This is a genomic window from Zhouia amylolytica AD3 (genome assembly GCF_000511935.2).
Taxonomy (GTDB): Bacteria; Bacteroidota; Bacteroidia; order Flavobacteriales; family Flavobacteriaceae; genus Zhouia; species Zhouia amylolytica.
The window spans coordinates 749731-971372 of sequence record NZ_AYXY01000019.1; the positions used below are offsets into that span (position 1 = coordinate 749731).

Sequence of the window (221642 nt, forward strand, 5' to 3'; positions counted from 1 at the left end):
AGATCATTCAAACAATTAGGCAAGCTCAAAGGTAAGCACCCCCCTACAAAACCCCTAAGTTATCCCCATGTTACCCCATATTATCCCTATGTTATCCTTATATTATCCTCATAACATCCTTAAACTACACTTACAGTAATGAATAGTATAACCATTTTTATTTACCATTAAAACTTCAAAAAGTAAAATTGGAAGCAATAAAAATATCAGGTAACCTACGAGAAATAATAAGTGTAAAATTATTTAAGTCTTAAAAAAAAAATAAAATAACAGAAGAAAGTGGCTAAAGGTGTTTTAGCCGAAAGAATTGGCTAAAAAAAAAAGCCGTCTAGAAATTAGACGGCTTTAATTATATGATATGAAGATAAGATTACTTCTTGTCAGCTTTTACAGTTTCAGCAACAACTTCAAATGGGAAGTCGATAATAACCTCTCTGTGAAATCTGATAGTAGCATTATAAGGACCAGCAACTTTAACATTACCTCCAACAATGCTTACAAATTTCTTATCTAATTCAAAACCTTCTTTATTAATAGCTTCTGCAAGATCAGCGTTAGTAACAGAACCAAAAAGTTTATTACCTGTACCTGCTTTAGCAGATATTTTAATCTCAAGAGCTTTAACTCCTTCAGCTACCTTCTGGGCATCTTCAACGATTTTCTTCTCTTTGAATGCTCTCTGCTTAAGGTTTTCTGCTAATACTTTCTTCGCTGAAGAAGTAGCGATTACAGCAAACCCCTGAGGAATTAAATAATTACGTCCGTAACCGTTTTTTACGGTAACTACATCATCTTTAAAACCTAAGTTTTCTACGTCTTTCTTTAATATAAGTTCCATAATGCTCTTCTCCTTTTTATTTTAATAAATCGGTTACGTATGGCATTAAAGCTAAATGACGTGCTCTTTTAACAGCAGTAGCCACTTTTCTTTGGTACTTTAATGACGTTCCGGTAATTCTTCTTGGTAATAATTTACCTTGCTCGTTTACAAATTTTAATAAAAAGTCAGGATCTTTATAATCGATATATTTAATTCCAGACTTTTTAAAACGACAGTATTTCTTTGTCTTTGTAGTTTCAATGTTTAATGGAGTTAAATACCTGATTTCTCCATCTTTTTTTCCTTTAGCTTGTTGTTCAATACTTGACATAATCTCTAAGCTTTAGCATTAAGTTTATTTCTTCTTTTTTCTGCCCAAGCAATTGCATGCTTGTCTAACTTCACAGTTAAGAAACGCATAATACGCTCATCTCTTCTGAATTCTAATTCAAAAGGTTCGATTGCCTCACCTGGAGCAGTAAACTCAAATAAATGGTAAAAACCACTTTTCTTGTTTTGGATTGGATAAGCTAACTTCTTAAGCCCCCAATCTTCTTTAGATACCATTTTTGCCCCCTTAGAAATTAAGAAATCTTCGAACTTCTTAACTGTTTCCTTTATCTGAGTCTCAGATAAAACGGGATTTAAAATGAAAACAGTTTCGTAATGATTCATAAGTTTATTATATTTAACATTAAATTTCAAGGGTGCAAAAATAGTATATAATTGGGCACCAACAAAATATTTACCACTTAAATATACCCAAAAAGGGTAAAAGTCCCTATTTTATATTTAAACCTTGTGGAAATAGTATTTTTTCACTAAAATTGCTTACTGAAAACCAACAACTTAACCAAATCTCAGTTATGAGAATGAATTGTATAATTGTAGACGATTCTACCATGCAAAGGGCTGCTGTCGCTAAATTAGTAAAGAATCATCCTCTACTTCATTTGGTTGCTGAATATGGTAACGCCATTGAAGCAAAAACAGGACTGAAGAATGAGGACGTTGATCTTATCTTTTTAGATATAGAAATGCCTATTGTTAATGGTTTTGATTTGTTAGAATCACTGAACTCTCCTCCGCAGGTAATTTTAGTTACCGGAAAAGCGGAGTACGCATTAAAAGCATTCGATTATGATGTTACGGACTATTTGCATAAACCAATCACCTTAGACAGGTTCAATGCATCAGTTAAAAGAGCACACGAAAAATTTAAAGCGAAAGATGTCAATAACGAAGATGATGAACATATCTTTGTTAAAAGTAATCTGAAAAAACGCAAAGTTTTTCTAAACGAAATTCATTGGGTTGAAGCCTTAGGAGACTACATTAAGTTAGTTACCGAAGATGCGAATATTGTGATCCTTTCCACTATGAAGGCATTTGAAAAACAATTACCAAGTGATCGTTTTTTACGCATTCATAAGTCTTACATCGTTAACCTTGAGAAGGTAGAAAAGTTTAATAGCAAGATTGTAGAAGTAAATGGTAAACAAATACCTCTAAGTAGAAACAAAAAACAAGAGCTTTCGGAAGCTTTGAATAGTTAGTAGTTATCGACATTCAGTATAATCCTAATCGCTTTATACTGTGGAATCGCTTCAAAGCTTTTCTTTATTTTCCGAATTGTTGTCTTTACTTCTTTAATTGAACGCTTTGGAGGTATCTTTACCAAAACGTTCAGGATATACTCGTTCCTAATTCTACCTACGGGAGGTTGTTCGGGCCCCAGAACATTAGAACCAAAACTATTCTTTAAAGAAGTACTAAACCAATTCGTACCTTCATGTAATTTCTGATAATCTCTATTCTTAAACGTTAGTTTAATAAGCCTGTAAAAAGGTGGATATTTATATTGCTTACGTTCATTTATCTGATCAGTAAACATATCTAAAAACTTATGCATCGAAGCCTGTTGCAAAATTTGATGATAAGGATTATACGTCTGAACAATAACCTTACCCCTTTTCCTGGTTCGACCTGCCCTACCTGCTACTTGCTGAATAAGTTGAAAACTTCGCTCATGAGCACGAAAATCAGGATGGTTTAATAAGTTATCCGCATTCATTATACCTACCAAAGTTACATTCCTAAAGTCTAAACCCTTGGTAAGCATCTGAGTTCCTACTAAAACATCAATCTCATGTTGCTCAAACGCTGTTATAATTTTCTCATACCCATACTTTCCTTTGGTAGTATCGGAATCCATTCGTGCAATGTTGGCTTTCGGAAACAAAGACTTTAACTCGACCTCTACCTGCTCAGTACCAAATCCTTTGGTATTAAGTTCTAAACTTCCACAAGACAGACAACTCCTTTGCTCGGCTATATGATAACCACAATAATGACAACGTAATTGTTTTTTATAGCGATGATATGTCAGACTTACATCACAATTAGGACATTGAGCAGAATGTCCACAAGTTTCACATTCTATAATCGGAGCAAACCCCCTCCTATTCTGAAAAAGTATCACTTGTTCTCCTTCACTCAACACTTCCTCTATCTCTTTTATAAGACGATCTGAAAAATGTCCATTCATCCGCTTTTTCTTGTGCTTCTCCTTTATATCCACAAGCTCCATCTCCGGCATCAAAACATTACCAAATCTTCTGTTCAATTCAACGAATCCATATTTACCCAGTTTTGCATTGTAATAGCTTTCAACACTTGGCGTAGCTGAACCCAGTAAGACTCTGGCCTTATGCATCATCGCTAAAACAATTGCAGCATCTCGAGCATGATATCTTGGAGCCGGATCAAATTGTTTGAAAGAGGTTTCATGTTCCTCATCCACGATTACCAAACCTAGATTGGTAAAAGGCAATAGGACAGAAGAACGTGCACCCAAAACAATTTGGGCCTTTGTATTATTCTCCATTATATGATTCCACACCTCTACTCTTTCATTCACAGAATACTTAGAATGATATACGCTTACTTTGTTGCCAAAGTAATCTTGTAATCGATGTATTAACTGAGTAGTCAAAGCGATTTCAGGAAGCAGATACAAAACTTGTTTTCCCTGGGCTATCATTCTTTCTATCAACTTCACATAGACTTCTGTTTTTCCTGATGAAGTAACACCATGTAATAATGTAACTTGATGCTTCTTATAATTTTCATCTATTTGCTTTAAAGCCTCCATTTGAAATTCATTAAGAACTTTGGATGCTTTTGTTTCATGACCAGCATACTGAACCCTGTCTACCTGTAAATGATATTCCTGTAATACCTCTTTATCGATGAGCGTTTTTACAACACCTGAAGAAACTTTCGCCTTTTCCTCTAACTCCTTAACTTTAATCGGTTTTCTGGTTGCTGCCTCCAGAGTAAACAAATTTAATACCACTTCTTTTTGTTTTGGAGCGCGATTTAATTCATTTAATAGCACTTGTAACCGGTCTTCGGAAGTATATGGAGGAGCTAAACGTATATACCTAACTAATTTAGGCTTGTACTGCTCATAAACCTCCTCTTTAAGGTAAAGCACCTGCTTATCCAATAGGCGATTTAATACAGGAAAAACATTCTTTCGATCAATGATTTGACTTACTTCCTGTACCTTCAAAACAGGCTGATGCTGAAGTGCTTCATATACCAGCCACTCATCATCTTTCAACGCTGTTTCAGGCAAAGAAAATTTATCATTTTTCGTAATTATGGTTTCACTTTCTAATAAAAACGCAGAAGGCACTGCAGCCTTGAAAACATCTCCAATAGTACACATATAATAATCAGCTATCCACAACCAATGCTCTAGTTGCGTTGGTGAAACTATCGGAGCCTCATCAAGTAATTGATCTATTGGCTTTGCTTCATATAACGAAGGAGGTTCATTATGAATCCTAAAAACCAACGCTGTATATATCTTTTTTTTACCAAAAGGAACAGCTACGCGCATTCCTTGCTTCAAATAATCAGCTTCATTCTCTGAAACTTCATATGTAAAAAGCTTTTCTATTGGAATAGGAAGTATTACATCGATATAATAACGCATATAGCAAATATAGCTTTTCAATTAAAAAAACCACCTCATTAAGGTGGTTTCTATTATCGATTCATTTTTCTAATTTAATGAAGCATTGCCTTTTTTAATTTCTTATCTGCTGGCTTATCACTCAACCAAATCCCAAACAAAGCTTCCTTAAACTCCTGTCCATCTACGGTTCCCAACAGTTTTCCATTTTTGTAGGTGGTAACCACCCCATCAGCCGCATAAATATCAAATACGTTGTCTCTTACGATCTCTTCATTAAAAAAGCTAATGAATTTTTTAATTTGCTCACTGGTAGCAAATCCCGTAGTGGAATTTTCAAATCCTTCCGTAACAGCATCAATCATTTTTTCTTGAGTTACTAAACCCGAAACAATATGCAACTTTATACACATCGGTTGCTCAGAGGAAATTATTTGTGATTCATTCCCAGATTTAGAAGTCAGATACAATGCCCCTGCATACAAATCAATCCAAAATTTTTCCCTTATTCCTGCGCCATTAAGCTCTAAATCATTATTGTTAATTGAAATACGATTTGGCAAAGTAGCATCTCCCACTTTAGTTTGGGCATTTATAGCTATGCCCGCTAACAATAAAACACTTAATACAACTATTTTTTTCATGTACATGCCCTTATTAGTTTAATCTTCTTTTCAAACTACGCAAGGTAGCATTCAACTCAAATCCTAACAATAAAACATTTGAATTTAACCAAATATAAAGCATTAATATTAATAAGGCTCCGATAACACCGTATAGCTCATTATATTTAGAAAAATTATCTATATAAACCCCGAATAAATAAGTTGTAACTATAATCAATATAGTTGTCAACAAAGCCCCAGGTGAGAAAAACTTAGATTGCTTCCCCTCGGCAGTTCCGAAATAATAAAGTAATGCAGAGGAAACATAAACAATTATTGTAAAGAAAATAAACCTTCCAAAAGAAACTGCTCTTTGAGCATCTACCAAACCCTCCTCTTGAATATATTTATCGACATAAACCTCAAAATAAACAAAAGCTGCTACACCAAACAACAACATAAGAGCTAACATAAGGGCAACCGCTACAGAAACAAAATACTGCTTGATCACATTTCTGGTTATCCTTACATGATATGAAGTTTCAAAACCTCCAAATATAGCATTGATCCCATTAGCCATTAAGAAAATAGACAAAAAGAACACTGAAGACAATAAGCCCCCTCCTTTTTTATTAAATATATCATCTATTATTTGACCAAAAAAACCAACCGTTTGCTCTGGGAGTAAACTTTTAATAAATTCTTTAAAATCATTTTCAAAACTTGAAACAACACCCTGCCCTCTGACACCGTTAACCATTTCTGTTGTTTCAACAAATTTTGATACACCGGTAAAATCATCTACATAGGGTATTAAATTCAACACAAACAATAAAAAAGGGAATATAGCCATGAAGAAACTAAATGAAATAGCACTAGCTCTATAGGTAAGAGCCCCCTTTACAATTCCAATAAGGTACATCTCAAGCAAATCATACAAAGACAGGCCTTCAAAACCTGGAAGTTTTATTTTCTTAAGGAGATCAACGATAATGTTGATTACAGGTATTTTTGCTAGTTTTTCTTCTATTTCGGTAGACATGCTACACAGCTTTTAGGCTCAAGTCCATATTATACACAGAATGCGTTAAGGCTCCTGAAGAAATATAATCAACTCCACATTCGGCATATTTCCTTAGCGTACTTTCATTTATTCCTCCCGAAGACTCTGTCTGACACCGGTTTCCAATTAATTTAACTGCTTTTCTGGTGTCTTCGTAACTAAAGTTATCTAATAAAATTCTATGTATTCCTTTAGATTTCAGAATCTCCTGAACTTCATTAAGATTTCTTGCTTCAACTATAATCTTCAGGTCTTTATGTTTGGATTTTAAATAATCCTGAGTTTTTGTAATTGCCTTAGTAATTCCCCCGGCAAAATCAATATGATTATCTTTTAACATAATCATATCATACAAGGCAAATCGATGATTTTCACCACCACCAATTTTAACAGCCCATTTTTCTAGCGCCCTGATTCCTGGAGTGGTTTTTCTGGTATCTAAAATATGAGCTCCTGTTCCTTCTAACAGTTTCACATATTTATTTGTTTTAGTAGCAATAGCACTCATTCGTTGCATGGCATTAAGAACAAGACGTTCTGCCTTTAAAATACTTTGAGAAGAACCGGAAACATACAACACAATATCTCCGTTTTCAACAATACTTCCATCCGGAATCAAGATTTCCACTTTAAGGCTCTTGTCCACCTCTTCAAACACCATTTTGGCAAAATCTACTCCTGCTATAATGCCTTTATCTTTAACAAGTAATTTAGCCCTTCCAGAGGCCGTTTGAGGAATACATGCCAATGAACTATGATCTCCATCCCCTATATCTTCTCTGAGGGAATTTTCGATTATTAACGCTAGCTCTTTCTGAAATTGCTCCTTGGATATCATAAAAAATTCTTTTGGCTAATTTATTAAAAAAGCAATAGTCTAATAGCTTAGGTTTACTAAAATTGAACATATAATGCTTTAAAGTAGTATTTTTGCTGGTATGAATATTAAGCTAATTGCAATCGGAAAAACTGACAACAGTCATTTACAGGAACTTATAAATGACTACCAAAAAAGGTTAGGGTTTTATGTTAAATTCAACCTCGAGATAATCCCTGACATAAAGAATGCTAAAAACCTCTCTGAAAGTCAACAAAAAGAAAAAGAAGGACAAATGATATTAAAAAAGATACAATCTACAGACCAACTTATTCTTCTTGATGAACAAGGGAAAAACTTTTCTTCCGAACATTTTGCCGAGTATGTACAAAAGAAAATGAATTCGGGTATCAAACAACTAGTATTTGTAATCGGTGGTCCTTATGGTTTTTCAGAGGAAGTGTATCAAAAATCACAAGGTAAGATTTCATTATCCAAAATGACATTTTCTCACCAAATGGTTCGACTATTTTTCATTGAGCAAATCTATAGAGCATTCACCATTTTAAGAAATGAGCCCTATCATCATCGCTAGAAATATTATTTTAAACGTACTTATTAAAAAGCCTCACCGATTCTAAAATACACTCCCCAGTCATCTTTTCCAAAAGCTGCATCTAAACCAATATTAAACTTTACATCATTGAAGGCGGTATATCGATATCCAGCTCCTATTCCTGGATACATATTCCAGTTAAAACTCGCAGTGTCTGATCCATATATTGTCGCCAATCCTGCAAAACCAACCAATCCCATTTTATCATTAAAATTATACCGATATTCCCCTTGTAAAGCTAATAATCCATCTCCGCGATATTTGCCTTCTGAATACCCCCGAATATCCTTCCCTCCAATGGTTACTTGTTGCTCAAACACAACATCTCCCAAACCAAATTGACCTGCAAATCTGGCTGCAATTACATCCTTTTCCTTTCGAACGGATATATATTTATTGAATTCTGATCTTATCTTATTGGAACTAAAATCATTTGAAAACCACTCAGGATAAGAAATCCATCTTAATTTTATTTTATTTCCGGATTTAGGATAATAAACAGCATCTCGCGTATCGGCTAAAAAATTCAATTCAAGTCCATGGGTACTAGTAACACTCGGGGGATTTAAATCATCTTCATAAACAGTGTCATAATGAGAGTAAGTATAGGTTAATCCCCCGAAAATATGAGAAATAATTTGACGTTGAAGGCCACCGCTTACAATTGTAGTTTTTGTACCATAATCATAGAAACCGGAATTATCCAAATCATCAACAAAAAACTGTGAATTATGATCCCCGGTAACCATAAAAAATGTGGCTCTCCATTTATCCCCCTTAAAATAGAACTTATTAAATAATGCTATAAAATAAGATTGATTAGTCGTATAAACCGCAGAAACCCCAGAAATTGATTTCGGAGAAACCTCATCTTCCTTGTCTATGCGATACATAACCATCGGAATACCTCCAAACATAAATTCTAAGTTTCTATTATAACTCAAAAAAGGCATCAATTTAAAATCTAAACCCTTTTCAGTAATTATTTTCTCTTCATCATTATTCAATTCTTTCTTTTCGATGTTTTGTCCCGAAACTATGGCTGTAAAAAGAATCAAAGACGCTAATAATCTATACTTTTGCATTTATACCGATCTAAAACTTAAGATCCAAGTTAAATAAAAAAGCTTACAAATTAATATAATCATATAATTACCTTCATGAAATTAGTATTTGCTACACACAATCAAAATAAACTATTAGAGGTGAAAGCTTTATTACCGAAAAGCATAGAGCTTTTGAGCCTGGACGATATAGGTTGTACTGAAGAAATTCCGGAAACTTCAGATACTATTGAAGGCAATGCCATTCAAAAAGCTAATTATGTATCTGAGAAATACAATGTTAATTGTTTTGCAGACGATACAGGTTTAGAGGTGAAAGCCTTAAATGATGAACCAGGAGTACTATCAGCGAGGTATGCTGGCCCTGACAAAGATTCTAAAGCTAATATTACCAAATTATTGGAAGCATTGAAAGATGAGAACGACAGAGAGGCTAGATTTAAAACTGCAATTGCAGTGAATATCCAACGGGAAAAAATTCTTTTCGTAGGAATAGCTAACGGGGCTATTAGTAATGAAGAGCGAGGAAATAAAGGATTTGGTTATGACCCGATATTCATTCCGGAAGGCTACGACAAAACATTTGCAGAATTACCATTATCTGTCAAAAACAAAATTAGCCATCGTGCTAAAGCTATGCACCAACTCATTGATTATCTGAAATAAAGAGCTTACTCAACAATAAAACATAAATAATTCATTATTAATCAATTCATTACACATTAATCACTACCTTTGCGGCCAATTTTAGAAGATATTTATGAATCAATTTGAATTACTAGGACTGGATGAAACGTTATTGAACGCCATAAATGATATGGGATTTGAAACGCCTTCAGAAGTACAGGAAAAAGCTATTCCGGTTCTACTCTCACAAAAAACCGATATGGTTGCCCTGGCGCAAACCGGTACCGGTAAAACTGCCGCCTTTGGGTTTCCACTTATTCAAAAGATTAACGCCAAAGACAAAACCACACAAGGTTTAATACTCTCTCCTACGAGAGAACTATGCTTGCAAATTGCCAGCGAATTAAAAAATTACTCTAAATATGTTAAAGATCTTAATGTAGTCGCCATCTATGGAGGTGCAAGCATTACAGATCAGGCCAAAAAGGTAAAAAGAGGGGCTCAGGTTATCGTTGCGACCCCAGGTCGTATGCAAGACATGATCAACCGTTCATTGGTAGATATTACCAAAATTGAATATTGTGTCCTTGATGAAGCTGATGAAATGCTCAACATGGGATTTTATGAAGATATAAAATCTATATTGTCTCATACCCCTAGAGAAAAATCAACCTGGTTATTTTCGGCCACTATGCCGAAAGAAGTGCATCAGATTGCTAAAAAATTCATGTCTAAACCTTTTGAGATTACCGTGGGTAACAAAAACTCCGGAGCTCAAAATGTACAACACGAATATTATGTAGTGAATGGTCGTGAGCGCTATTTGGCATTAAAACGCCTTGCCGATGCAAATCCAGATATATTCTCAGTAGTATTCTGTAGAACGAAAAGAGATACACAAAGTGTTGCAGAAAAGCTAATAGAAGATGGCTATAGTGCTGCAGCGTTACATGGAGATTTAAGTCAAAATCAACGTGACATTGTGATGAAGACTTTTAGAACACGCCAAATTCAGATGCTAGTTGCAACTGATGTGGCTGCAAGAGGAATTGATGTTGATGATGTAACTCACGTAATTAATTACCAATTACCAGACGAAATAGAAACTTACACTCACAGAAGTGGTAGAACCGGTAGAGCGGGTAAATCTGGTACTTCAATGGTTATTGTTACAAAAAGTGAATTGCGTAAAATCAAAGCAATTGAACGCATCATAAAAAAACCATTTGATGACAAAAAGATTCCAAATGCAGAAGAAGTTTGTGAAATTCAATTATACCATCTGGCCAGTAAGATAAAAAACACCGAAATAAACCAGGAAGTAAACAATTACTTGCCTGCCATTTACGACGTTTTAGAAGGTTTAGATCGTGAAGAGCTAATAAAAAAATTAGTTTCTGTTGAGTTTACGCGCTTTTTCGAATACTACAAACGCGCTAAAGACCTGAATGTTGAGATGAGTAATAAACGCGAAATACCCGCCAATGGTGATGTTCGTTACTTTATCAATATCGGAGAAAAGGATGGATATGACTGGAGATCTCTAAAAGATTTCATTCGTGATGTAATGGAATTAGGAAAAGATGACATCTACAAGGTTGATGTTAAAGATAGCTTTTCATTTTTCAATACTGGGTCTGAGCATAGTGAAGCCATTTTAGACATGTTTTCACAGTTTAAACTGGATGGTCGTTTCATTAATGTTGAGGTTTCCAAAAACACAAAAGACAGAAAAAAACGAAAAGATAAGTTTAAAAATAAAAAAGGAGACTCTAAAAACTCTTTTAAACGTAAACGCAGGAAATAATTCCAGTCGTTAATGTTAAATTAAAAATGCGCTTCTAGGCGCATTTTTTCGTTTTGTTTACTACTTTTAAGGCCTAGTACAAATTTATTATACACCTTATCAGCATTGCTATAGTTAATAGATTTGACAGAACAAAAACCTAGTAACCTGAAATACAACCCTCTGGAAACAAAAGAGGATCGAAAAATAAATGCATGAAAAAACAGTTTCTTTTTACACTTACTTTATTGTTCACGTTATTTTCTTATGCCCAGGAAACAGCAACTGATGACACAGTTAAAGGTATTGTCGTAAACGCACAAACTGATTTACCCATGGACAATGTGCATGTTTTAAACCTTAATCAAGTTCTGGGAACCATCACCAATGAAGAAGGAGCTTTTGAAATTTCTGCTAAAGTTAATGATACATTATACTTTTCGTTTATTGGTTACAAATCTTTCTCTGTTCGAGTTACTAACGACATGCTTAAATTCCAAAACACCAAGGTAAGTCTTACAGAAATGGCTTATGCCTTAGAAGATGTAGTGGTTCGACCTTTTCAATTAACCGGTTACCTGGAAATTGATTCAAAAAACATTCCGATCAGTAATGCTCCGCGATACAGTATTTCAGGTCTTAATATAGGTTATGAAGGAGGTAAAAGTAGTACCACTGGAATAACCAGTGCACTAGGAGCACTGTTTAATCCTGCAGATTTTCTCCATAAATTGTTTGGAAAAAAACCTAAGCAAATGAGAAAACTTAGAAAAATGCAAGAAAATGATGAAATAAGAAGCTTGCTTTCATCCAAATTTGACAGGGAAACATTAGCTGCATTACTACAGGTTAACACCAACGAAATCGATGATATCTTGCGCTATTGTAATTATTCAGATGATTTTATAAAATCAGCAAATGACCTCCAAATCTTAGATGCTATTAGTGCATGTTATGAAGAATACAAAGTTTTAAACAGAAACAACAAATAAAATTTTGATTACTTCCTGGAGTGTAATGCAATTCGATTACCTTCGGTATCCAAAAAAACAGCCATATATCCAATATCCTCTTTTATCAAGGTCTTAGGCTGAATAATCTTCCCTCCTGAGGATTCGATTTTAGCTATTTCATTTTGTACATCATCAGATGAAAAATACAATAATGGGCCATAACGCTCGCTTGGCTTATACCATTCTTTATGAAACACTAAAGATCCTGCAGCCCCTGGCTTCCCTTCTTCCCAAGGAAACCAACCCATTTTTAACTCTTTGAAATCTTCAATATGTATCTTTATATTAAATACCGTTTCGTAAAATATTTTGGCTCGCTCCATATCAAGAACAGGAATTTCGAACCATCCGACCATATTATTCATCATCTCATTTTTTTTCTAAGACTTTTTTTAATTGATTTAATCCTTCCTCAAAATCCTTACCAACTGCCTTATCCATATTCATGAACAACATAAAAATACGCATCGGAAATTTGTTTACTCCCTGAAAGCCCCAGGAAACTCTGGTTGTATTATCAGAAATCTCAGTAACCTTCAAATAGGCATCAGAAACTGACTTCCATGGCTTAATGAAGCGAAGTTGTGTTTCAACAATATCATTTTCTTTAATATGGGTAATCTCTTGCTCTCCTTCACCAACATCCTTATTACCTTTCCATCTGGAAACAAAACCTACCATACCGTCTGTACCTACAAATTCTTTTTGCATATCAGGATCCTTAGCCTCCCATGGCGACCATTCACTTTGGTTTTTCAAATACTTTAAATATTCATACACCTCAGAAACCGGTTTGTTAATTGTAATATTTCTGTTAACGTGATAGTTTTTAGGAGAAATTACAGCCAACAGCAACAACAGCATTACGATGGCAGCTATAATGTAAATTAAAATTATCATATAAAGTTTGATGATTGGTTACTTAGCCTAAATTTACTAAAAATTTGATTATGAATCTGGTAAGTCATTAATTTCGTAATAACGCTTTAAAATATCGTCAATACTCCTAATTGACTTTTTAGACCAATCAATCCTCTTTTCTAACATCTCTTCCTCTGCCAATCGCCAGGCAATTTCAGACTGCCTCAATTTACCTGTTAGGTATTGCAATATGATAGCTGCCGAAACTGAAATATTTAAACTTTCTGTAAATCCTACCATTGGAATTTTTAAAAATCCATCTGCACCAGTCATAACTTCTTCAGACAAACCTTTTAATTCGGTTCCAAAAAAGAATGCCGACTTTTGAGTAATATCAAAATCCTCTAAATACCTTGAGTCAATATGCGGTGTTGTGGCAATTATCTTATACCCTCTAGCTCTTAAGTGATCCATACAGACCCTTGTACTTGAATATCTTTGAATATCCACCCATTTCTGTGCCCCCATAGCTATTTTACTATCCAGGCGCTTCCCATATCTTTTTTCAACCAGATGAACATCTTGTATGCCAAACACATCACAGCTTCTAATTACCGCACTCGCATTGTGCATCTGATATACATCTTCGGTGACAACGGTAAAATGACGAGTCCTTTGAGAAAGAATTTCTTTAAATTTTCGAATACGATCTTCCGTAAGAAATGTTTCTAAATAATCTAAGAGATTTAAATCTAACATTATTCAACTTCTTCTTATTTAATGTCAAATTTATATCATTTTTTGTATTTTGGGCCTTTACCAAATACTATATGGATCAAGACCAACTCTTAGACCTTATCAAAAAAAAGGATTCCAGATCTTTTGACCACCTCTATGACATGTACTCCCAAAGTCTTTATGGTGTAATTCACAATATAATTTCTAATCGGGAAGAGGCGGAAGATATATTGCAGGAAGTAATGATTAAAATCTGGGACAATATGGATTCCTACGATGAATCCAAGGGACGCTTCTATACATGGATTATCAATATAGCCCGCAACTCAGCAATTGATAAGTACAGATCAAAAAATTACAAAAACTTCAAAAAAAACCTATCAACCGAAAATTTCGTAAGTGTAATAAAAGATTCCTATAATCTTTCAAATATCACTGACGCTATAGGGATTGGAAGTTTTATAAAAAAATTAAAACCAAAATGCGTTAAAATCATTGATTTACTGTTTTACAAAGGTTTTACACACAAGGAAGCTGCAGAAGAATTAGACATCCCAATGGGTACTTTAAAAACCAGGAACAGAGCTTGCATTAACGAATTAAGAACTATTTTAGAGGTGAGATGAATATAGAAGAATATATAGCATCCGGAATTTTGGAGTTGTACGTCTACGGAGGTTTAAATGAAGAAGAAAAATCTGAAGTACAGCAAATGATAAAACAACATCCTGAAGTAAAAAAGGAAGTTGAGGCAATTGAAAAAGCTGTTATTCGGTTATCAAGTGGAACAGCTCCATACCTGAGAGCTATTAACTACGAACTTATTAAAAATAAAATTTTTGAAGATCATAAAAAGGTGGTGCCAATTAAATCTAATCGCTGGAGATCATATGTTGGCTGGGCGGCATCCATCGCACTTCTGGTCACATCATACACTTTTTACAATAAGTATAAACAATCCGAAAGTACGATGGAGGTGGTTCGTACCGAGCGTGATAACATACTGGAAGAAAACAAAACGATAACGAATAAAAATAAAGAATATAATACGATCCTGAACTTTATACGTGAAAGAAACACCGATTTTATTAAGCTAGGTGGACAGGAAGTTTCTCCAGACTCCTATGCCCAAGTATATTGGAATAAAGAATCTAATAAAGTGGTTATTGATGCAAGTGGATTACCTGCTCCTCCTAAAGGCAAGGTTTATCAAGTGTGGTCACTAAAATTAGATCCGCTAACACCTACTAGTATTGGTCTACTTGAAAGCTTTGAAGATAATAAGGCTAAATTATTTAATGTAGAAAGTGTTAAAGATGCCGATGCTTTCGGAATTACTCTGGAACCAGCCGGAGGAAGTAAGACGCCTACACTAGAACAACTCTACACCTTAGGTAAGATCTAAATACACTATCTTCTAAAATTAAAAAGGGTCGTAATTACGACCCTTTAAAACATTAACCATTAAACATAAAATAAAAAACTAACATAAATTCTCTAATTATTAGCTCCTATATTACCCTGAGCGACCAAAGTAGCTAAATCATTAGAACTTAAGTGTACATTGATATAACCATTATAACCCAAAACATCTTCATATAAAAAGGCATCACCGCCATCTAACATTGAAATATTAGTTTTAGATACTCCAGTTGCTCCATCTACTGGGGTTAGACTAATTGCGATATCACCAGGATTATCTACTGAACCCATATGAATATGTGAAGGATGGGTATTTCCAGCCGTGGTTCCCTCTAAGGTTATCATAAGCAATGCTTCTCCATTCACTCTTTGATAAAAAATGGCTTCTCCGCTTATTGATGGGTCAGATATACTCCCCAAGTTATAGTTCATAGACTCACCTGATAATTCATTCTGACCTATATCGCCCTGAGCTACTAAGGTCGCTAAATCATCTGCACTTGCATGTACATTAATATACCCATCAAAATCCAACAAATCGTCATATGTAATTGCCATACCGTCATTTAACATTTCCACTGAGGTCTTACTCATTCCGGTATTTCCATCTACAGCATTTAATGAAACAGCAATGTCTCCTCCTTCAGCCGCCGTGTTAAAATGTATATGAGAAGGATGCATACCGTCCATTGGAGTCCCCATTAGCATTAACTCCACTAACGTGTTACCATTCATTCGCTTTTTAAAAGTAGCCGTTCCAGAAATAGCAGGGTCAGAAACACTTCCTAAATCATAAGCCTTCTCATCTCCTGTCAATTCATTTTGGCCTATATCACCCTGAGCGACCAAAGTGGCTAAGTCATCTGCACTAACATGTACATTGATATATCCATCAAAATTTAATAACTCTTCATAGGTTATAGCAGTACCATCGTTCAACATTCCCACTTGAGTCATACTCATCCCGCTTTCTCCGTTAACTGAAGATAAGGAAATTGCTACATCACCACCCTCTGCCGCAGTATTAAAATGTATATGTGATGGATGAACACCATCTGCTGGAGTTCCCATAAGCATTAAAGCTACTAAGGCGGTACCATTCACTCGCTTTTTGAAGGTTGCCGTTCCGGAAATAGCAGGATTTGATACACTCGCTAAATCATAAACCTTTTCATCACCCGTCAATTCATTTTGTCCTATATCACACTGAGCTACTAAGGTTGCCAGATCATCAACACTGGCATGTACATTAATGTACCCATCAAAACTCAATAACTCTTCATAGGTAATAGCGGTTCCATCATTTAACATTCCAACCTGGGTCATACTCTTTCCATTATCTCCGTTAACTGATGACAATGAAATAGCAACATCTCCCCCTTCGGCAGCTGTATTAAAATGTATATGTGATGGGTGCACTCCTCCTGTAGGGGTGTTCATCAAATCTAAAGTTACAAGAGTGGTTCCATTAACCCTTTTGGTGAAGACTGCCATTCCTGAAATATCGGGATCTGAAACACTCCCTAAATCATACATTTTCATATCATCTGTAAGCTCATTTTGGCCAATATCACCCTGAGCTACTAAGGTTGTTAAATCATCACTACTTAAATGAACGTTAATGTACCCATTGAAATCAATCATATCATCATAAGTAATCGATGTCCCGTCATCCAGAGCGTTAAATGAAGTTGTGCTCATTCCGGTAGTACCATCAACCGAATTCAGAGATACCGCAATTCCTCCTCCTTCGGCCGCAGTGTTGAAATGTATATGAGCCGGGTGCATTCCATTGGAGGTTCCATTTAGTTTTAATTCTATTGTTGTAGAATTATCTTTATTCATAATAAATTTAGCTGTTCCTGAAATCGAAGGATTTGAAACAGACATCAAACTGTACACTTTTGTATCTCCCATATAATCCACTCCTGAGTTGTCATCATCATTGCTACAACTCATTAAAAGGAAAAATGATACTAATAATGTTCCGAGAATTTTTGTTTTCATTGGTAAAGTTTTAATTAAACATTTTCTTTTTATACCCCCACTTACGAGATTATTGGTAGAGCGGTTTTATTATTTTTTAATTAATTTTAAAAAAACTTTACGAAATGCCGAAGAAACTAGTAATACTAAGCGGTGCGGGAATAAGTGCTGAAAGTGGAATTAATACATTCAGGGATGAAAATGGTTTATGGGAAGGTCATGATATAATGGAAGTAGCCTCTCCTCGAGGATGGGAAAACAACCCAAAACTTGTTCTCGACTTTTATAATAAAAGAAGAAGACAACTTTTAGAAGTTACCCCTAATAATGCACATATAGCGATAGCTCGAATAGAAAATGAATTTGATGTTACCATCGTAACTCAGAATGTCGATGACCTACATGAAAGATCCGGATCCAGAACGGTTATTCATCTCCATGGAGAATTACTAAAGGCTAGAAGTTCATTTGATGAAGATCTCATTTATGATTGGAAAGAAGATATCAATATAGGAGACTTTTGTGAACACAATTCACAACTACGGCCACATATCGTATGGTTTGGAGAAGCTGTACCCATGATGCAGCCGGCTATCGAAAAAGTTTCAGAAGCGGACATATTAATGGTAGTTGGCACCTCAATGCAAGTATACCCAGCTGCAAGTTTAGTACATTATAAAAAAGTTGAAACTCCCATTTACTTTATCGATCCAAAACCTAATATTTCTAAATCAGAAATTCCAAACTTAGAAATTATAGCTGATAAAGCCACAATAGGAGTTCCACATGCTATTTCAATGCTGTCTCGTATTTAACTTGAGTTGTTTTAGCCCAGTTAACGAGTAAGTCTATTTGTCCCTGTGAAAGTTTAGCCTCACCATGCATCCATAAATAAGATTCTAAAGGCATTTTATGAGCTTCAACCTCTTCAGCTATCTCTTCCATTTTGTGAGCTTTTTTCTTGTCAGTATATGTTTCCCATTTCGAGAAATTTAAATGACCTTTGCCATGATCAACATGATCAGAAATCCAATACGAAACTGGTGCAACATTGGCATACCATGGGTATTCCGTATTATTGGAATGACAATCGTAACACGAAGTTTTTAAAATAGAAGCTATTTCATCTGAGGGCTTGGTAGCAAAAATAATATCAGTTACTGGAATTTCTTCAGACTGATTTTTATCTGGTCTGATAAACTGCATTACAATCAACACTAATAATAAGCCGAGAAGAATTTTCTTTATAATTTTCATCTTTTTAAATTTAAAGCTCCTAAATTAGAAAAAATAAAGGATGCAAAATAGCTTATTTCAAAAATTACAATATGTCAATGCTTACCGAAAGAATAGACAAGAATTAGCTAACTATGTGCTTAGCCATCCTAATTTATTTGAAGAGCTTCTAAATCACTGCTTTGAAGCCGATGCAGATACCGCATTTAAATCTTGCTGGATATTAGAATTTGTTTGTAAAGAAAAACTGAATTGGATTTTACCTCATATTGATTACTTTTTAATTAACATCAAACATTTAAATCATGATTCGGCCATAAGACCCTGTGCCAAAATTTGTGAATTACTGTGTATTGAATATTTTAAAAACTCGCCATCTAAAATTAAAGACCGCCTAAATAAAAATCATTTAGAACAACTTTCCGAAATAAATTTTGATTGGTTAATTAACGATGAAAAAGTAGCTACTAAAGCCTACGCTATGCAATCGCTTTACTTGTTAGGAAAAAAAATCGACTGGATTCATCCAGAGCTCAAAAAAGTTTTGGAACAAGGCTTTTCATCTCATTCTGCAGCTTATAAAGCTAGGGCACGTCATATTTTAAATAAATTATAATAATTTCATTGAGGTAATTATCTAAAACATTTGGCTATACGGTAAACATGAAGCTCTTGAAATTATAAAATGGCAAGCCTATACGCTGTTCAACGACCCAATAAGTTTAAAATTTTGCTTTTAAAATTCACCGGAAAGTCAAAACTAAATCTGTGATTTCTTTATCATCTACTTTTTAATCTAAAAGGTTAAACGAGTTAGTTTTACAACAAAGACTAAAAAGATAATTATCCTTTTTTAACTAGTTAGTATATTTTAACTATAAGCTTTACCTTTGCCCTTTATTATAAACCATCACAATGCAACTAACATCATTAAATGCCATTTCGCCTATCGATGGGCGCTATAGAGACAAATCACAAGCACTATCTGCCTATTTTTCGGAAGAGGCATTAATCAAATACAGAGTGCTGGTAGAAATAGAGTATTTCATTGCTTTATGTGAATTACCATTACCCCAGTTAGAAGACTTTAACAAGGATCTATATAAAGATCTCAAAGGAATTTATAATAATTTTTCTTCTGCTGATGCTCAAGCCATAAAGGAAATTGAAAAAACCACCAATCACGATGTGAAAGCTGTGGAGTATTTTATAAAAACGAAATTTGACGAGCTAAATATTTCTGAATATAAGGAGTTTATCCATTTTGGTTTAACATCACAGGATATCAACAATACTGCCATCCCCCTTTCAATAAAAGATGCTTTAATTCAGGTTTATATGCCTTGCTTAAAACTTTTAATTGAAAAATTAAACGAGATGGCAACCACCTGGGCCGAAATCCCAATGTTAGCCCGGACCCATGGCCAACCTGCATCTCCTACACGTTTGGGAAAAGAATTACAAGTATTTGTTACACGAATTGAAGAGCAGCTACGTCTATTGCGCTATTCACCAGATGCTGCTAAATTTGGGGGTGCTACTGGTAACTTCAATGCACATCACATTGCCTATCCACAAATAGACTGGCAAGCATTTGGTAAGCATTTTGTAGAAGAGATTTTAGGGCTACATTATTCATTCCCGACTACTCAAATTGAGCACTATGATCACCTGGCCAGTATTTTTGATAGTCTTAAAAGAATCAATACCATTGTAATCGATTTAGACCGCGATATTTGGACCTACATTTCGATGGACTACTTTAAGCAAAAAATAAAAGCCGGTGAAGTTGGTTCTTCTGCTATGCCTCACAAAGTAAATCCGATTGATTTTGAAAACTCAGAAGGAAATTTAGGAATCGCTAATGCTATATTTGAACATTTATCGGTTAAATTACCTGTATCAAGACTTCAACGTGATTTAACAGATAGTACTGTATTAAGAAATGTTGGTGTTCCCATCGCTCATACTATCATAGGCTTTAATGCCACGTTAAAAGGCTTAGGTAAGTTATTACTTAATGAAGCTAAAATAGAAAATGATTTAGAAGACAATTGGGCCGTGGTTGCAGAAGCCATTCAAACAATTTTAAGGCGTGAAGGATATCCGAATCCGTACGAAGCATTAAAAGGACTTACTCGAACCAATGAGAAAATAACCGAAACTTCTATTGCAGCATTTATTGATACACTTAACGTTTCAAATGACATTAAAAAGGAACTTAAAAAGATTAGTCCTAGTACCTATACTGGCATCTAATCAAGTTACCAGATATCATTAATATAATACAAAAAAACTGCTTGGTCTCAAGCAGTTTTTTTATTGATTTTTGATTGATGAAATTAATCATTATTTAACCTCAGAAAATATTTTACCTATACTTCCTAACTGACTTTGATCCAAAGTTCCCTTTTGAATTACTTCAACTAACTGTCCAACATTTTCAACATTCATATTATCCCCAAGTATCCGTAATAAAGCAAACCCTTTCGAATCGTCAGAACCATATAGTATAACTTCATCTATTGCATCATCTTCTCCCAAGAATTTCACTACCCCACGAGCATTCCCAGTATTGAATCGCATTATTTCCTGATAAGAATCACTAGATAAAATATTTTTAATTTTTTCTTTTTCCTCCTTATAAAATGATTCATTACTATCATCTAACTTCAATGCCAGAACATTCAATTTTTTAATCGAGTGTAATGTTTCTTTCTGATTGGGTGTGAGCTCATCTTCCGCAATACTCAAAATGTTAGAAGACACATCGAAAGTAATAAATTCAGGGTTATTTGAGCTATCGACGAAATATTGCTGTAAACTTTTCCCATTGTTACATGAAGACATTACAATTCCCAAAATTCCTAGTGTAAAATACTTATATATCGTTTTCATTTTAATAATGGTTTTAATCCCGCAACTTTCATTGCGGGATTGTTACTAAAATTTTATTGTCCAGCTTTATTTAATTCAGACGGTAGGTTCATATTGCTAGTTAAAGTACTAATCTTGTTTAAGTCAATGTCTCCTGTAAGGGTTAGCAGAACTGTTTCGATTTTCCCTCCATTTATATTAACATCTTTTATTCCATTCACAAACATTAACAACTCACTCACATGGTCATCATCCTTACCTGCCTTAATATAAAACTTAACATTGGTATCATCATCCTTTACTCTCATTAGCTCTTCTAATGATGAGTTTGATAAATATTTATCTACTGTGGCCTTCATTTCAGCAGCAACCTTCGGATTCTCTGTAGCAAACACCTTTAAACTGGTAAGGTTTTTTGTTAATTCCATAAATTCTTTTGCTTCAGGATCGTTGGTTTCTATCCTCGAAAAAAGTTCAAATGCTTTTTTACTGGCAACAAAAGTTTTTACACCATTCGCATCCTCAAACTTATCAAATACTGACTGAGAAAATCCTGCTAAAGGCAACATAGCCATAACTAATATTAATGCTATTTTTTTCATAGTTCTGAATAATTAATTGTTCTTTAAAATTTTGTTTTTCGCTTGTTCAAACTCTTTTAAATGGCCTATCTCTTCTATCCCCAAATTAAGGTTAGCTGATAAAAACTCAAGAGCTTTTTGAGTTTCCTGAAAAGCTATTTCAGGATCCTCATAAGTACCTAAATTATTAGGTTGGAATGGATTTGCAACCCACACACTCACAACAATTGCTATCATAGCGGCAACAGAAATCCACGCTAAATACTTTTTTCTTCTGGGTTTTAGTGAAACTGTTTTACTATAACTTTCTTGTTGCTCAGTTGAAAAGTAAACAAACATAGGTTGATACGCTTGCAAATGAGGCGCTACATCCGTCTGTGAAAAATAGTTTCTCAACTCTTGTTCTTCTGCAACTGTGGTTTCAGCAGCAAAATACTTTTCTATTAATAACTCTATTTTTTTAACCAATTCCATAGTTGTGCTTTTTTATCAATTGTTCTCTAACAGCCTTTCTGGCTCTTGACAAGGTCACTCTGATAGCCGTTTGATTCATTTCAAGCATCTCGGCTATTTCATCATAATCATATTGTTCTATATCTCTTAACTGTAAAACCATCCGCTGCTGCTCCGGCAATGTATTCATTATTTTTGTCATCCATTGTAAACTATCAGCAACTTCTACTTTCTTTTGCAATGATGTATTACCATCAGTATAATTACTATGAACTAACTTTAAATTATTAGCTTGTTTAGATTTCAATCGATCAAGACAATAATTTTTGGTCATCGTCATTGCAAAAGCTTCAACACTTTTATATTTCGACAAAGTGGTGTTTTTAGTCCATAGTTTCATTAACACCTCCTGGGTGGCATCTTCTGCTTCTTCAGTTGATACTAATAATCTTTTAGCCATTCTAAACAGCTTATCCTTAAAAGGCATTACAGTATTTAAAAACTCACTTTGTTTCATTATTAGGTTTGGTTGGCAGCTTAAATATACTGCTTTATACTAGGAAGACGAATGACCATAAATTTTGTTACAAAAATTTTAATATTTCGTATATGTAAGTAAATTTGATGCATAGAGACCAATGAAACATACACTTATTTGCTAATTATATGAAAAATTTAAACTTAAATTGGATTATCGTCATATTCGTAAGCAGCTTATTTATTGGCTGTAGTAAGGATGATAGCCCAGATCCAACCCCTGATCCGGAACCGGTAGTATTAGAAAGTGAAATTAATAAATTTGTTTGGGACGCAATGAATCTGTGGTACCTATGGCAAGATGAAGTAGAAAATCTGGATGACGATCTTTCTGGTGATCAAAATTCGTTTTTTACATTTCTTAATAAATATGGAACTCCAGAAGGACTTTTTGAAGATATAACATCAGACAAGGATAGATTTAGCACTATAGTACCTGATTATGATATTTTATTCAATTCTTTTTCAGGAGTTGCAAAAACCAATGGAATAGAATTTGTCCTTACCAGACCACCAGAGGGAGGCACCAAAGTTATTGGCATTGTTAGATATATTGTCAATGGAAGTGATGCTGAAGCAAAAGGGATAAAACGCGGAGATATTTTTTACGCTGTTAATGGAACAGAATTATTTGCCGAAACAGATGCCAATGGGCGTATTACAAATAGTAACCTCAGTTTACTAAACCCTGATACATACACCCTAAATTTCGCAACCATTGAAAATGATCAAACCACATCCAACGGTGTGAATGTTGAACTTGTAAAAGGAGTATTAACAGAGAATCCTATTCATATCTCCAAAACATTAGATATAGAAGGTAAAAAAATCGGATATCTGATGTACAACCAATTTACCCGTAATTTTGATAATCAGCTTAATGATGCATTTAGCGAATTTAAATCAAACGGTATTACAGATTTGGTTGTAGATTTAAGATATAACCCCGGAGGTTCTGTCCTTTCTGCAACTAGGCTAGGCAGTTTAATTACAGGACAATTCAGTGGACAACTGTTTTCAGAACAATCATGGAACACCAAATGGAATGAGGTGTTTAATTCTGAAGATTTAGAAAACACATTTGTTTCAGATATAGACGGTACCCCTTTAAATAGTTTAAACCTTTCAAAAGTTTATATTATTGCCACAGACGACAGTGCCTCGGCATCAGAATTAGTTATTAATTCCTTAAGGCCGTACATAGATGTAATTCACATTGGAGATAGAACAGTTGGTAAAAATGAATTTTCAATAACCCTTGTTGACAATACAAGTCAGGGCATCTATAAATATGCTGTAATTAATGATGCATCCGTTTCGAATGCAAATCCTAACCACAAATATGCCCTTCAGCCATTGGTTGGAACCAATAAAAATGCCAATGGATTTAGTGAATTCACGAATGGATTGGAGCCTGATATTTCTCAAAAAGAAGCACTTTCGAACTTAGGGGTATTGGGTGATCAAAATGAGCCGCTATTGGCAATTGCTATTCAACAAATAACAGGCATTGCTGCAAAAAGAAGTCTTGAAGCATATGATGAGAGATATCAAATAAACACACTAAAGAGTTCAACCGATTACAAGCCTTACCGTAGGATATCAAATTATGATGTGTTTAAAGGTAATAAGTAACTTTAGTATGCATTAACTATATATAACCGCTCTTTAGAGCGGTTTTTTTGTATCTTACCTCACCAAAACCCAATCTAAAAAACATGAAAAAATTAATACTCTCTACAATTGCATTTTTATCTATTGTAAGTTGTGAGGATCGAGATGATAATGTTTATGTACCGGATAATAACCTTGAAATACAAGATTTTATTTGGAAAGGACTAAACTTGTGGTACTATTGGCAAGATGAAGTAAGCGACTTAGCTGATGATAGATTTTCTACAAATGAAGAGTATGCAAAATATTTAGACAATTATCCGGATCCCTTCAACTTGTTTGATGCGCTCTCCCATCCCGAAGATCGATTTAGCTATATCACTGATGACTATAACGACTTGTTAAACTCACAACAAGGTATTTTTAAAACCAATGGTGTCGAATTTGGTCTTAGCTATAAAAACGGTTCGTCGAATGAAATATTTGGATATGTCTGGTATATACTTCCTGGTACTGATGCTGAAGGTAAAAACATTAGCAGAGGAGATATTTTTACAGGAGTGGATGGGCAAACATTAACAGACACCAATTATTTCGAATTACTATTCGGATCAAACGATAGTTATACCCTGAATATGGCTGATTATGATAATGGTGCTTTTACCTCCAATGGTAATGAAATTACTTTAACAAAGATTGATAACTACACAGAAAATCCGATTTTCATATCAAAAACCATCGATTACAATAACCAAAAAATAGGTTATTTAATGTACAATGGATTTACCGCTCAATTTGATGATGAGCTTAATAATGCCTTTGCTCAATTTAAAGCTGATGGTATTATTGATTTAATACTCGACTTAAGATACAACCCTGGGGGTTCGGTAAATTCGTCTGCTAATTTAGCCAGTATGATTAGCTCGCAAAGTAGCAACGACCTGTTTATACGATTACGTTATAACAATAAAATTATGGCGGCTCTTGGAAACAGTGCGACAGACTATAAATTTAGAACATCTATTAACGGTGAAGCAATAAATGGACTCAACTTGAATAGAGTTTATGTTTTAACCACCGGAAGAACAGCTTCGGCCAGTGAATTAATCATTAACGGACTAGATCCATATATGGAAGTGATCCAGATAGGAACTACAACTGTAGGTAAAAATGAAGCATCCGTTGCACTTTTTGACTCGGAAAGCTATCAATATGATGATGACACTCTAAATCCTAATCACACATGGGGAATGCAACCCATTATATCTCGAAATGAAAATTCAGTTGGATTTTCAGATTATACGGATGGTTTCCAACCTGAAATTGAATTAAGAGAAGATTTAGATAATATGGGAGTTTTGGGAGATATAAACGAACCTCTTTTAGCAAGAGCACTTCAGGAGATTAGCGGAGTTGCAGCCAAAGCAATTCCACAAATAACAAGACCTGTAGAGAGTTTTAAAGACTCTAAAATAGTCAGACCTTTAAAAGACAATATGTTTATCGAGACTGAAAAAGTAAAACTGAAGAACTTCTAAAAACAAAAGAAAAGCCGCTCCCTCAAGCGGCTTTTTCTCCATTACAATCATTACAAAGTAATACTAAAACCTAACCTAACGTTTCTTCCTCGAGTATTATACCCTAATAACTCGGTATATTCTTCATTTAAGAGATTGTAGACTCCTGCGAAACATTTCACTTTTTTTGACAGCTGATGGCTGGCATAAAAGTCTACTAAACTAAAACTATCTAAAGTAACATTACTGAAAGTACTAAAATCAGTATCCAGTCGATCTCCGTTAAATTGATAACTTATCGAAGCAAATGTTTTATCAGAAATAGTATACCCCACTGTTGCATTTGCTTTGTGTTTAGGTATTCTGATTGCCACAACATCTTTACGCTCAGTGAACGCATAATTCGCTGAGATAGTTAATACTTCAACAGGGGTTGCAACAACCTCTACTTCTACTCCCTGAGCAGAAGATTTCTCAGATACATTATAGTATCCTTGATTGAAATCGTAAGCTATTAAATTTTCTTCATCCCTGTTGAAGTATAAAGCACTAACCCTAAATTTTTGTCCAAATTTAAATTCTGCTCCTCCTTCAATGGTTCTATCTTCTTCAGGTTTCAAGTCTGGATTTGGTCCATAAAATCCAAATAATTGCGATAACGAAGGTGCAATAAAAGATGTACTGTATGATCCGAAGAGTTTCAAATAGTTATCATCAAAGGTAAATACATAAGATGGATTTATATTGTAAGTAAAATGAGAACCATATTCGCTATGATTATTCCAACGAACACCAGAATTAATATTTAATCCAAATTCAGAAACATACACAACATTGGCATACGGATCTACTTTGGTTGCAGATTCTGCACTTTCAAAATCTGTCTCATCATCCACTATATTAACCCCCAATATCGTATACAAGGTCTTATTAAATGTGTTTTTTGTGTAAGCATCTACTACCCAGTTTTCGGCTATAAAACTTGAAGGATATGCTGAAATAAATTCCCGGTCATATTTACTGTAAGCTCCATTTATATTAACCGAACCTCCATTATATTGAATTTTAGATGTTAACCCGGTTCGGTATTGCTTACTATTAAACCAATTATTTGCATCAGTATAGGCCGCAGCATCATATGCAGATGCTATATCAGTATAATTCCCATAAACTCCAAAAGAAAATGAGTCACAAAAATCATAGCCAAACTTTGCATTAACAGCATATTTTGAAAATGGATCTATTTCTTTCGCCTGTTCAGCCGCAGCTGACATACCATTGGTGTTCTGCTGATTAAAACTTACAAGGTAATTTAATTTACCTCCGTTACCATTCAAAGTCACATCATTATGGAAATCCGCAAGATTATAGTTTTGATCATCATGCGTCTGATTAGTTCCGATACTTGAGTTGATATTTAATGCAACGGATTTTGCTGCGGCTTTTTTGGTTGTAATATTAATAACTGCTGTTGCAGCACCACTTCCATATAAGGTACTGGCCGCCCCTTTAATAATCTCAATAGATTCAACAGCACCTAAAGATAACATACGTAAATCATATTCACTCGCAGATTGAGATGCATCAGACACTTGTACGCCATCGATTATAACTAAAACCTGTCTGTTGGAACCACCTCTAACATAAGTACTTAAATTTTGTCCCGCGTTACTCCTACTTCCATTAATTTCGATTCCCGACTTGGTATTAATAAGCTCAGCTAATGTTTTACCCTGATTGCGCTCAATTTCCTGTTTATTAATTTTGATAACAGTTTTACCAGAATTCTCACGTTTTAATTCAAATCTTGAATCAGACACAACCACTTCTTCCAGTTGTTCCACATCGCTTTTTTTCTGTTGAGCCATAGCATACACACTCATCAATCCAAGTGTACAAACAGAAATAATTCTTTTATTCATTTTGTAATTACAGTAAATAGGGAAAAAGCATGAAGTATCCATACCCAAACCTTTATCCCGAAAGTTTGACAATTATTTATGGAATTTTGCAGGTCTCCTGACTTGCGTCTTGCTGTATACCTTCCCATTCTCCTGTAATCATTAATTTCCAAAACAGGTTGTCAAAACTAATTTGACATGAACAGTGGTTTTCAAAGATTTTACAACAAGCATCCTTATAAAAGGACTAAGCTTACAGTTGCGGGAACAGCTCTGGTTTTTCACCAGATTCCCTTTTAATTCTCCCCCCTGATAAGGGTTTGAAACAAAATTCTTGGACAAAGATAGAGTTAATTTATAAACCTGTTAACTTTTCCTTCAAAACTTTTTTGTAATTATTTTTTAAATACTTTTATCAAAAATTTCAGCATAAAATGATTTACTACATCACGGGAGGTGAACGCTCAGGAAAAAGTTCATACGCTCAAAATCTGGCACTTAGCCTTTCTAAAACTCCTAAATATCTTGCAACTTCACGTGTATGGGATGAAGATCATCAACAACGTATCCAAAGACATATAGAAGATCGGGATGAAAGATGGATTTCGGTTGAAGAGGAAAAATTTATTTCAAATGTCATTTTTGCAAATGATGTTGTTGTTGTGGATTGTGTAACGCTCTGGCTAACGAATTTCTATATGGATACAAAACATGACAGGGATGAAAGTTTGAAGTTAGCAAAGGAAGAATTTACTAAGATTCTTGAAATCCCAGCAACTATTATTATCATTTCTAATGAAATTGGTATGGGACTGCATGCAGACACACATATGGGCAGGAAATTTACAGAATTACAGGGCTGGATGAATCAACATATAGCAAAACATGCCGACAAGGCTACTTTTATGGTTTCTGGATTACCAATTACTTTAAAATAATTAACGAATGAAATTTACTATATCACCCTTACTAAATAATAACCTAAAGGAAAAACTTCAATATAAAATAGATAATAAAACCAAACCAATTGGTGCTTTAGGTGTTTTAGAGAAGGTTGCCTTACAAATTGGAACCATACAAGAGACCTTGGAACCAAAAATCAAAAATCCGACCATTTTAGTCTTTGCTGGAGACCACGGTATTGCACAAGAAGGCATAGTAAACCCCTATCCTCAAGAAGTTACCACGCAAATGGTTTATAATTTTCTTCAAGGAGGAGCTGCTATTAACGTTTTTAGCGAAACCAATAACATTGATCTTCAGATCATTGATGCAGGTGTCAATTATAATTTTGAAAAGAACCTGCCACTTATTCATGCAAAAATTGATTTTGGGACTAAAAATTATCGTCTGGAACCTGCTATGAATAATGAACAATGTTTAAAAGCAATCAAAAAAGGAGCTGAACTGGTAGAAGATCGCAGTAAAAATGAGGTAAATACTATTGGTTTTGGTGAAATGGGAATTGGAAATACTTCCTCTGCTGCATTATTAATGCATTATATCACAAATGAACCAATTGAAAATTGTGTTGGGGCCGGTACTGGGCTTAATGCGGAAGGTATTCAAAACAAAACTAAAGTACTTTCTGAAGTATTAAAAAAGCACCACCCAAATAATCCTTTAGAAGCACTGGCCACCTTTGGAGGCTATGAAATTGCAATGATTGTTGGAGCTATATTAAAAGCAGCTGAGCATAAAATGACCATCATTATCGATGGCTTTATAGTCACCTCTGCTCTTCTTATTGCAATTGAAATTAATAAGAATGTAATTGACTATTGCATTTTTGCGCATAGCTCTAATGAGCAAGGACATCAAAAAATGCTTGAGTACCTAAATGTTAAACCATTACTGAACTTCAATATGCGATTAGGAGAGGGTACGGGGGCTGCTATGGCTGTACCTGTGTTAAGAGCATCTACAGATTTTTTAAATCATATGGCCAGTTTTGAAAGTGCTGGGGTAAGTACCAAATCAGAATAACTATGTTGAAGAAAGAGCTACATATTTTTCTAACCGCCATCATGTTCTTTACAAGAATCCCTTGTCCGAATTGGGTCGATCACAACCCTGATTACCTCTCAAAAAGTTCAAAATATTTTTCTTTAGTGGGTATAATTGTTGGTAGTTTTGGCGCATTGGCTTTCTATGGAAGCTTATATCTACTTCCTCTAGAAATCGCAATACTGCTTTCTATGGCAGCTACCATATATACTACCGGGGCCTTTCATGAAGATGGTTTTGCTGATGTATGTGACGGATTAGGTGGCGGATGGACAAAAGAAAAGATACTTTCAATTATGAAAGATTCAAGATTGGGGACGTACGGAGCGGTAGGTCTTATTTTAATACTGACTATCAAGTTTTTTGCTTTAAAAAGCAGCCCTACTTCCTTAATTCCGATATTACTAATTTCAGGACATAGCCTGAGTAGATTCATGGCCACAACTTTAATATATACTCACCCATATGTCCGAGATGATATAAATAGCAAGGCAAAACCAGCGGCTAAGAGTATAAATATGAAAATGATTGTCATTAGCGGACTTTTTGGCATCGCTCCTCTTTTTTTATTTTTCTCACCCTGGGTTTTTATATCCATCATTCCCGTTTATTTAGCCAAAATGTATTTAGGAAAAAAGTTCATGAAATGGCTAGGTGGACATACAGGTGATTGCGCTGGAGCAATCCAACAACTTTGTGAAGTTGTTTTTTATCTTAGTATCCTTATTATATGGAAATATATTTAATCAGACATACGACACCCAAAATTGAAAAAGGAACTTGTTATGGACAAGCAGATATTGATTTGGATGAAAATTATCTTACTGAATTAAAAAAAATTAAAGACCAATTACCCAAAAACTATAAATCATTTAAACTTTATACAAGTCCTTTAAAGCGTTGTAGCATATTAGCCGAAGATCTAATGCAACCAATCATTCTGGAAAACAGATTAAAAGAACTCAATTTTGGTACGTGGGAATTAAAAAAATGGAACGATATTGAAAACAATGAATTAAATCCATGGATGGATGATTTTGTCAATGTAAAGGTTCCCAATGGAGAATCGTATATCGACTTACAAAGAAGAAGCCTGGAATTTCTGGAAGAACTTTTAAGCTCAAAAAAAAATAGTATAGTTGTTAGTCATGCCGGGGTAATAAGAGTAATTCTGTCACATATAAATCAAATTCCACTTGAGGATTCCTTCAAAATTAAAATCGATTATGGGGCTGTTTTTAAAATAATTTATGCCCAAAACAGATTAGAAATTAATTGAAATCATGCATAAATAGATAGATTGAATTGTACCAATATTCATTCATTTTCAAAAAAATTAACGAAGTTTGGTTCATAAAAAATTAATATTCAATATATTATAAATAAACTCATATAAGAGATGTTTCAGTATAAATACTTCTTTACTTGCCTGATCTTAATGCTTGCATTTACAGGCTGTAAAGAAAAAAAATCTTCCTCATCGAAGGGAGTTCGTAATTCGGATGTTGAATTGGTCGATATTGAATACGCAAAAGGATTTACTATTAGCAAAAATAGTCAGTACACTACAATTGATGTTCTGGGACCTTGGCCTAACAGTGAGGAGTCTTTTAAATATGTCCTGATTCCAAAAGGAGCTAATGCCCCCCAAATAGATTATGATGCTTTAATAGAGGTTCCGATTGATAAAATTGTGGTGACTTCAACTACGCATATACCCGCCCTGGAAGCCCTCAATGAAATTGATAAGTTAGTAGGTTTTCCTGACACTAAATACGTATCATCGGAGGCAGCAAGAAAACGAATCGATAATGGGGAAATAATAGAATTAGGGATGAATGAATCGATCAATACAGAGATATTAATTGATATGAAACCTGATGTAGTTGTAGGCTTTTCTATAAATAGTCAAAATAAAACTTACGATGCAATTCAACGTTCAGGAATCTCTGTTGCCTATAATGGAGACTGGGCAGAAGAAACACCTTTGGGAAAAGCAGAATGGATCAAGTTTTTCGCTCCGTTTTTCGGCAAAGAAAAATTAGCTGACTCAATCTTCAATAGTATTGAAAAAGAATATCAAAGAGTAAAGGATATTGCTAAAAAATCTAAATCACGTCCTACTGTTTTTAGTGGGGCAATGTTTAAAGACGTTTGGTATATGCCTACAGGTGAAAGCTGGGCAGGGCAATTCTTAAAAGATGCAAATGCCAACTATCTTTGGAAAGAGACCAAAGGTACTGGTAGTTTGGCTCTTAATTTTGAAAGCGTTTTAGAAAAGGCTAAAAATGCTGATGTTTGGTTAGGATCATCACAATTTACATCGTATGCCGAGTTAGATGATTCGAATCCTCACTACAGCCTATTTGATGCCTATAAAAACAAAAACATTTATACCTTTAGTCTTACCAAAGGGGCTACAGGAGGAATTTTATACTACGAACTGGCTCCAAACCGCCCGGATGTAGTTTTAAAAGATATTATTCATATTTTACATCCTGAACTTTTACCAAACCACAAATTGTTTTTCTTTAAACCCTTAGAATAATTGAAAAGCGCCAAAGCATATCGTATTTCTTTTTTTATTTTAGTTTTCATACTGATACTGTGCCTGCTTGCTAATATCAGTATGGGATCTGTATCTATCCCTGTTAAAGCCATATTTTCGTCTTTAATTAATGGTGAAGTAGAAAAGGAATCCTGGAAATATATTATACTGAATTACAGAATCCCCAAAGCTCTTACAGCTATTTTGGTTGGAAGCGGACTTTCTGTTAGTGGTTTATTAATGCAAACATTGTTTAGAAATCCATTGGCAGGTCCTTTTGTTTTAGGTATAAGTTCTGGGGCAAGTTTAGGTGTAGCTATACTTATAATGGGAACCTCAGTATTTGGAACAGTCTTTTCAATGAGTTTAATTAGCAGTACCGGAATTGCAGTGGCAGCAAGCCTGGGAAGCTTTTTAGTACTTATGGCGGTTCTCATAGTTGCCAACAAGGTTAGAGATACGATGGCGTTATTAATAATCGGGTTGATGTTTGGCAGTATAACTACCGCAATCGTAAGCGTCCTGGCCTATTTCAGTAATACGGAAAAACTTCAACAATATATTTTTTGGTCATTTGGAAGTCTGGGGAACCTAAGCTGGAATCAGCTTTTGATTTTCTCAATTATATCTGTTCTCGGGATTGGTTTAAGCATCTTATCACTTAAAAACCTCAATTCCTTACTTTTAGGAGAAAACTACGCCAGAAGTCTCGGAATGAACTTAAAAAAATCGAGATTTACTATTATTATTGCCACGAGTATACTGGCAGGTAGTGTTACCGCATTTGCAGGTCCAATTGCATTTATAGGTCTTGCAGTTCCGCATTTAACAAAGCAAATTTTTATTACAAACAATCATAAAGTTCTCGTTCCAGCCGTAATTTTGTACGGTGCCATATTAATGTTAATATGTGACACCATAGCACAATTACCTCATAGTGAATATTCATTACCAATTAATGCGATTACATCAATTATTGGAGCTCCGGTAGTTATATGGTTGTTAGTCAGGAAAAAGAAAATGGTGTTTTAATTAAATATTTCATTATCAAAAAGAATCTTCAACATAGCGTTTTGAAAGTCAAGGACCTCTCCGTGGGTTACAGTGTAAGAGGCAAAGATCTTATAATTGCTAAAGACATAAACTTTTCACTTCAACCCGGGGAGCTTATTGGCATTGTTGGAGCTAACGGTGTTGGTAAATCCACACTCCTGAGAACCCTTGCTAAAATTCAGCCAAAACTTAATGGAGAAATCGAAATCAATGGAAAAAATATTCTAAAATATAAACCACTGGAATTAGCTTCGGAGTTAAGTTTGGTACTAACGGAAAAAATCCCTTCCAAAAATATAACTGTAATAGAATTAATAGCGTTGGGAAGACAACCTTACACGAATTGGATCGGAGCACTCAATAAAAACGATATTCGAAAAATTAAGGAAGCTATAGCCCTTGTAAATTTACAGGAACTTGAAAATAAAAAGTGTTACGAATTAAGCGATGGTCAACTTCAAAAAGTAATGATTTCCAGAGCACTGGCACAAGACACCTCTTTAATTATTTTAGACGAACCCACTACACATCTCGACATCTATCACAAGGCCTATATTTTAAAAATTTTGAAGAAAATTGCCTTTGAAACAGGTAAGACCATTCTTTTTTCCTCACATGAAATTGACCTTGCCATTCAACTTTGTGACAAGATGCTGGTGATGTCCAAAAATAAAACAACATTTGGAGATCCTTGCTCATTGATTGAAGAGGGAAAGTTCAATGAATTATTCCCAAAAGATTTAATTGAATTTGACACCAAAACAGGAAGCTTTAGAGTTAACCAATAATACAATTGCTACCTTAAAGACTCCAGACTTAATACACAAGAATCCTTTAATTCTTGCAAAAACATCGCAGAACTCCTTATTTCTAAAAAGACTTTTATTTTATAAACTTTAATAAAGCGTAAACAGGGAAATGATCAGAAGGGTATTTACAGTTCCTTGAATCACTGAATATTGCACTTTTTAAAACACTTAATTTATCTGAAACAAAAATAAAATCGATTCGCTTGTCTACCGGATTTTCAAATTTAAAACCATTAAAGGTTCCTTTCGGACCAAATGAATATTCACCGGCCGCAACGTAAGTATCCTTCATAACTGTGGTAATATATTGTATCCCTTGGTCATTTTCTTCGAGATTGAAATCACCCATCAAAACAACAGGAAGATTGTCCGTTTTCGCTTCCTTGATTTTCTTTAGAATCAATTTAGCACTCTCCACCCTTGCCAGATCACCTATATGATCAAAATGTGTATTGAAAACAATAAATTTTTCACCAGAGGCTTTAAACTCAAACATTGCGTATGTACAAATTCTGTTAAGTGCGGCATCCCATCCTTTTGAAGGTATCTGCGGCGTTTCAGAGAGCCAGAAGGTGTTATGTTTCAATAGGTTAATCCTGTCTGTATTATAAAAAATTGCAGTATGCTCTCCCCTCTTATCTCCATGATCTCTGCCAATACCTACAAATTTATAATGTTGAAGATTTTTATCTATTTCTTGCAATTGGTTAATCAATCCCTCTTGAGTTCCAAAAATATCCGGTTCATTAAATCTCAATTGAGAAATTAAAAAATCCTTCCTGTCATTCCAATTATTCTCAGTATCATTCGGATTATCGTATTTAATATTATAGGAAAGCACACTCAAATTTTGGGCAGGTACTCCTAAGGTGGTGAATAACAATAAAACGTAAAATATATTTTTAAACATAATGACAATATTTATGGAACCACAAGATATAACATTCGAATCAATCAATTGGTTATTTTCAAATTAGTATCTAAGGAACATTGATTATCGCAGTATTAATAAAGTTGTATGATGTATATTTGAACTAAAAGAACTATCAAATGTCAGAAAATTTACTTCTTATCATTATAGCCTTAATTTTTGGCGCCATTGGTATATTTTTAGGTATTTATATTCAAAAACTAAAATCCAGGTCCGAAGAAAGCTCAGCATTAGAGCGTGAAAATCAATTAAAAAATTCTGTTGAAGAACTGCGTTCAGTTATTGTTTCAGAAAAAGAGGCCTATAAAGAATTGCAAAAAGAACGAGAAAGCATCTTTATTCAATTGACCAAAAAGGAGGCAGATTTTGAAAACTTAAAACAAAAGAATTTAGAATACAAGGAAGAAGTAGAACAGCTACAGGAAAAATTCACAAAAGATTTTCAAATTCTGGCCAACAAGATACTTGAAGAAAAGTCGGAGAAATTCACACTTCAAAACAAAGAAAACATAAAGAATATTTTAAATCCGCTTCAGGAAAAAATTCAACTTTTTGAAAAGCGCGTAGAGGATAGTAATAAAGAGAGTATTACTCGTCATTCTGCCCTTCAGGAACAGCTTAAAAACCTTAGAGAATTAAATCAACAGATAACCAAAGAGGCCTCTAATCTTACTAAAGCTCTTAAGGGCGATACCAAAATGCAGGGGAATTGGGGAGAATTGGTTTTAGAACGCGTATTAGAGAAGTCAGGTTTAGAAAAAGGTAGTGAATATACGGTTCAAAATAGTTTTACCACTGAAGACGGGAAACGTGTTTTACCAGATGTAATTATAAATCTTCCAGACAATAAGAAAATGATTGTCGATTCTAAGGTATCTCTAATTGCTTATGAACGTTTTGTTAATGAAGAAGACGAATTATTAAAGCCTGGATTACTTAAAGAACATGTGAATTCAATAAAAAAACATGTCGATCAACTTAGCGCCAAGAACTATCATGATCTCTATAAGATAGAGAGTCCTGATTTTGTATTGTTATTTATACCAATGGAACCTGCTTTTGCGATTGCTTCTCAGGAAGAGCCTCAACTATATAACACTGCCTTTGAAAAGAATATTGTTATTGTTACTCCATCGACGCTTTTAGCAACTTTAAGGACTATTGACAGTATGTGGCAAAATGATAAGCAACATAAGAATGCATTAGACATTGCCATTCAGGCAGGTAGATTATATGACCAGTTTAAAAACTTGCTAGATGATCTGGAAAAGGTTGGTAAACAATTACAGACCGTTCAAAACACATATTCTTCATCCATGACCAAACTTACGGGCAGAGGAAACCTATTGACCCGTATTGAGAAATTAAAAAAGTTAGGAGCCAAAGCAAGTAAACAAATCGATCAAAAATGGTTAAATAGAGCAAACCATGATGATGAACTTATTGATTAATCCAACTCATTACTAAAACATCAGTCCCAAATGAAAAAGTTTTTAAGAATTTTCTTGTTATCTATAGTTCTCCTAAGTACGCTATACCTCGTCTTTATTTACTTTGTTCCCTATAGTGAAGGTGTTCGCTCTGGAGAGCTTATTAAAATTAGTCATAAAGGTGTCATCTTTAAAACTTGGGAAGGAGAGTTAAGCCAGGGAATTTCCGGAGCTCAAATATTTAAATTTTCTGTTGAAGACAGCAGAAAAGATGTTTTAAAGAAACTGGAGTCATACCAGGGTCACTATGTAAAAGTTAGCTATAAAGAACGATTCACTAAATTAATTTGGTTGGGCGATACAAAATATTTCATTACAGACGTAACAAAAGAAGTGTCTCCCCATAAGCAGAATTAAAATGAACAAAGAACATAAAACCGTATCGGAGTCCCAAGTTACCATTTCGGAGTTAATGCTCCCGTCTCATACAAATTTTAGTGGCAAAATCCACGGGGGCTATATCCTTTCCTTACTTGATCAAATTGCTTTTGCATGCGCCTCAAAACATTCGGAAACTTACTGCGTAACTGCATCTGTTGATACGGTAGACTTTCTACAACCCATTGAAGTTGGTGAATTGGTTACTATGAAAGCCTCTGTTAATTATGTGGGAAACACATCTATTGTTGTTGGTATTCGTGTTGAAGCCGAAAATATTCAATCCGGAAAAGTTAAACATTGTAATTCATCTTATTTTACAATGGTTGCTAAAGATAAGGATGGCACAAATGCTAAAGTTCCCGGACTCATTATTAAATCTGAAAATGAACTCAGGCGTTTTTTTAAAAGCATCAAACGCATTGAATTACGTCGTGAACGAATAGATTATTCGGATCATGTCAAATACAATGCAAAAGATATGTTACACGAATTAGAAGAATATAACATTAAAATCGACATATAACACGATATTTAAGTATATCGTCTTATAAAGCGATATTTGCATATATCAATATTTTAAACGATATTTGAGTTATGACAAGTGTTATCACAGGCGATATTATCAATTCCAGGCAATCAGAAGATCCAAAAGTTTGGTTAGAGGTCTTAAAGAAATCGCTAGCTAAGATTACTGAAAATGATCGATATTGGGAAATATTCAGAGGAGATAGTTTTCAGGTTGAAATACAGGATTTCTACAATGCCTTTAAAATAGCAGTACTGCTAAAGGCAGCTATTCGATCTATTAAGGGTTTAGATGTTCGATTAGCCATTGGTGTCGGAGAAAAAACTGGTGAAGCAAGAACAATTTCTGAAGCCACTGGTGATGCATTCATATATTCTGGAGAACGTTTTGAACGCCTTAAAAGAGATAAGGTAAATTTGGCTATTAAAACCAAAAATAACCAAATAGATACCGAACTCAATCTTTATTTTAAACTATTGTTACTCACTATGGATAACTGGACTGCCAACTCTGCTGAAATAGTTAAAATAACACTGGAAAATCCATTCCTATCTCAAAAAGAACTCGGTAATATTATAGGAATTAAGCAAAACACAGTGAGTGAACGTCAGAAAAGAGCCAATTTAGATGAAATATTAGATGTAGATAAAATGTATCGGCAAAAAATCGATCAATTGCAACACCCTAAATAAAAAATGGAACTATTACTACGCCTACTTATAGCCCATCTCATAGGAGACTTCCTTCTACAACCTAAAAATTGGGTTCAAAGCAAAGAAAAAAAGAAACTTCGATCAAAAAAACTTTATTTACACGTCATTATTCACGTAGCATTAAGTTTTATCTTGCTTTGGAATACAGAACAGTGGTATATTCCCTTAATAATTGGTATTTCGCATTTTATTATTGACGGAGCCAAAGTAATGATCCAAAGAAAAAAAACGAAACGTCTGTTATTTTTTATTGATCAGCTATTGCATTTAGCTGTGATCATGGCCATAGTGTTAATAACCTCTACAGTACAATTTAATTTTAAGCTCAGTAATGAATTTTTATTCCTGATTGCCTCGATTATTTTTTTAACCATGCCAAGTTCAATAATGATTAAAATGTTAATCTCTGTTTATACCCCAAAAACTGAAATGAAGCATAACGGCTCTTTGCAAAATGCAGGTATGTATATTGGCATGCTCGAACGACTTCTTGTATTTGTATTTATAGCAACAAATCATTGGGAGGGCGTTGGTTTTTTAATCGCCGCCAAATCAATATTCAGATTTAACGATCTAACACAATCAAAAGACAGAAAGCTAACAGAGTACATTCTAATAGGAACCCTTCTTAGTTTCGGAGTTGCTATTTTAACAGGTATATGTTTCCAGTACATCCATTAAAAAAAGGGTTGCTTTATAGCAACCCTTTTCTATTAAAATCACAATAATTTTATTTACTTAAATACATTCTTCTACGCTGATATAAGTCATAAAACTCATCGTCTTTAAGACTGTCGATAAACAAGATGCTTTCACCTGTACTCTTCATTTCAGGCCCCAGATTCTTATTAACGTTAGGGAATTTATTGAATGAGAACACCGGCTGTTTGATTGCATATCCTTCTAATTTAGGATTAAAATCAAAATCAGTAACTTTTTTATCGCCAAGCATTACTTTAGTGGCATAGTTCACATACGGTTCGCCATAAGCTTTAGCTATAAAAGGTACTGTTCTGGAAGCTCTCGGATTCGCTTCAATGATATACACCTTATCATCTTTAATTGCGAACTGAATATTTATCAAGCCTACAGTATTTAAAGCAAGTGCAATCTTTTTAGTATGATCTTTTATCTGCTGCATTACAAACTCACCTAGATTAAAAGGAGGTAAAGTAGCATTTGAATCACCAGAGTGAATTCCACAAGGCTCGATGTGCTCCATTATACCAATGATATATACATTCTCACCGTCACAAATTGCATCCGCCTCCGCTTCTATGGCACCATCCAGGTAATGATCCAACAACAATTTATTATTTGGAATCTTTCTTAGAAGATCAACAACATGCTCCTCTAGTTCTTCTTTGTTGATAACAATTTTCATTCCTTGTCCTCCCAATACATAAGACGGTCTTACCAGGATTGGAAAATCTAATTCATCCGCAAGAGCCAAAGCCTCGTCTGCATTTTCGGCTACACCAAATTCCGGATAAGGAATATTATTCTCTTTAAGTAAAGTTGAAAAACTTCCACGATCTTCAGCTAGATCTAAGGCTTCGAAGCTCGTACCAATAATCTTTATACCGTATTTATCCAACTTCTCAGCAAGTTTAAGAGCAGTTTGACCTCCAAGCTGAACGATCACTCCTTCAGGTTTTTCATGCCTGATAATGTCGTATATATGTTCCCAGAATACAGGTTCAAAATATAATTTATCAGCCGTATCAAAATCCGTAGATACGGTTTCAGGATTACAGTTAATCATGATGGTCTCATAACCACACTCTGCAGCCGCTAAAACCCCATGTACACAACAGTAATCAAACTCAATTCCCTGACCAATTCGGTTAGGTCCCGAACCAAGAACTACAATTTTCTTCTTATCGGTAACCACACTCTCATTGGCTACATACGTTTCTCCGGAAGCGGTTTCTATTTCATCTTCAAAAGTAGAATAGTAATAAGGAGTTTGAGCTTTAAATTCTGCAGCACAAGTGTCGACCAATTTATACACCCGTTTAATTCCTAAATCTTCGCGCTTATTATATACTTCACTTTCCCAGCATTTTACCATATGGGCTATTTGTCGGTCAGCAAAACCTTTTTGCTTTGCTTCCAGCAACAACTGCTTAGGCAAAGATTCAATAGTATTGTATGTGGAAATCTTTTTCTCCAATGCATCCAGTTCCTCAAATTGCTTCAAGAACCACATATCTATTTTTGTAATTTCGTGTATGCGGCTCAGTGGAATTCCAAGTTGTATAGCATCATAAATTGCAAATACCCTATCCCAGCTGGCATTCGTTAATTTATCAATTATCTGATCATAATTGGTATATCCTTTTCCATCTGCTCCAAGACCATTCCTTTTAATTTCTAGTGATTGAGTAGCTTTATGTAATGCTTCCTGGAAAGATCTTCCGATTCCCATTACCTCTCCTACCGACTTCATTTGTAATCCTAAAGTACGATCTGAACCTTCAAATTTATCAAAGTTCCAACGAGGAATCTTAACGATAACATAGTCCAAGGTCGGTTCAAATAAAGCAGATGTTGATTTTGTAATCTGGTTATCCAATTCATCTAAGGTATAACCTATGGCTAGCTTAGAAGCTATTTTTGCAATTGGATATCCTGTAGCTTTTGATGCTAAAGCAGAAGAACGAGATACACGCGGATTAATTTCAATAGCAATAATATCTTCTTTTTCATCCGGACTCACAGCAAACTGAACATTACATCCCCCTGCAAAATCACCTATACTGCGCATCATCTTGATAGCCATATCCCGCATACGTTGGAAAGTTCTATCAGAAAGTGTCATAGCCGGGGCTACAGTAATAGAATCTCCAGTATGAATCCCCATCGGATCCATATTTTCGATAGTACAGATAATTACAACATTATCATTTTTATCTCTTAAAAGCTCCAGCTCATATTCTTTCCATCCCATCATGGCTTTATCAATCATCACCTCGTGAATTGGTGAAATCTCTAAACCACGACTTAACAATTCGTCAAAGTCTTCCTTCTCATAAACTATTGAAGCTCCTGCACCACCAAGCGTATATGAAGCTCTAATTACTAATGGGAATCCAAATTCCTGAGCAATTTCTTTACCTTTCAAAAAAGAGGAAGCTGTTGCCTGAGGTGCCATTGGAACGTCAATTTTCCCCATAAGCTCACGAAACTGCTCTCTATCTTCAGTGATATTTATAGCTTCAATATCAACACCTATAATTTCTACTCCAAAATCTTCCCAAATACCTTTCTCGTCAGCCTCTATACATAGGTTTAGAGCTGTTTGACCTCCCATCGTTGGAAGCACCGCATCAATATTTGGATGTTCTTTAAGGATTTCAACAATAGACTTGGTAGTCAAAGGTTTCAAATAAACATGATCGGCCATTTTAGGATCTGTCATAATCGTAGCAGGATTGCTATTGATTAGTACAGTTTCAATCCCGTCTTCTCTTAGTGATCTAAGTGACTGAGATCCTGAATAATCAAACTCACATGCTTGCCCGATAATTATTGGGCCCGAACCGATAATTAAAATACAATTGAGGTCTTTTCTTTTTGGCATCTTCCTGGTGTTGTGTAATTTAAACGAATTCTTTCTATAAGATATAAAAAAAAGGTGTTACTAATAAAAGTAACACCTTCATATTTTAAAAAATACTGATATCATTATTTTTTATGTCTTGGTTCAGAAGACACACTTAATTTCTTTCTTCCTTTTGCTCTTCTTTTAGCAAGCACCTTTCTACCGTTAGCAGTTGCCATTCTTTCTCTAAACCCGTGCTTGTTTCTTCTTTTTCTTTTAGATGGTTGAAATGTTCTTTTCATGACTTAATATCTTTTTCTAACTTGGTAAATCTATTTATTAGTGCCCGCGCTTCAATTCCTTGTGCAAAGTGCGGCGCAAAAATACAACAAGTTTTTACTTTGACAAACCTTTTTGAAAAAATATTTTTATTTGTTTTTATTAACTTTGGCCTCCAAAATTACTCATTTAATCATGTACAACAAAAATATCAAATTAGTATTAGCAGGATTGACATTAGCCTATGCCGTTTATCAATTTATAGAAGGAAACATCGGCAATGGTATATTCTTAATACTTATTGCGTTAGTCTTTGTATTTCTATATTTCAGAAATGAATTTATACTTTTGGCCTTTCTCAGAATGCGTAAACAAGATTTTGAAGGCACCAAAAAGTGGTTAGATAAAATTAAGAATCCTGAGAGTTCTTTAATAAAAAAGCAACAAGGTTATTATAATTACCTGAATGGTATAATGGCTTCTCAAACAAACTTAACTCAAGCAGAAAAGTACTTTAAGAAAGCACTTAAGTTAGGACTATCCATGGGTTACGATAAGGCAATGGCAAAATTAAGCCTGGCGGGTATTGCCATGCAAAAAAGAAGAAAAAGAGAAGCTACTATGTTATTAAATGAAGCTAAAAAACTAGATAAACAAAATATGCTGGCCGATCAGATAAAGATGATGCAACAGCAAATGAAAAAAATCTAAATAAAAGCCGCTTAATGCGGCTTTTATTTTGTTATAAAATAGGAGCCCACAAGCGATTGAATGACTCTTTAATTTTTTGAACTTTTGATCTATTTCTCCACGAATCTAAAGCTAGCTCTCTACAACTCTTTAGATCTTCATTAAATACCTCAGAAAGCTCTTTGGTTATTGCCCGGTCGTAAACCAATGCATTGATCTCAAAATTAATATTGAAACTTCTGTAATCCATATTCGAAGTACCAACAGTAGCAAATACATCATCGACCACCATAGTTTTTGCATGAACAAATCCCTTCGTGTAAAGATAAACCCTGACTCCAGACTCCAGCATTTCTTCTACAAATGAAAAACCGGCATATTGTGCCGCCCATGAATCTCCTTTTTCAGGCAAAATCAATTTCACCTCCACGCCACTTCGCGCAGCAGAAGTAATAGCAGTCTTAACCTCATCATTAGGAATAAAATAAGGAGTGGTTATATATATACTTTTATCAGCAGTATTTATTGCAGTAAAAATAGCCTCCATAATACTCGCCCAGTCACTATCAGGACCGCTAGCCGCAATTTGAACTAAAGCTTTATCATTGACCTCTGGTTTTGGAAAAAAGTGATCCTCAATAACAAGGTCATAATCTGTCAAAAAATCCCAATTAAGTAAAAAATGTAATTGTAGGGATCCGACAGCCTCACCTTCAATACGCAAATGAGTATCTCGCCAATACCTGTCAGAACCTGGAATATTCACGTATCGATCAGTAACATTTATACCTCCAACATATCCAACTTTCCCATCGATTACGGCTATTTTTCTATGATTTCTATAATTCAGCTTACTGGTAAATTTCGGGAAGTAAACCGGCATAAAAGGATGATACGTTACCCCGGCTTCCTTCAATTTCTTGTAAGCTCTCGAAGTAAGCTTACTTCCCACATAATCATAGCTAAGCCTTACCTTCACTCCATCTTTCGATTTTTTACAAATCAAATCAATTAATTGCCCACCAATAATATCATCCTCAATTATATAATATTCCAGATGAATGGTCTTTTCCGCTTTATCTATATCTTCAAAGAGGGCTTTAAATTTTTGTTCACCATTCAGAAGAACCTTAACCCTATTGTGAATTGTTAATGGAGAACGCTCTGATCGGAAAAGTAGCTTTACCAACCTAATCTTATCTTCCAGAAGATTGTCCTCAATTCGCTGAATAATATCCGAATCCAAAAACAAAGAGTTCTTCCACTCCTTAATCCGGTGTTGATTTAAAACATTTTTCCTTTCGAAGATTTTGCTTTTACGATATTCCTGTCCAAATAGATAATAAATAACAATTCCTACAAACGGGAATGCTAAAAGTAAAATTAAATAAGAGAGGGTTTTGGTTGGGTTAACATTACTTAAGATAATACTTATAGCAGTGATCACTGCTATAAGATAGTTAAGCCCTAATAAAAGCTCCCAGGAATAATTTTTTAATACTTCAAACACTATTTAGCTTTCGAATAATATCCTTTTTTCGGAATTTCTATCTGATACTTCTTTCTTGATGCATTATTCAAATACGAATCTCTCAACCAGGGATTATGGATTTTCAACACCTTGTAGTTAATGTCAAACTTTTTGGCAAAATCAGCAAAATCCGTAACAGGCGTATCTACCTGTACTTCATATGTAGGAATATGCTTGTACAGATGGCTTTCATCCAGATTAAAGCCATATGCTTTCGGATCTGACAATATTTCTTTAATAGCCAGAATTCTAAAAACATATCTTCTAGTCTCTTCACCAAGTAACAAATCGTAATAATCTGCTACCTTTTGACGATCCAATTGTCTGGTTACACCTGCCATTCCAGCATTGTAGGCTGCTGCTGCCAGAGTCCATGACCCTAGTTTTTCTTTAGCATCTTTTATATACTCACAGGCAGCTTCGGTTGATTTTACAACATGATATCGTTCATCAACATTATCATTAACCTCCAGCCCATAATCCTTTCCTGTACCCTTCATTATTTGCCAGAACCCTGTTGCTCTTGCCGGTGAAACTACATTTTGTAAGCCACTTTCAATAACTGCTAAATATTTAAAATCATCTGGAACACCATGTTTCTTCAGAATTGGCTCTATGATTGGAAAATACTTGTTGGCCCTTTTAATCAATAACAACCCGTTAGATTGCCAATAAGTATTTACCAATAATTCCCTGTCCAGACGTTCCCAAACATCCGGATCAGAGAGTGGCACTTCTTCTCCAGCAAAGTCTATCTTCTCAGGAAGATCTAAAGCATATACATTATAATCTTTTGTTTTTTCGTTTAATAAAACCGAGTCCTTACCTACAACCGACTCAAACTCCTGCTCTGATTGAGCTGCATTTATAAACATACTTGCTACTACAATAGCTCCAACACTCATTAAAAAAAACTTTACGTACTTCATTTTGAAATTTAATATTATTTCTTAAAAAATCTTTGTAGAGTAAAGATACAAAAGCGTTTCACTCCTCTAATATTAATCTGGGTAAATTCTCGTTAAACCATTTAAATCTATTAATAATCATTACATGAGTTCCTCCCGGAACCTCTATACAATCATCTATATAAGCCCTTGGGAATACTGCATCTTTTTCTCCGTGTATATGAACAACGTCTGGAAGCGGTTTTTCTTGCTTCCAATTTACTACTTTATCAATAGACCAATCCAAATAATATTTATCTCTTACAGATAAATATTGTTGATATAGATCAAGTCTTTTAGTAACGACATCCCCAAAGGCATATTTCGCCAACAATTCAATATTATTTGCCAGTCCTGTTGGTAAAATTTTGTGAGCATTGGTATATCTCGCAAATAGCATTCTCTTAGGTAACTCTTTAGTACTTTTCACACTAGATATCACGATTAACTTCCTTACCGGAATTATTTTTGCCATTTCCTGAACAAGTATTCCCCCGAATGAAACTCCAATTAAAACAGGGTCCTTATGCTTAATATATTGCGACATCCGACTGGCATATTCTTGTAAAGACTCTCCCTTTTCAGGGATGATCCATTCTAAGTAATGACAATCAAACCTGTCTTCAGGTAACTTTATATTTTTAAATATCAAAGAACTGGCTGCCATACCAGGCATTAAGTAAACTGGAACTTTTTCTACTGGTTTAACCATGTTAATTTAATGTAAAATAGGGTCTTATCTATTTTTTTAGTAATTTTGCACCAACAAAAGTAGCTAATTCTTTTCCAAACCATCAATTTTAAGCTTTAACAACGAATGATTAACTATAGTATAAGACAGATAATAAAACTGTTCAAATACACTATTATTCTTATTAATTTTGATAAATAGATCTAAATCCCTCAAATGATGAATGATGTTTCTATTACAGACAATGATTTTTTACGCCAATTCGAAACAACCACTGATGGAGTTTTGGCTAAAATCGAATACGCTCTACAGGAAAGAAAAATTTTCTTAACAAAAATGGTGATTCCAGAAGAGGTTACCGATGTAGCGTTTAAAGACAATTTTATTAAGGCTGTGCTTAAGCACATTGAAGAACAAAATTTGAAAGTTGTCCCTACCGCTCCTGAAATTGCTGGATTTTTGAGAAAACACAAAGAATACAAGGACCTTTTACCTGTAGGGATAAGAATTTAAACCAAAAAAAAGGAGTTAACCTCAAAATTAACTCCTTTTTTTTATGCCTTTACAGTTTCTGTATTTGTAACAAAATCAAACCTTACCATTCCATCATCGTCGATCTTTTTCAGTTTGACCTCGTGAAGCGTATTGACCAATTCGGGATTCCACGGAGCTTTGACTTTTACGTAATTTTCTGTAAAGCCATAAATATACCCCTCTTTATTTTCTCCCTCAAATAGTACTGTTCGGGTGGTTCCTAATTGACTTTCATAAAAAGCCCGACGTTTTTTAGCTGACAAACCTCTCAACATTTTACTGCGCTTTGATCTCACCTTCTTATCTACAATTCCCTCCATGCTAGCCGCTTCTGTATTATCTCGCTCCGAATAGGTAAAAACATGAAGGTATGAAATATCCAGATCATTCAAAAAGTGATAAGTTTCTAAAAAATGCGCATCGGTTTCCCCGGGAAAACCCACAATCACGTCAACGCCTATACATGCATGCGGCATCAACTCTTTTATTTTACGTACCCGGTCTACGTATAATTCCCGTAGATATCGGCGCTTCATTTTCTTCAGAAGATCATTGCTACCACTTTGTAATGGAATATGAAAATGAGGTACAAATGCTCTTGATTGCGACACAACTGTAATCGTCTCATCCTTTAGCAGGTTAGGCTCAATCGATGAAATCCTTAAACGCTCTATACCATCTACTTCATCCAGAGCCTTTACCAAATCAAGAAAGGTATGCTCGTGGCGTTTATTACCAAATTCCCCCTTACCGTAATCCCCGATATTCACACCAGTTAAAACTATTTCTTTGATGTTTTGTTCAGATATTTCACGAGCATTCTTCAGTACATTATCCAAAGTATCACTTCGGGAAATTCCTCGAGCTAGTGGAATTGTACAATAAGTACACTTGTAATCACAGCCGTCCTGAACTTTTAAAAAAGCCCTTGTCCTGTCACCAATAGAATAACTCCCCACATAAAAATCAGCATCTTCAATTTCGCACGAATGTACTTCACCAAAGTCATTCTTGGAAAGATCATTCAAATAATCAGTAATTTTAAACTTTTCAGTAGCTCCAAGCACTAAATCAACCCCTTCAACATCTGCCAATTCCTCTGGTTTAAGCTGAGCATAACAACCAACTGCAGCCACAAAAGCATCTGCGTTTATTTTTTGCGCCTGTTTAACGATACGCTTAAATTGCCTATCGGCATTTTCAGTAACTGAGCAAGTGTTAATTACATATATATCTGCCTTTTCCTCAAAATCCACTCGATCAAAACCTTCATTCTGAAAACTCCGGGCAATGGTAGACGTTTCTGAAAAATTCAGTTTACATCCTAATGTATAAAAAGCTACTTTTTTTCTTTCCATGGCGAACTTATTTCGCTATCTAATTATATTTACATCATCAATAAAAGAGATCACTCCTTTTTGGGAGTGCAAATATACCAACTAATTCTTGTATGATAAAATATAGACTTAACAGCTTTCCCAATCTAATTACGTTCATATCAATAAGTTGCATTGTTGCACTATTCATTTCATGCAAAAAACAAAATAGAAACAATTACGACCATCTCGTCTTTAGATATAACGAACATATGAATATCCTGTCTCTGGATCCTGCATTTGCCAGGGTAAATAGCGATATATGGGCGGTTAATCAGTTATTTAACGGATTGGTAGAACTTGATGATTCCCTCCTCATAACCCCTGGTATTGCTAAAAAATGGACCGTCTCTGAGGATGCACTCACCTATAAGTTTACGCTTCGACATGATGTATATTTCCACAAACATCCCTTATTCGGAAAAGACAGCACCCGGCTTGTTACTGCATACGATTTCGAATATAGCTTTAATCGACTTTTAGACCCTGAATTAGCTTCACCCGGTAAATGGGTATTAAATAATGTAGATGACTTTAAAGCTGAAAACGACACCACCTTCACCATCCAATTAAAACAAGCATTTCCGGCCTTTGTAGGCCTCTTAACCACCAAGTACTGCTCGGTGGTACCAGAAGAAATTGTAGAACATTACGGTCAGGAATTTAGAAGAAACCCCATTGGTACCGGACCATTTAAATTTAAATTATGGGAAGAAAACGTAAAACTGGTATTTAGAAAAAATGAACTTTATTTCGAAAAGGATCAAAGTGGTAAAGCACTTCCCTATCTCGAAGCAGTAGCGATTACTTTTTTGCCTGACAAACAAAGTGAATTTCTACAATTTGTTCAGGGTAATATTGATTTCTTAAATTATTTAGATGCTTCTTACAAAGATGAACTTTTGAGCACAACAGGAGAATTACAACCTCAATACAGAGATTGGGTACGCATCGTAACCGCTCCGTATTTGAACACCGAATATCTTGGAATTTATATGGAGGGTGACACAAAAGAAACCCAATCCATCCTTATTCGCAAGGCACTTAATTACGGTTTCGACCGAAAAAAAATGATTAAATATTTACGCAACGGTATTGGCACCCCAGCAGAAAATGGATTTATCCCAAAAGGACTGTCGGGTCATAATACTAATATAGGATACAGCTATCAACCTGAAATAGCCAAAGAACTAATAAATAGATATAAAAAAGAAACAGGTATTTCTCAACCCGAAATAACCATCACCACAGATGTCAACTATTTAGATGTTTGTGAATATATACAACGGGAAGTTGAAAAAATTGGATTAATCATCAATATCAATGTTGTCCCGTCGTCAACCCTGAGACAAAGCAAGGCTACAGGAAAACTTGCCGTATTCAGAGCAAGTTGGGTAGCCGATTATCCAGATGCAGAAAATTACCTCTCCCTTTTTTACAGCAAAAATTTTGCTCCCAACGGACCGAACTACACTCATTTTTCAGATGACACATTCGACAAGTGGTATCAAAAAGCCTTAAAAGAACCCAACGATTCTATTCGCACAATTTTATATAAAAAAATGGATAGCCTGGTAATAAGTAAAGCTCCTGTTGTACCTCTATACTATGACGAAGCCATTCGATTTACCCATAAAAACCTTAAAGGTTTAAACGCTAATCCGGTAAATATGCTAAACTTAAAAAAGGTTTCTAAAGTCCCGGCAAAAAAATAGATCGTAGGTTTGTTTTAGTTTTTTTTTCGTAACTTAATGTATTCAACTCCTAAAGTTCTAATGATTATGTCTGGGAGATCGAATGCAATATCAAAAACTGTTCAGAAAAAAAAGAACAGAACACCCCTCGGCAAACTTAGCCGACTAGAACAATACGGCAGTTTACTAACCAAAAAACAAGAGAGTCAAAAATTAAACAGAAAAGAACTTTTAATACAAAACCTCAAATTAAATCAAAAGAAAAAAAAGCAGCAACATAAACGAAATATCCTTATAATTATGGTGTTGATAGGTCTAACCATCCTTATCCTAAGCATTTTCCTTCTCTTTAAATAAAAGGATGATTCAAAACCACCCTAACTCCGGAAAAATATAATTTCATCACATTTCGTAATAAATATCTTTACAGATCATCCACACCTAACAAATTGATTCCGTGACAAGTAAACATAAAACAACTCAACCAGTCTTGCTTAATAAAATATTATCGTTAAAGATTAGACACTAAAATACGAACCAAGGACAATCTGGATTTTTTTCATTTAGAGCAATAGGAATTATCTCCTGTGGTTCGAAAATTCGATGTGCTGCTTAATTAAAACACGCGATCGGCCAATTCCGGCTTGTTAGTTTTTCCTATACTTTTTTGTTTCTTCAAAAACAAATTCAAGTATTGCAGCCTCTTGCTCAGTAAACTCAATACCTCTTCGTTTCATCACTACCCTGGATGTTTCAAAAGCCTTTTTAGGTAAATAGGTAGAAAATCCACTAGCACCTCCCCAACTAAAGCTAGGTATAAAATTTCGAGGGAATCCACTACCAAAAATATTTGCACTTACTCCAATAACAGTCCCAGTATTAAACATGGTATTAATCCCACACTTACTATGATCTCCCATTGTCAGTCCACAAAACTGAAGTCCGGTTCTGGCAAACCCCTCTGTCTCATAACTCCAGACTCTTACCTGATCGTAATTATTTTTAAGATTAGAAGTATTTGTATCCGCTCCAATATTGCACCATTCACCCAAAACGGAATTCCCTAGATACCCCTCATGACCTTTATTCGAATTCGCAAACATAACCGAATTGGTTATTTCGCCTCCTCCCTTGCAATGTGGCCCGATGGTTGTTGGTCCATATATTCGAGTACCCATTTTCAGTACAGCCTCATCACCCAGGGCAAATCCTCCACGAATCATACTCCCTTCCATAACAAGAGCATCCTTACCAATATAAATAGGACCTGTAGAGGCATTTAAGGTACAAAATTCAACCTGAGCCCCTTCTTCCAAAAATATATTCTCAGCACAAACAACATTATTGGTATTGGAAATTGGAATACTTTTACGGTCTTTTGTCATCAATTCAAAATCAGCCTCTATTGCTGCACCGTTTTTACTAAAAATATCCCAGGTATGCTCAACAGTAATCAGCTCACCATGATATTCAACAACTTCATATGACTCCAAATCAATTTCTTCCTGAGTGTCTGAAGTGTAAAAAGCAACCACATCATCCTCATAAAAAATAGCCTGATTATTCCGTAGGTTCTTCACCATTTCAACCAATTTCTCATTTGGAAGAACCGAAGAGTTTATTAATACATTATGCTCCATTTCTACCATAGGGTATTTTTCAGACAGATACTCTTCTGTAATAGTAGTAGTGGTATACCCAAGATATTTTTCCCACTTTTCACGAATGGTTAAGATTCCAATACGAATATCGGCAACAGGACGTGTATAGGTGAAAGGCAACAAAGCATTTCTTGCCGGTCCGTCGAATAAAATATAGTTCATACGGCTTACAACTTAGATGTAATTTATTAATCAAAAATAAAAAATAGACATCACTTTAACCTTACTTTAAGGACACCTTTTTCTTATGAAATAAAAAAACCTCTGAAAATTCAGAGGTTTTAATTTTATGATATTGTAAAAAACGCTTATTTCTTGAATTTAGCGTATTTGTTTTTAAATTTATCGATACGACCAGCTGTATCTACTAATTTAGCCTTACCAGTATAGAAAGGGTGTGAAGTTCTAGATATTTCTAATTTGATCAATGGATACTCAACACCATCCACATCAATAGTCTCTTTAGATTCTGCTGCAGACTTAGTGATAAAAACATCGTCGTTAGACATATCTTTAAATGCCACTAATCTATAACCTTCTGGATGTATACCTTTTTTCATCGCCTTAATTTTATTATCGCTTATTACGTTTGTCGAATTTTCAGAGGTGCAAATTTAAGCATATTTTATAAACTAACAACACATTAGCTTAAAAAATCATCTATAAGTTTAAATTTCTTCTTTTCGTGTAACAAATGTACGGAGTTTATTACTAATTTCACATAACAAATTAATTATATAACATGGAGAACACTCAACCAAAGACAGGCAAATTTGCTTTAAGATTCGGATTAATTCTTGGTGCAATTAGTATTGTTTTTAGTCTAATGCTATTTTCTTTAGACATGCACTACGAACAAAACACTGCCGCAGGCATTATCGGAATTGTGGTCATGGCCGCTGTAGTTTCAATTGCAATTTTTCAATACAGGAAGGCCAACAACAATGTTTTAACATTATCTCAGGCTTTAAAAGTTGGAATCGGGGTTGCCCTAATCGCTGGGGTTATTGGTGTAATATACCAATACCTATTAGTAAATGTAATTGATGCGAGTTTTATGGAGAAATTCGCTGAGATGCAGCGAGCAAAATTAACCGAAATGGGCAAATTCACCAGTGAAGAAATTGACAAGCAGATTGAAGCCAGCAAAAATTATTTCTGGATAGGTTACCCTATTGCTCTTATCATGAGTCTTTTCTTTGGGTTTATCGTATCACTTATAGCAGGTCTTATTATGAAAAAGGCTCCAAGTGAATACTAATTATTATCTTTGAAACTTAAATCGACTCAGAGATAACGTACATGAATATATCAGTAGTAATACCGCTACTTAACGAATATGAATCATTAAACGAACTTCACGATTGGATTGCTAAGGTTATGCAGTCCAATCGTTTTTCGTATGAAATCATCTTTATTGATGACGGAAGCACTGATGATTCCTGGAAAAAAATCAAAAATCTTTCCCAGAAGGACTCCAATGTAAAAGGAATCCGTTTCTTTAAAAATTATGGTAAATCACAAGCTTTACATGCCGGCTTTAATTTAGCCCAGGGAGATGTGGTTATAACCATGGATGCCGACTTACAAGACAACCCGGAAGAAATACCTGAACTTTTCAATCTTATCATTAAAGAAAAAAATGACTTAGTCTCAGGCTGGAAAAAGAAGCGATACGATTCGGTAATTTCAAAAAATTTACCTTCAAAACTCTTTAATTGGGCGGCAAGAAAAACATCAGGAGTAAAACTTCACGATTTTAACTGCGGCCTCAAAGCCTACAGAAATGAGGTTATTAAAAATATAGATGTATACGGAGAAATGCATCGATATATCCCCGTCTTGGCAAAAAATGCTGGTTTCAAGAATATCAGTGAGAAAGTTGTTCAACATCAAGCCCGAAAATATGGTAAAACTAAATTTGGGATGGAGCGCTTTATTAATGGTTTTCTGGATTTAATTACAATTTGGTTTATATCTAAATTCGGTAAGAGACCTATGCACTTTTTTGGAGCGCTGGGAGTACTCATGTTTTTCATAGGCTTCCTGACAGCTGGATTTATAGGTGTTTCGAAATTATATAAATTATACCACGATTTGCCCACCATACTGGTAACCCAAAACCCTTGGTTTTATATATCTTTGACCACTATGATTATCGGTACTCAGCTCTTCATGGCTGGCTTTTTAGGTGAAATTATCCTAAGAAATAAACGTACCAGTAATGAACGATATAAAATTTCTGAAATGATTAACACATAAGTGTTATGACTTAATAACAATATTTTATGGACATCTCTTTAGAAAAAGTAATGGACAATGCCAAAAAATGGCTTAGCAGTTCATTTGATGCTGATACGAAAAAAGAAGTACAGGATTTAATAAATAATAACCCTGAAGAACTAAAAGAACGATTTTATAAAGATCTTGAATTCGGAACCGGAGGAATGCGGGGGGTAATGGGTGTTGGAACTAATCGTATAAATAAATATACCCTGGGAAAAAACACACAGGGATTAAGCAATTACCTGAAAAAAGTATATCCCGAAGCTGCGCATAAAGTGGCTATTGCCTACGATTGCCGACACAATAGTAATACACTTGCCAAAGTTGTAGCCGATGTTTTGTCTGCAAACGGGATAACCGTATACCTGTTTTCAGAATTACGCCCAACTCCCGAGCTTTCTTTTGCCGTTAAATATTTAGATTGTCAGTGTGGAATTGTATTAACGGCCTCACATAATCCACCCGAATATAACGGATATAAAGTTTATTGGACAGACGGAGGACAAATAGTACCTCCGCAAGATGGTGAAATAATTAATGAGATTAACTCACTCGATTTTACCGATATCAACTTTAATTCAAACGAAAGCTTAATTAAATTTATAGATAAAGACGTTGATGAAGCCTTTATCAATGCTTCCCTTGAAAATGGAAGCTTTAATGCCAAAGGAAAAGATCAGTTTAAAATTGTCTTCACCTCACTTCACGGAACCTCAATAACGACGGTTCCCGAAGTCCTAAAAAGAGCAGGATTTGATGTTCATATTGTTGAAGAACAAGCGAAACCGGATGGTAACTTCCCTACTGTTCAATCTCCAAACCCTGAAGAACCTGAAGCCTTGACAATGGCACTTAAAATGGCCGATGAAATAGATGCTGACATGGTCGTTGGTACCGATCCGGACTGTGATCGTCTGGGCATCGCGGTTAGAGACCTCCACGGTAAAATGATTTTACTTAACGGTAATCAGACTATGGTGATGATGACTAAGTTTTTATTAGATCAATGGAAAAGGAAAGATCAAATAAAAGGTAACGAATTTATAGCCTCAACAATCGTATCTACGCCAATGATGAATGAACTGGCAAATGCTTACGGGGTAGAATACAAAATTGGACTTACCGGTTTTAAATGGATTGCTAAAATGATTAAAGACCATCCAGAACAACCTTTCATTGGAGGTGGTGAAGAAAGTTTCGGATTTATGGTTGGTGATTTCGTTAGAGATAAAGATGCGGTAACCGCTACCCTACTCGCCTGTGAAATTGCTGCTGAAGCCAAAGCGAATAAAAGCTCCTTTTATAAAGACCTGCTACAGGCATACGTAGATTACGGTTTTTATAAAGAAAAGTTGATTTCAATTACGAAAAAAGGAATTAGTGGTGCAGAAGAAATTAAAAAAATGATGATCGATTTAAGAGAGAAACCTGTTCAATCTATAGATGGCTCTAAAGTTCTCAAAATTGAAGATTATAGCACTTCCATTTCCTACAACCTACAATCCGGAGTTAAGGAATCTATTCAAATTCCAAAGTCTAATGTTCTAATATATTACACTGAAGACGGAACAAAAATAGCAGCCAGACCAAGTGGTACCGAGCCAAAGATCAAGTTTTATATTAGTGTAAATAAGCCTTTAGAATCAATAGACGACTTTGAAGCTACCCAGAATGAACTCGATAGCAAAATTGACCGTATTATCAAAGAACTGAACTTCAATTAATGGATTATTTCAAAAAAATACTAGGCTTTGCCAAACCTTACAAAAGGTATGCGTATTTAAACATCTTCTTTAATATCCTTTACGCGTTATTCGGAACATTGTCATTTGTAGCATTGGTTCCAGTATTAAAAGTAATTTTTGGTGATAAAAAAGAAGTATATACCAAACCCGTATATGAAGGACTCGGATCTTTAAAAGATTATACCCAAGATTACCTGAATTATGAGTTATCAACACTGATAACAACTTATGGCAGTTTTAAAGTTCTGATGCTAATGGTCGGCATCATCATTTCTTTATTTTTATTAAAAAACATATCGAATTACATGGCGATGTACTACATTACATTTTTACGTAATGGAGTTTTAAAAGATATCCGTAATGCCATGTACAATAAGGTAGTTGCGCTACCGCTTTCGTTTTATTCAGAAAAGAGAAAAGGTGACACTATTTCAAAAATAAGCGCAGATGTAGAAGAGGTAAGAAACTCACTATTATCTGTACTGGAAATGATTGTACGAGAGCCCTTAACGATATTATTCTCGTTAATTGCCATGTTTGTTTTTAGCATGAAGTTAACCTTATTTGTGTTCGTATTTATTCCAATATCTGGATTTCTAATTTCTAAAATTGGTAAATCTCTTAAAAAGAAATCCGTAAAAGTACAGCAAGAACAAGGTATATTTCTTTCCATCCTTGAAGAAACAATGTCGGGACTAAGAATCATTAAGGCATTTAATGCAGAAGATGCTTTTCAAAAAAAGTTTGAAGCTTCCAATGAGCGATATTACCGATTCTCAAACTCCGTTTTGAACCGACAGAATCTAGCTTCCCCAATGAGTGAACTTATGGGAATCATCGTTATCGGCATATTATTGGTATATGGTGGATATCTGGTTTTCATTGACGATAGTATGGAAGCAAGTTTTTTTATAGGATATATCACTCTTGCTTATAATATACTCACACCGGCAAAAGGAATTTCGAAGGCAAGCTATAGCTTAAAAAGAGGTAACGGAGCAGCAGAAAGGATTCTGGAACTACTAAACACCGAAAATCCCATTAAGGACGCTCCTGATGCCATTGTTAAAAACAGTTTCGAAAAAGAAATACGCATTAACAATATATCGTTCAAATATGAAAACGATTATGTCCTTAAAAACTTTTCTGCAACGATTCCTAAAGGTAAAACTATTGCCTTGGTTGGTCAATCCGGTAGCGGAAAAAGCACCATAGCCAATCTTATTACACGATTTTATGATATCGATGAAGGAAGTATCGAAATTGATAATATCAACATCAAACAAATAACCAAGCATTCCTTACACTCTTTAATGGGAGTTGTTTCTCAGGACTCTATTCTATTTAATGATACGGTAGCCAACAATATAAAACTAGGAAAGCCGGATGCTACCGATGACGAAATATTAGAAGCAGCCAAAATTGCGAATGCGTATGAATTCATAAAAGATTTGCCAAATGGTTTTGACACAAACGTAGGAGATGCGGGTGGAAAACTAAGTGGCGGACAGAAACAACGTTTATCGATTGCCCGGGCAGTTTTGAAGAACCCCCCTATTATGATTCTCGACGAGGCTACTTCTGCCCTGGATACTGAAAGCGAAAAACTTGTTCAAAAGGCTCTGGAAAACATGATGTTGAACAGAACTTCTGTGGTTATTGCCCATAGACTATCTACTATACAAAACGCTGATCAAATTATTGTTATGCAGAAAGGAGAAATTGTAGAGCAAGGAACACACAATGAATTGCTCAACCTAAAAGGAACCTACAGAAAATTGGTTGAAATGCAATCCTTTGAATAAAAATAAAAAAGGATGTAACCTTTGAAAGCTACATCCTAACCAAAATAATGCAATATAATATAGTGGTATTTGGGGTCTAGGTTGTATTATTAACAATACTAAAATATAAAAAATATGTATTTCATCGTGAGAAAAATACCGTTTTTCGATGAAATGCATAGTTTTCAACAAGTTATTAACAATTAAACACACATTTTAAACGCTAAAATATTTTCAGAGTCTAAAAAGAAAAATTAAGGTAATTTGACACAGGAATCTGTTTTTATCGAACAACTTAAAAATAAGAAAACGCAACAACATGCGTTCAGAGACCTTATTACCCAAAATAAACAACGCCTATACTGGCATATTCGTAGAATCGTTTTAAATCATGATGATGCTGATGACGTGTTACAAAATACCTTTATTAAAGCCTATAGAAATATCGACAATTTTAAAGGCGACAGTTCGATTTATACTTGGCTATACCGTATAGCAACTAACGAATCAATTACTCTCCTGAACAGTAAAGCCAAAAAACTAAACATTACCAACGAAGAACTTCAGGAATCTATAGTAAATAACCTGGAAGCTGACATCTATTTTGATGGTAGTGAAATAGAACTCAAATTACAAAGAGCAATTGCCGCACTTCCGGAAAAACAGCGTCTTGTTTTTAACATGAAATATTACGATAGTTTAAAATACGATGACATTTCTGAAATTTTAGGAACCTCTGTAGGAGCCCTAAAAGCATCCTATCATCATGCCGTTAAGAAAATTGAAGAATTTTTAACCAGTGATTAAACTTTTTAATAAATAAAAAGTCAAACAAACGTGTTGAGAAAGAACAATTTACATAAAGCCAATAACTTCAAGATCCCTAAAGGGTATTTTGACAACCTTGAAGATGATATTTTCGATAAAATATCAACTCAGGAGTGTCATATCCCCCGGACTTATAGTTTTAAAACACCTAAAGGCTATTTTAACAATATTGAAGATCGGGTGGAAACACAATTACCATCTGATAAAAGTATTATTTCTCTTTACCAGCGTAACAAAACCCGATTTATTACGGTGGCTAGCATAGCTGCTGTTTTTATATTGGTTCTTAGTATTATTAATCCTTTCGCCCCAAAAACAAGTATGGAAAATATACCCGTAACTGAGGTGGAAGAATATATCAACACGAACTATACCAGTTTATTCAGTTTAGATATTGAAGATTATTTTTCTTCCGAAGAAGAAATTGATCAGGTTCAAATACTAAACAACACAATAACGGAAGAAGAATTAATTGAATACTTAAATGAAAATATAGATCCTTACGAGGAGCTAACCATAACCCAATAAAATGAAAAAGTTATTTACATTATTTGCTATATGTTTCTTTGTATCAGTGCTTCAGGCACAAGAAAGTAAACATGAAAAAATCAAAGCACTTAAAGTAGCCTTCATAACCGAAAAACTTGCTCTTACAACCCAAGAGGCAGAAAGCTTTTGGCCTATTTACAACTCATATGACGAAACCATGCATAAATTGAAGTATGAAGAAATGGGTAAAATAAAAAAAACTTTAAAAGAAACTCCGCTGGAGGACCTATCTGAATCTAAAGCCAAAAAAATGTATCAGGAATGGCTATCTCTGGAAAACCATATGTGTTCCAACAGAAGAAATATGCTAACCAAGCTGGAAGCTGTACTACCTTACAGCAAAATAATGATGCTTCAAAGGGCAGAATGGGAATTTCACCGAAAACTGATCGATCAGTTAAGAAGTGAGAGACGAAAGGGTAAAGAGAGAAAAGAATAAAAAAAGCGGCAAATGCCGCTTTTTTTATTCTCTAAGGGTAAGCTTTGCTATTCTATTATTACCCGCTGCATAGGCAACAGAATCGTTTAAAAATCTTAGGGTATAAAAACTTTCATCGGAAAGATGTTTCCACGTTACACCGCCATCCTTACTATAATCTATACCTTTAAAGCCTAAGGCTACTATTTCTTTGGCCATCCCTCCTGGCACATACTGAACACACGATCTATATCCCGGTGCTTGACCGCTTGCTACTAATTTCCAGGTTTTGCCTCCATCATTGGTTACAGCCTTATTGGCAATAGAGTCATTTGGTTCTTTAAAACTTCCGCCTATAACGATCCCATTAGTATCATCATAAAAATCAACAGAATAGATACCTTTAGCATCTCCAGTTACAATTGGCGTATCAAAAACCTCCCATGTTTCACCTTTATCAGGAGAATACAAAACCCTGCTTTTTGTACCTCCGGTAACAATCCAGGTTTTATCACCAACCACCTTAATATTGGTATCACTGGCAGCAAATGCAGCCTCTCCCTCTGCTGCCGTTGGTAGAATATCACAGGTTAACTTTCTCCATGTTTTGCCTCCATCACGAGTGATTATTATCGAAATACAATCTTCGACAGGATCCCCCATCGCAATTCCCTCCAAATCATTCCAAAATGTCATACTATCATAAAACACTTTTTCGTGCTCCTCCTTATACACCAAATCTAATTGACCGTTATCTCCGGTTTTTATTAGAATTGCTGGATTTGCTATAGACAACATATAAAAGTCAGAAGAGGTGCTGGCAACTGCTCTAAATTCAATATCCAATGAATCAAATTCAACCGTTGATGTTCTGGTCGTCTTTGAATCTGTGTTATAAATTCCATAGGTGTTCTTCGAACCTGCAAATGCCAGATTTCCTTGCATAATGGTGATTGCGCGAATACTTAATTCCCCATCATAAATTTCAACAATATCAACCTCAGAAATATCACGAGCTACATAATCTGCTTCTTTTTCAGGTGTGTCTTTAATTTCGTCAATTTCCTCTGTCTCTTCTTCTTTTACCTCTTCCTTTTCCTTTTGTAATTGCTTACAAGAAACTACCAGCATAAGTAATACCAGCGGTAAGAGCATAAGTTTTTTCATCTGTTTCATTTTTATTAATTTATAGAGTTCTTTTTAAACCGAATTTTACACCTGGGTAACTAAAACTTATTTTAATATAACTTTTATAAATGAGTTTAATCAAAAATAATACATTCAACGTAAAACCCTACCTTTGTCGCGCAATTAAATACTTATGAGATTACATAGAAATTTGGTTTTTGCGGTAATTGATGGACTCCATCTCATTTTTAATGAAAATGAATATGCCGACAAAGTTGTTGAGAAACTCTTAAAGAGAGATAAACGATGGGGGGCGCGAGATCGCGGCTTTATAGCCGAAACAGTATACGAAATTGTTCGCTGGAAACGTTTGTATGCAGAAATAGCTGAAGTTAAAGAACCATATCGCCGAGATAACCTTTGGCGAATTTTTGCCGTTTGGGCGGTATTAAGAGGAATTCAGCTACCTGATTGGAAGCAATTAACAGGCACACCTGCCCGTAGAATTAAAGGTAAATTCGATGAGCTTTCTAAAACAAGAAAATTTAGAGAATCGATCCCCGATTGGCTGGATGATTTAGGAACACAGGAATTAGGAAGTGAACTCTGGACTAAAGAAATAGCCGCCTTAAATGAACAAGCAACAGTTATTCTAAGAGTAAACACCCTGAAAACCAACAAAGAAAAACTACAAGGAATTCTATTTGATAATGATATAGAGACCATATCCATCAAAGGGTATCCAGATGCATTGCAACTTAAAGAGCGTGCGAATGTTTTTACCACTCAAGCTTTTAAGGATGGTCTTTTTGAAGTTCAGGATGCTTCTTCGCAGCTGGTCTCAAGTTTTTTAGACGTAAGCCCGGGTATGCGCGTTGCAGATGCATGTGCAGGCGCAGGAGGAAAGTCTCTCCATTTAGCGGCCCTTATGGAAAATAAAGGACAAGTGATTTCGATGGATATCTATGGCAACAAACTCAAAGAATTAAAACGAAGAGCTAAACGAAACAGTGCTCATAATATCGAAACAAGAGAAATTGACTCCACGAAAGTTATTAAAAAACTTCATGGTAAAATGGACCGTGTGCTCATCGATGCCCCATGTAGTGGATTAGGAGTTCTTCGCCGAAATCCGGATGCCAAATGGAAATTACAACCCGATTTTATAGAAGATATTAAAGAAACGCAAAAGCAAATCTTACAGGATTATTCTAAAATGGTAAAACCCGGTGGCAAAATGGTCTATGCTACTTGCTCCATTTTACCATCAGAAAATCAGGAACAGGTAGAAACGTTCTTAAAATCAGATTCTGGTACCGATTTTAAGCTAATAGAAGACAAAAAAATATTGGCGCATCAATCAGGTTTTGACGGATTTTATATGGCGCTGTTAGAACGAAAAGCATAACAACACCTTAATTTTAAAAATCCCGCTTTTTGCGGGATTTTTTATTGCGGTTATTTTCTTATAAATGGTTAAATTTGCGCTTTAAATAACAACACAACAAACATCATTTTTATGATCCTTTTCTTCGGTAATCCAAAAACCAAAGTTTACGCAGTTCAAACCGACAGTGAACTAAATTCAGAAGACATCTCAAAATTAGTTTGGCTATTCGGTAATCAATCACAAATTGCATCACAAAACATTGATGCTTACTTCATTGGCCCAAGAGCTGCCATGATTACGCCTTGGAGTACCAACGCGGTCGAGATCACTCAGAATATGGGTATTTCCGGTATCAAAAGAATTGAAGAATATTTTGCTTCTACGGAAGGTGACAAAGATTATGATCCGATGCTTTCTCAAAAATACACAGCACTAGATCAAAACATATTCACCATTGATATTGAACCAGAGCCAATAATTGAGATTGAAGACATTGCTGCCTACAACATTAAGGAAGGATTAGCTTTAAGTGATGAAGAGATTGAATATCTGAATAAACTTTCTGCGAAACTGGAAAGAAAGCTTACGGACTCAGAAGTTTTTGGATTTTCTCAAGTAAATTCAGAACATTGTCGCCATAAAATTTTCAATGGTACCTTTGTAATTGATGGTGAAGAGAAACCTTCTTCGCTCTTCAAATTAATTAGAAAAACATCTGAAACCCATCCTAATGATATTGTATCTGCATATAAAGACAATGTAGCGTTTATTAAAGGACCGAAAGTGCAACAGTTCGCTCCAAAGAGTGCTGATAAACCTGATTTTTATCAAGTAAAAGACTATGATTCGGTTATCTCTCTAAAAGCAGAAACACATAACTTCCCTACTACTGTAGAACCATTTAATGGTGCAGCAACAGGTAGTGGTGGTGAAATCCGGGATCGTTTGGCAGGTGGTAAAGGATCATTACCTCTAGCTGGAACGGCAGTTTACATGACTTCCTACTCCAGATTAGAGGAGAACCGTCCTTGGGAACAAGCAATGAATGAGCGTAAATGGTTATATCAAACACCTATGGACATTTTAATCAAAGCTTCCAATGGAGCTTCTGATTTTGGAAATAAGTTCGGACAACCGTTAATTACAGGATCCGTTTTAACCTTTGAGCATGAGGAGGAAGCGAGAAAACTTGGATTTGATAAAGTAATTATGCTCGCCGGTGGTATCGGATACGGTAAAGAAAATCAATCCATAAAAGCTACACCTGAAAAAGGAGATAAAATAGTCATCCTGGGTGGCGAAAACTACCGCATTGGTATGGGAGGAGCAGCTGTCTCGTCGGCTGACACCGGTGAATTTGAAAGCGGTATCGAATTAAATGCTGTTCAACGGTCAAACCCAGAAATGCAAAAACGTGCCGCCAACGCTATTCGTGGAATGGTAGAAAGTGATGAAAATGATATTGTTTCCATTCACGACCACGGAGCTGGTGGACACCTTAACTGTTTATCTGAACTCGTCGAAGAAACAGGTGGAAAAATTGATCTTGACAAACTTCCCGTTGGAGATCCCACATTATCAGCCAAAGAAATTATTGGAAATGAGAGTCAGGAACGTATGGGATTAGTTATCTCTCAAGAAAAAATAGATAAATTAAAAAAGATCGCAGATCGTGAACGTTCCCCTATGTATGAAGTAGGTGATGTAACCGGCGATCATAGATTTACATTTGAATCTTCATCTAATGGTGATAAACCTATGGATTTTGAACTTTCTGATATGTTTGGAAGTTCACCAAAAACCATTATGAATGACACAAATATTAAACGTAATTATAAAGATCCAGATTATACCACTGAAAAAGTGGAAGAATATCTTCAACAGGTTTTACAGTTAGAAGCTGTTGCCTGTAAAGACTGGTTAACAAATAAAGTAGACCGTTGTGTAGGTGGTCGTGTTGCCAAACAGCAATGTACTGGTCCACTGCAATTACCTCTTAACAACTGCGGTGTTATGGCCCTGGACTTTCGGGGTAAAGAAGGAATTGCTACCTCAATAGGCCACTCCCCTGTTTCTGCCCTGGTAGACCCGGTTGCAGGTAGTAGAAATTCTATTGCAGAGTCATTAACCAATATTGTTTGGGCTCCATTAAAAGATGGACTAAAAAGCATATCGCTTTCAGCTAACTGGATGTGGCCATGCAAAAATGAAGGAGAGGATGCTCGCCTTTATGATGCTGTTGAAGGTTGTTCAGACTTTGCAATCGAACTGGGAATTAATATTCCAACAGGAAAAGACTCCCTCTCAATGAAACAAAAATATCCAAATGAGGAAGTCATAGCCCCGGGGACTGTTATTATTTCTGCAGCTGCGAATTGCAACGATATTAATAAAGTAGTTGAGCCAGTTTTGAAGAAAGACGGTGGAAACATCTATTATATTAATCTATCCCAAGATAATTTTAAATTAGGAGGCTCTTCTTTCAATCAGATCTTAAATGTGATTGGTAAGGAAACGCCAACCATTAAAGATGCTGCTAAATTTAAAACCATCTTCAATACGATACAAAAATTAATCAAAGAAGATAGCATTAAGGCTGGACATGATGTTGCCAGCGGAGGACTTATAACTACCTTATTAGAATTATGTTTCGCGGATAACAATCTGGGAGCAAAACTAGATTTAAGTGTGCTGGGGAATTCAGACTCAATTCAAGTGCTATTCTCAGAAAATGCAGGTATTGTATTCCAGGCTCAGTCATCTGTAGAAGACACCCTGCGTGACAATGGAATAGAATTCTTCAACATAGGGAATGCTAATCAATCTGGTATAGTTGACATAATCAATAATGAAGATTCTTTTAGCTTCAATGTTTCGGAATACAGAGATATATGGTACAAAACCTCTTATCTGTTAGATCAAAAACAAACGGCAAATAACCTTGCTAAAGATCGATTTGACAATTATAAAAATCAAGCGCTACAATACGATTTCCCTGATAATTTTACGGGAAAATTAAGTGATGTAGTTCAGTTGTCAGGTCAAACCCATTCCAGACCTAAAGCTGCAATCCTAAGAGAAAAAGGTAGTAATTCTGAACGCGAAATGGCAAATGCTATGTATTTAGCCGGTTTTGATGTCAAGGATGTTCACATGACCGATTTAATCTCAGGTCGCGAAACTCTGGAAGATGTTCAGTTTATTGGAGCTGTTGGTGGATTTTCAAATTCTGATGTTCTGGGAAGTGCCAAAGGATGGGCTGGTGCATTCTTATACAACGAAAAAGCAAATAATGCACTTAAGAAATTCTTCGATAGAGAGGACACCCTATCTGTAGGTATTTGTAACGGTTGTCAGCTGTTCATGGAATTGGAAGTTATTAACCCTGAACATGAGGTTCACGGAAAAATGACATACAACGATTCTCATAAACACGAAAGTTCATTCACCTCTGTTAAAGTTCAGGAGAATAATTCTGTTATGCTCTCTACTTTAACAGGAACAACTCTTGGAGTATGGATTTCTCATGGAGAAGGTAAATTCCAATTGCCACTTTCAGAAGATCAATATAATATAGTTGCAAAATACGGATACGAAGGGTATCCTTCTAACCCTAATGGCTCAGATTATAACACTGCCATGCTTTGTGATAAAACGGGAAGACATTTAGTGACAATGCCTCACATTGAACGATCCATATTCCAATGGAACTGGGCTAATTACCCTGATGGTCGCAAAGATGAAGTTTCACCATGGTTAGAAGCCTTTGTAAATGCAAGAAAATGGCTTGAAAACAAATAAATTAAAAATATAGAATGTTAAATATTAAGGAGTTGCTAATAAGTAACTCCTTTTTTTATGACATCTATTGAAATTAAAGGGCATTTTTTATATTTTGCAATTCTCTTAATCTCATATAGATATGAATAAAGTTACCCGATTGTTTGACATTCCTTATTTTCAACTAGAAAAATTCAATTTAGAAGATGCTTTGGTTTCAAAGCATAATAACAATTGGGTAAAAACTTCTTCACAGGAATACATAGACAATGCCAATAAAATCAGTAGAGCATTATTAAGAATGGGGGTAAATGCCAATGATAAAATAGCAATTATCTCTTCTACAAATCGAACTGAATGGCATATAATGGATATTGGTATTTTACAAACAGGAGCTCAAAACGTCCCGATTTACCCTACCATTTCCGAGGAGGATTATGAATATGTTTTAAATCACTCTGAGTCAATATACTGCTTTGTTTCGGACGAAGAAGTGCTTACCAAGGTTCGGGCCATACAAAATAATGTTCCTAGCCTAAAAGAAGTTTACAGCTTCAATCATATTGAAGGATGTAAACATTGGAGTGAAGTTTTAGAGCTAGGAGAAGATGACAGCAATCAAAGTGATGTTGAAGCTTGTAAAGACAAAGTTCAACCAGATGATTTAGCTACCCTTATTTATACCTCAGGAACTACAGGTAGACCCAAAGGAGTAATGCTCACGCATCGAAATATTGTCTCAAATGTGGTTGATAGTGAAGAACGCGTTCCTTTAGACCCTAAAGATAAAGCATTAAGCTTTTTACCAATCTGTCATATCTTTGAAAGAATGGTTGTTTACTTATACCAATATTGTGGTATTCGCATCCACTTTGCAGAATCTATCGATAAAATAAGTGAGAATTTAAAAGAGGTTCAACCTCATGTCATGACCGTTGTGCCGAGACTCACCGAAAAAGTTTTCGATAAAATCTATGCAAAGGGATCGGAGTTAAGTGGAATAAAAAAGAAACTATTCTTTTGGGCATTGGAATTAGGAGAAGAGTTTGAACCCTATGGTGATAACGGATGGTGGTATGAAAAAAAATTAAGTATTGCGAGAAAGCTCATTTTTAGCAAATGGCAGGAAGGATTAGGCGGACATCTTAAAATAATGGTATCCGGAAGTGCTGCGCTTCAACCAAGACTAGCTCGAATATTTGCAGCTGCAGGGATCCCGATTATGGAAGGTTATGGCCTTACAGAAACCTCACCGGTAATAGCTGTCAATGATCAACGTAACCGAGGATGGAAAATTGGAACTGTTGGTAAAATGCTTCCGAATGTCGATGTGAAAATAGCAGATGATGGAGAAATTCTGTGTAAAGGACCTAATGTAATGGCTGGCTATTATAAAGACCCTGAAAAAACAGCTGGCGTAATGACCGACGGTTATTTTCATACCGGCGATATCGGAGAAATTGATGAAGAAGGCTTCCTGAAAATTACGGATCGTAAAAAAGAAATGTTTAAAACTTCCGGAGGGAAGTACGTTGCTCCTCAACTCATTGAAAATGAAATGAAGCAATCTCGTTTTATAGAACAAATAATGGTTGTAGGTGAAGGTGAGAAAATGCCAGGGGCCCTAATCCAGCCAAATTTTGAATTTGTGGAAGAATGGGCCAGACGTCATAACGTTGATCTGGGAAATAGCCTCGAAGCTATCAGTAAAAATGAGGCTTTAATAGAACGCATTCAAGAAGAAGTTGATGTATTTAACACACACTTTGGTAAATGGGAGCGCGTCAAAGTATTTAAATTAACTCCTGATGTATGGAGTATCGAAGCTGGGCATCTTACGCCTACCATGAAACTTAAAAGGAAAGTAATTAAAGAAAAGTACATGGATCTTTACAATGAGATCTATGGACGTTAACCAACACTTATATATAACTCCTCTTTTTTAAGAGGAGTTTTTTGTATCGTTTACTTCAGATCATTAACACAATTTTATTTTTATTTATTATGCATGCATAGTATTTTTTATTATATTTGAGGAATGCATAACTAAAATAAATGAAAGATAAAACGATAGATTATGCCTTAAGGGCAACTTGGCAAGCTGTGGCCAGAATGTATAATGAAGAAGCAGCAAAATTCGACACCACAATGGCTACAGGCTTTACCCTGTTAAGTGTTGACCCTGAAAAAGGAACCCCTTCTACTTCCTTAGGACCTAAAATGGGTATGGAATCAACAAGTTTATCCCGTATCCTGAAAAACATGGAAGAGAAAGGTCTTATTCGTCGTAAACCCAATCCGGATGATGGTAGAAGCGTATTAATTTGCTTAACTCCTTTCGGGAAAGAAAAAAGAGAGATCTCCAAAGCTGTAGTGTTAAGGTTTAATGATGTCGTTAAATCAGCAGTAACAGAAGAACAACTAGACGGCTTTTTTAGTGTAATGGAAGTAATTAATGAACTCATTACTGAAAAAAAAGTTTACACCAAAGAAATTAAAACAGATCAATCATAAGAGGCCATTACATCATAATTAAGATATAATGGCCTTGTCATCTTTAAACTATAAAAACGAAAACATGACACGAAGAATTAATAAAGTTGCTGTAATTGGCTCCGGAATAATGGGGAGTGGAATTGCATGTCACTTTGCCAACATTGGCGTTGAGGTTTTGTTATTAGATATTGTTCCCCGTGAACTTAATGAAAAGGAAATAGCAAAAGGTTTAACATTAGAAAGTACCACGGTACGAAACAGAATGGTAAATGATAATCTTGCCAATGCACTTAAGTCAAAACCGTCACCAATTTATCATAAAAAGTTTGCCGATAGAATTCAAACTGGCAACCTTGAGGATGACTTAAAGAAAATTGCTGATGTAGACTGGATTATAGAAGTTGTAGTAGAACGTTTAGACATAAAAAAGAAGGTGTTTGAACAAATTGAGCAATATAGAACGCCTGGAACCCTGATTACTTCAAACACTTCTGGTATTCCCATTGCTTTTATGAATGAAGGAAGAAGTGAAGATTTCCAAAAGCATTTTGCTGTTACCCACTTCTTCAACCCTCCGCGTTATTTAAAATTATTTGAAGTTGTTCCTGGTCCTGATTGTAATGAAGAAGTTACCGGGTTCCTAATGAAATATGGAGAAAAATTTCTTGGAAAAACTTCTGTCTTAGCCAAAGACACTCCTGCTTTTATCGGAAACCGAATTGGTATTTTTGGAATTCAAAGTTTATTCCATCAGGTAAAAGAATTAGGATTAACTGTAGAAGAAGTTGATAAATTAACTGGTCCTGTCATTGGAAGACCTAAATCTGCCACGTTTCGTACGGTTGATGTAGTTGGTCTTGACACCTTAGTACATGTGGCTAATGGGATTTATGAAAACTGTCCGGAAGATGAAGCACATGAGCTCTTTAAATTACCTGGCTTTATTCAATCCATGATGGATAACAAATGGTTAGGAAGTAAGACAGGACAAGGGTTTTACAAAAAAATTAAAGGAGATGACGGTCAAAGTGAAATTCTTTCCTTAGACTTAGACACACTGGAGTACCGCAAAAAGAAAAAAGCTTCTTTTGCTACCCTAGAACTCACCAAAACGATAGATAAACCAATTGACAGATTTAAAGTACTGGTTGGAGGAAAAGACAAAGCCGGTGAATTCTACCGCAAAAATTTTGCTGCCCTTTTCGCCTATGTTCAAAACCGAATCCCCGAAATATCAGATGAATTATACCGTATCGACGATGCCATGAAAGCTGGTTTTGGATGGGAAAATGGACCATTCGAAATTTGGGATGCCATAGGGGTGGAAAAAGGAATAGAACTGATGAAAGCCGAGGGTTATCAACCAGCTGTATGGGTAGAGGAAATGATAACCGGAGGGAATACTTCCTTCTACACTGTTAAAGACGGAGCCACATACTATTACGATATACCATCGAAACAGCACATAAAAAAACCTGGACAGGACGCTTTCATTATTCTGGATAACATCCGAAAATCTAACGAGGTTTTCAAAAATAGTGGTGTCGTTATTGAAGACCTAGGCGATGGAATTTTGAATTGTGAATTTCAATCCAAAATGAATACCATTGGAGGTGATGTCCTTGCAGGTATTAATAAAGCAATCGACCTTGCTGAAAAAGATTTTCAGGGACTGGTAGTTGGTAATCAGGGAGCCAACTTTTCTGTTGGAGCCAATATCGGAATGATCTTCATGATGGCGGTTGAACAAGAATACGATGAACTCAATATGGCCATCAAAATGTTCCAGGATACCATGATGCGTATGAGATACTCCTCTATCCCAACCATTTCTGCCCCACACGGAATGACATTAGGTGGTGGTTGTGAGCTCTCGCTACATGCCGATAAAATTGTTGCAGCAGCAGAAACCTATATCGGACTCGTTGAATTTGGTGTAGGTGTAATTCCTGGTGGGGGGGGATCAAAAGAAATGACCCTTAGAGCCTCTGACCTTTTTAGAAAAGACGATGTTGAATTAAATGTACTGAGAGAACATTTTCTAACGATAGGAATGGCTAAAGTTTCAACCTCAGCTTATGAAGCATATGACCTAAACATTCTTCAAAAAGGTAAAGATGTGGTGGTTGTTAATAAAGACAGGCAAATTGCCGAAGCAAAAAAACACGCACTATTGTTAGCTGAAGCAGGATACACAAAACCGATTCAGCGAACAGATGTAAAAGTGCTCGGTAAACAAGCTCTGGGAATGTTTTTAGTGGGTACCGACTCCATGAACGCCGGTAATTATATTTCTGATCACGATAAAAAAATCGCAAACAAATTAGCTTATGTAATGGCTGGTGGTGATCTATCAGAAGCGAGTTATGTATCAGAGCAATATTTATTAGATATCGAACGTGAAGCTTTCTTATCCCTTTGTACAGAAAGAAAAACTTTAGAGCGTATACAGCATATGTTAAAGACTGGAAAACCTTTACGTAACTAGAAAACAGCATAAAGAACTATAACAAAAAAGTCTATTTTCTATTCTCTTGAATCTAAAATTATAAAAATGAAAACAGCATATATAGTAAAAGCATATAGAACCGCAGTAGGAAAAGCTCCGAGAGGTTTGTTCCGTTTTAAACGTCCAGATGAATTAGCTGCGGAAACCATCCAATACATGATGGAAAAAGTTCCAGAACTTGATAAAAGTAGAATTGATGATGTCATCGTTGGTAATGCAATGCCTGAAGCCGAACAAGGACTTAATGTAGGACGATTAATTTCATTAATGGGATTAAAAACAGAAGAGGTTCCGGGAGTGACAGTGAATAGATATTGTGCCTCAGGCTTAGAGACAATTGGAATAGCGACCGCTAAAATACAGACAGGTATGGCCGATTGTATTATTGCAGGAGGTGCAGAAAGCATGAGCTTTATCCCAATGGGCGGTTACAAACCGGTACCGGATTATAAGTTAGCCAAAGAAGGACACGAAGACTATTATTGGGGCATGGGGTTAACTGCCGAAGCGGTTGCTAATGAGTACAATGTTTCCAGAGCCGATCAGGATGAATTCGCCTATAACTCACACCAAAAAGCGCTAAACGCCATTAAAGAAGGTAAATTTAAAGATCAAATTGTTCCAATCAATATCGAACAGGTTTACGTCGATGCCAATAATAAAAAAGCTACTAAAAATTATACAGTTGATACCGATGAAGGACCTCGGGCAGATACATCTGTTGAAGCGCTATCCAGGTTAAGGCCTGTGTTCGCTCAAGGAGGTAGTGTAACAGCGGGTAATTCCTCTCAAATGAGTGACGGCGCTGCTTTTGTATTAGTGATGAGTGAAAAAATGGTTAAAGAGTTAAATCTTGAACCTATTGCTCGTTTAGTTTCTTATGCACCTGTGGGGGTTGAACCACGTATAATGGGAATTGGACCAATAAAAGCCATTCCAAAAGCTATAGATCAGGCAGGACTTAAATTAAATGATATCGAACTGATTGAATTGAATGAAGCCTTTGCTTCACAATCATTAGCTGTTATAAGAGAACTCGGTCTGGATCCGGAGATTGTTAACGTGAATGGTGGCGCAATTTCCTTGGGGCATCCATTAGGATGTACCGGAGCCAAACTCTCTGTACAATTGTTTGATGAAATGAGAAGAAGAAAAAACAAATACGGTATTGTAACCATGTGTGTAGGTACCGGTCAGGGAGCAGCTGGAGTTTATGAATTTTTAAATTAATAAGTATTGAGATATGCGAAATGAGCAATGAAATTAATGTTCTCAACAAACAAAACTATCTTCTAACTAAAAACTTTTTAATAAAATGAGCACAGAATCTATAAACAAAAATTTAACTCGCGGTGGCGAATATATTGTGAAGGAAACAAAATCTGAAGATGTTTTTACACCAGAAGATTTTAATGAGGAGCAAAAAATGATGCGGGATTCAGTTATTGAATTTGTCGATCGTGAAATATGGCCAAATAAACCTCGTTTTGAAACTAAAGATTACGCCTTTACTGAAGAATTGATGCGCAAAACTGGGGAATTAGGACTTTTAGGGGTTTCAGTTCCTGAAGCCTATGGTGGCCTGGGAATGGGATTCGTTTCTACCATGTTAGTTTGTGACTACATTTCTGGTACCAGTGGATCTTTTAGTACCGCCTTTGGAGCGCATACTGGTATTGGCACAATGCCGATAACCCTCTACGGAACAGAAGAACAAAAACAAAAATACGTCCCTAAACTAGCTACAGGAGAATGGTTTGGAGCGTATTGCCTCACGGAACCGGGAGCCGGATCAGATGCCAATTCAGGGAAAACCAAAGCCGTCCTTTCAGAAGATGGTTCACATTACAATATCAGTGGTCAGAAAATGTGGATTTCCAATGCTGGTTTCGCTAACTTATTCATTGTTTTTGCCCGTATTGAAGATGATAAAAATATTACAGGTTTTATAGTAGAGAATGATCCTGAAAATGGCATCTCTTTCGGAGAGGAAGAACACAAACTAGGGATTCACTCCTCCTCTACCCGTCAGGTGTTTTTTAATGAAACGAAAGTTCCAGTTGAAAACATGTTATCTGAACGTGGAAACGGTTTTAAAATTGCGATGAACGCTCTAAACATTGGTAGAATCAAACTTGCTGCAGCTTGTTTGGATGCCCAGAGAAGAGTAATTACAGAGGCCGTTAAATATGCCAACGAACGAGTACAATTTAAAACACCTATTGCCAAATTTGGAGCCATTAAGCAAAAGTTAGCTAATATGGCAACGGCGGCTTATGTTGATGAATCTGCTTGTTATCGTGCCGCTAAAGATATCGAAGATCGTATTGCAATCCGTGAAGCAGAAGGAAATTCACATCAGGAGGCCGAATTGAAAGGGGTTGAAGAATATGCCATTGAGTGCTCCATTCTTAAAGTAGCGGTTTCAGAAGACGTTCAGGAATGTACCGATGAAGGTATTCAGATTTTTGGAGGAATGGGCTTTAGTGCAGACACTCCTATGGAATCAGCATGGCGTGATGCTAGAATTTCAAGAATATATGAAGGTACCAATGAAATCAATAGAATGCTTACCGTTGGAATGCTCATTAAAAAAGCTATGAAAGGACAGGTAGATTTATTAGGTCCGGCGATGGCCGTAAAAGATGAGCTAATGGGAATTCCTTCATTTGATACTCCCGACTATTCTGAGCTGTTTGCTGAAGAAAAAGAAATTCTGAAAAAGCTTAAAAAAGCATTCCTGATGATTGCTGGAGCTGCTGTTCAAAAGTACGGTCAGGATTTAGAAGAACATCAGCAATTACTCATGGCTGCTGCAGACATAATGATTGAGATTTATATGGCTGAATCTGCTATTTTAAGAACAGAAAAAAATGCAAAACGATTTGGTGAAGATTCGCAGAAAAATCAAATTGCTATGTCTCAATTATATCTATTCAATGCAGTAGAAAAAATCAATTCTAAAGGGAAAGAAGCTATTATATCCTTTGCCGAAGGCGATGAGCAAAAAATGATGTTGATGGGACTTAAACGTTTTACAAAATACACCAATATGCCAAATATTGTAGCATTGCGAAATCAGGTTGCGGAAAAGTTATCTGAAGAGAATGCCTATATCTTTTAAAAGCTGCTTATTAGCAGGTTTTATATTTTAATTGTTAGCAAAAAAGCCGCTTGATAGCGGCTTTTTATTTTATTGAAGATCTTCTAAAGTTTGTTCATCTTTGGTTAAACTTGAAAAATTCATTGCAGTCTCTATCAATGCCAAATGTGAATAGGCTTGCGGAAAATTCCCAAGTAAGCGTTTGGTTTTAAAGTCAATATCTTCACTGAATAAGCCTAAATGATTACTATATGAAAGTAATTGATTAAATAATTTTTGGGCATGTTCATGCTCGCCAATTTTAAACAAACTATTTATATACCAAAAAGTACAAATGGTAAATGATGAACTTGGCAGGCCAAAATCGTCTTTGTTTTTATATCGATACAATAAACCGTCATTGCTTAATTCTTTACCAATAGCCTTCACTGTGCTAATGTATCTTGGATCTTTAGCATCAATAAAGCCATACGGCTCCATCAATAAAACAGATGCATCCAGATCTTCCGAACCATACGATTGCGTAAAAGCTTGCTTTTTTTCATTCCAGGCATTGGCATATATGTCATTTCTAATACGTTGTTCAAGAATTTCCCATTTTTGAATTTTTGAATCTTTTTTAAGCAACATGGCTACCTGCAGTGCACGCTCAATAGCAACCCAACACAATACCTTCGAAAATGTAAAATGACGTTCTTCAGTTCTAAACTCCCATATCCCCTTATCAGGTTCCATCCAGTGTTTATTAACTACCCAAACGATTCCTTTGGTTATACTCCATAATTCCTCATCGTGCTCTATATCCGTTCTGAAATGCATCAGTTGCTGATGAATCACATCCATCAATATCCCATATATATCATTTTGTCGCTGTTCGAAAGCTGCATTACCTATTCTTACAGGTTTCGACCCTTCATATCCACTAAGATGGTCAAGGGTTCTCTCCGTAAGTTCCTTTTCTCTGTTAATACCATACATGATCTGCAGCTTCTCATCTTTATCAGGCATTAGGTCTATAATAAATCTAAGAAAACGCTTAACCATATTTTTATGACCCAACTCTGAAGATACCTTTATCACCATAGATGCATCTCGAATCCAGCAAAAACGATAATCCCAATTCCTTACTTCTCCAATGGTTTCAGGCAAAGAAGTAGTTGCTGCTGCTAATACAGCTCCGGACTTTTGATAACTTAATAATTTAAGGGTGATAGCACTTCTTTCAATCCAATCACTATATTGATCGTAGAGAGGGATCCGCTCAATCCAGTTTAACCAGTATACTTTGGTTCGTTCTAGCTCCAAATAAACACTTCTTACTGAAGGTTCAAATATTTTTTCGTGATAGGTAATTAAAAAATAGCCATTCCTGTTGAGCTTTATTTCTGTCCCTTCCAATACCTTTTTCTTATTGAAATTGGTGTAAAGGAATAAAGTATCAAAACGCTCATCGTAAGTTAAGCTGGCTATAAAATTAGATTTTTGATATGACTTGGTTCTGCCGATGGCATATTCCAATTTAGGATCGTATTTAACCCTGAAAACCGGAGATCCTGAAACAAGTTTAAAATAACGAACAACCTCTGGTGGAGAATGATACCCGCCCCTATCCTTTTTATAACGGGGCATAAAATCCCTAACTTCAAAAGCGTCCGTCCCATTACTAAAACTAGTCACCAATATACTGGTGCCAGGTAAATAATATTGATCTATATGATAATCATCCGAGACAAGAATTTCAAAACTTCCTCCAATTTTATTATCCAGTAGTTTCGCAAAAACAGATGAAGAATCAAACTCGGGAAGACAACACCAATCCAAAGAGCCGTATTTAGATATCAAAGCTGCACTCCTACAGTTTCCAATTATACCATAATCTAAATTATTCATTAAATTTCTACTTTATAAGTGATTAACCGCCAATTTTTCTTTAAATTAAGGAAATTCTTAATTGTAAACCAAGATTAGTACATGAATAAAACAATTATCGTTTCCAACCGACTTCCTCTACAAGTAAAACTTGAAAATAATAAACTAGATATCAAACCCAGTGTCGGTGGTCTTGCTACCGGAATGAAAAGTGTTCATGCTGATGGTAATGGTATTTGGATTGGTTGGTCAGGTATTACCGATGAAGAACTTACGCCTGAGTTGTCTAAAGACGTACAGACAGCAGTATCCAAAGAAAAATGTGTGTCCGTTCCACTGAATCAACAAGATGTTGAAGATTTTTATTTCGGATTTAGCAATAAAGCATTATGGCCTTTATTTCATTACTTTTTGGAGTATGCCGAATTTGATAAAAATCAATGGGAGTCGTATAAAGAAGTAAATCAAAAATTTGCAGATGTTGTTTTAGCTAATGTTGAAGATGGAGATACGGTTTGGGTCCATGATTATCAACTTCTCTTGTTACCAAAACTTATTAAAGACAAAAAACCAAATACCTCAATTGGCTTCTTTTTACATATCCCATATCCATCCTATGAAATTTTCAGGGTATTCCCATGGCGTGAAGAATTACTCCACGGCATGTTAGGAGCAGATTTACTGGGGTTCCATACCTATGATTATGAACGTCATTTTTTGAGTTCTGTGAAGCGATTACTAAAACTCGAAGTTCGCTTTAACGAAATATCATATTCAGACAGAATTGTAAAAGTGGATTCTTTTCCCATGGGGATCGATTATCAAAAGTTCCACAATGCCGCCTTAAAACATGCGCAACATACCCAGGTAGAAAAAACCGAATTACATCGAAGATTAGAAGATCATATGCAATCTTCTCCTGACGCTAAAATAATTCTATCTATTGATCGATTAGATTATACCAAAGGTATTCCTAACCGTATTAAAGCTTTTGAATACTTCTTGGACAAATACCCGCAATATAGAGAAAAGGTAAGACTGGTTATGCTTGCCGTTCCTTCGCGTTCGAATGTAGATACCTACCAAAAGTTAAAAAGAGAAACTGATGAATTGGTCGGAAGGATAAATGGAAAATTTGCTACCGTTAGCTGGACCCCCATTTGGTATTTTTACCGATCGATGCCTTTTGACAACCTTATAGATTTATACACCTCAGCAGATGTAGCCCTCATTACACCTTTACGGGATGGAATGAACCTCGTTGCAAAGGAATATATCGCAACAAGAGTTAATAATGATGGAGTATTAATCTTAAGTGAAATGGCTGGAGCATCGATAGAAATGAGCGAAGCTATCCTTATTAACCCCACGAGTTATGAAGAAATTGCTGACGCAATAAAAAAAGCCATTGAAATGCCTGTTGAAGAGCAAAAATCGAGAAATCATATTTTACAAAAAAGATTGGCTCGTTATAGTGTCGAAAAATGGGCTGAAGAGTTTTTCAAATCTTTAGATGCCACAAAAACTATTAGAGAAGCCATTGTTGCTAAAAAACTTGGTAATGGTTTAAAAACCAAACTCATTTCGAGATTTAATGATGCAAAAAGAAGACTACTGCTTTTAGATTACGATGGCACCTTGGTTGGATTTAAAAACAACCCTCAGGAAGCCTATCCGGATAATGAACTTTTAACCTTACTCCACGATCTTAATGCAAAAGAAAATACAGACATTGTTATAATCAGTGGTCGTGATAGAGAAACTTTAAGCAAATGGCTCGGTGAAAAAGGATTTAATCTAATTACAGATCATGGCGTCTGGTTAAAACATGCTCATAAAGATTGGGAACCTTTGGAACGTATTAAAAAAGAATGGATGGGCAAAATTCTTCCAATTCTGGAAACATTTGTTGACCGCACACCGGGAACTTTTATAGAAAAGAAAAACTACTCCCTTGCATGGCATTATCGAAAAGCTGACCCTGAGTTGGCCCAAAGAAGAACTGTAGAGTTAAACACTGTTTTAACCAGTTTAATTGCAAACGATGAGCTTTCTGTATTGGAAGGTAATAAGGTGGTTGAAATTAAAAGCAGTAATGTCAATAAAGGAAGAGCAGCAAATCGATTCTTAACTGATAATGGCTACGACTTCATCATGGCTATTGGTGATGACTGGACCGATGAATATATGTTTGAGGAATTGCCGAAGGATGCCAATACCATTAAAGTCGGCTTCAAAAAAACCAAAGCTAAATACTACCTGAAAGACACCGATGAAGTACGAACCCTTCTTAATCAATTAATAGACTAACCTGAATGAAAAAGCAACTTACTTTAATTACTTTACTTTTTTCTTTAACACATTACGCCCAAACAGATACCAAAATCTACGATATCGTTGATGCCGTTTCTGCAGAAAACCTAAAACATGATATCACCAAATTAGCAAACTTTGGCACCAGACATACCCTGAGTGATACTGTTTCAGATAGCAGAGGTATTGGGGCTGCACGACGATGGATAAAGTCAGCTTTTGACAAAATATCCTCAGACTGTAAAGGTTGTCTTGAAGTTTTTTACCAAAAAAACTTTATAAAACAAGGAACTAACAGCCGAATTGTTCATGATGTCTGGGTGGTTAATGTAGTTGCCATACAACGAGGCACTAAATATCCTGACAGATATGTAATTATGAGTGGTGATATTGATTCCCGTGTTTCGGACCCTAATAATTATACTTCTGATGCTCCCGGTGCCAACGATAATGCATCGGGTATGGCAGGGACTCTTGAAGCAGCACGTGTTTTATCAAAGTATCAATTCGACAGTAGCATCATCTATGTAGGTCTTTCCGGAGAAGAACAAGGTCTTTTTGGGGGTAAAGGTCTCGCGGAATATGCCAAATCAAACAATTGGGAAATTATAGGGGTGTTAAATAATGATATGATAGGAAACATCGAAGGAGTTGATGGTGTAATTGACAACAGAACCTTCAGAATTTTTTCGGAACCCATACCTCCTACAGAAACCGAACGGGAACGAAATATGAGAAGATTTTATGGAGGAGAGGTAGACGGTATATCGCGACAACTTGCGCGATATATACATAAAACCACCAAACACTACATGCCGGAAATGAATCCGATGATCATATATAGACTCGATCGATTTGGAAGAGGTGGACATCACAGACCATTTAACGATATGGGGTTTGCTGGTATAAGAATTATGGAAGCCCATGAAAACTACAATAGACAACATCAGGATATAAGATCTGAAAATGGAATTCAATATGGAGATGTTATAGAAGGAGTAAATTTTAGCTATGCTGAAAAATTAACAGCAGTAAATGCAATTAACCTGGCGAGCTTAGCCTGGGCTCCTCCTGCCCCTCTTAATGTGCATATCGGTGGTATCGTTGAACCTTCGGTAAAGTTAAAATGGAGTCCGCCAACAGAAGATGAAGACATTTTAGGTTATAAAATTTATTGGAGAGATACCACCTCACCAACTTGGGACCATAGTAGATTCGTGGGGAACATAAACGAATTTAAACTTGAAGGCATTGTAATAGACAACTTCCTTTTTGGGGTAGCAACAGTTAGTAAAAACGGACATGAAAGTATCGTCACCTTTCCTTCCGGAATCCTGCGATAACCGAATCTCTTATTGAGCTAATTATCGCCCTTATACCTTAATTTCCCAAGTTCTATATTAATGGCCGTTTTTGCCAGAATTGTAAATAAAAAAGCCCCTAATGCCCAAATTCCAATAGTTACACCTATCTCTATAAGAGTAGGTGTATATTCCGCTATTTTACCATAAGGCCCGGGTATAAATCCGGGTACAATTAATCCAAAACCTTTTTCAATCCAAATTCCGATAAAAAGAAGAACACATGCAAAATAAAGTACCCTAAGATTATTTCTTAACTTATGGAAGGTAAGAATAACCGTCGCGGTAACATTCAATGTAATTGCAGTCCAAATCCAGGGTATCAATGCGCTCTTTCCATGCAATCCGAAAAATAAATAATAAGCACTTTCACTATGATGTGTCGGCGCATAAAATTCCTTGAATAATTCAGAAATAAGCATAATGAGATTTACCTGAGCCGCTACCGTAACCACCATAGCAATCTTTTTTATGGTCTTATCTTCGATCTTAAATGCTGTTGAATTCCTGATGATAGCTAATACCAAAATAATTAAAGCCGGACCGGCAGCAAATGCTGAAGCTAAAAACCGAGGCCCCAATAAGGCATTGTTCCAAAAAGGTCGGGCCTGAAGTCCTTGATACAAAAAGGCCGTTACCAGATGAATCCCAACGGCCCAAAACACAGAGATTAAGGCTCCTGGTAGATATACACTATGCTTTGCCTCCCTCCCCTGGTAATGACGAAACAAAATATAAAATGGTATACTAATATTTAGGAATAAATACCCATTTAAGACAATAACATCCCAGGTCAACATCGAACTAGGGAAATTAAATACCCCGATGCCCGGGATCATATGCCATAGTACAGACGGACCGCCCATGTCTGCAATTACGAAGGCAAGGCACATAATTAAAGCGGCTACAGCAAGTCCTTCTCCAATTAACACCGCCTGTTTAAAATCTATATCTTTTAAAACATAGGTTGGCATTACCAACATCACCGCTGCAGCTGCAACTCCAACCAGAAAGGTGAAATTTGAAATATAAAGTCCCCAGCTCACTCTGTCTGTCATTCCTGTTACACTTAACCCCTGGTCTAATTGAATGGAGTAACAATACATTCCTATCAACATTATAAAGGATAGTAACCCCATCCAGATATGATAATTTTTAGAGCCATGCGTTATGACACGCATACTGTCAACCACTAAGCTTTTAAATACTTTGAGCCTTCTCATTACAGATTCAACTTATAATTTATAACTAGTCCATGAAATACCAAAACTTGGGCTCTGTTCCCAGGTCTTCCTTTAATCGAAATACTTTCTTATTTTCTAATACCCACCTAATCGTACTGTTAGGGTCCAATAGATTGCCAAAAATTCTGGCTCCGGTCGGACAAGCCTCAACACAAGCAGGATTTTGACCCGATCTTGACCGTTGTACACAAAATGTACATTTCTCCATCACTCCTTTTTTACGCAGTCTGTTCCCTAAATAATGTTGATTCTTATTAATTTCTTCTTCCGGTACCTCAGGGGTACTCCAATTAAATCTTCTACCATCATAAGGACAAGCTGCCATACAATATCTACACCCCACACACCAGTCATAATCTACTACCACGAGGCCATCGTCTTCACGCCATGTGGCCTGTACCGGACATACATCAACACAAGGGGGATTGTCACAATGAAAACACTGAGTACCTAAATAAAAATGTCCTTCGGCAGGAACTTCGTGATAATAATTGTCGTCTGCTTCTCCAAAATCCAATCCTTTTCCATCTTTCATCTCATGAATGCGTATATATTCCATTTGCGAATTACGATCTTGATTATTCTCTTTTACACAGGCCGTAACACAATCCATATATCCTTGACATTTTGAAATATTAAAAGCATACCCGAATAGTACACCTTCCTGCGCATCTTTAGATGACATTTTAATATTTTTTCCGGTTCGCAATTGATAAGATCGAACTAATCTGTCAACGGTTGCCTTTTTTTCATCATCAGTCATCAATTTGTAATTACCTTTAAATTGCTCCTCCCAATCTATTTGTGCTTTTTCCTTGGCTTCATCCCCTGCTACCATACTACAAGAAGTACTAACTGCTCCCGCTCCAATCATTAAACTGGCAGTTAACTTCCTGAAGGCGGATCTTCTGTCCATCTTCACATCAAAAACCTGCTCAAAACCATCTTTTACTCGTTCCTCTCCAATACCGGCATTACCTCCTGAATCATGAGAGTTACAGCTACCAGATGCATTACCGCAACCACATTTCGAAGAGGCTTTATGTTTCTTTCCGATATTTAATGAAAACCATTTTTTATCACTCATACCTTAATGTTTTTCTTATTCAACTACTTCCTTTCTAAGACCTTTTGGGTATTGAACCTTGCTGGCCATTTAGGTTGAATTGCCGGTTGATGTGGATTATGACAATTAACACATGTCATCGAAACTCTTGGTGGTGCCCAGCCTCCAATACGTTTACCATGCGCTCCTCCTTTCCAATCCTGAAATTGATTACTATGACACTGACTGCACAATTGATAACTTTTATTAAAATCAATACTGGCCCCCGTTAGACTTTTAAGTTCATTCATATTATTTCCATCATGACAAGTAATACAGTTCATTGTTAGCTCCCTTGCATGAATCATTTTTACATCCCAATGAGCTTTTTGATATTCCTCGGAATCTGCTCCCTGCATTTGGTTCAGGGGCTTGGAATGGCATTCTGTGCAGGCATAAGACTTTATGTGTGATTTTCGCTCTGGAATTAAAAAAGAATGGGCTCCCTCCGTAACTTCAACGGTTTTTATGTCACCTAGAAACGCTTCTGATGACAAAGTTGTACCATGATAATTTTTACTCTCTGATTCAATCTTATCATTTATACTATGGTATTCACCCTCCTTATGCTTACAAGACTGAAATTGCATACCTAAAAAAAGTACACCTAGTAAACTGATTATATAATTTAAATTACTCTTCATCATTATTTCTTATAAAGATACCTATGGCTTCGGTCTCATTATTATTTAACACATGACACTGCCTACAATTAACACGTTCAGGATGAGTAACCCTTATTTCCTTTGGAGCAGCAGGACCAGCATGACAAGCCAAACAATTTTCTCTCATTTGAATTTGATGCGGTATAATTGGTGGACTTCCTTCCAAAGCATTATTTACTCCAACTGATGGTGGAAATAGTTTAACAAAATCAGTTTCCTTAAATAAAATGGTTGTTTGCTGAGAAACATGACACTGACGGCAATTCACCATTTCGGGATGTGGTGTAACAGGAGCATAGGCATTAAACTTTTGAACAAAACCTCCATTTTGATGGCATTGCAAACAAGTATTTTCACCGTAACTAAACTCGTTTTTTACCGGGTGTGGTATACTTGGGGGAGCTCCCTGATAGGCTCTGTTATTATAGTATGTACTTAATGATCGCTGATGATTTTCGTCAATCGGCATTTGGGCATAATCAAGTGCATATTCAGAACGCTGAAAAACTCCGCTCTCTGACGGGATAATCGGAGTTACTCTGTTAGCATCTAAAGGTATGTAGGCTTCCTTCAACCCTTCCTGATAGCTATGATTCCATACGACTAAAAAAGCTGAGAAAAGAAGAATAAAAATTGATATGATACCTATTCGTTTTCTCATAACCTTAAGCTTTTTCAACTCTTACAGCACATTTCTTGTAATCAGGCTCTTTAGAAATCGGACAAAAAGAATCTAATGTAATATCATTAATGAGCATGGATTCATCAAAAAACGGAACAAAAACCTGCATAGGAGCCGGAATTCCACGCTGCTTAATGGAAGCAGGCAAAATAATTTCACCTCTCCGGGTTGTGAGTCTTACTTTATCGCCATTTTTAATTTGCATTCGCTCGGCATCATCAGGGTTTAACTCAACATATGCATGAGGCATGGCCTTATGAAGTACAGGTATTCTTCTGGTCATGGAACCCGTATGCCAGTGTTCAACTACCCGTCCGGTATTTAACCAAAATGGATATTCCTGATCAGGTTCTTCAGGTGCTGGTTCATATGGGCGTTGCCAGATTACCGCTTTACCATCAGGTTTACCATAAAAATGAAACGCCTCATTATTTGAGCATGCAGGATCATAAGTAGCATTAAAACGCCATTTAGTAGGCTTCCCTTCTACATAAGGCCACTGCATCCCCGGATTTTCTTTTAATACAGCCAGAGGAGCCATATTATGCTTTTTATTGGCGTGATGTTTACGATACTCTGTATATATCTCCTCAATATGACTTTCCTTTTTGTAGTAGAATTGTTTTTCATATCCCATCCGTTTTGCCACCTCAACAATTTGCCAGGTGTCGCTCATGGCTTCACCGGGAGGGGCTACCATTTGTTCAAAATATTGGGTCCTTCGTTCAGAATTACCATACATCCCTTCCCGTTCAATCCACATCGCTGAGGGGAGTATTACATCTGCAATGTCCGTTGTTGGGGTTGGATACACATCTGAAACAACAATAAACCGACCTTCTTTCTTTGCTCCATCTCTATAGCGCTTCAACTTTGGCATTGTTACCATAGGGTTGGTTACCTGTATCCACATGAATCGAATATCTCCCCTATCTAATGCCCTGAACATTTCAACCGTATGATATGTTGGTTTGGCTGGAATATTTTCTACAGGCACATCCCATATTTTAGCGGCGAACTCTCGATGCTCTTTATTAGTTACAACCCCATGTGGAAGCTTATGTGTTAAAGTTCCCACTTCTCTTACTGTTCCGCAAGCACTTGGTTGTCCTGTTAGGGAGAAAGGGCTATTTCCTGGAGTGGAAATTTTCCCGGTCAGTAAATGAATATTATAGACAAGATTATTAATCCAGGTACCTCTTGTGTGTTGATTCATCCCCATGCACCATAAAGACATCACTTTTTTATTTGGATCTCCATAAAACGAGGCCAGATATTTAATGTCTTTTGCAGAAACACCCGAATATTTCTCTACTTTTTCCGGAGTATAATCTTCCAGAAATTTCTTGTATGCTTCAAAATCAATTTTTTCAGGTTGATCCTTAAAACTAAAATTATCCTCTAGTCCGTAACCTATATTAGTTAACCCCTTATTTATATTACAGTGTTTGGCAACAAATTCCTTATGAACCCACCCGTTGGCAATAATCTCATAACAAATGGCATTGGCTACGGCTAAATCCGTTTGAGGTAAAAATAAAATAGATTTATCAGCTGCCATGCTTGTTCTTGTGGTACGTGTTGCAAAATCAATTATTTTAACACCTCGCCTCATTCGTTGGTCTAAAAGCCTGGAAAACAATACGGGGTGCATTTCTGCCATGTTATTACCCCACATGATAAAGACATCCGCATGATCTATATCGTCATAACATCCCATGGGCTCATCAATCCCGAATGAAGTCATAAACCCGGTAACTGCACTTGCCATACATAAACGGGCGTTAGCCTCAACATTATTGGTCCCTATACATCCCTTAAAAAGTTTTGATGCAACATATCCATCAGGAATAGTCCATTGTCCGGAACCATAAATTGAAACAGCATCCTTACCATAGTCATTAATCGTTTCCTTCATTTTAGATGCTATAAGGTCCAAAGCCTCATCCATGGATGTTTCTACATAACGTCCATTCTTCTTCACCAGCGGTTTGGTTAACCTATCCTTACCATACAAAGCCATCACGGAATGATATCCCTTCACACAACATAACCCTTTATTAACAGGAGACTTAGGGTCACCTTTAACGGCTACCGCCTTCCCATTTTCCACCCCAACTAAAACCCCGCATCCAACACCGCAGAACCGACATGGTGCTTTTTTCCAATCCAAATTTCCCTTAGGAAGCCCTTCCTCTTGTTCTTCGGCAAACAAAATACCGGGAAACATTGTTGCTGCAGCTGTCATCGCAGATAATACAGCCATTTTTTTGAGAAAGCTTCTTCTATTTGATAAAGAGGTATACATATGCCTGAATTTTAATCAATTGGTGTTTCAAAGCCAGAAACCATAGTTAATAATTTCATACTGGGAATAGCATCCAGTTTTGCTTTTAATATTTCTTCTTCTTGTTTACTTGAAGTTTCGGTTACCACAATAAGTAACTCTTCATTTTGGGCAGGAATAACTTCACATCCTTTAACACGTAATATTTCTTGGACTAAATTGTCCTTTTTACCTTTGTAAGGGTGCGCTAAATAACTTATAATCGGCATGCTAGGTTGGTCGTTTTGTTTGATTCACATACAAATTACAAAAAATTAATGACGTTAAAAGATGATATTTATCACAAAATCATTTTTTTTAAATTCGCTATATTTGATGATAAATAACGATATTTAGTTCAACCTTCCCCCTTTAAAAACTATTTATTCAATGATTTCAATTTCCGAAGCATATCAGCGAGTTGCAGAAAACAGTGAGGCCCTTCCCTCTGTATGGAAAAGTGTAAAAGAAGCAGTTTCTTATTATTTAGCAGAAGATGTTATAGCTCCAATACATATGCCGCCATTTCCTCAATCGGCCATGGACGGATATGCCCTGAACATTCACGACTCGAAAAATTACAAAGTGGTGGGCGAGATGAAAGCAGGGGATGAAAAATCCTTTCAATTACAACCGGGTGAAGCCGTAAGGATTTTTACCGGTGCAGCAGTTCCTGATACAGCGAATGCAGTAATCATGCAAGAAAAAGTATCTGAAAACAAGGACGATATTATTTTATTGAATTCTGTTTCAATAATGGAGAATATTCGTCCGGCAGGAGAACAAATTCAAAAAGGGGCAACAGCATTAACAAAAGGAACGCTTCTAACTCCAGCTGCCATAGGGTTTTTATACTCATTAGGAATCACTAAAGTTCAAGTACACAAAAAGCCTGGCATTGCAATAGTAAGTACTGGGGATGAGCTGATAGAACCCGGACAACCATTAAGTTATGGGAAAATTTATGAAAGCAATACGGCTATGCTCCATAGCGCATTGAATCTTCTTCATTTTAACGATGTCGAAATATATAAAGTAAAAGATGATTATATAAAGACTTTAAAACTGCTGGAATCCTTAATAAATAATTACGACCTCATTATCATCACAGGAGGTATTTCGGTTGGGGATTACGATTTTGTAGGCAAGACCTTAAAAGAATTAGAGGTCAAAGAACTATTTTATAAAGTAAAACAAAAACCAGGAAAGCCGCTTTACTTTGGAAAAAAGAATCAATCTAACATTTTTGCATTACCGGGCAATCCGGCAGCAGCTTTAAGTTGCTTTTACATTTATGTCCGGACTTGTCTAGAGTTACAATCTGGTAACAAAAATTACCACTTAGAAAAAACAGTTGCTCCTTCCGTGTCTGAATTTATAAAAAAGGGTGACAGGCCACAATTTTTAAAATCGATCTTAAACGAAAAGACCGTTACAATTCTGGAAGGACAAAGTTCAGCTATGTTACAAACTTTTGCAGTGGCAAATGCCCTGGTTTATGTCCCTGAAGAAGTTAATGAAATTAATTTGGGAGACACCGTGGAAGTTATTCTTTTACCCGAATAATTATGAATTATAAAATTAAAAGCAGAATATGGATAGAAGTGGATGATCAGGTTCTTTTAGGGCATGGTCGGGTTGAGCTTCTAAAAGCTATAAACAAATGCGGATCTTTATCCAAGGGAGCCCGATCATTAGATATGTCCTATAAAAAAGCCTGGGATCTGGTCGATGCCATGAATAAGGCTGCTAAACAACCTTTGGTAGAGACCGCTATTGGAGGGAAAAATGGAGGAGGTGCCACTGTAACACCATATGGAACAGCACTGGTGAATGCTTTTGATGACATTAATAAAAAATGCTGGAAATTTTTAGATAACCAAACTAAAAATATTAAAGATCTATGATAGAGAATCTAATTCTGATATGGCCCTTTTTGATGTTACTTCCGGTAATTTCCTTTTTATATGCTACAGTTGGACACGGTGGAGCAAGTGGGTATTTAGCACTTATGGCATTGTTTTCTTTTGCCCCCGAAACCATGAAACCAACAGCCTTATTATTAAACCTTTTTGTGGCTGGAATTGCTTTCTATTATTACTATAAAGAAGGATATTTTAATAAAAAACTGTTCTTTTCATTCGCATTCGCTTCTATCCCCTTTGCCTTTATTGGTGGAACCATAGACCTGGATCCAGCTCTCTATAAAAAAATCCTCGGAATATTACTAATTTTCGCCATCCTCAAAATGCTGAATGTGTTTGGTAAGGAGCGCGATGAAATCAAAGAAGTTAAAATATGGCAAGGACTCATCGTTGGTGGTGCCATTGGGTTCTTTTCCGGTCTGATTGGCATTGGAGGTGGCATTATATTAAGTCCCGTTATTTTAATATTGCATTGGGGTAAAATGAAGGAGGCAGCAGCTGTCTCAGCACTATTTATATGGGTGAATTCTGCGGCAGGTCTGATAGGTCAGGTCAGTACAGGGGTAACTTTAGACTTTCAGTCATTTGTATTAGTCGGTATTGCTATCATAGGTGGATTTCTCGGAGGTTACTTCGGAAGCAAAAAACTAAGCAACAACAACTTAAGGTTCCTTTTGGCCTTTGTACTTGCATTAGCATCCATTAAGTTATTTTTAATATAGATGATTTACAAAAACAACATAACAGGTGTGATTCTTGCAGGTGGTCGAAGTACCAGAATGGGCTTTGATAAGGGATTGATAAAACTTAATAACGAAACTTTTATCAGCCATATTAAAAAAGCGATGTCACCAATTGTAAATTCAATTCTTTTAATTAGTAATCATACCTCTCATGATGTATTTAAAATAAACCGGCATGAAGACCTTTTTCCTGATGCTGGTCCGGTAGGTGCTATTTATACAGGATTACAGAAGTCAAATACAGCTTTCTCTTTGGTGGTAAGCTGTGATGTACCTCTAATAACAACAAGTATATTAAAATTACTAATCGATCGCGAAGATGATTCTGATGTAATTCAATTTCAGGTTGATAGCCGTAAAATGCCATTAGTTGCTTTATATCGTAATTCTTGTGCACCTATTATGTATGAGCAATTAAAAAAGGGAGAGCGAAAATTACAATTTGTTTTAAATGATTTAAAAGTTAGAACCATTGAATTAGATAAGAAATATTGGAAAAATTTAACCAACGTGAATACAAAAGAAGAATTAGTTAAAATCAGGAATCATGATTAAGGTAAAATATTTTGGCATGCTTACCGAAATAACTCATTGTTCTGAGGAACAATTAGCGTTTTCAGGAACCACAGTTGAAGAATTGTTGAAACTAATCGTGACGAAGCATCCTGGTTTAAAATCACTTAACTTTCAGGTGGCTCAAAATAATGACATTGTAGATCTTACTGCCAAAGTTAATGCTGATTTAATTGCTTTACTACCACCTTTTGCAGGTGGATAAAATAAAATGAATGAACAACAGATATAACAGACATATTATTCTCTCGGAAATTGGAGAAGCAGGGCAAAATAAAATAAACAACGCCAGAGTTTTAGTCATAGGTGCAGGTGGCTTAGGTTGTCCTATATTACAATATCTAGCTGCCGCTGGTGTAGGCACACTAGGAATAATTGATTTTGATGTTGTTGATGAAACAAATTTACAACGTCAGATCCTTTACGGGAAAAAGACTCTTGGCATAAACAAAGCGATTGCCGCAAAAGAGCGATTGAAAGACCTCAACGACCTGATAACGATTAATACATATTCAGAACCTCTGACCTATCAAAATGCGGTTACGCTATTTAACCAATATGATATCATTGTTGATGGTAGTGATAATTTCGAAACTCGATATCTGGTGAATGACGCCTGTATTATTAGCGAAAAACCATTGGTATATGGTGCGATTTTTAAATTTGAGGGTCAAGTTGCCGTTTTCAATCATAATGGCGGACCTAGCTATCGATGCCTCTTCCCTAGCCCACCACCAAGCGGCAGTGTTCCCAATTGCTCTGAAATTGGAGTGCTCGGAGTATTACCGGGAATCATTGGTACCTTACAGGCCAATGAAGTCCTTAAAATTATTCTGGGAATAGGTGAACAACTAAGTGGCAAACTATTATGTTTCAACGCTCTTGACAACCAAACTACAATCTTAAATGTTAACAAATCCATGGAACAGTTTGAGAAGGTGTTAAATGAAAAGCCGAGATTTGAACAGAAAGAATTATCTATAACTTGTGATACAGATATGATTGTATCTCTTCAGGAAATCACTTCCTTTAGCGAAGTTCAATTCATCGATGTTCGTGAACTACATGAAGAACCAAAATTAACAGGAACAAATATCATACAGATTCCACTAAGTAGCCTATCAGATCAGCTCCATAAAATATCGGAAAACAGACAAAAAATTTTCTTTTGTCAGTCAGGCATTCGAAGCAAAAAAGCTTTAGCCATTGCAAAAAATCATCATAAAAGTCTTTGCTACTCTCTAAAAGAAGGAGCTAATGAACTATTACAACAATTAAAAAACATGCAACATGAAAACGCATAAACCTAAAAAAGTATTCATTGATGGAGCTATTAGTTCTGAGTTTATCGCAAACGCTATAGCCAAACACCAATCCAAAACCAGTATTGGGGCTCATAACATATTTTTGGGTCAGGTTCGTGCGGATAATATAAATGGAAAAATTGTTTCCGCCATTGAATATACCGCTTATGAAGAAATGGCTAACGATAAGTTTCATGAAATACGTGAAGCAGCCTTTGAAAAATTCGATTTAACCTGTATGCATATCTACCACAGTTTAGGCATAGTAAAAACCGGTGAAATATGTCTTTTCGTTTTTGTATCAGCTCCCAGAAGAAAAGTGGTATTTAAAGCCATCGAGTTCTTGGTAGAAGAAATTAAAGCCAAAGCACCCATATTTGGTAAGGAAATTTTTGAAGATGAAAGCCATCAGTGGAAAGTAAATAGTTAAATATGGTAGATATTACAAACAAAATAAATACGTTAAGGGTAGCTACTGCTCAAGCCATTGTAAAGGTGAGCCGACACGAAACTATAGAGGCTATTAAAAATGGTACGGTGCCGAAAGGAGATGTGTTCTCTATGAGTAAAGCAGCAGGCTTACTGGGGGTAAAAAAAACACCTGAACTACTTCCTGATTGTCACCCAATGCCAATCGAATACACTGGTATAGATTATACAATAAATGATTTAGAGATCAGCATTTTGTGCACGGTAAAAACGATTTACAAAACGGGTGTTGAAGTTGAGGCTATGCATGGCGCTAGTATAGTAGCACTTAACATGTACGACATGCTAAAACCCATAGACAAAGGAATAGAAATCCAAAAGGTTAAACTTCTAAATAAAAAAGGAGGAAAATCTGATTACACCGATCGTTTTAGAAAAGATATCAAAGCAACAGTTGTTGTATGTTCAGATACCATTTCTGAAGGTCATAAAGAGGATAAAGCAGGTAAAGCTATCATTGCAAAACTTAAAACTCATAACGTCTCCATTTTAGATTACATTGTTATTCCTGACGAGAGTGAAATCATTCAGGAAAAAACAAAACAATATCAAAGTGCCGGAGCTGATCTAATTATATTTACAGGCGGTACAGGTTTATCTCTACGTGACGTGACACCTGAAGCTCTGGAACCCCTGTTAGATCGTCGTATTCCTGGCATAGAAGAAGCCATCAGGAGCTACGGACAAAATAGAATGCCATATGCGATGTTATCCAGAAGTGTAGCAGGTACTTATAAAAATAGTTTGGTAATGGCCCTGCCGGGCTCAACTAATGGTGCCAAAGAATCAATGGACGCCATTTTTCCTTTTGTATTACACCTGTTCAGAATTTTTAAAGGCGCTAGACATGATTAATCCTGATTAATTAAAACATACAGCTGGCTATGAATGAAAACAAATACCATAGGAAATGTAATAATCTAAACCATCTTTTGATAAAAGTAACTGATTATTTACTACTAAAGAATTTATAAATTATGACTGAGGTTGACAAAATCTTAACGGACACATTTAACAGAACACATACGTATTTACGTATTTCACTTACTGAGCGCTGCAATCTCCGTTGTACCTATTGCATGCCAGCCGAAGGGGTTACTTTGTCGCCAAAGTCACATATTATGTCTTTCGAAGAAATCTATTCAATAGCCAAGGTGTTTGTAAAACATGGGGTAACTAAAATAAGGATTACAGGAGGGGAACCTTTAGTAAGAAAAGATGCTGATATTATTCTTAAAAAATTGGCTTCACTTCCCGTAGAATTAGCAATCACCACGAATGCAGTCAATATAGAAAGACATATCAATATCCTCAAGGAATGTGGAATTCAAAAAGTAAATGTCAGCCTTGATTCATTAAATAAAGAAAAATTCAATTCAATTACCCGACGTAATTTTTTCGAAAAGGTCTATGGAAATATTTTAAGATTAATTGAAGAAGGCTTTGAAGTTAAGATGAATACCGTTTTAATGAAAAATTTTAATGAAGACGAAATAGTCGATTTCATAAAGCTAAGCAAAGATCATCCCTTGAGTGTGCGTTTTATAGAATTTATGCCTTTTGATGGTAATAAATGGGACATTTCCAAAATGGTTTCCTATCAGGAAATTATGAACCATGTCTACCAGGTATTTGAAAAAAATGATGTGATACGTTTAAAAGACGCCCCAAATGATACTTCGAAAAATTATAAAATTAAAGATTATAAAGGGTCTTTCGCAATCATAAGCTCAGTAACCAATCCGTTTTGTGATTCTTGCAACAGGTTACGATTAACTGCCAACGGAAAAATGAAAAACTGTCTCTTTTCTGCATCAGAAACTGATCTTTTAACACCACTAAGGCAAGGGAAATGTATAGAGTCCGTTATTAAAAAACATGTGCTGGCCAAATTTAAAATGAGAGGCGGTATGGACACCTTAGATAAATTGAAAAATCCGGACCTCCATACTAACAATAGAAACATGACCACTATAGGAGGATAAAACCATGGAGAAACCGATTCACTATTTTAAAAACAGTTCAGCATGGCGTAAATGGCTTCACGAACATCATGACTCCTCTGATGGTATTTACCTGATCTTTTATACAGTAAATAGTAAACAGGAAAGTATGAGATGGGAAGAAGCCGTTCAACAGGCATTATGCTTTGGATGGATTGACAGTACCGTTAAAAAAATCGGACCGGAAAAGCGAAAGCAATACTTCTGCCCTAGAAAAAACAAAAGTGCTTGGAGTAAGCTTAATAAATCATATATCGAGCAGCTCATTAAGAAAGGGCTCATGCATGAGGCAGGTTTGGCTAAAATTGAAATCGCCAAAGAAAATGGTAGTTGGACAGCGCTTGATGAGGTAGAAAACTTGATAATACCAGAAGATTTACAAAAAGAGTTTGATCAGAATATAACTGCCTATAATAATTACAAGGCGTTTAGTAAAACCTATAAAAAAAGTTACTTGTACTGGCTAAATCAGGCAAAAAGAGATACGACGCGTTCCAAAAGAATTAAAGAAATCATCATAAGGTGCGAACAGAATACTAAAACCCGATAAATCAAATACGAAGTATTTAGGTAATTTTTTATTTGTTTTTCTTCTCATGATCAAATAGATCAGGCAGTCCCTCCATGAATATTAAAAAAATCCTCACACCCATCACTTAGAACTTCACCAATCCATTATTGAGTTCGAATATGTCTGAACGCTATATATTCTAAATAAGAATTGATTTCGTGATATTAACTTGTATTTATTAAGGTTAAGAATCTTCAAGCACTCTTACCTCCTTAACAAGAAAATAGATTATTTTGACTAAACGAGATGGGAAAATTATTTATTTCATCAAAAATAAACTATCTTTAATAAGCTATTAATCAACACACTACAACCATGAGAATTACATTACTGACTTTATTCACTCTGCTCCTAACTGTATTTATTGGGCATGCACAAGGAGATCTTTCAAGGTTTAGAGATATGCGAGCCAGTTCAGCCGAAAACGAATTTAAAAGAATGGGTTACGAATTAGCAGGCATTGATAAAAGTTCAACCAGCATCATACAATATTGGTATAACGATCGTCGAAGAAGTTGTGTAGCAGCAACGATTAATGACGGAAGAGTGCGTTTCGCTATAGAAACTAAAGATCAAAAATGCTTTGACAAAATGGATCGATCTTCCAATAATTACAATCGTCGTTATGACAACAATAATCGATACGACAACAATAATCGGTATAGCAGCAGAGCTAGTAGTTTAGACGACTTAAAGGGAATGAAAGACTGGGAAGCATACAATGAATTAGATCGAATGGGGTATGAACGTCAGCATAATTTTCGTGATGATGGAAGGGATTATATAGTTTGGTATAATAATCGATTAAAAAAGTGTATTAAATCGTGGCAATCCGGAGGATATATTAAAGGAATCGCAGGTTCCGATGAATGTGGAAAGATTAACTACATAAAAGGATGGGATCGCTACAGAGCTTATAGAGAACTTGAAGACCGAGGTTATCGAGAACAGAGAGGATTCAGGGATGATGGTAAAGATTATAAGGTATGGTACAATTACAGGATAAGAAAATGTATCAAAACCTGGGAAAGTAATAGAAAGATTGCAGGCGTAGCAGGTTCAAAAAGATGTAACTAATTAGAATAACCTCCATTATAAAAATACTTTTAAGTAACGACCCTCTTGGTTGAGGGTCGTTACTTCTTTATTGAAGGGTACCTGAAAATTTAAATTTTACACAAAAAGGCTTAACAGAAGTTTAAGAAAGTTTAATAGGCTATTCTATATTTTAGGCAACTAATTTTTCAGCCTATAATCTGTTGCAAAGAGTTGCTCAAAAATCACGCTTTTATAGAAAAATTCATAAATGGATTGCAGTCCCTTTAATGATATTTATGTTTATCATGGGGGTTACAGGATTATTGCTTGCCTGGAAAGCACAACTGCAATTTAAACCACCCTCTGCTAAAATTGAAAAACAACAACAAGCATATATTTCGCTGAACCATATTGAAGAAATTGCCAAAAGCTATTCAAAAGATTCACTACAGTTACCAGTTGCTATCAACAGAATAGACTTCAGACCTGGCAAAGGAATTGCAAAAATTCGTTTTGAAGATCATTTCACAGAATTACAAATTGATTGTTATTCCGGAGAAATTGTCTCCGTAAAACAACGAACTGCAGACATCATCGAAATGATTCATGATGGTTCCATCCTCGATTTCATCTTCAAAACCAATAACGATGAATCAAAATTAACCTACTCCACCCTAACATCATTAGGACTCATTATACTTTCATTCAGTGGATTCTATTTATGGTTTTTACCGAAAAAAATTAAAAAAATCAAATCAAAAAGTCATTAACAAGACTTTAAGAATAATGCAAACTCTTTTACTTATTTTTAACCTTTACTATTACAACTAAAGCTAACTCAAATTATGAAAAAATTTCTACTTTTTCTTTCTATGATCTTTTCTATTTCCCTTGTAAGCCAAGAGTTTTCGATGGATTTGGTTAAAAATATGAAACCCCGGAATATTGGCCCGGGTGGAATGAGTGGACGGGTAACTGCCATAGACGTTGTTCATAAAAATCCGGATGTTATGTATGTAGGAACAGCCTCCGGAGGACTTTGGAAATCAACTTCAGGTGGTATTAAATGGAGTCCCATATTCGACAATCAGATTACAGCATCAATTGGTGCTGTTGAAATTCAGCAATCAAACCCTTCTGTTATCTGGGTAGGAACTGGTGAAGGAAATCCGAGAAACAGCTTAAATGGTGGTTTCGGAATTTATAAGTCACTTGATGGAGGAAAAACCTGGAAAGGAATGGGGCTGGAAAACACACGTCATATACACCGTATTGTTGTAGACCCTACAAATCCTGATATTGTTTATGTCGGCGCTATAGGTTCACCATGGGGGAAACATGAAGAACGTGGAGTATTCAAAACCACCGATGGGGGTAAAACATGGAATAAAATTTTATATACTAACGAAAGTTCAGGTGTTGCGGATATGGTTATGGATCCAAACAATCCTAATAAATTGTTTGTAGCCATGTGGGAACACAAACGCGATCCTTGGTTTTTTAAGTCGGGGGGAACAGGTAGTGGCCTATTCATGACACATGATGGTGGTGAAAACTGGAAAAAAATTAGTGATGAGGACGGATTCCCTGAAGGAGAACTCGGGAGAATCGGAATTGCTATTGCTCAAAATAAACCTAATATTGTTTATGCACTTGTAGAATCCAAAAAAAATGCGCTGTATAAAAGCTTGGATGGTGGATTTAAATGGGAGAAAATAAATGATAAAGAAGATATTGGAAATCGTCCATTCTATTATTCGGAAATATATGTAGATCCCCAAAATGAAAATAGAATATATTCTGTTTTCACCTATATCAATGTATCTGAAGATGGTGGTAAAAACTTTTCGCAATTAATGCCTGCTTATGGATCAGATCATGGGATACATCCCGATCATCATGCATGGTGGATCCATCCGGATGATGGTAGCTTTATGATCGATGGAAACGACGGAGGAATGAGCATTACCAGAGACGGAGGTAAAACATGGCGTTTTATAGGAAATCTTCCTGTAGCTCAATTTTATCATATTTCCGTAGATAATGAATTTCCATATAATGTTTATGGAGGTATGCAGGATAATGGTTCCTGGAGAGGACCGGCCTATGTATGGAAAGCACAAGGAATCAGAAATTCTTATTGGCAGGAAATAGCCTTTGGTGATGGTTTTGATGTTGTTCCCGATAAAGATGATTCTCGCTTCGGATTCGCTATGAGTCAACAGGGCTACGTACAAAGATATGATTGGAAAACCGGTCAAAGCTATTCTGTGCGTCCAACCCACCCTGATCCGAACTTGAAACTTCGTTTTAACTGGAATTCCGCAATAGCTCAAGATCCTTTCGACAATGCAACCCTCTACTTTGGAAGCCAGTTCGTACATAAAAGTATTGATAAAGGTTTATCATGGGAAATAATTTCACCAGACCTTACCACAAATAACCCTGAGAAACAGAATCAAAGTGATAGTGGTGGATTAACAATCGATGCCACAGGAGCAGAAAACCATTGTACCATTTTGGTTATTGAACCCTCTCCCCTAACTAAAGATATTTTATGGACAGGTTCTGATGATGGTAGAGTTCATATAACCCAGGATGGTGGAGAATCATGGAAAGATGTTTCCAAAGGCTTAAAAGGCTTACCTGAAGGAAGTTGGATCGCACAAATTCGTGCCTCTGATAAAAATGAAGGCGAAGCATTACTTATTGCGAATGATTATCGAAGATTTAATTATACACCATATGCATATCGTACAAAAAACTATGGAAAATCTTGGGAGCGTATTGTAGATGAAAATGACACAAAAAGTTTCACATTAAGCATCATAGAAGATTCGGAAACACCTAATCTGCTATTTTTAGGTACTGATGATGGGTTGTATATTTCCGTAGACGCCGGAAATAAATGGACTAAATGGACCGAAGGTTACCCTACTGTCCCCACCTCAGACCTCGCAATTCATCCGAGAGAACACGATTTGGTTATAGGAACATTTGGTCGGGCTGCCTGGGTACTAGATGATATTCGTCCATTACGCGAAATCGCGAAAAACACCAATTCGCTTGAAAAAGAAATGCTTCTTTTCAATCCCCCCACAGCCTATCAGGCTTCTTACCAACAACCTACCGGAACTCGTTTTGGCGGACATAGTATGTACAGCGGAGACAATAGACAAAGTGGTGCTATGATTACCTACTACCTGAATAAAACATCCAAAGAAAGTGAAAAAAAGGAGACCTCTGAAAATGAAAACAATGGTGAGCATGCGGAAATGGCTAAAACCGAAACTTCTAAAGACTCTGTTAAACTTGAAGTTTATGATGGTGATCGCCTGATAAGAACTTTAAAACATAAGACACCTAAGGAAAAAGGCATCCATCGCATGTATTGGTATATGGATGAAAAAGGACCTGACTATCCTAGCAGAACCATCAGAAAAAACAATCGGGAAAATGGCGGAATTTCTGTTAAGCCCGGTACTTATCGATTAAAAATGATTTATGGAGATTTAACTGAAGAAACGATCATAAAAGTTGAGAGTGACCCTCGTATAATAGCTTCTCCTGCCGGTATTAATGAAAGATACACAGCCTATAAAACACTGGAGTCGTACCAGCAAACCACCGCTGATGCTGTAAAACAGCTGGTAGAAAGCAAAAATACCGCTCAAGATTATCAGACAGAACTTCAAAAACTGGACAAAGAAAAATTCAAAGAAGAGATTAATGCATCCAAAAAAATCACGAAAAAAATTGACTCTGTAATTGCCATTTATCTTGGAAAGATTGATAAAAGACAAGGGCTTACACGTAGTACGGACCCTACTGTAAATAGTAGAATTTCAAACGCCCGATATTATGTTTCCAGCAGACCTGAAGGCATAACAGCTACAGAAAAAAGGTTAATATCTCAGGCGAAAGAAGCTTTGCAGGAGGCATTAAAAACCACCAATGCCTTTTTTAAGGAAGAATGGCCTGCATATCAAGAAAAAATGAAAGCATTGAAAATTACTCGTTTTAAAGAAACTGAAACATTTAATATTAATCCATAAATAAATTTATTTAGCAATGATGAAAAACCGATTGTTGGTCATTTGTATTTTTTTAACTACCATTTTTGTAAAAGCACAGGAGCGTGGTGAAGATGAACTGGGAGCATGGTATATGTATTTTGGCACCTATAAACTTTCAGAAAAATTCAGTCTTCATACAGAAGCACAATTTAGATATTATGAAGTCGCTGATAATTTTAATCAAATGCTACTAAGAACCGGAATCAACTATCACGTCAATGATAGGTTCATGGTAACTGCGGGTTATGGTTTTATTGAAACAGATGCGCTATATCAAGAATTTGGAAATGAACCGAACGCCTCTGAAAATAGAATATATCAGCAATTAGAAATTAAAGACAATTGGGGTAAACTAAAATTAAATCATCGTTACCGCTTAGAACAACGATTCGTTCATGTTGGAGGTGAAAGTGACTTTTTAAATAGAGTTCGTTACCGCCTTCAACTAACCTATCCGTTAACCGAAACATTTTTTGTTAATGTTTACGATGAAATATTCCTGAACCTCCAAAATACAGTTTTCGGTCAAAACAGGTTGTATGGGGCATTTGGAGCCGTTATTAATAATAACGTAAGTGTACAATTAGGATATCTGAAAAACCATTTTACCAATGTGAATTTTGATCGCCTGCAGTTAGGTGTGTTCATAAATGCGGATTTATCCGGCTTTGGGAAATCATAATTTTGTATAACGATATTATATAATTAACTTTATCTCATAATCAGAAAAATCATTCTTATGAAAAAAATATCACTATCACTAATTGCACTTTCAACAATGTTTGTAGCCGTCGCATGTAAATCCGATGGTAAGAAGGACAAAAAAGAAGAAGTAGTTGAAGAAGAAACAATCGTTGTTGAAGAAAAGGTTGAAGAGGTTAAAACCTTAACCATAGAATTAACTCCTAAAAGTGAATCCACCGTTAAAGGTAGTGCTGTTTTCAAGCAAGAAAATGGAGAGGTAACCATGACTGCTACATTTGAAGGATTAACTCCTGGAGAGCATGCTATCCATTTACATGAAAAGGCAGATTGTAGCTCTCCTGATGGAAAATCTACCGGAGGTCACTGGAATCCTACCTTTGAACAACATGGAAAATGGGGTGATGAAGCTGGATACCATAAAGGTGATATCGGGAACTTCACCGCCGATGAAAATGGAAAAGGTACAATTACATTTACTACCGATGAATGGTGTATCAATTGTGACGATGACACAAAAAACATTGTGGGCAAAGCTGTTATTGTTCACCAGGGAACAGATGACTTTACTTCCCAGCCTAGTGGTGCAGCCGGAGCACGAGTAAGCTGTGGAGGAATTATTGAATAAATTCAAATTAAAAAAATTGAAAAAGGGTTGATACATGTATCAACCCTTTTTTAGTTATAGGCCACTCCATCCGTGATTAAAATATGTTGACATTAAAAAGGTTTGATATGAAACTATGATAATTATTCACCTCATACATACGATTCCGAAACAACCTGAGTTAATAGTTCTGTAAATATGTTTTACTTTTGAAAAACAAATAGAATTACATGAATCCCTCAGCTCAAGGTTGGATAAATAAATTTGGTTCTTTAATTAAGGATAAGCAAGACCTCTTTACTGACGAGGAAGGTTTATATTCCATACTTAGAGGTATGGGGTTTGTTTATGGAGCAAATGTCGAGGTGCTTCCATTTTTAAATTATCATTTAGATTATAGTGAAGATGAACTCGCTAAAATTAACCTGATTACCGCTTTATACTACACCTACAAATTAAACACTGCCAAACCTTCTTTCGAGAATTTCATAAACGACTCCGTAAATTTCTATAAAGAATTGGAAGGTGATAATTTCTCTTTCTTTGATAAGATCTTCGGGGGGAATAAAAATGATTCTAAACTCGAAAAATATTTACACTCCAGAGTACAAATCGATGAAAACATACTCACCAAAAGTTTTAATAAAATAATTACCAATTCTCTGTTGTATGTTGATGTTTTAACCTTTGGTCATTATCTGAAATCCAAAGAATCTCCTAAACAATATGCAAGAAAGCTAGAACGCATTATTATTAATTTAGCCTACCATACGTTGTTGTCTAAAGAGGAGAAAACTCAAAATGATGAACAACTTTTATATTTATTCGAAGCCTCACTAACATATCATCAGCAAACATCGGTTAAAGATTTTGATGGTTCTTATTTAAGTGAATTAAAATCAGGGCTTCTTGAATCTGAACAAAAGTATCTCATAGATATAGCCTGCATGGCTGCCTGGGAAGATAAAACTTTTGAATACAAGGAGTCTGAATTCATCTTTGGTATAGGAAAAGACCTGGGCTTACCTAATAAGGATATTGAAGAATCTTTAGATCATGTAGCCACTTTTTTTGAAACAAATAAAGAAAAAATAAGCATCTTTAAAGTAGCCAATCCGGCCAAGCAATTTTATGATAATGCCAATCAAACTGTTAAAAAGCTCATTACACGAAACAGTAAAAGACTTCTAAAGGAATTAAGCCAAAGTAAAGAGTTGTTATTTCTTTTAACCAAATCAACAAGCCAGGAATTATCAGAAGAAGAACGTAAAAAGGTTCGCGATCAATTACTTGATATTTTTAAATCCATTCCATCACTGGCCATATTTGCCTTACCGGGTGGAGCTATTTTATTACCATTATTCATAAAACTTATTCCTAAGTTATTACCTTCTGCCTTCGATGATAATCGCATTGAAGAATAATTTATGTTATTCTTTAAAAATAGCTTAACTTAGATTCTACCTCATTAAAAGTCTTTACCATCTTGCTTATTCTTTGGATAGTACTCAACATCTAAAATACTGCATTATGAAAGACCATTCCGCACCATCTCCCGATCTAATTATGAAAATAGGTACTGGCTTCTGGGCTAGCAAAGTACTCTTAACCGCAGTAAACCTGGATTTATTTACCCATCTTGCTAGTCACAAATCGATGTCTGCCGCAGAGATTAAAACAGAATATCATTTTAATTGTACCGACAGACATTTATACGACTTTTTGGATGCATTAGTTTCCTTAGGGTTTCTGGAAAAAGAAGGCAACCTGGAAACAGCTCTTTACTTAAACTCACCAGATACAGAAGCCTTCCTTGACAAAAACAAGAAAACTTATATCGGAGGAATTCTAAAAATGATGAATAATAGACTTTATACAAATTGGGGTAGATTAGAAGATGGATTGAGGACGGGTAATTCACAAACCGAATTCGAAAACTCATCTGATAACCTATTCGATGAATTATACAAAGATCAAGATCGTTTAAGGGAGTTTATCGACGCCATGAGTGGGGTTCAGATGGGTAACTTTTTAGCCTTCTCCAACTCCTTCAATTTCACCAATTTTAAAACCCTGACTGATGCAGGTGGCTCAAGCGGACTACTTTCTATTATGGTAGCTACACATCAGCCTCATATGACTTGTACCAGCTTCGATTTGCCAGAAGTTGAACCCATTGCTCGACAAACGATAGAAAAATTCGAAGTATCAGACCGGGTTACTACCGCTACAGGAAATTTCTTCAGTGATCCTATCCCTACTGCTGATATTATAGTAATGGGAAACATACTGCACGATTGGGACGAGGAAAATAAACAATTACTGATTAAAAAAGCCTATGATGCGCTGCCACAGGGTGGAGCTTTCGTCGCTATCGAAAACTTAATTGATAATGATCGGAACAAAAATACCTTTGGATTACTTATGAGCTTGAATATGCTTTTAGAAACCAAAACAGGATTTGATTACACCTTCAATGATTTTGAAAATTGGGCATATGATACCGGTTTTAAAAAAGTTGAATTTCTCAGGTTAACAGGACCATCATCAGCTGCTATTGCTTATAAATAATTTTTGTAACTTATATGTTCTATTAAAGGCAATTTAATAATGGGTGAAATAGTTAAAGAATATAGTAATGGGGAACTGACCATTGTTTGGAAACCAAAAAAATGTATCCACTCAGGTATCTGTGTGAAAACATTACCCATGGTGTATAATCCAGACAAAAAGCCATGGATTGAAATCGAGAATGCAACTACAGAACAACTAAAAGATCAGGTTTCCAAATGCCCTTCAGGTGCTTTAAGCTATTATATGAGTGATAAAAATGATCAGGAAGAAAAATCCCTCGAGACCAAAGTTGAAGTATTGCCAAATGGACCATTGTTAATTTATGGCACCCTTAAGGTTAAAGACAAACAAGGAAATATTGAAACGAAAAATAAAACAACCGCCTTTTGCAGATGTGGATCTTCTGGCAATAAACCATATTGTGATGGAACTCATACAGAAATTAATTTCAAAGATTAAGAAATCCAATCCTTAAAATCCCTCACACGCTCTCTACTCACCACAATTTGATGTTCCCTGAAGTTTTTGAGTTTGATTTCCAATCGATTATTTGAATAATCTAAAATATCTTTGATGCTTCCTATGTTGATAAAAAACTTCCTGCTTACTCTAAAAAAATTTTCAGGCGACAATTCATCCGTTAATGCTTCTAATGATAAATCAATTGGATAACTCCTACCGTTGTCAATATGAATAAAGGTCGTTTTATCCTGACTGTAAAAGCATTCGATCTCATCTACGGTAATTAACTTAATGTGTTGACCTACTTTCACTGAAAATCGCTTTTTATAGGTTCGTTCAAGCGGATTTACCAAAAGCTTCTTTATATCATCAAAGTCAATTCCACCGGCCAAATAATTGGGTTTAAAATGCTCGTACTTAGCAACGGCCTTTTCCAATTCTTCCTCATCGATCGGTTTTAACAAATAATCAATACTATTTAATTTAAATGCCTGTAAGGCATATTCATCATAGGCGGTCGTAAAAATTACGGCGCTTTTAATTTCTATATTTTCAAAGATCTCAAACGATAACCCGTCTGACAATTGAATGTCTAAAAATATCAAATCCGGATGTCTATTGTTCTCAAACCAGTTTAAAGAAGCTTCTATCGAATGCAGGACACAGCTTACTTCTACATTGAGTCGTTGTAATATCCGTTTGAGTCTTCTTGCTGCCGGCGCCTCATCTTCAATAATAATAACCTTCATAGAAACGTATTAATGCTTACTAATTTCGTTTTTTTCTTGATTCATAAACTCCATAATTTTTTTCTGCTCCCAGTCTTTGCCTAAAATTGAGTTTATTCCAAATACAGATAATGCGTGAAAAGCAAGGCCTATTCCCCAGAAAAATGGTGTTGCAAATGTTCCAAAAGTCCAAAAATCCCCAGTGTTATTTACTCCAATTAAAATAATGATAAATATATTTATAATAACATAGCTGGTTAAGTGTCCATAAAAACCTTTTAGTTTATCCAGTCTTTTCTTAGCCCTGTAATAAAGCTCCTTATCTTGATTATTTTCCATTTTCAATAAATTTAATTGTGATCCGAATCCCCCTCCTTATTTTTAAACGTCATGGCACGCTCCCTATCCATGAACTCTTGTATTTTCCTATCTTCCCAGTTTTTGTCAAATAATTTATGTGCCCCAAAAACAGAGAATCCATGAAAAATGATTCCTAATCCCCACCCAAAGAGAGGAAACCAAAACCATTTTATATCCTCCCAGGTCGTTTTATAATTCACATAGGCTAACAACGGAATTACAATCAAATAGGTTCCCAAATTCCAATAAAAACCCTTTAAATTCTCTACTCTTTTTTTAGCCCTCAGATAAGCTTCTTCTCTTTCTACTGTTTTCATAATCGTTTAATACCACTTTGAATTACGTTGCTCTTCTTCCATATACTGTCGTATCTTTCTCTCTTCCCAGGCAAATCCAGGACCATAGACCTTAAAAGCCTGAAAAGCTAGTCCAATTCCCCAACCGATGGCCGGAAACCAGAACCATTGAAAATCCCAGTAAACTCTGTAATTTATAAAGGCAAGAAATGGAATGACAACTACATAGGATGCCAAACTGGTATAAAACTCTTTAAGCTCATCTACCTTCTTACGAGCACGTAGATAACTGTTGTCGGTATCCTTAGATTTCATAACATTAATGATTTTAGTTAATAATGGAAGTTTCACCCGAAAGACCTGTTCTTCCTTTTCTATAATAACCGCTCTGGTTGATAAAATACTGTAACGCTCTTGAATATTCCTTAAACCTACCCCACTCCCTTTAGTTCCCAATGTCTCTTTCAGCTTTAAATTATTCTCCACTACCAGATACCCTTCACTTTCATAAATTCTAATAGTAAGAGGATTAGACGGGTTTACGACATTATGTTTAACTGTATTTTCTAATAACAACTGTAATGATAATGGAACCAATTTAGCCTCGGGGTTTAAAGAGTGATCTGGAAAATCAAAATAAATACTATCCTCAAATCTCATTTTTAATAAGCCTATATAGGTTTTGGCAAACTTCAACTCCTCATCGACAAGAATTAGATCTTTGTTTTTTTGTTCAAGCACATAGCGATATATCTTTGACAACGAAGTCGTAAACTGTTGAGCTGCTTGCTGATTCTCATCTATTAAGCTGGTTAGTACATTTAAACTGTTAAATAAAAAATGAGGATCTAATTGATTCTTTAATGCATCAAATTGTGCGGTGGCCGTTCCTGCTATTACCTGTTGCTGTTTAACTCTTTTTTCTTGTAAAGCTTTATAAAAATAAAAAGCATGAAAAAAAACCGTAACAGTAATGGTAATAAAGAACGCGACTACATAAAACCCTATTCGCTCTCCTGCTATAAAGGCATTCCAGGATTTATTCTCAAGAATTAGCCCTTCAAAAATTCGCAATAAAAAAATAGCTATTATAGTAAGTACAATTGAACCTATGACACCAGTAAAAATTCTCCGTATCGTATAATGGTTCTCAGGATAAAACCTTCTCAGTAAAATAAAAAAATAGACATTTACCAAATACAAAACAACAGCATAAAGTTGATTGTATAAAAACTCAGTTAACAGAGAATCATCAAATTGGAAGTCACCGTAAAGAAGTATTTGCACCCCCTTAAGAATTACAAATAAAATAATCCCCAGACCAAAAGCAGTTAATATGTGCTTTAAAAGCTTCATGCTTTACAAGAATCAATTAAAACTGATATGCTGATGAACATCCTTATTGGCTACCGTAAATTTGGCATCATCCCATTTTGGGGGACCGAATTTAGCAGGTGCATTATTAGAACATGCCACAGGTTCTCTAGGAATCATTCCCATAAACATGTCTAATTCATCATCGTCATCTTGATCGTGAAAAACACCTACTGCATATATACCAGGCTTGACGTTTTTAAAAGTCACCATTGAAGTTTCTTTATCTATGGCTGCTATTTCACCTTTAAATGGTGTTTTTAAAAAAGTCTTTTCTTGATTATAGAGTGCCACCATGGCTTTGCCATCATTGTTCTTGAAATTCGTAATTTTCACAACAATATTTACCGTTTCTCCCTCTTGAGCCCTTAATGTAAATTTACTTAATAGGATCAATACTAATAAAAGTACAAAGCGAATCATGTGAGTTTTTTTTTAAATGATGTTCAAATATCGAACTAAAGAATGTTTTTTTAAAAAGTCTTTTTCCGAATTGTTATTTTTAAAGGATGAATTGTAACCTTGACTATAAATTCAGTCCAATTTAATGATTTTTAAAACTAACCGACTACAAGTTCGCAAATTAAAAACTCAAGATCTCAATGCTTTTTTCGAATTGCAAAGTAGTAATAATGTAATGAGGTATACGGGAACAAGACCACAGACATTCGAAGAATGTAGCAAGGACCTGAACAACTTAATAACGAAATATTCAGAAAAGTCAAATCCATTTTTTGTTTGGGCAATTGAAAATGAAAACAATAGATTCATTGGAACATGTGCCGTTATTAAGAATGATAAAAACGAGTGGGAAATAGGATTTCGTCTGATAGAAAAATACTGGAATATGGGCTATGGTTCTGAAGTGACTCTTGGCCTGGTACAATATGCCTTCAGGCATATGAATATAAAATTACTAAAAGCCTATGTAGATAAGAGAAATCAAGGATCAGTTCATATTCTGCAAAAGCTTTTTAAATTTAAGAAAGAGTACTGGAATAAGAAAGACCAGTGTTATGATTTGGAATTTGAACTTTCTGAGAAATAAAAAAAGCCTGCAAATGCAGGCTTTTCATCTAATTAGCTACTTCACTAATAAATTTTATTCGATATAATCGTAATTCTTCATCATCGTAATCTCCATCGAACTCCTCAATAGCATCTGATATTTTATCTGTTTCAGCGTCGATGAAATAATCATAAATTTCTTCCTGTTGGTCCTCATCTAAAATATCATTCACCCAATAATCTATATTCAGCTTAGTTCCCATATAAACGATCTGTTCCATTTCCTTAATGAGCTCCTCCATACTAAGTCCCTTTGCATCTGCAATATCATCCAAGGCTAACTTCCTGTCAATATTTTGAATAATATACAACTTCAAAGTAGAGTTAGCTCCTGTAGACTTCACTACCAGATCATCAGGCCTGGTTATCTCATTATCCTGGACATATTGTTTAATTAAACTGGCAAATGGTTTGGCATACTTTTTTGCCTTCCCTTCACCTACTCCATGAATATTAGCAAACTCCTCTATACTCACAGGGTATTTCAAAGCCATATCTTCCAAAGATGGATCTTGAAAAACAGCAAAAGGAGGAATCCCGTGTTTGGTTGCTTCTTTTTTCCGAAGGTCCTTTAACATGGCAAGTAATTGTTCATCAGCTACTGCACCTCCACCTTTAGAAGCCGTAACAATTGAATCGTCTTCAATATTTTCATAGACGTGATCTTCTGTCATCATAAAAGACTCTGGATGGTCCAGAAAGGCTTTCCCTGCCTTGGTCAATTGCAAAACCCCATATTGTTCAATCTCCTTTTTTAAGAGACCTGCTACCAAAGTCTGGCGAATAAGAGCCATCCAATATTTATTATCCTGATCCTTTCCGATGCCAAAAAATGGCTTCTCATCAGTCTTATGAGAGTTTATAAGAGCATTAACCTTACCAATTAAGGTATTCACAATTTCTTTACTCTTATACTTCTGTTTGGTGTCCTTAACAACTTGAAGAAGAATGACCACTTCATCTTTTGCTTCGTGTTTCTTCTTCGGATGTCGTATATTATCATCCATGTCCGCACCTTCTCCATTCACTTCATCAAACTCTTCTCCAAAATAATGGAGAATGTATTTTCTACGTGACATCGAGGTTTCTGCATAAGCGACCATATCCTGAAGTAAAGCATAACCAATTTCTTGCTCAGCAACAGGTTTACCGCTCATGAACTTTTCAAGTTTCTCAATGTCTTTGTATGAATAAAATGCCAGACAATGTCCTTCACCGCCATCCCTACCGGCTCTTCCAGTTTCCTGGTAATAACTTTCTATACTTTTAGGTATATCATGGTGAATTACAAAACGCACATCGGGTTTATCAATTCCCATTCCAAAGGCAATAGTGGCAACTACCACATCGATATCCTCCATTAAGAACATATCCTGATGCTTAGCGCGGGTTTTAGCGTCTAAGCCTGCGTGGTAAGGCACAGCTTTAATACCATTTACTTGTAAGGTCTGAGCCAGCTCTTCTACCTTTTTACGACTTAAACAATAAATAATTCCGGACTTCCCGGAATTTTGTTTTACAAATCGTATGATATCGGCATCAACGTTCTTGGTCTTCGGCCGAACCTCATAATAAAGATTAGGTCGATTAAATGAAGCTTTGAAAACCTGGGCATCCGACATTTGGAGGTTTTTGATTATGTCCTCCTGAACCTTTGGTGTTGCGGTTGCTGTCAACGCTATTATAGGTATATCGTCACCTAAACGCTTAATAATCGTTCGAAGATTTCTGTACTCGGGCCTAAAATCATGTCCCCATTCGGAAATACAATGCGCTTCATCCACAGCTACAAAAGATAGCTTCACAGAGCGTAAAAACTCAACATACTCTTCTTTCGTAAGTGATTCCGGTGCCACATAAAGCAATTTTGTAACACCACTTTTAATGTCGCTCTTTACTTTTTTTACTTCAGTTTTGTTCAAAGAAGAATTTAAAACATGCGCTACGCCACTGTCTTCCGAGATACCTCGAATGGCATCAACCTGATTCTTCATCAATGCGATTAATGGGGAAACCACAATTGCCGTTCCTTCTTTAACTAAGGCGGGAAGCTGATAACACAATGATTTTCCTCCTCCCGTAGGCATAATAACAAAAGTATTCTTATTATTAACGATGCTCTTTATAACACCTTCCTGTAATCCCTTAAACTGACCAAATCCAAAATACTGCTTCAGCGCCGCGTGTAAGTCAATTTCAGCTGTATCCATCCTATCGTTTTACTATTTTACATACATTTGCACAACTAAAGATAATACATTCTTTATTTATTACAAACCATATAAAACACAAAGTTTGAAACGCAAAGATACAATCATAGCTACAGCAAAAAAAGCTATTGACACAGAATGTGAAGCAATTCAACATCTTAGTAGTTTGGTTGATGAAGATTTTGCCAATGCCATCGAATTCATCTACAACTCCAAAGGGCGTGTAGTGGTTACAGGTATAGGCAAGAGCGCAATAATTGCCACTAAAATTGTAGCTACTTTAAATTCCACCGGAACCCCTGCAATATTTATGCATGCAGCCGATGCCATTCACGGTGATTTAGGAACTATACAACAAGACGATGTTATAATATGTATTTCTAAAAGTGGAAATACTCCTGAAATTAAGGTACTGGTTCCCTTGCTAAAAAATGGACCGAATAAACTTATTGCTATAACCGGAAATAAAGATTCATTCCTGGGTCAACAAGCAGATTTTATATTGAACGCTCATGTAGAAAAAGAAGCATGCCCTAACAATCTTGCGCCTACTTCTAGTACCACAGCACAGTTGGTTATCGGTGACGCTTTAGCAATATGCTTACTGGAACTTAAAGAATTTGGTAGTAAAGATTTCGCTAAATACCATCCGGGAGGTGCCCTAGGAAAAAAATTATACCTAAGAGTACACGATATTTCAGAGGCCAACATGAAACCTCAGGTGAAAACGGAAACTCCAATTAAAGATGTCATTGTAGAAATTACTGAAAAAAGACTTGGTGTTGCACCGGTTACCGATGATAACGGTAAAATTGTAGGTATTATTACCGACGGTGACATTCGTAGGATGCTTAACAAATATGATGAAATAAACGGTTTAAAAGCCTGCGACATCATGTCTGAAAATCCTAAAACAATTGAGGCTAATGCCATGGCTGTAGATGCCCTGGAGCATATGGAAGCGAATGGCATCTCACAACTACTAGTAGAAAAAAAAGGTAAATACGCAGGTGTTATACACCTACACGATTTAATAAAAGAAGGTATTATATAATGGCTAAAAAGAACGCTCAGGAAATGTCATTTCTAGATCATTTAGAAGAATTAAGATGGCATTTAATAAGATCGACAGCAGCTATTTTAATAATTGGTGTTATCGCTTTCATAGCAAAAGATTTTATATTCGATACAATCATCTTCGGTCCCAAAAAGGCCGATTTCGTAACTTATCGCTTTTTCTGTAACATTGCTAAAACATTGGGGTTAAACGAATCCTTTTGTGAAGGACCCCAGTTTAGGGTGCAAAGTAGAATAATGGCAGGACAGTTTTCAGCTCACATCTGGACCTCTATTTGGGCAGGAATCATTTTAGGTTTCCCTTATATATTGTATGAATTATGGAAATTCATCAGCCCGGGTCTTTATGAAAATGAACGAAAACATGCCAAAGGCTTCATCTTTGTCGCCTCTATGTTATTCTTTACCGGTGTACTTTTTGGTTACTATATTATTTCTCCTTTATCAGTTAACTTCCTTGCTAATTACACCGTAAGTAAAGAGGTTTTTAATGACATTGATTTAGCTTCATATATATCAACGGTTCGATCTTCTGTTTTAGCCTGTGGAATTATATTTGAACTTCCAATTCTTATATTCTTTCTAACCAAAATAGGGATCGTAACTCCAGAGTTTTTAAAGAAATATCGCAAGATTTCTTTGGTGATAGTACTAATACTCTCTGCTGTAATTACACCTCCGGATGTGGCTAGCCAGATTATTGTAGCCATACCGATCGCCATTCTATATGAAGCCAGTATTATCATCTCCAGAATCGTATTAAAAAAAGAGAAAAAGAGAGAAGAAGAACAAAAATCACTGACAAAAAATGGCTAATCAAGTAGAAGAATTTAACGAGTATCGCGCTAAAATGAATAAGCGCATTTTAGAGGACGCTGATAAAGTAACAAAACGCATATTCAATTTAGACACCAATGCCTACATGCCTGGTGCCTTGGATGTGAAAACCAAAGAGTTACTTGGCCTTGTAGCCTCAGCTGTACTGCGTTGCGATGACTGTGTGAAATACCATTTGGAAACCTCCCATAAAGAAGGACTTAAAAAAGAAGAGGTTTTTGAAGCCTTGAGTATTGCTACACTGGTGGGTGGAACCATCGTTATCCCCCATTTAAGAAGAGCATACGAATATTGGGATGCCCTGGAAGAACAAAAAGCAAATTCATAATGTTTCTTAAAAGATATTTATTTCTGGAGTATTTGTCTATTTTTGAATTTCTGAAAGCTAAAACATGAAGCTAAGAGCTGAAAACATTATGAAGTCCTATAAAGGACGAAAAGTAGTTAAAGGAATTTCCCTGGAGGTAAACCGAGGACAAATTGTTGGTTTACTCGGACCTAATGGTGCTGGAAAAACCACTTCCTTTTATATGATAGTCGGCCTGATTAAACCGAATGGAGGGAAGATCTTTTTAGATAACCAGGAAATTACAAGCTACCCTATGTACAAACGCGCCCAACACGGAATTGGGTACCTGGCACAAGAAGCTTCTGTTTTCAGAAAGCTAAGCATAGAAGATAACATATTGAGTGTTCTTCAACTTACAAAGCTTTCTAAAAAGGAGCAACATATGAAGATGGAGGCACTGATAGATGAGTTTAGTTTAGGACACATTCGAAAAAACAGAGGAGATTTGCTTTCAGGAGGCGAAAGACGACGTACCGAAATAGCCCGTGCATTGGCAACTGACCCAAGCTTTATTTTATTAGATGAACCCTTTGCCGGAGTTGACCCGGTGGCCGTTGAAGACATTCAACGCATTGTAGCGCATTTGAAAGATAAAAATATTGGGATCCTCATCACCGATCATAACGTTCAGGAAACCTTAGCCATCACAGAACACTCCTATCTCATGTTCGAAGGAAACATTCTAAAAGCAGGTGAACCTGAAGAACTTGCTGCAGATGAAATGGTACGAAAAGTATATCTGGGACAAAATTTCGAACTCCGTAAAAAGAAATTAGATTTTAAAGCTAAGCAACCTTAATTAAGGTTGCTTTTTTTTCATCATAGTATCCATAGCCGACATCAAAACATATAATACCACAACAATTGGTATCGCTATAAATTGAAGGAGAATTAATAATATTACACTTAGTGACAAAAAGCTATATCGTGTAGCATTACTTTTTAACTTCCAATCTTTAAACTTTAAAGCAAATAACGGAATCCGTGCATTGAGCATGTAAGAACTCAATAAGGTTATAGCAATCAAAAACCACTTATTCAGAATAAAACCATTTACCAAATCGTTTCCCTGATAAAACAATATCAACGGAAGAGATAAAATAAAAAGAGCATTGGCAGGTGTCGGCAACCCAATAAATGAGGTAGCCTGATCTTCATCTATATTGAACTTGGCCAGCCTGTAAGCAGAGGCCAGGGTAATCAATAAACCAAGAAAAGGAAGTGCTTTTACATCCCCTCCAAACAACGAAACTACTTCAACTGGACTATCCGCAACTTCCCAACTTCCAATTCCACTGCTCATGTGCAACAGTTGATACATCACAATTCCAGGAACCAGACCACTGGTAACCATATCTGCTAAAGAATCTAATTGAATACCCAAATCACTCTGTACTTTGAGTAACCTGGCTGTTAAACCATCAAAAAAATCGAAAAATATACCCAAGAACACAAAAACAGCAGCCACTTCAAGCTGATTTTTCACTGCAAAGATTGCTGCAATTGATCCACAAAATAGATTTAATAAGGTTATCAGGTTAGGGATATGTTTCTTCATCTTTAAAATATTTTGTGTAAAAATAAGGTTTTTATAACGATGAGTAATACTACATTTAACCCGATTATTTATTCTGTTTAATAGATAATAGAATATATTTATAAAATTATGAGATATTTGTAGAAACTGAATATTTCATATTTCACAGCTTGAATTGACAATAAACCTGATGAAGAATTACCTACTTGCGATTTTTTCCGGCTTACTGCTTGCCTTAGCCTGGCCTACATACGGACTACCTCTTTTAGCCTTTTTAGGATTCATACCACTTTTAATTGCAGAGAAAAACATTCGCCTTTCAGACACTAAAAGAAAAGGACTAAAAACACTGGCCACATCATATCTGGCCTTCTTGGTATGGAATTCTATAACCACCTGGTGGTTGTGGTATTCAAGCGCTTTTGGAATGTTCTTTGCTATCCTGGTGAATTCCTTATTAATGGCATTGGTATTCCTGATGTACCATAAAGTCGCTAATAAATTACCTTCCAAAATACACCTGGTATTTTTACCCGCCATTTGGATGGCCTTTGAAAAGTTTCACCTCAACTGGGATTTCTCATGGCCCTGGTTAAACCTGGGTAACGTTTTTTCAGAATACACCTCTTGGATTCAATGGTATGAGTTCACTGGAACTTTCGGAGGGGCTCTCTGGATTTGGATCGTGAATATCGGTCTATTTAAAACCTATGAAAAGTATCAAGAGCACAAAAGCACAAAAATCCTGTCTATTGGAGTTGGTAAAAATGTCCTGTGTATAGCCATCCCTATCATTATTTCCTTTTTAATCCTCAATAATTATGAAGAAGGTAATAAAACCATTGAAGCTGTTATAATTCAACCCAATGTTGATCCTTATACTGAGAAGTACGGTCAATCAAACACTGAAATAGCCGCCGGACTCATTCAGCAAGCCAAGGATAAACTAGATGAAAACACCGATTATCTAATCGCCCCTGAAACTGTTTTCTCTGATACGTTTCCTATTGATCAATTTGATAGAAGCCAGCAAAAGAACATGTTAAGTACTCTATCAAAGAATAACGACAACCTGAATATTATTGTAGGAGCAGACTTCTATAGATTATATCAGCAAGATGAAAGACCTACCTCCACAGCTAACCGCACACAGCGAGGTGACTGGGTGGATTGGTACAACGCAGCAGCTCAAATTAACAAAACAGGAAAGTCACAATTCTACATTAAATCAAAATTAGTAGTTGGAGTTGAAAATTTTCCTTTTAAATCAATTCTCGAGCCTTTACTTGGTAATATCATGCTAGACCTGGGAGGAACTATTGCAACCAGAAGCATCCAAAAAGAAAGGGGTGTGTTCACCTCAAATACTGGAGAATTTGTTGCTGCTCCAATAATATGTTACGAATCAGTGTATGGTGAATTTGTTACCGGATATATTAAAAAAGGGGCAAACTTTTTAACCATAATCACTAACGACGCCTGGTGGGATCGAACACAAGGTCACATGCAACATTTGAGTTATGCCAAATTGAGGGCCATTGAAACCAGAAGAAGTATTGCCAGAAGTGCCAATACAGGGGTCTCTGCTTTTATTAATGAGAAAGGTGAAGTCATGAGCACCCTCGCCTACGAAATTAAAGGCACCCTGAAAGGTGTCATTACAATTAATGATAAAAAGACTTTTTATGTGCAATACGGCGATTACATTGCAAGAATTGCTGTATTAATAGCAGGATTAATTATACTATTTGCTATTGCCCGTAAAAAATCTTGATCGTACCTTGCCTCATATTTGAAGTATGAACTTCTGAATCTTTGAAAACACATTGATGAATTACCTTTCTGTTGAAAATATTGCCAAATCATATGGAGAACGTGTATTGTTTACGGATATTTCCTTTGGCATCAATAAGGATCAAAAAATTGCACTAATTGCAAAAAATGGTACCGGAAAAACATCATTACTAAATATTATTACCGGTAAAGACACCCCAGATGAAGGTCAGGTGGTAACACGAAACAACCTGAACATTGCTTTTCTTTCACAAGAACCGGATTTAATTCCGTCCCTGACAATTGAAGAAACCATTTTTGCTTCGGAGAATAAAATCTTAAAAGTAATTCACAATTACGAAAAGGCTTTAAAAAATCCGGAAAACGAAGAGGCCTATCAAAAAGCTTTTGAACAAATGGAAATTCATCAGGCATGGGATTTCGAAACGCAATACAAACAAATACTTTTTAAACTAAAGCTTGATAATCTAGACCAAAAAGTTTCTTCTTTGTCCGGAGGACAAAAAAAGAGACTTGCTTTAGCCACGATCTTAATTAGCAAACCCGATCTTCTCATTTTAGATGAACCCACCAACCATTTAGACCTCGAAATGATTGAATGGTTAGAATCCTATTTTGCCAAAGAGAAGATTACGCTTTTTATGGTAACGCACGATCGCTACTTTCTCGAAAGAGTTTGTAATGAGATCATAGAGTTAGACAATGGCCAATTATACCAATACAAAGGCAGTTACTCGAATTATCTTGAAAAAAGAGAACAACGAATAGAATCGGAGGCAGCGAGTACAGAGAAAGCTAAAAATCTTTTTAGAAAGGAACTCGACTGGATGCGTAGACAGCCTAAAGCAAGAACGACCAAGTCTAAATCTCGTATTGACGATTTTTATCAGATAAAAGAAAAAGCACATCAGCGAAGAAAAGAACATCAGGTTACCCTGGAGATCAACATGGAACGCCTGGGAAGTAAAATTGTGGAGCTTCACAACATCTCCAAATCTTTTGGTGAAAAAATAATTGCTGATAAATTCAATTACAACTTTATTAAAGGGGAACGTATTGGCATAATAGGAAAAAATGGAACTGGAAAATCCACATTTTTAAATATTCTTACCAAAGCCCTAGAGCCAGATGCCGGAAAAGTAGTAGTTGGAGAAACAGTTAAGTTTGGATATTATACGCAAAGTGGTATTCACTCTAAACCTGAGCAAAAAGTAATTGATGTTATAAAAGAATTTGGTGAGTTTATCCCACTTACTAAAGGGAGGACGATTTCTGCAGCCCAGTTACTGGAACGATTTCTTTTCGATAGAAAGAAACAGTATGATTTTGTAGAAAAACTGAGTGGTGGAGAATTAAAACGACTTTATTTATGCACCGTCTTAATTCAGAATCCGAATTTTTTAATTTTGGATGAACCTACCAATGACCTCGATATAGTTACACTTAATGTATTGGAAAGTTTTTTACTGGATTATCCAGGCTGTCTGGTTGTAGTGTCACACGATCGCTATTTTATGGATAAAATCGTCGATCATCTGTTTGTGTTCCGAGGCAATGGAATAATTGAAGATTTTCCCGGAAATTATAGTGATTTTAGGGTTTATGAAGACAGTGCTACACCGGAAGAAAATAATACCACCGAAAAGAAAGAAAAGAAAAGCTGGAAAAAGGACGCCAATAGCGGGTTAAACTATAATGAACAAAAAGAATACAACAGACTCGAAAAAGAAATAAAAAAGCTGGAACAAAAGAAAAGTGAGATTGAAGTTCTGTTCCTTGATCCAAATTTAACAGGGGAAGAGATCAATGAACAGTCTATAAAATTACAAGAAATAACCAGTCAAATTGAAGAAAAAACTGAACGTTGGTTTGAATTGTCTATGAAATTAGAATAATTCTCTTTCTTTTTTCTTACAAAATATATTAACAAACCTTGTTAATAAAATCTTTGTGCATTTCATCGAATTTTTAGAGCTTTTTATCGATTAAATAAAATTAATCAGTAATTTAGTTCTTAAGAATAAGTTAATCCTTACTCTTTTGAACCCCAAGCTACCTTTTTGAACTGCCCCAAGTTTCTTAAATGTAGTTCAACCAAAATTAACCTAAATGTTGACTTTATATGAAGAGACAACTACTTAACCTACTAGTTGCTACGGTGATCGTTTTCTCCTGTAGTAAGGATGATTCTTCTTCAGGAGAAGAAATCCCAAAAAGCAACTTAAAGGAAATAGAAAGTTTTGAATTCTTGGCTTCAGATAATGAAGGCCTCGATACTGACGTTGTAGCTTCCATTGATGAAAGTGAAAAGCTTATCACAGCTACCATGCCTGTTGGCACTGATATTTCAAATCTTAAACCTTCAATACAAAGCTCCCCATTATCGAAAGTTACACCAAGTGACCAAACTCGTATTGATTTTACCCAGGCAGTTGAATACGCCGTAACAGCTGAAGACGAAACGTCTATTATTTACAATGTAAATATAGAGGTCGCAAAAAGTTCAGAAGCAAAAGTCACTAGCTTCAACCTACTTACGTCCATAAATAGTGATGGAACAGACAGTAATCAAATTTACTACGATATTGAAGCTAATATTGACGAAACTAATAAGACCATTAAACTTACAATCCCGGAAGGAAGTATAGACAGTGGGTTAATTCCAAGTATCGAATTTTCAGTTGGAGCTACAATCACCCCATCCCCGGAAGATGTCTTAGTAGAAGGAGTCAACTACACAGTCACAGCAGAAAATGGAGATACCAACACCTATTCTCTTCTCATTGAATACACACCTAATGAGCGTAAAATACTGATTGATTTATATCAGGCCAATTTGGAAAACTTACTTAATTGGGACATTACCTCATTGAATATTGCTGAATGGGAAGGTATTACCCTATACGACCAAAGAGTTACTCAGATTGATCTTACTAATAAAAATATAGAGAACCTCATACCTCAAATAGGTAAGCTTACTCAATTAACAGATCTGGTTGTCCAAAATACCGATAGCGCATTAAAGATGAATTCCATCCCTGAAGAGATTGGAAACTTGACTAATCTAAGGTCATTGTTCTTAAATGGTAACAACATTAATTCTATTCCTGCATCTATAGGTAATTTAACGCAATTAGATCGATTAGCTTTAAATTCAAACCGGATTGCATGGCTGCCTGAAGAGCTGGGCAACTTAACCAACCTCAAATGGTTGATATTAAGCGACAACAACATTCAGTTTTTACCAATCAGTGTCGGAAATCTAACCAGCCTGACAGAATTATTTTTAAACAATAATCAGCTACAGGAGATCCCTGAAGAACTGGGTAACTTAAAAGAAATTAAAGTGCTGAGATTAAGGACTAACAAACTAATTAGCCTTAATAACTCCGTAATCGATATGACCCAAATTGAAACGGTTGATTTAGCCTATAATGATTTTCAACAATTCCCATCTCAATTGATCGAAATGGACAACCTTAAAAACATTCTGTTCGATGGGAATGACTTGCAAACAGTTCCAGCAACTTTAGGCGACATGAATAATTTAGAAACCGCCTCCTTTTATCGTAATAAATTATTCTTAATACCAGAAGAATTAGGAAACCTTACAAACCTAAAAACTCTTAACATTCAAAGAAATTTTTTGTTTGGAATACCACAACCTGTTTGTGATCTCGAAACAAATTATGGTACACAAATCATAAAAGATAATCGTACCGACTGCTATTAATTCTAATAGCAACCACTTTTTATTCTCATATTAATTTGATTTTACACATGTAAGAACTTCACTGGCAACAGTGAAGTTTTTAGTTTATTTTTGTCCCTATAAATCAACAATTTTGTCTTCTTTGTTTAATTATTTCAAATTCCTCATTAAGTCGACCAACCAACACGGCGTCCACTCACCTTTTGTTTACAGCATGATCACTAAATGCTTTTACCGGAAAACATCCGAGGATATTTCAAAAAAGTTGATGGGTGTAATAAAAAAAGGCATAAACAACAATTCGTGCTCCATAAAAAAAGCCAAACTATACCATCGACTAATACAATACTTTAATCCAAAACATATTCTGAATATTGGCACACCGGAAATAAACGCATTTACCAGTGCTCTGGTGGCCTCAAAAATAACTGAGGTAGCTTATAAAAGCAATCTTGAAAAACCCAATTCTAATTTGTCAGACTACCTCGGCATAAAGCCCTTTAACCAAACTGAACAACAAAAAACGTATGATTTGGTTTATTTCAGTCATATTGATATTTTAAATGATCAGCTACCAAAGGAAATAAACGCTGTAAAGCCCCTTATTCATAATGACACCTTGATATTATTGGACGGGATTCATTCATCAGAAAAATCCTTTAATATCTGGGAAAACATAACCCGAGATGAAGATTTTAATGTCAGTATCGATACATACCACTGTGGATTATTATTCATTAGAAAAGAACAACAAAAAGAACATTTTATCATTAGGGTTTAAACAATGCTGTTTGTACCTTCGCTAATACCAAAGAAGTTACCATGAAAATATATACCAAAACAGGAGACAAAGGACAAACCTCGCTATTTGGAGGTACCAGAGTACCAAAACATCATATTCGCATAGAAAGTTACGGTACCGTAGATGAACTCAACTCATGGATAGGGCTGCTTCGCGATCAGGATATAGAAAAAGAACTTAGAAAGCTTTTAATACACGTTCAGGATCGCTTATTTTCCATTGGTGCCATTTTGGCAACACCTCCCGAAAAAGAAACCTTAAAAAACGGTAAACCGCGCTTAAACATTCCAAAAATAGCTGATAACGACATTAAGTTATTGGAAAATGAAATAGATAAGATGAATGAAGACCTGCCCCCTATGACACATTTTGTGCTTCCCGGTGGCCATCAATCGGTGTCATATTGTCATATAACCAGAACTGTATGTAGAAGAGCTGAACGCTTAGCCTCTCATCTGTTTGAAAATGAACCTTTTGACGAAAAAGTAATTCAGTACTTAAATCGTCTGTCCGACTATCTTTTTGTACTGGCACGAAAGTTGTCGTATGACTTAAAAATTGATGAGGTAAAATGGATTCCCGAAAAGGAGAGTTGACCTTATTTTAATAAGATTTTAACATTAAAAAGTCAATTATTTCATCAAAAAATGATTACGTTCTTAAAAATTATGTAATTCGTGCATTTTTTACTTGACTTTTTACATTTAAAAATTATTTTTGCAAGAAATTAAAATTATTATAGAAAGATGTATTGGACTTTAGAATTAGCATCTTATTTAGATGATGCCCCTTGGCCGGCTACCAAAGACGAATTGATAGACTATGCCATCCGAACCGGTGCACCTCTCGAAGTGGTCGAAAATCTACAAGCAATTGAGGATGAAGGAGATATGTATGAATCGATTGAAGAGATTTGGCCAGATTACCCTACGGAGGAAGATTACCTCTGGAATGAAGACGAATATTAACAAACATTATCATTATTTAAACGCAAAAAGTCTCAGTTGAGGCTTTTTTTTTGCGTAATTTTGAACTAAAATAGAAGCAGTTATGAGTTTAATGGATTCCCTGATTAAGGTCTTTATTGGAGATAAAGCGAAGAAAGACGTTAAAGAAATACAACCCATAGTAGATAAAATAAAAGCTGTTGAGAAATCGCTTTCGGACTTGTCACATGATGAGCTTAGAGCAAAAACCGAAGCTTTTAAGCAGCAGATAAAAGACGCTCGTGCTTCAATAGATGAACAAATTAAAAGTTTACAGCAGGAAGCTGAAACAAACGAAGACATTGATAAAAGAGAAGATATTTACAATCAAATAGATCAACTTCTTGAGGAAGCCAATCTGATTGATGAAAATACCCTTAATGAGATTTTACCAGAAGCCTTCGCAGTAGTTAAAGAAACTGCTAAACGATTCGCTAATAACGAAACAATCACTGTAACTGCTTCTCCATTCGATCGCGAACTTTCTGGAATTCATGACTATGTCACTTTAGACAATGAAAAAGCTGTTTGGAACAACTCTTGGAATGCAGCTGGTAAAGAAGTTACCTGGGATATGATTCATTATGATGTTCAGCTTATTGGTGGTGTAGCTCTTCATCAAGGTAAAATTGCAGAAATGCAAACTGGTGAGGGTAAAACATTAGTAGCTACACTCCCGGTATACTTAAATGCCCTGACAGGCAAAGGAGTACACCTCGTGACGGTTAATGACTATCTGGCAAGACGAGATAGTGCATGGATGGCTCCTATATTTCAGTTTCATGGACTATCGATAGATTGTATTGATAACCACCAACCCAATTCAGAATCACGTAGAAATGCTTACAAGGCAGACATAACCTACGGTACGAATAATGAATTCGGTTTCGATTATTTGCGTGATAATATGGCGCATTCTCCTAAAGATCTGGTTCAAAGACCACATAATTATGCCATAGTCGATGAGGTCGATTCTGTATTAATTGACGACGCTCGTACACCCCTAATTATCTCCGGTCCTGTCCCTCAAGGTGACAGACACGAATTTAACGAATTAAAACCCGTAGTAGGAGATCTTGTTAGCAAACAGCGTCAATATTTAACTGGCGTCCTTGCTGAAGCAAAAAAATTAATTGCCGAAGGGAACACCAAGGATGGCGGATTTCTATTACTAAGAGTACATAGAGGATTACCAAAAAATAAAGCGCTAATCAAGTTCTTAAGTGAAGAAGGGATCAAGCAATTGCTTCAGAAAACAGAGAACTTCTATATGCAAGACAATAACCGCGAAATGCCTAAGATTGATGAAGAGTTATTGTTTGTTATCGATGAAAAAAACAATCAGATTGAACTTACCGATAAGGGAGTTGAATATCTATCCAAAGATACTGATGATTTAGATTTCTTCGTAATGCCTGATATAGGTACTGAAATTGCTAAAATTGAAAATCAAAACCTTCCGGTTGAAGAAGAAGCTGAACTAAAAGAAGAGTTATTCAAAGATTTTGGTGTGAAAAGTGAACGTATACACACCATGAACCAACTACTTAAAGCATATGCCCTTTTTGAAAAAGACGTGGAATATGTCGTAATGGACAACAAGGTGATGATAGTCGACGAGCAAACCGGTCGTATCATGGAAGGACGTAGATATTCCGATGGTTTACACCAGGCTATTGAAGCTAAAGAGAATGTAAAAATCGAAGCGGCAACGCAAACTTTCGCCACCGTTACACTTCAAAATTACTTCCGTATGTACAATAAGTTATCTGGTATGACAGGTACAGCAATAACGGAAGCAGGTGAATTCTGGGAAATCTATGAACTGGATGTTGTCGAAATTCCTACCAACAGACCTATTGCAAGAAAAGACAAGGAAGACCTGATTTATAAAACAAAAAGAGAAAAATACAACGCTATTATCGACGAGGTTGTTCGCCTGGTAAATGAAGGAAGACCTGTATTAGTAGGTACCACCTCGGTAGAAATCTCCGAATTGCTAAGTAGAATGCTTAATATCAGAAAGATTAAGCACAATGTACTAAATGCTAAACTACATAAAAAGGAAGCAGACATCGTTGCTGAAGCAGGCCAACCTGGGGTAGTAACTATAGCTACGAACATGGCAGGTCGTGGTACGGATATTAAATTAATTAAGGAAGTTAAAGATGCCGGTGGTCTTGCTATCATTGGTACAGAAAGACACGATTCAAGACGTGTAGACAGACAGTTAAGAGGTCGTTCAGGACGTCAGGGAGATCCGGGTAGTTCTCAATTCTATGTATCCCTTGAAGATAACCTAATGCGCTTATTCGGTTCAGACAGGGTAGCTAAACTAATGGACAAAATGGGGTTAGAAGATGGTGAAGTTATCCAACACTCTATGATGACCAAATCCATTGAAAGAGCTCAGAAAAAAGTAGAAGAAAACAACTTTGGTATTCGTAAGCGCTTATTAGAATATGATGACGTAATGAATGCTCAGCGTGAAGTTGTATATAAACGTCGTCGCCATGCACTCGAAGGAGAGCGTTTGAAAGTTGACATCGCTAACATGATGTACGATACTTGTGAAAATATTGCCGAGACCAATAAATTGGCTGACGATTTCAAGAATTTTGAGTTCGAACTCATTAAATACTTTTCACTTACATCTCCAATTTCAGAGGAAGAATTTAAAAAACTTACCTACATGGAGATTGCTTCAAAAGTATATCAGGCAACACTCCAGCATTACAAAGAAAAAATTGAACGTACTGCAGCTACGGCTTTCCCTGTAATTAAAAATGTTTACGAAAATCAATCAGATAGATTTGAACGTATCGTTGTTCCATTTACAGATGGTATTAAAACATTAAACGTAGTAACAAATCTGGAAGAAGCATATAATTCTCAAGGTAGAAAACTCGTATCTGATTTTGAAAAGAATATCTCTTTAGCCATTATAGATGATGCATGGAAAAATCATCTTCGCAAAATGGATGAGCTAAAACAATCAGTTCAGTTAGCAGTTCACGAACAAAAAGACCCGTTATTAATATATAAATTTGAAGCTTTCGAACTTTTTAAGGAAATGGTTGATAAAGTGAATAAAGATGTTATTTCGTTCTTATTCAAAGGTGAACTACCAACACAAGACTCTAGCAATATTAGTGAAGCAAGAGATGTTAAGAGAAAAGAAAGCTATAAAACTTCTAAAGAAGAGATCCCAAACCTTGATGAAAGAGCAGCTGAAAGCAGAGCGGCTGGTCAAACGCAACAAAGACCTCAGGTTACTGAAACTGTTGTTAGGGATAAACCAAAGATTGGAAGAAATGAACGTGTTACCATTAAAAATGTAATGAGCGGTGAAAGCAAAGAATTGAAATATAAACAAGCAATTCCACTTATTGAAAAAGGAGAATGGGTTCTGGTTGAAAATGAATAATAAATGATTCCATAAATAGTTAAAATCCTGCTATATGCAGGATTTTTTTATTTTTATATACAACTAAAAACTATTTATGGAAACCTACGCCCAAGCTTTATTATATGCCATTCCTCTTTTTATAGTACTCGTACTTTTAGAAATACTTTATGGATATATAGTAAAAAAACACACACATAAACCGCTTGATACGATCTCAAGTTTAAGCTCCGGACTCACAAATATTATTAAAGACTCATTACCATTGGTCATAATATTCGTATCGTATCCCACCCTATTAAAAAGTATCGCTTTAATTCATATCGAAGCTAATTGGCTCACCTATGTCATAGGCTTTATTACCTTAGACTTTGCAGGCTATTGGAATCATCGCCTGAGTCACAAAATAAATTTCTTTTGGAATCAGCATGTCATTCACCACAGTAGCGAAGAGTTCAATTTAGCATGTGCGCTCCGACAATCCATTTCTAATATTTTAGGCTACTTTCCATTGCTTCTAATACCGGCAGCCTTATTAGGAGTCCCTGCAAAAGTGATCAACATACTCGCTCCTATTCACTTATTTTTACAGTTTTGGTATCACACCCGGTATATAGGAAAGTTAGGCTGGCTGGAATATATAATCGTAACCCCTTCCCAACACCGGGTTCATCATGCCATAAATCCGGAATATATTGATAAAAACCTCGGACAAATATTTTGTGTTTGGGATCGAATGTTTGGAACCTTCCAGGAGGAACTACAAAATACCCCTCCCGTTTATGGAGTCTTAAAACCAGCCTCAACCTGGAATCCGATATTAATAAACTTTCAACATCTCTGGCGCCTGATGAAAGATGCATGGTATACCAAAAACTGGAAAGATAAGATTCTTATTTGGTTCATGCCTACAGGATGGCGACCGGCAGATATGATAGATAAACACCCCTACTCGATCATTGAAAACGTTTATAGTTTTAAAAAGTATCAAACATATAATGATAAATACTTCACTTGCTATGTGGCATTTCAATTAATATGCAACACCATCCTTATGATGTTCATGTTTTACAATTATAGTGACATGGGTCTAAATGGATTGTTTCTATGTGGACTGTTTGTATTTACAGGTATCTTTGGCTATACCTCACTAATGGACGGTAGCGCCTATGCAGTATTTATCGAAGCCCTCAGAAGTATCGCAGGAATTCTTTTTATTGTAATATCCGGAGATTGGTTTGGATTGAACCATTATTTAGAGATCGGAAGTTCTCTTGTTTTATTATACTTTATAATCACCCTTTTAGGTGGATGGTACTTTTCCTCCTTGCAAAAGAAGCAGCTACTTAATCTTAAAAAAACTATTTAAACCGTTTAAAACACACCATTGCTATAAGGAACATTTAAAGGCAATCTAACTTGCTAATATTTAATATATCCGTCATACCGATTTGAATACACTATCAACACAACCTAAACAACCGTTAAAACAGAAGCAATTAAATATCCCTATGCTGAACAAAGAAGTATGAACTAGACATCGCTAATTTGAGGTGGTTTATTCTAACAATTCCATAGCCCACTTTCATATCTCAATATTTTACCTGAATAAATGGACTCGTAGTACATTTTTTTTTACATTTAATCTCTTTCTCCTTAAAAAATTAATGGTTTATAAAAAAGAGCAGAAATTGCACTATACACACATCAAACACCCCGTCAAAGTCCGTTGAAACTCCGTTGTTTCTTTATGGATATCCCGTATATTCCCATGTTATTCCCTACCACTCTGGCATCCATATCAACTCCCCGTATATGCGGATCACATAGTCCACATGCTCCCAATATCCCGCATTTGTATATTAATACCCACTATTTGAACTGCTTAAAATACATTTTCTTAATAAGGTACATCTGAAACAGTATAAGAGAAAAAGCCATTATCAACACAAAAGATGTTGTATCTGAAAATTGAAGTTTTGAAACAATATCTAAATTACTAAAATCTATTTTTTTGACAACTCCCAGGTGTTCTAAGAATGTAGACCGATCAGAAAACTTAATTAGTATTACGGTAATTGCCGTTAGCAAAGATGCTATAATATACCATCCCCACTTTTTAATCAATGGTGTATAGGCATATTGTTGCTCTTTCTGTATACTCAGCATAACACGATTCATAAAACCAGCTGAAGGCTTTTCTAAACCAGAGTCTTGGATCATCCTTCTTGTAATAGCTTCTAATTTTTTTTCTTCCTCAATACTCATACTGATCTTTTTAAAAATTCAACCTCATTTTTCAATAACTTGAAAAGCTTTTTTCTACTTCTGAACAACCGCACTTTTATATTCTCAAGTGAAATATCAACCACCTCTGTAATTTCTCTTAAAGATAACTCTTCAAAATAATATAACAAGATTAAAACCTGTTCCTCCGAAGGCAATTTTTCTACCGCGGCTTTAATAATTGCCGATCGCTCCTTACCTTCAATATAATTTAGCGTAGTTTCTACGCTTTCCAATTCCCCCTCAGATATCTCATCCACAACCATATCACCTAAGCTCTTCTTATTGGCCTTTAGTCTATCCAAACTTGTATTATAAACAATACGGTATAACCACGAACTAAACTTTGCTTCACCTTTAAACTTAGGCAGTGAATGATAACATTTAACAAAGGCGTCCTGAGCAGCATCTTCAGCTTCTTCTCGATTTCTCAATAACTTAAAAGCAATTGAAAAAACCATATCCTGGTATTTTTCTACCAGGTTTGAAAATGCAAGGGTATCCCCTTGTAAGGTTTTCTCAATATAATTATGGTCGGTTAGGTTAGTCATTTGGATATATGACTTTAAAAATATGGAAATGGTTACACTTTATACTGAAAAAAATTTTTAAGATTTTTTGTAACCAAACCGAAACTAATAAAGTCTTACCAACAAACGAGTTCATTCTCGATCAAAAACAATTAACCAAAATTAAATTCACTATGGAAGTAGTTATCTTTTTCGGCCTTCTTTTTGCCACTGTCTTTGGAATGTATTACTTATTCATTACTGCAAGAAACAAAGAGCGCATGTCACTAATTGAAAAAGGAGCGGATGCATCAATTTTTTACAGCGCTAAAAAACGAATCACGCCAATGTGGAAAATCATTGTGATCAATATCGGATGTTTATTTACTGGGATTGGAACAGGAATCATTTCTGCACACTCTCTAACACATGTTCTTAGCCCATATAACGAAGCCGTTTTGGTTCTTGGATGCACCTTTATCTTTGGAGGACTTGGACTTTTAGCCGGTTTTAAAATTGCGCAAAAACTAGAATAACAATCTTCATTTTCTTTTCCAATCATTGTAAGGAATTTAGTTATCTTAAGACCTACTAAACAAATTCGTTTATTATGAAAGTCTTAAAACTAGGTTCCTTATTTTTTACTTTATTATTTACCATAAGTTGCCAGGCTGTAACTAAAAAAGACCAAACCTCTTCTTTAAAAGATTTGGAACCCCAACCACAAATCGATCAAAATATGCAAAAGGCATATTTCGCCAGTGGTTGCTTCTGGTGTGTAGAAGCTATTTTTGAAAGTATTGACGGTGTTAAGGAAGTGGTTAGCGGCTATTCCGGCGGAAAAACTAAAAACCCAACCTACTACGATATTAGTCGCGGAAATACGGGGCATGCAGAGGCAGTAGAAATCTATTATAATCCTGATAAAGTCTCATTTGAGCAGTTAGTGCAGGCTTTTTTCGAATCTCACGACCCAACCGCACTAAACAGGCAAGGACCCGATGTCGGCACACAATACCGATCTATTGCATTTTATCAAAATGACAAACAAAAAGAAATCATAGAAAAATATATTCAAAGATTGGAAACGAGTGGAAAATACCTAAAACCAATTGTAACAGAGGTTATTCCCTTTGAAAAGTTTTGGCCCGCTGAAGACTACCACCAGGACTATGAAGCCAAAAATCCTAATAATCCTTATATAAAGAATGTATCAGTTCCGAGATTGAATAGATTTAAGGAACAATGTCCATTTCTTTTAAAAAAAGAAACCAACAATAAGCATTAATTACTGTACCTCTATATCACTATAGGTAGCAACTATATTTACTGTTTTATATCCGTTCTTTTTAGCACGGTAACCTTTTACCATCTTGGAGTTATAGTTATTAGAAACATCCAGGACCATATCCTTAGGGTAAACAATACTGGAATCTGTAGCATTACAATAAAAATCAAACGCGGTTTTAGGTAAATTGACAATGGCATCTGAATTATCCAGAATAATTGAAAGATTTTTAAAACTTGGATTGACATTGGCTATCAAAAGATCTCCAAAACTTCCATTGATAATCGCATCTTTGGAGATAGTTCCTATAACGACATCCGATGATTTTGAAGACAGCTTTACACTCTTAACATTTTTCAAATCTACATTTTTCACATAGTTTAAATTAAGCTCTCCGTAATTCCAGTGATCAACTACAATTGGAGAATACGACGCTTTAATAAACGTCTGCTCACCATCTACCTGGTAGGCATGCAACCTTGTATGAGACAAGGTTGCATTTATATTCTTTGTGGCGTCAGCTATTTTTACTTCACCATGCCTTACATTCATTTTAAGCTTAGCCCCTTTAGGCATTTTGATCTTGATCGTTTTTTTCACTTTCAAATTCTCGTTACCGCCTTTGGATCTGATAAAATAAGTATTCGCATCACCGTTTGAACGTACTCTTGTCCCTTCCCATTCTATGATGGCTTCCCTACGCGCTTTTTCAGCTTCAGACCTTTCCTTTGCTATCTCTTTCCTGCGAATCACAATTTCCTTTCTCGCCTCTTCGCGAACTTTTGCGATTTCATGACGATGTTTTTCAATTTCCTCTTGCATCTTCTCTCTATCCACCTTCATCTTTTCCCTATCCTCCTGGTAACGTTTCATATCCTCTTTCCAGGCCTCTAGGTTTTCCTTAAAATCCTTATCAAAGTTCTTATTAAACTCTTTTTTCCAGGCTTTCAAATACTTATCCCCATCTTTTTTATATGCTTCATAATCAAACTCCAAATCACTCATATTCATTGGCATAGGCGGCATCGGAGGCATTGCGGGCATTCTGAAAGAAAAAGCCTGTACTTCCGGCATCTCAGGCATCTCAGGCATTTCTGGTAATTCCGGAATTCTAAATTCAAACTCCTGATCATCACTAAAAACCATAACATTACCAGATGCAAAATGAATAGCCGGCTGGGTAGAAATCGTAATCTCGCTACTATTTCCTTTAGCCTCAAAACTCCAGTTTTTAAATATTTTATCTGCCTCTTCTTTCGAAACTCCTTCGACCTCTATGGTACCAATTACCTCTACAGTATTTTTGTCCCAGGTTTCAAATTCAACATCAGTATAACTGGTGTTAATGTTAATGGACACTTCTGGATTAACATTAAAGCTTTCTTTGAAATCTTTAGCCTGCTTTTGTGAATACGTAACGAATGCTGTTAGAGTAAAAGCAGCTAGAAAAAATTTACACTTGTTGGTCATTAAACTTTTCATTTTTAGCTTGTTTAAGTTCTTCTAATTTATCCTTCAATCGATACAACAATTGTAACCTTAATTGTAAATTATCTATTAACGCAGATACTGTCTGTTCGTTTGGCCCAACTTCATTGAGCTCTTCTGTAAGTTTTTGATATTCCGAATTCAACTCCTCTAATCGATTCATATAACCATCAAACAATTGCTGGTTCTCCTCGGTGATTTCAACCTCTGCCAACTCGACATTAATATTGGCTATATAATAGTTTTCTATCTTTTTTAGATCTGGAGATATATCACCCAAAGTAATTTTGTCATTCGTATTATCCGACTTTTCAGGAACATTAACCACCTGAGACGCTACAGTATCTGACGAATCATAAAAAATAGTCCCTAAACTTAAAAGCAATAGCAATGATGCTGCAATTTTTAAAAACAAATAAGTACTATTTCGCTTCTTCTTTGGCAATTGCTCATCAAGCATCTCCATAAAACGCTTTTCATGATTTTCCGGCATTTTATGAGGTTTAAAGCTTTCGTTGTTTTTGAATAAATCTCTAAGATCTTGTGCCATAACGTTTGTCTTTTAACAATTCTCTTAATTGATTTTTACCTCTCAATAATTGTGTTCGCGATGCTGTTTGGGTGATGTCAAGAATTTCTGAAATTTCTGCATGATCATACCCCTCAATCAAATAAAGCATAACAACATATTTGTATTTTTCAGGCAAATTTTCAATGGCCGATTTAACCTCCTCTATACTCACCTGGTCATCCACTTTCCAATCATTTTCATCTACGACATTTAATATGTTTTCATCAAGCGCTAAATAATACTGGTGCTTACGTTTCAAAAAATCAATACATTTATTTACTACGATCTTTTTCAACCATGCACCAAAGGTTACTTCAGCTTTAAATTGGTCAATTTTTTGAAAAGCACGTATAAAAGCTTCCTGCGTAACATCTTGTGCGTCATCTACGTTTTTTAAATATCGCATCGACACACAGAACATGGCATCACAATACTGCTTGTAAAGCTGCATCTGTGCTTTCCTGTCGTTCTTTTTACATTTCTCAACGAGATCAATTTGAAACATGCCGGCTTGTTTCGGTTTGGTTTTGGTTACAATTGTTGTTCATCTTAAAGACGAGTAAAACCTACCAGTGTTGCAAAAAGATAATATTTTTTTAATTTCGATGAAATTTTTTAATTTGATACAACAACATACAATCGCCAACGAGCACCTGAAATTAGTAACGATTAACCATGGTGCTTCAGTTCAAAAACTTTTTTTTAAAGACGTAAATAATCAAGAAATAAATGTCGTTTTAGGATTCAAAAATCCAGACGATTATTTAAACAACCCCGCGTTTATTGGTAATAGTATTGGAAGATATGCCGGTAGACTTAAAAAGGGATTCACTATTAATGGCGATTATTATCCATTGTACCACGAGGAAGGTGTTCACTTACATGGTGGTAAAGAAGGCTTTTCAGCAAAAAACTGGGAGGTTGAAGAAATAAAAAACGGCGAAAATCCCTTTATCAAATATACCTATTACAGTAAGGATGGTGAAGAAGGTTACCCTGGTAATTTAAAAGTTTCTGTTACCTATAAATTAAATGGAAAGTCTTTTATTATTTTTTATGAAGCTGAAACCGACAAAACCACACACCTCAATCTTACCAACCATAATTATTACAACCTGAATGGAAAAGGTTCAGTGCGCAATCATTGCCTAAAGGTAAATACCAATCAATTTCTTGAATTTACACCCGATAAGTTACCTTCTGGTAACATTTTAAATACAACTGGAACTCCTTACGATTTTTCCAAAGAAGAAAAATTGATGGATAAAAAGGATTTTAAAGGGGTTGACAATTGTTTTCTTATAAACAATCCAGAACCTGTGGCAACACTCTATTCTGAATCGACAGGAATTGAAATGAAGGTTAAAACGAACCAACCTGCTATTGTTATTTATACACCTCAAAATCTTCCTGCAGGCAATTATAACAATTCATTTTCAGAATTCTCGTCTATATGCTTTGAAGCCCAAGGGTATCCAGATGCACCAAATCAACCTGAATTTCCTTCAACTTTATTAAAAAAAGGTGAAAAGTATACGAATCATAGTATCTTTGAGTTTGATATTAGATCATGACAAAACCAAAGAAGAAATCGGCATTATCAGAAAAAGAAGGTGTTTCTAACCCTGAAAACATCAGTGATAATTCCATTTCTAAACTGAAACATAAAAGAAAAAAACAACCTACACCTGAAGAACTTTCGGCTGCTATTATTAGCGGTGATAAAGTTGCCTTAAGTAGGGCAATTACATTAATCGAAAGCACCAATCCCGATCACACTCAAAAAGCGAACAAAATTATTGAAGCATGTTTGCCCTACGCTAACAACTCTGTAAGGCTAGGAATAACTGGTGTTCCTGGGGTAGGTAAAAGTACTTTTATCGAAAGTTTTGGTTCTTACCTCACTACCAAAGGCAAAAAAGTGGCTGTCTTGGCAGTAGACCCTAGTAGTTCAATTTCAAAAGGTAGTATTCTGGGTGATAAGACACGGATGGAAGAACTGGTTAAAAACGAAAATGCTTTCATACGTCCTTCTCCATCTGGAGATTCTCTTGGAGGGGTTGCTCGTAAAACAAGAGAAACAATTATTCTTTGTGAGGCATGCGGTTTTGACACTATCATCATTGAAACTGTAGGAGTTGGGCAAAGCGAAACGGCTGTACATAGTATGGTAGACTTCTTCTTGCTTTTAAAACTTGCAGGCGCAGGCGATGAATTACAGGGAATAAAACGAGGTATAATGGAAATGGCCGATGCCATACTGATTAATAAAGCTGATGGAGATAATATCGGCAGGGCAAAACAAGCCAAAATTGAGTTTACAAGAGCACTTCACCTATACCCCCCAAAAGAAAATGGGTGGATCCCCAAAGTACTTACAGCTTCTGCCATTGAAAATAAAGGTATCGAAAAGACTTGGCAATTGATAGTAAAGTTTATCAATCATTCACAAAGTAACGATTCTTTCAACAGGAAAAGAGCACAACAAAACAAACAATGGCTACTTCAAACAATTAATGAACGCCTGAAATCAAGTTTTTATAACCACCCGACAATTAAAGAGCGTCTTAAAAACCAATTAGATTTATTGGAAAACAACAAAGTTTCTCCATTCGCTGCCGCAGAATACTTATTCAAAATATATATTCAAGAGTAAGATGTGCCTACCTTCCCGAAAAATGATACATTTGCATATTAATGCAACAAATTAATGAGTTACGAATTTACTATCATTGTCCCGGTTTATAACGAAGAAGAAAACCTGGAACGAGTAGAAAAAGAACTTTCCGATTATATAGCCAAGTCAACCAAAAAGACCAAGGTTCTTTTTGTTAACGACGGCTCCAAAGACAATAGCCAAAAATTAATAGAACTAATTTGTCAACGCAGTCCCGATTTCTCTTATTTACTATTTGAAGAAAATAGAGGTCTGAGTGCTGCAATCAAGGCAGGGTTTGACTTTGCGGACACCGAATTGGTGGGCTATATTGATTCTGACCTTCAAACAGCTCCTGACGATTTTAATTTGCTGTTAGAAGAAATCGAAGAATTTGATTTAGTCACAGGAGTAAGAGCCGATAGAAAAGATTCCTTCGTTAAAAATATGTCTTCAACCATTGCAAATAGCATCAGACGTGCATTCACACACGATGGAATGGATGATACCGGTTGCCCGTTAAAAGTAATCAAAACGGATTATGCTAAGCGTATCCCTATGTTTAAGGGACTTCATAGATTTTTACCTGCTATGATTTTACTTCAAAATGGAAAAATCAAACAAGTTCCTGTGAGACACTTCCCAAGAATGGCCGGCACTGCCAAATTTGGTTTATGGAATCGTCTTCTAGGACCACTGATGGATTGTTTCGCTTATCTGTGGATGAAGAAAAAATACATTAATTATAGCGTTGCTAAACGAGGTTAATGGAAGACTGGATTATATACTCCATAGGCTTTGTCGCCCAAATGCTGTTTTCCGGGAGAATGATTTTACAATGGATCTTATCCGAAAAACATCAAAAAATTCTAACGCCAAGATTATTTTGGCAATTAAGTCTACTCGCCTCTTTCCTACTTTTTGTCTATGGATGGTTAAGAGACGATTTTGCAATTATTTTAGGACAGGTTCTTACCTACTTTATTTACATCCGAAATATGCAACTTCAGGGAGAATGGACAAAATTCCCTAGACTATTTCGTATTTTTTTATGGTTTTTCCCATTAATTATTGTCATCTACGGTTATAACAATAATGCTTATGACCTTAATGATTTCTTTAAGAATGATGACATCCCCTTGTGGCTATTAACATTAGGAAGTGTTGCCCAAATTGTATTTATGTTTAGATTTATATATCAATGGATTTATAGTGAAAGACGTAAAGAATCAACCCTACCGAAAGGATTCTGGATACTAAGCTTAGCAGGTGCCATACTCATATTAATTTATGCTGTTTTAAGGAAAGACCCCGTTCTCTTAGTAGGACACCTGGCAGGAACATTTATTTATACTAGAAACTTATTTATCTTAAAAAAAGAAAATGCTCAACGCACTGAAAAATAACTACCCCATACTAATCCTGTTAGTATGTGCTTCCATATTCTTTTCTCATTTGGGAACTTTGTATATCAATATCATGGAAGCGAGAAATTTTATTACAGCTCGTGAAATCATTAATAATAATGAATGGCTTTTAACAACCATGAATGGCTTACCACGCTATGAAAAGCCACCCTTGCCTACATGGTTAACAGCTATAACAGGGAGTATTTTTGGAATGAAAAGCTTATTTGGCTTAAGATTACCTGCTGCCCTGATAGTTACTTTCTTAATCTGGATGTGTTACGAACTAGGCATAAAGATTCATAATAATAAAAGATTAAGCTTTATTACCAGCTTAATCTTAGCATCTTCTTTTTATATTATTTTTTCAGGTAGAAACGGGCAATGGGATATTTTTACCCACGGATTCATGATCGCAGCTATCTATTATCTTTTCCTGCTATTTCAGCAAAAAAATAAAGTCTGGATTCATACAGTTCTGGCAAGTCTTTTTTTCGGAGCTTCCTTTTTAAGTAAGGGACCGGTTTCTCCTTATGCTTTATGGCTGCCATTTATAATTGCCTATGGCATTGCATACAAATTTACCGGAATTAAAAATAAAATAGGTCCCATAATGGTTTTCCTGCTCATCGGGCTAGGATTGGGAGCTTCCTGGTTTATTTATGTTCGTTTAGCAGATCCTGAAGCATTTTTAGCCATTACTACAGAAGAAACTGCTAATTGGAGTAGTTACAATGTAAGACCATTCTATTATTATTGGAGCTTCTTTACCCAAAGTGGAATTTGGACAATCCCCTCGTTTATAGCATTATTATATCCTTACTTGAAAAACAAAGTAAGCAACCCCAAAGCATATAAACTTAGCTTCTGGTGGACCATAAGCGCTGTTATACTCTTATCAATAATTCCGGAAAAAAAGTCGAGATATTTACTCCCGGTTCTTATTCCTATGGCAATGAATACGGCCTTTTACATCGAATACTTAATCAATCACTTTAAAGAGTTAAAAAACAAAAAAGAAACCTATCCTGTTTATTTCAATTTTGGATTAATAGCCCTTATCGGATTGGCTTTCCCAATCGGGGGATATGTACTTTTCAATGACAAATTAGAAGGGTCAATGTGGCTATATTTTATTACCACATCAGTCCTGCTCTTCACCATAGGTTTGTTTATCTTAAAAGGGTTAAAACAAAAAAACATCAGCAATGTTTTCCTTTTAACCATTGGTTTTATCATGACCATAATGACTTTTGGTTTTCCAATCTCAAAAGTCTTTAATACCAATACTTCATTTAAAAATGTAGATACCCTTGCTGCCTCTTCAAACTATCAGAACTTAAACATCTATTCCTTTGGAGAACTTGCCCCGGAAATGGTATGGCTTTATGGAAGAGAGGTACCCAGACTTGACGTTAATGGAATGATTAATACCCCTACAAAAAATAACTTCGGTGTATTGGTCACCCTTAAAAAAGAGGACTTATTTAAAGATCATTTCTCTGAATTTTTTGATGTTAAACTCATAGATACATATGACGTAAATTATACCGCCTCTCCCGATCAAAAGAAACATAAGAGTAGGCTTGTTGCCAACTATTATATTCTAACTGCTAAAACTTCGGGTAATAGTTTATAATTAAAATTATTATTAGCTTTAACCCCTCAATAACACACATAAAATGAATCAACTTACAAGAACCGATAAAATTGGATATTTATTCTTGATTTTCGTATTTATCCTTTCACTTTATTTTGGCTTTACCAATCCAGATTATTTTAATAACAATTTTGCCGTGGAAGACGGGGCCGTAGAGTATGGAACAGCATTCATGCTTTTATCCATAAGTATTTTATGTCTCTATAGACTCTTTCTATTAGGTGGATCAAAACCAGCTTTATGGAAAATAGGAGTATTATTTTTTGCCATATTGTTCTTCTTTGGCGCAGGTGAGGAAGTCTCTTGGGGTCAAAGAATCTTTGGAATTGAATCCAGTGATTTTTTCCTTGAAAATAACGCTCAAAAAGAAACCAATCTACACAATCTCGTAGTAAGTGGTAAAAAAGTTAATAAAATTGTGTTCAGCCAGCTACTAATGCTTGCTATGGTAACTTACTTATTGATCGTTCCTTTTATATATCGTAAAAAAGAATGGGTGAAAAACATCACTAAAAAATTCGCGGTTCCTGTTGTAAAATGGCATCACACGATCGCTTTTATAAGCAGTACTATTTTAGTTACTTTGATTCCTGCGAGCAGAAAATGGGAAGTATACGAATTGGCGTTTGGTGTTATCTTTTTACTTATTTTTCTTAATCCACTCAATAACATTTTATTTAAGCGTAGTTAAGCTTTAATGTAAGCTTTAAATAGAGAGATTGAAAGATCCATCCCATCAATAACCCTATACTAATCCCAGTTATCACATCCAGGGGATAATGCACACCAATATATATTCTGCTATAGGCTACTATAATAGCCCATATAAGCAGAAAAGGCGGCAACCATTTCATGATATCCTTAAAAAGTAAACTAAAGAAAGTAGCCACAGCAAATGAATTTGCCGCGTGAGCAGAGAAATATCCAAATTTACCACCGCAACTCGCTTTAACTAATCTCATGTAAGCGTTTATATCTTCATCATGACAAGGTCGTAACCTTTCTACTCCATACTTAAACAAATTAGCTAATTGGTCTGTTGCTGCTATCATTAACGCTACACCTATTAAGATCAGGAGTGTTTTTTTCCACCTAAAACGCCAGATACTAAAGCCCAGTAATGCAACATACAGAGGTATCGATGAAAACTTATTGGTCATAAACAACCAAAATCCATCCCATTCAGGTGACCCTAAATTGTTTAAATACAAAAATAACTGTTGATCAAGGTGAACTAGTTTATCAAACATAACGGAAGTCAAAATCAGGTTTTAGGATTAATCTTCGTAACGACTTATTTCTCTGTCGTAGAATTCAGATGCCGCTTCAATCAAACTCCCCATTTCAGATTGCAAATCTTGTTCGTCGTCTTTACTGAATTCCTCAAACCATTCTACCTCATCATTGATAAGATTTATAATAAATCTCGGGTATTCTGTATGAATAACAAATATATCATCAGGATGATCTGTATTATCCCCCATTAAAAATCTAGGTAGTTCCATATAACTTCATTTTATGATAATCAAAAGTACAATCTATTTATCAATAGAAGGAGTTGAAACTGACTTTATTTGGCTCGATTCAAATTCGGATTTTAAAATCAGTTTTTTTGTAAGATAGTTAAACCTTATATACAATAAGATGGCTGCTATAGTCAGTCCAGCCAACAAACCAATCCAAATTCCCATTCCACCCAGATCTGTCTTTAATCCAAGATAGTACGAAATTGGAAAACCTATGATCCAGTAAGCCACAAAAGTTATAGCAGTCGGAATTTTAACGTCTTGTAATCCTCTTAAGGCACCCAAGACAGCAATCTGAATACCGTCCGATATTTGAAATATAGCCGCAATGAGCAATAATTCAGAAGCAATCGATATTACCTCAAAATTGTCAACTTGATTTAACAGATCATTTTCATCCAGATATATGGTAGGTAACCAATCCCTCAGTAACGTAAAACCAGTTGCAAACACCACATCAATAAAGAAGGTTAATAAAAATATAGAGAAAGCAATCCTTCGCAAATCTCTGAACCGCTTTAAGCCCTTCTGGTTCCCAACCCGAATCATGGAGGCTACACTTAAGCCTGTAGCTACCATATATGTCATACTCGAAAGGTTTAACGCGATTTGGTTCGCCGCTTGAGGATTTTTCCCTAGCACGCCACTTAACCATACTGCTGCAGTAAAAACAGCAACCTCAAACAACATTTGCATGGAAGAAGGCAACCCTAAATTCAAAATCTTTTTAATAGTACGCTTATGAAGAACCTTGAAATTGAAGTTGGTAATATAGGGGCTGCACTTATCATTCTTTTTAAGCAACCACCACAAATACAGAACCATTAAAATCCGAGAAACTAAGGTCCCAATAGCAGCACCAATAATTCCTAATTTTGGAAAACCAAAATGACCGAAAATCAATAGATAATTAAGAGTAATATTAACAATATTGGCTACAAGGGTAGCATACATAGGGTATTTAGTCTTGGATAATCCATCCGAAAATTGTTTCAAGGCCTGAAAAATAATAAGAGGCACCAAAGAGAAGGCGACCAAATCAAGGTAAGGCATTGCCAACTCAACAACTTCCCCAGGCTGATCCATTAAATACATTAGGGGTTTTGCAGGTAAAAGAAGTAGAAACAATATGATTCCTAGACTGGTACATAAGTACAAACCATGCTTAAAAGCCGATCTACCTCCCTGAATGTCTCCTGAAGCATCTGCTTCCGCTATCAAAGGTGTTATGGCCGTAGAAAATCCAATTCCCAAAGACATTGCAATAAAAATAAAACTATTCCCCAAAGATACTGCAGCCAATTCAGCAGTACCAAGCTGCCCCACCATGATATTATCAGCGAAAGCAACAAAGGTATGTCCTAGCATTCCAAGCATTACCGGAGATGCCAATTTTAAATTATAAGCAAACTCTTTTGTGTATTCTTTTAACATGAAGTACTGAAATTGAGTGCGCAAAGATAGAAAAAGCCCTCTGTATAGAATGCATCTATAATTGTAAAATAACCTTAATAAAGTACCATAGACCTGATTTTTAGAAGAATCCAGCCTTAATTAATTAAATTAAAGTTCATCAAAAATAACCCTTATGAACCCATCAGACATAATAGCCTTCATTTGGATTGGATGTTTAATCGCAATGCTAATGATCGTTAAATTTTCAAAAAAGTGAATCATTAATTCATGATCAAAGGATCCTTTGATCACCTTATATAAAAGTGAACATGACAGTTATTAAATTTTAATAACTGCCTACAATTTCTTTGCCTCTTCCCAAAATACATCCATCTCCGCTAAGGTCATATCCTTTAAAGACTTTGATAATTCCTTCGACTTTTTTTCTAAATATTGAAAGCGCTTGATAAATTTTTTATTCGTGCGCTCCAAAGCATTTTCAGGATTGATCTTAAGAAATCTGGCATAATTAATCATACTAAACATAACATCTCCAAATTCAGCTTCTATTTGATCCTGATTACCTACCTTTATCTCATTCTGAAACTCATTAAGCTCTTCTTGCAACTTTTCCCATACTTGTTCTGGCTCCTCCCAGTCAAAACCAACACCTGCAACTTTATCCTGAATTCTATTAGCCTTTACCAATGCCGGTAAACTTATAGGAACCCCCTCCAGAACACTCTCTTTTCCTTCCTTCAGTTTTAGATTCTCCCAATTTTTCTTCACCTCTTCTTCATCTTTCACTTCAACATCTCCATAAATATGCGGATGCCTGTCAATCAACTTGTCACAAATCGAGTTTGCAACATCAGCGATATCAAAACTGTCTTTTTCGCTCCCTATTTTGGCATAGAACACTATATGAAGCAAAACATCTCCCAATTCCTTTTTTACCTCTTCAAGATCATTATCTAAAATCGCATCACCTAATTCATAGGTTTCTTCAATGGTCAGATGTCTTAATGTTTGCATAGTCTGCTTTCTATCCCACGGACATTGTTCCCGCAACTCATCCATTATAGTTAATAACCGATCGAAAGCTTGTAATTGTTTTTCTCTTGAATTCATATTTGAAGTTTTACACGAACAAAAATACAATTCGATATATTCTTAGGCTCACTAAAAAGAACCTTTATTTAACTGCATATCACGAAGAAGCTAAAAAAGCATTCCGTTTATAATCCCTGTATGAATCCCATCGTCTTTTGGCTTCTGCATATTTCGGAAATGCAGCACCTTTTTTTCTATTGACCATAGCAATCTCATAACTGATTTTCCATATGGAAAGCATATCCTTCCAACCTTGATAAAGTTTATACTCAGGATCGTAAATATGAGTAGGCTCTGCGCCTATTCCATTTACTTCCAGCACTTTGAATTCCCTACCCAGTAATAAATCTTCAATAGACCTGGTTCTAATATCGAACCTTCCAAAATAGAATCCATTCATGGACTTACATAATTCATCAAATACTTGCTGAAGATTCTCTGTTATAAGATGGTTTCCATTTATGAACTTTGTACCCCTATTGTGATTTCCTATAGCTTCTAACAAGATTGTCTTCCCTTTTGGTATAACGGTACCCCATTCCGCTCTAAATTTTTCCTCTAGTTTGTCCTTTTGCAAATACGCTCTGGAATTAGTATATACAAGCTCTTGAAATGTTCTTTGACCATCTCCATGGAGTGATAAAAAATCTTTTAACGTTACTGAAGGAATACTTCCTGAGATGTTATTGGGTAATCGGTAATAAAAAACTCCAATTTCAATTGGGTAATCAATATACTCCTGAATGACATAATTAATATTAGCATTCTTCAGCTTTTCTTTAAGCTCACTTTGATTATCAATTTTAGATACTAAAAGACCTCGATAGCCAATATCTGGTTTTAATACAATGGGAAATGAAATTTGTTCTTCCCCCATCATTCCATATACTTCCTCAAAACTTGATTCAGGTCTTACTAAAATGGTTTTAGGAACAAATTCACGTGGCACTAATTTTAAGGTCTTATACTTAGAATCGCTTAATATAAACCCTTCGATTCCCGGATTTGTATTTAAAAAGAAGAAAAGACTCCTTGCCTTTATAGCCAGCCAAAAATGCTGTATAAATACCGGAACATACAAGATCCACATCGGCCAGTATTCCCAGCTTTTTATTTTTATTGTAAATGTGTTCTTTTTAAACAGGCTTGCCATCTTGTATTATTTTTTTAATAACCCCAATAGCTTATCCTTTCTTAATACCAAAACAACTATGGAGCATAACAAAGTGATTAGAGCCAGAGAAAACAATACCCCTCCATCATGATTATAATTTACACCAATTACAAAAATGTGAGAAAAAACAGCTCCAAGCATGATCCCTATACCTAAAATGGCACCTAAATGAGAAGTCTTTGGAAGAATTAAAAATATAACCGTTAATAATTCAATTATTCCAAGTCCAATCCTACCAAAAGGCTCTGCACCTAGTTGTTCAAACAACATCACACTATCCGGGTGACCTGTAAACTTAAAATACAATGTCTGTAATAAAATAACAGCTGCAATCCAGGCTGCTATTCGCTCTATGTAAAATTTTTTATTGTTCATGACTAAAAACTTTTTCACGATAGATTAAGTCACTTTCTCCATTCTTAACGATGACCTGAGTAGTACTTACGGTTTTTACATGAGGTAGATCCAGCACAAATAAATTATCTGCTTCCACTCCATGTAACCTAAGCAAGTTTTCAGCAGTTGATTGGTTATTCTTTAAAAAACTCTCAAAGTATTTCAATTTTTCAAGGTGAGCTTCATCATTATACAATGTGCTCGAAGACCATAAATGACTTTTAGAATTATCCAATTCCTGAATACGCTTCTCCTTACCATCCCAAACCAACACCAATAAATTCTCATCGTCCACTAAGACTAAAGTAAAAGGTTCAATATTATGGAAATTTGATTCTTTAATAAAACCCCAAAAAGAATCCGCTTCAAAGGCTTCAAAAACAATTTGTCCACGGCTTTTACGATAAGGCAACTCTCGCTTATGTTTCACAAAACCACCATTCATTATACACGCAGTTTTATATGCTCCGTCAGTAGCGATCCAGGTTCCTCCTTTTTCCGCATCAATTGGAGCTGTAACTTTAATTCCACCCTTTAAAAGCTTTTGCTGGGGAGAAAAAGTTTTCCGTTTTGGACTCTCGTCTCGGTTAGATGTTAATATATAACCTGAATGTTTTGGTATAAAACTTACTGTGCACATATCTTTTGATTCCTAATGGTTGAAGCAGCCACGCCAAAATTATCATCAATTCCCTCAATCCCTAATGCCTTCATTCCAATTTTAATAATAGCCATATGGTGAACAGCATGTTCTATATTATACAGAAGCTCTCGAAAATAAGTTGTTTGCAATGAAATACACTCTTTTTCTTCAGACTCACAATAGTCTGCCTCCAAAGTAATCTGAAAATCCCCTTTTTCCTCACAAACTACCTGTAAAATAGTTTCAATTTGAGCTAAACAGACTTTAATTCTTGTCTCTATAGAGATATCTCTACTTCTTAAATCATAATTCAAGATTTTGGAATTCTTACTTGCTATCAAACATTGGTAAAACTCTAAAACGTGTCTTACATGCATCCCTATGGTTGAATTATTTAAAACTTCCATAGGTTTTACATACTGATCTTCTGATAAAAGAGATATTTGATTTTTAAGCTTGGTTAGGTTTTGGCAGGTGGCTTTAATAATCATAGTTATATTTTACATATATATAGACGTTGTTTTTTCATTTCCTTACGTTCATAAATTTAATAAAAAAGAAAAACCCTCAACAATGTGAGGGTTTTTAAATGCTAATATTTTGGAAATTATTTACTCTGCCTGATCTTCTGAAGTCTCTTCTTCAACCTCTTCAAAGTCTGTTAGACCCTTTCCTTGTAAAATGTTATACCACATGATAACTTTCTTAATATCGCTGGCATAAACTCTGTCTTCATCGTATTCGGGTAGAATTTCAAAAAAGTACTCCTCGAGCTTAATTTTATCATCTTTATGACTTATTGAAGTCGCAGATCCATTTTCTTTCTCCTGAATTTTCTTAAAGACTTCTCTCAATGGAATTTCCTCTGTAGTAGTGTAAATAGCTATTTCAGAAAGTAAGCTTACATTATTTCTTAATCCTACAGTTATTTTTTTTCCATCAACCAACGACTCAGCTACAAATCCTGTTCTGGTTTGGGTTTTCAATTCATACAAACCCGGCTTGCCTGATATTGACAATATTTTATCTAAACTCATACTCATTATTTTTTACGACGCAAATATGGATTCTTTCGGTTTTATATCAAAAAAATTAACGGCCTTTTTTAGCTAGCGGAAAACGCATTTTATAATCCACTTTAACTTTCCCTTTGGCTATATTCGCCAACTTCCCTTTGATCAAACGCTTTTTTAATGATGACAACTTATCGGTAAACAGAATACCATCTATATGATCGTATTCATGCTGGATTACCCTGGCTGCTAAACCACTAAATGTCTCGACGTGCTTCTCAAAATTCTCATCGTAATATTCCATGGTTACAGTTTCATTACGAGTAACGTCCTCACGAACATCAGGAATTGACAAACAGCCCTCATTAAAAGCCCATTCTGATCCGGTTTCTTCTACAATTTTAGCATTGATAAATACCTTTTTAAACTCCTTAAGTTCATTTTGCTCTTCTTCGGTTAAATCATCATCTTCAGCAAAAGGAGAAGCATCTACAATAAATAAACGTATCGATAACCCTATTTGAGGAGCTGCCAACCCAACGCCATATGCATTGTACATCGTCTCAAACATATTTGCAATAAGCTCTTCAAGAGCTGGATAATCTTTAGCTATATCTGTTGCTTCCTGCTTTAGTACCGGATCTCCATATGCTCTAATAGGTATAATCATCTTTTTTCATTTTAAGGTGCAAAAGTACATTAATTTTTTACTTTAAAAACTCGCAAAATGCTTTAACGATAAACTTAAATGGTATATTTTAAGAATGACTCGCTAAATAATCTTGTAAAATAATGGTAGCACTGATTTCATCGATCAAACCCTTATTTTTACGTACTTTTTTCTTTTGTTTGGTATCCAATAAACTCTGAAATGCCATCTTTGAAGTAAATCGCTCATCAATTCTACTTACCGGTATTTCCGGTAAAACATTTTTAAGCTTCACCAAAAACTTTTCGATTTTTGATTCGACCTCTGAGGCTTCATTATGCAACCTTTTAGGTTCTCCCACCACGATGAGTTCAACTTTTTCTTTTGACAAATAATCCGTTAAAAAAGATAAAAGTTCAGAAGTTTCAACCGTTGTTAAACCTGAAGCAATTAATTTTAGCTCATCAGTCACAGCAATTCCCGTTCTTTTTGTTCCATAATCTAAAGCCAATATTCTTGCCATACCTTTCATTTTTAGCAAAAATACGGTATAAAATGTTATACCTGTAAATTTGAAAGGTTATTTGGCGAGAAGAAATTATCTTTGTTGAAAATTTATTTTAAATGAAAGAATTGCAAGATATCATAGAAAAAGCCTGGGATAACAGAGACTTACTTAAAGAAGAAACCACGACTTCTGCTATTAGAAAAGTAGTTTCGCTTTTAGATGAAGGAGAACTGCGTGTTGCAGAGCCTACAAACGATGGTTGGCAAGTGAATGAATGGGTGAAAAAAGCGGTGGTTTTATACTTCCCTATACAAAAAATGGAAACTATTGAAGCTGGTCCTTTAGAGTTTCACGATAAAATCCCTTTAAAGAAAAATTATGCCGAAAAAGGAATACGAGTAGTACCTCATGCCGTTGCAAGACATGGTGCTTACATCTCATCTGGTGTTATCATGATGCCAAGTTATGTAAACATTGGAGCTTATGTGGATGAAGGCACGATGGTAGACACTTGGGCTACCGTAGGAAGCTGTGCTCAGATTGGTAAAAATGTACACCTTAGTGGAGGTGTAGGTATTGGAGGTGTTTTAGAACCTTTACAAGCAGCACCGGTTATAATTGAAGATAATGCTTTTATCGGATCCAGATGTATTGTTGTTGAAGGTGTTCGAGTGGAATCAGAAGCTGTTTTAGGAGCTAACGTGGTTTTGACTGCATCGACAAAAATTATTGACGTTACCGGTGAAGAACCAATTGAAATGAAAGGTAGAGTGCCTGCAAGATCCGTTGTGATCCCTGGTAGTTATACCAAGAAATTTGCCGCGGGAGAGTATCAGGTTCCTTGCGCTTTGATTATTGGCAAAAGAAAGCCTAGTACAGATAAGAAAACATCGTTAAACAATGCACTTCGTGAATACGACGTAGCTGTATAATTAATGATTTTAGAATAAATAAAAAGAGCCTCCTGATGGAGGCTCTTTTTATTTAGCTCTTTTTTCAATTCCATATGGCGTCCAGGGTTGTTTAGAGTCTCTCGTATGCTTACGAATCGCATTGTTCTTATCAATAGACTCCTGATTCTTATAACCTCTTTTATGATCGAGATGTACACAGACAGCACTATAACGTATTTGTTTAGACTTTATACCGTAGTTAAACAAACGCTCTCCAAGCTCCCTGTCTTGTCCTCCATACTGCATGCGTTCATCCATACCATTAACCGCCAAAATATCTTTTTTCCAACCCGATGAATTATGACCGTTCCAACTGGCATTGGTAGGGGTTATAAAGTTTAAGAATTTTGATTTATTCCCGCTGGCCGTAAGCTTGTTATTTTTAAAGGTAGATTTAATACCATTTTCTTTCAGCCACTCCATATCGAAACACCTGCCCGTAAGTATATCCTCTTTGGTAATCATTTTGGAAATATCCATTGGCAACTTATAATACCCTCCAGATAAAAAATACCCTTCTTCCTTATAGCGATCGTGAACCTCTAAAAAATCTGCTCTGGGAATACAGTCACCATCACTCATTAAAATATAATTCCCTCGACTTGCTACAATTGCTTTATTTAATATTCTGGATTTTTGAAAACCGTCGTCTTCCTGCCAAACATGAACTATTGGATACTTTACCTCTTTCTGCATCTTTTCCAATAATTCCCTCGTTTTTGGGCCCGATCCGTCGTCGGCAATTACCACTTCAAAATTTTCAAGAGTCTGCGTTTGATATCCCCACAAGACCTTTTCAAGCCATGCCTCAGCGTTATAAGTACTTATGATAACGGAAATGCTTATTTCATTCATCTACCTTAATATTTTGGTATACAAAAGTATAAATGATAATTTATATATCTTTGCACGAATGAAATAAAAATCCCCCCTTATCTCATGTTCAAAAGAATAATGCTTGGTGCTGCAAAAAAATTAAAGTTTCTTCCAGCGGATACGTACGCTAAAATTCATTATGAATATTACACGGGTAAAAGACTCGATTTAGCAAACCCTAAAGAATTTAATGAAAAAATCCAATGGATTAAAACTTACTACAGACTCCCCATACTTAATAAATTGGTAGATAAGTATGCGGTACGGGACTATGTTGAAAAAACCATCGGAAAAGAATATCTTAACGATTGTCTGGGTGTCTATAACAAAGTTAGCGAAATAGACTTCAATGCCCTCCCTGATCAATTTGTTCTTAAAGGTGTACACGGATGTAATTACAACCTTATCGTTAAAGACAAAAAGAGGCTAAATATACCTAAAGCTAAACTTAAAATCCATAAATGGCTCAATCAGAATTACTACTATAAAAGCGGTCAGGAATGGGCTTATAAAGACATTAAGCCAAGAATCATTTGTGAAAAATACCTGTGTGAATTGAATAATGATTCATTGAACGATTATAAATTATATTGCTTTAATGGAAAAGTTAAATTGATACAAGTTGACCTGGATCGATACAATAATTTCACTAGGGCCTTTTATGACGTTGAATGGAACAAACAACCATTCACAAAAGGCACACATTGCACGCCTCTCGACAAATCAATTGAAAAACCAAAAGCGCTGGCAAAAATGATTCAACTGGCTGAAAAATTAGGAAAAAACTTTCCTTTTGTTCGAATCGACATGTATGCGCTGGAAGAAAAGATTATTTTTGGAGAAATGACTTTTTACCCCGGAGATGGAAGGATTGAATTCAGCCCTGATTCCTACAATAAAAAAATTGGAGACTGGATAGAGTTACCAGAATTGATCGGCGGACAAACTTGTATTAAAAAAGTGAAAAACCAAAAGGAAATACAATATTCGATTTAAAAAAGTTTTCTATGCTTCAATCTGAAATTGAAAAATCACTGGAAGTTTTAAATAAAGGTGGACTCATACTATATCCCACTGATACCGTTTGGGGTATAGGCTGTGATGCTACGAATCCGGAAGCTGTTAAAAAAGTATACGACCTGAAACAGCGGGAAGACTCTAAAGCACTCATTTGTTTGGTTTCAGATACCAGAATGTTGGCAAAATATATTTACGAAGTTCCGGAAGTGGCTTATCAACTGTTAGATGCCTCTGACAAACCCACTACAATCATCTATGACAACCCCATTAATGTTGCTGGTAATTTGGTAGCTTCTGACAATACACTTGCGATACGGGTCGCTTCGGATGAGTTTTGCCAAAGAATGGTCAGACAGTTTAAACGTCCATTAGTTTCTACTTCCGCTAACATTAGTGGATACCCTACTCCACAATCCTTTTCAGAAATAAATCAGGAAATTTTAAAAGGTGTTGACTATGTAGTAAATTTGCACCGCGATAAAAAATGTAACAAACCCTCCACCATTATCAAAATTGGAAATGATGGGGTGTTTAAAATTATCCGTAAATAATAAAGTTGGATTTTTAAAATCCTCTTTAAAGATATATTCCTGAAAAAAATTACTTAGTGGCAACAGAGAATCATAAAAAGGCAATTGAGCACCCTATATTTGAGCTTATTTCTCAAACATCCGAAGAATTAAACCTTAAGAGCTACGTCATTGGTGGTTTTGTTCGTGATTATTTATTGGAAAGAGGCACCCCTAAAGACATTGATATTGTTGCCATAGGTAGTGGTATTGAATTAGCAAAAGCCGTAGCCAAAAAACTCCCTAAAAACCCTAAGGTCTCGGTATTCAGGAATTTTGGCACCGCAATGATCAAAACTGATGATCTCGAAATTGAGTTTGTTGGAGCAAGGAAAGAGAGCTACAACGAAGACAGCAGAAAACCAGTTGTTGAAGATGGTAGCTTGGAAGATGATCAAAATCGTCGTGATTTTACTATCAACGCCTTGGCCCTATCATTATCAAAAGAAAATTTCGGTCAGTTACTTGACCCTTTCAATGGGGTACAAGACTTGGAAAACGGAATTATCAAAACTCCGCTGGATCCGGACATTACTTACTCTGATGATCCGCTTCGAATGATGCGCGCTATAAGATTTGCTACACAATTAAGTTTTATAATTGAAGACGAATCCCTCGAGGCTATTAAGCGAAATAAAGAACGAATAAAAATTATTTCGAAAGAAAGAATAGTTGATGAACTTAATAAAATACTATTGTCGCCTCAACCTTCTCTTGGATTCAAGTTGCTATTAAAAACAGAACTACTAAAATATATTCTACCCGAACTCACTAACCTTCAGGGCATTGAAGAAATTGAAGGACAACGTCATAAAGACAATTTTTGGCATACCCTGGAAGTAGTAGATAATATCAGTGAAAATACTGATAACCTATGGCTCAGATGGGCTGCGCTATTACATGACATCGGTAAAGCTCCAACTAAAAAATTCGACAAAAAAATAGGTTGGACATTTCATGGACATGAATTTATTGGTTCTAAAATGGTATTTAAACTCTTTAAACGTTTACGAATGCCATTAAATGATAAAATGAAGTTTGTTCAAAAAATGGTACTGTTAAGTTCGAGACCAATAGTCTTGGCTCAGGATATAGCGACCGATTCTGCTGTAAGAAGACTTATCTTTGATGCAGGCGACCATATAGAAGACTTAATGACACTTTGTGAAGCAGATATCACAACCAAAAATCCTAAAAAATTTAAAAAATATCATAACAACTTTCAGATTGTAAGAAATAAAATAACTGAAGTTGAGGAACGTGATCACATCAGGAACTTTCAACCACCTATAGATGGACAGGAAATTATGGATACTTTTAACCTAAAACCTTCAAGAGAAATTGGCATAATTAAAGAAGCGATTAAAGAGGCGATTCTTGAAGGAGAAATTCCAAATGAATATAATGCGGCACACAAGTTTATGATTAAAAAAGGAGAACAATTAGGATTAAAAATCAATAACTAATTAAATAATAAACCAACCGACCATACCAATAAAAAAAACGCATATGAAACCAACATTAAGAAATTTAAACATTCCTTCATAATAAGAGATGTTTAACCTTCTTAATGAGAGAACGCAGTGCATCGGAGTAATTGCACACGTTCTTAATTTTATAATTAACTCATGACAAAATAAATACTAAAATTGAAACGTGTGAAAAAAGATTCTAAAAAAGTCATTTACTGGCTTTTACTCGGTTGTTTTTTAATTTTTATCATGGTTATCGTGGGCGGAATAACCAGGCTTACACATTCAGGTTTATCCATGTCTGAATACAAGCTGGTTACCGATATGCTACCTCCAATGAATGAACAGGAATGGCATGACGCTTTTGAAATCTATAAGCAATTCCCCGAATACCAAAAACTCAATTATCACTTCACTCTTGAAGACTTTAAAGACATTTATTTCTGGGAATGGTTGCATCGCTTAATAGGCAGAATCATCGGACTGGTATTTTTCATCCCTTTTATATACTTTCTACTCACCAAACAACTAACAAGAAAAACTACCTACAAATCATTATTTTTAATGTTCCTGGGTGGGTTCCAGGGTTTTCTAGGTTGGTATATGGTGAAGAGTGGATTAATTGACAGACCTGACGTAAGTCATTATCGCTTGGCCATTCACCTGATAGCTGCGTTCATCACCTTCGCTGCAACATTTTGGGTAGCCTTGGATATTATATACCCAAATCGTAATCCGGTCAATAAACCATTTAGAAATTTAATAATTTTAGGTACCGTTGTTTTACTAATCCAGATAATATGGGGAGCATTTGTTGCTGGATTAGATGCCGGATGGGTTCACAATCATTGGCCATTGATGTCAGAAGGTAAACTAATACACGACACTGTATTCATTGAAAGAGAAACACTATGGAAAAATCTAACAGAAGGAAGAAGTGGAGTTCAGTTTGTCCATCGCTATTTGGCGTATATTGTGGTTTTTATCATAGGCCTGATTGCCTATAAGGCTCGTAAAATGAAACTTACAACACCCCAGAAAAATAGTATTATTGCCCTCCTTGGCATAGTGATTCTTCAGTTTGTCCTTGGAGTATTTACCTTAATTCTTGCAGTTCCGGTGTGGCTGGGCGTTGTACATCAGGTTGGTGCATTTTTCCTGTTAAGCGCAATGACTTTTACATTACACCGTTTTAGATAAAATACGCAAGGGCCCTATCATTTGGCTACGAATTAAAAACCAAAATAGACGCTAATAAAAGCGTCAAGTATCAAAGCAATTAAATCTCGTTAATCAGGTAAATAATTGTACTTTTGAACCCTTTTTTAAAAATTTTCGAAATGATTTATAAGTTTAGAGTTATATTAGATGCAGAGGAAGATATCTTTAGAGATATTGAAATAGAAGCTGAAAACACTGTGGAGGAATTGCACAATGCTATTATTCAGGCTTTTGGTTTTGAAGGAAGCGAAATGGCTTCATTCTATCTAAGTGATGAAGAGTGGAACCAGGGAGAGGAGATCTCTTTATTCGACATGAGTGAAGGAGGATCTGATGTAAGACTAATGAATGAAACATCTTTAGATAGCATTCTGGATGAGAATAACACAAAGCTTATCTATATTTATGATTTTTTAACCATGTGGACATTCTTTGTTGAATTAGCTGAAATAGCCGAGAAAGAAGAAGGTAGGATATATCCTAATTTACTTTTTGCTCACGGACAGCTACCCGACGCTCCACCTGAAAAAGAATTTGAAGGAGAAACCTTAAAAAATGATCTCGAAGAGGGATTTGACTTAGACGATTACGACGATTTTGATTTTGACGAAAACTGGAATTAATATATGATTAACTTATATCCAACGCAATTAGACAGCCTTTCGATTCATCGAGTAGGTAACAAAAGTAAGAATGAAGGAGTCTTTCTCTCTGAAGAACCATATAAATTGAATGATGAGATTACCGCCATTCTAAAAGAATACTTTTTCAAACCATTTAGAGAAAAAGAAGAAAACTACTATCGCTTTCATAATGAAGTTGATGTCGAGTTTAATGAACTCTATAAAATTGTCTCTGAAGCATTTTCCAACCCGTCCTCCATACATGAACATTCCAAGAGCATAGCCTCTCATCTGTTCGATCAAAGTAGTCACCCACACATTAAAAGTGGTGAGCTGTATGTAGCATACTTGTCGAATGTAATGCTTGATAATGAAAAGGTAGATGCTATAGGAGTTTTTAAATCCGAACTAAAACACGATTTCCTGCAATTTGAAGAGAAAGGCAGTAATTTAGATATCCTGATCAAACAGGGAATTAATATCAATAAATTAGATAAAGGTTGTTTAATATTCAATGTAAAAAAAGAGGAAGGCTATAAGGTGTTGTCTGTCGACAGTAATAAATACGACACCAAATACTGGCTTGAGAACTTTTTGGGTGTCGATGTGTTAGCAGATGAAAACTTCTTCACTAAAAAATACCTGAAGTTCTGCCAGGATTTTGCCAAAGATGTAGTATTACCAGCTGAAGACAAAAAGGAAGAGGTGATGTTCATGAATCGATCAATGAATTATTTTGCCAAAAACGACGATTTCGAAGAAACAAATTTCCTTAATGAAGTAATTGATAATCCGGACCTAATTCCGGAATTCAAACATTACAAGGTAGAAAAAGGTCCTAAATATAGTATAGAAGATGTTGCCAATTTCCCAATTGCCAACAAAGCAGTTTCTGATGCCCGTAAAAAAGTAAAAAACCTAATTCAGCTAGACACAAATATTCAGATTAAAATGGATTTTATCAATCCGGAGTCTGCGGAAAAATTTGTAGAAAAAGGCTGGGATGAAGAAAAGCAAATGTATTACTACCTTGTTTACTTCAACAAAGAACAAAAAAGTTAAATACAACAATAAATCAAGAAGAAAAACTCCTCTGATGAGGAGTTTTTTTATTTCATTCCTTTTGATCCATGCAACAGACGCTTCATACTAACATCTTCATAATTCCTTTTGACAAAATCAAGAGCAGCTTCTAATACCTCCCCCATATTTTGAGCTTTTTTAAATTCTACATCCTGTACAAATTCCAGCAGTTCCATTTTTAAATGCTCTACATGGTCCTCATAAGATATAGTATCGTTCTTTGCACAATCTAAAAGTTCCTCAATCCGCTCGTGATAACCAATAAGTCTTTTAGCAACTATCGATCGCTCCTCTACCTTATATTGATCCACAGAGCTCCGCTGTAACTTATTCCTAACCATATCAACCATGACTCTGTTTTCTTTGAAAAATTGAGGCCTGTAAACCTTAAATTTCCCTTCAAAACATTGCTGATCAAAGTCTATGGCCCGTATTCGATATACAACGTGATCAAAGTCGTGAGTTGGAACTATAACATAATTATATGATCGCATATCCCCCAGCAGACGAATCATGCAACGTTCGTTAAATTTCACAAACTCCTTAGCTATTTGAGCCTTTTCAGGTTCGGTGCACTCAGGTAGCATTTCTTTTATAAAAACATCCCCCGGTATACCTGAAATATGCTCTTCTATCAAAGTATCCTTATACACCAAAAAGTTTAAATTATAAGGAGAAAGCATATGCTCTAATTCCAATCCATAAATCCGGGAGGCATCTGCTTTTTTCACATAGAAATAAGTATAGTTATCATTGAGGATGTTTCTCACTTTCACCCTAAAAGGCTGAGAATTACCAAATGTACAGAAATCAATAGCATCCACATTTAGAAACTGTAATATCCGGTCACTTCCATCAGAATGAAGACTAGAGTATACCCGCTTTAAACTCATATCAATCTCCTGCCTGTCAAACTCATTATAAAAAACCCTGATCCATAAAGTATCTTCATCATTTTTATCATAAAGCACTGTAGATCCGGCAAAGCGCAACAAGTCTTCATAGAAAATTGGAATTTGGGTATTCCTGCTGTATTCATTTAAATACGCATGCAACTTATCCGATATCGGAAAGGCAGGCTTCTTCTTAGACATTAATTTCTCACTCATCTATAAAGTCGTTTTCATCAAAATTACATTATATTGTAACAAAATCTAAGTTAGATCGTCAAGTAAATACAATCAAAAAACAAATTTCTTTTGGATACCATACTTACAATTAACAACCTCACTAAAAAATTTGGGAAGCTTGTTGCTGTCAATGACCTTTCCTTTACTATAGAAAAAGGAAATGTTTACGGACTCCTGGGACCAAACGGTAGTGGTAAATCAACCACCCTTGGCATTGTACTGAATGTAGTTAATAAAACCAGTGGTAATTTTAGCTGGTTTGATGGAAAAACCAGTACTCATGAAGCCTTGAAGAAAGTTGGCGCGATTATAGAGCGACCAAATTTTTATCCGTATATGAGTGCAGAAAAGAATCTCAGGCTGGTCTGTAAGATCAAAGGAGTCGCTACCGGTAAGATTCGTGAAAAACTTGAACTCGTTGGACTGTGGGATCGAAAAGATAGTAATTTCAGCACCTATTCCCTCGGTATGAAGCAACGTCTGGCCATCGCTTCAGCGCTACTTAACGATCCGGAGATTTTAATATTAGACGAACCCACTAATGGGCTAGATCCACAAGGAATACACCAGATAAGAGAGTTAATAACCAAAATTGCAAATACGGGGACAACTATTTTACTAGCCTCCCATTTACTCGACGAAGTTGAAAAAGTCTGTAGCCATGTGGTCGTTTTGAGAAAAGGTGTTAAACTATACTCAGGCCGTGTGGATGAAATGATTGCAAGTCATGGATTCTTTGAATTAAAAACAGAAGACAACAAGAAACTATCGACCTTCTTAAAGAACCATCCCTCCATTAAAGATGTGATTGCAAAAAATGGAACTATTACCGCTTTTCTCAACGAACCAATGGATGCTGCCACCTTTAACGAATATCTGTTCAAAGAAGGTTTTGTACTGTCCCATTTAGTAAAAAGGAAAGAAAGTCTGGAAGAACAATTCTTAGCGCTAACCAACAACGAATCTAAATAATCATCATCAATCAAACTACCATATGTTACGTCTTTTAGAAATAGAATTTATTAAACTGTGGAATAGTAGAGTGAGTAAGTTTTTAATTATAGCCTACTTCTTTCTATTAACCTCTATAGCTCTGATCGCTGCAATTAAATTTGACATTGGTCCCATTAAATTTCATTTAGCGAAGGAAGGGATCTTTAATTTTCCGTATATCTGGCATTTTAACACCTTTGTAGCAGCCTTTTTCAAGCTTTTCCTGGCCATAGTTATTGTTTCGATGATGGCGAACGAATATAGCAACAAAACCATTAAACAAAACCTGATCGACGGCCTGAGCAAGAGAGAATTTGTGCTGTCAAAGTTCTTGACCGTAGTAGGCTTTTCAGCAATTTCAACCGTATTCATCTTTGTTGTTTCTCTGATTTTAGGATTAATATATTCTGACTTCAATGAAGTATCGATCATTTTATCAGATTTAGAATTCTTGTTTGCCTTCTTCATAAAGCTTATTGGCTTCTTTTCGTTTTGTCTTTTTTTAGGCATGCTGGTAAAGAGATCGGCATTTGCACTGGGTTTTCTGATCTTGTGGCAATTTATCGAAGGAATGATATACCTGGTTCTTAGATGGAAATTCGATGAGAATTTTGCCTCAAACGTACTGACTTTCCTCCCATTAAATGCGATGAGCAATTTAATTAAAGAACCTTTCACAAGACTTGGAGCGGTTAAATCAGTCGCACAACAAATAGGAGAAGATATATCTTACGATTTTGGCGTGCATTGGTATGAGATTTTAATTGTTTTAGTATGGACAGCACTCTTCGTTTACTGGTCTTATTTGATCTTAAAAAAGAGAGACTTGTAAACGAATTTTAATGTGTATCATACAAATTATTCAACAGCAATAAGAATTAAATTTATAATTACTTAAACAGTTTTTCTTATACAGTTTATTAGCTTTGTATACCCATCCTGCATAATGAGGGAACCTATTAATTAATAGAAGCTTATAGCTGTGAAATTTAAAATAGTATCAGAATATCAACCTACAGGAGATCAGCCGGAAGCTATCAGACAATTAGCTGCTGGTATAGAAACCGACGAACGATTTCAAACACTCCTGGGGGTAACTGGATCAGGGAAAACCTTTACAGTCGCAAATGTCGTCGAAAATGTTCAACGACCTACATTGGTTCTTGCTCACAACAAAACACTTGCTGCCCAATTGTACTCAGAATTCAAACAATTCTTCCCGGATAACGCGGTAGAATATTTTGTTTCTTATTACGATTATTACCAACCTGAGGCATACCTCCCTGTTACCGGAACCTACATAGAAAAAGACTTGTCCATAAATGATGAAATTGAAAAGCTTAGGCTTAGTGCCACTTCTGCCTTACTTTCAGGAAGAAGAGATGTATTGGTCGTAGCTTCAGTTTCATGTTTATACGGAATCGGTAACCCCGTAGAGTTTCAAAAAAATGTCATTAAAATTGAACGTGATCAGGTAATCTCAAGAACAAAATTTCTTCATCAATTAGTGCAAAGCCTCTATTCCAGAACTACTGCTGAATTTGTAAATGGAAATTTCAGGGTTAAAGGAGATGTGGTCGATGTATACCCTAGTTATGCTGATCACGCATACAGAATTCATTTCTTCGGAGATGAGATAGAAGAAATTGAAGCATTTGACCCCACCAACAATGCCCATATTGAGAAATATGATCGCCTGAATATCTATCCTGCCAATATGTTTGTAACCTCTCCTGATGTGTTGCAAAACGCAATTCATATGATTCAGGATGATATGGTAAAACAAGTGGATTATTTTAAAGAGATAGGTAAGCATCTAGAGGCTAAACGTCTTGAAGAACGCACTAACTTTGATTTGGAAATGATCCGGGAACTAGGATATTGTTCAGGTATTGAGAATTATTCCAGATATCTGGATGGTAGAGAACCAGGAACAAGACCTTTCTGCCTATTGGACTATTTCCCTGATGATTATTTAATGGTGGTTGACGAAAGCCATGTAACAATACCTCAGGTGCATGCGATGTACGGAGGAGACAGAAGTAGAAAAGAAACTTTGGTCGATTATGGGTTTAGATTGCCGGCAGCAATGGATAACCGTCCACTTAAATTTGAAGAATTTGAAGCGCTTCAAAATCAGGTAATATACGTATCAGCAACCCCTGCTGACTATGAACTGGAATTAAGTGATGGCGTTTATGTCGAACAGGTTATTCGTCCAACTGGACTCTTGGATCCGGAAATCGAAGTGCGCCCAAGCGAAAATCAGATCGACGACCTGATGGAAGAAATTCAACAAAGGGTAGAAAAAGACGAACGGGTATTGGTGACCACTTTGACTAAACGCATGGCTGAGGAACTAACAAAATACCTGACACGGACAGGCATAAGATGCCGCTACATTCATTCTGATATTGACACCCTTGAACGTGTAGAAATAATGCAGGACCTCAGAAAAGGATTATTCGATGTATTGGTAGGAGTTAACCTGTTAAGAGAAGGATTGGATCTACCCGAAGTCTCTCTGGTTGCAATATTGGATGCCGATAAAGAAGGTTTTTTGAGAAGTGCCAGATCATTAACGCAAACAGTAGGAAGGGCTGCCAGAAACTTAAACGGAAAAGCCATAATGTATGCGGATAAGATTACCAATAGCATGCAAAAAACTATCGATGAAACTAATTATAGAAGAGAAAAACAAATTAGCTACAATAAAGCTAACAACATCACTCCAACTGCTTTAAAGAAAAACTTCCAAAACATCCTTACGAAAAGTGTTCCGGATGATTACGAACAAAACAATGGGCTAGGTCAGGCTGCGGAAGCTGAATTGACTTACTTAACAAAAGAAGATATAGAGAAACTGATAAGAGAAAAGCGCAAAGCAATGGAAAAAGCAGCCAAAGATCTTGATTTCATTCAGGCAGCAAAGCTGCGAGATGATATAAAGACACTCCAGGAAAAAAAATAAAAAAACGCCCCTCAATAGGGGCGTTTTCATTAACTAACTAACCAATAATCTAATTATGAAAAAACTACACTACTTCTATTTAAGAAATTGAAATCATTCTCTTTTGCTTTGGTAATGCTTCTTGCTTTTTAGGCAATGCAATGGTTAAAACTCCATCAGAGTAACTAGCATTCACACTTTCCTCATCAACAGTTTCAGGGAGCGTAAATGATCTGCTGAATGAGGCATAGTTAAATTCCTTTCTGGTATACTTACCTTCTTCATTATGGGTTTCCTTTTCAGATTTAGTCTCTGAAGAAATAGTTAAAACGTTCTCATCAATCGCAATATTAAAGTCTTCCTTCTTCAAACCAGGTACTGCCAACTCTAAAGCATAACCACTTTCACTTTCTCTGATATTAACAGCTGGTGCATTAAAATTCCTTACCTCTTTCCCTTCAAACCAATCATTCTTAAATAACTCGTCTAGCAATGAAGGAAATAATACGTTTGGGTTTCTTTTCACTAAGTTCATTTTTATAATCTTTTTGATTCAACTTCTATTATTAATTCATTGTGCTTAAGTCAAAATTAATTCCAAACATAAAATAACGACATTATGTCATTTTAAACCCTCTAAAAAGCGACATAATGTCACTTTTTCCTGTGTGAAATGATTAATTCTAACAATTTTGTCATCTTCGCATTAACAAGTCAACAATAAATTATCTGAAAATGAATGGCAAAACCCAATTCAATAGCTATTAATATTAAAGAAAACAGAAGAATTGAAACGCCACCCTGAAAATCAGATATGTTAGTATATTTTAGAAAAATCGATAACTTAAAAAATGATCCTGCTTACAGAAGTAATAAAAAAGCAGTTCATAATATGGAAAAGAAGTCCTGAAAAGAATATGTTAAATCCTCCCAATTATTCATAGCATTCAGGAGTAAAATAAATGGCATGATAGATCACTAATTATATTGTGCTTTGAAAATATTAATAAGTATATCCGGAGGCACAACCTTATCTTCATATTGATGCATAACCTTTAATACCTGATGAATAGCAAATGGACTTAATCCTAACCGAACCCCCAACTCCATAACTTTATTTAACTCATCAGGATGTTCCTGCTGGTCAACATTCATTAAGAGTATCATCCTGTGAAACTGAAGAATCCTTTGGGCCTCAGAGGCAGGAGGAACGAATGGAACATTAGATTGATACAATTTGTCCAAATCACTTTCAGCAACCCCCAGACTAGCCGCAATCATCTTCAAAAACCCAACCTCCTTCTCGGTGATTTTATGATCAGCCCTAATTAACGCGATTAATTCGGACAGTAAACTTAATTTTTCAGATTGGTTGCTCATATTTACTATATTTAAGTATTAAAAATATAAAAAGTTTCAAGATGCGACCATATATTCTTGGTTTTATATTATTATTTATCGTTCAAATTAACGCGCAAACAACTGCTTCGATACAAGTTTCGAATTTCGTCATTGAGGCACCTCAACTAAAAACCAATAAAAGAATCTGGATCTACCTACCCAAAAATTACAATACTTCAACCAAAAGGTATCCGGTAATTTATATGCATGATGCACAAAACTTGTTTGACATTAACACCTCCTATGCCGGTGAATGGCATGTTGACGAGAGTTTAGACCATTTAAATGCGGAGACCATTATTGTAGCAATAGAACATGGAAACAAAAAAAGAATTGATGAGTTAACTCCTTTTGAACATCCAGATTATAAAGGTGGAAAAGGAAATGATTATTTAGATTTTATAGTAGAAACCGTTAAACCCCACATCGACCTGACCTTCAGGACCTTACCAGATCGCGCACACACTACAATTTTCGGCAGCTCTTTGGGTGGCCTGATTTCATTTTATGCTATTTTTCAATACCAGGACACCTTTGGTCAGGCAGGAGTGTTTTCACCAAGTTTTTGGTATTCGGATCAAATATTTTCTATGATAGAAAACATGGAAAACGTACCCAATGTAAAAATCTATTTTGCTACTGGCGCCGAGGAAGGGGAAAACATGATACCCGATCAGGAGAAAATGGTGAAACTACTTTTAGAAAAACACATTCCCCAAAAAAACATAAAACACTACATTGTCAAGAATCAAAAGCACAATGAACACTTTTGGGGAAAGGAATTTCCAAAAGCCTATAAATGGCTTTTAAAAGGCTATTATTAAAAATAAAAAAGCCCGCAATCCGCGAGCTTTTAACAACCAAAGTATATGCTACTATTCCCCCTTAACGGTAACGGATACTTTGTAACTCTTACCCTTAACTAACTTTTGAGTTTCTACTTTTTGATAGTTTAACCTGCTTTTAATATAATACTCCACAAGTTCATTTTCAGCTTCAACATCTGAAACTACTATTTCATTAGACTTGTTAATAATGAAGAAAACAGTTGCAGTAAGCTCACGATTTTTAAACTCAACACCGGGAGTGCCAAGTAAACTTTTCAATTCCTTGGTAACTTCATCCTCAGAAGTCTTTGGTTCTACATTGGCCGTTGCCATGTTTGCCGATAAAACTAAAACGGCAGTTGCGATGATTTTTGTTAATGCTTTCATAGTCTTTTGTGTTGTTTTTTGATTACAATACAAATGTAGCCCACATCAACAAACTAATCACCATTTTCTGTCATCCTTAACTTACATTTAAATCTCTTTACATTAACCTAATACACCTGAAAAACAGCAACTTACGACAACAAAAGAACCTAAACCCCTTGAACCCCAAACGAATGAACACCTAATCGATTAAGTGCTCTTTTAACAGAAGATACATCATAGGATTAACGACTTTAATAAAAAGAACGTACACTATTGAATTTAATTAAAAGTTAGCCCTAAAATCATGCTATAACCTTAAAAAAAAGCCTCCAATTCGTTCAATAAATGAACACAAAGGCTAACTAACATTAAGTTTACAATTCATGCCTTCATCCCCCACTACTTTACACTGACATAACAAAAAAAGTCCGGCACCAAGGCCGGACTTTCTATAAGATTTATATTAAAATCAATTACTTTAATACTTCCTGAACTTTATCAGCAGCTTCCTGGAATTCAATCGCCGAATGTACAGCTAATCCAGAATTATCGATAAGTTCCTTAGCTATCTCAGCATTGGTTCCTTGTAAACGAACAATAATTGGTACATTGATAGCATCACCCATATTTTTGTATGCATCTACAATACCTTGAGCAACTCGATCACAACGCACAATACCTCCAAAGATATTTACCAATATCGCCTTCACATTAGTATCTTTTAAAATGATACGGAAAGCCGTTTCAACACGCTTAGCATCAGCAGTCCCTCCTACATCTAAAAAATTAGCAGGAGCTCCTCCAGCCATCTTAATTAGATCCATAGTAGCCATAGCCAGACCAGCTCCATTAACCATACATCCAACATTCCCATCAAGATTAACAAAGTTTAACCCGGCAGCCTTTGCTTCTACTTCAATCGGATCTTCTTCTCGAAGGTCTCTCATCTCTGCATAATCAGCGTGACGATACAATGCGTTATCGTCAATAGTTACTTTAGCATCAACAGCTAAAATTTTGTCATCCGATGTTTTTAACACAGGGTTGATTTCAAATAATGAAGCATCAGACTTTACATAAGCTGTATATAGTGAACTAACAAACTTCACCATTTCTTTAAACGCATTCCCTGAAAGGCCTAAATTAAAAGCTATTCTTCTCGCCTGGAAAGGCATTAAACCGATAGCTGGATCAACCTCTTCATTAAAAATTAAATGAGGTGTTTTTTCTGCAACTTCTTCAATATCCATTCCTCCTTCAGTAGAGTACATAATCATATTACGTCCCTTACTTCGGTCTAAAAGTACCGACATATAAAATTCTGAAGTTTCACTTGGACCTGGATAATAAACATCTTCGGCTACTAATACCTGGTGTACCCTTTTACCTTCTTTCGAAGTTTGTGGAGTAACCAAATCCATTCCGATGATTTGATCTGCTATATCTTCTACTTCCTTAAGGTTTTTAGCAAGCTTTACTCCGCCACCTTTTCCACGACCACCTGCGTGAATTTGGGCTTTAATTACATGCCAACCTGTTCCGGTTTCTTCTGTTAATTGCTTGGCACCGGCTACAGCTTCCTGTGGATTGTGTGCTACAATACCACGCTGAACCTTTACACCAAAACTTGCTAATATTTCTTTTCCTTGATATTCGTGTAAATTCATAATGAGCAGTTGTATATTTTAGCTAGGCAAAAGTAACAAACCTCAATTAATTAAACTAAAAATATTTGATTAAGCTTTTGTTACGCATCAATCACCTGGCTATTTTTCAAAAAATTATCCCCTACCCCCCCATAGAACCGTACTTGTGAAGCGTCATAAATCAGTTTTATTTTTTATCTTCATCCCTTAAATTACCATCCCGTATAACTTATGATCCAAAAAGTTTTTATTAGTCCTTTTCAAAGATTCGTTAAAATTGAAAGTTTAAGTGGTATTTTGCTTTTTTGTGCAGCCGTCATTGCTGTTATCTGGGCTAACTCCCCGTTTTCTGAAAGCTATACCGATTTATGGAACTTCAAAATAGGCATCAGCTCAGAAAATTTTGAGCTTCAAAAACCATTACTATTATGGGTAAATGATGGTTTCATGGCCATATTCTTCTTTTTAATAGGTCTGGAAATTAAAAGAGAATTACTCATAGGTGAATTAAACTCCGTTAAAAAAATGGCATTTCCCTTTGTAGCTGCCTTAGGAGGAATGTTAATCCCTATGTTCTTTTTTATGTTTCTAAATGCTAATCCAGAAACTTCAAATGGTTGGGGAATCCCCATGGCAACGGATATCGCATTTTCTTTAGCAGTACTAAAACTGTTAGGGAATCGTATCCCACTTAGTCTTAAAATATTTTTGACAGCATTTGCAATCGTTGATGACATTGGAGCTGTATTAGTTATAGCTGTTTTCTACACCAACAATATTGCAATAGACATGATAATATATGGAGCTGTTTTACTATTAGTCTTATACTACCTGACCTATAAAGGAATCTACTCTAAATATTTCTTATTCGGTACGGGTATCATCGTTTGGGTGCTGTTCTTAAAGTCTGGAGTACACCCTACCATTGCGGGCATATTATTGGCCTTTGCTGTACCAATCAGACAACGCATTAGTACAAAAACTTTTGTTTCAAACCTCTCGAGTATTACCAATAAAATTCAGAAGGGAGTGATCGAAGATGAACCGGTATTATCCAAAGAACAAATAGCCGAAATCGATAACCTGGAAGAATGGACCGATAAATTTCAATCACCCTTACAACACCTGGAACACAAACTACACGACTGGGTGGCTTATTTTATCATTCCAATATTTGCATTGGCAAATGCAGGTGTTTCATTAAGCAGCGACGCTGGAATCGATACAGCGCTCGCCCTTAACATTACCCTTTGTCTTATTTTTGGTAACAGTATTGGTATTACAACCTTAGTATTACTCACTAATAAATTAAAAATCATAGAAATTCCGGAAGATATCAGTAAGGCACAGATCCTAGGAGTTGCTTGTCTGGCGGGAATCGGCTTCACCATGGCGATTTTTGTTGCTAGTTTGGCCTTTTCGGATACACCTATCTATGTAGACTCAGCCAAAATTGGTATCCTTGCCGGATCCATGTTGTCTGCACTTCTTGGATATACGATTTTAAGGATAACAAGTAAACCGAACCCAAAAAATGATGACTGATATCCTTGAGCGAAAGACTCAATTTACTGATATTATTAACTAATTAAGCTGAATTTATTTCCACATCTGAAAATAAATGCTGCTCCCTGATTAAAAAACTGGAAAATTTGAAAGCACTACTGACATAGGGTTGTCACTACACCGGATTAATTTTGCTCATAACAAACAAAAAATCATTTAAAATATACGTTATGAGCAGTGAAACAAATCACAAAGCAATCACAAAAACTGTCGTTACACCCGCACAGTTATTAGATCATTGGCAAGGCCACAGAAGACTAACCAGAAAAACAATCGAAGCATTTCCGGAAGAAAAACTTCTTAATCATTCCATTGGCGGAATGCGACCATTTGCCATAATGATTCAAGAACTTCTGGCAATAGCAGGACCAGGCATCGAAGGCCTGGTTACAGATAAATGGCAAGATTACAATGAAGACCTCAACCTGAACTCCAAAAAAGATCTTTTAAAAGCATGGGACACTCTTACCGATAAAATCAACAACTACTGGAGTAAAATCCCTCTAGAAGATTTTCAAAAAGAAATCTTGGCATTTGGCCTATACGAAGGAACTGTACAATCTACAATCCTATACTTTATTGATAACGAAATCCATCACCGTGGACAAGCATATGTTTATTTAAGGTCGCTTGGTATTGAACCTCCAATGTTTTGGGATAAAAATTAAATCGACACTTATGAAAACTGTTTTAGTCTTTAAAACATCTATCAATAGTGAACTGACCATAAAACATAAGGTTGAACATCTTTTAAACAACATAACCAGGGATCCTGATTCCTGGAACTTTGATCTTGAGGACTGCGATAACATTATTAGAGTTGAAACACAAAATGTAGCTCCGGAAGAGATCATCAATCCATTAATTAAGGAAGGGTTCTATTGTGAAGAACTTAAAGATTGAAAATAAAAAAAGCCCCTAAATGGGGCTTTTCAAGTTTTGAATATATGATAAAACTAGAAAATTTCTCTTCCTGAAAAATGAAACGCACCTTCAATAGCTGCATTTTCATCACTATCTGAACCGTGAACAGCGTTTTCACCTATGGATGTAGCATATAATTTACGAATAGTTCCTTCAGCAGCTTCCTCTGGGTTTGTAGCCCCAATTAAAGTTCTGAAATCCTCAACTGCATTGTCTTTTTCTAAAATTGCAGCAACTATTGGTCCTCTTGTCATAAACTCAACTAACTCTCCAAAAAATGGACGCTCGCTGTGAATTGCATAAAATTCTTCAGCATCACGCTTGCTTAACTGCGTAAACTTCAAAGCTACAATTTTAAAACCTGCAGCTGTAATTTTTTCTAGAATAGCTCCGATGTGTCCGTTCTCAACAGCATCAGGCTTAATCATTGTAAATGTTCTGTTTGTTGCCATGTGTGTTTTTAAATTTGGGTGCAAAAGTAGTGTTTTTAATTATTCTGACAAGAGTTTAATAAACCTGATCTAACTCTTGAAGCAAAATATTTCCATCTCCTACCATCTGCATCTTAACTTTCCTGGTTTCCAGATTTAATTTTAAAAGTCCAAAACTTCGTTGTTTAATGACTTTTCCTTCCCTGAACGGATTCTCTTCACCATTAAATTTTTCATAGCTATGAGTCAACCCACTGGATGTAAAATCATAAACCGGATACCCCAATCCATTGATGTTGATTTTGGAAAATTCAGAAATGTGCCGATCTCCCGATAAAAAAATGACCCCTTTCGCCCTACTCGTTGTAATTAAATTAAATAGCTTATCAACTTCATGAGGAAAATTACCCCACATTTCATAACCATGTTTATTTGAAAGTACCTGAATACTGCTAACTATAACATTAAAATCAGCCTTACTACTGATAAGCTCCTGTTCCAACCATTTCCACTGCTCCGCACCCAGTAAAGTTCCATCTCCATAAGCATTTGGCATGTAACGTTTCGATGAACCAAAATCTTTAGTAAGCGGACTTCTGAAATACCTTGTATCTAATAAAATTATTTTAACCGAACCCGCATTACTCGTGTAGGTTCTGGAACTATATGTTCCCTCCCTTTTTCGAAGTGCACTGTTCTTAGGCTCGTTGAAGAAATCATAAAACAATTGCTCTGATTCCTTTTTGTGCTCAAACTCAACCCCTCCATCATTCAATCCATAATCATGATCGTCCCATACCCCAATGATTTCTGTCGATTTCATCAGTTCACGGTAATCATCACCCCTTAGTTGTGTATCATAATCCCCAATCATTTTGTATTTGTTATAAGGATCGGAATAAATATTATCTCCACCCCAAATCCATACATCCGGATTGTTTTTAAGAACATCATCCCATAAAAGATTTTCTATCTTCTGATTATCACACGAGCCGAAAGCAATTACAAGTTCCTTATCGAACTTCACCTTAGAGCTTTTTTGCTTAGCACTACTGCAGCCCGACAACAAAGTGAGGGCACCTAAGGCACAAATTAATCTTAGCATAAACACGATATTGATCTGATACAAAAGTAATATTCCTTTTTAAAATTGCTACGTTATTAAATTGTATCTTAGCGCCCCATGAAAGAGAACCAAATTAAAGACATAAAAGAGTTTCTATCCAGCCCCAAAAAAATTTCAATCATACCACATAAAAATCCGGATGGAGATGCAATAGGATCTTCACTGGGATTAATGCATTATTTGAAGAAATTGGGACATACGGTACATGTTATTTCACCAAATGAGTATCCAAACTTCCTAAAATGGATGCCGGGCAATAATGAAGTCATAAAGTTTGATTATCAGGAAGATTATGCCAAAAGAATCCTAAAAGCATCAGACCTGATTTTTACACTTGATTTCAATTCTTTAAGTAGAATAGAAGAAATGAAGCCCTACCTTGAAAGTCTTGACGTCGATTTTGCAATGATTGACCATCATCAACAACCCGATGGCTATGCGAAGTATACGTATTCTGATGTATCGATGAGTGCTACCTGTGAGATGATCTACAATTTCATTTCTTATTTAGGGGATCTTGATCAAATTGATGCCGATATAGCAACATGCCTTTATGCAGGAATAATGACCGACACAGGTTCCTTTAGATTTTCCTCAACAACCAGTACTACCCATAGAATTATTGCAGACCTGATAGACAAAGGAGCTAAAAACACCGAAATTCACAATGCCATCTTTGATAGCAATTCTATCGACAAATTACATCTCTTAGGAGTAGCACTTAACAATTTAGTTTTTTTAGAAGCGTACAACATGGTCTATATAACCCTGACCAAAGCAGAACTTGAAAAACATAATTTTAAAAAAGGAGATACCGAAGGATTTGTTAACTACGGCCTTTCTATTGAAGGTGTAAAACTTTCTATTATATTTATCGAAAATAACGATGGTGATTACATCAAAATATCGTTGCGTTCGAAAGGTGATTTCTCAGTAAATGAAATGGCTAGAAAACACTTTAATGGTGGAGGACATATAAACGCTGCAGGGGGAAGAAGCGATATGAACATGGAAGATACCATTAATAAATTGAATGAAATTTTACCATATTATCAAAAAGAATTGCAATAAATGAAACGTATCATACTATTATTATTCGGATTGTTTCTGATGCTGTCCTGTAATGAGCCCGAACCTAGAAAACCCGTGGCACGTAAAACAGGTTCTTTTATGAGAGAGTCCATCGATCGAAATAAAGATCTATTACAAAAAGAAGAAACTTATATTAAAAGTATTATTGAAAGTGATACAATAAACACCTATTACAACTCATCTAATGGGTACTGGTATTATTACAATAAACAAGACACCACGGCATCTTACATGCCAAAAGAAGATGATGTCGTTCTGATTAATTACAATATTCGAACCCTGAATAATGACACCATATATACCAGTGAAGAAATTGGGAATATAAGATTCAAAGTAGACAAAGAAGACTATTTCCCGGGCTTAAGAACTGGAATTAAACTAATGAAAAAAGGGGAAGAAATCACTTTTCTATTCCCATCGGTTATGGGGTATGGATACCACGGTGATGATCAAAAAATAGGCACCAACCAGCCACTGATTAGTACCATCAGGTTAATAGACATCATTGAAGTTGCAAGTGACTCATTAAAAAATAACAAGAACTAAATCATACCTATAAATACATTAAACATGAAAAAAATAAATTTACTTATTGTAATGCTTGGCTTGTTCGTAGCCAGTTGTTCCTCTAAATACAGTGAGCTTGGCGACGGTCTGTTTGCCGATATCCAAACCACAAAAGGAGAGATTATTGTAAAACTAACCTACGACAAAACTCCGGTAACAGTTGCCAATTTTGTAACGCTGGCAGAAGGAACAAATCCTTTTGTAACAGATTCAATTAAAGGAAAAAAGTATTATGATGGCGTAATTTTTCACCGTGTAATTGAAGATTTTATGATTCAATCCGGTGATCCTACGGGGCAAGGGAATGGTAACCCAGGCTATAAATTTAAAGATGAATTCGACAAAAGTTTATCACATGATAAAAAAGGAATACTATCTATGGCTAATGCAGGATTTGGCACAAACGGAAGCCAGTTCTTCATCACCCATAAAGCAACTAAGTTTTTAGATGCATACGATGAAAGAGGAAATATTAAGCCATGTGAAAACCCTAGAGTAAGCTGTCATGCTGTTTTTGGAGAAGTGGTTAAAGGACTTGATGTAATTGACTCGATAGCAACCACTGAAACGAACCCTCAAGATCGACCGCTTGATAGTATCGTAATGAATAACATTAAAATTATAAGAAACGGTAAAGAGGCTAAAAGCTTTGATGCCGTTCAGGTTTTTACCGATTATTTTGAAGAAGCGAATAAAAAAGCTGAGGAGGCTAGAAAAGCAGCCGAAGATCTGGCAAAAGAGATAGAAGCCCAATTGCCGGAAGCAGAAGAAACCGAATCTGGACTTAAATATATTGTTCTTGAAAAAGGAACCGACGAAAAACCAAAGGAAGGGGATACAGTATTGGTGAACTATGCAGGTTATTTCACAGATGGACTTCTTTTTGACACAAGTTGGTTAGATGTTGCTGAAAAAATGAATGCTGTACAACAAAGTAAGTTAAGACGTAACGGGTATCAGCCATTCCCTACGGCATTAAGTTTAGATGCTCAATTAGTTGCCGGATTTAAAGAAGGTTTGTTTTTAATGAATTATGGAGATAAAATCCGCTTGTTCATCCCTTCTCATTTAGCATACGGGACAACAGGTTCCGGACCAATTCCTCCAAATACCGACTTGGTTTTTGATCTTCAAATAACCAAACCTCAGGAATAAAATTTAGCAGTAAGAATAATAAAAAAGCCTCGCGATGCGAGGCTTTTTTATATCCAATTATTTTTTTGGTATGTCTTTTAAAATCTCTAGAGTAAATTTCCAGAACTTTTGAACCGAGGCTATATTTACCCGTTCATCTGGTGAATGAGCCCCTCGAATCGTAGGACCATAACTAATCATATCCATATCCGGATAATTCTGACCTAAAATACCACACTCTAATCCGGCATGGCAAGCCACAACCTCTGGTTCCTCATTAAAAAGCTTCGCATACTTTTCTTTTAAAACTTCTAATATAGGCGAGTTCACATTTGGAGTCCATCCCGGATAAGCGCCACTCAATAACACTTCAAATCCCGCTAATTCAAAAGTAGCTCTAAGCGTATTTGCCAGATCTTCTTTGGAAGATTCTACAGACGATCTGGTCAGACACATAACTTCAACTTTACCATCTTTTATGGTAACCCTTGCCAGGTTATTGGAAGTCTCAACCAAATCATCCATATCAGCACTCATCCTGTATACCCCATTATGTGCTGCATATATGGCGTTAATAACACCCTCTTGCACACCCAAAGACATTACCTTAGAAGGGATATTGGTTGGTTGAGCTGTGATAGATAGATCAGGCTCCATAGTCTTTAATTCTGACTTAACAACCTCAGCGAGTTGGTTAAATTCATATTCAAAGGCCTCTTGATGCACCTTATCAATGACCACGGTAGCAGTACTCTCACGCGGAATCGCATTTCTTAAACCACCTCCATTAATTTCAGCTACTCGCAACCCATAATTTTCAAATCCTGCAAAAAGCATCCTATTCATGATCTTATTGGCATTACCCAATCCTTTATGAATATCCATACCACTATGCCCCCCTTGAAGACCTTTTATCAATAGCTGATATGCAATGGTCCCTTCAGGAACTGGTTCTTCATTATAGGTTCTGCTGGCTGTAATATCCACGCCGCCTGCACATCCTATATCTATTTCATCATCTTCTTCCGTGTCTAAGTTTAATAAAATCTCACCTTTAAGCACACCCCCTTTTAATCCCATTGCACCCGTCATACCAGTTTCTTCATCAATGGTAAATAAAGCCTCTAATGCCGGATGTGGAATATCATTACTCTGAAGAATCGCCATAATAGCGGCAACTCCCATTCCGTTATCAGCACCCAAAGTAGTCCCCTTAGCTTTAACCCATTCTCCATCAATATACATATCTATTCCCTGCGTATTGAAATCAAAATTAGTTCCTGCATTTTTTTGATGTACCATATCTAGATGGGATTGCATAACGATAGGAGTCCTGTCTCCCATACCACTTGTGGCAGGCTTTCGTATGATTACATTTCCTACTTCATCTTTTAGGGTTTCTAATCCCAATTTATGACCGAAATCCATCATAAAAGCGATGACCTCTTCCTCCTTTTTAGATGCTCTGGGTACAGCGTTTAAATCAGCAAAACAATTCCAAACTGATTGAGGCGCAAGTGTTCTTATTTCTTTACTCATGTTTTTAGTGTTTTTTATCGCTACAAAAGTAACCATCTTATCAAGAATGTCATTAATTTGGTTAAATTTGAATTCATGTCTAAAAGATTAAAAACGATTCTGGCCCTTTCAATCTTCCCACAAATTTTACTGGTAAAATGGCTGGGGAGTCACCCTGATTGGATAGAAACCTATTATAGCAATGCCTTTTATCCATTCTTATCCAAATCTTTACGCTATACATTTGGTTGGATCCCATTCTCTGTTGGAGATGTTTTTTATACGATAGCAACCATATTAATTATGCGCTTTCTTATATTAAGAGGAAAGATGTTCTTTGAACAAACTCGAAATTTTTTTAGAGAAATGTTCGTTCTTATCTCTTTCCTGTACTTTACTTTCCATCTTTTTTGGGGCATGAATTATTACAGAAAACCAATTCATGAATCTTTAAATATTGGCAATGAATACTCTTATGAAGAACTTCTGAATTTTACAGATCAACTCGTTGCTAAGTGTAATGAGCTCCATCTGCAAATAACAAACAATGACACGGTTCTGGTTAAGATTCCTTACTCCAAAAATGAGATGTACAGAATGACCAAAAATGGGTATCAAAATCTCTCTGAAAAGATCCCGGATCTTCAGTATTCTCCGAAAAGTATTAAAACATCATTGTATAGTACGGCCCTAACCTATATGGGGTACAGTGGATACCTGAATCCATTCACCAATGAAGCACAGGTAAACGGCCTGCAGGTTGATTTTAAATACCCGACAGTTAGTTGTCATGAGGAAGCTCATCAAATTGGTTATTCAGCAGAAAATGAAGCTAACTTCATAGGATATTTAGCCGCCGTTCACAATGACGATATTTATTTCCAATATTCGGGATACTTATATGTAATGCGCTATTTTTTAGGTGAGATTAAACGAAACGATCCTGAATTATTCGAAGAATACAATACCAAAATAAATTCCGGAATTATTAAGAATTATGTCGAAGTTGCTAATTTCTGGCGAAAACATAAAACCAAAGCAGAGCCGGCTTTTAAACAAACCTTCAATACCTTCTTGAAAGCAAACAACCAAAAAGATGGCATTAAAACCTACAGCTATGTAGTGGCGCTATTAATTAACTATTATAAAAAGAACCCTTTTTAAAACGTTAAAAAAAACTTAACACCCCCTATTCTTCTTAAAGTTATTATAATTTTAGAAAGCTAATCTAAATTAATTAATACATGAGAGTAAAACTACTATCGCTATGTATGCTATGGTTAAGTTTTTCGGTCTTTTCTCAAGAATATTTTCCGAAAAATGACGGCGTTAAAACCTCAAAAAATAGTTATACCGCGTTTACAAATGCAAAAATTTATGTGACCCCTACTGAAGTGCTGGAAAACGCAACACTTCTTATTCAAAAAGGAAAGGTTATTGCTGCCGGGACTTCTGTTGAAGTACCAGACAACTCAATAACAATAAACCTGGAAGGAAAATACATTTACCCTTCATTCATTGATATTTATTCCGAATTTGGTGTCGAAAAACCAAAAAGACAAAGAAGTTCCGGCCCGCAGTATGATGCAAGTCGTAAAGGTTATTACTGGAATGACCATATCATACCGGATCAGGATGCAGTTAACAAGTTTAAATTCGACACTAATAAAGCTAAAGAACTTGTTGAAAATGGATTTGGGGTCGTGAACACTCATATTGCTGATGGTATCGTGAGAGGTTCAGGAGTTTTGGTGGCGCTAAATTCAGAAGCCAATAACAGTGAAAGAATATTAGAGCAAAAATCATCTCAGTTTTTATCATTTGACAAAAGTGCTGCTTCTAACCAATCCTACCCAACATCATTAATGGGGGCAATGGCTTTACTGAGACAACTTTACCATGATGCTGACTGGTATGCTAAAGGAAATGCTGACAATAAAGACATGGCTATTGAAGCCTTGATTAAGAATCAGGAACTTCCACAAATTTTTGATGCCGGAAACAACAAACTTAATGCGCTTAGAGCAAACAAGATTGGAAATGAATTTGATATAAAGTATATCATTAAGGGAAGTGGTTATGAATATGAGCGAATTGATGAAATTAAAAACCTCAATTCACCTTTAATTATCCCCCTGAACTTTCCGAATGCTTATGATGTAACAGACCCTTATCAGGCTTCTAAAGTTTCGCTATCAGATATGCGTCAATGGAATCAGGCACCGACAAATCTTTCAGTACTCTCAAGCAATAATATTTCGTTCGCTTTAACTACTGCAGAAAATAAAAAAGTCTCAGAATTTAAAAGTAACTTGATGAAGGCTATTGAATATGGTTTGGCGCCTGAGATTGCTTTAGCTGCATTGACAGAAGTTCCGGCAAAATTACTTGGTAAAAGTGACGAAATGGGATCTTTGAAAAATGGAACACATGCTAACTTCTTAATTACATCCGGACCTTTATTTGAGAAATCAACCACGCTATATGAGAACTGGGTTCAAGGTCAGAAACATATTATAAACAATATGAATATTAAAGATATTCGTGGCGATTATAATTTAAAGGTGAATGGCACCGAATACAACTTAAGTATAAAAGGAAAAATAGAAAGCCCTTCAATCGAAATTAAAAAAGACACCTTAAAAATTGCTTCAAAATTAGAATATAATAATGGATGGGTTAATGTCTTTTTTGCACCCGAAACTGATGGCAGTAAAACCTATACAAGATTAACCACCAAGGTAACAAAATCAGACAACCTTAATGGCTCTGGTGTATTAGCCAATGGAACTTCAGTGAATTGGTATGCAACCAAAACTTCCGATTTTGAGTCTAAAGAGAAACAAGATAAAAACGAGGAGCAACCTAAAGTTTTCCCGGTTTCTTTCCCTAACAAAGCTTACGGATTTAAAAACACTCCGCAGCAAGAAACAATTTTATTTAAAAATGCTACCGTCTGGACTAATGAAAATGAAGGTGTTTTAAAAAACACTGATGTTTTAGTCAAAAATGGTAAAATTGCAGAGATTGGAACTAATTTATCTTCAAATGAAGCCAGGGTGATCGATGCCACAGGTAAACATCTAACCACTGGTATAATAGATGAGCATTCTCACATTGCTGCTGATGCCATTAATGAAGCAGGTCATAATTCATCAGCTGAAGTCAATATCGGAGATGTTGTAAACCCGGATGACATCAACATTTATAGAAATTTGTCAGGTGGAGTAACTACAATTCAGATTCTTCACGGATCTGCTAATCCTATTGGAGGACGTTCTGCCTTGATTAAATTAAAATGGGGAGGAAGTGCTGAAGATATGTTAATCGATAATGCCCCGAAATTTATAAAGTTCGCATTGGGAGAGAATGTTAAGCAATCGAATTGGGGAACTACGCAAACCATTCGTTTTCCTCAAACCAGAATGGGTGTAGAACAAGTTTTTACGGACTACTTCCAAAGAGCAAAAGAATACAAAGAATCCTGGAATAATTATAACCAACTTTCACGAAGAGCGAAAGCCAATTCAAAAGCTCCAAGGTATGATATTGAAATGGAAACTATTGCTGAAATCATCAATAAAGAAAGATTTATCTCCTGTCATTCCTATGTGCAAAGTGAAATTAATATGCTGATGAAAGTAGCTGACAATTTCAACTTTAATGTTAATACATTCACGCATATCCTTGAAGGATATAAAGTAGCCGATAAAATGGTAGAACACGGTGTAGGAGGATCTACTTTTTCTGACTGGTGGGCTTATAAATATGAAGTGAAAGATGCGATCCCTTATAATGCAGCCATAATGCATGATGCAGGGGTTACTGTAGCAATCAATTCTGATGATGCAGAAATGTCGAGAAGACTAAACCAAGAGGCTGCTAAAACCATTAAATATGGAGGGGTTTCAGAAGAAGATGCCTGGAAGTTCGTAACGCTGAACCCGGCAAAATTACTGCATTTAGATGATAGAATTGGAAGCATTAAAAAAGGTAAAGATGCAGATTTAGTGCTTTGGAGTGATCATCCGCTTTCTATCTATGCCATAGCAGAAAAAACAATGATTGAAGGTACTGTTTACTACGACTATGAAACCATGCAGGAAATGCAAAACAGTATCAATAGCGAACGTAACGAGCTTATCAACATGATGATTGCCGCAAAAAATAATGGCATGAAAACACAAGCTCCCGTGAAAAAAGAAGAAAAACACTTTCACTGTGATTCATTATAAAAATTTAAACAGATGAAAAAAACAATACTAAATATTGCTGCATGTGTTTTTGCCATTACCTCGATAATGGCACAACAAACACCGGCACCGAAGCAATCCAAATCGATACTAATAATGAACGCTACCGCCCATTTAGGGAATGGAGAAGTTATAGAAAACAGTCTAATTGGATTTAAAGATGGTAAACTATCTCTGGTTGCAGATGCCACCACAAGCAAGTTAGATCAACAGGCATATGATGAAATTATTGAAGCCGCTGGAAAACACGTTTATCCCGGATTCATTGCATGTAATGCGACCCTGGGCTTGGTGGAAATAGATGCCGTACGTGCCACAGATGACGAAGATGAGATTGGAGGCATGATTCCTAATATAAGAAGTTTAATTGCCTATAATGCTGAATCTCAAATCGTAGAGTCCATGAGACCTAATGGGGTGTTAATGGCACAAATAACACCACGAGGAGGAAGAATATCCGGCACCTCTTCTGTAGTGCAGTTGGATGCCTGGAATTGGGAAGATGCCGCCATAAAAGTAGACGATGCTATTCACCTTAATTGGCCGAACAGCTTTACCAGGGGTCGTTGGTGGCTAGGTGAAGACCCGGGTATGAAGCCAAATAAAAAATACCCGGAAGATCTTGATGATGTAGTTTCTTTTATAAATGAAGCCAAAGCATACTTAAAAGGAGATCAGACCCCCAGAAATTTGCCATATGAAGCCTTATCCGGATTAATCGATGGTACTCAAAAACTTTATATCCATGTAGACGGTGAAAAGGAAATATTGGATGCTATTAATTTCTCCCAAGAAAATAATATAAAAATTGTAATTGTTGGTGGCCGGGAATCCTATAAAGTTGCCGACATGCTTGCTGAAAACAATATCCCTGTTTTGGTTGGCAGACCGCATAGCCTCCCGGCCGGAGAGGATACTAATGTAAAGCAGCCTTATAAATTAGCTGCATTATTAACAGAAAAAGGTGTATTAGTTAGTATTGACCCCAGCGGTAGCATGGAGCGTATGAATACCCGAAATCTACCCTTCTATGCAGGAACCTTTGCAGCATATGGTTTAAACAAAGAACAAGCTATAGCTCTTTTAACCTTAAATGCTGCTAAAATTTTAGGAATTGATGATTTAGCAGGTTCCCTCGAGATTGGTAAAGATGCTACCTTATTTATAAGTGAAGGAGATGCATTAGACATGCGAACTAATAAGCTTTCTCAAGCATTCATTCAAGGAAGAGACATTAGTCTCGAAAGCCATCAAACTGAATTATACCATAGGTATAACTCAAAGATTAATGGTAAATAAATAATACGATCTACATTGAAAATAAAAGCGTGCCTGATGGCACGCTTTTTTGCTTAATTTTGCTAAAATTTCTAGCATTGAAAAAGATTACTAGTACACAGAATTCCCTGATTAAGGAAATCGTTTTATTAAAAGAAAAGTCGCGAGAACGCAGAAAATCAGGCACCTTTGTCATTGAAGGGCTTAGAGAGGTACAACTTGCGCTTAAAGGCGGTTATCAGCTCAATAGGATACTATTTTATAATGACATATGTCCTGTTGTTAAGATTGAAGAGTTGGTAAGAACATGTAATTTCACCCCTGATTTAATAGAAATTTCAAAAGAAGTTTACCAAAAAATTTCCTACAGACAAACCACCGAAGGAATTATTGCTATTGCAAATACTAAAAAACATTCGCTGGAAGAACTTAGTTTTAAAAATAACACCCCATTAATTCTTGTTGCCGAAGCACCTGAAAAGCCGGGAAATATAGGGGCATTATTGAGAACAGCAGATGCCGCCGCTGTTGATGCGGTTATAATTGCTAATCCAAAAACAGACCTCTACAACCCCAATATTATCAGATCAAGTGTAGGATGTGTATTCACCAATCAAATTGCCGCTGGAACAACCCAGGAAATAATAAAATTTCTTAAAGATCGTAACATTCAGATTAATTGTGCAGCACTAACAGCATCCGTTAATTATCATACGATCGATTACACGAACCCTACTGCCATTGTAGTGGGAACCGAAGCTACAGGATTAAGCGATGAATGGCTAGAAAATGCCTCCCGTAACATAATAATTCCAATGCAAGGAGAAATAGACTCAATGAATGTTTCTGTATCTGCAGCTATTATTATTTTTGAAGCTAAAAGACAACGTTCCTTTAACTAGATAAGCTCACAATAACTCCAAAACATCATTCATACAATGAATCCTGACACCTTGTTTTATATTATCATCACCATATTAATTGTTGATTTTATCTTCGATAAGATTCTTGATCGCTTGAATGCAAATCATTTCAATGATCCGGTTCCTGATGATTTAAAAGATGTATACGATAACGAAGAATATGAAAAATCACAACGATACAAAACCACAAATTATAAATTCAGCACCCTCACTTCTACAATTTCAATCGTAGCCACACTAGCTTTTTTCTTTCTCGATGGATTCGATTTTGTAGATAGGTTAGCCCGTAATAGCTCAAATAATGAAATTGTGATTGCTCTTGTCTTTTTTGGGATTATCATGTTTGCTTCAGATATTCTTAGCACTCCGTTTTCATATTATCACACCTTTGTTATTGAAGAGAAATTCGGATTTAACAAAACCACTAAAAAAACATTTTTTATAGATAAGATCAAAGGTTGGATAATGACAGTGATCCTGGGTGGAGGCATCTTAGCCATTATCATTTGGTTTTATAAGGTTACCGGAGCGAACTTCTGGCTATACGCATGGGGCTTGATTGCTGTATTTACAATTTTCATGAATATGTTTTATACCAGGTTAATTGTCCCCCTGTTCAATAAACAAACACCCTTAGAGGATGGATCCCTCAAAAACAAAATAGAAGCATATGCTTCAAAAATTGGGTTTAATATCAATAAGATATTTGTGATAGACGGCTCAAAAAGATCTACAAAAGCTAATGCTTATTTCTCTGGGTTTGGTTCTCAGAAACAAGTTACCTTATATGATACCCTTATAAACGACCTGGAAGAAGATGAAATTTTGGCAGTTTTAGCGCATGAAGTAGGTCACTACAAACACAAGCATATCATATTTAACCTCATTGCCTCAATTCTGCTTACGGGAATTACATTATATATCTTATCCCTGTTTATAAACATTCCCGAATTCTCCATGGCTATTGGGGTGAGTCAGCCAAGTTTCCATGCAGGATTAATTGCTTTCGGTATCCTGTACACGCCTATCTCAGAGCTTACAGGACTGATCATGAATTTCATTTCCAGAAAATTTGAATACCAGGCAGATCTTTATGCTAAAGATACTTATAAAGCAGAACCTCTTATCACATCGTTAAAAAAACTATCTAAAAATAATTTAAGTAATCTTACCCCACATCCAACTTATGTATTTGTCCATTATTCACATCCAACGCTTTTGCAACGGATGCGTAAACTTAAGGCATAGATTTTGTTGTTAAATAATAAAGATTGTGTTAAATTTAATATATGGCTGTAATTGATACGGAATTAGAGAATAAACAAATTGCCAAACAGTATAAAGAACTGTTGCGCATAAGTTATCAAGCGCTTTCAGATGACGATAAGAAGCTCATTAGAAAAGCATTTGATACAGCTGTTGATGCCCATAAGGAACAACGGAGAAAAAGTGGGGAAGCCTATATATTCCACCCAATCGCAGTAGCCAAAATAGTCGCTCGTGAAATAGGATTGGATGCGACAGCCATTGCAGCAGCCCTATTACATGATGTAGTAGAAGACACGGATTACACACTTGAAGACCTTGAAAGATTATTTGGTGAAACCATTGCGAAAATTGTAGATGGTCTGACCAAAATCTCCATGATAAGCTCTGAACAAGATATCTCACTCCAAGCTGAGAACTTTAGAAAGATGCTCCTGACCCTTAATGATGATGTTAGGGTAATCTTAATAAAGATAGCCGATCGCTTGCACAACATGCAAACCATGGAGTCAATGCCGGAGCATAAACAAGTAAAAATAGCATCCGAGACCTTATACATATATGCTCCTTTAGCACACCGAATTGGACTCTACAATATCAAAACAGAACTGGAGGATCTCGGGTTAAAATATACCGAGCCTGATGTTTATAATGATATACTCGGAAAAATAGAAGAAAGCAAAGAAGAGCAAAATGAATATATCGAAACCTTTAGCAATGTAATTAAAGAAACCCTAGATAACGAAGGCCTCAATTACACCATTAAAGGAAGACCGAAATCAATCTTCTCTATCAGAAGAAAAATGCTTGCTCAAAATGTTAGCTTTGATGAAGTCTACGATAAGTTTGCTATTCGAATCATCTATAAAAGTGACTATGCCAACGAAAAATTCCTGGCATGGAAAATATATTCCGTGGTTACCGATCACTTTAGACCAAACCCTGTAAGACTTAGAGATTGGATATCTTCACCCAAATCCACTGGATATGAAGCCCTACACATAACCGTTATGGGGCCAAAAGGACGCTGGGTTGAAGTGCAGATAAGAAGTGAGCGCATGCACGAAATTGCAGAAAAAGGATATGCGGCTCACTTTAAATATAAACACGGTAAACAGCAAGAGCAAGGAATTGAAGTCTGGTTGAACAGGCTTCAGGAAGCTTTGGAAAATCCTGAAATGAATGCCGTCGATTTTGTTGAAGAGTTTAAACTAAATCTTTACGCAAAAGAGATATTTGTTTTTACGCCAAAAGGAGATTTAAAATCACTGCCTAAAGACGCTACACCTCTTGATTTTGCTTTCAGTATTCATACCGAAGTAGGATTACACACCCGTGGTGCAAAAGTCAATGGTAAATTAGTCCCGCTGAGCCATCCCTTAAAAAGCGGTGATCAGGTCGAAGTTATAACTTCAGATAGCTCTAAACCGAATGCTAACTGGCTCGATTATGCCACTACAGCCAGAGCTCGTTCAAAGATTAAATCGGCCTTACGAGAAGAAAAAAGAGGTATTGCTGAAGATGGTAAAGAAATTCTACGTCGTAAATTAAAGCAGCTTAAAATAACTCTGAATGAAAAGACAGTCAACCAATTGGTGGTCTACTTTAAACTGAAAACAAGCTTAGATCTGTTTTACCGGGTGGGTATTGGTAAAATTGACAACCAAATGCTAAAAGACTTTGCGGCTTCGCGAACAAATACGTTCATCAATTTCTTCAAAAATAGAATGAAGAAAGGGACCGCAGCAGAAGAAATTCACAAAGATGAAATAACGAATAAATACGATCTGTTAGTTTTTGGAAAAGAAGAAGAAAAACTAGATTATAAAATCGCTAACTGCTGTAACCCTATTCCGGGAGATGATGTCTTTGGTTTTGTAACCGTAAACGAAGGAATCAAAGTGCATAAAAAAGACTGTCCAAATGCTTTAGCTTTACAATCTAATTTTGCCTATCGTATCATTCAAGCCAAATGGGTCGACTCTTCACAACAAAACTTTACAGCCAATATTAGATTAACAGGTATTGATAAATTAGGACTGGTTAGCAATGTTACCAAAGTGATCTCAAACAATATGCATGTTAATATGAAGAATATTAAATTCGACACCAATGATGGGGTGTTTTCAGGAAATATCACCCTTGAGGTAAAAAACAATATCATCCTTAAAAAACTAATAGAAAACCTAAAAAAAGTTAACGGAATAGATAAAGTAACTCGAATTTAATATTAAACCGTACATTTGTAGCTGATTTTGAATTTTCGATAATGAATGACAATAAAAATCAAGAGATTGTAAAAAACGTTTTTACTAAATTTTTAGAAGAAAACGGGCACCGTAAGACACCTGAACGCTATGCTATACTTCAGGAAATATATGATAACGAAGAACATTTTGATATAGAAAGTCTTTATATCAAAATGAAAAATAAAAACTATCGTGTAAGTCGTGCTACACTGTATAACACCATTGAACTTCTTTTAGAATGTAATCTGGTACGTAAACATCAGTTTGGTCAAAGTCAGGCTCATTACGAAAAATCATTCTTCGATAAACAGCATGATCATGTAATTTTAACAGATACTGGTGAAGTGTTAGAATTCTGCGATCCACGCATCCAAACCATAAAAAAAACAATTGAAGAGGTTTTTGATATTAAAATTCAAAACCATTCGTTGTATTTTTACGGCACAAAAAATAAAGACAATTAATTAACTACACATAAATAACACAATGGCGGTAGATTTACTACTAGGATTACAATGGGGAGACGAAGGAAAAGGTAAAATTGTTGACGTTCTCACCAAAGATTATGATATTATCGCTCGTTTTCAGGGCGGACCCAACGCTGGACATACACTAGAGTTTGATGGCATTAAACATGTCCTTCATACTATTCCTTCAGGTATTTTTCACAAAAATGCCATCAATGTTGTTGGAAATGGTGTTGTAATTGATCCGGTAATATTTAAAAAGGAAATTGACAATCTTAGTCAATTTGAAATCAATATTAATGAAAAGCTCCTGATTTCGAGAAAAGCCCACCTTATTTTACCAACACACCGGTTATTGGATGCTGCTTCTGAAGCATCAAAAGGTAAGGCTAAAATAGGTTCGACCCTTAAGGGAATTGGTCCAACTTATATGGATAAAACTGGGCGAAATGGGATCAGGGTTGGAGATCTTGAATTAGAAGACTGGAAAGAACGATACCGATCTCTGGCTAATAAGCATGAAGAAATGATTAAGTTCTTCAATGTTGATATTCAATACGATTTAGCCGAATTAGAGAAAGATTTCTTTGAGGCAATTGACGCGCTAAAACAACTTACATTTATTGACAGTGAAGAATTTGTTTTTCAGGCAATGAAATCAGGTAAGACTATTTTAGCAGAAGGCGCACAGGGATCTTTATTGGATATTGATTTTGGAACCTATCCATTTGTTACCTCTTCCAATACAACGGCGGCAGGTGCATGTACCGGTTTAGGAGTTGCTCCTAATAAAATTGGCGAGGTTTTAGGTATTTTTAAAGCTTATACTACCCGAGTAGGTAGTGGCCCCTTCCCTACCGAATTGTTTGATGAAGATGGAGAAACATTAGGACGGATAGGAAATGAATTCGGAGCTACAACCGGTAGAAAAAGACGTTGTGGTTGGTTAGACCTGGTAGCCTTGCGTTATGCAGTACAGGTAAATGGGGTAACCCAACTTATGATGATGAAAGCTGATGTACTTAGTGGTTTTAAAACCTTAAAAGTATGTACCGGATATGAGTATAACGGTGAAGTAGTGAACCACCTTCCTTACAATATTGAACCTGAAAATGTCAATCCAGTATACATTGAAATGAAAGGATGGTCTAAAGATCTTACAGGACTTAATTCCGCCGAAGAGTTTCCATCAGAACTGAATGAATATATTAGCTTCCTGGAAAAAGAACTTGAGGTGCCAATTAAAATTGTTTCGGTCGGTCCGGACAGAAAACAAACCATTCACCTATAAATAACAAAAACGCTTTGGTTAAATCACCAAAGCGTTTTTGCTTAAACTAATTGCTTTGTTCAAAGTACACCTAATATCAAATTGTTAACTCTTCCAATGCATCGTTCAGCATTGGAAATGGATGAACCAAAACCAGAATCGTCCCTGGATATCTAAACTGACTTCCAAATAATATAGAAGTCAATTTTGCCTGTAGAAATAAAACTTTTTAAGCACAGGCTTATTTTTAATCTTACATAGTGAGTAAAATTTTTAATTTTATAAAAAATTTTAAAGTATTGAGATTTATATTAAATACATGCTGTTACATTTTAGTCCTTTTAAGCTTTTATTCGAATGCTCAAGAACCACAAGGCAAACGTATTAAAATTGTTTATGGAGGTGACTTTTCTAAAGATGAAGCAAAGTATCCTGGAGCTGCTATATTTAGCAAAGCCGGAGATAGACAAGTTCAGTTCGAGCATGAGGGCGTAGACTTTTGGTGTGATGTTGCGGTTTATTATCAAGAAGATAATACCATAAAGGCTTACGGAGATGTCTTTTTCCAACAGGGAGACTCTATCAAGATGAATAGTGATCGAACTGAGTATAACGGTAACACAAAAATTGCTGTGGCAGAAGGAGCTGTTAACCTCCGTAATAACTCGATGGAGTTAACCTCTGAGAAAGTGTGGTTTGACAGAACAATACAAGAAGCTTATTACAACACCTTTGGAACCGTTAAGGACAGCGTTAATACACTAACAAGCAATAAGGGACGCTATTACCTTACAATCAAAAAATACGAGTTTAAAAGCGATGTGAAAATTGTGAACCCTGATTACAACATCGAATCAGCGCGTTTAGATTACTATACCAACTCGCGAAACGCCTATATGTACGGCCCTTCAACGATTACAGGTAAAGATTATAAGTTGTACTGTGAAAGAGGCTTTTACGATACCAAAGTTGAAAATGGCTATGGTATTAAAAACACCCGCATCGACTATAATAACAGAATTATACGAGGAGATAGCGTTTATTTCGATAAAGCCAGGGAATTTGCCTCTGCCACGAACAATATTAGAGTTATTGACACCATAAATAAAGGAGTTGTAAAAGGTCATTATGCAGAAGTTTACAAAGCAAAAGACTCCCTTTTTGTTACAAAAAGAGCTGTAGCTATCAGTATTGTAGAAAAAGACTCCATGTATATTCATGGAGACACACTAATGGTTACAGGTAAGGAAAATGAACGGATCATTAAGGCCTTTCATAACGCAAAATTCTTTAAAAGTGATATGAGTGGTAAATGCGACTCCATTACCTCTGATGAAAAATCGGGAATTACACGACTGATTAAAGACCCTATTTTATGGAGTGGCAAAACACAAATGACTGGCGACAGCATCCTGATAACCTCAGATCTTGAAACAGAAAAGCTTGATTCATTAAAAGTACTGAATAATGCATTTATCGTTCAAAAGGATACATTGAGTGAAAACGCTTTCAATCAGATAAAAGGCAAAGATCTGTTTGGAAAATTTATAGATAATAAACTAAAACAAGTTGATGTTGTAAAAAATGCCGAACTGATTTATTACCTCTGGAACGAGACTGAGTTTATAGGAATTGATAAGAGAAAATGCGGAAGCATTGAATTTATTTTTTCTGAAAATGAAATTGATGATGTAATATCGAGAAATGAAGTAGATGGTAACATATATCCGGACAAGGAACTCCCCCCTAATGGCAGGAAATTGAGAGGATTAAAATGGTATGGCGATCAGATGATCTTAACGAAGGATGATATATTTGACAAAGACGACAACAATATTATATTACCTGAAATTAAAGGAGTTACAAACCCTATTGATATTGACAATCCTAACCTTGCTCCCGGAGAAGAGAAAATTGATGAGAAGAGCGATGAAGAAAATGATCCCTCAAAGCAAAACCCGACCAATGTCCAGCCAAAGCCTAAAGCCACACCAGCAAAAAAGCAGGACACTATTGTAGTCAAAAAGAGTAGCAAAACAAACTAAAGGAATGTCAAACTTAGATGATTTTTACAAATATCAGGCGCAAACATCGCCTCACCCGTTGGCATTAGAAATTTCAAAAGCCGAAGGGTCTTATATATATGACATTGACAATAATGCATACCTTGACTTTGTAGCCGGGGTTTCGGCAAATACCCTTGGACATTCTAATCCAAAAGTTATAGAAGCTATAAAGCAACAAGTTGATCAGTATATGCATGTGATGGTATATGGTGAATATATCCAACAACCGGCTGTTGCCTTGACAAAATTACTGGCCAGTGAACTTCCCGCCCCGCTAGAAGCTACCTATTTAGTTAATTCCGGTACCGAAGCGATTGAAGGCGCTATTAAATTGGCTAAAAGAGCTACTGGTCGCGCCACTGTAATTTCAGCAAAGAACGCCTATCACGGTAATACTATGGGTGCAATGAGTGTTATGGGAATAGAAAGCCGCAAAAGAGCATTTAGACCCCTCATTCCCGGAGTTAAATTTATCGAATTCAATAATCCGGATGAATTAAATCAAATAACACATAAAACTGCAGCTGTCATTTTGGAAACAATTCAAGGCGGAGCTGGGTTTATCGAACCTCAAAATGATTACTTAAAAAAGGTGCGTCAACGTTGCGACGAAACAGGATCGCTATTAATACTGGATGAAATACAACCGGGATTTGGACGAACAGGTAAACTTTTTGGTTTTATGAACTATGGAATTGTTCCTGATATTATTGTGATGGGAAAAGGAATGGGTGGAGGAATGCCGGTCGGTGCCTTTACGGCCTCACACAAACTGATGAATCTATTGAAAGACCATCCAAAGCAAGGACATATTACAACCTTTGGTGGACACCCTGTAATAGCTGCAGCTTGCCTGGCCACCCTTAAAGAAGTAATAAATTCAGACCTTCAGGAAAAAACACTGGAAAAAGAACAGTTATTTAGAAAATTGTTAATACATCCACTTATCAATGAAATCAGAGGTAAAGGATTAATGTTAGCCCTGATCATGAAAAATGAAGAAATAACAAATCATTTGGTTATGGAAAGTATGAAGCACGGACTTGTTTTATTCTGGCTTCTGGTAGAGACCCGTGCCGTTAGAATAACGCCTCCCCTAACCATCAGTAATGACGAAATTAAACAAGGGTGTGACATCATATTGAAAGTATTAAACCAATATAACGTCTAAACTGTTAACTAATTTGTTAATAACAATCATGACTATGAATCAAATCGTAGCCATCAAGCCCTAACTTTATAAATGTAGAAATCTAAAACCGCATCGCTTATGCAATTTAGTGCTCACAATGAACAAAACCTCCCGCTCGAAAAGTTCGAGTCTATGCTAAAAACGAATGATGTCTACTTCTTTGATACTGAAGACTTTGAAGACATTATACACCATTATTTAAACAATGGTAAAGTTAGTTTAGCCAAAAAGGCTATTGCTATCGGTTTAGAACAACATCCAACGTCCTCAGAATTGAAGCTTTTAAAAGTAGAGGTTATGGTATTTGAAAACCGCCTGGATGATGCTGAACAACTTTTATCAGAAATCGCCTCTATTGAAGTCACAAATGAAGAAGTATATATTCAAAAAGCTAATATCTTTTCTAAAAAAGAAAATCATTTGCTTGCCATAGAAATGCTGCAATTAGCATTGACCTATTCTGATGAAAGTTCCGACATTCATTCGTTGTTAGGAATGGAATATTTATTTCTTGATGACTACGTCGAAGCTAAAAACAGCTTTCTGAAGTGCATTGAACAAGATCCTGAAGACTATCCGGCCTTATATAATGCTATTTATTGTTTTGATAATTTAGGTGACACAGAGGGCGCTATTGAATTTCTCAACATCTACCTCGATAAAAATCCATATTGTGAGGTCGCATGGCATCAGATCGGAAAACAATTTTTTAAAGATAAAAGATTTAAAGAAGCCGTTGCTGCATTTGACTTCGCTATCTACTCAGATGATGCTTTTATTGGTGCTTATATCGAAAAAGGAAAAGTACTTGAAAAACTTAAACGCTATAATGAAGCCATCGAGAATTACGAAATAACACTCAAATTGGAAGATCCAACTTCTTTTGCCTTATTAAGAATTGGAAAATGCCACGAAAAGTTAGGAAATCTGGACCTTGCAAAAGAATATTTTTATAAAACGGTTCATGAAGATCCTTTACTCGATAAAGGTTGGATTGCTATTACTGATTTTTACATCCGACAGGAAAATTATCGCAAAGCTTTGCACTACATTAACAAGGCAATAAACATTGATTCTGAAAATGTGCAATATTGGAAAAGAAGTGCTCTTATTCATAGTAACTTACATTTTTACGAAGAAGCTGATTTAGCCTACAAAAAAGCTGTTGAACTTGGCAATTATGAATTAGACACCTGGACAGCCTGGGCAGATATCCTCATAAAACTAGGGGAATACAATTCTGCTATCCAATGCCTGACGCAGGGATTAGAATTTCACCCATCAGAAGCAACACTGGAATACAGACTCTCAGCGATCTATTATACCATAGGAGACGCCCTCGAAGGTAGTCAGCATCTAAAGGCTGCCCTAAAAACCGGCTATCGTCATTTAAAGAATATGACAGAATCATTCCCCTCTGTTTTTAGTAGAAAAACTGTTAAGAATATTATAACAAATTTTCAAAAGACCTCAAATTAAAATTATATACTTTTGTTCGAGTTAAGAACAAAGTATGCGAAGATCATTTTTAGATTACCTAATCATAACTCTTAAAGGAATTGCCATGGGAGCAGCTGATGTTGTTCCTGGCGTTTCTGGAGGCACCATCGCCTTCATCTCAGGAATATACGAAGAACTTATTTCATCAATTAATAAGATCAATCTTTCCGCTTTAAAAACCTTGAGGAAAGAGGGAATTGCCAAAACATGGGAACAGATAAATGGAAACTTTTTTGCTGCCCTCCTTTTAGGGATTGCAATTAGTGTGCTATCCCTGGCCAAAGGTATCAAATGGTTACTGGAAAATGAACCCATTTTACTTTGGTCATTCTTCTTTGGTCTGGTTTTAGCAAGTATCCTTTTTGTTGCTAAAGAAATTAAAAGATGGCAATTAAGCACCATTTCATTTTTTATCATTGGAACTATTGTGGCCTATTACATTACCACCATTCCCCCAATGCAAAACACAGAAAGTAATTTATTTTTGTTTTTAGCCGGTGCTTTGGCAATTTGCGCCATGATTTTACCAGGTATATCCGGTGCCTTCATATTAGTACTACTAGGAGCTTATAAAGTGGTTTTGGAAGCAATTGATGAAAAGAATCTGAAAACAATTGGTATTTTGGGAATTGGTGCCATTTTCGGTATCTTAAGCTTCGCCCGCATATTAAAATGGATGTTCAACCATTATAAAAATCTTACTTTGGCCATTTTAACCGGGTTCATTTTAGGTTCATTAAACAAAATATGGCCATGGAAAGAAACCTTAACATGGTACACCAACTCCAAAGGTCATGAAGTTCCCTTATTACAGCAAAGTATATTGCCAGGTAATTATACAGGAGATCCTCAGTTATTATGGTCAGTATTACTGGCAATTTGTGGTTTTCTTACCATTTACATTTTAGAAAGAGTAGCTGTTAAATCTAACTAATATATGCTGCAAAAAACGCGCACCATTCAAGATAAAATATTCCTTTTCATAAAAGGATTAGCGATGGGTGCTGCAAATAAAGTTCCAGGCGTTTCAGGCGGTATTGTTGCCTTTGTTGCAGGCTTTTATGAAGAATTCATCTTCTCTTTACAGCGTATCAATGGAAAAGCATTTACCCTATTATTCAAAAGAGGTTTTAAGAGCTTCTACCAATACATCAATGGTCGGTTTTTGGGGCTACTTCTATTAGGAATGCTCACCAGCTATTTTAGTGTTTCTAAAATTCTTGATTATTTTCTCGAACGAAAAGAACTCTATGTTTGGGCTTGTTTTTTTGGAATGATATTAGGTTCTATTTATTACATATACAAAGACTTTCATCATTGGAAAAAAAACACCATTTTATCAGCATTAGCTGGCCTGATATTAGGTGTTTCCATTAGTTTCCTGAGCCCGGCAAAAGAAAATGACAACCTGTTATTTATTTTTCTTTGTGGCATTATCAGTGTCTCCGGAATGACCCTCCCGGGACTGTCAGGATCTTTTATTTTAATCCTTTTAGGTAATTACGTTCTATTGTTGGTTGATTCGGTTAACGCCCTTTACAACACTATAGCAGAAGTATTCAAAGGCGATTTTAGTTTTATCAACAACGGAGAAAGACTTCATATTTTGAAAATACTAGCTGTATTCACCCTCGGCTCAGCAACCGGACTTGTAACACTATCCCACCTCCTGAATTATGTACTAAAACATTATAAATTTGTTACCACCGCAGTAATCATAGGGTTCATAACGGGCTCCTTGGGTGTGGTTTGGCCATGGAAACAAACCATATACAAGTTAAATGAAACCGGAAATTATATTTTAGACAGTGAAGGTGAAAAAATTATTTTAAACTACCAGCGATACATTCCTAACTTTGAATCGGTAGAAACCTGGACTGCCCTGGGGTTTATTTGCATTGGTATATTAATTGTCTTAGCATTAGATTGGTATGGAAAACGCACAACAAAATAAACATAAACTGTTCGGACTTATTGGTAAAAACATTTCTTATTCCTTTTCACGAACGTATTTTTCTAAAAAGTTCGAAGAGCTTCAGCTATCCAATTGTTCCTACGTTAACTTCGACCTTGAGAACATTGCAAAATTCCCCAATATTCTTAAAGAACACCCCGAAGTTAAAGGAATGAACGTTACAATTCCATATAAACAAGCCGTAATTCCTTTTTTGGATAGCTTGAACAAAAATGCCAAAACAATTGGAGCTGTAAACACTATAAAAATCACGAAAAAAGGGAAATTAAAAGGCTATAACACCGACTACTATGGATTCAAAAAATCAATTGAACCGTTTATAAAGCCAAATCATACCAAAGCCCTTATCCTTGGAACCGGAGGTGCCTCTAAGGCCATTGCCTTTGCACTTAAAAAAATGGGAATTGATTACAACTTTGTTTCCAGATCATCAAGTAATGCTGATTTCACATATAAGATCCTAACCAAGTATATCATTGAAGATCATCCAATTATCATTAATTGTACTCCTTTAGGTACCTATCCTAATATTGAAGATAAACCGCCAATCCCTTACGAGTTCATTACCAAAAAACATTTATTATATGATCTTATTTACAACCCGGAAGAAACTGCCTTTTTAAAATTAGGAAAGGAAAAAGGAGCTGCCATATGTAATGGATTGAAAATGTTAGAATTTCAAGCAGAAAAGGCTTGGAAAATATGGAATGAATAAAAATTAACTTCTGACTGATTTATTTTAAGGGGTGTTTATCAAAATACTTGGCTATCTTAAGACTTGTTAGTATCTTTCAGACTTTAAAGTAGTGATGAACCTTAAACATTCTTGAAATGTTAGACGAAGAAAAAAAGGATAACCTGCACGAAGCAGACGGACAGAATAAAGAAACTGTTGAGATTACAAATGCCGAGGAGCAAGAAGAGAAAGTTTCAGACGATAACATTGAAAACATCAATCAGGATCAGCAAGATGATGAAGCTATTGATGAAATAGATAAGTCAAATGCCGAGGATGCTGAAGATGAAGATAATCAACAGCGCCACAGTATACCAATGCCAGACTATCATGCTTTGAGCATGGAAAAGTTGGTTGCCGAGCTGCAAGAACTCATCAACAATCATAAAATTCAAGCCATCAAAAACCATGTTGATGGAATAAAATACGAATTTGAATTAAAGCATCAGGAAGAGTTAGAACAAAGAAAAGAAGACTTCATCAATGACGGCGGAAATGAAATTGACTTTTCCTTCACCTCCCCTACTAAGAAAAAATATGACGAACTCTACAGTGAGTATCGCGCTAAAAGAAATGCCTACTATAAAAATCTTGAGCAAACCTTAAAAGGAAATCTTGAGAAACGCCTTCACCTGATTGAAGAACTAAAAGGACTTATTAACGTTGATGAAAACATTAATGAAACCTTCAAGCGCTTTAAAGAAATACAGGACATTTGGAGACATGCCGGTCCTGTGCCTAGAGTAAGCTATAACGATGTATGGAGAACATATCATTTTCATGTAGAAAGGTTTTATGATTTTCTCGATCTTAACAGAGACCTTAGAGATCTGGACTTTAAACATAACCTGGAAGAAAAAGAAAAGCTCGTTACAAAAGCAGAGGCTTTAAAAAATGAAAAAGATGTTGTAAAAGCTTTCAGAGAACTTCAAATGCTACATAAGATATGGAAAGAAGATATTGGACCGGTAGATAGAGAACACAGAGAAGATATCTGGAATCGTTTCAGTGAAGCAACAAAAGAAATCCATAAAAGAAGGCAAGAGTACTATAAAAAATTAGATGAACTTAGTGAACTAAATTTAGAGAAGAAAAGAAACATAATTGCCGAAATTGAAGCAATTTCTTCGAAAAATTATAAATCACATTCCGAGTGGCAAAAGAAAATAAAAGAAATTGAAAGCTTACGCGAAGCATTCTTTAATGCAGGCAAGGTTCCTCAAAAATTTAATGAAGAAACTTGGTCCTCTTTTAAAGAAACGGTAAGACGCTTCAATCGCAGTAAAAATGCTTTCTACAAAACGCTCAAAAAAGAGCAGCATGTCAACCTGGAAAAGAAACTAAAATTGGTAGAAATTGCCCAATCTTTGCAAGAAAGTGAAGACTGGAACGATACCACCCCAATCATGAAAAAAATTCAGTCTGATTGGAAGAAAATAGGTCATGTTCCTCGAAAATACTCAGATAAAATTTGGGACGAATTTAAAGCGGCTTGTAACAAATATTTTGATAGATATCATGCACATCAGAATAAAGCCAATAAAGTTGAGTTTGAAGCACTGGATAAGAAAAAGGCCTTCTTAGACGAACTGAAAACTTTTGAGCTGGGTGATGATCAGGAAAAAGACTTGAAAACCATCAAGAACTTTATCGCTGAATGGAACGGCTTTGGCAAAGTACCATTTAACAAAAGAGGAGTAGAAGCCAAATTCTTTAAAATTATTGATGCACTCTTCAGAAAATTAAACATCGATAAACAAGAAGCTGAACTGATCAAATACGGTAATAAAATTGACCAATTAGAGCAAGCCAATGACGAAAATCTCATCTACGATGAAAAACGTTTCATAAGAAGAAAGATTGATGAACTCAAAGGCGAAATCAGACAATTAGAGAACAATCTAGCCTTCTTTAATACAGATAAAAAGAATCCTATAGTAAAAGATGTTGTTGATAACATTGATAAACACAAACAATCTTTAGATATATGGAAAGCCAAATTAAAAGAGATTAGAAATATTAATCTGGAAGAAGATGTAGAAGAACAAAACGTGGAAGAGTCATCAGATAAAGATCCTTCAGGAGAATAAATATCCGAATAGAATAAAAAAAAAGCCACTTTCCAGTGGCTTTTTTTATTTTCCGGAAGCTAACCGTACAAAAAGAAAAAGGGAGTATTGTTTAATACCCCATTTTCTTTCTAAATAAATACTTCTTAAAATTAATTCTGATCCGCTTCTGTTAAATTTGGATTTGCATCTATTTCCGCCTGTGGAATTTTAAAGATCCATTCATCATTAACTGAAGGTCTTCCTTGCATAAAACCATTTTGATATAAAACCTCAGAGGCACCAGAATTGGTATGATCTATACCTTCATCCCATCGAATATGATTGGTATAACCAAAACCTTCACCATAAAGCTCTACATACCACTGAAATTTAATTTGGTCCATTAACGCTTGTTGGGTACCATATGCCGTTTTATCAAAAGCAGAGTCTCTTGCTCCCGCAAGCATCCCTAAAGCATCTTGAGCCCCTGTAATGTCGTTCATCATAGCTTTAGCTTCTGCCTCTATTAAATACATCTCCGAAGAACGCATATATATTACATCATCAGGATCAATAGTTCCTGGATTCTTTTGTAAGAACTTAACATGCATATATGGATGTGTATTATGCCTGTCTGTCATCCCATAGGTAGCAATAATCTCATCATACGCAGCTTCAAAATCAGCCTCATTATCGTAATTTGGATCAGTTTCAAAACTTCCTCCCTCGCCATTAGAAGCCGAAGAATTTGTATTAGGAGCTAATGGTAACACACTTTTCTTACGATAATCGGTATCAGGTATCAGCTCGTATATTTCTTTATTAAAAAGCTTTGGATTACCCCTGTTCTGACTTCCATTAAAGGTAGGTGATACTAAATAAAAATAGGAACGGAAAAATGTAGTCTCTGTTTGAATAACATTTCCTCCCCAGATAACCTCCGATAAATTATTGGTATTGAAACCAGACAACCAATCAGCTTCATCCATCAATGGGAACCCATCTCTTGCCATTACAGCAGCGTCAGCAGCTGTTTGCCAATCTCCCTTAGATAAGGCCATACGCGCTTTTATTCCATAAGCCGCATTAATATTAATTTGAGACTTATGCTTCGGATCACCAGTAGGACGAGCAGTTGCATTCTGGAAATATGCAATGGATTGATTTATATCTTGCTCTATCTGATCATACACTTCTTGAACAGTTGATCTGGGCTGACTCTCATAGGGTGCCTCCGTAGAAAACAATAAAGGAACTCCAGGATCTGTTGAAGGGTTTCCTATTAAATAACCTTTACCGAATGAGGTTACCAGCTTAAGATAAGCCCATGCCCTGTAGGCATATGCCTGCCCAAGTATCTCACTCATATCTTCATCAATAACCAAATTATCATCGGCTACCTTTTTAATTATCGAATTACAGCTTGCAATAAAATGATAACGCTGAAACCAAAGTTGTTCATTCATTGCATCAGTTGGAACCGTATGTGCTATCCAACGTAATTCAGCTTGATGCCAGCCATTAGCCGGAGCCGAGTGAATCAACACCCCTGGTATCACATCAAACATCGGAATAAAATAATGCTCCCCCGCAAATGTATTAGATCCTCCCGGTAAGGAACCGGTCTGAGCATACATATATCGGTGTAATCCATTTAAGATTAATTTCATATTCGCCGGTGATGCCAATGCATCACCTGCAGAAATAGCATCTGTCGGTTTGGTTTCCAGAAAATCTTCTGAACATCCGGTTAAGGTCATCATTAAAAATGACATCAATATTATATTAATTTTTCGTAACATATTTTTCATTTTTAATAGATATTAGAAAGATACATTAATACCAAGGGAAACAACTCTTGAAGGATTGTAATCATTCCCTGATCCTGTACCTGCTAGGTTATACTGTGGGTTCAATCCGGTTCTTTCACTTTTGATGAATAAATTTTCACCCGCTAAAAAGAATCTTAAATTTGAAACCCCTAATCTTTCAGATACGTCATCATCCAGCGTATAGGAAAGATTCACATTTTTCAGTGCTATATAAGAAGCATCTGTTAAAAATCGAGTAGATTGTGTTTGAACTTGATTTGAGTTCCCATTTTCTAACCTTGGAACACTGGTTACATCCCCAGGTGCTCTCCATGCATTCAAGGCATCCTCATGTAACGACTCTCCATAGTCTCCAGTATGCATCATCGCAGCATAACCATTATCTAAGATTTTTCCACCTTGTGAAAAAGTAAACATAAAATCAAAAGCCAACCCTTTATAGCTAAATCTATTTTGAACAGATCCAATTAAATCAGGAATCGAACTCTCTCCTACATATGCTCTACCGGCATCATCCCAATCATTAGTCGTGGCATGAGTTCCATCAGGATTCAAAACAGCCTGTCTTTCTCCGGCATTAATATCCCCTTCATACATATAATACAAAGCATCTCCATTATCCGGATCAACACCAGCGTAATCATAGATATAAAAATCATATCGTGAACGTCCCACATCCCAACGTTTAGATCCATTTACAAATGGTGCAGGAAGATCAGTAATTTCATTGTTTAAGGTCGAAGCCTGTAGTGTTAAATCCCATTTAACATCACCATTGTCAATTAAATGTCCTGTAAGAGCAACTTCAAACCCTTCATTAAACATGGTTCCTATATTATCCGGTTTTTCATCCAAACCATTCGACAATGCAATCGGCAAATTGTAAAGTAAATCAGAAGAATTTTTCTTATAGTATTCGACTGAACCATCAAGGAAGTTATTAAACAATCCAAATTCTAACGCAATATCCCAACTCTCTACTGTTTCCCATGTAAGTGCATTATTACCCAAATCAGACCAGTAAATAGCAGGGTCTCCAGCATTAGAGGTAAGAGAATACCTAGGTTGAGATATGTAAAAATCTAGTAAGTTATCATTACCTACTTCCCCATATGACGCTCTTAATTTCAAACGGTCAATAAATGAAACATTATCCATGAAACTCTCCTGGTCAATTCTCCAGGATCCGCCTATAGAATAAAAATTACCCCAGCGAACATCCGAATTAAATACAGAAGAACCGTCTCTCCTTGCAGATGCACTTAAATAATACCTATTGTCAAAGTTATAATTCACTCTGGCAAAATACCCCTCAGTTCTTTTATCTGAACTATAACCTCCTAACCTAACAGGCGTCGAAAAGTTATCAAACTCATATATCCCCTCGGCAGTCTGAGTTGTCGCTAAACCATCATTTTCCGAATAGTTTCTGTCAAAACTCTCATGACCCAGGGTAACATCCAAATTATGAACATCATTGAATGTATTATTGTAGGTTAAAATTTGGTTGAAGTTCTCAACAGTTCTTCTAAAGCGCGTTTCACCGTACCTTCCGGTTGGAGCTCCATCACCTACGATATTATTTTCATAACTCTTATTTATGTAATCCTGAATATCCTGACCGTAATTAAATTTTAGATTTAAGCCTTCCAATAAAGTGAATTCTGCATAGTATCTGAATCCATAATTATTAATTTTAGTAAGCTCTTCATTAAATATTGCTTCAGCAATACCATGACGACCCGGACTATAAGGTCTTGACTGTATGCCAAATTCCGGATATCCTTCACCATAATCAAACTGACGTTCACCTGCAGCATTCAACGCAAAGTTCCCATCGTTATCAACTACATAAACCGGATAAATAGAACCTACATCTTTTGCCCAGTTGAACGGATTCACAATGCTACTCTCTCCAACCCCCGTCGGACCATGTGAGTTTGATAATGATAAGTTAACGCTACCTCCAACAGACAACCAGTCCGTAAGATCGAAATCTCCATTTAAACGAGACGTAATTCGGTCATAATCACTTTCGATCACATAACCATCTTCTTTCAAATAAGAGGCTGAAAAAAACACCTGATGGTCTTCTCCACCACCAGTAACACTCATAGAGTGATTTATCCTTTGACCAGTCCGCTCTAAAGCGTCATACCAGCTTAATCCCTTGTATATAACACTTGCATTTGGGTTTAAACGCCCATCAGTTCCAACAATTTGATCATTGGGCACATTAAAAGGATTATACCCAAGACGGTTAAAAATAGTAGCAGACGCCTCAGTCGCAGCATCAGCACCACTTAAGGAATTCTTGTACGCTTCCCACATCAATTCATAATATTGACCCGGATTAACTGCCTTATATTCCTCAACAGCCTTGGTCACAATACCATACTGAGAGGTTACGTTAATTCTTGCTGGCGATCCTTTCTTCCCTGTCTTCGTTGTAATTAAAACAACACCATTTGCAGCCCTGGATCCATATAATGAAGTCGATGCCGCATCTTTTAGAATGGTCATAGACTCAATATCATCCTGATTAATACTATTCAATCCTCCCTCAAACTGAATCCCGTCAACTATATAAAGTGGATCTGTTGATCCATTCAAGGTTCCCACACCTCTAATAATAATTTCCGGAGAAGAGCCTGGTTGACCAGATGCAGATATCACCTGAACACCCGTTGCAGTACCTTCAATTGCAGAAATAGGTGAAGTGGCCACACGTAATGCTAAATCCTCAGAACCTACAACATCAGCAGATCCCGTAAAAGCTTCCTTGGTGGTTTGACCATAAGCAGTAACAATAACCTCTTCAAGAGCTTGAGCATCTGTAACCATTTGAACATTAATAACACGGGAAGATCCCACAGCTCGTTCAACAGTCTTCTGACCTACATATGAAAATACAAGTGTTTCCCCTACACTTGCTTCTATAGAATATTTACCATCAAAATCTGTTTGTGTCCCAGTGGAGGTTCCTTTAATCAGAACAGCTACACCTGGTAATGGAATTCCATCTTCATCTACAACGGTACCACTAACCGTTTCCTGAATAATAGAAGCAAATGCCTCTTGTAAATCCCTGGAAGAAGCGGTTGCTATCATAGACGTTTTATTTCGCTCCTCTTCTTCTTCTCTTAATAAGTTTTTGAGTTCCTTATAAGCAGATTTTTGATTTTTAGGGAATAGCACTACATGCTTTTTTATTACCCTAAAATCTATTTCTGTATTACTCAGAATAGCTTTTAAAACATTATTTATATTTTCATTATTTGCTCTTACAGACACTTTTTTTGAAACATCTATAAGGCTATTGTTATAAAAGAAATTGAATTCACTTTTGCTTTCAATCTCAAGAAGAACATTCTTTAATTCCGCATTTTTAAGGTCTAAAGAGATATTTTGGGCATTAGCATCTAATGCAAAAATCTTCACCATAGTAAAACACAGAAGGACTGTATATATTTTCATAATCCTAATGATTGGGATTTTGGATAAAGATCCAATGGAACTGTTTTTTTTCATAATTTTACATAGTTTAATGGTTTTTAACTTTTTTAAGGAATCGTTAAAATTGGAGCGTGTGTGGAGCACGCTCTTTTTTGTTTAATAGTTTAATAGTTTTTAAGTTAGTTTTAAGTTTATTTTTCCATAGATAATAGTATTTGGTTGCCTTTCATATCATAATTGACCGGAGAAGAATATTTTAAAAGTTTAACGACTTCTTCTATAGTCAGGTTATTAAATGTACCAGTATATTTATATTCCAAAAGTGATGGTGAACCAATTTCAAAAACCACATCATACTTCCTTTCCAGATCTGAAATTACTTGCTTCATAGGCGTCTCATTAAACACCAACACCCCCTTCTGCCATGCTATAATCTCATCTGATTTAACTTCTGCAACAACTAATTCTGTAGATACCTTATTAAAGGTGGCTTTTTGTGATGGTTTTAAAAAGATTGACTCCTCTTGATCTTCTTCCAAAATTTCAACTTTCCCCGTAATCAAGGTAGTTTCAATATTTTCATCTTCCTCATAAGACTTCACATTGAAGGAAGTTCCCAATACCTTAATATCAATACCATTTGTTTTCACAATAAATGGCTTAGTCTCATCATGTGTTACGTCAAACAAAGCCTCCCCCTCCAGATAGACTAACCTTTTATCCCCTCGAAATTGATCAGGATACCTGATATGGCTATCTGAATTTAATATTACTTTTGAACCGTCCGGTAATATAATTTCCTTCTTCTCTCCTACCACGGTTTGTTCCTTAACAATGGAAGCGGGATCAGAAGACAATTCATTACCGCCCAGCTGAAAAACCATAAACGAAATAACAATTGGAATAACTATGGCCATGGCTCTTAATGCTACGGAGCGATTGCTTTTTTTCTTATCTAGCTGCTCTAATCGTTGCTTGAAACCACTACCTTCAGCCTGAAAAGCAGATAGTGTTTCAGTTTTATCTATTCCTGAAGCAACATGTGAGGCCTTCAGCCTGTTGAATTTCTTTTGATTATCTGGATGTTGACGGAGCCACTCTAATACACTTTTTCGTTCATCCTCTGTGACAGCTCCTTTAATAAATCGATCCAATAGCTTGTTATGCATTTGATACGTCTTTTTACCCATAAGACGTACAAATAATAATTTACCCCTATTGCTAATTAATTTTTTTAAAGAAAAGGCATATACTCTCTTAAATAAAGTCGCATATGCTTAAGAGCTTTAGACATGTGATTTTCTACAGTTTTGATTGAAATATCTAATTCTTCTGATATTTCTTTATATCGTAACCCCTGAACTTTACTCTTGGTGAAAACCTCACGACATTTTTCAGGCAGAGCTGCAATGGCTAACTGAATTTGTTGACCTAACTCTTCTTCAATAAACTTCGTTGAGGCAGTATCAGAAAGTGCCTCAAAATGCACAAATGCCTCTAATTGCAAGGTATTATCTGTCTTGGAAAGTCTTTTTTTATGCTTTCTCAAATGATCTAAACAAAAGTTTTTAGTCATTCTGTATAGATAAGCGTTTAAAGAAGATTTAATAGAAAGCTTATTTTTTCGCTTCCAAAGCTTTACAAATACATCATTAATTATTTCCTCTGAGTCTTCTTTATTATTGAGATAAGAATTAGCGACATACAGCAATCTCTCGTAGTATAGGCGATATAAAAGTTCATGAGCTTCAATATCTCCTTCCTTGAGTAAATTAATAAAGTTTTGGTTATTAATGTCTAATATTCTTTTTCTCACACTGATCCTATTAGCACCATAATAAGTACACACGAATATACCAAATACTTAGCATTTGTTATTCTTTTAACTAAATTTTTTAATTATTACAAACGAATCTACCAATATCAATACGAACAACTAACGTACACCATCGCTTTAAAAAAATATTTACTTACTGGTTGATAAAGAAAATACACAAACCAATAATCATTGATAAACAACTATTAGATAAGCTGTATTTAAAAAATAGCTCGACACTTAAAATCCAGCCATTGTTTTGATATCAAAAAAGGTTATAGGAAAGATATCATACAAAAAAAAAGCATCGATGATTCGATGCTTTTTCCGTTATTTTTTTAATGGTTATAAATAAAAACCCTCTTGTTATTTAGCTATATTCACAGCTCTGGTTTCTCTGATAACCGTTACTTTTACTTGTCCTGGATAGGTCATATCAGTTTGAATCTTTTGAGATATTTCAAACGAAAGTTCTGCAGCTTTATCATCAGACACCTTCTCACTCTCTACAATAACTCTTAATTCCCTACCTGCTTGTATTGCATAGGCCTTTTTAACACCGTTAAAAGCAAAGGCCGTCTCCTCCAGTTCTTTTAAACGTTGAATATATGAATCTAAAATCTGTCTTCTGGCACCAGGTCTTGCTCCGCTAATAGCATCACAAACCTGAACAATAGGAGCTATCAATGATTTCATTTCGATCTCATCATGGTGGGCTCCGATAGCATTACACACGTCAGGTTTCTCTCCATATTTCTCAGCCCATTCCATACCTAAAATAGCGTGAGGCACCTCAGTTTCATTTTCCGGAACCTTACCTATGTCGTGTAATAAACCAGCTCTCTTCGCTAGTTTAGGGTTTAGTCCAAGCTCCGCTGCCATAGTACCACATAACTTCGCAACCTCTCTGGAGTGTTGCAACAAGTTTTGACCATAAGAAGAACGGTATCTCATACGACCCACGGCCTTGATTAATTCAGGATGCAATCCGTGAATTCCAAGATCAATTACAGTACGTTTACCAACCTCTATAATTTCTTCTTCGATTTGTTTAGATACTTTATTAACAACTTCTTCAATTCTCGCAGGATGTATACGTCCATCCGTAACCAAACGGTGCAATGATAATCTCGCCACCTCTCTTCTAACAGAATCAAAACAAGAAAGGATTATGGCTTCTGGTGTATCATCCACTATAATCTCAACACCGGTGGCAGATTCTAAGGCTCGGATATTTCTTCCCTCTCTACCGATAATTCTTCCCTTAACATCATCAGACTCAAGGTTGAATACAGAAACACAATTTTCTATTGCTTCTTCCGTCCCAACACGTTGTATCGTATTTACAACAATTTTTTTAGCCTCTTGCTGAGCAGTAAGCTTCGCCTCCTCCATGGTATTCTGAATGAAAGTCATCGCATCGCTCTTAGCTTCTGATTTTAAAGACTCCATTAATTGCGACTTGGCATCCTCTGCAGAAAGACCTGAGATTACCTCTAGCTGTTCTACTTGACTTTTATGTAACTTTTCTACCTCAGCCTGTCTTTTATCAAGAAGATTTAATCTGTAATCATAATCATTTGACTTCTGCTGTAACTCATCAGATAACTTCTTATTCTTAGCGATCTCATTAGACACCTGTGATTCTTTATCTCTGACCCTCTTTTCCGCCTCTGCTATTTTTTTATCCTTGGAAATAATTACTTTCTCATGCTCGGATTTTAATTCCAGAAACTTTTCTTTGGCCTGAAGTATTTTATCTTTTTTAATACTTTCTCCTTCCGTAGTGGCTTCCTTAATAATAGTATTTGCCTCTTTTTTAGCATTGCTTAGCGTTTTTGAAGCATTGCTCTTCTCCATCATCTTTGCCACTACAAATCCTAATACTAGTCCTACTACGCCTATAATTGCGAGTGTTAACGTGCTATCCATCTTTAATTTTGGTTTAAAAAAAAAGCCTACATCGGAATGTTTTTGTACAAACTCCTGAAAAACAGGTTTAAGGCTACCCCGCTGATCAAGGATCCGTTACTAGGACGGCATGCTTTTACAACAGAAACTCACCTTTTTTAATTGTATAGTGTTGAGTTCGTCAAAAAAATTATCTCCAATGTAGGCAGTAACAATACTTTTTATTTAAAAGAACATTTTTATGAATTGAAATGCTGAAGTAATATTTGATTTAGCGATTTTAAACGATCTATAGCTTCAACATTATCATTATCCTCATCGATACTTTGTTGTTCCAGCTGAGAAGCAAATTGTAATGCACACATGGCGAGTACATCTTGCTTGTCACGCACGGCATAATTCTTTTCAAACTTTTTAATTAAGTCTTCTATATTCTTTGCAGCCTTTCTCAAACCTTCTTCCTGGCTTGGATCTATCGTTAGAGGATACACTCTGTCTGCTATAGTCAACTTAATTTTAAGTTTTTGATCCATTATGCTTAGAACGTTATTCGGAAAGCTGAGCAATACAATGATCTATTTCCCGAATTAAAGTATTTATTTTAAGTTTCGTTTCAGTTTTATGTTCATTACTGCCAAGCATTGAACTTGCGACTTTGAGCGAATTATATTTTTCCTCCCACTCAATTATGGTTCTCTGAAGGGAGTGTTTCGATTTCTCTGCTATAGCCAATTCCTCTTTTAAAGACTGATTTTCCTGCTTTAAAACATCCATTTTATGGAGCAGTTTACTGACCTTATTTTCAAGAGAATCAACTATTTCGATAAGCTCACTCATGCACACAAATTTCAATACACAACTTTACAAAGTTAACATACCTGTTGATACTTCGCAATAAGAATCTAATTTTTTATTAACTAAAATAAACTAAATAAGGTTTTAACACGTTCGTTTTTTTTTGAATTCACCCATTTAATTAAATTAGCTGCCTAATAATAAACCTTATGCGCTTAACACTTACCCTATTTGTATTATTTTCTCAATTTCTATTCGCCCAACGCCAATACCCTGTAAGCTACTTCAGGTCCCCATTGGATATACCCATCCTGTTATCAGGGACATTTGGAGAATTACGATCCAACCATTTTCATTCAGGATTAGACATTAAAACCCAGGGACGAGAAGGATTAACAGTTCATGCTATTGGGGAAGGTTATGTTTCAAGAATAAAAATACAACATTATGGATATGGTAAAGCGGTATACATACAACATCCTAACGGTTACACATCCGTTTATGCGCATATGCAAAAATTCTCCCCCGAAATTGAAGCCTATGTAAAAAAACTTCAATACAACCAACAATCTTATGAGGTAGAAGCCTTTCCCAGACCCTCAGAATTAAGATTAGATAAAGGTGAATTAATTGGATATAGTGGTAACTCAGGTAGTAGCGGAGGCCCACATTTACACTTTGAAATAAGAGACGCCTCACAAAAGCCAATAAACCCTATGTATTTCGGAATGGAAGTCGAAGATAATCAACCACCGACAATCCTGGGACTTTTCGGATATGCATTAGACAACAAAAGCAACATCAATCAATCCAACAACCCTATCAAGTTAAATTACACAAAACAACCGGATGGTAGTTTTTTAGCTGATAAAATAAGTGCTCACGGAAATATAGGGTTTGGATTTAACGCATACGACAGACAAAATAAAACCTATAACAAGAATGGAGTATTTGCCGTCGATCTAACAGTTAATGGCAACCCATACTTCAGTTACGATTTCGAAACCTTTTCTTTCAGTGAAACACGCTATATCAATACATTTATTGATTATGAGCGATATGCAACTCACGGACAAAGAGTACAGCAATGCTTCTTAAAACCTTATACCAGGTTAAGCATTTTCAATGAAAAGGTTAATAACGGCATCATCGAAGTGAAAGAAGGAATGAACTATATGGTTGAAATAGCCGTAAAAGACTTCAAGAATAATATTAGCCTTATTAAGATACCAATTGAAGGAAAAAACCAGGAAGTTTTAGATAAGTCAGAAAACAGTCAAACAGATCATTACCTGATCGCCGGAAGAGATAATATCTATGAAATTGGTCAAGCCAAAGCTTTCTTTCCTCAAAATACCTTTTACAACAACTTCTTTATTGACTTACAAGAAGAAAATGGCATTATCTCCATTCACAATGACCAGATTCCGGTGCGAAAAACATATACCCTAAGTTTTGACATCAGCAATCATCCTGATGCAGATAAAAGTGATTTAATTATCGTAAATCTCGATAAAAATGGACAGCCTGGTTACCAAACAACCTATCGAAAGGGCAATACGTTAAGTACAAGAACACGAAACCTGGGTAAATTTAAAGTGGTTAGAGACAGCCTTGCACCCAGAATCATTCCCCATAATTTTAAAGAAGGACAATGGCTTTCCAATTATCGGTACCTGAAAATCAAAATCTACGATGATCTTAGCGGAATAAAAGACTATAAAGCAAGTATTGATGGAAAATGGATTTTAACAGAATACGAATACAAGAAAAACTTGCTTACCTACGATTTCAGCGACCTGAAACTTGAAGGAACAAAACATGAACTGGTTATTGAAGTTACCGATAATGCCGGAAATTCCACCACACTGGAGGGCACCTTCTTCAGAAAAGAATGATGACTAAAATTTAATAGCTAATTAACAGGATTTAATAAAAAGATATAGTAGCTTCGCTGCCTGAATTGCAGACTTTTAAAAACAATAGAACTCTTGAAAACATTTTTTTACGTATTTATTTTTGTAATTTCTACAACGGTGTGTGCTCAAAAAACGATATATCAGAGTGCTACTTTTGAAAATCTGAGCAAAGACCACAAAGTTCTTGCGATCTTGCCCTTTGATACCCTTTTAGAAATAACTGACTTCGATGATTTAACACCAGAAGAGTCAGCTAGCCTTAAAGAAAAAGAAGCCTACGCCGTGCAAAATGCATTAGAAACTTATTTTCTAAAACGTAAAAAGCGAAAGAACTTTAGTGTTAGTTTCCAAAACGTAAAAAACACCAATGCAATTCTTGAAAAAAACGGGATAACCTATGAAAATCTCGACATCTACACTACTAAAGAACTAGCTGAAATATTAGGGGTAGATGGTATTATCAATGGTAATCTTAGAATAAGTGCCCTTATTTCCGAAGGCGTATCTACTTCATATGATTTTATGTCCTTTATTACCGGAAAGTCAGATTATGGCAAAATAGCAATCAAAGTAAGTGATGGAGCAACAGGTAAACTTATCTGGAAATATGAAAATACCATAACACGGAAATCTGGTAAAAACACCATCGCTATTATTGAGACGATGATGAAAAAAGCTGCCAGAAAGTTCCCTTACGACAGACATTAGAATCTTTTTTTTATTCATACCTAATGAACCAGATCAAATACAGATGTAGTTCACAGGACATTTTTAGGCTTTATCTAAAATCCTTTATTTGATAGCCTATTTATTAATACTTTTACACCACAGTGATATCAGCTATCATTGTGCCCCCACTCGATTCCTTACCAAGCTTGTTTTTAATTGACAATTTAAATTTGGATTATGGGATACTACACAAATACCATCGTAAAAGGAAAAGAATTCGATGAAGTAATCGACCTGGTTACAGAAGCATTAAAAATTGAAGGATTCGGAATTTTAACTGAAATCGATGTTAAAGAAACTTTTAAAAAGAAACTTGACGTTGATTTTAAAAAGTACAAAATCCTTGGGGCTTGCAACCCAAATTTTGCTCATAAAGCCATTCAAAATGAAGATAAAATCGGGGTACTACTTCCGTGCAATGTGATCATAATTGATCAAGACAATAAAAACATTGAAGTTGCAGTGGTCAACCCTATCGAATCAATGAGTGCTGTAAAAAATGACAAGCTGGAAGAAATAGCCACTGAGGTTCAAAATAAACTAATCAAAGCGATTTCATCAATTTAACTCAAGAACTAATTTCTATTCCCCTCTAGCCTGTTAGCACTTTTAAATAACAAAAGTTACGCCTGTCTATGCGAATCATGGTGTCTCTGCGTAAGCCTGAAAATCATACTTCCCTTGTCCATTTGAAGAGGAATCCCTCAGAGTAAATACATTACAGTTACCCCATACCAAAAGATGTCTAGGCCCGGTGCTAAAGTATGGATAAAGCATAGATAGAGTATGGATAATGTATGAATAGTGTATGGATAAAACAGCTAATAATACCCTTCTTGATCATCATGACTCCTGAAATCAATTAAAAGGGTCATCATAGCCGGTTGACGGAACACCCTAAAACACCAGCGCTCTTAAAAACAAAAAGCGAAGACATTCGTCTTCGCTCTGCGATTTTTTATATTATTAAATTTATTGACTAGCTATGCGCATACTCTTTCAATACCTCAACAACATAATCCAGCTCCTCTTTGGTATTGAACATAGAAAATGAAAAACGTAGCGAAGGTTTTTGTAGATCCTCTTCAGAAAGAACTTCTCTAAGTACATGCGAGCCCGCACTGCTACCACTCTGACAAGCGCTTCCTTTAGAACATGCTATCCCTTTCATGTCTAATTGAAACAATAATAGCTGCGCCTTCTCCGCTGAAAAAGGTAAACAGGTATTCACCAGAGTATAGGTACTTTTACCTTCAACAGCTGAATTTCCATTAAACTTAACATCTGGCAATGCTTCCTTTAACCTCTTAATAAAATGAGATTTTAATTCAGAAACATATTTACGCTCTTCCTCAAGATGTTCATATGCCAGGGTAAAAGCTTCTTCAAGTCCAACGATATTATGAAGAGATTCCGTTCCTGCACGTGAACCTCGCTCCTGACCACCACCAAAAATAAAAGGTCTCAAACCTGAGTCTTTTCTAATGTAGGCAAAACCAACACCTTTCGGCCCATGAAATTTGTGTGCCGCGGCCGTTAAGAAATCAATCTGAGTTTTCTGAACATCCCATTCCCAATGACCAACAGATTGAACTGTGTCTGAATGAAATACCGCTCCATGATCTTTACACACCTGAGCAAACGCATCGATATCTATCATATTACCGATTTCGTTATTCACATGCATCAAACTCACAAGTTTCTTAGAATCATCTGCCTTAAGCAACGCCTCTAAATGATCCAATCTTGGCGAACCTTCTTCATCAAGTTCAACAAACTGTAAAATTAATCCATACTCCCTGGCAATTTCCTCAGCAGTATGTAATACAGCATGGTGCTCTATTTTTGAAGTAATCAGCTTTTGAATCCCTAAATCCCTTACAGCACATCTTAAAATCATATTATCTGCCTCTGTTCCTCCAGAGGTGAAAATAATTTCAGACGGTTTAGCATTTAGTTGCTTGGCTATGGTTTTTCGTGCTTGTTCTACACGAGTCTTAGCTGCCCTTCCAAAACTATGGGTTGAAGAAGGATTCCCGTAACAGTTAACGAGACAGTCTTGTATTTTAGCAATCACTTCATCTCTCACTTGAGTGGTTGCTGCACTATCTAAATATACCTTTTCCATAGTGGCCAAAATTAATTATTACAAAATTATTAGCAATCAATTACGTTATAAATATTCCTTAAAATGTTACTTTTGTTGCTGATGAAAATTCTGAACAACTATACTATGACACTTAGATTCCCTCTGGCCATTGCTATTTTTTCTATATTAACAGGAATCGTAATAACCTCTTGTAGTGATGGCGAATTCATTACAGAAGACATAAATTTTGATGATTCAACCGTTCAATTATGTAACAATTACGTTTTTTATGAGTTGGCAAATCAAAACAAGGAAGCCTTGATCATAGAAATAGATACTGATGAAGATATTTTAACGAACACAGATCAAGTTCAAGAATTCACTATAAATAATACTTCGAACAGAGTTGTTTATCGAATTTTTAATAACAGCGTGTCCGGATCAAATTATTTCTGTAACTCCATTCCCCCAATTGAACCTACGGTTATTGAGGAATGGACTGCCCCATCGGGTACTATACAAATTCAGAATACCCTTGAAGAAGACGACGAAGATGGAATAAGTGCAGAAGAAGAAGGGTTTGATGTCTCAAATCCTGAATTATCAACAGACACAGATGGTGACGGTATTCCTGATTATAAGGATATTGATGATGATGGTGATAATGTTTTAACAAGTACGGAAGCAGTAAAAGTAGGTGATGTATATCGTGATACTGACGGTGATGGCACTCCTGACTATTTAGATCCTGATGACGATGGCGATGGTGTATTAACAAGAAATGAGGATGCTAACGGAGATTTAGCACCTGGAAATGATGTAGTATTAATAAACGGTGAAGAAGTACCTGCCTATTTAACCACAGAGTCAGCTATAGAAAATGTTATTAATCAATACAGACCTCACGATTATTCCTTTAGATATACCAATCAAATTAGTTTGATCGACGGTTTTAAATTAGAAAATCAAAACCAGGAGATTAAGTTTGATGTAGATAACTATTTGTATGGCACCTATGGAGGAAGTTGGGAAAAAGTAGATGAATTCACACCCCCATTTAATCCGTAGTGTTCTGGAAGATATAAACTTCTGTAGCTCCTAATCCGTATTTTTGGTAATCAGCATCATAATAACTGATATTATTATACCTGCCAAATAAATAAGCTAACTCCGTACGAAGAACTCCTTCGCCTACCCCATGAATGAAAACAATGCGCTGAATGCGCTTCCTGATGGCAAATTCTAATTGTCGTTTGGCAGTTTCCAACTGCAGGGTCAACATATCGTGATTGGTAAGTCCCTTGGTAGAAGAAGTTAATTGATGAATATGAAGATCTACCTCCATGGGAGGTTGTTGCTTTTCTCTTTTATTTACCCTCACAGGTTTCCTTTTTGGAACTTCCTTTTCGTTCAGAGCCCGAAAAGCCTCAATATTGGAAACGGTATAAGAATCTTCACTCAACTTTATGAGCTCACCTGCCTTTAGACTCATTTCAAATCCCTCGTCCGTCTCTATTGTAATATTGTCATTTTGTACGGCTATCACTTTTCCTTTAATAGCGTCATCCAATACCTCCACTAAATCACCAACTTCAAACTTCATAAAACCTTATTAATTTAAGAGCTGTTTTCAAATCCCAAATTTAAACATCTCTCCTATATTTGTAATCCTTCATGCCTAATTTTCTTATTAAAGTAGTAACTTTAGCCTGATTAATATCATTATTGTTAAGGGAATGAACTTAATATTTTTAGCATCTGAAGAATTCATGCTTCCTTGTTTAAACAAGAAACTATTTGGCATTGAATGTCCTGGATGCGGAATCCAAAGATCAGTTTCATTAATTTTTGAAGGTGATTTATTGGGTGCTCTTAAAATGTATCCTGCCATTTACACTTTAATTTTAATGTTTATGCTTATTGGTTTAGACATTCTGGCTAAAAAGAAAGACTTTTCCAAATTTATAATCCCCTTAGCCATTATAAATGCTATCATTATTATCACTAATTATATTTTAAAATTCATCTAATAACCTTAATAAACCTTTAATTTATGGAACAGACTAAATTACCTAACGCAACCATTGTCCTTGTACTCGGAATTTTATCCTTTATAGGATGCTGCTGTACAAATGGTTTTGCGGGATTAGTTCTTGGTGGTATTGGCTTATTCTTGGCCAAAAAGGACGAAAAACTCTATCGGGAAAACCCAGAAAACTATTCGAACTACGGGCAACTTAAAACTGGAAGAGTTTTGTCCATAATCGGTATCGTCTTGAGTGTTTTAGCCATTGCTTTTTACATCTACGCCAAGTCCACTGGTATGTATGAAGAATTAATGGAACAATACATGGAACAGTTAGAACAATTACAATAAAAACAAAAATAATGTTTCTAAGCCCATCTTTTTAGATGGGCTTTTTTTATTGTATTTTAGAATTAAGCATTTCACAAATTATACGATTCATGAATCTATTTTCTGAAATAAGGGATGAAAAAGAAAATATATTACCCTTTGATGGCATCGTAAATTATTATGGGGTTTGCATCCCATTTGACGAAGCAAACAGGTATTATGATAAGCTCCTCCAGCATCTTGCCTGGAAACGCGATTTGGTTGTCATGTTTGGAAAGCGAATAGAAACAAAGCGTAAAGTAGCTTGGTATGGGGATAGAACATATAAATACACCTACTCCAATAACACTAAATTAGCACTCCCCTGGAATGAAGTCTTGATGGAGATAAAAGAACTAACAGAACAAATCACAGGTGAAAGCTATAACTCCTGCCTCGCCAACTTATATCATGATGGTAGTGAAGGAATGGCCTGGCATAGCGATAATGAAAAAGAACTAAAAGTGAACGGTGCTATCGCTTCGTTAAGCTTTGGAGCAGAAAGGAGGTTTTCATTTAAACATAAAGTAAAAAACAACAAAGTTTCAATCATTCTAGAACATGGAAGCCTATTGCTCATGAAAGGAACTACTCAAAAGCATTGGCTTCACAGGTTACCTCCAACTAAAAAACAATTCACACCAAGAGTAAATTTAACGTTTAGAAATATCATTGATCATCCGTAATACACTATTTAATTGAATTTCATTAAATTGTAAAGATCTAACCAATAATATTTATTATGAAACGAAATATGGGTAATACTGACAAGCTAATCAGAGTACTAATAGCAATTGCTATTGCTTTACTATATTTTAATGGATATATAACCGGTACCCTTGGCATTATTCTATTGATTCTTGCTGGGATATTTGTCCTGACCAGCTTTTGTAGTTTATGTCCGTTGTATCTTCCCTTTGGTATTAATACCTGCAAAACAAAAAAGAAATAACGCTCTTTTTACATTCATTCATGGCAAGACAAAAAAAGATGCTGAACGTTTCATATTTGCTATATCGAGCCTGTATATTGGAGACAAAATTTACGTATTTTTAAGGTTCACTTTAAGTAAGTACATAGTGTTATGAAAATGCAGGATATTGAAAATATTGAACTAAAATACTTAAGTCTTTCAGATTACCAGGAACTCAAAGACGCCATGATCGAGGCATATAAAACAATGCCTGACTCATATTGGAAAGAGCACCATATTAAGTCTTTAATTGAAAAGTTTCCCGATGGACAAGTAGTCATCAAAATCAATGGTGAACTAGCAGGTTGCGCATTATCTATCATCATAGATTCAGATAAGTTAGACGAAAATCACACCTATAGAGATATCACTAAAAACTACACCTTTGACACCCATACAGCTGAAGGAGACACTTTATATGGTATCGATGTTTTTATCAAACCTGAATATCGGGGCATGCGTCTGGGTAGACGACTCTATGATTACCGAAAAGAACTTTGTGAAAAGTTAAATTTAAAAAGTATTGCTTTCGGAGGGCGAATTCCAAATTACCACAAATACCAGAAGGAGCTGACCCCAAAAGAATATATAGAAAAGGTAAAAAGAAAAGAGATTCATGACCCCGTTCTGAACTTTCAAATTTCAAATGACTTTCACCCGACTAAAGTATTGAAAGGCTACTTAGAAGGAGATGAAGCGTCGAATGAATTTGCCGTTTTATTGGAATGGGATAATATCTATTATGAAAAGCCCTCTAAAAAGGCGGCCACAAGGAAAAAAGTGGTTCGGTTGGGATTAATACAATGGCAAATGCGTCCTTATAAAAATCTTGACGAGCTGATGCAGCAGGCAGAATACTTTATAGATGCTGTTTCAGGATATCGTTCAGACTTTGCCTTATTCCCGGAATTTTTCAACGCTCCGTTAATGGCCGAAAACAATCATTTATCTGAACCTGATGCCATAAGAGAGCTTGCAAAACATACCCAAACCATTATTCAAAAGTTTTCTGAATTATCCATAAGCTATAACATCAACATAATTTCCGGCAGCATGCCTGAAATTAAAAACAACAGACTTTATAATGTCGGTTATTTATGTAAACGGGATGGAACCATTGATCGATATGAAAAAATACATGTTACTCCAGACGAAGAAAAAGTATGGGGAATGCAAGGGGGATCTGAGATTAAAACTTTTGACACTGACTGTGGAAAAATAGGAATTTTAATTTGTTATGATTCTGAATTTCCGGAACTAAGCAGAATTTTAGCTGACGAAGGCATGGACATTTTATTCGTTCCATTCTTAACCGACACACAAAATGGTTTTTCAAGGGTAAGGCATTGCGCTCAGGCAAGAGCTATAGAAAATGAATGTTATGTTGCAATAGCCGGAAGTGTGGGGAATCTCCCAAAAGTTCATAATATGGATATACAATTCGCCCAATCTATGGTATTTACCCCTTGTGATTTTGCCTTCCCTACGAATGGAATAAAAGCCGAAGCCACACCTAATACTGAGATGATACTCATTGCCGATGTAGATATTGATCTACTTAGAGAGTTAAATCAATTTGGTAGCGTGCGTAACTTAAAAGATCGTAGAACGGATTTATTCGAACTCAAAAAAATAACGAAGTAATAAACGCGGTAACCTTGATTATCACTTAAAAAACATAGTATACAATAAGAGTTGAAATGGACCACGAAGTGCAGATCCCTTGCATCAAGCTAAAATGAATATTAAAGACTAACTATCGGGAAATCTCTTAATGACAAACTTAATAACACCTCCGTCAATTTCTGCCTTCTCCAGAATTCCGTTTTTGTAATAATACGTATTCTCTTTACCATCAGGACTCGTCTTAAGATAGGTGTTTGAAGCAATTCTTTTTATAGAATGAAATTCACCGTGTTCCTCTGCATATACACGATTCACATTTTTTGGCTCCTCAAAAATGAGTTTAACTGTACTGTAATCGATTTCCTGATCTAACTTTTCCGGCTCATTATTATCTTTAAAGAATAAATAATTCTTCCCTTTTCTCTCAGTATGAGCATTGGTACGCTCTTTTCCATTAAATTTTATTTGAGCCGATGCCTCCACCAATCCATTATTGTCATAGGTTACATTGTAGCCGTAATTCACCTCTATTTTTGTAATAATTCGGGTATCAATACTGGTATGGTTATTATACACAACTTCTTTATGATAGGTCTCCTTTACAGCTTCAAGAACACCGATAGATTTATCTCGGTGAAGTACCTCAAAAGACACCTTCTCCTCAGTCGGGAAATTCAACATTGCTAAAACGAATATGATATAAAAACCTAAGTGTTGCATATGATAAATATACTGATTAAAATTAACTAGTATTTCCTAATTAAAAGAAACTTTTAGGTCCTTCCGCCTATAAAGCGAAGAGAACTGAGTTTCGTTATGATTACCAGTCGCTTCCCCAAACTCATCTGCATTTACCACCATTCCATACTATCATTTAAACTTATTATGCTACAGTTTTAAGAATAATATTCTTAATATTGCGTGAGTATTTACAAACACAAACCAATTTTATGGAAAATAAGCCTGAAAAACCAAAAAATTACCTAGCGTTATCTATTATTAGTACCATTTTGTGTTGCTTGCCTGCTGGCATTGTTAGTATTGTTTATGCAACCAAAGTTGACTCTGCTTATGCTATGGGCGATTACGATCGCGCTGCAAACGCTTCTAAAAATGCCAAAACCTGGGCTATCGTTTCAATAGCCGTTGCTGCGTTATTCTGGGTATTGTACATTGCAATTTTTGGATTCGCATTCTTTGCTGCTATGGCCAATGGCAACTACTAATCTAAGAATAGTTATATATTGTTTAATAGGGATTATCTGCCTTGGCGGGTTATCCCTATATTTTTATTACGATCCGAGTTTGAGTCAAATTGACTTCTTTCCTAAATGTCCGTTTCATTCATTAACCAGCCTCCATTGCCCTGGCTGCGGATCACAAAGAGCTATTCATGATTATTTAAATGGTAATGTGGTGAATGGATTAAAACACAATCTTTTAATCCCTGTGGTAGCTTTTGTTTTACTCTATCACCTTTATGTATCCCTTTTTAAGCTAATAAATAAAAAAGCTCCTCAGAGAAACCTTCTTGATCACCCGAAGTTTTCACTAATTATATTAATTATTGTTCTTTCTTTTTGGGTATTTAGAAATATTCCAGTGGCTCCATTTCATTATTTAGCTCCATAAAAAAACCGCCTTTCGGCGGTTTTGAATCTTATTTTTCAAATGTTTTTAATGTCTTGGTAATAATATTAACACAATCGAGAAGCTGGTCCCTGGTCATTACCAAAGGAGGTGCAAATCGTATAATATTCCCATGAGTCGGTTTTGCCAACAATCCATTTTCTTTTAACGCCATACAAATATCCCAGGCAGTTGAGCTTTCAGGTGAGTCGTTAATGATTATAGCATTTAAAAGACCTTTACCTCTCACGAGTTTAACAATGGTACTATTTTCTATGTAGTTATTAAGTTCTTCTCTGAAGAGCTGCCCGAGTGTTTCTGCTCTCTCAGCCAAATTTTCATCTTTAACGACTTCTAGAGCTTCCATAGCTACTGCAGCAGCCACCGGGTTTCCACCAAAGGTACTTCCATGTTGCCCGGGCTTAATCACATTCATGATATCATCATCGGCCAAAACTGCACTCACAGGATAAACGCCTCCACTCAATGCCTTTCCGAGAATAAGCATATCAGGTTTTACATTTTCATGGTCGACTGCCAGTAATTTCCCGGTACGAGCTATTCCAGTCTGGATTTCATCCGCAATAAACAACACTTCATGCGCTGTACATGCTTCTTTAGCCTTTGTTAAGAATCCTTCATCAGGAACGTTTACTCCTGCTTCCCCTTGAATCGGTTCAACTAAAAATCCGGCTATGTTCTTCTCGCTCTTAAGGGCTGTTTTTAAAGCCTCTATATCATTATAAGGTATTTTAATAAATCCAGGTGTATAGGGTCCGAAGTTCTTTCTGGCATCCTCGTCATTTGAAAAAGAAATTATCGTTGTTGTCCTTCCATGAAAATTGTTCTCACAAACAATAATCTTAGCCTCATGCTCCGGAATCCCTTTCTTTTCGTAGGCCCATTTTCTACAAATTTTAATAGCCGTCTCAACACCTTCGGCACCCGTGTTCATTGGCAACAATTTGTCAAACCCAAAGTATTCTGAGGCGTACTTTTCAAATACACCTAACATGTCGTTATAGAAAGCTCTGGAAGTCAAGGTTAATTTTTTTGCCTGTTCCACCATGGCTCCGACAATTCTTGGGTTACAATGCCCTTGATTTACTGCTGAGTAAGCAGATAAGAAGTCATAATATTTTTTTCCTTCAACATCCCACATAAATACGCCTTCACCGCGACTTAACACCACTGGTAAAGGGTGATAATTATGTGCTCCATACTGATTTTCTAAAGCAATTGCATCTTGAGAGGTTAATTTTTCCATTACTGCCATTACTTGATTTTTTAATGTGATACTTTAGCAATTCCTTCTTCTGGAGAGAAATCATCCTTTGTAGTGGGTGCAAATTAGTAAATCTTATTCGAAACACCATAGTCTGTACTTCAAATTTAGAACACCTTTAAGATTTAACTAACACGCTTTCAACTTTTCTGAAATCTTGTCTATGGTAACGCTCAGATCTTCTTTTAAGGAATGAGGTTCAACAATTTCCGCGTGATCTGCAAACATCAAAAACCATCGCAGAAAACCTTGTTTCACCCAGGGTGTAAAAAAAGTCATCTCCACCATTTCTCCCAAATCTCTCTCTGAAGTATATCCATAAAAGCACCTTTGATCTTGAATATAAGGAACAGCCGATTTCTCAACCCTAATAATTACCTTTTGAACATCCTTTTTTTGATTTTTCTTTGCGTATACTTCCTGATATTCTTCCAGTGTTATTTGTTTTGACACCCTGTTTATTTCAGACATGCTTATATCTCTAACCCTGTCGATTCTAAAGTTTCTGTAGTCATTCCTTAATTGGCAATAGGCTAACGTATACCAATATTCATTCTCATGATAAACCCCAACAGGCTCTATTACCCTATTTACAATATGTTCTTTGGCAAATCCGGCATATGAGATCTCCAACACCTTGGTTTCGGCAATGGCTTTAAACAGCAATTCAAGAACATTATCAACCGATGGCTTTTGTTCTCTACGCTGTTTAACAAGAATATGATCTTCCAAACTTTGCACCAAATCTTTCTCAGTACCTCTTAAAACAGATTTCACTTTAAACATTGCCGATTGAAAATGTCTTCTTATGGCATGATCAGAAAACTTTTCCATCAACTTCTCAGCAGCCACAAAGGCGGTTGCCTCTTCTTTACTAAACATAACAGGAGGCAATCGATACCCCTCCACAATGGAATAGCCCATCCCTGCCTCACCATAAAGTGGAACACCTGCCTCTTCCAGAGTTCTAATATCTCTGTAAATGGTACGCAGGCTAACCTCAAATCGTTCTGCCAGGTCTTGAGCTTTTATAATTTTTTTAGACTGCAATTGAATTAAAATAGCAGTAATGCGATCAAATCGGTTCATAGTAATTCAAAGATATAAATTATATAGACCGCTTTAATCGGAAAAAGCTCTATTAACTATCTCTGATTATCATTCAAACTTTGCTATTTTTGCGGCATGAGTAGAAAGAAAAATAAAAACGTTGTTTTCGAACAAATAGAAGTGATTGATGCAGGTGCAAAAGGAAAAGCAGTTGCACGAACGGATGAGGGACGCGTTATTTTTATAAAAAATGCTGTTCCAGGTGATATAGTAGATGTTAAGATCTTCAAAAAACGTCGTGGATTTTTAGAAGGGGAAGCCATTAATTTTCATTCTCTATCCGATAGAAGGACAGAACCTGTTTGCGAACACTTCGGTGTTTGTGGAGGATGTAAATGGCAACATATGGGATATGAGCATCAACTATTCTTCAAACAAAAAGAAGTTGAGAATAATTTAAAGCGTTTGGGACATATACAGCTCCCGGAAGTTTCTCCTATTCTAGGTTCTGAAAAGCAATATTTTTACAGAAACAAAATGGAATTTGCGTTTAGTAATGCGCGATGGCTTACCCGAGAGGAAATTGAAAGTGGAGATGAAATCGATAGTAGGAATGCCTTAGGCTTTCATATTCCTGGAGCTTGGGATAAGATTCTCGATGTGAAGAAATGTCATTTACAGGAAGACCCCTCAAATGCTATTAGATTGGCCGTCAAACATTTTGCAAACGAAAATGACCTGACGTTTTTTAATCCGAGAGAACATGCCGGACTACTCCGTTCATTAATGCTTCGGATTGTTTCTACCGGAGAAATCATGGTCGTGATCCAGTTTTATGATGATAATAAAGATCAAAGAGAGCTGCTTCTGGATTATTTAAAACAAGAATTTCCGGAAATAACCTCCCTACAATACATTATTAACCAGAAAGCCAACGATACCATTTACGATCAAGAAGTAGTACTTTACCATGGTCGTGATCATATTTATGAAGAAATGGAAGGCCTGAGATTTAAAATAAACGCAAAATCGTTTTACCAAACCAATTCAGATCAGGCATATGAACTATACAAGGTAGCTCGCAATTTTGCAGACCTTTCAGGTAACGAGTTGGTATATGATTTGTATACCGGGACTGGAACCATTGCACAATTCGTAGCTAAAAATGCTAAGAAGGTAATTGGTGTTGAAGCTGTACCGGAAGCCATCGAAGATGCCAAAGCTAATGCACAATTAAATGGTATCGAAAACGTTGATTTCTTTGTGGGAGACATGAAGAATGTGTTTAACGAAGCGTTTATAAATACACATGGATTGCCGGATGTCATTATTACCGATCCTCCAAGGGATGGGATGCATAAAGATGTGGTGCAACAGATTTTAAATATAGCTCCTGACAAAGTGGTTTATGTGAGTTGTAACAGTGCTACACAAGCCAGAGACCTGGCTCTAATGGATGAAATGTATAAAGTAACTAAAGTGCAGGCAGTAGATATGTTCCCACAAACACATCATGTAGAAAATGTTGTACTTTTGGAAAAAAGGCAGAATATATAAAAGTGTTTAAATGAAGAAAATTTTCCTCCCTGCATTAATTATCCTTCTAATTTTTATTGGGGTTCTAAGTTGTGAAAAAGATGATATTTGTCCTCCTGACTCAGCGATAACACCAAACTTGGTTATTCGCTTTTACGATGCTGACAACCCACAGGAAACTAAACTGGTTAACAATTTAAGAATTATAGGAGTTGGTCAGGAAACTGATGCCTGGCCATTAAGTACTACAGATTCCGTAGCCATTCCTCTAAAATCTTTTGCCAACAGCAGTTCATTTGTATTTATTATGGATTCAGCAATTGATGAAACAGGTAGTGAAACCGGAGTCATCGATACCTTAACTTTCAATTATGGGACTGAAGAAGTATTTATTTCAAGAGGTTGTGGCTACGTATCATATTACAATAATTTAGGGTACACACCTGACAGTGGCACTGAAGGCTGGGTTTCTCGCCTTCGTATTATTTCAACAGATATAGAAAATCAAAATCAAGCGCATGTACAGATATTTCATTAATATTTCTTTTCTATTGTGTTGTGTCCTGCTTTCTGCTCAGGAAGAAAAATTAATTCAAAAAGATTCTGTTGTTCATAAAGATAAATATGGACTTCGGGTTGGAATAGATTTAAGTAAACCAGTACGAGCAATGCTTGATGATAATTATAAAGGCCTCGAACTGGTAGGAGACTTCCGAATTTCAAGAAAGCTATACCTTGCTGCTGAAATCGGCTCTGAAGAGAAGTTTACTGAAGAGGACCTTTATAATTTCAACACCACAGGTTCATATATTAAAGCAGGAATAGATTATAACACCTATGAGAACTGGTATGGAATGCAAAATCTAATTTATACAGGTTTTCGAGTTGGGGTTAGTACCTTTACCCAGGAATTATTAGATTACAGAATCTACAATGTTGATCAATACTGGAATGAAGGAACCACTTCAGGTGAGAACCTCCTTGGGGAATATGATGGTTTAACCGCCCAGTGGGCTGAACTTGTATTTGGTGTTAAGGCCGAGGTCTTAAAGAATGTTTATCTGGGAGCCAGCGTACGATTAAATTACCTTGTTAACCAAACCGAAGCAACTCAATTCCCAAACCTATACATTCCGGGTTTCAACAAAGTTACGGATGGTAGTAATTTCGGAATCGGATACAACTATTCTTTGACTTATTTCGTTCCTATATTCAAAAAAGCGAAAAAAAGTAAAAAAGAAGATAAAGAGGGTAAAAAGTAGTATTTATTCAATCTCTTTTACCCCTTTCATAAAAATCCATTTCATCATTAATTTTTCCTTTTTCCCATGGTATACCACCGCAAATTTGGGTGCTAAAAAAATAGCCCCAAAACCAGCTACCAGCGCTATAACTATATAGTTTATACTGGTAAATGCATGCAGTGAAAATCGTATGATCAAAAAGAAAATTAAAAATCCGATAAAGTTGTATAAGAGTGCTTTATTTTTAAGTTTCATACTGCTTATTTCTATTACTTATTATACTTTGCTTTTTTACTTCCTTCGTAGATCTCGTACTTAACCAAGCGACTTTCCAGCTTACCATTAAACAACTTAATCTTTTTAGAAGGTCTCAACCCTACATGTTTTAATGCTTCGATATTCCCGGTAATAAACCAGGCATCAGTATTTGAGTAATTTTGCTTAAGCGTGTCGCCAATACTTTTATAAAACGTTTCAATATCTACATCAAGACGTTCATCATATGGTGGATTAAATACAATATGCAACTTTTCTTCTGTCGGCTTTTCAGAATTGAAAAAGTCTTTCCTGTCAAATGTTATATATTCATTTAGGTTAGCATTTTTGGCATTCGCTTTCGCTTTGAGCAAGGTGGCTGCTGAGCTATCAGAGGCATATATCTTATAGTGAAACTCTCGTGTTTTATTCAGACAACTCTCTGTGATTTTTTCAAACAATTCCTCATCATAATCCCTCCATTTTTCAAACCCAAATTCTCTTCTATTAATATTGGCAGGTATATTACAAGCTATCATTGCAGCTTCGATCGCCAATGTACCACTACCACACATCGGATCAAAAAAGTCAGATTGCCCATCCCATCCACTCATCAAGATCATTCCAGCTGCCAAAACTTCACTGATAGGTGCCATATTAGTAGCCAGTCTGTAACCTCTTTGGTGTAATGAGGTGCCCGAACTGTCAAGAGATATGGTACATTCTTTTTCCTGGATATGTACATTTATTCTTAAGTCCGGATGTTTGAGATCTATACTAGGTCTTACTCCCTCCTGTTCTCTGAATTTATCTACGATAGCATCTTTGGCCTTTAGTGCCACATAATGAGAATGTGTAAACGCCTTAGAATTAACAGAAGCATTTACAGCAAAGGTATTTTGAGCAGAGAGGTATTCGCTCCAGTTTATACTTTGCACCTTATTATATAAATCCTTTTCATTAAAAACTTTGAAACTCTTTATGGGCTTTAAAATTTTAAGCGCTGTTCTTAAACTTAAATTTGCCTTGTACATAAACCCTTTGTCTCCTTCAAAGTACACACTTCTAACCCCCTTGGTTACATTTAGCGCTCCAAGGTTACGCAATTCCTTGGCTAGTAATTCTTCAAAGCCAAAAAGTGTTTTGGCTACCATTTTATAATTATTACTCATAAATATCGTCTGTAAAAAGGCAAAAATACATTAATTTAGCTGCTTATTTTAGTTCTTCTAAAATAGTTTAGTTTTTCCATTTATAAATAAACACTGCTTACACATCTGAAGCTTATCGATATAATGAATTACATATTACCGATCGTTACTGTTCTTGCGGGTTTTGCTTTTGTAATATTAGTTAAACCTCAATTAAAACAATCATTAAAACTATTATTAGCCTTCAGTGGTGCATTTTTACTTTCATTAACAGTATTTGACCTCCTTCCCGAGGTTTATCATCATGGTAATGCAAAAACGATTGGAATTTGCATTATGGCAGGGATTTTACTCCAAATATTTCTGGAATTCTTTTCGAAGGGAGCTGAGCATGGACATATGCACCATCAGAGTGAAAAGCTGCATTTTCCCTGGTTATTATTTATCAGTTTAAGTATTCATGCCATTCTGGAAGGGTTCCCTATACATAGTCATGACAGTTTGGTATATGGTATTATCGTTCACAAATTACCGATTGCCATTATTTTAACGACCTTCTTTTTGGAAGCCCAGATATCAAAGGGTAAGGTAGCGGGCTTTCTAATATTATTTTCATTAATGACCCCTATAGGAACCTTTTTATCGGAGATAGTACCATTCTTTAAAACCTATTATACTCAGATCTCAGCAGTGGTTATAGGTATCTTTTTTCATATATCAACTATCATTCTTTTTGAAAGTTCGGAAGGACATAAGTTCAATGCCAATAAACTTGTGGTCATTATTATTGGTATATTAACAGCATACATTATTTAGGGGCAATGTTTAGCAGAGAAGAATCAAAAAAAATAAGACAAGAGTTCTGGATATCATTTGGCAAATCCTTTCCCAGAAAATGGATTCTATATAATACCAAAATCAAAGACTTTTCATTTAAATTTCATTTCGATACCAAAAAAGCAATCGTTTCCCTGGACATTGAAGATGACAATCTTGAGAACAGGATTAAATATTATGAGAAATTAGAATCTTTAAAAAAAGTATTAACCGAGAATTACCTTCCAAAAGCCATTTATGAAGACATTTATTTTTTAGAAAATGGCAAAGAAATTTCGAGAGTCTACGTGCAGTTAGATAATGTCTGTATACATAATAAAAATACCTGGCAGGAAACTATGGTTTTCTTAAATGAAACCATGCAAAAATTCGAAGAATTCTATACTGATTTTGAGGACTTTATAAAATCTTAACGAAAATGTACTATATTAGAGCAAACTAATCGCTCTAATGTATGACTAAAAGAATTACCCTTCTAACTGCTTTTTTATTTTTAATTTTAAGCACTTCCTCGCTACCGCACGAATTCTTTCGTGTGGTCTGAATTAAACCTTAATCATAAGGTGTAAAGACAACTACATTCTCTATTAAACCTTTTTCTCCCGCATAATCCACCACACTGCTATAGACATAATCTTCTGGTCTAAATACCAATCCAGCCTCTACAGGGTTTTGATGAATGTAATTTATCTTTTCTTTGATAACCTTGTTGCTCCATAGTTCAATAGGTTTGTTGTCATGTCTCCAAAATTGATAATTCTTAACATTAGATGACCTTTTTGCTGCTTTCTTGAATTCATTTAACAAAAACTCTTTTCTGCTTTCCTGAATATTATCCTTTATAGCTTCAACAAATGTCTTGCTTGTAAAGCGCTTAAAGTCACCTAATATCTGTTCTGATTTTTCTCCTTTTATACTTCTAAACACTAAATGTACATGATTTGACATGATGCACCATGCTATAATTTCCATTCCCTTATTTTGTTGGCAAAATGACAAACTATCCAATAAAATATTTTTGTATTCATTACGGGTAAAAACGTCTAACCAACCTACTACCGCGAAACTTACAAAATATAAGCCTTCGGGATTATGAAATTTATAATTCCTGCTCATACTCTAAATATAATAAAAATGTTTAGTGCCTTTTTAGCTTAATCTACCACACGAAAGGATTCGTGCGGTAGCAGAGATATTGAAGATTTCTTTTTCAATTTTTAAATAACCTCAAGTAAAATAAAGAAGTAGTGCGACACTGCACCTCCCAAGACAAAGAAATGCCATATAACATGATTATATGGTATTTTTTTTATGGCATAAAACACTGTGCCGAGGGTATAAAAGGCTCCACCTAACATTAATAGATTTAATCCCAGTTGGGAAACATTTGCAATCAAATCCTGTATATCGAAAATAATTAGCCATCCCATGAAGAGATATAATAACAAAGAAAAGATTTCATACTTACCAGTAAAAAAAACCTTTAGAACCGTGCCTAATATGGCCACTGCCCATACCACACCGAATATCAACCATCCCGATCCGTTCTCAAGGGTTATCAGGGAAACAGGGGTATAAGTACCTGCTATCAAAAAATAAATACTGATGTGATCTGCTTTCCGCCACATTTGTTTGAGCTCTAAATCTTCCACCGCATGATAGATAGTTGATGCAGAAAACAAAACGATAACTGAAATCGCATATAAAATTATACTGAGTGTACTATACGGTGTTTTATCAGAATCTGTAAGGAGTAAAAAGACCAGGCCAATGATACCTAAAATAATCCCTACTCCATGTGACATCGCGTTCCAAAACTCCTCTTTTCTTGTCTGATCCATGATACAAAGATACATCATTCATGTTCATCGGCACGATAAAAAACCTGCTGTAGAGAGGGGCGAATATTCAAGTTATACAAAGCCCGATGTGATCTGTTGGGATAAACCCGGTTGCTTAGAAATATAAATAGCAAGTTATTATCGGGATCTGCCCATACATAAGTTCCTGTAAAGCCTCCATGTCCAAAACTATTAGGACTTACCTCGGGTGCCGGGGATGCCTGGGAGATACTCAATTCACTATTGTTCAATAACGGTTTATCAAATCCCAATGCCCTTTTATTATCATTCTCTGCATATTGTGCTTTTGTAAATTCTTTCATTGTGCCCTCGGAAATATAGCGCTTGTTACCATAAACTCCCATATTTTGGTACATATATATGAGTTTAGCCAAATCCAGGGCTGTGCCAAACAAACCAGCATTCCCGGATACTCCTCCCATTAAACCCGCATTTTCATCATGAACCCATCCATGCACCGTTTTATTTCTAAATATGTTATCAATCTCTGTTGGCACGATTAGGCTATCAGGATACTTCCCTGTAGGATTGAACATTAGGGTGTTAGCTCCCATAGGTCTGTAGATACTATCGGTAACATAATCTTCATAGTCAACACCTGTTATATTTTTAATAATTTCAGGGTACAAAAGAAAACTCAATCCGGAATACTTATACTTCTTTTCATCAGAAACATTTGATCTGTTTATGATACGTTTCATTTTTCTATAGAATCTATTATGAAGGTATAATGAATCATATATTTTAACTGAAAATATGTGGCTGTAGTGATGACGGACAAATCTTCTTTTCAATTTTCCATTTTTACGTATCAATTTCGAGGCAAAAACAATATAGGGCTCTAACCCTGCCTGATGAGCCAAAACCTCACGTACCGTTAAATCCTTTTTATCCTTTCTATGCCGCCAGGGTTTCCAATAGTAACTAAAATTTTGATCTAAATCCAATTTTCCCTGATCGTGAAGCTGCATTAAAACAGGTAGCGGTCCGGCTATTTTGGTGACAGAAGCTAAATCGTACAGATCCTTTTTAGATACTGCCTGAAGACTATCATAGGTATGATAACCAAAAGCTTCATGATAAATAATGGCATTGTTTTTAGCGACAAGGAGCTGGGCACCCGGAAATGCTCTTTCCTGTATTCCCCTGGTCATTATAGAATCTACTTTATGATAAATATAGGCGCTATCAAGTCCCTGACTATTTGGAGTATTATACACTAATTCTTTAGAATGATCCTGAGCAAATCCTAAGCTACCAGATAAAAGGATAAAGAAAAGATTGATGTGAAGTTTCATTGGCACAGTTCTTTCCGTGCAATTTAAAAAGATCTCTGGGTAATCGCTAGATTTCGGGTATAAAAAAACCCTTTATCGTAGTGATAAAGGGTTTTCTAAAAGAAGGCGGCGACATACTCTCCCACTTTCGTAGTACCATCTGCGCTGGTGGGCTTAACTGCTCTGTTCGGAATGGGAAGAGGTGAGCCCCACCGCTGTAACCACCTTAAGTCTTTGATTGACTTGTAGCCAACTCTAATGAGGTA

General features: G+C 35.8%; 214 protein-coding genes, 1 rRNA gene, 1 other RNA gene and 1 riboswitch. Of the genes, 130 read left to right on the forward strand and 86 right to left on the reverse strand.

Features of this window, described 5'->3' with window-relative positions:
• Positions 1 to 370: 370 nt before the first annotated feature.
• From rplI to rpsF, 3 genes are read right to left on the reverse strand one after another with little or no spacing between them, the layout of a single operon-like run.
• Positions 371 to 838, reverse strand: coding sequence for a 50S ribosomal protein L9 (rplI, locus tag P278_RS07920; RefSeq protein ID WP_038264668.1), 468 nt, complete (start codon positions 836 to 838; stop codon positions 371 to 373).
• Between the two features lie 16 nt (positions 839 to 854).
• Positions 855 to 1154 (reverse strand): 30S ribosomal protein S18, encoded by a 300-nt coding sequence (rpsR, locus tag P278_RS07925; protein ID WP_175496547.1) that lies wholly within the window; start codon positions 1152 to 1154, stop codon positions 855 to 857.
• A gap of 2 nt (positions 1155 to 1156) precedes the next feature.
• Entirely contained in the window at positions 1157 to 1495 is a 339-nt protein-coding gene (gene rpsF, locus P278_RS07930; protein ID WP_038265493.1) for a 30S ribosomal protein S6, read from the reverse strand.
• Between the two features lie 191 nt (positions 1496 to 1686).
• Between rpsF and P278_RS07935 the strand changes: the two genes are divergently transcribed.
• The gene (locus P278_RS07935) at positions 1687 to 2376 is read left to right on the forward strand and encodes a LytR/AlgR family response regulator transcription factor (RefSeq protein WP_038265496.1); all 690 of its coding nucleotides are present in this window, start codon (positions 1687 to 1689) and stop codon (positions 2374 to 2376) included.
• Here P278_RS07935 and priA read toward each other — a convergent pair.
• The 4 genes from priA to nadC all read right to left on the reverse strand — a co-directional run bounded on the left by priA (position 2373) and on the right by nadC (position 7311).
• Positions 2373 to 4826, reverse strand: a complete 2454-nt coding sequence (gene priA / locus P278_RS07940) for a replication restart helicase PriA (RefSeq protein ID WP_038264674.1) — start codon at positions 4824 to 4826, stop codon at positions 2373 to 2375. The two genes, P278_RS07935 and priA, sit on opposite strands and share 4 nt — an antisense overlap.
• 74 nt (positions 4827 to 4900) lie before the next feature.
• On the reverse strand, positions 4901 to 5449 hold the full coding sequence (locus P278_RS07945) for a chalcone isomerase family protein (protein WP_038264677.1): 549 nt from the start codon (positions 5447 to 5449) through the stop codon (positions 4901 to 4903).
• A gap of 13 nt (positions 5450 to 5462) precedes the next feature.
• Positions 5463 to 6452, reverse strand: coding sequence for a YihY/virulence factor BrkB family protein (locus tag P278_RS07950; protein ID WP_038264680.1), 990 nt, complete (start codon positions 6450 to 6452; stop codon positions 5463 to 5465).
• A gap of 1 nt (position 6453) precedes the next feature.
• Entirely contained in the window at positions 6454 to 7311 is an 858-nt protein-coding gene (gene nadC / locus P278_RS07955) for a carboxylating nicotinate-nucleotide diphosphorylase (protein WP_038264684.1), read from the reverse strand.
• Positions 7312 to 7411: 100 nt separating this feature from the next.
• Here nadC and rlmH point away from each other — a divergent pair, with 100 nt between their 5' ends.
• The gene (gene rlmH, locus P278_RS07960; RefSeq protein ID WP_038264687.1) at positions 7412 to 7885 is read left to right on the forward strand and encodes a 23S rRNA (pseudouridine(1915)-N(3))-methyltransferase RlmH; all 474 of its coding nucleotides are present in this window, start codon (positions 7412 to 7414) and stop codon (positions 7883 to 7885) included.
• 23 nt (positions 7886 to 7908) lie between these two features.
• Here rlmH and P278_RS07965 read toward each other — a convergent pair whose 3' ends face one another.
• Positions 7909 to 8991, reverse strand: coding sequence for a BamA/TamA family outer membrane protein (locus P278_RS07965; protein WP_038264690.1), 1083 nt, complete (start codon positions 8989 to 8991; stop codon positions 7909 to 7911).
• A gap of 75 nt (positions 8992 to 9066) precedes the next feature.
• Here P278_RS07965 and P278_RS07970 point away from each other — a divergent pair, with 75 nt between their 5' ends.
• The 3 genes from P278_RS07970 to P278_RS07980 all read left to right on the forward strand — a co-directional run bounded on the left by P278_RS07970 (position 9067) and on the right by P278_RS07980 (position 12375).
• Positions 9067 to 9636, forward strand: coding sequence for a non-canonical purine NTP diphosphatase (locus P278_RS07970; protein ID WP_038264693.1), 570 nt, complete (start codon positions 9067 to 9069; stop codon positions 9634 to 9636).
• 94 nt (positions 9637 to 9730) lie between these two features.
• On the forward strand, positions 9731 to 11404 hold the full coding sequence (locus P278_RS07975; RefSeq protein WP_038264695.1) for a DEAD/DEAH box helicase: 1674 nt from the start codon (positions 9731 to 9733) through the stop codon (positions 11402 to 11404).
• A 194-nt stretch (positions 11405 to 11598) separates the two neighbouring features.
• Positions 11599 to 12375, forward strand: a complete 777-nt coding sequence (locus P278_RS07980; RefSeq protein WP_038264699.1) for a carboxypeptidase-like regulatory domain-containing protein — start codon at positions 11599 to 11601, stop codon at positions 12373 to 12375.
• A gap of 8 nt (positions 12376 to 12383) precedes the next feature.
• Here P278_RS07980 and P278_RS07985 read toward each other — a convergent pair whose 3' ends face one another.
• From P278_RS07985 to P278_RS07995, 3 genes are read right to left on the reverse strand one after another with little or no spacing between them, the layout of a single operon-like run.
• Positions 12384 to 12764, reverse strand: coding sequence for a VOC family protein (locus P278_RS07985; RefSeq protein WP_038264701.1), 381 nt, complete (start codon positions 12762 to 12764; stop codon positions 12384 to 12386).
• A 1-nt stretch (position 12765) separates the two neighbouring features.
• Positions 12766 to 13296 carry an SRPBCC family protein gene (locus P278_RS07990; protein WP_038264704.1) on the reverse strand — a complete coding sequence of 177 codons (531 nt, stop codon included), beginning with the start codon at positions 13294 to 13296 and terminating at the stop codon, positions 12766 to 12768.
• 48 nt (positions 13297 to 13344) lie between these two features.
• Entirely contained in the window at positions 13345 to 14016 is a 672-nt protein-coding gene (locus P278_RS07995; RefSeq protein WP_038264707.1) for a TrmH family RNA methyltransferase, read from the reverse strand.
• Positions 14017 to 14087: 71 nt separating this feature from the next.
• Between P278_RS07995 and P278_RS08000 the strand changes: the two genes are divergently transcribed.
• Both P278_RS08000 and P278_RS08005 read left to right on the forward strand, forming a co-directional pair.
• Positions 14088 to 14621: an RNA polymerase sigma factor gene (locus P278_RS08000; RefSeq protein WP_038264711.1), complete on the forward strand. Its 534-nt coding sequence runs from the start codon at positions 14088 to 14090 to the stop codon at positions 14619 to 14621.
• Positions 14618 to 15400, forward strand: a complete 783-nt coding sequence (locus tag P278_RS08005) for an anti-sigma factor (protein ID WP_038264713.1) — start codon at positions 14618 to 14620, stop codon at positions 15398 to 15400. The genes P278_RS08000 and P278_RS08005 overlap by 4 nt, the downstream gene beginning before the upstream one ends.
• A 92-nt stretch (positions 15401 to 15492) precedes the next feature.
• Here P278_RS08005 and P278_RS16675 read toward each other — a convergent pair whose 3' ends face one another.
• Complete coding sequence (locus P278_RS16675; RefSeq protein WP_200909607.1) at positions 15493 to 17424, reverse strand: CHRD domain-containing protein; 1932 nt, start codon at positions 17422 to 17424, stop codon at positions 15493 to 15495.
• 104 nt (positions 17425 to 17528) lie between these two features.
• Between P278_RS16675 and P278_RS08015 the strand changes: the two genes are divergently transcribed.
• Positions 17529 to 18218: an SIR2 family NAD-dependent protein deacylase gene (locus tag P278_RS08015; RefSeq protein ID WP_038264716.1), complete on the forward strand. Its 690-nt coding sequence runs from the start codon at positions 17529 to 17531 to the stop codon at positions 18216 to 18218.
• On the opposite strand, the gene P278_RS08020 is transcribed toward P278_RS08015, so the two are convergent.
• A complete protein-coding gene (locus P278_RS08020; protein WP_038264719.1) occupies positions 18193 to 18660 on the reverse strand; it encodes a heme-binding domain-containing protein in 468 nt (155 codons plus the stop codon). The two genes, P278_RS08015 and P278_RS08020, sit on opposite strands and share 26 nt — an antisense overlap.
• 40 nt (positions 18661 to 18700) lie before the next feature.
• Between P278_RS08020 and P278_RS08025 the strand changes: the two genes are divergently transcribed.
• Positions 18701 to 19255, forward strand: a complete 555-nt coding sequence (locus P278_RS08025; protein ID WP_038264722.1) for a hypothetical protein — start codon at positions 18701 to 18703, stop codon at positions 19253 to 19255.
• Between the two features lie 299 nt (positions 19256 to 19554).
• Positions 19555 to 20898 carry an adenylosuccinate lyase gene (purB, locus tag P278_RS08030; RefSeq protein ID WP_038264726.1) on the forward strand — a complete coding sequence of 448 codons (1344 nt, stop codon included), beginning with the start codon at positions 19555 to 19557 and terminating at the stop codon, positions 20896 to 20898.
• 90 nt (positions 20899 to 20988) lie between these two features.
• Here the strand turns inward: purB and P278_RS08035 are convergent, their stop codons facing one another.
• Genes P278_RS08035 through P278_RS08050 form a run of 4 tightly spaced genes read right to left on the reverse strand, consistent with a single transcriptional unit; the run spans position 20989 to position 23067 of the window.
• Complete coding sequence (locus P278_RS08035; RefSeq protein WP_038264728.1) at positions 20989 to 21537, reverse strand: DUF4252 domain-containing protein; 549 nt, start codon at positions 21535 to 21537, stop codon at positions 20989 to 20991.
• Between the two features lie 53 nt (positions 21538 to 21590).
• Positions 21591 to 22118, reverse strand: coding sequence for a DUF4252 domain-containing protein (locus P278_RS08040; protein ID WP_038264730.1), 528 nt, complete (start codon positions 22116 to 22118; stop codon positions 21591 to 21593).
• 12 nt (positions 22119 to 22130) lie between these two features.
• The gene (locus P278_RS08045) at positions 22131 to 22571 is read right to left on the reverse strand and encodes a hypothetical protein (protein WP_038264732.1); all 441 of its coding nucleotides are present in this window, start codon (positions 22569 to 22571) and stop codon (positions 22131 to 22133) included.
• Positions 22558 to 23067, reverse strand: coding sequence for an RNA polymerase sigma factor (locus P278_RS08050; RefSeq protein WP_038264735.1), 510 nt, complete (start codon positions 23065 to 23067; stop codon positions 22558 to 22560). Before P278_RS08050 ends, P278_RS08045 begins: the two co-directional genes overlap by 14 nt.
• 149 nt (positions 23068 to 23216) lie before the next feature.
• Between P278_RS08050 and P278_RS08055 the strand changes: the two genes are divergently transcribed.
• Positions 23217 to 24722 (forward strand): S41 family peptidase, encoded by a 1506-nt coding sequence (locus P278_RS08055; RefSeq protein WP_051413474.1) that lies wholly within the window; start codon positions 23217 to 23219, stop codon positions 24720 to 24722.
• A gap of 83 nt (positions 24723 to 24805) precedes the next feature.
• Entirely contained in the window at positions 24806 to 26239 is a 1434-nt protein-coding gene (locus tag P278_RS08060) for a S41 family peptidase (protein ID WP_038264737.1), read from the forward strand.
• 50 nt (positions 26240 to 26289) lie between these two features.
• Here P278_RS08060 and P278_RS08065 read toward each other — a convergent pair whose 3' ends face one another.
• Positions 26290 to 28140: a TonB-dependent receptor plug domain-containing protein gene (locus tag P278_RS08065; protein ID WP_038264739.1), complete on the reverse strand. Its 1851-nt coding sequence runs from the start codon at positions 28138 to 28140 to the stop codon at positions 26290 to 26292.
• A gap of 70 nt (positions 28141 to 28210) precedes the next feature.
• Positions 28211 to 28465: riboswitch (cobalamin riboswitch) on the reverse strand.
• An 88-nt stretch (positions 28466 to 28553) separates the two neighbouring features.
• Between P278_RS08065 and P278_RS08070 the strand changes: the two genes are divergently transcribed.
• From P278_RS08070 to P278_RS08100, 7 genes are all read left to right on the forward strand, one after another.
• A complete protein-coding gene (locus tag P278_RS08070) occupies positions 28554 to 29057 on the forward strand; it encodes a bifunctional adenosylcobinamide kinase/adenosylcobinamide-phosphate guanylyltransferase (RefSeq protein ID WP_038264741.1) in 504 nt (167 codons plus the stop codon).
• Positions 29058 to 29064: 7 nt separating this feature from the next.
• A complete protein-coding gene (gene cobT / locus P278_RS08075) occupies positions 29065 to 30105 on the forward strand; it encodes a nicotinate-nucleotide--dimethylbenzimidazole phosphoribosyltransferase (protein ID WP_038264742.1) in 1041 nt (346 codons plus the stop codon).
• Positions 30106 to 30107: 2 nt separating this feature from the next.
• Complete coding sequence (locus tag P278_RS08080; RefSeq protein WP_316930408.1) at positions 30108 to 30872, forward strand: adenosylcobinamide-GDP ribazoletransferase; 765 nt, start codon at positions 30108 to 30110, stop codon at positions 30870 to 30872.
• The gene (gene cobC / locus P278_RS08085) at positions 30857 to 31405 is read left to right on the forward strand and encodes an alpha-ribazole phosphatase (protein WP_038264744.1); all 549 of its coding nucleotides are present in this window, start codon (positions 30857 to 30859) and stop codon (positions 31403 to 31405) included. Before P278_RS08080 ends, cobC begins: the two co-directional genes overlap by 16 nt.
• A gap of 120 nt (positions 31406 to 31525) precedes the next feature.
• The gene (locus P278_RS08090; RefSeq protein ID WP_038264747.1) at positions 31526 to 32674 is read left to right on the forward strand and encodes an ABC transporter substrate-binding protein; all 1149 of its coding nucleotides are present in this window, start codon (positions 31526 to 31528) and stop codon (positions 32672 to 32674) included.
• The gene (locus P278_RS08095; RefSeq protein ID WP_038264748.1) at positions 32675 to 33706 is read left to right on the forward strand and encodes a FecCD family ABC transporter permease; all 1032 of its coding nucleotides are present in this window, start codon (positions 32675 to 32677) and stop codon (positions 33704 to 33706) included.
• A 14-nt stretch (positions 33707 to 33720) separates the two neighbouring features.
• Complete coding sequence (locus P278_RS08100; RefSeq protein ID WP_038265507.1) at positions 33721 to 34515, forward strand: ABC transporter ATP-binding protein; 795 nt, start codon at positions 33721 to 33723, stop codon at positions 34513 to 34515.
• A 94-nt stretch (positions 34516 to 34609) separates the two neighbouring features.
• Here P278_RS08100 and P278_RS08105 read toward each other — a convergent pair whose 3' ends face one another.
• Entirely contained in the window at positions 34610 to 35446 is an 837-nt protein-coding gene (locus P278_RS08105; protein WP_038264750.1) for an endonuclease/exonuclease/phosphatase family protein, read from the reverse strand.
• A 140-nt stretch (positions 35447 to 35586) separates the two neighbouring features.
• Here P278_RS08105 and rmuC point away from each other — a divergent pair, with 140 nt between their 5' ends.
• The 5 genes from rmuC (at position 35587) to P278_RS08130 (ending at position 39258) form a co-directional block, all read left to right on the forward strand.
• Complete coding sequence (gene rmuC, locus P278_RS08110; protein WP_038264752.1) at positions 35587 to 36918, forward strand: DNA recombination protein RmuC; 1332 nt, start codon at positions 35587 to 35589, stop codon at positions 36916 to 36918.
• A gap of 30 nt (positions 36919 to 36948) precedes the next feature.
• The gene (locus P278_RS08115) at positions 36949 to 37314 is read left to right on the forward strand and encodes a hypothetical protein (RefSeq protein WP_038264754.1); all 366 of its coding nucleotides are present in this window, start codon (positions 36949 to 36951) and stop codon (positions 37312 to 37314) included.
• Position 37315: 1 nt separating this feature from the next.
• Positions 37316 to 37861, forward strand: a complete 546-nt coding sequence (locus P278_RS08120) for an acyl-CoA thioesterase (RefSeq protein WP_038264755.1) — start codon at positions 37316 to 37318, stop codon at positions 37859 to 37861.
• A gap of 71 nt (positions 37862 to 37932) precedes the next feature.
• A complete protein-coding gene (locus P278_RS08125) occupies positions 37933 to 38556 on the forward strand; it encodes a SatD family protein (protein ID WP_038264756.1) in 624 nt (207 codons plus the stop codon).
• A 3-nt stretch (positions 38557 to 38559) separates the two neighbouring features.
• A complete protein-coding gene (locus P278_RS08130; protein ID WP_038264759.1) occupies positions 38560 to 39258 on the forward strand; it encodes a DUF3307 domain-containing protein in 699 nt (232 codons plus the stop codon).
• Positions 39259 to 39307: 49 nt separating this feature from the next.
• Here P278_RS08130 and carB read toward each other — a convergent pair whose 3' ends face one another.
• Positions 39308 to 42163 carry a carbamoyl-phosphate synthase large subunit gene (gene carB, locus P278_RS08135; protein WP_038264762.1) on the reverse strand — a complete coding sequence of 952 codons (2856 nt, stop codon included), beginning with the start codon at positions 42161 to 42163 and terminating at the stop codon, positions 39308 to 39310.
• Between the two features lie 104 nt (positions 42164 to 42267).
• Positions 42268 to 42426 (reverse strand): 50S ribosomal protein L34, encoded by a 159-nt coding sequence (rpmH, locus tag P278_RS08140; RefSeq protein WP_038264765.1) that lies wholly within the window; start codon positions 42424 to 42426, stop codon positions 42268 to 42270.
• A gap of 172 nt (positions 42427 to 42598) precedes the next feature.
• On the opposite strand from rpmH, the gene P278_RS08145 reads away from it, so the two are divergent.
• Complete coding sequence (locus P278_RS08145) at positions 42599 to 43114, forward strand: membrane protein (RefSeq protein ID WP_038264767.1); 516 nt, start codon at positions 42599 to 42601, stop codon at positions 43112 to 43114.
• A 31-nt stretch (positions 43115 to 43145) separates the two neighbouring features.
• Here P278_RS08145 and cls read toward each other — a convergent pair whose 3' ends face one another.
• From cls to P278_RS08160, 3 genes are read right to left on the reverse strand one after another with little or no spacing between them, the layout of a single operon-like run.
• Positions 43146 to 44603: a cardiolipin synthase gene (cls, locus tag P278_RS08150; protein ID WP_038264771.1), complete on the reverse strand. Its 1458-nt coding sequence runs from the start codon at positions 44601 to 44603 to the stop codon at positions 43146 to 43148.
• Positions 44603 to 45553, reverse strand: a complete 951-nt coding sequence (locus tag P278_RS08155; protein ID WP_038264774.1) for a lytic transglycosylase domain-containing protein — start codon at positions 45551 to 45553, stop codon at positions 44603 to 44605. Before P278_RS08155 ends, cls begins: the two co-directional genes overlap by 1 nt.
• 58 nt (positions 45554 to 45611) lie before the next feature.
• Entirely contained in the window at positions 45612 to 46283 is a 672-nt protein-coding gene (locus tag P278_RS08160; protein WP_038264777.1) for an alpha/beta fold hydrolase, read from the reverse strand.
• A gap of 198 nt (positions 46284 to 46481) precedes the next feature.
• On the opposite strand from P278_RS08160, the gene P278_RS08165 reads away from it, so the two are divergent.
• Positions 46482 to 46775, forward strand: coding sequence for a GNAT family N-acetyltransferase (locus P278_RS08165; protein WP_038264781.1), 294 nt, complete (start codon positions 46482 to 46484; stop codon positions 46773 to 46775).
• Positions 46776 to 46816: 41 nt separating this feature from the next.
• Here the strand turns inward: P278_RS08165 and mtaB are convergent, their stop codons facing one another.
• Positions 46817 to 48154 carry a tRNA (N(6)-L-threonylcarbamoyladenosine(37)-C(2))-methylthiotransferase MtaB gene (mtaB, locus tag P278_RS08170; RefSeq protein WP_038264784.1) on the reverse strand — a complete coding sequence of 446 codons (1338 nt, stop codon included), beginning with the start codon at positions 48152 to 48154 and terminating at the stop codon, positions 46817 to 46819.
• Positions 48155 to 48246: 92 nt separating this feature from the next.
• On the opposite strand from mtaB, the gene P278_RS08175 reads away from it, so the two are divergent.
• Positions 48247 to 49887, forward strand: a complete 1641-nt coding sequence (locus P278_RS08175; RefSeq protein ID WP_038264787.1) for an ABC transporter substrate-binding protein — start codon at positions 48247 to 48249, stop codon at positions 49885 to 49887.
• Positions 49888 to 50513: 626 nt separating this feature from the next.
• Here P278_RS08175 and P278_RS08185 read toward each other — a convergent pair.
• Both P278_RS08185 and P278_RS08190 read right to left on the reverse strand, forming a co-directional pair.
• Positions 50514 to 51689 (reverse strand): GlmU family protein, encoded by a 1176-nt coding sequence (locus P278_RS08185; protein WP_038264792.1) that lies wholly within the window; start codon positions 51687 to 51689, stop codon positions 50514 to 50516.
• 146 nt (positions 51690 to 51835) lie between these two features.
• Positions 51836 to 52087, reverse strand: coding sequence for a type B 50S ribosomal protein L31 (locus P278_RS08190; RefSeq protein WP_038264794.1), 252 nt, complete (start codon positions 52085 to 52087; stop codon positions 51836 to 51838).
• Between the two features lie 182 nt (positions 52088 to 52269).
• Between P278_RS08190 and P278_RS08195 the strand changes: the two genes are divergently transcribed.
• The 7 genes from P278_RS08195 (at position 52270) to P278_RS08225 (ending at position 59158) form a co-directional block, all read left to right on the forward strand.
• Complete coding sequence (locus P278_RS08195; RefSeq protein ID WP_038264796.1) at positions 52270 to 52788, forward strand: DUF4199 domain-containing protein; 519 nt, start codon at positions 52270 to 52272, stop codon at positions 52786 to 52788.
• A gap of 41 nt (positions 52789 to 52829) precedes the next feature.
• Complete coding sequence (locus tag P278_RS08200) at positions 52830 to 53789, forward strand: glycosyltransferase family 2 protein (protein WP_038264798.1); 960 nt, start codon at positions 52830 to 52832, stop codon at positions 53787 to 53789.
• A gap of 26 nt (positions 53790 to 53815) precedes the next feature.
• Complete coding sequence (locus P278_RS08205; protein WP_038264801.1) at positions 53816 to 55537, forward strand: phospho-sugar mutase; 1722 nt, start codon at positions 53816 to 53818, stop codon at positions 55535 to 55537.
• A complete protein-coding gene (locus P278_RS08210; RefSeq protein WP_038264804.1) occupies positions 55537 to 57363 on the forward strand; it encodes an ABC transporter ATP-binding protein in 1827 nt (608 codons plus the stop codon). The genes P278_RS08205 and P278_RS08210 overlap by 1 nt, the downstream gene beginning before the upstream one ends.
• A 243-nt stretch (positions 57364 to 57606) precedes the next feature.
• The gene (locus P278_RS08215; RefSeq protein ID WP_038264807.1) at positions 57607 to 58149 is read left to right on the forward strand and encodes an RNA polymerase sigma factor; all 543 of its coding nucleotides are present in this window, start codon (positions 57607 to 57609) and stop codon (positions 58147 to 58149) included.
• A gap of 33 nt (positions 58150 to 58182) precedes the next feature.
• The gene (locus P278_RS08220) at positions 58183 to 58698 is read left to right on the forward strand and encodes a hypothetical protein (RefSeq protein ID WP_152973913.1); all 516 of its coding nucleotides are present in this window, start codon (positions 58183 to 58185) and stop codon (positions 58696 to 58698) included.
• A 1-nt stretch (position 58699) separates the two neighbouring features.
• A complete protein-coding gene (locus tag P278_RS08225) occupies positions 58700 to 59158 on the forward strand; it encodes a hypothetical protein (protein ID WP_038264813.1) in 459 nt (152 codons plus the stop codon).
• Positions 59159 to 59182: 24 nt separating this feature from the next.
• Here P278_RS08225 and P278_RS08230 read toward each other — a convergent pair whose 3' ends face one another.
• Entirely contained in the window at positions 59183 to 60304 is a 1122-nt protein-coding gene (locus tag P278_RS08230) for a WD40/YVTN/BNR-like repeat-containing protein (RefSeq protein ID WP_038265510.1), read from the reverse strand.
• 154 nt (positions 60305 to 60458) lie between these two features.
• Here P278_RS08230 and P278_RS08235 point away from each other — a divergent pair, with 154 nt between their 5' ends.
• The 7 genes from P278_RS08235 to P278_RS08265 all read left to right on the forward strand — a co-directional run bounded on the left by P278_RS08235 (position 60459) and on the right by P278_RS08265 (position 73564).
• The gene (locus P278_RS08235) at positions 60459 to 61673 is read left to right on the forward strand and encodes an RsmB/NOP family class I SAM-dependent RNA methyltransferase (protein WP_038264816.1); all 1215 of its coding nucleotides are present in this window, start codon (positions 60459 to 60461) and stop codon (positions 61671 to 61673) included.
• Between the two features lie 111 nt (positions 61674 to 61784).
• Positions 61785 to 65456: a phosphoribosylformylglycinamidine synthase gene (gene purL / locus P278_RS08240; protein WP_038264819.1), complete on the forward strand. Its 3672-nt coding sequence runs from the start codon at positions 61785 to 61787 to the stop codon at positions 65454 to 65456.
• A 121-nt stretch (positions 65457 to 65577) separates the two neighbouring features.
• A complete protein-coding gene (locus tag P278_RS08245; protein ID WP_038264822.1) occupies positions 65578 to 67350 on the forward strand; it encodes an AMP-dependent synthetase/ligase in 1773 nt (590 codons plus the stop codon).
• Positions 67351 to 67490: 140 nt separating this feature from the next.
• Positions 67491 to 67949 carry a MarR family winged helix-turn-helix transcriptional regulator gene (locus P278_RS08250; protein ID WP_038264825.1) on the forward strand — a complete coding sequence of 153 codons (459 nt, stop codon included), beginning with the start codon at positions 67491 to 67493 and terminating at the stop codon, positions 67947 to 67949.
• 64 nt (positions 67950 to 68013) lie between these two features.
• Positions 68014 to 70419, forward strand: a complete 2406-nt coding sequence (locus P278_RS08255) for a 3-hydroxyacyl-CoA dehydrogenase/enoyl-CoA hydratase family protein (RefSeq protein WP_038265514.1) — start codon at positions 68014 to 68016, stop codon at positions 70417 to 70419.
• Positions 70420 to 70485: 66 nt separating this feature from the next.
• Positions 70486 to 71670, forward strand: coding sequence for an acetyl-CoA C-acyltransferase (locus P278_RS08260; protein ID WP_038264828.1), 1185 nt, complete (start codon positions 70486 to 70488; stop codon positions 71668 to 71670).
• Between the two features lie 85 nt (positions 71671 to 71755).
• Positions 71756 to 73564 (forward strand): acyl-CoA dehydrogenase family protein, encoded by a 1809-nt coding sequence (locus tag P278_RS08265; protein ID WP_038264831.1) that lies wholly within the window; start codon positions 71756 to 71758, stop codon positions 73562 to 73564.
• Between the two features lie 69 nt (positions 73565 to 73633).
• Here the strand turns inward: P278_RS08265 and P278_RS08270 are convergent, their stop codons facing one another.
• Positions 73634 to 75433, reverse strand: a complete 1800-nt coding sequence (locus P278_RS08270) for a glycoside hydrolase family 15 protein (RefSeq protein ID WP_038264835.1) — start codon at positions 75431 to 75433, stop codon at positions 73634 to 73636.
• Positions 75434 to 75514: 81 nt separating this feature from the next.
• On the opposite strand from P278_RS08270, the gene P278_RS08275 reads away from it, so the two are divergent.
• On the forward strand, positions 75515 to 77722 hold the full coding sequence (locus tag P278_RS08275; RefSeq protein ID WP_038264838.1) for a bifunctional alpha,alpha-trehalose-phosphate synthase (UDP-forming)/trehalose-phosphatase: 2208 nt from the start codon (positions 75515 to 75517) through the stop codon (positions 77720 to 77722).
• 5 nt (positions 77723 to 77727) lie between these two features.
• Positions 77728 to 79068, forward strand: a complete 1341-nt coding sequence (locus tag P278_RS08280) for a M28 family metallopeptidase (protein ID WP_038264841.1) — start codon at positions 77728 to 77730, stop codon at positions 79066 to 79068.
• Positions 79069 to 79085: 17 nt separating this feature from the next.
• Here the strand turns inward: P278_RS08280 and dsrP are convergent, their stop codons facing one another.
• The 6 genes from dsrP to P278_RS08310 are packed head-to-tail and all read right to left on the reverse strand — an operon-like array spanning position 79086 to position 85338.
• On the reverse strand, positions 79086 to 80309 hold the full coding sequence (gene dsrP / locus P278_RS08285) for a sulfate reduction electron transfer complex DsrMKJOP subunit DsrP (protein ID WP_038264845.1): 1224 nt from the start codon (positions 80307 to 80309) through the stop codon (positions 79086 to 79088).
• A 25-nt stretch (positions 80310 to 80334) separates the two neighbouring features.
• Positions 80335 to 81417, reverse strand: a complete 1083-nt coding sequence (locus tag P278_RS08290) for a 4Fe-4S dicluster domain-containing protein (protein ID WP_038264848.1) — start codon at positions 81415 to 81417, stop codon at positions 80335 to 80337.
• 23 nt (positions 81418 to 81440) lie between these two features.
• Positions 81441 to 82079, reverse strand: coding sequence for a cytochrome c3 family protein (locus P278_RS08295; RefSeq protein ID WP_152973914.1), 639 nt, complete (start codon positions 82077 to 82079; stop codon positions 81441 to 81443).
• Positions 82069 to 82761, reverse strand: a complete 693-nt coding sequence (locus P278_RS08300; RefSeq protein ID WP_038265517.1) for a nitrate reductase cytochrome c-type subunit — start codon at positions 82759 to 82761, stop codon at positions 82069 to 82071. Before P278_RS08300 ends, P278_RS08295 begins: the two co-directional genes overlap by 11 nt.
• A 4-nt stretch (positions 82762 to 82765) precedes the next feature.
• Entirely contained in the window at positions 82766 to 85048 is a 2283-nt protein-coding gene (locus P278_RS08305) for a molybdopterin-dependent oxidoreductase (protein ID WP_235444265.1), read from the reverse strand.
• 53 nt (positions 85049 to 85101) lie between these two features.
• On the reverse strand, positions 85102 to 85338 hold the full coding sequence (locus P278_RS08310) for a hypothetical protein (RefSeq protein WP_038264858.1): 237 nt from the start codon (positions 85336 to 85338) through the stop codon (positions 85102 to 85104).
• Positions 85339 to 85498: 160 nt separating this feature from the next.
• On the opposite strand from P278_RS08310, the gene P278_RS08315 reads away from it, so the two are divergent.
• The 18 genes from P278_RS08315 to P278_RS08400 all read left to right on the forward strand — a co-directional run bounded on the left by P278_RS08315 (position 85499) and on the right by P278_RS08400 (position 102172).
• Positions 85499 to 86674: a molybdopterin molybdotransferase MoeA gene (locus P278_RS08315; protein ID WP_038264875.1), complete on the forward strand. Its 1176-nt coding sequence runs from the start codon at positions 85499 to 85501 to the stop codon at positions 86672 to 86674.
• A gap of 2 nt (positions 86675 to 86676) precedes the next feature.
• Entirely contained in the window at positions 86677 to 87015 is a 339-nt protein-coding gene (locus tag P278_RS08320; RefSeq protein ID WP_038264878.1) for a winged helix-turn-helix domain-containing protein, read from the forward strand.
• Entirely contained in the window at positions 87012 to 87755 is a 744-nt protein-coding gene (locus P278_RS08325) for a sulfite exporter TauE/SafE family protein (protein WP_038264881.1), read from the forward strand. The genes P278_RS08320 and P278_RS08325 overlap by 4 nt, the downstream gene beginning before the upstream one ends.
• Positions 87756 to 88331, forward strand: a complete 576-nt coding sequence (gene mobA / locus P278_RS08330) for a molybdenum cofactor guanylyltransferase (RefSeq protein ID WP_038264884.1) — start codon at positions 87756 to 87758, stop codon at positions 88329 to 88331.
• Positions 88324 to 88554, forward strand: coding sequence for a MoaD/ThiS family protein (locus tag P278_RS08335; protein ID WP_038264886.1), 231 nt, complete (start codon positions 88324 to 88326; stop codon positions 88552 to 88554). Before mobA ends, P278_RS08335 begins: the two co-directional genes overlap by 8 nt.
• A gap of 10 nt (positions 88555 to 88564) precedes the next feature.
• A complete protein-coding gene (moeB, locus tag P278_RS08340) occupies positions 88565 to 89653 on the forward strand; it encodes a HesA/MoeB/ThiF family protein (RefSeq protein ID WP_038264889.1) in 1089 nt (362 codons plus the stop codon).
• The gene (locus P278_RS08345) at positions 89640 to 90083 is read left to right on the forward strand and encodes a molybdenum cofactor biosynthesis protein MoaE (protein WP_038264892.1); all 444 of its coding nucleotides are present in this window, start codon (positions 89640 to 89642) and stop codon (positions 90081 to 90083) included. The genes moeB and P278_RS08345 overlap by 14 nt, the downstream gene beginning before the upstream one ends.
• A gap of 2 nt (positions 90084 to 90085) precedes the next feature.
• Positions 90086 to 90997 (forward strand): bifunctional molybdenum cofactor biosynthesis protein MoaC/MoaB, encoded by a 912-nt coding sequence (moaCB, locus tag P278_RS08350; protein ID WP_038264895.1) that lies wholly within the window; start codon positions 90086 to 90088, stop codon positions 90995 to 90997.
• 122 nt (positions 90998 to 91119) lie between these two features.
• Entirely contained in the window at positions 91120 to 92127 is a 1008-nt protein-coding gene (gene moaA, locus P278_RS08355; RefSeq protein WP_038264897.1) for a GTP 3',8-cyclase MoaA, read from the forward strand.
• 4 nt (positions 92128 to 92131) lie between these two features.
• Positions 92132 to 92695, forward strand: coding sequence for a YdeI/OmpD-associated family protein (locus tag P278_RS08360; protein WP_038264898.1), 564 nt, complete (start codon positions 92132 to 92134; stop codon positions 92693 to 92695).
• A gap of 336 nt (positions 92696 to 93031) precedes the next feature.
• Entirely contained in the window at positions 93032 to 93793 is a 762-nt protein-coding gene (locus P278_RS08365) for a hypothetical protein (RefSeq protein ID WP_038264901.1), read from the forward strand.
• Between the two features lie 182 nt (positions 93794 to 93975).
• Positions 93976 to 94524: a PepSY-associated TM helix domain-containing protein gene (locus tag P278_RS08370; protein WP_038264904.1), complete on the forward strand. Its 549-nt coding sequence runs from the start codon at positions 93976 to 93978 to the stop codon at positions 94522 to 94524.
• A gap of 75 nt (positions 94525 to 94599) precedes the next feature.
• On the forward strand, positions 94600 to 97809 hold the full coding sequence (locus P278_RS08375) for a WD40/YVTN/BNR-like repeat-containing protein (RefSeq protein ID WP_038264907.1): 3210 nt from the start codon (positions 94600 to 94602) through the stop codon (positions 97807 to 97809).
• 16 nt (positions 97810 to 97825) lie between these two features.
• Positions 97826 to 98512 carry a DUF2490 domain-containing protein gene (locus P278_RS08380; RefSeq protein ID WP_316930409.1) on the forward strand — a complete coding sequence of 229 codons (687 nt, stop codon included), beginning with the start codon at positions 97826 to 97828 and terminating at the stop codon, positions 98510 to 98512.
• Positions 98513 to 98569: 57 nt separating this feature from the next.
• Entirely contained in the window at positions 98570 to 99160 is a 591-nt protein-coding gene (locus tag P278_RS08385; RefSeq protein WP_038264910.1) for a superoxide dismutase family protein, read from the forward strand.
• A 209-nt stretch (positions 99161 to 99369) separates the two neighbouring features.
• The gene (locus P278_RS08390) at positions 99370 to 100563 is read left to right on the forward strand and encodes an LETM1-related biofilm-associated protein (RefSeq protein WP_038264913.1); all 1194 of its coding nucleotides are present in this window, start codon (positions 99370 to 99372) and stop codon (positions 100561 to 100563) included.
• A gap of 106 nt (positions 100564 to 100669) precedes the next feature.
• Complete coding sequence (locus tag P278_RS08395; protein WP_038264915.1) at positions 100670 to 101710, forward strand: methyltransferase; 1041 nt, start codon at positions 100670 to 100672, stop codon at positions 101708 to 101710.
• Positions 101711 to 101749: 39 nt separating this feature from the next.
• Positions 101750 to 102172: a (4Fe-4S)-binding protein gene (locus P278_RS08400; RefSeq protein WP_038264917.1), complete on the forward strand. Its 423-nt coding sequence runs from the start codon at positions 101750 to 101752 to the stop codon at positions 102170 to 102172.
• On the opposite strand, the gene P278_RS08405 is transcribed toward P278_RS08400, so the two are convergent.
• Genes P278_RS08405 through P278_RS08425 form a run of 5 tightly spaced genes read right to left on the reverse strand, consistent with a single transcriptional unit; the run spans position 102169 to position 105356 of the window.
• Entirely contained in the window at positions 102169 to 102924 is a 756-nt protein-coding gene (locus P278_RS08405; RefSeq protein WP_038264919.1) for a LytR/AlgR family response regulator transcription factor, read from the reverse strand. The two genes, P278_RS08400 and P278_RS08405, sit on opposite strands and share 4 nt — an antisense overlap.
• Positions 102925 to 102933: 9 nt before the next feature.
• Positions 102934 to 103242, reverse strand: a complete 309-nt coding sequence (locus tag P278_RS08410) for a 2TM domain-containing protein (protein ID WP_038264921.1) — start codon at positions 103240 to 103242, stop codon at positions 102934 to 102936.
• An 11-nt stretch (positions 103243 to 103253) separates the two neighbouring features.
• The gene (locus P278_RS08415) at positions 103254 to 103580 is read right to left on the reverse strand and encodes a 2TM domain-containing protein (RefSeq protein ID WP_051413475.1); all 327 of its coding nucleotides are present in this window, start codon (positions 103578 to 103580) and stop codon (positions 103254 to 103256) included.
• Between the two features lie 6 nt (positions 103581 to 103586).
• Entirely contained in the window at positions 103587 to 104915 is a 1329-nt protein-coding gene (locus P278_RS08420; RefSeq protein WP_038264923.1) for a histidine kinase, read from the reverse strand.
• A gap of 12 nt (positions 104916 to 104927) precedes the next feature.
• Positions 104928 to 105356, reverse strand: coding sequence for a DUF2141 domain-containing protein (locus tag P278_RS08425; RefSeq protein ID WP_038264926.1), 429 nt, complete (start codon positions 105354 to 105356; stop codon positions 104928 to 104930).
• Positions 105357 to 105480: 124 nt separating this feature from the next.
• Between P278_RS08425 and P278_RS08430 the strand changes: the two genes are divergently transcribed.
• Positions 105481 to 105981 (forward strand): GNAT family N-acetyltransferase, encoded by a 501-nt coding sequence (locus P278_RS08430; protein WP_038264929.1) that lies wholly within the window; start codon positions 105481 to 105483, stop codon positions 105979 to 105981.
• 28 nt (positions 105982 to 106009) lie between these two features.
• Here the strand turns inward: P278_RS08430 and recQ are convergent, their stop codons facing one another.
• Positions 106010 to 108211 (reverse strand): DNA helicase RecQ, encoded by a 2202-nt coding sequence (recQ, locus tag P278_RS08435; RefSeq protein WP_038264932.1) that lies wholly within the window; start codon positions 108209 to 108211, stop codon positions 106010 to 106012.
• An 85-nt stretch (positions 108212 to 108296) separates the two neighbouring features.
• On the opposite strand from recQ, the gene P278_RS08440 reads away from it, so the two are divergent.
• The 4 genes from P278_RS08440 to lptB all read left to right on the forward strand — a co-directional run bounded on the left by P278_RS08440 (position 108297) and on the right by lptB (position 111273).
• Complete coding sequence (locus tag P278_RS08440; RefSeq protein ID WP_038264935.1) at positions 108297 to 109265, forward strand: KpsF/GutQ family sugar-phosphate isomerase; 969 nt, start codon at positions 108297 to 108299, stop codon at positions 109263 to 109265.
• Positions 109265 to 110104 carry a twin-arginine translocase subunit TatC gene (tatC, locus tag P278_RS08445; RefSeq protein ID WP_038264939.1) on the forward strand — a complete coding sequence of 280 codons (840 nt, stop codon included), beginning with the start codon at positions 109265 to 109267 and terminating at the stop codon, positions 110102 to 110104. The genes P278_RS08440 and tatC overlap by 1 nt, the downstream gene beginning before the upstream one ends.
• On the forward strand, positions 110097 to 110453 hold the full coding sequence (locus tag P278_RS08450; protein WP_038264942.1) for a carboxymuconolactone decarboxylase family protein: 357 nt from the start codon (positions 110097 to 110099) through the stop codon (positions 110451 to 110453). The genes tatC and P278_RS08450 overlap by 8 nt, the downstream gene beginning before the upstream one ends.
• A 64-nt stretch (positions 110454 to 110517) precedes the next feature.
• Complete coding sequence (lptB, locus tag P278_RS08455; protein WP_038264944.1) at positions 110518 to 111273, forward strand: LPS export ABC transporter ATP-binding protein; 756 nt, start codon at positions 110518 to 110520, stop codon at positions 111271 to 111273.
• Here lptB and P278_RS08460 read toward each other — a convergent pair whose 3' ends face one another.
• The gene (locus P278_RS08460; RefSeq protein WP_038264947.1) at positions 111274 to 112032 is read right to left on the reverse strand and encodes a CDP-alcohol phosphatidyltransferase family protein; all 759 of its coding nucleotides are present in this window, start codon (positions 112030 to 112032) and stop codon (positions 111274 to 111276) included.
• Between the two features lie 169 nt (positions 112033 to 112201).
• Between P278_RS08460 and lnt the strand changes: the two genes are divergently transcribed.
• From lnt to P278_RS08500, 8 genes are all read left to right on the forward strand, one after another.
• Entirely contained in the window at positions 112202 to 113785 is a 1584-nt protein-coding gene (gene lnt, locus P278_RS08465; protein ID WP_235444266.1) for an apolipoprotein N-acyltransferase, read from the forward strand.
• 55 nt (positions 113786 to 113840) lie between these two features.
• Positions 113841 to 115700 (forward strand): ABC-F family ATP-binding cassette domain-containing protein, encoded by a 1860-nt coding sequence (locus P278_RS08470; protein ID WP_038264949.1) that lies wholly within the window; start codon positions 113841 to 113843, stop codon positions 115698 to 115700.
• Positions 115701 to 115927: 227 nt separating this feature from the next.
• Entirely contained in the window at positions 115928 to 117538 is a 1611-nt protein-coding gene (locus tag P278_RS08475; RefSeq protein ID WP_038264952.1) for a leucine-rich repeat domain-containing protein, read from the forward strand.
• A 247-nt stretch (positions 117539 to 117785) separates the two neighbouring features.
• Positions 117786 to 118298, forward strand: a complete 513-nt coding sequence (locus P278_RS08480) for a hypothetical protein (protein WP_038264955.1) — start codon at positions 117786 to 117788, stop codon at positions 118296 to 118298.
• Positions 118299 to 118339: 41 nt separating this feature from the next.
• The gene (locus P278_RS08485; RefSeq protein ID WP_038264958.1) at positions 118340 to 118915 is read left to right on the forward strand and encodes a cob(I)yrinic acid a,c-diamide adenosyltransferase; all 576 of its coding nucleotides are present in this window, start codon (positions 118340 to 118342) and stop codon (positions 118913 to 118915) included.
• 150 nt (positions 118916 to 119065) lie between these two features.
• Entirely contained in the window at positions 119066 to 119287 is a 222-nt protein-coding gene (locus P278_RS08490) for a DUF2795 domain-containing protein (protein WP_038264961.1), read from the forward strand.
• Between the two features lie 82 nt (positions 119288 to 119369).
• The gene (gene secA / locus P278_RS08495) at positions 119370 to 122732 is read left to right on the forward strand and encodes a preprotein translocase subunit SecA (RefSeq protein WP_038264964.1); all 3363 of its coding nucleotides are present in this window, start codon (positions 119370 to 119372) and stop codon (positions 122730 to 122732) included.
• 76 nt (positions 122733 to 122808) lie between these two features.
• A complete protein-coding gene (locus P278_RS08500; RefSeq protein WP_038264966.1) occupies positions 122809 to 124080 on the forward strand; it encodes a sterol desaturase family protein in 1272 nt (423 codons plus the stop codon).
• A 503-nt stretch (positions 124081 to 124583) separates the two neighbouring features.
• Here the strand turns inward: P278_RS08500 and P278_RS08505 are convergent.
• Positions 124584 to 124979: a hypothetical protein gene (locus P278_RS08505; protein ID WP_038264969.1), complete on the reverse strand. Its 396-nt coding sequence runs from the start codon at positions 124977 to 124979 to the stop codon at positions 124584 to 124586.
• Entirely contained in the window at positions 124976 to 125548 is a 573-nt protein-coding gene (locus tag P278_RS08510) for an RNA polymerase sigma factor (RefSeq protein ID WP_038264972.1), read from the reverse strand. The genes P278_RS08505 and P278_RS08510 overlap by 4 nt, the downstream gene beginning before the upstream one ends.
• A gap of 152 nt (positions 125549 to 125700) precedes the next feature.
• Here P278_RS08510 and P278_RS08515 point away from each other — a divergent pair, with 152 nt between their 5' ends.
• Both P278_RS08515 and msrA read left to right on the forward strand, forming a co-directional pair.
• Positions 125701 to 126042 carry a DUF6249 domain-containing protein gene (locus P278_RS08515; RefSeq protein ID WP_038265525.1) on the forward strand — a complete coding sequence of 114 codons (342 nt, stop codon included), beginning with the start codon at positions 125701 to 125703 and terminating at the stop codon, positions 126040 to 126042.
• A gap of 74 nt (positions 126043 to 126116) precedes the next feature.
• Positions 126117 to 126794 carry a peptide-methionine (S)-S-oxide reductase MsrA gene (msrA, locus tag P278_RS08520; protein ID WP_038264975.1) on the forward strand — a complete coding sequence of 226 codons (678 nt, stop codon included), beginning with the start codon at positions 126117 to 126119 and terminating at the stop codon, positions 126792 to 126794.
• Here msrA and P278_RS08525 read toward each other — a convergent pair whose 3' ends face one another.
• Genes P278_RS08525 through P278_RS08535 form a run of 3 tightly spaced genes read right to left on the reverse strand, consistent with a single transcriptional unit; the run spans position 126795 to position 129358 of the window.
• Positions 126795 to 128276 (reverse strand): DDRGK domain-containing protein, encoded by a 1482-nt coding sequence (locus P278_RS08525; protein WP_038264978.1) that lies wholly within the window; start codon positions 128274 to 128276, stop codon positions 126795 to 126797. It lies immediately after the preceding gene.
• Positions 128248 to 128832, reverse strand: a complete 585-nt coding sequence (locus P278_RS08530; RefSeq protein ID WP_038264981.1) for a hypothetical protein — start codon at positions 128830 to 128832, stop codon at positions 128248 to 128250. Before P278_RS08530 ends, P278_RS08525 begins: the two co-directional genes overlap by 29 nt.
• Positions 128816 to 129358 carry an RNA polymerase sigma factor gene (locus tag P278_RS08535; RefSeq protein WP_038264983.1) on the reverse strand — a complete coding sequence of 181 codons (543 nt, stop codon included), beginning with the start codon at positions 129356 to 129358 and terminating at the stop codon, positions 128816 to 128818. Before P278_RS08535 ends, P278_RS08530 begins: the two co-directional genes overlap by 17 nt.
• Before the next feature lie 100 nt (positions 129359 to 129458).
• Between P278_RS08535 and P278_RS08540 the strand changes: the two genes are divergently transcribed.
• The 6 genes from P278_RS08540 to P278_RS08565 are packed head-to-tail and all read left to right on the forward strand — an operon-like array spanning position 129459 to position 135266.
• On the forward strand, positions 129459 to 130427 hold the full coding sequence (locus P278_RS08540; RefSeq protein ID WP_051413476.1) for an aldose epimerase family protein: 969 nt from the start codon (positions 129459 to 129461) through the stop codon (positions 130425 to 130427).
• Positions 130424 to 131509 carry a methylmalonyl Co-A mutase-associated GTPase MeaB gene (meaB, locus tag P278_RS08545; protein ID WP_038264986.1) on the forward strand — a complete coding sequence of 362 codons (1086 nt, stop codon included), beginning with the start codon at positions 130424 to 130426 and terminating at the stop codon, positions 131507 to 131509. The genes P278_RS08540 and meaB overlap by 4 nt, the downstream gene beginning before the upstream one ends.
• 54 nt (positions 131510 to 131563) lie before the next feature.
• Positions 131564 to 132277 carry a glycosyltransferase family 2 protein gene (locus tag P278_RS08550; protein ID WP_038264989.1) on the forward strand — a complete coding sequence of 238 codons (714 nt, stop codon included), beginning with the start codon at positions 131564 to 131566 and terminating at the stop codon, positions 132275 to 132277.
• Positions 132277 to 132915, forward strand: a complete 639-nt coding sequence (locus P278_RS08555; protein ID WP_038264991.1) for a lipid-A-disaccharide synthase N-terminal domain-containing protein — start codon at positions 132277 to 132279, stop codon at positions 132913 to 132915. Before P278_RS08550 ends, P278_RS08555 begins: the two co-directional genes overlap by 1 nt.
• Positions 132893 to 134554 (forward strand): ArnT family glycosyltransferase, encoded by a 1662-nt coding sequence (locus tag P278_RS08560; protein ID WP_038264992.1) that lies wholly within the window; start codon positions 132893 to 132895, stop codon positions 134552 to 134554. Before P278_RS08555 ends, P278_RS08560 begins: the two co-directional genes overlap by 23 nt.
• Positions 134555 to 134597: 43 nt before the next feature.
• On the forward strand, positions 134598 to 135266 hold the full coding sequence (locus P278_RS08565) for a hypothetical protein (protein WP_038264994.1): 669 nt from the start codon (positions 134598 to 134600) through the stop codon (positions 135264 to 135266).
• Here P278_RS08565 and P278_RS08570 read toward each other — a convergent pair.
• The 11 genes from P278_RS08570 to ruvX all read right to left on the reverse strand — a co-directional run bounded on the left by P278_RS08570 (position 135253) and on the right by ruvX (position 143007).
• Positions 135253 to 135825, reverse strand: a complete 573-nt coding sequence (locus P278_RS08570) for a phosphatase PAP2 family protein (RefSeq protein WP_038264996.1) — start codon at positions 135823 to 135825, stop codon at positions 135253 to 135255. The genes P278_RS08565 and P278_RS08570 overlap by 14 nt on opposite strands.
• Positions 135826 to 135852: 27 nt before the next feature.
• Positions 135853 to 136080 (reverse strand): hypothetical protein, encoded by a 228-nt coding sequence (locus P278_RS08575; RefSeq protein WP_038264998.1) that lies wholly within the window; start codon positions 136078 to 136080, stop codon positions 135853 to 135855.
• Between the two features lie 33 nt (positions 136081 to 136113).
• Entirely contained in the window at positions 136114 to 137535 is a 1422-nt protein-coding gene (locus P278_RS08580; protein WP_051413477.1) for an MATE family efflux transporter, read from the reverse strand.
• A 318-nt stretch (positions 137536 to 137853) separates the two neighbouring features.
• Complete coding sequence (gene mazG, locus P278_RS08585) at positions 137854 to 138627, reverse strand: nucleoside triphosphate pyrophosphohydrolase (protein ID WP_038265001.1); 774 nt, start codon at positions 138625 to 138627, stop codon at positions 137854 to 137856.
• 79 nt (positions 138628 to 138706) lie between these two features.
• Complete coding sequence (locus tag P278_RS08590; protein ID WP_051413478.1) at positions 138707 to 139762, reverse strand: ATP-grasp domain-containing protein; 1056 nt, start codon at positions 139760 to 139762, stop codon at positions 138707 to 138709.
• Positions 139763 to 139768: 6 nt separating this feature from the next.
• A complete protein-coding gene (locus P278_RS08595) occupies positions 139769 to 140158 on the reverse strand; it encodes a DoxX family protein (RefSeq protein WP_051413479.1) in 390 nt (129 codons plus the stop codon).
• Positions 140148 to 140819 (reverse strand): NRDE family protein, encoded by a 672-nt coding sequence (locus P278_RS08600; RefSeq protein ID WP_051413480.1) that lies wholly within the window; start codon positions 140817 to 140819, stop codon positions 140148 to 140150. Before P278_RS08600 ends, P278_RS08595 begins: the two co-directional genes overlap by 11 nt.
• On the reverse strand, positions 140807 to 141313 hold the full coding sequence (locus P278_RS08605; protein WP_038265004.1) for a hypothetical protein: 507 nt from the start codon (positions 141311 to 141313) through the stop codon (positions 140807 to 140809). Before P278_RS08605 ends, P278_RS08600 begins: the two co-directional genes overlap by 13 nt.
• A 120-nt stretch (positions 141314 to 141433) precedes the next feature.
• The gene (locus P278_RS08610) at positions 141434 to 141859 is read right to left on the reverse strand and encodes a DUF5606 family protein (protein ID WP_038265007.1); all 426 of its coding nucleotides are present in this window, start codon (positions 141857 to 141859) and stop codon (positions 141434 to 141436) included.
• A gap of 55 nt (positions 141860 to 141914) precedes the next feature.
• Positions 141915 to 142505, reverse strand: a complete 591-nt coding sequence (gene def, locus P278_RS08615; RefSeq protein WP_038265010.1) for a peptide deformylase — start codon at positions 142503 to 142505, stop codon at positions 141915 to 141917.
• An 88-nt stretch (positions 142506 to 142593) separates the two neighbouring features.
• Positions 142594 to 143007 (reverse strand): Holliday junction resolvase RuvX, encoded by a 414-nt coding sequence (ruvX, locus tag P278_RS08620; RefSeq protein WP_038265541.1) that lies wholly within the window; start codon positions 143005 to 143007, stop codon positions 142594 to 142596.
• Positions 143008 to 143108: 101 nt separating this feature from the next.
• On the opposite strand from ruvX, the gene P278_RS08625 reads away from it, so the two are divergent.
• Entirely contained in the window at positions 143109 to 143924 is an 816-nt protein-coding gene (locus P278_RS08625; RefSeq protein WP_038265013.1) for a 2,3,4,5-tetrahydropyridine-2,6-dicarboxylate N-succinyltransferase, read from the forward strand.
• A gap of 48 nt (positions 143925 to 143972) precedes the next feature.
• On the opposite strand, the gene P278_RS08630 is transcribed toward P278_RS08625, so the two are convergent.
• Complete coding sequence (locus P278_RS08630; protein ID WP_038265015.1) at positions 143973 to 144800, reverse strand: glycosyltransferase family 2 protein; 828 nt, start codon at positions 144798 to 144800, stop codon at positions 143973 to 143975.
• A gap of 84 nt (positions 144801 to 144884) precedes the next feature.
• Here P278_RS08630 and P278_RS08635 point away from each other — a divergent pair, with 84 nt between their 5' ends.
• From P278_RS08635 to P278_RS08660, 6 genes are all read left to right on the forward strand, one after another.
• Entirely contained in the window at positions 144885 to 145817 is a 933-nt protein-coding gene (locus P278_RS08635) for an ATP-grasp fold amidoligase family protein (RefSeq protein WP_038265017.1), read from the forward strand.
• A gap of 11 nt (positions 145818 to 145828) precedes the next feature.
• Entirely contained in the window at positions 145829 to 146392 is a 564-nt protein-coding gene (locus P278_RS08640) for an L-threonylcarbamoyladenylate synthase (protein WP_038265019.1), read from the forward strand.
• A gap of 56 nt (positions 146393 to 146448) precedes the next feature.
• A complete protein-coding gene (locus P278_RS08645) occupies positions 146449 to 147876 on the forward strand; it encodes a CCA tRNA nucleotidyltransferase (protein ID WP_038265022.1) in 1428 nt (475 codons plus the stop codon).
• A gap of 192 nt (positions 147877 to 148068) precedes the next feature.
• Entirely contained in the window at positions 148069 to 149082 is a 1014-nt protein-coding gene (locus P278_RS08650; protein ID WP_038265543.1) for a COX15/CtaA family protein, read from the forward strand.
• A 140-nt stretch (positions 149083 to 149222) separates the two neighbouring features.
• The gene (locus tag P278_RS08655; protein WP_038265024.1) at positions 149223 to 149726 is read left to right on the forward strand and encodes an IS1096 element passenger TnpR family protein; all 504 of its coding nucleotides are present in this window, start codon (positions 149223 to 149225) and stop codon (positions 149724 to 149726) included.
• A 3-nt stretch (positions 149727 to 149729) separates the two neighbouring features.
• Positions 149730 to 150788 carry a nucleoid-associated protein gene (locus tag P278_RS08660; RefSeq protein WP_038265026.1) on the forward strand — a complete coding sequence of 353 codons (1059 nt, stop codon included), beginning with the start codon at positions 149730 to 149732 and terminating at the stop codon, positions 150786 to 150788.
• Between the two features lie 47 nt (positions 150789 to 150835).
• On the opposite strand, the gene P278_RS08665 is transcribed toward P278_RS08660, so the two are convergent.
• The gene (locus P278_RS08665; RefSeq protein ID WP_038265029.1) at positions 150836 to 151918 is read right to left on the reverse strand and encodes a hypothetical protein; all 1083 of its coding nucleotides are present in this window, start codon (positions 151916 to 151918) and stop codon (positions 150836 to 150838) included.
• A 90-nt stretch (positions 151919 to 152008) separates the two neighbouring features.
• Between P278_RS08665 and P278_RS08670 the strand changes: the two genes are divergently transcribed.
• The 3 genes from P278_RS08670 (at position 152009) to uvrB (ending at position 155903) form a co-directional block, all read left to right on the forward strand.
• Positions 152009 to 152911, forward strand: coding sequence for an ABC transporter ATP-binding protein (locus P278_RS08670; protein ID WP_038265032.1), 903 nt, complete (start codon positions 152009 to 152011; stop codon positions 152909 to 152911).
• 22 nt (positions 152912 to 152933) lie between these two features.
• Positions 152934 to 153764 carry an ABC transporter permease gene (locus P278_RS08675; protein WP_038265035.1) on the forward strand — a complete coding sequence of 277 codons (831 nt, stop codon included), beginning with the start codon at positions 152934 to 152936 and terminating at the stop codon, positions 153762 to 153764.
• A gap of 150 nt (positions 153765 to 153914) precedes the next feature.
• The gene (uvrB, locus tag P278_RS08680; protein WP_038265041.1) at positions 153915 to 155903 is read left to right on the forward strand and encodes an excinuclease ABC subunit UvrB; all 1989 of its coding nucleotides are present in this window, start codon (positions 153915 to 153917) and stop codon (positions 155901 to 155903) included.
• A 79-nt stretch (positions 155904 to 155982) separates the two neighbouring features.
• Here the strand turns inward: uvrB and P278_RS08685 are convergent, their stop codons facing one another.
• On the reverse strand, positions 155983 to 156417 hold the full coding sequence (locus P278_RS08685; RefSeq protein WP_038265045.1) for an Hsp20/alpha crystallin family protein: 435 nt from the start codon (positions 156415 to 156417) through the stop codon (positions 155983 to 155985).
• A 443-nt stretch (positions 156418 to 156860) separates the two neighbouring features.
• Positions 156861 to 157262, reverse strand: coding sequence for a hypothetical protein (locus P278_RS08690; RefSeq protein ID WP_038265047.1), 402 nt, complete (start codon positions 157260 to 157262; stop codon positions 156861 to 156863).
• Between the two features lie 41 nt (positions 157263 to 157303).
• Between P278_RS08690 and P278_RS08695 the strand changes: the two genes are divergently transcribed.
• Positions 157304 to 158107 carry an alpha/beta hydrolase gene (locus tag P278_RS08695; RefSeq protein ID WP_038265049.1) on the forward strand — a complete coding sequence of 268 codons (804 nt, stop codon included), beginning with the start codon at positions 157304 to 157306 and terminating at the stop codon, positions 158105 to 158107.
• A gap of 51 nt (positions 158108 to 158158) precedes the next feature.
• Here the strand turns inward: P278_RS08695 and P278_RS08700 are convergent, their stop codons facing one another.
• Both P278_RS08700 and sucC read right to left on the reverse strand, forming a co-directional pair.
• Entirely contained in the window at positions 158159 to 158497 is a 339-nt protein-coding gene (locus tag P278_RS08700; RefSeq protein WP_038265050.1) for a hypothetical protein, read from the reverse strand.
• A gap of 455 nt (positions 158498 to 158952) precedes the next feature.
• Positions 158953 to 160146, reverse strand: coding sequence for an ADP-forming succinate--CoA ligase subunit beta (gene sucC / locus P278_RS08705; RefSeq protein ID WP_038265051.1), 1194 nt, complete (start codon positions 160144 to 160146; stop codon positions 158953 to 158955).
• A gap of 210 nt (positions 160147 to 160356) precedes the next feature.
• On the opposite strand from sucC, the gene nhaA reads away from it, so the two are divergent.
• The 3 genes from nhaA to P278_RS08720 all read left to right on the forward strand — a co-directional run bounded on the left by nhaA (position 160357) and on the right by P278_RS08720 (position 162594).
• Positions 160357 to 161670: a Na+/H+ antiporter NhaA gene (gene nhaA, locus P278_RS08710; protein WP_038265056.1), complete on the forward strand. Its 1314-nt coding sequence runs from the start codon at positions 160357 to 160359 to the stop codon at positions 161668 to 161670.
• A gap of 191 nt (positions 161671 to 161861) precedes the next feature.
• Entirely contained in the window at positions 161862 to 162359 is a 498-nt protein-coding gene (locus P278_RS08715; RefSeq protein ID WP_038265058.1) for a DinB family protein, read from the forward strand.
• Between the two features lie 10 nt (positions 162360 to 162369).
• Positions 162370 to 162594, forward strand: coding sequence for a hypothetical protein (locus P278_RS08720; protein ID WP_038265061.1), 225 nt, complete (start codon positions 162370 to 162372; stop codon positions 162592 to 162594).
• A 53-nt stretch (positions 162595 to 162647) separates the two neighbouring features.
• Here the strand turns inward: P278_RS08720 and P278_RS08725 are convergent, their stop codons facing one another.
• Together P278_RS08725 and P278_RS08730 are read right to left on the reverse strand one after the other, a co-directional pair.
• Positions 162648 to 163067 (reverse strand): nucleoside-diphosphate kinase, encoded by a 420-nt coding sequence (locus P278_RS08725; protein ID WP_038265064.1) that lies wholly within the window; start codon positions 163065 to 163067, stop codon positions 162648 to 162650.
• 55 nt (positions 163068 to 163122) lie between these two features.
• A complete protein-coding gene (locus P278_RS08730) occupies positions 163123 to 164151 on the reverse strand; it encodes an alkaline phosphatase D family protein (protein ID WP_038265067.1) in 1029 nt (342 codons plus the stop codon).
• Positions 164152 to 164229: 78 nt separating this feature from the next.
• On the opposite strand from P278_RS08730, the gene P278_RS08735 reads away from it, so the two are divergent.
• The 3 genes from P278_RS08735 to P278_RS08745 are packed head-to-tail and all read left to right on the forward strand — an operon-like array spanning position 164230 to position 166986.
• The gene (locus tag P278_RS08735; RefSeq protein ID WP_038265070.1) at positions 164230 to 165243 is read left to right on the forward strand and encodes a DHH family phosphoesterase; all 1014 of its coding nucleotides are present in this window, start codon (positions 164230 to 164232) and stop codon (positions 165241 to 165243) included.
• On the forward strand, positions 165244 to 165810 hold the full coding sequence (gene gldI, locus P278_RS08740; RefSeq protein WP_038265073.1) for a gliding motility-associated peptidyl-prolyl isomerase GldI: 567 nt from the start codon (positions 165244 to 165246) through the stop codon (positions 165808 to 165810). It abuts the gene before it with no gap.
• A 24-nt stretch (positions 165811 to 165834) separates the two neighbouring features.
• Complete coding sequence (locus tag P278_RS08745; protein WP_038265074.1) at positions 165835 to 166986, forward strand: peptidylprolyl isomerase; 1152 nt, start codon at positions 165835 to 165837, stop codon at positions 166984 to 166986.
• A 57-nt stretch (positions 166987 to 167043) separates the two neighbouring features.
• Here the strand turns inward: P278_RS08745 and P278_RS08750 are convergent, their stop codons facing one another.
• Positions 167044 to 168504 carry an aminoacyl-histidine dipeptidase gene (locus P278_RS08750; RefSeq protein ID WP_038265546.1) on the reverse strand — a complete coding sequence of 487 codons (1461 nt, stop codon included), beginning with the start codon at positions 168502 to 168504 and terminating at the stop codon, positions 167044 to 167046.
• A gap of 75 nt (positions 168505 to 168579) precedes the next feature.
• Between P278_RS08750 and P278_RS08755 the strand changes: the two genes are divergently transcribed.
• The 15 genes from P278_RS08755 to P278_RS08825 all read left to right on the forward strand — a co-directional run bounded on the left by P278_RS08755 (position 168580) and on the right by P278_RS08825 (position 189748).
• Positions 168580 to 169647 carry a DUF3810 domain-containing protein gene (locus P278_RS08755; RefSeq protein WP_038265076.1) on the forward strand — a complete coding sequence of 356 codons (1068 nt, stop codon included), beginning with the start codon at positions 168580 to 168582 and terminating at the stop codon, positions 169645 to 169647.
• Between the two features lie 80 nt (positions 169648 to 169727).
• The gene (locus P278_RS08760; protein WP_038265078.1) at positions 169728 to 172718 is read left to right on the forward strand and encodes an amidohydrolase family protein; all 2991 of its coding nucleotides are present in this window, start codon (positions 169728 to 169730) and stop codon (positions 172716 to 172718) included.
• A 12-nt stretch (positions 172719 to 172730) separates the two neighbouring features.
• Complete coding sequence (locus P278_RS08765) at positions 172731 to 174035, forward strand: amidohydrolase family protein (protein ID WP_038265081.1); 1305 nt, start codon at positions 172731 to 172733, stop codon at positions 174033 to 174035.
• 77 nt (positions 174036 to 174112) lie between these two features.
• Positions 174113 to 174916 carry a TrmH family RNA methyltransferase gene (locus P278_RS08770; RefSeq protein WP_038265084.1) on the forward strand — a complete coding sequence of 268 codons (804 nt, stop codon included), beginning with the start codon at positions 174113 to 174115 and terminating at the stop codon, positions 174914 to 174916.
• 36 nt (positions 174917 to 174952) lie between these two features.
• Entirely contained in the window at positions 174953 to 176185 is a 1233-nt protein-coding gene (locus tag P278_RS08775; RefSeq protein ID WP_038265087.1) for a M48 family metallopeptidase, read from the forward strand.
• A 41-nt stretch (positions 176186 to 176226) separates the two neighbouring features.
• On the forward strand, positions 176227 to 178431 hold the full coding sequence (locus tag P278_RS08780) for a RelA/SpoT family protein (protein ID WP_038265090.1): 2205 nt from the start codon (positions 176227 to 176229) through the stop codon (positions 178429 to 178431).
• Positions 178432 to 178472: 41 nt separating this feature from the next.
• Complete coding sequence (locus P278_RS08785) at positions 178473 to 178916, forward strand: Fur family transcriptional regulator (protein WP_038265093.1); 444 nt, start codon at positions 178473 to 178475, stop codon at positions 178914 to 178916.
• A 22-nt stretch (positions 178917 to 178938) separates the two neighbouring features.
• The gene (locus P278_RS08790) at positions 178939 to 180210 is read left to right on the forward strand and encodes an adenylosuccinate synthase (RefSeq protein ID WP_038265096.1); all 1272 of its coding nucleotides are present in this window, start codon (positions 178939 to 178941) and stop codon (positions 180208 to 180210) included.
• 278 nt (positions 180211 to 180488) lie between these two features.
• On the forward strand, positions 180489 to 182234 hold the full coding sequence (locus tag P278_RS08795) for an OstA-like protein (protein WP_235444267.1): 1746 nt from the start codon (positions 180489 to 180491) through the stop codon (positions 182232 to 182234).
• A gap of 4 nt (positions 182235 to 182238) precedes the next feature.
• The gene (locus tag P278_RS08800; RefSeq protein WP_038265099.1) at positions 182239 to 183426 is read left to right on the forward strand and encodes an aspartate aminotransferase family protein; all 1188 of its coding nucleotides are present in this window, start codon (positions 182239 to 182241) and stop codon (positions 183424 to 183426) included.
• Positions 183427 to 183525: 99 nt separating this feature from the next.
• Positions 183526 to 184926, forward strand: a complete 1401-nt coding sequence (locus tag P278_RS08805) for a tetratricopeptide repeat protein (RefSeq protein ID WP_038265106.1) — start codon at positions 183526 to 183528, stop codon at positions 184924 to 184926.
• A gap of 34 nt (positions 184927 to 184960) precedes the next feature.
• The gene (locus P278_RS08810; RefSeq protein WP_038265107.1) at positions 184961 to 185881 is read left to right on the forward strand and encodes a DUF368 domain-containing protein; all 921 of its coding nucleotides are present in this window, start codon (positions 184961 to 184963) and stop codon (positions 185879 to 185881) included.
• Between the two features lie 3 nt (positions 185882 to 185884).
• Positions 185885 to 186901 (forward strand): DUF368 domain-containing protein, encoded by a 1017-nt coding sequence (locus tag P278_RS08815; RefSeq protein WP_038265109.1) that lies wholly within the window; start codon positions 185885 to 185887, stop codon positions 186899 to 186901.
• Complete coding sequence (locus P278_RS08820; protein WP_038265114.1) at positions 186879 to 187637, forward strand: shikimate dehydrogenase family protein; 759 nt, start codon at positions 186879 to 186881, stop codon at positions 187635 to 187637. Before P278_RS08815 ends, P278_RS08820 begins: the two co-directional genes overlap by 23 nt.
• A 116-nt stretch (positions 187638 to 187753) precedes the next feature.
• Positions 187754 to 189748, forward strand: a complete 1995-nt coding sequence (locus tag P278_RS08825; protein ID WP_038265117.1) for a DUF349 domain-containing protein — start codon at positions 187754 to 187756, stop codon at positions 189746 to 189748.
• Positions 189749 to 189879: 131 nt separating this feature from the next.
• On the opposite strand, the gene P278_RS08830 is transcribed toward P278_RS08825, so the two are convergent.
• The 8 genes from P278_RS08830 to P278_RS08860 form a co-directional block, all read right to left on the reverse strand.
• Positions 189880 to 191511, reverse strand: a complete 1632-nt coding sequence (locus P278_RS08830; protein ID WP_038265552.1) for a RagB/SusD family nutrient uptake outer membrane protein — start codon at positions 191509 to 191511, stop codon at positions 189880 to 189882.
• Between the two features lie 21 nt (positions 191512 to 191532).
• Positions 191533 to 195018 carry a TonB-dependent receptor gene (locus P278_RS08835; RefSeq protein ID WP_161808354.1) on the reverse strand — a complete coding sequence of 1162 codons (3486 nt, stop codon included), beginning with the start codon at positions 195016 to 195018 and terminating at the stop codon, positions 191533 to 191535.
• A 170-nt stretch (positions 195019 to 195188) separates the two neighbouring features.
• Entirely contained in the window at positions 195189 to 196166 is a 978-nt protein-coding gene (locus tag P278_RS08840) for a FecR family protein (protein ID WP_038265120.1), read from the reverse strand.
• A gap of 65 nt (positions 196167 to 196231) precedes the next feature.
• Positions 196232 to 196813: an RNA polymerase sigma-70 factor gene (locus P278_RS08845; protein ID WP_161808355.1), complete on the reverse strand. Its 582-nt coding sequence runs from the start codon at positions 196811 to 196813 to the stop codon at positions 196232 to 196234.
• A 366-nt stretch (positions 196814 to 197179) separates the two neighbouring features.
• The gene (gene rny / locus P278_RS08850; protein WP_038265122.1) at positions 197180 to 198745 is read right to left on the reverse strand and encodes a ribonuclease Y; all 1566 of its coding nucleotides are present in this window, start codon (positions 198743 to 198745) and stop codon (positions 197180 to 197182) included.
• Between the two features lie 48 nt (positions 198746 to 198793).
• Positions 198794 to 198902: non-coding RNA, 6S RNA (ssrS, locus tag P278_RS16420), on the reverse strand.
• A gap of 61 nt (positions 198903 to 198963) precedes the next feature.
• Complete coding sequence (locus P278_RS08855; RefSeq protein WP_038265125.1) at positions 198964 to 199257, reverse strand: cell division protein ZapA; 294 nt, start codon at positions 199255 to 199257, stop codon at positions 198964 to 198966.
• Between the two features lie 13 nt (positions 199258 to 199270).
• Positions 199271 to 199561: a hypothetical protein gene (locus P278_RS08860; protein WP_038265128.1), complete on the reverse strand. Its 291-nt coding sequence runs from the start codon at positions 199559 to 199561 to the stop codon at positions 199271 to 199273.
• Positions 199562 to 199728: 167 nt separating this feature from the next.
• Between P278_RS08860 and P278_RS08865 the strand changes: the two genes are divergently transcribed.
• The 3 genes from P278_RS08865 to P278_RS08875 all read left to right on the forward strand — a co-directional run bounded on the left by P278_RS08865 (position 199729) and on the right by P278_RS08875 (position 202734).
• Positions 199729 to 201417: a M23 family metallopeptidase gene (locus P278_RS08865; RefSeq protein WP_038265131.1), complete on the forward strand. Its 1689-nt coding sequence runs from the start codon at positions 199729 to 199731 to the stop codon at positions 201415 to 201417.
• 93 nt (positions 201418 to 201510) lie between these two features.
• Positions 201511 to 202146 (forward strand): hypothetical protein, encoded by a 636-nt coding sequence (locus tag P278_RS08870; protein ID WP_038265134.1) that lies wholly within the window; start codon positions 201511 to 201513, stop codon positions 202144 to 202146.
• A gap of 198 nt (positions 202147 to 202344) precedes the next feature.
• Positions 202345 to 202734, forward strand: a complete 390-nt coding sequence (locus P278_RS08875; RefSeq protein WP_038265138.1) for a DUF302 domain-containing protein — start codon at positions 202345 to 202347, stop codon at positions 202732 to 202734.
• Positions 202735 to 203146: 412 nt separating this feature from the next.
• Here the strand turns inward: P278_RS08875 and P278_RS08880 are convergent, their stop codons facing one another.
• Positions 203147 to 204295: a cysteine desulfurase family protein gene (locus tag P278_RS08880; protein WP_038265141.1), complete on the reverse strand. Its 1149-nt coding sequence runs from the start codon at positions 204293 to 204295 to the stop codon at positions 203147 to 203149.
• A 105-nt stretch (positions 204296 to 204400) separates the two neighbouring features.
• On the opposite strand from P278_RS08880, the gene P278_RS08885 reads away from it, so the two are divergent.
• Positions 204401 to 205324, forward strand: a complete 924-nt coding sequence (locus tag P278_RS08885) for a hypothetical protein (RefSeq protein WP_051413482.1) — start codon at positions 204401 to 204403, stop codon at positions 205322 to 205324.
• Here P278_RS08885 and P278_RS08890 read toward each other — a convergent pair.
• The gene (locus P278_RS08890) at positions 205314 to 205859 is read right to left on the reverse strand and encodes a Smr/MutS family protein (protein WP_038265145.1); all 546 of its coding nucleotides are present in this window, start codon (positions 205857 to 205859) and stop codon (positions 205314 to 205316) included. The two genes, P278_RS08885 and P278_RS08890, sit on opposite strands and share 11 nt — an antisense overlap.
• A 133-nt stretch (positions 205860 to 205992) precedes the next feature.
• Here P278_RS08890 and P278_RS08895 point away from each other — a divergent pair, with 133 nt between their 5' ends.
• From P278_RS08895 to P278_RS08910, 5 genes are all read left to right on the forward strand, one after another.
• Positions 205993 to 206286, forward strand: coding sequence for a DUF2752 domain-containing protein (locus P278_RS08895; protein WP_038265148.1), 294 nt, complete (start codon positions 205993 to 205995; stop codon positions 206284 to 206286).
• A 23-nt stretch (positions 206287 to 206309) separates the two neighbouring features.
• Complete coding sequence (locus P278_RS08900; RefSeq protein ID WP_038265151.1) at positions 206310 to 206633, forward strand: CCC motif membrane protein; 324 nt, start codon at positions 206310 to 206312, stop codon at positions 206631 to 206633.
• Between the two features lie 89 nt (positions 206634 to 206722).
• Positions 206723 to 207337, forward strand: coding sequence for an alpha-ketoglutarate-dependent dioxygenase AlkB family protein (locus P278_RS08905; RefSeq protein ID WP_038265153.1), 615 nt, complete (start codon positions 206723 to 206725; stop codon positions 207335 to 207337).
• A gap of 68 nt (positions 207338 to 207405) precedes the next feature.
• Positions 207406 to 207603 (forward strand): YgaP family membrane protein, encoded by a 198-nt coding sequence (locus P278_RS16425; RefSeq protein ID WP_316930411.1) that lies wholly within the window; start codon positions 207406 to 207408, stop codon positions 207601 to 207603.
• 132 nt (positions 207604 to 207735) lie between these two features.
• Positions 207736 to 209268: a bifunctional GNAT family N-acetyltransferase/carbon-nitrogen hydrolase family protein gene (locus P278_RS08910; protein WP_038265155.1), complete on the forward strand. Its 1533-nt coding sequence runs from the start codon at positions 207736 to 207738 to the stop codon at positions 209266 to 209268.
• Positions 209269 to 209376: 108 nt separating this feature from the next.
• Here the strand turns inward: P278_RS08910 and P278_RS08915 are convergent, their stop codons facing one another.
• Positions 209377 to 209970 carry a DUF6134 family protein gene (locus P278_RS08915; protein ID WP_055725816.1) on the reverse strand — a complete coding sequence of 198 codons (594 nt, stop codon included), beginning with the start codon at positions 209968 to 209970 and terminating at the stop codon, positions 209377 to 209379.
• Positions 209971 to 210200: 230 nt separating this feature from the next.
• On the opposite strand from P278_RS08915, the gene P278_RS08920 reads away from it, so the two are divergent.
• Together P278_RS08920 and P278_RS08925 are read left to right on the forward strand one after the other, a co-directional pair.
• Positions 210201 to 210476, forward strand: coding sequence for a CD225/dispanin family protein (locus P278_RS08920; protein WP_038265161.1), 276 nt, complete (start codon positions 210201 to 210203; stop codon positions 210474 to 210476).
• A gap of 79 nt (positions 210477 to 210555) precedes the next feature.
• Positions 210556 to 210882 (forward strand): DUF2752 domain-containing protein, encoded by a 327-nt coding sequence (locus P278_RS08925; protein WP_161808356.1) that lies wholly within the window; start codon positions 210556 to 210558, stop codon positions 210880 to 210882.
• A 28-nt stretch (positions 210883 to 210910) separates the two neighbouring features.
• Here the strand turns inward: P278_RS08925 and rocD are convergent, their stop codons facing one another.
• Together rocD and P278_RS08935 are read right to left on the reverse strand one after the other, a co-directional pair.
• Positions 210911 to 212155 carry an ornithine--oxo-acid transaminase gene (gene rocD / locus P278_RS08930; protein WP_038265170.1) on the reverse strand — a complete coding sequence of 415 codons (1245 nt, stop codon included), beginning with the start codon at positions 212153 to 212155 and terminating at the stop codon, positions 210911 to 210913.
• Between the two features lie 138 nt (positions 212156 to 212293).
• Entirely contained in the window at positions 212294 to 213253 is a 960-nt protein-coding gene (locus P278_RS08935) for a helix-turn-helix transcriptional regulator (RefSeq protein WP_038265173.1), read from the reverse strand.
• Between the two features lie 96 nt (positions 213254 to 213349).
• On the opposite strand from P278_RS08935, the gene rlmD reads away from it, so the two are divergent.
• The 3 genes from rlmD to P278_RS08950 are packed head-to-tail and all read left to right on the forward strand — an operon-like array spanning position 213350 to position 216012.
• On the forward strand, positions 213350 to 214771 hold the full coding sequence (rlmD, locus tag P278_RS08940) for a 23S rRNA (uracil(1939)-C(5))-methyltransferase RlmD (protein ID WP_038265175.1): 1422 nt from the start codon (positions 213350 to 213352) through the stop codon (positions 214769 to 214771).
• Positions 214772 to 214781: 10 nt separating this feature from the next.
• Positions 214782 to 215288, forward strand: a complete 507-nt coding sequence (locus P278_RS08945; RefSeq protein WP_038265176.1) for a DUF6452 family protein — start codon at positions 214782 to 214784, stop codon at positions 215286 to 215288.
• On the forward strand, positions 215269 to 216012 hold the full coding sequence (locus P278_RS08950) for a DUF6048 family protein (RefSeq protein ID WP_038265178.1): 744 nt from the start codon (positions 215269 to 215271) through the stop codon (positions 216010 to 216012). The genes P278_RS08945 and P278_RS08950 overlap by 20 nt, the downstream gene beginning before the upstream one ends.
• A 3-nt stretch (positions 216013 to 216015) precedes the next feature.
• Here P278_RS08950 and P278_RS08955 read toward each other — a convergent pair whose 3' ends face one another.
• Both P278_RS08955 and P278_RS08960 read right to left on the reverse strand, forming a co-directional pair.
• Entirely contained in the window at positions 216016 to 216249 is a 234-nt protein-coding gene (locus P278_RS08955) for a hypothetical protein (protein ID WP_038265180.1), read from the reverse strand.
• Between the two features lie 14 nt (positions 216250 to 216263).
• Entirely contained in the window at positions 216264 to 217421 is a 1158-nt protein-coding gene (locus tag P278_RS08960; RefSeq protein WP_235444268.1) for a THUMP domain-containing class I SAM-dependent RNA methyltransferase, read from the reverse strand.
• Between the two features lie 123 nt (positions 217422 to 217544).
• On the opposite strand from P278_RS08960, the gene P278_RS08965 reads away from it, so the two are divergent.
• Positions 217545 to 218216 carry a ZIP family metal transporter gene (locus P278_RS08965; protein WP_038265183.1) on the forward strand — a complete coding sequence of 224 codons (672 nt, stop codon included), beginning with the start codon at positions 217545 to 217547 and terminating at the stop codon, positions 218214 to 218216.
• 5 nt (positions 218217 to 218221) lie between these two features.
• A complete protein-coding gene (locus P278_RS08970; protein WP_038265186.1) occupies positions 218222 to 218650 on the forward strand; it encodes a DUF4268 domain-containing protein in 429 nt (142 codons plus the stop codon).
• Positions 218651 to 218789: 139 nt separating this feature from the next.
• Here the strand turns inward: P278_RS08970 and P278_RS08975 are convergent, their stop codons facing one another.
• From P278_RS08975 to rrf, 4 genes are all read right to left on the reverse strand, one after another.
• Positions 218790 to 219353 (reverse strand): REP-associated tyrosine transposase, encoded by a 564-nt coding sequence (locus P278_RS08975; RefSeq protein ID WP_038265188.1) that lies wholly within the window; start codon positions 219351 to 219353, stop codon positions 218790 to 218792.
• A gap of 101 nt (positions 219354 to 219454) precedes the next feature.
• Positions 219455 to 220078, reverse strand: a complete 624-nt coding sequence (trhA, locus tag P278_RS08980; RefSeq protein WP_038265568.1) for a PAQR family membrane homeostasis protein TrhA — start codon at positions 220076 to 220078, stop codon at positions 219455 to 219457.
• A 14-nt stretch (positions 220079 to 220092) separates the two neighbouring features.
• The gene (locus P278_RS08985; RefSeq protein ID WP_051413483.1) at positions 220093 to 221397 is read right to left on the reverse strand and encodes a serine hydrolase domain-containing protein; all 1305 of its coding nucleotides are present in this window, start codon (positions 221395 to 221397) and stop codon (positions 220093 to 220095) included.
• 100 nt (positions 221398 to 221497) lie between these two features.
• Positions 221498 to 221605: ribosomal RNA gene (rrf, locus tag P278_RS08990) — 5S ribosomal RNA — on the reverse strand.
• Positions 221606 to 221642 lie beyond the last annotated feature (37 nt).

Excerpts from the sequence above, each read along its gene's own strand:
- rplI (WP_038264668.1), bottom strand. The coding sequence starts at position 838 with ATGGAACTTATATTAAAGAAAGACGTAGAAAACTTAGGTTTTAAAGAT.
- rpsF (WP_038265493.1), bottom strand. The coding sequence starts at position 1,495 with ATGAATCATTACGAAACTGTTTTCATTTTAAATCCCGTTTTATCTGAG.
- P278_RS07935 (WP_038265496.1), top strand. The coding sequence starts at position 1,687 with ATGAGAATGAATTGTATAATTGTAGACGATTCTACCATGCAAAGGGCT.
- priA (WP_038264674.1), bottom strand. The coding sequence starts at position 4,826 with ATGCGTTATTATATCGATGTAATACTTCCTATTCCAATAGAAAAGCTT.
- P278_RS07945 (WP_038264677.1), bottom strand. The coding sequence starts at position 5,449 with ATGAAAAAAATAGTTGTATTAAGTGTTTTATTGTTAGCGGGCATAGCT.
- P278_RS07950 (WP_038264680.1), bottom strand. The coding sequence starts at position 6,452 with ATGTCTACCGAAATAGAAGAAAAACTAGCAAAAATACCTGTAATCAAC.
- nadC (WP_038264684.1), bottom strand. The coding sequence starts at position 7,311 with ATGATATCCAAGGAGCAATTTCAGAAAGAGCTAGCGTTAATAATCGAA.
- rlmH (WP_038264687.1), top strand. The coding sequence starts at position 7,412 with ATGAATATTAAGCTAATTGCAATCGGAAAAACTGACAACAGTCATTTA.
- P278_RS07965 (WP_038264690.1), bottom strand. The coding sequence starts at position 8,991 with ATGCAAAAGTATAGATTATTAGCGTCTTTGATTCTTTTTACAGCCATA.
- P278_RS07970 (WP_038264693.1), top strand. The coding sequence starts at position 9,067 with ATGAAATTAGTATTTGCTACACACAATCAAAATAAACTATTAGAGGTG.
- P278_RS07975 (WP_038264695.1), top strand. The coding sequence starts at position 9,731 with ATGAATCAATTTGAATTACTAGGACTGGATGAAACGTTATTGAACGCC.
- P278_RS07980 (WP_038264699.1), top strand. The coding sequence starts at position 11,599 with ATGAAAAAACAGTTTCTTTTTACACTTACTTTATTGTTCACGTTATTT.
- P278_RS07985 (WP_038264701.1), bottom strand. The coding sequence starts at position 12,764 with ATGATGAATAATATGGTCGGATGGTTCGAAATTCCTGTTCTTGATATG.
- P278_RS07990 (WP_038264704.1), bottom strand. The coding sequence starts at position 13,296 with ATGATAATTTTAATTTACATTATAGCTGCCATCGTAATGCTGTTGTTG.
- P278_RS07995 (WP_038264707.1), bottom strand. The coding sequence starts at position 14,016 with ATGTTAGATTTAAATCTCTTAGATTATTTAGAAACATTTCTTACGGAA.
- P278_RS08000 (WP_038264711.1), top strand. The coding sequence starts at position 14,088 with ATGGATCAAGACCAACTCTTAGACCTTATCAAAAAAAAGGATTCCAGA.
- P278_RS08005 (WP_038264713.1), top strand. The coding sequence starts at position 14,618 with ATGAATATAGAAGAATATATAGCATCCGGAATTTTGGAGTTGTACGTC.
- P278_RS16675 (WP_200909607.1), bottom strand. The coding sequence starts at position 17,424 with ATGAAAACAAAAATTCTCGGAACATTATTAGTATCATTTTTCCTTTTA.
- P278_RS08015 (WP_038264716.1), top strand. The coding sequence starts at position 17,529 with ATGCCGAAGAAACTAGTAATACTAAGCGGTGCGGGAATAAGTGCTGAA.
- P278_RS08020 (WP_038264719.1), bottom strand. The coding sequence starts at position 18,660 with ATGAAAATTATAAAGAAAATTCTTCTCGGCTTATTATTAGTGTTGATT.
- P278_RS08025 (WP_038264722.1), top strand. The coding sequence starts at position 18,701 with ATGCAAAATAGCTTATTTCAAAAATTACAATATGTCAATGCTTACCGA.
- purB (WP_038264726.1), top strand. The coding sequence starts at position 19,555 with ATGCAACTAACATCATTAAATGCCATTTCGCCTATCGATGGGCGCTAT.
- P278_RS08035 (WP_038264728.1), bottom strand. The coding sequence starts at position 21,537 with ATGAAAACGATATATAAGTATTTTACACTAGGAATTTTGGGAATTGTA.
- P278_RS08040 (WP_038264730.1), bottom strand. The coding sequence starts at position 22,118 with ATGAAAAAAATAGCATTAATATTAGTTATGGCTATGTTGCCTTTAGCA.
- P278_RS08045 (WP_038264732.1), bottom strand. The coding sequence starts at position 22,571 with ATGGAATTGGTTAAAAAAATAGAGTTATTAATAGAAAAGTATTTTGCT.
- P278_RS08050 (WP_038264735.1), bottom strand. The coding sequence starts at position 23,067 with ATGAAACAAAGTGAGTTTTTAAATACTGTAATGCCTTTTAAGGATAAG.
- P278_RS08055 (WP_051413474.1), top strand. The coding sequence starts at position 23,217 with ATGAAAAATTTAAACTTAAATTGGATTATCGTCATATTCGTAAGCAGC.
- P278_RS08060 (WP_038264737.1), top strand. The coding sequence starts at position 24,806 with ATGAAAAAATTAATACTCTCTACAATTGCATTTTTATCTATTGTAAGT.
- P278_RS08065 (WP_038264739.1), bottom strand. The coding sequence starts at position 28,140 with ATGAATAAAAGAATTATTTCTGTTTGTACACTTGGATTGATGAGTGTG.
- P278_RS08070 (WP_038264741.1), top strand. The coding sequence starts at position 28,554 with ATGATTTACTACATCACGGGAGGTGAACGCTCAGGAAAAAGTTCATAC.
- cobT (WP_038264742.1), top strand. The coding sequence starts at position 29,065 with ATGAAATTTACTATATCACCCTTACTAAATAATAACCTAAAGGAAAAA.
- P278_RS08080 (WP_316930408.1), top strand. The coding sequence starts at position 30,108 with ATGTTGAAGAAAGAGCTACATATTTTTCTAACCGCCATCATGTTCTTT.
- cobC (WP_038264744.1), top strand. The coding sequence starts at position 30,857 with ATGGAAATATATTTAATCAGACATACGACACCCAAAATTGAAAAAGGA.
- P278_RS08090 (WP_038264747.1), top strand. The coding sequence starts at position 31,526 with ATGTTTCAGTATAAATACTTCTTTACTTGCCTGATCTTAATGCTTGCA.
- P278_RS08105 (WP_038264750.1), bottom strand. The coding sequence starts at position 35,446 with ATGTTTAAAAATATATTTTACGTTTTATTGTTATTCACCACCTTAGGA.
- rmuC (WP_038264752.1), top strand. The coding sequence starts at position 35,587 with ATGTCAGAAAATTTACTTCTTATCATTATAGCCTTAATTTTTGGCGCC.
- P278_RS08115 (WP_038264754.1), top strand. The coding sequence starts at position 36,949 with ATGAAAAAGTTTTTAAGAATTTTCTTGTTATCTATAGTTCTCCTAAGT.
- P278_RS08120 (WP_038264755.1), top strand. The coding sequence starts at position 37,316 with ATGAACAAAGAACATAAAACCGTATCGGAGTCCCAAGTTACCATTTCG.
- P278_RS08125 (WP_038264756.1), top strand. The coding sequence starts at position 37,933 with ATGACAAGTGTTATCACAGGCGATATTATCAATTCCAGGCAATCAGAA.
- P278_RS08130 (WP_038264759.1), top strand. The coding sequence starts at position 38,560 with ATGGAACTATTACTACGCCTACTTATAGCCCATCTCATAGGAGACTTC.
- carB (WP_038264762.1), bottom strand. The coding sequence starts at position 42,163 with ATGCCAAAAAGAAAAGACCTCAATTGTATTTTAATTATCGGTTCGGGC.
- rpmH (WP_038264765.1), bottom strand. The coding sequence starts at position 42,426 with ATGAAAAGAACATTTCAACCATCTAAAAGAAAAAGAAGAAACAAGCAC.
- P278_RS08145 (WP_038264767.1), top strand. The coding sequence starts at position 42,599 with ATGTACAACAAAAATATCAAATTAGTATTAGCAGGATTGACATTAGCC.
- P278_RS08155 (WP_038264774.1), bottom strand. The coding sequence starts at position 45,553 with ATGAAGTACGTAAAGTTTTTTTTAATGAGTGTTGGAGCTATTGTAGTA.
- P278_RS08160 (WP_038264777.1), bottom strand. The coding sequence starts at position 46,283 with ATGGTTAAACCAGTAGAAAAAGTTCCAGTTTACTTAATGCCTGGTATG.
- P278_RS08165 (WP_038264781.1), top strand. The coding sequence starts at position 46,482 with ATGAATGATGTTTCTATTACAGACAATGATTTTTTACGCCAATTCGAA.
- mtaB (WP_038264784.1), bottom strand. The coding sequence starts at position 48,154 with ATGGAAAGAAAAAAAGTAGCTTTTTATACATTAGGATGTAAACTGAAT.
- P278_RS08175 (WP_038264787.1), top strand. The coding sequence starts at position 48,247 with ATGATAAAATATAGACTTAACAGCTTTCCCAATCTAATTACGTTCATA.
- P278_RS08185 (WP_038264792.1), bottom strand. The coding sequence starts at position 51,689 with ATGAACTATATTTTATTCGACGGACCGGCAAGAAATGCTTTGTTGCCT.
- P278_RS08190 (WP_038264794.1), bottom strand. The coding sequence starts at position 52,087 with ATGAAAAAAGGTATACATCCAGAAGGTTATAGATTAGTGGCATTTAAA.
- P278_RS08195 (WP_038264796.1), top strand. The coding sequence starts at position 52,270 with ATGGAGAACACTCAACCAAAGACAGGCAAATTTGCTTTAAGATTCGGA.
- P278_RS08200 (WP_038264798.1), top strand. The coding sequence starts at position 52,830 with ATGAATATATCAGTAGTAATACCGCTACTTAACGAATATGAATCATTA.
- P278_RS08205 (WP_038264801.1), top strand. The coding sequence starts at position 53,816 with ATGGACATCTCTTTAGAAAAAGTAATGGACAATGCCAAAAAATGGCTT.
- P278_RS08210 (WP_038264804.1), top strand. The coding sequence starts at position 55,537 with ATGGATTATTTCAAAAAAATACTAGGCTTTGCCAAACCTTACAAAAGG.
- P278_RS08225 (WP_038264813.1), top strand. The coding sequence starts at position 58,700 with ATGAAAAAGTTATTTACATTATTTGCTATATGTTTCTTTGTATCAGTG.
- P278_RS08230 (WP_038265510.1), bottom strand. The coding sequence starts at position 60,304 with ATGAAAAAACTTATGCTCTTACCGCTGGTATTACTTATGCTGGTAGTT.
- P278_RS08235 (WP_038264816.1), top strand. The coding sequence starts at position 60,459 with ATGAGATTACATAGAAATTTGGTTTTTGCGGTAATTGATGGACTCCAT.
- purL (WP_038264819.1), top strand. The coding sequence starts at position 61,785 with ATGATCCTTTTCTTCGGTAATCCAAAAACCAAAGTTTACGCAGTTCAA.
- P278_RS08245 (WP_038264822.1), top strand. The coding sequence starts at position 65,578 with ATGAATAAAGTTACCCGATTGTTTGACATTCCTTATTTTCAACTAGAA.
- P278_RS08250 (WP_038264825.1), top strand. The coding sequence starts at position 67,491 with ATGAAAGATAAAACGATAGATTATGCCTTAAGGGCAACTTGGCAAGCT.
- P278_RS08255 (WP_038265514.1), top strand. The coding sequence starts at position 68,014 with ATGACACGAAGAATTAATAAAGTTGCTGTAATTGGCTCCGGAATAATG.
- P278_RS08260 (WP_038264828.1), top strand. The coding sequence starts at position 70,486 with ATGAAAACAGCATATATAGTAAAAGCATATAGAACCGCAGTAGGAAAA.
- P278_RS08265 (WP_038264831.1), top strand. The coding sequence starts at position 71,756 with ATGAGCACAGAATCTATAAACAAAAATTTAACTCGCGGTGGCGAATAT.
- P278_RS08270 (WP_038264835.1), bottom strand. The coding sequence starts at position 75,433 with ATGAATAATTTAGATTATGGTATAATTGGAAACTGTAGGAGTGCAGCT.
- P278_RS08275 (WP_038264838.1), top strand. The coding sequence starts at position 75,515 with ATGAATAAAACAATTATCGTTTCCAACCGACTTCCTCTACAAGTAAAA.
- P278_RS08280 (WP_038264841.1), top strand. The coding sequence starts at position 77,728 with ATGAAAAAGCAACTTACTTTAATTACTTTACTTTTTTCTTTAACACAT.
- dsrP (WP_038264845.1), bottom strand. The coding sequence starts at position 80,309 with ATGAGAAGGCTCAAAGTATTTAAAAGCTTAGTGGTTGACAGTATGCGT.
- P278_RS08290 (WP_038264848.1), bottom strand. The coding sequence starts at position 81,417 with ATGAGTGATAAAAAATGGTTTTCATTAAATATCGGAAAGAAACATAAA.
- P278_RS08295 (WP_152973914.1), bottom strand. The coding sequence starts at position 82,079 with ATGAAGAGTAATTTAAATTATATAATCAGTTTACTAGGTGTACTTTTT.
- P278_RS08300 (WP_038265517.1), bottom strand. The coding sequence starts at position 82,761 with ATGAGAAAACGAATAGGTATCATATCAATTTTTATTCTTCTTTTCTCA.
- P278_RS08305 (WP_235444265.1), bottom strand. The coding sequence starts at position 85,048 with ATGGCTGTATTATCTGCGATGACAGCTGCAGCAACAATGTTTCCCGGT.
- P278_RS08310 (WP_038264858.1), bottom strand. The coding sequence starts at position 85,338 with ATGCCGATTATAAGTTATTTAGCGCACCCTTACAAAGGTAAAAAGGAC.
- P278_RS08315 (WP_038264875.1), top strand. The coding sequence starts at position 85,499 with ATGATTTCAATTTCCGAAGCATATCAGCGAGTTGCAGAAAACAGTGAG.
- P278_RS08320 (WP_038264878.1), top strand. The coding sequence starts at position 86,677 with ATGAATTATAAAATTAAAAGCAGAATATGGATAGAAGTGGATGATCAG.
- P278_RS08325 (WP_038264881.1), top strand. The coding sequence starts at position 87,012 with ATGATAGAGAATCTAATTCTGATATGGCCCTTTTTGATGTTACTTCCG.
- mobA (WP_038264884.1), top strand. The coding sequence starts at position 87,756 with ATGATTTACAAAAACAACATAACAGGTGTGATTCTTGCAGGTGGTCGA.
- P278_RS08335 (WP_038264886.1), top strand. The coding sequence starts at position 88,324 with ATGATTAAGGTAAAATATTTTGGCATGCTTACCGAAATAACTCATTGT.
- moeB (WP_038264889.1), top strand. The coding sequence starts at position 88,565 with ATGAACAACAGATATAACAGACATATTATTCTCTCGGAAATTGGAGAA.
- P278_RS08345 (WP_038264892.1), top strand. The coding sequence starts at position 89,640 with ATGAAAACGCATAAACCTAAAAAAGTATTCATTGATGGAGCTATTAGT.
- moaCB (WP_038264895.1), top strand. The coding sequence starts at position 90,086 with ATGGTAGATATTACAAACAAAATAAATACGTTAAGGGTAGCTACTGCT.
- moaA (WP_038264897.1), top strand. The coding sequence starts at position 91,120 with ATGACTGAGGTTGACAAAATCTTAACGGACACATTTAACAGAACACAT.
- P278_RS08360 (WP_038264898.1), top strand. The coding sequence starts at position 92,132 with ATGGAGAAACCGATTCACTATTTTAAAAACAGTTCAGCATGGCGTAAA.
- P278_RS08365 (WP_038264901.1), top strand. The coding sequence starts at position 93,032 with ATGAGAATTACATTACTGACTTTATTCACTCTGCTCCTAACTGTATTT.
- P278_RS08375 (WP_038264907.1), top strand. The coding sequence starts at position 94,600 with ATGAAAAAATTTCTACTTTTTCTTTCTATGATCTTTTCTATTTCCCTT.
- P278_RS08380 (WP_316930409.1), top strand. The coding sequence starts at position 97,826 with ATGATGAAAAACCGATTGTTGGTCATTTGTATTTTTTTAACTACCATT.
- P278_RS08385 (WP_038264910.1), top strand. The coding sequence starts at position 98,570 with ATGAAAAAAATATCACTATCACTAATTGCACTTTCAACAATGTTTGTA.
- P278_RS08390 (WP_038264913.1), top strand. The coding sequence starts at position 99,370 with ATGAATCCCTCAGCTCAAGGTTGGATAAATAAATTTGGTTCTTTAATT.
- P278_RS08395 (WP_038264915.1), top strand. The coding sequence starts at position 100,670 with ATGAAAGACCATTCCGCACCATCTCCCGATCTAATTATGAAAATAGGT.
- P278_RS08400 (WP_038264917.1), top strand. The coding sequence starts at position 101,750 with ATGGGTGAAATAGTTAAAGAATATAGTAATGGGGAACTGACCATTGTT.
- P278_RS08405 (WP_038264919.1), bottom strand. The coding sequence starts at position 102,924 with ATGAAGGTTATTATTATTGAAGATGAGGCGCCGGCAGCAAGAAGACTC.
- P278_RS08410 (WP_038264921.1), bottom strand. The coding sequence starts at position 103,242 with ATGGAAAATAATCAAGATAAGGAGCTTTATTACAGGGCTAAGAAAAGA.
- P278_RS08415 (WP_051413475.1), bottom strand. The coding sequence starts at position 103,580 with ATGAAAACAGTAGAAAGAGAAGAAGCTTATCTGAGGGCTAAAAAAAGA.
- P278_RS08420 (WP_038264923.1), bottom strand. The coding sequence starts at position 104,915 with ATGAAGCTTTTAAAGCACATATTAACTGCTTTTGGTCTGGGGATTATT.
- P278_RS08425 (WP_038264926.1), bottom strand. The coding sequence starts at position 105,356 with ATGATTCGCTTTGTACTTTTATTAGTATTGATCCTATTAAGTAAATTT.
- P278_RS08430 (WP_038264929.1), top strand. The coding sequence starts at position 105,481 with ATGATTTTTAAAACTAACCGACTACAAGTTCGCAAATTAAAAACTCAA.
- recQ (WP_038264932.1), bottom strand. The coding sequence starts at position 108,211 with ATGGATACAGCTGAAATTGACTTACACGCGGCGCTGAAGCAGTATTTT.
- tatC (WP_038264939.1), top strand. The coding sequence starts at position 109,265 with ATGGCTAAAAAGAACGCTCAGGAAATGTCATTTCTAGATCATTTAGAA.
- P278_RS08450 (WP_038264942.1), top strand. The coding sequence starts at position 110,097 with ATGGCTAATCAAGTAGAAGAATTTAACGAGTATCGCGCTAAAATGAAT.
- lptB (WP_038264944.1), top strand. The coding sequence starts at position 110,518 with ATGAAGCTAAGAGCTGAAAACATTATGAAGTCCTATAAAGGACGAAAA.
- P278_RS08460 (WP_038264947.1), bottom strand. The coding sequence starts at position 112,032 with ATGAAGAAACATATCCCTAACCTGATAACCTTATTAAATCTATTTTGT.
- lnt (WP_235444266.1), top strand. The coding sequence starts at position 112,202 with ATGAAGAATTACCTACTTGCGATTTTTTCCGGCTTACTGCTTGCCTTA.
- P278_RS08470 (WP_038264949.1), top strand. The coding sequence starts at position 113,841 with ATGAATTACCTTTCTGTTGAAAATATTGCCAAATCATATGGAGAACGT.
- P278_RS08475 (WP_038264952.1), top strand. The coding sequence starts at position 115,928 with ATGAAGAGACAACTACTTAACCTACTAGTTGCTACGGTGATCGTTTTC.
- P278_RS08480 (WP_038264955.1), top strand. The coding sequence starts at position 117,786 with ATGGGTGTAATAAAAAAAGGCATAAACAACAATTCGTGCTCCATAAAA.
- P278_RS08485 (WP_038264958.1), top strand. The coding sequence starts at position 118,340 with ATGAAAATATATACCAAAACAGGAGACAAAGGACAAACCTCGCTATTT.
- P278_RS08490 (WP_038264961.1), top strand. The coding sequence starts at position 119,066 with ATGTATTGGACTTTAGAATTAGCATCTTATTTAGATGATGCCCCTTGG.
- secA (WP_038264964.1), top strand. The coding sequence starts at position 119,370 with ATGAGTTTAATGGATTCCCTGATTAAGGTCTTTATTGGAGATAAAGCG.
- P278_RS08500 (WP_038264966.1), top strand. The coding sequence starts at position 122,809 with ATGGAAACCTACGCCCAAGCTTTATTATATGCCATTCCTCTTTTTATA.
- P278_RS08505 (WP_038264969.1), bottom strand. The coding sequence starts at position 124,979 with ATGAGTATTGAGGAAGAAAAAAAATTAGAAGCTATTACAAGAAGGATG.
- P278_RS08510 (WP_038264972.1), bottom strand. The coding sequence starts at position 125,548 with ATGACTAACCTAACCGACCATAATTATATTGAGAAAACCTTACAAGGG.
- P278_RS08515 (WP_038265525.1), top strand. The coding sequence starts at position 125,701 with ATGGAAGTAGTTATCTTTTTCGGCCTTCTTTTTGCCACTGTCTTTGGA.
- msrA (WP_038264975.1), top strand. The coding sequence starts at position 126,117 with ATGAAAGTCTTAAAACTAGGTTCCTTATTTTTTACTTTATTATTTACC.
- P278_RS08525 (WP_038264978.1), bottom strand. The coding sequence starts at position 128,276 with ATGAAAAGTTTAATGACCAACAAGTGTAAATTTTTTCTAGCTGCTTTT.
- P278_RS08530 (WP_038264981.1), bottom strand. The coding sequence starts at position 128,832 with ATGGCACAAGATCTTAGAGATTTATTCAAAAACAACGAAAGCTTTAAA.
- P278_RS08535 (WP_038264983.1), bottom strand. The coding sequence starts at position 129,358 with ATGTTTCAAATTGATCTCGTTGAGAAATGTAAAAAGAACGACAGGAAA.
- P278_RS08540 (WP_051413476.1), top strand. The coding sequence starts at position 129,459 with ATGAAATTTTTTAATTTGATACAACAACATACAATCGCCAACGAGCAC.
- meaB (WP_038264986.1), top strand. The coding sequence starts at position 130,424 with ATGACAAAACCAAAGAAGAAATCGGCATTATCAGAAAAAGAAGGTGTT.
- P278_RS08550 (WP_038264989.1), top strand. The coding sequence starts at position 131,564 with ATGAGTTACGAATTTACTATCATTGTCCCGGTTTATAACGAAGAAGAA.
- P278_RS08555 (WP_038264991.1), top strand. The coding sequence starts at position 132,277 with ATGGAAGACTGGATTATATACTCCATAGGCTTTGTCGCCCAAATGCTG.
- P278_RS08560 (WP_038264992.1), top strand. The coding sequence starts at position 132,893 with ATGCTCAACGCACTGAAAAATAACTACCCCATACTAATCCTGTTAGTA.
- P278_RS08565 (WP_038264994.1), top strand. The coding sequence starts at position 134,598 with ATGAATCAACTTACAAGAACCGATAAAATTGGATATTTATTCTTGATT.
- P278_RS08570 (WP_038264996.1), bottom strand. The coding sequence starts at position 135,825 with ATGTTTGATAAACTAGTTCACCTTGATCAACAGTTATTTTTGTATTTA.
- P278_RS08575 (WP_038264998.1), bottom strand. The coding sequence starts at position 136,080 with ATGGAACTACCTAGATTTTTAATGGGGGATAATACAGATCATCCTGAT.
- P278_RS08580 (WP_051413477.1), bottom strand. The coding sequence starts at position 137,535 with ATGTTAAAAGAATACACAAAAGAGTTTGCTTATAATTTAAAATTGGCA.
- mazG (WP_038265001.1), bottom strand. The coding sequence starts at position 138,627 with ATGAATTCAAGAGAAAAACAATTACAAGCTTTCGATCGGTTATTAACT.
- P278_RS08590 (WP_051413478.1), bottom strand. The coding sequence starts at position 139,762 with ATGGCAAGCCTGTTTAAAAAGAACACATTTACAATAAAAATAAAAAGC.
- P278_RS08595 (WP_051413479.1), bottom strand. The coding sequence starts at position 140,158 with ATGAACAATAAAAAATTTTACATAGAGCGAATAGCAGCCTGGATTGCA.
- P278_RS08600 (WP_051413480.1), bottom strand. The coding sequence starts at position 140,819 with ATGTGCACAGTAAGTTTTATACCAAAACATTCAGGTTATATATTAACA.
- P278_RS08605 (WP_038265004.1), bottom strand. The coding sequence starts at position 141,313 with ATGATTATTAAAGCCACCTGCCAAAACCTAACCAAGCTTAAAAATCAA.
- P278_RS08610 (WP_038265007.1), bottom strand. The coding sequence starts at position 141,859 with ATGAGTTTAGATAAAATATTGTCAATATCAGGCAAGCCGGGTTTGTAT.
- def (WP_038265010.1), bottom strand. The coding sequence starts at position 142,505 with ATGATTATACCTATTAGAGCATATGGAGATCCGGTACTAAAGCAGGAA.
- ruvX (WP_038265541.1), bottom strand. The coding sequence starts at position 143,007 with ATGGCAAGAATATTGGCTTTAGATTATGGAACAAAAAGAACGGGAATT.
- P278_RS08625 (WP_038265013.1), top strand. The coding sequence starts at position 143,109 with ATGAAAGAATTGCAAGATATCATAGAAAAAGCCTGGGATAACAGAGAC.
- P278_RS08630 (WP_038265015.1), bottom strand. The coding sequence starts at position 144,800 with ATGAATGAAATAAGCATTTCCGTTATCATAAGTACTTATAACGCTGAG.
- P278_RS08635 (WP_038265017.1), top strand. The coding sequence starts at position 144,885 with ATGTTCAAAAGAATAATGCTTGGTGCTGCAAAAAAATTAAAGTTTCTT.
- P278_RS08640 (WP_038265019.1), top strand. The coding sequence starts at position 145,829 with ATGCTTCAATCTGAAATTGAAAAATCACTGGAAGTTTTAAATAAAGGT.
- P278_RS08655 (WP_038265024.1), top strand. The coding sequence starts at position 149,223 with ATGATTTATAAGTTTAGAGTTATATTAGATGCAGAGGAAGATATCTTT.
- P278_RS08660 (WP_038265026.1), top strand. The coding sequence starts at position 149,730 with ATGATTAACTTATATCCAACGCAATTAGACAGCCTTTCGATTCATCGA.
- P278_RS08665 (WP_038265029.1), bottom strand. The coding sequence starts at position 151,918 with ATGAGTGAGAAATTAATGTCTAAGAAGAAGCCTGCCTTTCCGATATCG.
- P278_RS08675 (WP_038265035.1), top strand. The coding sequence starts at position 152,934 with ATGTTACGTCTTTTAGAAATAGAATTTATTAAACTGTGGAATAGTAGA.
- P278_RS08685 (WP_038265045.1), bottom strand. The coding sequence starts at position 156,417 with ATGAACTTAGTGAAAAGAAACCCAAACGTATTATTTCCTTCATTGCTA.
- P278_RS08690 (WP_038265047.1), bottom strand. The coding sequence starts at position 157,262 with ATGAGCAACCAATCTGAAAAATTAAGTTTACTGTCCGAATTAATCGCG.
- P278_RS08695 (WP_038265049.1), top strand. The coding sequence starts at position 157,304 with ATGCGACCATATATTCTTGGTTTTATATTATTATTTATCGTTCAAATT.
- P278_RS08700 (WP_038265050.1), bottom strand. The coding sequence starts at position 158,497 with ATGAAAGCATTAACAAAAATCATCGCAACTGCCGTTTTAGTTTTATCG.
- sucC (WP_038265051.1), bottom strand. The coding sequence starts at position 160,146 with ATGAATTTACACGAATATCAAGGAAAAGAAATATTAGCAAGTTTTGGT.
- nhaA (WP_038265056.1), top strand. The coding sequence starts at position 160,357 with ATGATCCAAAAAGTTTTTATTAGTCCTTTTCAAAGATTCGTTAAAATT.
- P278_RS08715 (WP_038265058.1), top strand. The coding sequence starts at position 161,862 with ATGAGCAGTGAAACAAATCACAAAGCAATCACAAAAACTGTCGTTACA.
- P278_RS08720 (WP_038265061.1), top strand. The coding sequence starts at position 162,370 with ATGAAAACTGTTTTAGTCTTTAAAACATCTATCAATAGTGAACTGACC.
- P278_RS08725 (WP_038265064.1), bottom strand. The coding sequence starts at position 163,067 with ATGGCAACAAACAGAACATTTACAATGATTAAGCCTGATGCTGTTGAG.
- P278_RS08730 (WP_038265067.1), bottom strand. The coding sequence starts at position 164,151 with ATGCTAAGATTAATTTGTGCCTTAGGTGCCCTCACTTTGTTGTCGGGC.
- P278_RS08735 (WP_038265070.1), top strand. The coding sequence starts at position 164,230 with ATGAAAGAGAACCAAATTAAAGACATAAAAGAGTTTCTATCCAGCCCC.
- gldI (WP_038265073.1), top strand. The coding sequence starts at position 165,244 with ATGAAACGTATCATACTATTATTATTCGGATTGTTTCTGATGCTGTCC.
- P278_RS08745 (WP_038265074.1), top strand. The coding sequence starts at position 165,835 with ATGAAAAAAATAAATTTACTTATTGTAATGCTTGGCTTGTTCGTAGCC.
- P278_RS08750 (WP_038265546.1), bottom strand. The coding sequence starts at position 168,504 with ATGAGTAAAGAAATAAGAACACTTGCGCCTCAATCAGTTTGGAATTGT.
- P278_RS08755 (WP_038265076.1), top strand. The coding sequence starts at position 168,580 with ATGTCTAAAAGATTAAAAACGATTCTGGCCCTTTCAATCTTCCCACAA.
- P278_RS08760 (WP_038265078.1), top strand. The coding sequence starts at position 169,728 with ATGAGAGTAAAACTACTATCGCTATGTATGCTATGGTTAAGTTTTTCG.
- P278_RS08765 (WP_038265081.1), top strand. The coding sequence starts at position 172,731 with ATGAAAAAAACAATACTAAATATTGCTGCATGTGTTTTTGCCATTACC.
- P278_RS08775 (WP_038265087.1), top strand. The coding sequence starts at position 174,953 with ATGAATCCTGACACCTTGTTTTATATTATCATCACCATATTAATTGTT.
- P278_RS08780 (WP_038265090.1), top strand. The coding sequence starts at position 176,227 with ATGGCTGTAATTGATACGGAATTAGAGAATAAACAAATTGCCAAACAG.
- P278_RS08785 (WP_038265093.1), top strand. The coding sequence starts at position 178,473 with ATGAATGACAATAAAAATCAAGAGATTGTAAAAAACGTTTTTACTAAA.
- P278_RS08790 (WP_038265096.1), top strand. The coding sequence starts at position 178,939 with ATGGCGGTAGATTTACTACTAGGATTACAATGGGGAGACGAAGGAAAA.
- P278_RS08800 (WP_038265099.1), top strand. The coding sequence starts at position 182,239 with ATGTCAAACTTAGATGATTTTTACAAATATCAGGCGCAAACATCGCCT.
- P278_RS08805 (WP_038265106.1), top strand. The coding sequence starts at position 183,526 with ATGCAATTTAGTGCTCACAATGAACAAAACCTCCCGCTCGAAAAGTTC.
- P278_RS08810 (WP_038265107.1), top strand. The coding sequence starts at position 184,961 with ATGCGAAGATCATTTTTAGATTACCTAATCATAACTCTTAAAGGAATT.
- P278_RS08815 (WP_038265109.1), top strand. The coding sequence starts at position 185,885 with ATGCTGCAAAAAACGCGCACCATTCAAGATAAAATATTCCTTTTCATA.
- P278_RS08820 (WP_038265114.1), top strand. The coding sequence starts at position 186,879 with ATGGAAAACGCACAACAAAATAAACATAAACTGTTCGGACTTATTGGT.
- P278_RS08825 (WP_038265117.1), top strand. The coding sequence starts at position 187,754 with ATGTTAGACGAAGAAAAAAAGGATAACCTGCACGAAGCAGACGGACAG.
- P278_RS08830 (WP_038265552.1), bottom strand. The coding sequence starts at position 191,511 with ATGTTACGAAAAATTAATATAATATTGATGTCATTTTTAATGATGACC.
- P278_RS08835 (WP_161808354.1), bottom strand. The coding sequence starts at position 195,018 with ATGAAAATATATACAGTCCTTCTGTGTTTTACTATGGTGAAGATTTTT.
- P278_RS08840 (WP_038265120.1), bottom strand. The coding sequence starts at position 196,166 with ATGCATAACAAGCTATTGGATCGATTTATTAAAGGAGCTGTCACAGAG.
- rny (WP_038265122.1), bottom strand. The coding sequence starts at position 198,745 with ATGGATAGCACGTTAACACTCGCAATTATAGGCGTAGTAGGACTAGTA.
- P278_RS08855 (WP_038265125.1), bottom strand. The coding sequence starts at position 199,257 with ATGGATCAAAAACTTAAAATTAAGTTGACTATAGCAGACAGAGTGTAT.
- P278_RS08860 (WP_038265128.1), bottom strand. The coding sequence starts at position 199,561 with ATGAGTGAGCTTATCGAAATAGTTGATTCTCTTGAAAATAAGGTCAGT.
- P278_RS08865 (WP_038265131.1), top strand. The coding sequence starts at position 199,729 with ATGCGCTTAACACTTACCCTATTTGTATTATTTTCTCAATTTCTATTC.
- P278_RS08875 (WP_038265138.1), top strand. The coding sequence starts at position 202,345 with ATGGGATACTACACAAATACCATCGTAAAAGGAAAAGAATTCGATGAA.
- P278_RS08880 (WP_038265141.1), bottom strand. The coding sequence starts at position 204,295 with ATGGAAAAGGTATATTTAGATAGTGCAGCAACCACTCAAGTGAGAGAT.
- P278_RS08885 (WP_051413482.1), top strand. The coding sequence starts at position 204,401 with ATGACACTTAGATTCCCTCTGGCCATTGCTATTTTTTCTATATTAACA.
- P278_RS08890 (WP_038265145.1), bottom strand. The coding sequence starts at position 205,859 with ATGAAGTTTGAAGTTGGTGATTTAGTGGAGGTATTGGATGACGCTATT.
- P278_RS08895 (WP_038265148.1), top strand. The coding sequence starts at position 205,993 with ATGAACTTAATATTTTTAGCATCTGAAGAATTCATGCTTCCTTGTTTA.
- P278_RS08900 (WP_038265151.1), top strand. The coding sequence starts at position 206,310 with ATGGAACAGACTAAATTACCTAACGCAACCATTGTCCTTGTACTCGGA.
- P278_RS08905 (WP_038265153.1), top strand. The coding sequence starts at position 206,723 with ATGAATCTATTTTCTGAAATAAGGGATGAAAAAGAAAATATATTACCC.
- P278_RS16425 (WP_316930411.1), top strand. The coding sequence starts at position 207,406 with ATGGGTAATACTGACAAGCTAATCAGAGTACTAATAGCAATTGCTATT.
- P278_RS08910 (WP_038265155.1), top strand. The coding sequence starts at position 207,736 with ATGAAAATGCAGGATATTGAAAATATTGAACTAAAATACTTAAGTCTT.
- P278_RS08915 (WP_055725816.1), bottom strand. The coding sequence starts at position 209,970 with ATGCAACACTTAGGTTTTTATATCATATTCGTTTTAGCAATGTTGAAT.
- P278_RS08920 (WP_038265161.1), top strand. The coding sequence starts at position 210,201 with ATGGAAAATAAGCCTGAAAAACCAAAAAATTACCTAGCGTTATCTATT.
- rocD (WP_038265170.1), bottom strand. The coding sequence starts at position 212,155 with ATGGCAGTAATGGAAAAATTAACCTCTCAAGATGCAATTGCTTTAGAA.
- P278_RS08935 (WP_038265173.1), bottom strand. The coding sequence starts at position 213,253 with ATGAACCGATTTGATCGCATTACTGCTATTTTAATTCAATTGCAGTCT.
- rlmD (WP_038265175.1), top strand. The coding sequence starts at position 213,350 with ATGAGTAGAAAGAAAAATAAAAACGTTGTTTTCGAACAAATAGAAGTG.
- P278_RS08945 (WP_038265176.1), top strand. The coding sequence starts at position 214,782 with ATGAAGAAAATTTTCCTCCCTGCATTAATTATCCTTCTAATTTTTATT.
- P278_RS08950 (WP_038265178.1), top strand. The coding sequence starts at position 215,269 with ATGTACAGATATTTCATTAATATTTCTTTTCTATTGTGTTGTGTCCTG.
- P278_RS08955 (WP_038265180.1), bottom strand. The coding sequence starts at position 216,249 with ATGAAACTTAAAAATAAAGCACTCTTATACAACTTTATCGGATTTTTA.
- P278_RS08960 (WP_235444268.1), bottom strand. The coding sequence starts at position 217,421 with ATGAGTAATAATTATAAAATGGTAGCCAAAACACTTTTTGGCTTTGAA.
- P278_RS08965 (WP_038265183.1), top strand. The coding sequence starts at position 217,545 with ATGAATTACATATTACCGATCGTTACTGTTCTTGCGGGTTTTGCTTTT.
- P278_RS08970 (WP_038265186.1), top strand. The coding sequence starts at position 218,222 with ATGTTTAGCAGAGAAGAATCAAAAAAAATAAGACAAGAGTTCTGGATA.
- P278_RS08975 (WP_038265188.1), bottom strand. The coding sequence starts at position 219,353 with ATGAGCAGGAATTATAAATTTCATAATCCCGAAGGCTTATATTTTGTA.
- trhA (WP_038265568.1), bottom strand. The coding sequence starts at position 220,078 with ATGGATCAGACAAGAAAAGAGGAGTTTTGGAACGCGATGTCACATGGA.
- P278_RS08985 (WP_051413483.1), bottom strand. The coding sequence starts at position 221,397 with ATGAAACTTCACATCAATCTTTTCTTTATCCTTTTATCTGGTAGCTTA.